This is a genomic window from Polynucleobacter sp., assembly GCF_040400325.1.
Classification (GTDB): Bacteria; Pseudomonadota; Gammaproteobacteria; order Burkholderiales; family Burkholderiaceae; genus Polynucleobacter.
This window is the reverse complement of the sequence record NZ_JBBAQK010000002.1, coordinates 1-182,241: the sequence shown is the minus strand read 5'-3', so window position 1 is coordinate 182,241 and position 182,241 is coordinate 1. Positions and strand designations below refer to the sequence as shown.

The window sequence follows — 182,241 nt, the reverse complement described above, 5'->3', positions numbered from 1 at the left end:
TTTGTTACATTAGATAGATGAGTAAAAAAGGTCTAGGTGATGTGCAGTTCGTTGGTAAGGTGAAAACCCAGACCTTTAAGCAATTCCAGTTAGAGCGCCTGATAAAGGACGGCACAGTCATTCCTGCGTCTAATTTAGCCGCAGCGAAAGAACAAGAACTACAGCGTATTAGAGAGTTTGAGGCAGCTGCCGTGGATGAACAGCGCCATAGCAGAACAGCAAGCCCACCTCCAACAGACAAGCTGGATACCCAACCACTCACTAGGGAGAGGTTTGTAGAATGATTGGGTACTGAACTGGGTACTGTTGAGAAATTAGATAACAAAAAACCCAGCAACTCATTGAATTAACTGGGTTTATTTGAAAAGTACTGGCGGAGACGAGAGGATTCGAACCTCCGATCAGAGTTTTAGCCCCGATGCTCCCTTAGCAGGGGAGTGCCTTCGACCAGCTCGGCCACGTCTCCGTACTTGATACTCTTACTATGACCCACAGTTTAACGGATTACCGTCTGATGGGGGTTTTACTGCGGTTTTAATGCCTTTACTTCTGGTCAAGCTCAAATACTTTATGTAGGGCACGTACTGCCAATTCCATATATTTCTCATTAATGACTACCGATATCTTGATTTCGCTAGTGGAGATCATGAGGATATTGATGCCCTCCTCTGATAAGGTACGAAACATCTTGCTGGCAACGCCCACATGGGAACGCATTCCGACACCAACAACTGAAACTTTGGATACCTTTGGATCGCCAGAGATTTCTTTGGCTTCAATCTGAGACTGAACCGTATTCTTTAATAAGTCCAAGGCCTTTTGATATTCAGAGCGTGGCACTGTAAAGGTAAAGTCAGTTTTACCATCAACCGATTGATTCTGAATAATCATGTCCACGTCAATATTGGCATCCGCGATCGGGCCCAATATTTGATAAGCAATACCTGGGCGATCGGGTACACCCAAAACGGTAATCTTTGCTTCATCACGCGCAAAGGCGATGCCGGAAATAACTGCGGCTTCCATAGTGCTGTCCTCTTCAAATGTAATCAAGGTGCCCGACTTCATCTCAAGATCAAGTGGGATCAAAGGGTCTGTCAATGAAGACAACACCCTGGTTTTTACTTTGTACTTACCAGCAAACTCGACGGAGCGAATCTGCAATACTTTTGATCCTAAGCTAGCCATCTCCAGCATCTCTTCAAAAGTGATTTTATCTAGACGGCGCGCGTCTTCACAAACCCGTGGGTCAGTGGTGTAAACACCATCAACGTCGGTATAAATTAAACATTCATCTGCTTTAAGAGCTGCAGCCATGGCTACAGCAGAAGTATCTGAACCGCCACGACCTAGAGTGGTGATATTGCCCTCAGGATCAACCCCCTGAAAACCTGTCACGACTACTACACGACCTGCATTGAGATCGGCTAAGATTTTTTGATCATCAATACTCTTGATGCGTGCTTTAGTGAAAGATGAATCGGTATGGACTGTTACTTGCCAACCGGCGTAACTCACTGCATCAACACCTTCGCGCATTAAGGCTAATGCCAATAAGCCTGAACTTACTTGCTCACCAGTAGAGGCAATTTGATCTAACTCACGGGGATGGGCTTCAGGGTTAATTTCTTTTGCAAGACCAAGCAGGCGATTGGTTTCTCCAGACATTGCAGAGGGAACCACCACTACCTGGTGTCCGGCACGCATCCACTTAGCAACGCGTTTAGCAACATTGCCAATGCGCTCCACCGAGCCCATTGAGGTGCCGCCATATTTATGTACGATAAGAGCCATAAAGCCGTCTTTAAATTCTTTTATGAAGAACTCAGTTCTCCATAGGTCTAAAAAGGCCTTATTTTACAGGGTTTTGAAGCTAAAAACCGACTTGTTGCCACTCAGGCAACACCCGTGGCCCCGTTTTAACCAAGTGAGGATGGCTCAGTCCAATGCCTGCTACGGCAATGAGCTCTTGATTAATAAAGAGTAATGGCGCCTGACGTTGCCAAGGTGGGATAGCTCCCTCTTGAAAAAGGTTTTTGAGAGCTTTACGGGGGCTATTGGGCTTGATTTGAATCTTTTCAGCACCCACTCTGGGTCTGAATTCTATAAGTCCATTTTTCTGAGCCTCTTTCACCCATGCTGCAGGCAAACCTTCAGCTTGACTCTTGACATTGAGTTTTTTAAAAACCCACTTGCCCAGTGGTAGTTGTTCTTTTATCACTTGTAGCAAACCTCGCCAAAAGCGAATCTTGTGTTCGTCATGTAGCCATTCAAGTTGGGTATCGAGCTTTGCGCTAGAAAGATCTTTCAACCAGGCAGTCAAGCGCTCTTGTGAAGGCATCGCTAGCTCATTGGTCTTTAACCAATATCGGACGATGTTGTTAGCGGCCGGCAGATCTTGCTGTGCCATTAGCAACAAAGGTTTCACTCTCAGCCCACTCTGCTCTAACATCGTTTTACCATCCTGTTTTGCTAAGCGATCTAGAAGCATTTGGGAATCAGCTAAGACTTTTGCGCTGCGCGCTAAATTGGCAACGGCATCTGGCTGAATCTTTTCTAAGCTTGGAATAATGAACTTGCGGATCGCATTGCGACGGTATTGAGTATTCTGATTGCTGGGATCTTCAATCCATTTAAGCTTATGGGTTTTAGCGTAAACCTCTAGCTCTGCTTTGCTTTGATGAATTAATGGACGCCATAAACAAATGGTTGAGTCACCACTCTTGAGTTCACGCAGCTCTGACATGCCTGCAAGACCGGCTGCTCCTGCTCCGCGTAATAACTGCAATAGGACAGTCTCTGCTTGGTCATTCTGATGGTGAGCCAATAATAAGTCTTGAATATCATACTCTTCACATAACTGCTCTAGGGCCTCATAACGTGCTGCTCTGGCTCGGGCTTCGATATTACCTTGAGCTCCATCAGCACCTAAATGCAACAGTCGAAAATCAAAATGAATCTTGTATTTTTGAGCAAGCTTCTCACAAAAGACAAACCAATCATCAGCCGGTTTTTGCAAACCATGATGAATATGAAACGCCCAAATTTCTGGGGGGGTTTTGTTGGTAGATGATGCTTTACAAACAGTATCGAGCAGAACCACAGAATCGAGGCCGCCACTCAAGGCAACCGCAATTCGTTTTCCCAGCTTAGGACTTTGTTGCAATTTCCTTGAACTTGCCATAACTCATTAAACGCCGATGTCGGCGCTCTAATAATCCGTCTTCGTCCATGCCGTCAAAAGTTTTCAGTGACTCGGCAAGTGCTTTATGCATATTGACCATCATGGTGTCGTAATCACGGTGCGCACCACCAACTGGTTCAGCCACAATCTTATCGATTAAGCCTAAGGTCTTGATGCGCTGGGCTGTCAAACCTAATTGCTCAGCAGCCTCAGGGGCTTTATCTGCAGTCTTCCACAAAATAGATGCGCAACCTTCAGGAGAGATCACAGAATAGGTAGAGTTCTGCAACATCAACACTACGTCACCCATTGCGATAGCCAATGCACCCCCTGAACCGCCCTCTCCAATAATGGTGGAAATGATCGGCACTGTGAGCTCTGCTTGGGTATATAGATTACGGCCAATGGCTTCAGATTGGTTGCGCTCTTCAGCATCAATGCCCGGAAATGCACCAGGGGTATCTACAAAAGTAAATACTGGTAAGCCAAACTTTTCTGCAAGCCGCATCAGACGCATCGCTTTGCGATAGCCTTCTGGACGGCTCATGCCAAAGTTTCTGAGCGCGCGTTCTTTAGTATCACGGCCTTTTTGATGGCCAATGACCATACAGGCTTGCCCATCAAAACGGGCTAGACCGCCAATAATGGATTGATCGTCAGCAAAGGTGCGATCACCATGGAGTTCATGAAAGTCTGTGAATAAAGCATTTACATAATCAAGGGTGTATGGGCGTTGTGGATGACGCGCAACTTGAGAAACTTGCCAAGGCGTGAGGTTTGCATAAACGTCCTTGGTTAACTGCGTGCTTTTTTCGGCCAGAGTTTTAATCTCATCAGAAATATCTACTGAGGATTCATCCTGCACAAAACGCAGCTCTTCAATCTTGGATTCTAATTCAGCGATTGATTGTTCAAAATCTAAGAAAGTCGTTTTCATATGCTGATTTTAATATTCAACCGGAATGGGGTCGATACTTCTCCACATATACCAAGTCGCAACCGTGCGCCAAGGGGCCCAATTGGCAGCCACTTCACGGGCTTCATGGCGACTCACAGGTTCCCCACTGAAGTAATTGAGAGAAATAGCCCTAATCAGCCCTACATCGTCTAGAGGAAGGATATTAGGGCGTACCAGGTTAAAAATAAGGAACATTTCTGCTGTCCAGCGCCCTATCCCCCGAATATCACTTAATTCCTTAATGACGCTCTCATCGTCCATATCTTTCCATTGCGAAGCATGTAATCGACCTGAATGGAAGTGATCAGCCAAATCGCGAATGTATTCAACCTTGCGACCAGACAAACCAGCAGCTCGTAATTCTTCCACAGATAAGGCCAAGATATTTTTGGGATTAACTTTCTTTTTAGCCGCCACTAAAACTCGGTTCCAAACCGATTGTGCTACAGCTACAGAAATTTGCTGTCCAATAATTGATCTGGCTAGTGTATTAAATGCATCGCCACGGGTTACCAAAAATCTTGAACCATATTTTGGAATCAGTTTTTTTAAGATGCGATCCTGTTTAATCAGTTCACGGCAGGCTTGCTCCCAATATTCAGGGGCAATATCTTGAATATCTACTTTTTCATTTGCTGCTACCACTATGCTCTTCGCCATTCAGTTATACCGCTGGGTTTATCTTCTAATATGATGCCTTGCTCCAAAAGACTTTTACGAATGAGATCGGCTTTTGTGAAATCTTTCATCTGCTTAGCCTGTTTACGTGCCTCAATTTGCTCCTCAATTTGCTCAGGACCAATCCCATCGTTTTGTTTTGTTCCAGATTGTAAGAAACTGGTTGGCTCACGTTGTAAGAAGTTCAAGGAGGCGCCCAAGGATTTGAGTGTATTGGCTAATAACTGCCTCTCTTGGCCTTGCGTACGATTCATTTCGCTAGCCAAGTCAAACAACACTGCGATTGCCTCAGGCGTATTGAAATCATCATTCATGGAATCGGCAAAACGTTTTGCCCAAGAATTTTTGGAATCGAGCACTTCAATGTGGGTATCTTGAACTTGAGCTAATGCAGTATATAGACGAGCCAAGCCTGAACGAGCCTCCTCTAGCTGGATATCGCTGTAGTTAATTGGGCTACGATAATGTGCTTTGAGCATAAAGAATCGAATCACTTCAGGATCAAAACTTTTTAGTACATCGCGAATCAGAAAAAAATTACCTAAGGACTTTGACATCTTTTCTTCGTTGACCCGAATATGGCCGTTATGCATCCAGTAATTGACGAAGGGTGCATCATCCTCTTTCCGCTCTTTACCGTATAGCGCGCCTTCACTTTGAGCGATCTCATTTTCATGATGCGGGAACTGCAAATCGGCACCGCCCCCATGAATATCAAAATGTTCTCCTAATAAATCGCAAGACATAGCAGAGCATTCAATATGCCAACCAGGTCGGCCTTCGCCCCAAGGAGATTTCCAGCGGGTATCAGCAGGCTCTTCTGGTTTCGAACTTTTCCACAACACAAAATCAAGTGGGTCGCGTTTACCGCCTGATATTGTTACTCGTTCACCAGCATTCAGTTCATCCAATGATTTTCCTGAAAGACGTCCGTAACCAGGAAGTAAGCGCACAGCAAAATTCACATCGCCATCTTCGACTTGATATGCCAATTCATTTTCAATCAACTTACCAATCATGCCTTTCATTTGTTCAATGAAATCAGTAGCGCGAGGCTCCTGGTCCGGATGCATTAAGCCTAAGTCATCAGAATCAACATGCATCGCATCGATGAATCGCTGGGTTAAGGCAGAAATAGCTTCGCCATTTTCAATGGCCCGATGAATAATCTTGTCATCAATATCGGTGATATTGCGAACATAAAGGACTTCATAGCCGCTTGCCCGAAGCCAACGAACGGCCATATCAAACACGATCATGACCCTGGCATGGCCAATATGGCAGAAGTCATAGACTGTCATGCCGCACACATACATTTTTACCTGGCCCGGTACGATGGGCTTAAAGACCTGTTTTGAACGGCTTAGGGTGTTATAGATTTGCAGCATAGGGGTATAAAGGTTGGGCAAGTAGCGCCAATTTGTTAGACTGAGCGCTGAGTATATCGAATGAGCCCGTTTTACACCCCTTCTCTTATGTCTGTAACTGTCTTTGCACCACGTCCAGCCCTTCTGCTTGCCTTAGCGGCCAGCTTCTCATTGCTATTTTTGGGGGGCTGCACCACCCCCGCCCAAGAACGGACCCAAGCTGAGCTCTCTGCCCTAAATGTCCAAAGGATGAATTCCCCGCTGGCAGTAGCACAGCCCTATTTAGGAGGCTATAGTCCAAGTGAACCGCCTAGACTTTCAGCTGACACTGGATATGACCCCTTAAATCCTGAGCTCTCAGAAACGGTAGCCATCCCCTTTCTCTCCTTTCTGATTATTGAGCCAGATCCAATTCCTAAAAATGCAGTGCCACCGGATGTAGAAAAGTTAGTCAAGGCACGTCAATTTCAAGAAGCTGTCAATCTGATCGACACCAAACTCAAAACGAATCCGCAGAATGTACAAATTCGATTTGTAAAGGGTCGACTGCAAATTGAAATGCGCAAGTTTGACGATGCTAAGAAAACCTTAATTGAAATTACCCAGCAATTTCCAGAGTTACCTGAGCCCTATAACAATTTGGCAGCAATAGCAGCAAACCATGGTAACTGGATTGAAGCAAGGGATTATTTAGAGCTTGCCCTAAAGCTTCGCCCGACTTATGCAATTGCTGCAGCCAATTTAGGTGAAATCTATATTCGATTGGGTGCCCAGGCTTACGAAAATGCTGCAAAAGGAGCTCAGACCAACCAGCGCCAATACACTCTGCGAGCCAAGGCCCTATTAGATGTGCTTAAGCCGCCTGCTAAACGTCCTCCCCCAGCAAGTACTCCAGTGAGGCCTGCAAGCTCTAAAGATTCAGTTCAAAATACTCTTCCAACAACCAACCTTCCAGAAAGTAGACCAAGCAATGGCGCAAGTACTGTTAAAAACTAATCAGGGTGATATCACCCTCACCCTTGATTCCATCAAAGCGCCTAAAAGCGTTGCCAATTTTTTGCAGTATGTCAAAAGTGGTCACTACGATGGCACGATCTTCCATCGCGTGATTGATAACTTCATGATCCAAGGTGGCGGCATGACTGCTGGCATGAAGCAAAAACCGACTGTTGCTGAAATTGAAAACGAAGCTAGCAATGGACTAAAAAATGATCGCGGTACAGTTGCGATGGCTCGCACTAGTGAGCCACACTCTGCTTCATCTCAGTTTTTTATCAACCTCAATGACAATGATTTTTTAAACCATACCGCACCCAATGCCCAGGGTTGGGGTTATGCTGTTTTTGGAAAAGTGACTGACGGAATGGATGTGGTCGATAAGATTCGTAAAGTTAAAACGGATAGCTCTGGTTTTCATCAAGATGTTCCTGCCCAGGATGTAGTCATTGAGAAAGCCACTGTTCTCGAGGAATGATCCCGCAATATTCGAGCGCACTGCTCATTTCAGACCTGCATCTCTCGCCGTCAATGCCCTTGACGGCGCAACGTTTCTTTGATTTCTGTGAAAAGGATGCTCCCCAGGTAGAGGCAGTCTTTATCTTGGGTGATCTATTTGAGTATTGGGTCGGTGATGATATAGCTTCATCATCCCCGTTTCAACAAGAAGTCAGGCGTGCCCTTGCCAATCTATCAACCAAGGTCAAAACCTTCTACATGCATGGGAATCGAGACTTTTTAGTGGGCACAGACTTTCTCAAAAAGACAGGGATGACATTACTAAAGGATCCCTCATATATTGAAATTGCTGGCAAACAATATATTTTGAGTCATGGCGATGCTCTTTGCACTGCAGATGTAGGCTACCAAGTGTTTCGTACTTGGGTTAGAAAACCCTGGTTACAGAAATTATTCTTACGCCTGCCAGTTGCTTGGCGCCTTGCTATTGCTAAACATCTTCGAAGCAATAGCCTTGTGGTATCTCGCATACCAACGACTGCTTATCGCATCAAAACCAATGTCACGCTGCAGGCTTGTGCTGCTCTCATGCAAGAGCATTCCCAATCGCGTCTGATCCATGGGCACACTCACTTAACAAATCACCATCGCGAGCAATTAAAAGAACAAACATGGCAGCGTTGGGTACTTTCAGATTGGGATCTTGATCACCCGGAAAGCTTTTTACCTAAGGCCAATACGCTGTATATCGATGGACTGGGCCCACGTTTTATCGACCTGATTAAGCCTCAGTAACTAAATTCTATTTGAGGGTTTATTAAGAAACTGAATATTTCGCTAAGCATTGAACCATCTGCGCATAAATACGTGGGTTCGCAGCCATTACTTCACCGCTTTTTAAGAAGCCCTCTTCACCCCTATAGTTACCAATCAAGCCGCCAGATTCAGTAATAAGCAATGCGCCCGCGGCCATATCCCATGGCTTGAGATCGCTCTCAAAAAATCCATCATAACGACCTGCTGCAACATACGCTAAATCTAAGGAAGCAGCGCCAGGGCGACGCAGACCCGTACATTGACGAGTCATTTCTGCAAAAATTTTGAGGTATTTTTCAAGATCCTGATCTTCGCGATAAGGAAAGCCTGTGCCAATTAAACAATTCACTAGACGATCTTGTGAGCCCACTCGTAAACGACGACGATCTAAATACGCTCCTGCGCCGCGAGTCGCTGTAAAGAGTTCATCGCGCGTTGGATCGTAGACCACCGCCTGTTGGATCACACCATTGACTGCCAATGCAATCGAAACCGCGTATTGTGGAAATCCGTGAATGAAATTAGTCGTGCCATCTAAAGGATCGATGATCCAGATATTTTCAGCGTCAGAATTATATTCACCTGTTTCTTCAGCCAAAAATCCATGGGTTGGATAGGCCTCACTCAGTGTTTCAATGATGGCTGCTTCTGCTGCCTTGTCCACCTCGGTTACAAAATCATTATGCTGTTTACGATCAACTTGTAAGCGCTCCAAATTCAAGGAGGCTCGGTTAATCACAGTTCCGGCACGACGGGCAGCCTTAACGGCCACATTTAACATGGGATGCATAGTATTGATGGACAAATTAAATAAGAACAAGCTTGTAATATTGCCAACCGCAAATGCAAAAACTGCATGACAATAAGAACCTAAAAGATTGATTCTAAACGATTTGTATTCCTTACCCCTCAGCCCACCTTCAATCATCCTGCTATGAATCCCAAGAACCCTGAGCTGCTGCGTTGGATCCTGGTTGAAACGAGTCACCCTGGCAATGTCGGCTCTGCAGCACGCGCCCTAAAAACAATGGGCTTTGCTGATCTACGCTTGATTAACCCAAAGTTAATGGGTATTGCACAAGAATCAGAGGCAATTGCGCTGGCTAGCGGAGCAGGCGATGTCCTAGCTGATTCTCAAGAGAGTTATTCTCTGGAGGATGCGGTTGAAGGCTGTTCATTGGTACTCGGCCTTACCAGTCGCGATCGGGAGTTTGGCCCGCCTGCCTTGAACTGGATTGACGCACGTCCCCTAATTTTAAAAACCTTGGCCGCTGACCAAAAGGTCGCCGTAGTATTTGGGCCTGAACGAACGGGCTTAGATAATCAAGATCTTGCTCTATGTACCCATCGTGTTTGGCTTGATGCTAACCCACACTATCCCTCATTAAATTTGGCTCAAGCCCTGATGGTTTGTGCCTTTACTCTTCGCGAGGCGATCAATAGCGACTCAGAAGAGGCTTTATACATTCCAAGTAAGGACCTCAATGACTATGCAGACCCTGCTGCTGTCGCTGCCATGCTCGACCACTGGCGTGATGGATTAGAGGCCATTGGCTACCTAGATCCCGCTAACCCAAAGAAACTGATGGCCCGATTACAGGCTTTATTTGCCCGTAGCCGCCTACAAAAAGAGGAAATTGATCTATTGCGTGGCATTGCCAAGCAGATGCTCCTGAGAAAATAGGCCTACCCAGTTAAAATCACATTATGTTTAATCTCCTTTTTGACCATGTTGACTCCATTATTGTTCGAGATCCTGCCGCTAGAAATCGCCTAGAGGTCATTACCTGCTATCCAGGCTTACATGCTGTTTGGCTCCATCGTGTTTCCCATTTTCTCTGGAACCTGGGTTTGAAATGGATTGCACGTCTCATGTCCATGTTTGCGCGCTTCTTAACCGGTATTGAAATTCATCCTGGCGCCAAAATTGGCCGTAGGGTTTTTTTAGATCATGGCCTTGGTATCGTGATTGGTGAGACTACTGAGATTGGTGACGACTGCACCATCTATCAAGGTGTGACATTAGGCGGAACCTCCCTATACAAAGGCATGAAACGTCACCCCACCTTGGGCAAAGGTGTAGTGATCAGCGCAGGTGCAAAAGTACTTGGTGGATTTACTGTTGGCGATGGTGCACGCGTTGGCTCTAATGCGGTTGTTTTAAAAGAAATTCCACCGGGAGCCACTGCTGTCGGAATACCCGCACGTGTTTTGCACCCTGATTTACCGCAAAGTGCAGATACTAAAACAAAAGAATATTTTTCTGCCTACGGAGTCACACCCAATGTAGATGACCCTGTATCAATGGCCCTCAAAGGCTTAATCGATGCCACGATTGAGCAAGAGGCCAAAATTGCTGCTCTGGAAAGCATGATTGCCAAACTGAGTAATACACCAACTGATGTAAGCGCCACCAGTGATACTAAGCGTGATCTAGACGCCATTAAAGAATGGCTCAAGGAGTAATTTTTAATGCAGCGTTCGTGGATTAGAGTTACCCGAGCCTAAGGCTCCACTCTGAAATTCATCTTCTTCATTACTACTATCGTTTGGCATACCGAATGTAAAACTCTCACCACCTTCTGGGTGACGATTTTCAATCTCATCATCCGTTGCCGAGCGCACGTCTTCCACCTGAACCCAAAAACGTAAGGCCATCCCCGCAAGCGGATGATTACCATCTAGCACTACTTGATTATCAGCAACGTCAGTTACGGTATAGATCAAATGCTCATCCTCTGAATCATCACTAGCTTCCGTAGATTCTTCATCAGCATCTGGAATCCCTTCAAACTGCATCCCAATTTCTAATGGTTCAGGGAAACGGGTGCGTGGCTCTATTTTTAATAACTCGGGGTCATACTCACCAAAAGCCTCACTAGGCTCAAGCTGAATAGTGGCTTCAAAGCCAATATCCTGACCGTCGAGCAAGGTTTCAATTTTAGGAAAAGTGGCCTTGTAACCACCGTGCAGGTATACCATCGGAGAATCAGGCTCTTCGATGACATTATTTTGCGTATCGGTTAACTTATAGCGAAGGGAAACAATGGTATTTTTTTCAATCTTCATGCGGTATTTATCGAACATTTGTTTTTAATCAAAATCAATCAAGCTTTTACTTTATGGACTCATTTTACTTGAGCAAGCCCTATCAACCGCCAGAGGCTCCCAGAAGCCTGCCTTTAGACCAACCATGGGCTTTATTTGGGAATATTAGCCCCGAGCGGTTTATGTCACGTTATTGGCATAAAAAGCCATTATTAATCCGGGGGGCCATCCCCGCTTTTTCCATTCATCAGAAAAATCCTCCAGAATTAGATAGCCCTATTTCTGCCCCAGAACTTTTTGCACTCGCAGGGAATGAGTTGGTTGAATCGCGTTTAATTCAATCCAAACCCTGGTCTTTGCGATCAGGGCCTTTCAAGAAAAAAGCGCTTCCTAGGATTGATCAAGCTGATTGGACCTTGCTGCTTCAGGGCATGGAGGCGCACCACCCTGCTGCAGCGGCAATTCTCTCTTGGTTTCGATTCATCCCTGATGCTCGCTTAGATGATTTAATGATCAGTATCGCTGGCGTTGGTGGAGGCGTTGGCCCCCATTTTGATTCTTATGATGTTTTCTTAATTCAAATGTCTGGCAGAAGGCGCTGGCGCATCTCCACTCAAAAAGATTTAAGCCTTGATCCACGACTCCCCTTAAAAATATTACAAAACTTTACCGTCGAACAGGAATGGGTATTGGAGCCCGGAGATATGCTGTATTTGCCACCGCATATTGCACATCATGGCATTGCCCTTGATGCTGGGTGTCAGACTTGGTCTGTGGGTTTTCGCTCTCCGAGTTTTAAAGAGCTTCTCCAAGAAGGCTTATGGAGGCTTGCAGAATCTTTAGAAGCAATCCCAGGGCTAGAAGAAAAATTTGCAGATCCAAAACAAAATGCTATTCACACCCCAGAAGAACTTCCTAAAGAGCTCATTCAGCAGCTTGAAAAAAAATTGGCAGGTCTAAAGCTCGATCAAATTGACGGATTTTTACCGGGTATTACGGCTTATTTAACAGAACCCAAACAACATGCTTACTTCCATGGGCCTAAAAATCCCCTTTCACCAAAGCAGTTTGCTGAAAAATTAAGCTCTCAAATGCTCAAACCACATCCACAAAGCCGTCTACTGAGCCTTAACCATGAAGTCTATTGCAATGGAGAGATGGTGACTAAGGGGCAAGCGAAGGAGATTCAAGAGGCCTGGCGCTCTATTGCTGCCAACAAGAGACTGGTACTAAAGAAAAGCCTTCAAGCAAGAGTGGATTCAAGCCTGTATGAGGCCTATCTGTCAGGCTGGCTAATTCTTCAATCTGCTTAGAGAGATAGCTATAATTGGTACTGGAAAATACCTAGGGACTTTCCCTTGATCAATCCAGTAACAATTACTAATCATTGCTGTCATTTTTAAGAGGAAACTACAAATGAATAAATCACTCGTATTCGCTGCCATGTTAGCTATCGCTTTAGCCGCTTGCGGTAAAAAAGAAGAAGCAAAACCAGCTGCTGCTCCTGCTGCACCTGCTGCTGAAGCTCCTGCTGCTGCTCCAGCCGCGCCTGCTGCTCCTGCTGCTCCTGCTGCTCCTGCTGCAGACGCTAAGAAGTAATCTTCCTGATGAAGAAAAAAAGCCGCTGAAAAGCGGCTTTTTTATTAGCATCAAATCAAGATTATCTTTTTAGCTGCTCAGCAAGCAATGTTAGCAATTGGAATCCAGCAGGTGTGTTTTCAGGCTTACCATCAATATCTTGCACATAGACACTCGCAGAATTTTCGCCTGTAGTCTTGACGACTACCTGGTATCTTTTCGCTTTCAAACTCGAATCATCTTTGCTGCTAAACAAATTGGAGAAGAAGCCTTTAGTGTCGCCCAAATCTTTTGGATTAACATAGCGCACATAATAAATACCGTTTGTACGGTTTCGATCTTCCACTGAGAAATTAGATCGGTCCAAAGCCAAACCAACATCACGCCATGAGCGATCAAATCCTGAACTTAAATCAATATGGGCTTGATTGACACCATCTTGGACAAATTTTGCTTTAGGTGTTTTAGCATCGACTGGCGCAGCGACCATTGCTTTAGCCTGCTCTTGCGTCATTCCTAAGCGCTCCATCAGTCGCGCCAAGAATGCTGCCTCTAAATCTGGTTCACTCGGACGTGGAGTCCAAATAGTTGTAAGACAGGCTTGCGTAACGTCGCGAACACACTGCTCAACTGCACCACGTTGAGTAATATAAATTTCAGTTTCTGCTGGCTTGGTTGGCTCAAGACGGGTTTTATATTTATCACGCTCACCAGTGTCAAAAATGGAGCCGAGGGTACTGGCGATGGCGGAACGAATAAAGTCTTGTGCAATCTTGGCCCGATTTTCAGCCCAATCTGTTTCCATAATTCCAGTAGAGGGCGAATCAATTACTAATAAGAAGCCATTCTCTTGCCAAAAATCTTTCACCTGTGGATACAACTCTACGGCTGGCTTTTCAACTACCAACCAGCGGCGATCACCATCGCGCTCAATCCGCATCCCAGGTATTCCGGTCATCACATTCGTTCTACGCTGAGAAGACTTTTTCACAGCAGCGTTATAGTCGGACATCGTTGCAGTGCCATCTTGCACAATATAGCGACGATCCGCTTGGGACGTAATGAGATCGGGTGGATAGGCGAGATTAGGACCTCTAATGGCGCCACTTCCTTTGTAGTCAACCGTATCGTTACTGGTCACAGACTTGCAAGATGTTAAACCAAGAAGGGTAATCGTTAAGACTGCAAAGATCGCAAAATAGCGGCGCAGCATTTGTACAAAACACATCATAGTAAGCCTGCTTGTTTTAATGCTGCCTTTAAGGGCTCGCGCAATGGCTCACTGAGTGGCGTCAATGGCAGGCGAATGCCAGCGGTAATCTTACCCATCTGATGCAAGGCCCATTTCACTGGAATTGGGTTGGCTTCGATAAACATCGCTTTATGTACTGCAATTAATTGATACTGTATCTCACGGGTCTTTTTAACATCATCAGACATAGCAGCCACACACAACTGGTGCATCAGACGAGGGGCCACATTAGCTGTTACTGAAATATTACCTTTGCCACCCATCAGCATTAACATCGCAGCAGTTAAGTCATCTCCTGAGAAGACTGAAAAATCATGATGGCCTGCTCGCTGAAGATCAGCTATTAGGAGTGTTCCGCGTTCAAGGCTACCAGTAGCTTCTTTAATAGCAATAATGCCAGGCACGCTAGCAAGGCGAACTACCGTATCGCCAGACAAATCAGCTACAGTCCGACCAGGCACGTTATATAAAATGACGGGAAGATCTACAGACTCAGCAATCTTTTTGAAATGGGCATACATACCCTCTTGGGTAGGCTTGTTGTAATACGGCACTACTTGCAAGCTCGCATCTGCGCCGACTTTTTTAGCAAAATGCGTTAGCTCAACTGCTTCGGTAGTGGAGTTACCACCGGTTCCAGCAATCACTGGAATTCTGCCGGCAATGTAATCGACGGTTACGAGTATTAACTCACAATGCTCTTCTACGGAAACGGTTGGAGACTCGCCACTAGTACCAACGATCACAATACCATCTGTGCCTTCGGCAACATGCCAATCAAGTAATGCACGCAGGCTAGCAAAATCCAAGCTACCATCTTCGAACATCGGCGTAACTATAGCCGGCATGCTGCCAGAAATGGTTTTTTTGCTACCTGTGGAATGAGCTGTATTTGTCAACGAATGTATACCGATTGTGAGCTGTCTTAACCATGAAATTGTAACGGAATGCGTTCTTTTAGACCGCTTTTACTGCGCAGATCCGCTGCATCATAGCTGGCTTGGGGCTATCTTGATAAATATCCTCATAGGCGATGATTTTTAGGCCATGCCTAGCTGTCAAAGCAAGTAATTCCCCTGTTTTTAAGAGGAAATTAGGATTGGAGGGTTTTCCAAATGCTTCGTTTCCTTGCGCAAAGGTTTCATAAATCAGAACCCCGCCGCCAGTGAGCATTTGGGGTAAGCGGTCCAAATGTGGGCGGTATAAATAGTTGGTGACCACAATGCCATCAAATAGCCTACCTTCTAAGGGCCATGCCTCAAGCTCTAGATCCCATTGTTCTGGAGTAATTTGAGCAGTATGAACTGATTGGATCAGCTTTATATCTTGATCTACCGCGATAACAGAGAAGCCCAAATTCGCTAAATAACGTGCGTGACGCCCAGCACCGCAAGCAAGATCCAATACTAACCCTGACTTTGGAATCAAGTGAGCAAAACGTTTCACCCACGGTGAGGCCTCTAAATTTGCATCGTGGGTCGCTAGCAATTCTTAAGCTCAATCGTACGCAAGACCCATTGCTTCACGGACCTCGCGCATCGTTTCTTGGGCGACCTTACGAGCATTATCGCAACCATCAGCTATGATTGAGCGCAGCAAGCTAGGATCATCTAAATATTTTTGGGCACGCTCGAACATAGGTTGCTGTTCAGCCAAAATAGCATCAATCACAGGTTGCTTACACTCTAGGCAACCAATACCAGCAGATTTACACCCTTTTTCTACCCATTGCTTCGTTTCTTCATTGGAATAGACAGCATGTAATTGCCAAACTGGACAGCGGGCAGGATCACCAACATCTGTTCGACGAACTCGAGCGGGATCTGTCGGCATTGTTCTAATTTTCTTAATCACATCCTCAGGCAGCTCTCGAATGCTAATGGTATTACCATAAGATTTAGACATTTTTTGCCCGTCAATCCCTGGCATGCGTGATGCTGCAGTGAGTAGCGCTTGGGGTTCAGGAAGAATAATCTTACGTGAGCCTTCTAAGAAACCAAACAATCTTTCTCGATCAGCCATGGAAAGACTTTGTGCCTCTTGCAATAAAGCCTTTGCTTGCTCTAAAGCTTCATCATTGCCGCGCTCCTGAAATGCAATACGTAATTCTGCATACATCTTTGCGCGCTTGCTACCTAATTTTTTAACAGCCTCTAAGGCTTTCTCTTCAAATCCTGGCTCACGACCATATAAATAATTAAAGCGCCTTGCCACTTCACGAGTCATCTCGACATGAGGCACTTGGTCTTCACCAACTGGCACAAATTGAGCGCGATAAATCAAAATATCGGCAGCCTGCAACAGTGGATAGCCCAAAAATCCATAGGTTTGCAAATCTTTTTCTTTTAACTTTTCAATCTGATCTTTATAGGTTGGCACCCGATCAAGCCAGCCCAATGGGGTTCCCATGGAGAGTAGCAAGAATAGTTCAGCATGCTCAGGAACCTTACTCTGAATAAATAAAGTGGATTGGTTTGGATCGACTCCAGCAGCTAACCAATCAACCACCATATCCCAAACCGACTGCTCAATCACATCAGGAGTTTCATAATGGGTCGTTAATGCATGCCAATCGGCCACAAAAAAGAAGCAGGGGTATTCTGACTGCAGGCGTACCCAATTTTTTAAAACACCATGATAGTGACCTAGGTGCAAATGACCTGTTGGTCGCATGCCAGAGAGAACGCGTTCAGCAAACATCTTTTTTATCTTTAACTATATCAATTAATGAAACATGGACCAAACAGGTGTGAGGTGTTCGGGTAAAAGTGGCAAAGTGCCTAAATCAATGTGACTTTCAGAAGGATCATGAAAGTCAGATCCCCGTGAGGCCAAAAAACCATATTGCTGAGCAATTTTTCCATATTCCTGATATTGATCGGGGCTATGACTTCCGGTAATCACCTCTAATCCTAGTCCGCCATGATCCTTAAAATACTCAAAAAGTTGGTCCCTTTGCATGAGATTGAGTTTATACCGACCAGGATGTGCAATCACTGCTACTCCTCCAGCTGATTTAATCCAGCCAATTGCCTCATCCAGATTAGCCCAACAATGTGGTACATGACCAGGCTTGTCCTCTACTAAATAATTTTTAAATACCTGCTCAGTATCTTTACATACACCCCGCTCCACTAAGAAACGAGCAAAGTGTGTTCTAGAAATGAGATCGTGATTGCCTGCGTAATGCAGTGCACCTTCATAAGCTCCAGGAATACCCGCTTTTAGTAATTGCTCAGACATCTGTTTAGCACGACCACTACGACCTTCGCGAGTACGCCGAAGACCATCTAAGATACCGGAATCTTGCGGATCAATACCTAATCCTACAATATGGATAGTTTGACCGAGCCAGGTCACAGAAATTTCTACACCAGCCAAGTAATTCATATTAAGAGCAGCAGCCGCTTCTTTAGCACGCTCTTGACCACCTAATTCATCATGATCAGTAAGAGACCAAAGTTTGACACCGTTTGCATGCGCACGTTGCGCAAGCTGCTCTGGAGTCAAGGTGCCATCAGAGACTACTGAATGACAGTGTAAATCGGCATTAACGGCTGAAAGAGAACTCATAATCCTATTTTAGGTCAAGCTGGTATCAATCACACGACGGGGTGCATCTAGATAGTCTCGTGACTGCATTTCAATCAGACGGGATACCGTTCGGGAAAATTCACCGGTAATTTGCCCTTCTGTGTATAAATCAGTAGCCAGAACCTCTGCGGAGATGATTAGCTTGATCTTATGGTCATATAAAACATCAATTAACCAAATAAAGCGTCGCGCCTCATTGGTCATTCTAGGGGGCATATAAGGAACGTCAGACAAAATAACCGTATGAAATAGTTTGGCAATCTCTAGATAGTCATTTTGGGAGCGTGGGCCGCAGCACAGCGTTTGGAAATCAAACCAGACCACGCCACCTCCCATGAAAAGTGGACGTAACTCTCTAGATTCAATATAGAGCATTGGGTTTGCTACCGTTTGCTGATGTCCAATTAATCCATGAAACATTTCTAGTAGACGTTGATTTGTCTTTTCATCTAAAGGCGTTAGGTAGGCCTCTACTTGGGCCATCTGTACGCGACGATAATCAATACCAGCATCTACATTAAGCACTTCTAATTGCTCTTCAAGCAATTTGATTGCAGGTAATAATCGATCACGATGAAGGCCATTAGGATAAAGTTGATCTGGCCGATAGTTAGAAGTCATGACAAATTGCACTCGATCAGCAAATAGAGCACTCAGTAAGCGATACAAAATCATGGCATCAGCAATATCATTAATATGAAATTCATCGAAGCAGATTAAGCGATAGCGTTGAGAAATTCGTAAAGCAAGCTCATCCAAGGGATCTGCCAGTCCAGAGAGTTCATGTAATTCACGATGTACTTCTCGCATAAATTCATGAAAATGAATGCGTATCTTTTTCTCTAATGGTGATGCCTCATAAAAACAATCCATCAAAAAAGATTTGCCTCGGCCTACTCCACCCCATAAATATAGACCTCGAGGAAGCTTAGGCTTAAAAATTTTCTTTTTAAGATTATTGCTACGAATTTCTTTATATGCAATCCATTCATCCTCGCATTGCTGCAAACGCTCTACAGCAAGGAGTTGCGCGGAATCGCTTTGGTAGCCCCGCGCTTGTAGCTCTTGATGGTAAAACTCAATCGTTTTCAATTACATATTTAATGCACGTTGATCCGTCGCCAATGCTGCTTCGCGCACCACCTCCGATAAACTTGGATGTGGGTGACAGATACGGGCAATATCCTCAGCTGCCGCTTTAAATTCCATTGCCACAGCGGCTTCAGTAATTAAATCAGAGGCATTTGGTCCAATAATATGAACTCCCAGAATCTCATCGGTCTTTGCGTCAGCTAATACCTTGACGAACCCGTCTGCACGACCTATACCTAAAGCACGGCCATTAGCTGCAAATGGAAATTGACCTGCCTTATAAGCTATACCAGCCTCTTTAAGTGCTTGCTCAGTTTTACCAACCCAGGCAATTTCAGGGTCAGTGTAAATGACCCAAGGAATACAGTTGTAATCGATATGCGGCTTCTGACCTGCAATGATTTCTGCAACTAAGACACCTTCGTCTTCAGCTTTATGAGCCAACATAGGGCCGCGCACTACATCACCAACAGCATAGACACCAGGTGCAGCAGTGGCACAAGTATGGTCATCCACTGGAATAAAGCCACGCTCATCTACCTTTAGACCAATATTCTGCAGACCTAATTGATCTGTATTAGGTATACGACCAACAGAAACAATTAAACGATCACATTCTAATTTCAGGGCTTTACCAGCACTATCAGTGTAGTGAACTACCACCCCTTTTTTATCCGCCTTCACTTCACCAATCTTCACACCCATATTGATGTTTAAACCTTGTTTAGCAAAAAGCTTATGCGCTTCCTTAGCAATGCCTTGGTCGCATGCTGCTAAAAAAGATGGCGAAGCCTCAAGCACAGTCACTTCAGAACCCAGACGGCGCCAAACTGAACCCAATTCCAAACCAATCACACCCGCCCCGATAACACCCAACTTCTTGGGTACAGAATCAAACTTCAGAGCACCCTCGTTATCGCAAATCAATACATTGTCTACTGATATGCCTGGAAGATGACGGGCTTTAGAGCCCGTTGCAATAATCACATTCTTTGCGCTGACCGTTTCTTTATCTTTTCCATCAATCTTGATTTGATAGCCATTGGCACTCTTGCCTTCAAACGAGGCATGACCTTTTAGTAAAGTAACCTTGTTTTTGCGGAACAAGAATTGAATACCAGCAGTCATCTTGGTAACAATCTCGTCTTTGCGTGAGACCATCTTTTTAGAATCAATACTGACAGAGCCAACCTTGATGCCATGGTCTGCAGCATGATGATTGATCTTCTCAAACTCTTCAGAGGAAGCCAGCAAAGCCTTAGAGGGAATACAGCCAACATTTAAACAAGTGCCGCCTAGGCGTATTTCACCTTTTGGATCATCAAAGGCATTAGATTCCGCGCAGGCAACTTTAAAACCAAGTTGCGCCGCACGAATTGCGGCAATGTAACCACCAGGGCCACCACCGATTACGACTACATCAAAAGCTTGACTCATGATCTTCCCTTTTACAGATCAAGCAAAAGACGTGAAGGATCCTCTAAAGCATCCTTCATCGCCACTAAGCCTAGAACTGCTTCCCGACCATCAATAATGCGGTGATCGTATGACAATGCGAGATAGTTAATTGGGCGGACTACCACTTGACCATTTTCAACAACTGCACGATCTTTAGTTGCATGGATACCCAAAATTGCGGATTGGGGAGGATTAATAATGGGCGTAGAGAGCATTGAACCAAACACACCACCATTTGAGATGGAGAAAGTACCGCCGGTTAACTCTTCAATAGACAACTTACCTTCGCGAGCTTTCGCACCAAACTCAGCAATCTTTTTCTCAATATCAGCTAAATTCATTTGGTCAACATCACGCAAAATAGGAACTACCAAACCACGAGGTGAGCTCACCGCTATACCAATATCAAAATAACCGTGGTAAACGATGTCATTACCATCAACAGAAGCATTTAGTAATGGGAACTTCTTCAATGCATGGGTTGCCGCTTTAACAAAGAAAGACATAAAACCTAACTTCACGCCATGCACTTTTTCAAACTGATCTTTATATTTATTACGTAATGCAATCACTGGACCCATATTGACTTCGTTGAAAGTCGTCAAGATTGCATTGTTCGCTTGGGATTCCAGTAAACGCTCAGCAATACGAGCACGAAGGCGGCTCATAGGAACACGCTCTTCAGGACGTTCGCCTGTTGGCATAGTTGCCTTTGGCAATGGGGCAGACTTAGCGCCACCGGCAGCCGCATTCAAAGCATCGCCCTTAGTGATTCGGCCATCGCGACCAGAGCCAGCAACTTGTCCAGCACTCAGATTGTTTTCAGCCAGAATTTTCGCAGCTGATGGAGCGGCGCTAGCAGATTTAGCGGGCGCCGCCTTTGCTGGAGTTGCAGGAGCGGCAGCTGGAGCAGTGGCTGCTGGTGTAGCAGCAACAGCCGTGCTGTCAATCTTAGCAATCAACTCTTCAGCAACTACAGTGCCGCCATCTCCGACGATAATTTGCGTTAAAACACCAGCAGACGGGGCAGGCACTTCAAGTACGACTTTGTCGGTCTCGATTTCAATCAAGATTTCATCTTGACCAACAGCATCCCCAACCTTTTTTTTCCAATGCAATAAAGTTGCTTCGGCAACTGATTCGGAGAGTTGTGGAACTTTAACTTCAAAAATAGCCATGATTAATCCTAGTTATATATATCCAAGGTAATGAGAACGATTATTTCGTAATCACATAACCTTTAAGTTTGGCAAATGCCGTATTAAGCAAAGATTTCTGCTGCTCTTGATGAAGGTGGGCGTAACCACAAGCGGGAGAAGCTGATGCCGGCCGACCTGCATAAGCTAACTTCATGCCATCCGACATGCCTTCCAAAATATTATGCTGTACGAAGAACCATGCACCTTGATTTTGTGGCTCATCCTGACACCAGACGATCTCTTCCAATTTTGTAAATTTCTTGAGCTCAGCAAGCAGTGCTTTATGCGGGAATGGATACAACTGCTCCAAACGAATAATCGCCACATCCTCGATCTTCTTCTCAGCCCGGGCTTTAACCAAATCGTAATAGACCTTACCAGAGCAGATCATTAAACGACTCACCTTCTTTGCATCAATCGATTCATCACGCTCACCCAACACAGTATGGAATCCACCTTTAGTAAATTCAGACAATGGTGAAGCTGCCTCCTTATTTCTCAGCAATGATTTTGGTGTAAACAAGATCAAGGGTTTGCGGAATTGACGAATCATTTGGCGGCGTAAGACGTGGAAGATTTGCGATGAAGTTGTTGGCTGAATGACTTGCATATTAGTATCAGCACATAACTGCATAAAGCGTTCAAGACGCGCAGAAGAATGCTCTGGGCCTTGTCCCTCATACCCATGTGGCAACATCATCACTAAGCCGTTAGCGCGACCCCACTTCACTTCACCAGAAGCGATAAATTGATCAATCACCACCTGTGCACCATTGGCAAAGTCACCAAACTGAGCCTCCCAAATAGTGAGAGTGTTTGGCTCAGCCGCAGCATAGCCATACTCAAAACCAAGCACTGCCTCTTCCGAAAGAATTGAATCAATCACAACAAATGGTGCTTGATCTTTAGTCACATGTTGCAGTGGTGTATAGGTTCCAATGTCCCACTTCTCACGATTTTGATCATGCAGCACTGCATGACGATGTGTAAACGTACCTCGACCACTATCCTCGCCCGACAAGCGAACCGGGTAGCCACTGGCAACCAAGGATGCGAAAGCCATATGCTCACCCATACCCCAGTCGACGTTGACTTCACCACGACCCATAGCAGCACGGTCCTTGCAGACTTTCTCTACTAATGGATGAGCTTTAAAGTTTTCAGGAATAGTTGAAATCTTCTCGGCCAAGCGCTTCCACTCGGTCAATGGAATAGCGGTATCCGCTTCATCCGTCCATTTTTTATTTAAGAATGGTGACCAATCAACAGCAAACTTCCCTTTGAAATTGCTCAATACTGGATCGGATGTTTGCTTGCCAGTATCCATTGCAGCCCGATACTCTTTGACCATGTGATCACCAGTACCCACTGGAAGAAAGCCCTGGACCTCTAATTTATCAGCATAGACTTTACGTGTACCAGGGTGTGCAGCAATGATTTTGTACATCAAAGGCTGGGTCATCGCGGGAGAATCTTGCTCGTTGTGACCCATTTTGCGGAAACAAACAATATCAACCGCTACATCTTTATGAAACTTAGTACGAAACTCGATTGCTAACTTAGTTGCCAAAACAACGGCCTCAGGATCATCACCATTAACATGCAATACTGGAGCATCGACAAGCTTCATGATGTCAGTGCAATACAAGCTAGAACGTAAATCGCGTGGATCAGAGGTAGTAAAACCAATTTGGTTATTAATCACGATATGCACCGTACCACCAGTGGAATAGCCTCGGACTTCTGACATCGCCAGGGTTTCTTGCACGACACCTTGTCCAGCAATAGCAGCGTCTCCATGCACTAACACTGGAAGCACCTGTTCACCTAATAAGTCGCCACGACGCTCCATACGAGCACGCGCAGAACCTTCCACTACTGGGTTCACGATTTCTAGATGAGATGGATTAAATGCAAGCGACAAATGGACTGGGCCTGCAGGCGTAGAAATATCGCTTGAAAATCCTTGGTGATATTTAACGTCACCTGCTGGGAGCGTTTCTTGCCCCTTATGCTCGAACTCAGCGAATAAATCTTTTGGCATCTTGCCTAAGGTATTTACAAGAACATTGAGACGACCGCGATGAGCCATACCAATCACAATCTCTTGCACCCCTTTAGCGCCTGCTTCACGAATCAGTTCATCCATACAGGCGATAAAACTTTCACCACCCTCAAGTGAGAAACGCTTTTGACCAACGTATTTAGCCTGCAAATAGCGCTCTAAGCCCTCTGCAGCGGTTATGCGGTCCAATATATGACGCTTTTCTTCAGCATTAAAGCTAGGGGTGGAGCGAATCGATTCTAATTGATCTTGCCACCATTTCTTGATGGTTTGGTCCGCAATAAACATGAACTCAGCACCAATCGTGCCGCAATAGGTTTCACGCAATGCTTGGAGTAAATCACGCAAAGTCATTTCTGACTTGCCAAAGAATGTATTGCTTGTGTTGAAGACGATATTCATATCGCCATCGGTAAAACCATAGAACGCAGGATCAAGCTCAGGAATATTCTGACGCTCAGTCCGCTTTAGGGGATCGATATCTGCCCAGCGATTACCCACGTTTCGGTATGCAGCAATCAGTTGCTGCACAGCAACACGCTTGCGCCCCATTTCTGAATCGGCTGAATCTGAAATAGTTCTAATCGGGCCTTGTCTAGCACGCTCAGCAAATGACGCAACAATCGGTCCGTGCGCAATGTCAGTGCGAGATGAACCATCAACCGCGGGGATTTGTTTTACGTTATCGAAATAATCGCGCCAATGCGCTTCTACTGAAGTCGGATCGTGCAAATAAGATTCGTAGAGATCTTCAACATAGGGGGCGTTTCCGCCGAAGAGATACGAGTTATCTCTTTGGTCATGCATCATGATGCTCACCTTTCATCGGGTTTCCCGAATCAAAACTGTGGTTATAACCATTCGCTATACGGCTTCACCGCTTCACGAATTGCTCTGTGCAAATACTGTCACTACATCTGTAATTTAACACGATTAACCATTAATTCATAAAGGACTTTTCCTTGCTTCTATGGGATTGAGGGTATTTATCAGTAAATAAGAGATGAATAAGACCTTTCCTACTGAGCTTTCAAGACTGGCCGACAGATTGAAACAAAATTGATTCTTATTCTCTAAATCTTCAATTGAATTAATAAATTAAGGGAAATATGAAAACAATTACCCCAGATATGGAATATCTCAGCACCAGGCAAAGCGCTAAGGTTTTGCAGGTTTCATTAGGAACTGTCCAAAAAATGGTTGAGCTAGGCGAATTAATCGCCTGGAAAACCCGTGGGGGGCATAGAAGAATACTGGCAAGCTCTCTTGAACAGCAATTACAGCGAAGAAAACGGGCAATGCGCCAAAAATCGACTCAAAACTGCATTGCCCTAGGAATATTTAGAAGGATAGAAAATAGCGAGGAATTGCTTGAGTCCACTCAAGAATGGCAATTAAAGGTAGAAATGGAGGTGGCCATTGATAGCTTAGAGGGGCTGATGAAGGCTGTCTCAATCGCCCCTGATCTCATCTTTCTAGATGCCCTCATTCCGCCTATTGAGCAGGTTCATCTGATACATTACTTAAGTAAAAACAATGACACACAGCGTATTCCTATTCTAGTAGATGAAGGTTTTATTAAGCTTCACCCTGGGGTAGTCAGCCTTGCTGATGAGAATGGCTGCACTAGACCTCCGCTCTCAGAAAGCATTAAAAAAGAGCTTGAAAATGGCTTAATTGAACAAAATCCACTCATCATTGCGTATCCTGCCACCAATGCTGAGTTAGATCCCTCTTTGAGCTATCGCAGCCGACATGAATTGCTAGAGCCGGTATTTATAGAGGCGCTATCAAGAAAATATCTCTAATAGAAAAGGCCGCTAAATTAGCGGCCTTTTTATAATTCTGTTTAAAATGAATAGCTTAGATTACAAAGCTACTACGATCTCTACCTTCTATCCACTTTGGAGCCTTACCGCGCCCAGTCCAAGTTTCGCCAGTAGAAGGATTACGATACTTAGGAGCTACCTTCCGACCAACACCGCGAACTCCAGTTTTCCGAGTAAAAAGGTCAGATGCAGTCAAATGATACTGCTCAATAATGAGCTTGGCTTTAGTAATGCCATCCACCTTCTCATGTGCAATAGCTTCTTTAATCTGTCTATCTAACTGTTCACGCTGGGCTAAAAGCTCTTTATAAGAAGCCATATATTCATACTCTCCAAATAATAGGTTATGTTAAAAAGCGCTTGTTACGCTATTTAAACTATAGATTATATATAATTTAAATAGCCAAGAAACATATATTCTTATATTTGGATATTATTAAAAGATAATCCCTTTATAAATCAGCATTATTAGCATATTCATTATAAATGCTATGCTTAATAATTAAGCGCTTATTTTACGAAGAACAAATGTACCGCTTGATTTTGCAGTGATCTCCCCTGCCTCGTTTAATACAACGGCCTCACAATAATTAATTGACTTACCAGACTTCAGAACTATTCCTTCAACAGCAATTTTTCCAACCGAGGGACGCAAGAAGCTGATTGTCATATCAATAGTAATAGCACCTAAAGGATGATTCATGGCACTTCTAGCGGCAGCGGCCATCGCAAAATCCAGTAAAGTCATAATTACTCCTCCATGAGCGACCCCAAAACTATTTTCATATTCAGGCCTCATGTTTAAGGTAATACGTGATTTTCCATTCTCGGCAAACTCTGGAACTACCCCCAAATGATCTAAAAAGGGAATAGCCAGACCAAAATATTGAGTAGGGTTTTGTTTAGTAGTCATAGAGATTTGGAAATAAAAAATATAGGGCTACAAAGGGAAGAAGTTTAGAATCTACACTTCTTTAAAGCACTAAGTCTTTTGGACTTTTGGCCATGACTATTATAAGACGCAGCTTACAGATATCAATATTTATAGGCTTTAGCCAGCAATGCTTAGCACAATCTAATGCCACTATAACCGCTCTTCCCCCTGCCTATAAATCTGTGTTTGTTAGCGACTTAACAAGCATTCTTTATGCCTCGCAAGGACTCTTAGCACTTAAAGCATCAAATTTAATCAACTCGCAATCTAATGATTGCACTGAATTTGCTGCTAATGGGCTATGTATTCAGCTAGGCGCACGATATACCGAACTATCATCTCCAAAAATTGCCGCAAGAAGTATCGTTCTGAATAGCGGTTATCAAATTTCCAATCAATGGCACATGGGTGCATATATTGATGCAGGTCATATTACCTCTCAGCCGAGCTATACCAATGTTAAACAAAAAGGTGAAGATCCAATTCTAGGCGTTTATTCCGTTTACAAAGATAAAATCTGGGGGGCGCCATATAACTTTAGGTTAGGTGCCAATACGGGTTCAACCGCACTCGATATTTCTACGTCCAACCTTGGAAATTTAGGGTCCCTATCAAGAAATATTAATATTAAAGCTCAAAGTTATTTAGCCCTATTGAGTACGCATATTCCTATTAACCCCAAGTTAATCATCATGCCCTACCTAGGTTCAACCTATACAACCATGAATATAGATGGAAGCAACAACAATTCATCAAAACTCTCAAATTTGCCAATTATTTTCAATGGCGTTTCAACCGAAATATTTGCTCTACAGCTTGGACTAAATTCAGTCTATAGGCCAAATGACTCAATCCTGCTCGCAGCAACGGCGGGAATTCAGCATACTCTATCAAGCAATATTAGCAATATGACCGTATCATCACTGCCGGATTTATCTGGGTACACAGGAAAAACCGTTTTAGCAAATAATGTTCCTACATTTATGGCTCTCGCCATATATAAAACCTACAAAAACCAAGAATTAACAGCAAAAATTATTTACAGGCAAGAGGTGTATCAGCGAATCGGCGTTACATCCTACAACCTCAACTACAGTATTGGTTTTTGAGGTATTAGTAACTCTCAAAAGTGGTCGGGGCGAGAGGATTTGAACCTCCGACCACTTGCACCCCATGCAAGTACGCTACCAGGCTGCGCTACGCCCCGACGAAAGTCAAAATTGTATCAGTACTACTTAGCGAGGATGTTGAGGACTGCCAGTAACTCATCACGTAGCTTCAACTCACCGCGAGCTTCATCCAGACGATTTCTGGCGCCGCTGATCGTAAAGCCTTCTTCATAAAGAAGTGCCCTAATTTTACGAATTAATACCACCTCATGATGCTGATAGTAGCGCCGATTACCGCGTCTTTTTTGGGGGTTGAGTTGCGCAAATTCTTGTTCCCAATAACGCAATACGTGTGAACGTACACCACATAAATCAGAGACCTCGCCAATAGTAAAGTAGCGTTTAGCAGGAATGGGGGGAAGTTGAGAGCTCAGCAATGCTGAGCTGATCTCAAACTCGGATTTCTCGAGCATGAGACTCCACTACATCTTTTAGCTTTTGACTGGCATGAAACGTAACCACTCTTCTAGCTGCAATCGGAATCATTTGACCTGTTTTGGGATTTCGGCCAGGACGGGCCGATTTATTGCGCAACTGAAAATTTCCAAAACCAGAAATCTTTACCTCAACACCAGCCTCAAGTGAATAACCGATTCTGTCAAAGAATGCGTCAATCATATCTTTAGCTTCGCGCTTATTCAAACCAACTTGATCAAAGAGTGCTTCAGAAAGTTCATTCTTTGTAACTGTGTCATTGATATTAAAGTCACTCATTGCTGATTCTCTTATGCCTTTATTTCTGATATATGGGTAATACTAAACTAGCGCAGACGGGCTGTACATTTTTTTTCTACTGCGCCCAATAAAGATACCATTACTGCATCAATTTGGGTATCTTGCAAAGTTTCATTAGGGTTTAACATAGTGATGCGGAAAGCCAAACTCTTTTCATCTGCAGCCATGCCACCCGATCCAGCTTTTGGCTTAAATTCATCAAACAGCTCAATATTTTGTACAAAATTTTGCTTGCTAGCCGTCATGGCATCTAATAACGATTGTGCTGAAACGCTTTGCTTCACAACTAAAGCCAAATCGCGCTGCACTGCAGGAAATTTGCTTAAACCCTCGGGCACAGGCAAGCCAAGCTCGCGAATAGGCTCTAAATCGAATTCAAATAACACAGGTGCTTGCGGTAATTCATAGGCCTGCTGTAAGCCAGGGTGTAATTCACCAATCCATCCAACCGCAAGCAAGCCACCGGCGGCTTTTAAAAATATCTTTGCACTTCGCCCAGGATGAAGTGCGGGGTGAGTGGCTGTCTCAGCGACAAAGTGCAGGGGATCTAAAACTCTCTCAAGATCGCCTTTGACATCAAAAAAATCTACTGTACGATTAGCGCTAGCCCATTGTTCTGGCACAAATGAACCATAAGCTAAACCGCCGACCTTTTGTGGCTGATCAAATCCTGAAACCTTGCCAGCTTGTTCTTGTATGGCGGAATCACGCTTAAATACCCGTCCGGACTCAAAAAGACGTATACGTAAGGTACCGCGATTCAAATTGGCTTTGAGGTTATTCAATAGACCACCCCATAATGTGCTGCGCATAACGCCATATTGATTTGCGATGGGGTTAAGAACGGCGATGACTTCTTTTTCAGTAGTGCCGGTAAGACGCTTTTCACTTTCAAGGTCTGTAAAGCCAAAGTTAACAACTTCTTGGTAGCCTTGCAGTGCTAAGCGTTGGCGTAATAAATGGATACCTCGCTTTGCCTCTGCATTAGCGCTCATTTTCAGAGAGGCCACCGGTGGTTTGTCCGGAATATTTTGAAAGCCGTACATGCGAGCAACTTCTTCAATCAGATCTTCTTCAATCTCAATATCAAAGCGATAGCTTGGCGGGGTAACAATAAAAACATCGCCTGCTTCTTGTTTGAACTCAAAACCAAGACGCTTAAAGATATCGCTTACAATATCCTGAGTTAAAGGGATGCCAATCACCTTCATGGCACGCGCCAAACGCATACGTACTGGTTTGCGTTCAGGGAGATTAAATATTTGATCGTCAACAGGACCTGCCTGACCGCCGCAGACCTCTAAAATCAATGAGGTAATGTAATCAAGGCTGGTAACGCTAGCTTGAGGATCAATTCCACGTTCAAAACGATGGGCAGCCTCACTATTAAAGTTAAAGTGGCGAGCTCTGCCCTGTATCGCAGAGGGCAACCAAAAAGCAGCCTCTACATAGATATTTTTGGTGCTGTCACTAATTGCGCAATGTCGACCTCCCATGACTCCAGCCAAAGCAGCAGGTCCATTTTGATCGGCAACTACGGCAACACTAATAGTATTACCTGCAAAATTAGGTGCCGCTGGCTCAACCACTTGACCATTCAACAATTCCAAACTCTCGCCTGGGCGTGCCCAACGGACTGTTATGTTGCCCTGTAATTGATCAATATCAAATGCGTGACTAGGCTGGCCGGTTTCTAGCATGACATAATTTGATAAATCTACTAGTGCGGAAATGCTTCTTTGACCAGCATTACAAAGACGCTGAATAATCCAATCGGGAGTCTTTGCCTGTGGATTAACACCACGTATCAAACGTCCTGAGAAGCGTCCACAAAGATCATTGCCCTCGATAGAAGCCTTCCATTTTTCATCAATACTAATTACTGGGGAAGATAACTTAGGTACGCTTAATGGAGCTCCGGTAATCGCTGAAACTTCTCTAGCCATGCCAATGATGGAGAGACAGTCTGCTTTATTGGGGGTGAGCTTAACGACAAAGATTTGATCATCTAGATCTAAGTATTCACGAATATCTTTGCCAATAGGGGCATCCAAAGGCAACTCTAAGATGCCCTCATGATCATCGCCTAAGCCAAGCTCACGGCCTGAACACAGCATGCCTTGGCTTTCTACACCACGCAACTTGCCTACTTTGATCATAAAAGTCTTGCCACCAGCTTCCGTAGGAGGTAGCTCTGCACCTGCTAAGGCACAGGGAATCTTGATGCCGACACGAGCATTTGGTGCTCCACAGACGATTTGAAGTTCTTGTCCAGTGCCAGCATCTACCTTGCAAACTCTCAAGCGATCTGCATCTGGGTGCTGCTCAGCTGACAAAATTTTTGCCACCACAACCTTGGTAAATGGAGGTGCAACAGAATGCTTCTCCTCGACCTCCAAACCAGCCATTGTCATAGCATGACTCAATTCATCGCTATCGAGTGATGGGTTTACATATTGACGGAGCCAAGATTCAGAGAATTGCATAGGATTATCTATTTGCTTTCTTATGCAGGAAACTGCGCTAAGAAACGTAAATCATTTTCAAAGAAAAGACGTAAATCATCAATGCCGTAACGCAACATTGTTAAGCGCTCTAAACCAGAGCCAAATGCGAAACCGGTATAACGCTCTGAATCAATTCCCATATTGCGCAATACATTGGGGTGAACCTGCCCTGCTCCTGAAATTTCTAACCAACGTCCAGCTAGCTTGCCGCTTCCAAAGGCCATATCAATTTCAGCAGATGGCTCTGTAAATGGGAAATATGACGGACGAAAGCGCACTTGCAATTCGTTTGTTTCAAAGAAAGTTCTTAAGAAGTCGGTATAAACACCCTTTAGGTCAGCAAATGAAACACTCTCATCAATCCACAAACCCTCAACCTGATGAAACATTGGTGAATGGGTTGCATCACTATCAACCCGGTAGGTTCTACCAGGCGCAATTACTTTGATCGGTGGCATCACATCTGCATTGGCATATTTTTTAACGTGCTCACTGGCATAACGCACTTGAATGGGACTAGTATGTGTGCGCAATAACAAAGGTTTCTCTTTAGAGTCTTTGCCATCGATATAAAAAGTATCCTGCATTGAACGGGCAGGATGATTTTCAGGACTGTTCAAGGCTGTGAAATTAAACCAATCGGTTTCAATTTCAGGGCCATCAGCCACATCAAAGCCAACAGAGCGGAAGATCTCTTCAACGCGTTCCCAGGTGCGCATCACTGGATGCAAACTACCAACTGCTTGACCACGGCCTGGTAAAGAAACATCAATCGATTCTGCAGCAAGGCGATGCATCAATAAAGCATCGGACAAAGCTTGACGACGCTCTTGTAGTGCTGCTTCTACTTGGGTCTTAATTTGATTAATTTGGGCGCCAGCACTCTTACGCTCATCAGGCGACATTCCACCAAGCGCTTTTAAACGCTCAGTGAGAATACCTGACTTACCGAGATACTTGGCTTTCGCGTCCTCAAGAGCGGCCGAATCGGCAGCTCCGAGGAAATCACGTTTAGCATCCTCGACAATTGGGTCGAGAGAAACCATTGCAGCTTAGTTTTTAAGGAACTAAAGATTAAGCTGCAGCGTTTACTACGGATTTAATCCGAGTAACCAAGGCGGCAAAAGCCGGCTTGTCCGCAATGGCCATATCAGAAAGTACTTTACGATCGAGATCGATAGAGGCCTTCTTCATACCATTCATGAATACGCTATAGGTCATGTCATGCTCACGCACTGCCGCATTAATACGGGCAATCCACAAAGCACGGAATACACGTTTCTTGTTACGACGATCACGATAGGCATATTGACCAGCACGCATAACTGCTTGCTTAGCAATACGGAATACGTTTTTACGACGACCGCGGTAACCTGTTGCGGCATCAGTGATTTTTTTATGACGGGCTCTTGCTGTAACCCCACGTTTGACTCTTGGCATTTGATTCTCCTAATCTAGTCTGAGGTTAAGCGTAAGGAAGCATGGAGCGAATTGACTTAACGTCAGCTTTCGCAACTTCGGTGGTACCACGCAAATGACGCTTGTTCTTTGTGGTCTTCTTGGTGAGGATGTGGCGTTTAAAAGCCTGGCCTCGTTTAATCGTTCCGCCTGCGCGAACCGTGAAGCGCTTCTTCGCGCTACTCTTGCTCTTCATCTTGGGCATAAAGCACCCCTTTATTTACTTGTGCAACATAGGTGGTAACCGACGGTTACGCTTCCTGTACCCAGAAGCACTTCCCACTACCAGTGACCTTAGTTATTCACTTAGGACACCTCCCTACATCAGAACTAGGTGATACCCAGTTACTTAGCCTTACGAATGGGGGCCAATACCATCACCATCTGGCGACCTTCCATTTTTGGAAACTGTTCAACTTGGCCATGCTCTAGCAAATCCAACTTCAAACGCTCCAACATTCTGACTCCGATTTCTTGGTGGGCCATTTCACGACCCCTAAACCGCAGCGTAATCTTTGTCTTATCGCCATCTTCCAAAAAGCGGATTAGATTGCGTAGCTTCACACCATAATCACCATCATCAGTGCCAGGACGGAATTTAACTTCTTTCACCTGAATCACTTTTTGCTTCAGCTTTGCTTCATGCATCCGCTTGGCTTCTTGGTACTTGAATTTGCCAAAGTCCATAATTCGGACCACAGGTGGTTCAGCTGTTGGAGCAATTTCAACCAGATCGGTCTCTTTCTCTTCTGCTGCAGCCAAGGCTTCACTCAATTTAACTACACCGATGGGCTCTCCATCAATTCCAATCAAACGCACTTCAGGAGCAGTAATTTCCCGGTTAATGCGCTGCAATTTTTCAGTAGCGATCTTCTTAATTCCTTTAAAAAAAACAATAAAAACCGTCTCACCCCTAGCTAGGCTCGGGTCCGACTTTCTGGGATATATCCTGCTGGAGTCGGGCAACGAAGGCATCAAGAGGCATTACACCTAAATCCACTCCGCCACGGGCACGAACGGCTACCGTATTACTTTCAGACTCTTTATCACCTACAACTAGCAAAAATGGGATCTTCTGTAATGCGTGCTCGCGTATTTTATACGTAATTTTCTCGTTCCGCAAATCCGATTCGACTCTAAACCCTTGTTTTTTCAGCATTTGCTGGACTTTTTGTGCATATGCAGCGGAATTTCCAGAGATATTAAGAACTACGGCCTGAGTCGGAGCAAGCCAAACCGGCATATTTCCAGCATGATTTTCAATCAAAATACCAATAAAACGCTCTAAGGAGCCCACAATTGCCCTATGGAGCATGACTGGTGTCTTGCGGCTATTATCTTCAGCCAAATATTCCGCCCCAAGACGATCTGGCATCGAGAAATCGACCTGAATCGTGCCACATTGCCAAGTTCGCCCAATCGAGTCCTTTAAGTGATATTCGATCTTCGGTCCATAAAATGCACCCTCACCAGGCAATTCTTCCCATTCTTGGCCAGACGCCCTTAAAGCACCGCGCAGCGCATCTTCCGCCTTATCCCAGATCACATCATCTCCCACCCGCTTAGCTGGGCGCAGAGCCAATTTGACGGCAACTTCAGTAAAACCAAAATCTTGATAGACAGCACGAACTGCTTTATCAAAATTAGCCACTTCTGACTGAATCTGATCTTCGGTACAAAAAATATGACCGTCATCTTGAGTAAAACCACGCACGCGCATCAAGCCATGCAGAGCGCCTGATGGTTCATTGCGGTGACATTGTCCAAACTCGCCAAAACGCAACGGCAACTCGCGATAACTGTGTAAGCCAGAGTTATAAATTTGTATATGACCAGGACAGTTCATCGGCTTTAATGCATATGCCCGATTTTCCGACTCAGTCGTGAACATATTTTCTTTATAGTTTTCCCAGTGACCAGATTTTTCCCACAACGTACGATCCAAAATTTGAGGGGCTTTCACTTCCAGATAACCCTCTTGCTGATATACGCGACGCATATATTGCTCTACTGCTTGCCAAATCGACCAGCCTTTTGGATGCCAGAAAATTAAACCGGGAGCCTCTTCCTGAAAATGGAATAAATCGAGCTGCTTACCCAGACGTCGATGATCACGCTTCTCAGACTCTTCGAGCATATGCAAATAAGCATCTTGATCTTCTTTGCGTAACCATGCGGTGCCATAAATACGCTGCAACATCTCATTCTTACAATCACCACGCCAATAAGCGCCAGCAAGCTTCATGAGCTTGAAGACCTTTAACTTACCAGTTGATGGAACGTGAGGACCACGACATAAATCAGTGAACTGACCTTCTGTATACAAAGAGACATCTTCATTCTGTGGAATGCTCGCAATAATTTCTGCTTTGTAATGCTCGCCTTGATTCTTGAAATACTTCACAGCATCATCACGCGGCAATATGCTACGCACTACTGGCTCATCTTTTTTAGCGAGCTCAGTCATTTTTTTCTCAAGCGCTTGCAAATCATCTGGCGTAAATGGGCGATGATAGGAGAAGTCGTAATAAAAACCGTTCTCTATCACTGGACCAATCGTTACTTGCGCTTCAGGGAATAGTTCTTTAACGGCATAAGCTAGCAAGTGGGCCGTGGAATGACGGACTATTTCGAGAGCTTCTGGGCTTTTATCGGTAATGATAGTCAGTTGACTATCTTGATGAATGAGAAAGCTGGTATCTACCATCTTGCCATCAACAATCCCGCCTAATGCGGCTTTTGCAAGACCACTTCCAATGCTTTGGGCGACCTCCGCTACGCGAACGGGAGCCTCAAACTCACGTTTTGATCCATCGGGCAGAGTAACTACAAGCATGATGACTCCATCTTAATTTACTGAACTGCATTTAATACATCGATCTACAAAAAGAAAGCGTGGCAGCTGTTGAGCATCCGCGCCTCTTTGGGTCTTATTCGTTGGTAGGCTCGATTGGACTCGAACCAACGACCCCCACCATGTCAAGGTGGTGCTCTAACCAGCTGAGCTACGAGCCTATACAGCCGTAGAGTTTATCACCGGCGGCGCACTTGGGTGACCCCTTTGACCTCTTCCAGGCTATTTTGTACTAGTCGAAGCACTTCAGAATCCCTCACCTCAACCGTCAAAAGGATCTGAGCAAGCCCTTTTTTGGCTGATTTACGCAAATCAACGACAAGCACACCCTGCCTAGTGAGAATCTCAAATAACTCTCGCATGAGTTCAGGTCGATCTAATCCTGTGACGACTAGATCTGCTGGAAACACTCGCTTTTGATCATCAGATAGCGTTGACTTTGTGGTTGTAGATGTCCAAGCAGTTTGTATCACGCGCTCTGGTGCTCTATCTAAAAGACCTCTAAAAGTTTTACAAGAGCGACGATGAATTGAAATACCTCGTCCCTGCGTTACAAATCCAGCAATGGTATCGGGTGGTACTGGTCTGCAGCAACGCGCTAACTGGGTCAGCAATGAATCAACGCCAACTACCAAGACATCTCCACCTTGAGCACTTTTTCTACTGCTACTACGCAGAACAATTTCTGTACTAGCGGGCTTTAGCTCAGGGGTAATTTCAGGCTTTGCTTCAACTACCTTTGCAGCCTGACCACCTTCTTCATCGTCAAGGGCATTAAACCAAGCCCGCACTCTTTGACGAGCTCTTTGAGATTGCAAATAGTGTTTATCTGGACTGATCCAATCACGCGATGGGCCACCATCTTTAACAGCAATAATTTCAACTGTTTGGCCATTTTGCAATGAAGTTCCCAGTGGAACCATCGCTCCATCTACACGTGCACCACGACAACGATGACCAAGCTTAGTGTGAACTGCATAGGCAAAGTCGATTGGTGTTGAGCCTTTCTCTAAGGAAATGACTTTTCCCAAGGGGGTCAGCACATAAATATGGTCATCTATTTCATGATGTTTGAGCTGTTCCCAGGCATCGTCTTTCCACGAGATCAGCTGTCTAGCCCAAGCGATCTGCCGTTCGTACGCAACCTCTGTACTATGCGTTCCTGCTTGATGAGCAACATTTGACTTGTTTGTCTTAACAAGATTAGGGGGTGTAGCCATACCCACATAAGCACCTTCCTTATAGCGCCAATGGGCTGCTAAACCATATTCAGCCTGTTGGTGCATCTCTTGGGTGCGCACCTGAACTTCAAATGCATTACCCTCTTCATTCATCACGACTGTGTGAAGGGATTGATAACCGTTCAGCTTAGGCCGTGCAATATAGTCATCAAACTCTCGTGGCACAGGTTGCCATACGTTATGTACGATTCCTAAAACGGCATAACACGCTTTCACATCTGCAACCAGCACCCTAAATGCTCTAACGTCATAAAGGTTGGCAAAGTCTAAAGACTTGCCTTGCATCTTCTTCCAAATACTATAGATATGTTTAGGCCTACCAAGCACCTCACCCTCTATTTGTGCTGAGCTTAATTCTGCCTTGAGTTGAGCGACGATTTGGTCAATAAATGATTGGCGCTCAATCCGTTTGGCATCTAGCATCTTGGCGATCTCACGATAGGTTTCTGGGGATAGCACCCTAAAGGCTAAATCCTCCATCTCCCACTTCATTTGCCAGATGCCTAAACGATTAGCTAAGGAAGCATCAATATTGAGAATCTCTTGTGCCCATGGGGCTGGCATTGCCATTTTTTCCTGCGCCACCCAACGTAGAGTTTGTAATCGTGATGCTAGATAAATTAATACAACACGCAGATCATCGCCAAATGCCAATAGCATTTTACGCAGCATCTCTTCTTGACCAACTACACTGAGACCTCCATCATCGCGGACTAACTTTGCCTGCGCTTGACGTAAGCCGCGATAACTAATTAATAATTTAGCTGGCTCATCACCAATGAGTTTAATGAGAGCTTCTTTACCATGAGTGCGGGCAATATTTTTTGCGGCAATTAAGGTGGCTTCGTCTAAATTAAGGGATTGTAATATTTGCAAAACACCAGTGGCATGGATTTCTGCTGGCTCGCCGTACCATGCATCAATGATGCTGGTAGCTTTTACTAATTTATTAGAAGTATTTGCCATTGGCAATCATTGCTAATTATCCGAAGAATTCTTTTGCTAGCGCAATTTGTTCTGCTTTTACAAACGCAGGGGCATGACCCACATTTGGTATTTCAATACTACGTGCATAAGGGTTGCTCTTGCACATTTCTGCAACCGTAGCAGCAGAAAGTAAGTCTGAGTCTCCGCCACGTATGATCAAGATTGGAATATGGATTTGCTTAAACACATGCCACATCGCCATCTCGCCTGCCTTGGCTATCATGGGGTTAACAGAAGCAAATGGCACAGCAATATCTGGATCGTAATGCATTACCCATTTTCCATCACGCTGAACTAACATCGGACCGTTATAGGTTTCCCATTCTTCTAGAGTGTGATCACCAAATGTAGCGCATATCTCATTTAACTTTTCTAGCGCATCTGCACGATTGGAAAAGGAAAATGCTTGGCCAACATAAGAACCGAGACGTGCAATCGCTTCTGGCTCGATACGTGGACCTACATCATTAATCAACATTTTACGAATAGGTGAATTTGGCATAGCTGCATACACCATCCCAATTAATCCTCCCATAGAGGTACCAAACCAGTTGATCTGCGCAGCGCCAAGATGCTTTACCAACTGGGTCATATCAGCCACATACTGAGGAACCGCGTACTGCATTGGATTTGATAAATGATCAGAGTCGCCTCGACCCACCACATCTGGGCAAACAACATAAAAGTCTTGGCACATTGCTTGCGCTAAGGTTTTGAAATCATTGCCCCGCCGAGTTAGGCCATGCACGCAGATTAAGACCTGAGTATTCGAAGGGTCTCCCCATGCGTGATAGGCCATCTGATGTTTACTCTCACCGTTACTGCACTCTACATAAAAGATATCTCCCTGATGGAATTGAGCAGCTCCAGCAGAGGGACTGTCTAAATGGTCATGTTCGTCATCAGAGCCAACTTCTTCTGGTTGCAAGGTCACATGATCAATCCCATGTTTATCGAGCAACATCGTATTGATACGCGACATAATTGAGGGCCACTCTTGCATTTGGGTAATTTCAATATGGCCTATCAAGGCTGGAAAACTTGGTGTCATTTCCCACACATGTAGATCATGGACGGCCAATACTCCAGGTATCGCTCTTAAATCTTTACCCACCGCTAAATAATCAATATGCAGCGGCACACCTTCCATTAAGAAGTGATAAGACTCTTTAAGAATCGAGATAGTGGATTTAAGAATCAGAAGAGATACTAAGATTGAGAGGATTGCATCAATTGGCATCCAGCCTGTCAGCTGAATCACGACACCCGCAATTAATGCCGCAATAGATCCCAGCAAATCACCCATGACGTGCACTAAAGCAGCGCGGGTATTCACACTTTTCTTATCACGAGAAAGTACCCAAGCCACCACAATATTCATCACCAAGCCAATTGAAGCCACCACAGTAACTGTGAGGCCATCGACTTTGTGAGGGTCATAGAAACGGGTAATGGCTTCATACACAATCCAGGACACTAGAGCAAGCATTATCAAGCTATTGACAAAGGCTGCTAAGGCTTCAGCACGACCAAATCCAAAGGAATGTTTTGCTGAAGGTGGACGACGTGAAATAATTTGGGCTAGTAAAGCCAAACCTAATGCTGCAGCATCGGTCACCATGTGTCCCGCATCTGATATCAGCGCCAATGAATTAGCGAAGTAAGCTGCAGTGCCCTCAACTCCAGCGAATCCTAGGGTGAGAACTAAGGCAATCAATAAGAGATGTTGATTAGAAACTTCTTTGCGATGAGAGTGCTTGGCGTCACCCCGTTTATGAGCGTGTAAAGAAAGATTATCAGTCGTACTCATTGAGGTCGATCGAGAGGATGAATTGGGGTCAACCATGGCAACCCCATTATTTCATTGATCTTAATAATGAATTAAAAACCCGAGGTGTCAACAGGGGCACCAGTTTTAGCGATGACCTCCTCTCTAGTCACGCCAGGAGCCAATTCAACCAAATTCAAACCACCAGGAGTGACATCCAAAACACAAAGATCAGTAATGATTTGACTAATTACACGCACACCAGTTAAGGGTAATGTACATTTAGGCAGAATTTTAAGCTCTTCTGTACCGTCTTTTTTCTTAGCAACATGCTCCATCAAAACAACCACATGCTTTACGCCCGCAACAAGATCCATGGCACCACCCATACCCTTAACCATTTTTCCTGGAATCATCCAATTAGCGATATCGCCGTGCTCACTTACTTGCATTGCGCCTAAAAATGCAATATTAATTTTTCCTCCACGAATCATGCCAAAGGCATCTGCTGAGGAAAAAATGGAAGAGCCAGGCAATGTCGTAATAGTTTGTTTTCCTGCATTGATTAAATCGGCATCAATCTTATCTTCTGTTGGAAATGGCCCAATTCCTAGCAAACCATTTTCAGATTGTAGCCACACTTCAATTCCGGGTGGAACATGATTTGCTACTAAGGTAGGAATACCAATTCCCAAGTTTACGTAATAACCGTCTTTTAATTCTTTGGCAGCACGTGCTGCCATCTCATCTCTAGTCCAAGGCATTTTGATCTTCCTAAATTCTGATAAGTGTTCTGTGGGGTAATTAGCGGGCAGCCGAGATAGTACGTTGTTCAATACGTTTCTCAGGATTGCTATTAATAACGAGTCGATGCACGTAGATGCTTGGAGTATGAATCTCGGCAGGATCTAAAGTGCCATTCTCTACAATTTCTTCCACCTCAGCAACAGTAATGCTTCCTGCCATAGCCACTACTGGATTGAAGTTACGAGCAGTATGTCGGTAAATCAAATTACCTGATCGATCTGCTTTCCATGCCTTCACTAAAGAAATATCAGTCGTGATCGAGCGCTCCATGATAAATTTTTCGCCATCGAATTCTTTTACTTCCTTACCCTCGGCCACTAATGTGCCAACGCCTGTCTTTGTATAGAAGGCGGGAATACCGCAACCACCAGCACGTAATTTTTCTGCTAGGGTACCCTGTGGGGTGAACTCTAGCTCCAGCTCACCGGCAAGATATTGGCGTTCAAATTCTTTATTCTCACCCACATAAGAGGAAACCATCTTTTTTACTTGGCGAGAATTCAACAAAATACCTAAGCCGAAACCATCTACGCCAGCATTGTTAGAAACCGCTGTCAAGTTTTGAGCGCCCAGCTCTTTGACTGCCTCAATTAAGGCCTCAGGAATACCGCATAGGCCAAAACCACCAACACCGAGTTTTTGCCCGTCTTTTAAGATATCCCTTAAGGCATCTGCTGCCGATGGGTAGATTTTATTCATAACATTTTTCCTAATATGGCCAAAATGGGTAAAAAAGTAATCATAACGCCTCAGCCCCGACAACCCAGATAGACTCAGCACTAATTTAATTTTTAGCTATTAGAACTAAACTAAGGGTATTAAAAAGCCTCTTTTTCAGAAAAATTGGAGTAATGGAATGAATTCTGCACAGCTGCTAGAGCAATTTGGGCCCAGGGAATCCATGGACTATGACTTAGTCATTATTGGTGGCGGCCCCGCTGGTCTATCAGCTGCAATTAAGGCCAAACAGCTTGCTGCAGATAGTGGAAGAGAAATTAGTGTCTGTGTCCTCGAAAAAGGCTCTGAAATCGGCGCCCATATCTTGTCTGGAGCCGTCATGGATCCCAGGGCACTAACAGAACTATTTCCAAACTGGAAAGAATTAGGCGCCCCACTCGATACACCTGTTACTCAAGATCAATTTTTATTCTTGACTGCAGACAATTCTTTTCAGGTTCCTAATTGGATGTTGCCACATTGCTTTAAAAATGAGGGTAACTATATTATTAATCTAGCTAACGTCACTCGCTGGTTAGGGCAACAAGCAGAGAGCCTAGGCGTAGAAATTTTCCCTGGCTTTCCGGCAGCAGAAATTCTGTATAACGAACAAGGCGCTGTCAGCGGTGTCATTACTGGTTCAATGGGCATCGATAAAGAAGGTAAGCCAACTGACCAATTTCAGCTGGGTATGGAATTGCGTGCAAAATATACTCTCTTTGCTGAAGGATCACGCGGGCATCTAGGCAAACAACTGATTGCACATTTTTGTTTAGATAAAGATGTTGATCCACAAAGCTATGGGATTGGCATTAAAGAACTTTGGGAGGTTGAGTCGTCGAAGAGTAACCCTGGCTTAGTTGTTCACACAGCAGGCTGGCCACTAGAAAACGATACCTACGGCGGTTCATTCCTTTATCACTTGGGTGAAAACAAGGTAGCAGTTGGTCTGGTTGTAGGTCTTTCTTATAAAAATCCCTACTTATCTCCCTTTGAAGAATTTCAACGCTATAAATTACATCCAACAATTCGCAATTCTTTTGAAGGCGGCAAACGTATTGCCTATGGCGCACGCGCACTTACAGCAGGTGGCTTAAATAGCTTACCCAAAACAGTTTTCCCTGGGGGCGCATTAATAGGATGTGATGCAGGCTTTTTAAATGCCTCTCGCATTAAAGGTAGTCATGCCGCCATCAAAACTGGCATGCTTGCTGCAGAAGCAGCAGTAGCCGCGATTAATGAGAACCGCTCTGCTGATGTGCTAGCCGCCTACCCTGCTGCTTTTCAAAATAGCTGGCTATATACTGAACTCAATCAAGCCCGTAACTTTAAGCCTTGGATGTCAAAGGGACTTTATATGGGTACGCTCATGGTGGGTCTTGAGCAGAAGCTACTGGGGGGAAACATGCCATGGACTATCCATTTAAAACATGCAGATCATGAATGTTTAGAGCCTGCCTCACAACACCAACCTATTGATTACCCAAAACCAGATGGCAAGATCACCTTTGATCGCCTCTCATCCGTTTTTATTTCCAATACAAACCATGCTGAGAATCAACCGATTCATCTCACCTTGAAAGACTCTTCAGTTCCGGTAAACCTTAATCTCAAGACCTATGCAGGCCCCGAACAGCGTTACTGCCCTGCGGGCGTTTATGAGTATGTAGAAACGGATGGGAAACCACGTTTACAGATTAATGCGCAGAACTGCGTCCACTGCAAAACGTGCGACATTAAAGATCCCAGCCAGAATATTATTTGGATCACGCCCGAAGGTGGCGGTGGACCTAACTACGCTTCAATGTAATGCCTCTCAACACTTAGCACCATGACTGGGATTTTCAGCTTCTGCAGGGTTCAATAATACCGTTTATATTTGAACGTATGATGATCTTGCACACCATGCTTAGAGTCGTTAATTTGACTCGCTCAATTGATTTTTACACAAAGGTACTCGGCATGAATTTACTGCGCACTACTGAGCGTCCAGAGCAAAAATACTCCTTAGCATTCGTAGGCTATGGCAAGGGCAATATTGATGGTCAAGCAGAAATTGAACTGACCTATAACCATGGGGTTGAATCCTATGACATGGGTACTGCCTATGGTCATATTGCTATCAATGTGCCTGATGCTTATGCTGCTTGTGAAAAGATTAAGGATGCTGGTGGTAAAGTCACTCGCGAAGCCGGGCCAGTCCAAGGCGGGGATACTGTTATTGCTTTTGTTATTGATCCTGATGGCTACAAAATCGAACTCATACAACGTTAATGCACTGTGAGTGATGAGCATTTCCGTCTAGAAATTATTGAAAAGCTTTCTAAAGTACCTTCAGCTGACTGGAATGCCCTGCTCTCACCAGATGCCAGCCCATTTTTAAAGCATGAATTCTTAAGCACCTTAGAAGAAACAACTTGCGTTGGCGCTAATACAGGTTGGCAAATTGCGCATCTTGCCTTATATCGATCCAAAAAACTGATTGGGGCAATGCCTCTCTACTTAAAGCAGCACTCCTATGGAGAATTTGTCTTTGATTGGTCTTGGGCCCAAGCCTATGAACAGCAAGGAATGCGGTACTACCCAAAAGCACTATGTGCTGTTCCATTCACTCCAGTTCAAGGTTCCAGAATTTTATTTGATCCTTTAGAAAATAAGAGTCAGGTTCAGGAACAGCTCATAGCCGGCCTTAAAACATTGCTTGTGCAAAACAATCTTTCATCCGCTCATATTTTATTTCCATTAGGAGAGCAAACCAAAGCAATGGTGGATCAGGGCTTCATGTTACGAGATTCGGTACAGTTTCATTGGCACAACCATCACTTTGTCAATTTTGAACAGTTTTTATCTACCCTTACGATGAAGCGCCGTAAAAATATTCGCCAGGAACGAGAAAAGGTTAGCAGAGAGGGAATTTCTTTCCGGCATATACCTGGTCAATCGGCTGCTGATGAAGACTGGGAGTTTTTTTATCGGTGTTATGCAAACACTTATATAGAGCACCACTCTAGCCCCTACTTGAATCAGGATTTTTTTAAACTACTCTGTAGTCGTATGCCAGAAAACCTCCATTTGATCGTTGCCCAACGAGGTCACTTGCCTATAGCAGCATCACTGCTATTTATAGATGCCGCCTCTTCCACGGCCTTTGGAAGATACTGGGGTGCGCTTGAACACATCCCCTGCCTTCACTTTGAAACAGCCTATTACCAAGCAATTGAGTATTGCATTGAACAGCAAATAGAGACCTTTGAAGGAGGTGCTCAAGGCGAGCACAAAATGGCTCGAGGATTTTTACCGACAACCATTCAGTCAGCGCATTTCATTGTTGATCCTCAATTTTCTATGGCGGTTAAGCACTTTTTAGAACGAGAGCAACTGGGAATCGGCGCATATGTAGATGAGCTTGCAGAGCACAGTCCTTTGAAATCAGCTAAAGTACCAACATGAATTCCGATAGCAAACCACAAATCCAAGACAGCTCATATTCACTTTCTACAGGAGATGATGAATCTGACTCTCCTTGTATTGGTGTCTGCACGACCCTCTATGACGAAATCTGCCAAGGTTGTGGTCGTAGCTTGTATGAAGTGAGTAATTGGGTTTTTCTCTCAGATGAAGAGAAGGCTACAGTATGGAAGCGCATCCGCACAGAAGGCACTGCGCAGCGCTTTCAAAGGCAAGCCCAAGAAGACAAGCCGGCCTAACTGATCACTTAGCCTGTCAATGCTTGGCTACGTAAATATTCTTCGTAAGTACCTGAGTAATCTACAACCGTACCATCCATCTTCACCTCTAAGATGCGATTGGCTAGTGCAGATACAAATTCACGGTCATGAGATACAAATAGCAAGGTGCCGTCGAATTTCTCCAGCGCAATCTGCAAACTTTCAATCGATTCCATATCCATGTGGTTGGTTGGCTCATCCATAGCGAGAACGTTATATTTTTGGAGCATTAATTTGCCCCAAATCATTCTGCCCTTTTCTCCGCCAGATAGAACTTTGACAGATTTACCAATGTCATCACCGGAAAATAATAAGCGACCCAAAGTACCCCGAATTGATTGATCGTCATCGCCAGTATTGCGCCACCAGTTCATCCAGTCCATCAGTAATTCATCTTTAGCGAACATCTCGGTATTGTCTTGGGGCATGACGCCAACCTTCGCATTCTCTGCCCATTTCACATCCCCACTATCAACAGGAATACCATCAAAACGTTTGCTCAGAATAGAATTGAGAAGAGTGGTTTTGCCAGCACCATTTTGACCAATGATGGCAATCTTTTCGCCGGCACGAACACCCAGTTTGAAGTTTTTAAAGATGGTGCGGTCATACGTTTTTGTCAATCCATTGCACTCTACTGCCATGTTGTGTAACTTTTTCTCTGTATCAAAACGGATAAATGGATTTTGACGTGATGAAGGTTTCACTTCTACTATCTCAATTTTTTCTAATTGACGTTGGCGTGAAGTGGCTTGGCGCGCTTTGGAAGCATTCGCAGAGAATCGGGCCACGAAAGCCTGTAATTCAGCAATTTTTTCTTTAGCTTTAACGTTAGAACTCAGTTGTTGTGTTCTCGCCTGTACAGAAGCAAGCATGTAGGAGTCGTAGTTTCCTGGATAGACCTTGAGAGTGCCAAAGTCCATATCAGCCATATGTGTGCAGACTTCATTCAGGAAATGACGGTCATGGGAAATGATGACGATGGTGCTCTTAATATCATTCAGAATATCTTCGAGCCAATGAATGGAGTGAATATCCAAGTTATTGGTTGGCTCATCAAGTAATAAGACATCTGGATCAGAAAACAATGCTTGCGCAAGCAATACACGCAATTTCCAACCTGGGGCTACATTACTCATTGGGCCATTGTGTTGCTCGATTGGAATACCGATTCCTAATAACAACTCACCTGCTTTTGCTTCAGCAGTATAGCCACCGTACTCGGCATACTTACCCTCAAGCTCAGCGGCCTTCATGTAATCTTCATCATTTGCATCAGGGTTGGCGTAAATAGCATCGCGTTCGGCAGCAGCCTTCCACATCTCTTCATGACCCATCATCACGACATCGAGAACACGAACATCTTCATATGCAAACTGATCTTGGCGTAATTTACCCAAGCGAATTCCAGGATCTATGCTGACGTTACCGCTAGTTGGCTCCAATTCACCACCTAGAATCTTCATGAAGGTCGACTTACCGCAACCGTTTGCACCGATCAGGCCATAACGATTGCCGCCGCCAAACTTCACGGAAATGTTTTCAAACAGGGGTTTTGCCCCAAACTGCATAGTGATATTAGATGCGGACAACACGGATAGTTTCTAGCTTTCTGAAATTCATTTCAACAAATGCCCTCATTATTGAGAGCAAAGACCATTATTCTAACGTTTTAGGAACCTGCAGGTCTAAATTAAACTTTGAACCGAAATGGGGTGAAATTGGTATGGACATCGTAGTAATCCTGACTTTCCTTACGCTTTAAGAATCCCACCACCCAATAGGTCAGTGGTGTGGCCAAAATCTCCCATGAGGTTTTGAGTACATATTGCGCCAAGGCCACCTGAATCACCTCCTGAATCGGCCAGAGCCCATAGAAAGCTAGCATATAAAACAAGGAGGAATCAATCAGCTCCCCAACCGCAGTCGAACCAATGGTTCTCATCCATAAGTGGCGGCCTTTACTCCAGATTTTCATTTTTGCCAGTACATAACTATTAGCAAAACTACCACACCAAAAGGCTGTCATTGATGCCAAAGTAATTCGCCATGAATTCCCAAATACGGTCTCTAGCCCTTGCTGATAGTTGGCCATATAGGTCCCTGGAGCAACTGGTAAAGCAATCACAATTTGCGCCATCACTGCAGCAAAAGCTAAAGCCGCAAACCCTGCCCATACCGCTCTTCGGTCATAAGCATAGCCATAGACTTCCGTCAAAATATCCCCGAAGAAATAGGCAATGGGGAAAAATAAGATACCAGCACCGAAGACCGTTGGGCCGAGATAGGGCAAATCTACTACAGCCGCTTTTCCTGCCCCAATAAAGTTGGAGCAAAGCAAAACGACTACGAAGGCAGCCAAAATCAGGTCGTAATAGCGATGGTGGCGTCTCGGTGCGTCCATATGCTCAAAAAAATGGATAATACAAACAAGAATATCTGCATTCCTGGAAATTCGCAGGAAGCTAACTGACACAAACTAGAGGATGAATAAGAGCAATGAGTAAAGCCCGTTTTCAGTGGGAAGACCCACTTTTACTTGATACCCAATTGACTGAAGATGAGCGTATGGTGCGTGATGCTGCTGCTGAATATGCCCAAGGGCGCCTGCTGCCCCGGATTCATGATGCCTTTCGTAATGAGACCACAGACCCTGGAATCTTTCGCGAGATGGGTGAGCTAGGCCTTCTAGGCATTACTATTCCCGAGGAATACGGTGGCGCTAATCTTAATTATGTTTCGTATGGTTTGATCGCCAGGGAAATTGAACGGGTTGATTCTGGTTATCGCTCTATGATGAGCGTGCAGTCTTCCCTAGTGATGGTGCCCATAAACGAATTTGGTAGCGAAGCCCAAAAGCAAAAATACTTACCTAAATTAGCAACCGGAGAATGGATTGGCTGTTTTGGCTTAACCGAGCCCAACTATGGATCCGATGCTGGCGGCATGATCACGCGCGCTAAAAAAGTACCTGGTGGCTTTTCTTTAACAGGTTCAAAGATGTGGATTTCCAACTCTCCCATTGCTGATGTCTTTGTAGTGTGGGCAAAAAATGATGAAGGCGTGATCCGCGGCTACATCCTTGAAAAAGGTATGAAGGGCTTAAGTGCCCCTAAGATTAGTGGGAAGATGGGTTTACGCGCTTCTATTACTGGTGAAATCGTGATGGATGAAGTATTCGTGCCAGATGAAAATGAATTCCCAGAAGTCACTGGCCTTAAAGGCCCCTTCACTTGCCTTAATTCTGCTCGCTATGGCATCTCCTGGGGCACTCTTGGTGCCGCAGAATGGTGTTGGCATGCAGCCCGTCAATACACTATGGATCGCAAACAGTTTGGTAGGCCCTTAGCTGCTAACCAGCTGATTCAGAAAAAATTAGCGGATATGCAAACAGAAATTACTCTAGCACTCCAAGGATGTCTTCGTTTGGGACGTATGAAAGATGAGGGCATTGCTGCTCCAGAAATTACCTCCATTATGAAAAGAAACTCTTGTGGAAAATCTTTGGAGATTGCTCGTATGGCGCGTGATATGCATGGTGGTAATGGCATCTCTGATGAGTATGGTGTTATACGACATATGCTTAATTTAGAAGTGGTCAATACCTATGAGGGTACCCACGATATTCATGCCTTAATTCTGGGTCGTGCGCAAACCGGTATTCAAGCGTTTAGCTAATTGATCACTAAGACTTAAGCTTTTCCATGATGGCCTTTGCTGATTTAGCAAAGGCCATATCACTATCATTCTCAAGTTCTACATATTTTTCTCGATCATAGCTCGGAAAGTTTCGAACAATGGATGAAGAATAGGAAGGGTCATAATGTTTGACCAGTAACTCTTCTACCAATTCTGAAAAATGCCCTGCGTCAATTGCCTCATTCCATTTTGCAATTTGCACTTTTCCATAATGCGCAGTGAGCAAAGCCAATTTTTGCTTGAAATAATGGGTATCGGTTAAAAAATGATGATATTCCCGCATTAACCAAGAAACCCGCGTTTGCGTACTGGAGCGCAATTCAATACAAGCTCCACTACGAATCTTTTCCATTAAGGCATCCGGCACGTGTAAGCCGCCCACTTTCTTACTCTCTGATTCTACAAAGACAGGCTTTGATGAATCTAGCTTGCGTAGTGCATTCCAGAGGACGGTTTCAAAACCTTTTTGAGAGGGTTGATCGATGTTGGGCTCATTGCCTAATACAGAGCCTCGATGCACTGCTAAACCCTCAAGATCTAGAATCTGGGCGCCTAGAGCACCTATCTCTTGTAGCACCTTTGTTTTACCACTGCCCGTCATCCCACAAATCACTTGAAATGAAAATTGCTGGGCACTTTCTTCAAGGCCATCAATCACTGTTCGTCGAAAGCCCTGATAACCGCCTTCAAGTTGCATTGCCTTCCAACCGATGCGATTGAGGATATGGGTAAATGCACCACTGCGCTCACCGCCGCGCCAACAATAAATCAGTGGACGCCATTCGCGTGGAAAATCTAGGAAATAGTTTTCCAGATGAGTGGCAATATTTCGAGAAACTAAAGCAGCACCAAGCTTTTTGGCAGCAAAGGGAGACTCTTGTTTATAGAGGGTTCCAATCTGTATACGCTCTTCATTATTGAGCACGGGGTAATTAACAGCCCCAGGAATATGATCCAAAGCAAACTCGGCGGGTGAACGCACATCAATCACTAAATCAAACTGATCTAATTGAGTCAGAAATTGCTCTAAGCTTAAGATATGGGAATAACTAGGCTGCATACGCTTTATGCGTGCAGTATCTGCAGAATATGCTCTGGCCAAGGCGCAGATTTATTATTAGTGAGATCAACCCAAACCATCGTTGCGCCGCCCTCTGCGGCAATCAACTCTGGGCTAGTAGTTAAAGACATGGTGGTAAAGATATCAACACTAGAATTACCAATCGCCCCAATTGCAGTCTTCAGGATTAGCTCGCTAGGGTATGACAATTGCTGAAAGAAATTACAAAAGCCATTGATCATCAACATTGACTCTCGACCTGGGGCAAGGTCATATCCCAGCGAAGTAATCCACTCTATCCTAGCCTGCTCCATATACCGAAAATAGACAGTATTATTCACATGCCCAAAGGCATCCATATCCCCCCAACGAATGGGCATCACCATTTCATGAACTACTCTCTTTTCCGAGGGGATATTAATGCGCATTGATGAATACCTTAATCTAACTGCTTGGCAAGGTAGTACAAATTGGTTGAACGTGCACCAGAGCGGCAGAACGCCAAAATGGGTTCGGGCATTGTTTTTAGTAAGCGAGCCATTTCTTGAACTTGCGCTGGTGTAAAAGCACTTGGTGCTACTGGTAAATAGACATAGTTCAAACCTAATCTCTCTGCTTCAGCTTGAATCACAGCGTTAGCAGGTTGATCAGGACCACCCTCTCCATCGGGGCGATTATTAATGACGCTTTTATAGCCTTGCTGAGCAATCTCAGCTAAATGATTGGCATCTATTTGACCCAGCGCACCAAATTGACTGGTAAGACAACTAATAGGAAGACTCATGACACCCTCTAATCAAGCAATATTGAATAAACCACAAAAAAGATTTTAAATCAGACTTGCTTGTGATGACCGATAAAGAAACGTTCACATAAAAGCATGCCAGCAAGCATAGCAATCACAAACGCCAAGGCCTTCAAATGGCCCGCACCAAGGGCAACGATCGCTGGCCCGGGGCAAAATCCGGCAATTCCCCACCCAGCACCAAAAATAAAGCTACCGATCACTAAGGGCTTTGAAATATCGCGTCTAGTCGGAATCTGAAATGCCCCACCAAAAAAAGCTGCGCTACGTTTACCCGCCAGATAGAAACCGGCTAATCCGACAATCACTGCTCCACCCATCACAAAGATCAAAGAAGGATCCCACAATCCCGCTAAGTCTAGAAAACTTTGGATTTTCATTGGGTTGGTCATCCCAGAAATAATAAGACCCCACCCAAATAAAATACCGATAGCGTACTGACTAATGAGGCTAAAGTGCTTTTTCATCAGGAACTTAGATCAGATGACGAATAATAAAAACCACTAAAAAGCCAGCGGTCATAAATGAGAGTGTTGCTACTAAGGATCGAGGGGATAAACGCGATAAGCCACAAATTCCATGTCCGCTAGTACAGCCTGAACCATATTGAACTCCAAACCCAACTAGCAGGCCGGCAATGATCACTGTCAACCAGTTGGCATCGACCTCAATCACAGGCAGAATGCCAAAAAATAAAGCGGCTAAAAAAGGAGCAGTGAGTAATCCAATAATGAAGGCCAAGCGCCAAGACCAATCCTCTTTTTTGGGATGTACTAGCCCAGAAACAATACCGCTAATACCCAGAATACGCCCATGCAGCAGGACATATAGGGTCGCAGCAAGTCCCAACATCATTCCACCAAGTAAGGATGGAATGGGTGTAAATGTCAACCAATCAATTTGCATTCCTTGAGATCCAGTCTATTTCAATTAACTACAGGGATTAGGAGCAAGACGCATTTGTAAATATCGCATTCCCAGATAGGCGCCAAAAATAAATCCTGGAAGAGCTAAGAAAGATCCAAGCGCCAAGGTAGAAATACCACTTAAGCCTTGACCAACTGTACACCCTAATGCAGTAATGCCGCCAAAGCCCATCAAGCCTGCGCCTACTAAATGGTTCACAGTATCTTCAGTGTCACGAAAGGATTCCCAGCGAAAGGTTTTGGTCAATGCTGCCACCATTGCAGAACCTAAAATCATCCCTACTACTGTAATGATTCCAAGAGTGAGCACTTTAGAGGTATCGCTATACATCATGAGCCAGTCTAATGAATATGCATAAGGCGCTACAAAAGAGAGACTTTCCATCCGGCCAGAATTGGTCAGCAAGAAAACTTCCTCGAGAGTGTTTGGGTCTTCAGCTACGTAGCCAAGATATCCAGAAACCCACCAAACTGCGCAAATAGCAAAGCCTACAGAAAATCCAGCCAAAAGATTTTCGATGGTCCAAAAAGAGCGCTTTGCTAAAGCATACGCAATAAAAGCAATCCCAATGATCAAGCCCATAGCAAGATGAAGCATACTTCGCTCAATACCCATTGGACCACTCAGCAAACTGGGTAAATCTTGGGGTGTATTAAAGGCAATAAAAATAGTATCAAGCGTATTGATACGAATAACACCCAAAAATCCGCGTATTGTCATGTAAGCGCTTAATCCCAAAACCATGAACACAATGATTGACTTCAAATTACCGCCGCCAATACGCACCAGGGTTTTGCTGCCACAGCCAGAAGAGAGAACCATCCCAAAGCCAAAAAGAATGCTCCCAACAATGGAGGATAGCCAAAGAAACTTGTTGCCTGTGTAAAAACTCTTAAGGGGATCTATCAAACCAAGATAAGACATCAAAGCAAATCCAAGCACGGCTACACCGATTGCCAAAAGCCATTGTCTTAGACGATCCCAGCTAGACATAATAAATATATCGGATACAGCACCCATGGTACAAAAGCCTGTTTTTTGCATAACAGCGCCAAGTAAAAAGGTAATCGCAAAAGTAGCCCAAAGAACTGAATTACCTTGCGCGGCAATATCTACAACTTCCATAATGAATAAATTCTAAAAAGTATTAAGGTTTAAGTTTGTAAAACTGTTGGTTGAGATAAGCAACTACATCAGCTTCATCTTCTGGGAAAAGGTCTAGGCGTAATTCGGTATTACAAAGACTCACCATCCTTTTCAAGTTAGCAATCGATTTCACTTTGCTATCCGAGCGGGTATAAATCATGTCGCCATTACCAAAGCCTGTTTTTTTTGCATGGCAGGCGTAGCACTTTTGCTGATCAATATTCTTGCCATTTACTAAATCAGGGGCAGCCTGAACCTGTGACACCAGCAGTCCACAGAGAAGCACTGAAGAAAAGAGTTTGATAAGAGTCAATTTCATTAAAAATCAAGGATTTATCATTAATCTTCTATTTTAAAGCCCTTAGCCTTAAATTGCCCTATTCTGACTGAATCGAGAGATAGACGTTATAGGCATTCATCCGATTGGCAGCCCTAAATAAGGGCATTCCTTCATATTCAGACCAATCAGCCTGCCGGTAAGCCTCTTCAAAAGGATCCAGATTAAGAGCAGCTTTGGACATAGACTCCCGCAGATATTTCAGATAATTTCTAGTGAATTTGATGTCTTCAGCTGGATTAGTGGAATAAGCCCCATGCCCAGGAACAATCATTTTAGGCTTCAGTTTTTCAATTTCATCTAAGGCAACTAACCACCCCTTACTATCTGCATTACCTACAAAAGGAATGCGTCCTCGAAAAACTAAATCTCCAGCAAAAAGTACTTTTTCGGAAGGGACATAGACCATTAAATCTTCTGGGGCATGAGCCGGACCTACCCTACTAATGATGAACTCAACGCCACCAAGCTTGAACTTTGACTTTTGATCAATCCAGACATCAGCTGCAACTAACTGAGTGCTCGCATTCACCCAAGGGGCAAAATCGATCCGCGAGGCAATTAATCGCTGTTTTGCTGTTTCAGAAGAAAGGTTACTTCTACCCTCACCTTGCGCATAAATCTTTGCTCCTAGTTTCTTAAACTCTTGCAGACCATAAACATGATCTGCGTGATAGTGAGTAACTATTACTGCTACTACTTTTTGTGGCGTAATCCGAGCAATTTCTTGAATCAGCTTTTTAGCCAAAACAGGAGAGCCAAGGGCATCGACGACGACGACCCCTTTGGGAGTGACGACAAAACCAGCATTGGATATAAAGTTTTGATTAGCGCTACTCCCCATTTCTGGAAAACCTTGAACAAAATAAGTATGCGGGGCAACTTGAATTGGCTTTAATTGAATCGAATCTTCTGACAGCTTTATTTGTGCCTGTGCGAGACTAAGAAAGATAAGGGATCCCATTTGGATCCCTAGCGAATACCTCAACAAACGAAGGTAAGAAAAATCAAGTTTCATTCCAATTTGCATTAAGGCTTAATGTATGCAAATCCATCTTTATATTGCAGATCAGCAACGCGGACCACACCAGAGGGTGTGAAATCAGCATCTAATATGAATTGATCTTTCTTGAGATTACGATTTTTGAGTGTAATTTCACATACTTCAAATTTAACGCCACGTGACTTCAGTGCAGAAACTAATGGCGCATATTCGACGGGATTCTTTTTGTCTTTAGCGCCTTCCATCAATAGATCTACACCATTGGCATGAGTCACCACGATGATGGCAGTTTGAGGAGACACATCTAGATGATTGCGAATATTACGCAAGCCCTTTAAGCCTTGCGTTTCGGCATCATCAATGTGATAAACCACTTTGGTTTGCCCCGATGATTGAGCGGCAACAGGCAATACAAGCCCTAAGGTTAGCAGTGATGTAAAAACCAGATGTAGTAATTTTTTCATAGTTCATGCCTTAATAAAGTCTTTAAATAGGAGCCATACCAGGGTTATTGGCTACACCTTTAATGATGGGTTCATTGAGTTTGACTGCCTTGATGACTTTCACATCTCGTAAATGACGTTCCATCAAATCCCATATCGCTTCACCGCCAGCATTCTTAGCCTCTTCACTAACAGGTGCCCATCCAGCCACTTTATAAGTTTTACCCGCATCAATTGGTTTACCGTTTAAGCGCATATCGGTAATCCGCTTACCAGCAGATTGTGATGGATCAATGGTGTATTGCATTCCACCAACGCGCACCATATCTCCGCCTTGTTGATAGTAGGGATCAGGGTTAAATAAGTTATCAGCCACATCCTCAAGAATGGTTTTAATCGTTTCACCGGTCATATTGGTAACAGTGGTGAACGGATAGGTAATGGCGGTCTGATCTAGCAAGTTCTCACGGGTGATAGCCTGTCCTGGTAATAGGCTGGTTCCCCAGCGAAAGCCGGGTGAAAATGCAATCTCGGCATTTTTCTGTGTCATCAAGCCATCTAAAATCAATTGATCAAAGCTACCGTTAAAGTTACCACGACGATATAAAAGTGCTTCAGTTGTAGCCAACTTTTCATTTAATTTCTTTTCATAAGGAGCCCTCATTTTTGTAATGAGCTTACTCATCGCTGGATCAGCGGGAATCATGTTTGAAAAGATCGGGACAAGCTTATAGCGGAAATCAACTACTTTATCGCCCTTCACATCAAAATCTAAAACACCTAAGAATTTACTATTGGAACCAGCGTTCGTCACTAAAGTAACTCCGCCAGCATTTTTAACCTTGACTGGAATAGGTACACCATCGTGAGTATGGCCACCCATAATGGCATCTAAACCACGCACCCTTGATGCCATTTTTAAATCGACATCCATTCCATTGTGAGATAAGAGCACTACGAGCTTCGCTCCTTTTGCCTTCACTTCATCGATGGTCTTTTGGAGATTTTCTTCTTGGATTCCAAAGGTCCAATCTGGCGTAAAGTAACGAGGATTAGCAATCGGGGTATAGGGGAAAGCCTGACCAATAATGGCCACTTGAATGCCGTTTTGGACTTTCATGACATAGGGATTGAAAACCATATCACCAAAATCAGCAGTCTTAATATTCTGTGCAATAAAAGATACCTTACCCTTAAAGTCACCGTTCACAATTTCCATGACCCGTTTTTCACCCAGAGTCATTTCCCAGTGTGGAGTCATAACATCTACGCCCAGTGCCAATGCTGCATCTACCATGTCTTGACCATTGGTCCACAAAGCAGTCGCAGAGCCCTGCCAGGTATCGCCACCGTCAAGTAATAAGGCATCAGGACGGGTAGCCTTCATTTGCTTGATCAGGGTAGCCATATGGGCAAAACCACCCATCTTGCCGTAGTTCTGCGCAGCTGCTACATAATCTAAATACGTAAATGCATGAGCATCACGTGTGCCAGACCGAATACCATTGGCCTTGAGGAAATACTCACCTACTAAGTGTGGAGTTTTACCTTCTTGTCCGGCAATTCCTAGGTTGACATTGGGTTCACGAAAATAAATTGGTAAGAGCTGTGCATGACAGTCTGTGAAATGCAGCAGATGCACATTACCAAATTTAGGCAAGTCATAAAACTTTTGTGCAGCGCTTTGCGCCTGAACAAAATTAGACTGCAAGCTCATCCCACCCGCAGATGCAAAAGCTAGCGCTTGCAAAAAATCACGACGACTTAAAGACATAACATTCCTCTATTGAAAACAGGCCTGTCGGCCTGTTTTTTACGTTCTTATTTTTCTTTATTGATTCACTGGCGATGCTGGATCTAACAGCAATGCCATGACATCTTGGATTTGCTGTTCATTGAGCAATTTGAAGTGAGCAAAACGTGGCATATTGCTGCAAGCGTTATAGGCCTTGGAGTTGTTAATGCGATTCCAAGTATAGGTAATCACTTCTGGTGAATAACCACGCGATTTTCCGTAACCAGCTAATGATGGCCCAATATTTCCATAAGAAATTTCTTTCTGATCGATCTGATGACAGTTATAGCACCCGCCTCCAACTGCAGTATCTGCTTTATCAGTCCATGTGGCTCCACGACCGCTCTGGGCAATCGCTTCACCTTTTTTCCAATCACCAATGTATTTGCCATTAGAGGGCTGCTTAATATCAGCCATATTGATTTTTTGAATCTTGTCACGCATTTTTTCACCTTGCTTGCTTCCAGCAAACATGGGATCTGAGCAAAACTTTTGGGTTTCATCCTGCTGTATGCGGTCCAACCCTGCAATACCTTCAGCCCTGAAGCTGTCCTGCATCATCTTGTTATATTTGGGGTCGTTCTTTTGCTGAGCTAGAGCTTGACTGTTTAAAGCGCCTGCTAGAAATATAGCTCCACCAATAGCCAAGAGTTTTTTAATGCTGATAAATTTCATGATTTTGCTCTCTGGTCTATTAACGCTTCAAGCCTGGGGTTTCAACAGTACCGCCATTACCAGTCTTGGCCATATACATCGACAAGGCAATCGTCACATCTGATCCGTAAATCGGGAAAGCGAGTCGTTGTTGACGATAGCAGTCATTTAAGCGCTGCTGCATCGTCCAGAACTGTCCGCTAGATACGCGATAGGCTGGCCAATAACCCCAACCCATAGCGGCGCCCTTTTGCTCAGTAATATTGGGTAGATCTTGTAAGCGAATACGTTTGCCGTTTTCAGCATGACAAGAGGCACAAGAAAAGTCCATTGGTCCACCTTGGGCAAAGAAGGCCTGCTTTCCTAGGTTGAACATTTCTTTTTCTTTTGGATGATTGGTGTTAACTTTGATCTTATCGCCCTTAGATAAAGTTACTACATAGGCCACGATTGCTTCCATATCCTTTTTGGGCCCTCTTTGAAAGGGGGAATCAATCATTTCCTGTGGAATACGACCTTGCAGGAACAGCATACAAGTCATTAAACGAGACTCAAGATCTTGCACCTTATCAGTATCTGCGAAATAACGCGGCAACTGGGCTGCGGCGCCCTTCACGACCCCGGGCCCTAATCCTAAGTCGCATTTCTCTAAGGTAGCATTTTTGGGGCCAGCAGGCTTTTTCCAAAGATCTTCGCCAGCAGCCTCATATAGTTCTGAAGGGTTTCCATCTGCAATCATCTCGCGATACTTGGCAATATCATCCGTAGCACTTTTTTGTGCAAACACCGAAGATGTCATTGTTAATAAAGCTGCTACTAAAGCTGTAGCTAACCCTAAAGTCAATTTACGCATCATTTGAGACCCTTTCAAAACTATAAAGACGGTGAAGTTTTTAAGAAGCAGTTGCTTCATCGGTACGCTTATCACCTTTACTGTCAACCCAGCTTACAGTAATCTTGTCGCCTTTAGCGCCTTTGTACTTAAAGTTCAAGAATGGATCCTTCGAAACTGCAGGACCAAACTGACCATTAAAGACATCTTTACCATTTGCTTTGACGTTGATGTTACTAATAAACCATGCAGGAATGGTTTTACCGGCAGCGTCTTTACGCTGGCCAGCTTCCATATCATGCTTCATTAAAATTTTTACATCCACAATTCCACCACTCTCAGCAGCTCTAACGCGCATTGGATCAGCCATGATTTCCTCTTTTAATCTATTTAATTAGTAAACAATGATTTGTAGCCGGTACTTAACCGCCACAGCCACCTAAAGTCACTTTGATTTCTTTAACAGCTAGGTTCCACTTGCCATCCGCTTTCACCAAGGCATACACATTAGAGGTTTGCCCCATCTTGATGCGGGTAGTCACAAATGACTCTGTGCCAGCAGGAATAAAGAATTGGGCAGCCAGAGCGCTAGGGTTCTTTTCAACCAAGATTGCCATTTGCTCTGCTTTGAGCGTGGTGATAATCCCCACGGGGACTACGGCACCATTTTCTGCAATATCAGGCGCATTCAAAGTAACAGCACCAGACTTATCTGGGCTACCAGCGCCCAAGATTTTGAATACATCATCCAAGCTTTTACCTTCGAAAGCGGCTTTGTTCCACTCTTGAGCTTGGGCTACGCTAATAAGACCCGCAGAAGCCATCAAGCCAAAAATGGCCGAATATTTCATTAAACTGCGTCGTTGCTGATTCATAAAAACTCCTTTATTAATCTACTCTTACTATCAAATATAGCGGTATTTCTAAAAACTTCCAAAAATCTACTGCCCAGTAAGCATCCACCTAACTAGGATAGCGTTATCTTCAGCCGATAACTGCGCTTGGGCTGGCATTGGAATAGCTCCCCAGACTCCAGAACCGCCGTTTTTCACCTTTGCCATCAGTTTTTCTTGAGCACCACTCTGGCCTTTATATTTCAATGCAATATCAGCAATAGAGGGCCCTACCAACTTCGCATTTGGAGCATGGCATGCAGAGCAGTTCTCATTCTTAAATAATGCGGCCGCCCCTTTGGTAACCATTGCATGGGTATCTTTTACATGGGCTAAGCCTTCTCCTAATACTCCTGGGAGTTTAGCGATGGGAGGTTTAGTAGTATCTGCCCCACGGTAGGGTCCATAGAGACGATTTTGGTCAACTATATTACCGTGCGCATCTCTAGCAAAATCAGGCAATGTAGAGCCAATTTGTACAAATGCTACACAATTATTCATGCAAGATGATCCATTGACATCAGGCTTATCTTTTACATTCCAAAAGCCATGCTTCGTTGTCATGCCATTACGGTTTGGCATTTTTTCTTGCACCTGCGCAATATTGGTGTTACTTAATACTAAGTTATCTGGAACAATATCGCCAAGGCTTAACATAAAAGCCACTAATGCGTACGTGTCATCTGGGGTCAAGGTTCTTGGCGCATTCCATGGCATGGCACGATATATGTAGTCCCATAATGTTGAAACAGTGGGGACCTTCATTAAGGTGGTGCGCTGAGGTTGCTTCATGTCAATCAAAGAAGCTACCTTCCCTGTTTTCATGTCTTCCTTAGTTGTGCCGCCGGCAATTGGGGTAAAGATTTCATTAGACTCGCCAAAAATTCCGTGACAACTAGCACATTTAGCCTCCCAAATGGTTTGGCCTTGCTCTACAGAACCAGAACCTTTTGGTAGGCCCTTAAAATCTGGACGCACATCAATGTCCCATGCGGCAATTTCTGCAGGAGTGGCATTCCGACCAAGACCAGGAAACCTAGCGGAACCTTGAGTGCTTTGTGCGTATGCCAGATTAGCAATGAATACAGTTAAGGCGATCAAACTCAAGCGAGTAATGAATTTATCCAACTTGAACATTGCTCACCTCACCGTTTGAATCCAATTTCCAAGACTGAATCGCATTATTGTGATAGATCGAACGCGTGCCGCGAACTTTACGTAAAGCTTTAATAGAAGGCTGTATATAACCTGTGTCATCAATCGCTCTTGATTGCAATATTGCCGGAGATCCATCCCATACCCAGTTAATATTAAAACGGGTAATCGATTTAGTGAGGATCGGTGTTTCTAAGCGTGCAGTACGCCAGTTATTACCTCCATCAAACGACACATCGACACGCCTAATCTTGCCTCGACCAGACCAGGCCATCCCACTAACATTATAAAAACCTTTGTCTAGTAATTGCTGACCGCCTGAGGGAGTCGTAATAACAGACTTGCATTCCTGAATAGAAGTATATTGACGATGAATCCCATTGGGCATCAGATCGATGTAATGAATAGCTTCATCTTTTGAATTCCATGGCATATCACCAACTTCTAAGCGACGTAACCACTTCACCCAACTCACTCCTTGTACGCCTGGCACTACTAAGCGCAGGGGAAAACCATTTTCTGGACGTAGCATTTCACCATTCATACCCCAGGCAACGATTGTGTCCTGTAAGCAGCTCTCTAAATTAATAGTACGAGTCATGCCTGAGCCATCACCACCCTCTGCAAGTAAGAATTTCCCTTTTTTGAGATCAGCGCCACACTCATCAAGCAGTACCTTAAGAGGTACGCCAGTAAATTCACAGCAAGACAACATGCCATGGGTGTACTGCACTGTTGGCACTGCCACATTACCCCACTCTAAGCCAGTATTAGCACCACACTCAATAAAATGCGTACGAGAGACCGATGGCAAACGCATTAAATCATTCATAGTAAAGACCCGAGCATTTTTCACTAAGCCATTTACCATCAAACGATGTGTTTCTGGATTGAGGTTGTACCAACCTTGATGGTGTCGCTCAAAATGTAGACCATTTGGCGTAATGGTTCCAAATAAACCTTGTAAGGGCGTGAAAGCAACCGAAGAAGCAGACACGCGCGTCAATCCTGGCGATTCACGACGAATCAAATTCGCTTCATAGATAGAGGGCACACCATAAGGCATCGTGGCAACATTCTTTCCAAGAGTGGTTTGCCATTCCTGTTTTTCAAGAATGGCAGGATCACCTTCTTCAGCAGCAAAGACTAATGGCGCCGCTAAGCCAGCTGTTGCTCCACCGATCGCGGAAAGAAAGCCTTTGCGCAGAAAACCACGGCGAGCCTCATCCAAACCATTCGCATTAATATCGGTAATCAAATCTTGAGAAATGAAATGCTCCGGAGCTGTAACTAATCGCGCTCTGTTAGTAGGCTTCTCTACAGCAGAAATATCCTTCGCACTCAATTCAATTTGCTTCTTAGTCATTTGACCTCTACTAAAATAATAAAAATCTAAACACTTATTGCATGCCTTCAGCAATCTTTGTGCAGACTGTCTGACACATATCAACTGTGGCATTATCAGCAATCGAGTAATACACTGTGACGCCTTCTTTGCGCCTCTGCAAGATTCCAGACTTGTGCAGCGCCATGAGATGACGAGATACATTAGCCTGACTAGACCCACACATCTCAACTACCTCAGAAACAGATTTTTCTCCACTACAAATGGCATACATAATCCGCAAGCGTGAAGGCTCCGAAAGAACACTGAAATACTCAGCGACCTTAAAGAAGACTTTCTCCATTTGCTTAGGGGATAAAGATTTTGTTGCTTTTTGAACGCGAGATTTCACTTTTTTAGGCCATCCTCAATATATGCGTATATGCGTATATGCGTATGTATTTAAACTCTCTTTAGGACCAACAGCTATAGTGGCTTACCCCTATATTGCTTAGCAATACAATGGAAGTTATGGATATCGATGCAATCCTCCTTTCCCTGAAGCTGGCTGCCTGGACCTTAGTCCTCATCATCCCATTTGGGGTTTGGGCGGCTCACAAGCTGGTTCGATTGGATAAGGGCAAACCTTGGATTGAGGCTGCCTTAGCGCTGCCTTTGGTATTGCCCCCTACCGTTTTAGGTTATTACCTGCTGATTGGTCTTGGCGGTAAAAGCATTTTTGGGGTGCCACTGGTTTTCTCTTTTACTGGGATCCTGATTGCCTCATTAATCGTCAACCTCCCTTTTGCCATACAACCAATCCAGCGCGCCTTTGAATCAATTAACCCAGAAATTCGAGAGGCCGCTCAAGTGAGCGGTCTTAGTCATTGGCAAATCTTTCGCTTAATTGAACTCCCATTAGCGTGGCGAGGCATCACTAGTGCCGCCGTATTAACTTTTGCACATACTCTCGGTGAGTTTGGTGTCATTTTGATGGTGGGTGGCGCCATTCCTAGTGAAACTAAAACCGTCTCCATTGCAATTTATGACAAAGTACAAAGTTTTGATACTTCTGGCGCAGGAGCCCTGGCTTTGCTTTTGCTAGGAATTTCTTTAGTTGCCATCGCAGTCTCATATGGTGTCTTTGGTAAAAGCACTTACTATCGCCGGGCTAAGACGAATGCTTAAGCTGAAGATCAGTCAAGCCCTGCCAAATCCCCTGCAAATCAACTTGGAATGCGAGGCTGGTCAACTACACGCTCTGGTTGGACCTTCTGGCAGCGGTAAAACGAGTACGCTCAGAACTATTGCGGGCCTTAGCCAAGCAAAAGTCGGGAAAATTCAGTGCGATGACGAGATTTGGTTTGAGGCTGATGAGATAACCGGCATCAAAATAAATCTTCCACCAGCGAGTCGCTCCTGTGGTTTTCTGTTCCAGCAATATGCCCTTTTTCCACATCTTTCAGCAATTGAAAATGTCATCATCCCTCTGCAAAACTCTTTACTTGAAAAAGAAGAGCGCAGATCGATAGCACACGAGTGGCTTGTTCGCATGGGGATACAAGAGCTGGCTAAGCGCATGCCCCATCAGCTCTCTGGAGGACAGCAGCAGCGTGTGGCACTTGCTAGAGCTTTAGCTAAGCAACCAAAAATTTTATTACTCGACGAACCGTTTTCAGCGATTGACGCGCCTACTCGACAAAGCCTTTACAAAACCTTGGCTGATTTACGTAGAGATCTTCATATACCAATTCTTTTAGTAACCCATGATCTTCGTGAGGCAGATTTACTGGCAGATCGGATTACTGTGATCGATCAAGGCATTAGCCTACAAACTGCAGCACCCCAAGTATTGTTCCAAAAACCAAGAAACGCACGAGTTGCAGAACTTGTTGGAATCAACAATATGTTTGAGGGGGTATTTGATTCAGGCGAACTTCGCTGGAATAACAGCAATCAATTATTTCATGTGCTTGATAAAGGTAAAATTCCACCCAATACCCCAGTGGCATGGGTTATACCTGCAGATGGCCTCAGCTTACATGAGCAGGCTAGTGATACGAGTGTTATTGCTAAGGTAATGCAAATTAGTACATTAGGACAAGTAGCTGTCATTCAAATGCAATTGAATAATGGTGAACATACCATTGTCTGGGAAGCATCGGCAGCTGAAGTAAGGCGCCTATCCCTAAAGGTCGATAGTGCAGCCTATATAGAAATAGATAGCTCGAAGATTCACATCATGCCCCTTCGATCAATCAATGATCCACGTCGTTTTACAAATTAAGATTGAAGACTTACTTTCGAGCAACTAATCCCAATAAAGCTGACATGCCAGAATGTCTAGCGCCCTCAAAGAGTTCCTTTTCATAGCAGCGCAGATCTAGTATTTGGAAGTCTTTGGCAAGGTCTCTGATCATTTTCTCTGTGTATAGATGCTCAATTAAAGAAGGACCACCAGTTTTATATTCCAGCTGCTTAGGGGTGTAACCCTGCAGTATGAAAATACCGCCAGGTTTTAAAGTATTGTGAACTTGCTTGAAAATTCTGGTGCGCATCTCAGGCTCAGCAAACTGAATAAAGATCCCAATAACGGCGTCATAAGAATTGACATGCCAAGTAAAGCTGTCTGTGTCAGAGAATGAGTAGTCAACTACTACATTATTCTCTTTAGCAAACTGTTTTGCTTTAGCCAGTGCGATATCCGATGCATCAAAGCCCACTACTTGCATACCCTGTTTGGCTAACCATACGCCATTACGCCCCTCACCATCAGCAATGCAAAGGACTTTATGACCAGACTTTAAATATAGAGAAGTGTGCTCAACAAGATATTCGTTTGGCTTTTTACCAAAAATGAACTCTTCTTTATCAAAGCGTTTATTCCAGAACTGAGTCGCATCTGCAAAACCCATTAACCTACTCTGATGAATTTGATTATTTTTTGAGCCCACCAATGAGATCATTCTTAAGATCATTGATATTCTCAAGGCCTACTGCAATTCGGACTAAGCCATCCGTTATTCCAGCAGCTTTACGTGCCTCAGGACTCACTCGACAATGGGTCGTAGTCGCAGGATTGGTAATCGTAGTGCGCGTGTCGCCTAAGTTCGCTGTAATAGAGCAAATTTTCGTTTGATTAATCAGTTTAAATGCAGCTTTCTTTCCACCCTTTAGGATAAAAGAGAGAATCGCACCACCTTCTTTTTGCTGGCGTTTAGCCAAGGCATGCTGAGGGTGAGATTTAAGACCGGGATGATAAACACGCTCAACCCCAGGTTGCTTTTCTAGCCATTGCGCTAATGCCAGTGCATTTTGACTCTGTTGCTTCATACGCAGCTCAAGCGTCTCAAGCCCTTTAAGAAATATCCAAGCGTTAAAGGCAGAAAGAGTTGGGCCTGCTGTACGGACATAGGGAAATACTTTACCCATTATAAAATCATTGCTTCCAACGATTGCGCCCCCAACTACCCTACCCTGACCATCTAAATACTTCGTAGCGGAATGAATAATGACATCTGCGCCAAGAGCTAAGGGTTTTTGTAATGCTGGGGTACAAAAGCAGTTATCTACCGCAAATAAGGCGCCCGCTTTTTTAGCAATCTTTGATATGGCCCTTATATCGGCAATTTCTGTTAATGGATTAGATGGCGTCTCTAAATAAAAAAGTTTTGTATTGGGCTGGACTGCAGCTTGCCATGACTTGGTATCTGACAAGTCAACATAGCTAGTGGTAATTCCAAAACGACCCAAGATATTGGTGAACAACTGTATGGTTGCACCAAATACGGAGCGCGAGCAAATAACATGATCACCTGCCTGCAGATGGGCCATGGACATTGTCATAATGGCTGACATTCCTGAAGAAGTTGCAATACAAGCTTCGCCACCCTCTAGAGCAGCCAAGCGATCCTGGAACATGCTGACCGTGGGATTAGTAAAACGGGAATAGATAAATCCTTTATCGGCATGAGCAAAGCCCTCTTCAGCTAGTTCAGCACTATCAAAACAAAAACTAGATGTCAGAAATAAGGCTTCTGAGTGTTCTTGGTATTCACTCGTGCGACGCGTACCGGCACGGACCGCAATGGTCTCAGGCGCAAGCGTTGAAAAATCTGGTTTTTTACGGATGGGTTTACTCTTCATACTGCTATTTTGACACCGAATCGCAGATTTGCCTTCCTCAAGACAAATACCTGTCGTTTTTAGTCTTCAGTAGCAAGATGCAGGTGCAACTGTGAGCGGGCAAAATCACTCGAATCTCCCTGCCGGTCCTTTGCTGCGGAAGTATTTCTAGCGGCCTCTAAGGCGTCAAGATAAGATTCAGTGATATCTCCAGTGACGTAATGCCCATCAAAGCAAGAGGCTTCAAAGTTCTGAAGTGCAGGGTTGATATCTCTGACCGCCTGCTTCATATCCTCGACATCTTGATAAATCAATTGGTCCGCCCCAATCAGCTTATTAATCTCTTCATCAGTTCGACCATAAGCAACCAACTCACTACGGGTAGGCATGTCAATGCCATACACATTAGGGAAACGAACTGGAGGTGCCGCAGATGCGAAGATGACTTTCTTAGCCCCTGACTCGCGCGCCATCTGCACAATCTCAAATGAGGTTGTGCCACGAACAATAGAATCATCCACAATCAATACTGTTTTATCTTTGAACTCAATTCGCATCGCATTGAGTTTTTGACGCACTGACTTCTCACGAACATCTTGGCCAGGCATGATAAAGGTTCTGCCAATATAGCGATTTTTGAAAAAACCTTCGCGATAAGCGACGCCAAGACGCTTAGCAACTTGCATTGCTGCTGGACGGCTTGAATCTGGAATAGGCATTACTACATCAATCTCACCAACCTTCGTTTCCTTACGAATCTTTTCAGCAAGGTAGTCACCCATCCGCATACGAACGTTATAAACAGTAACGCCATCAATCGTTGAGTCTGGACGAGCCATGTAAACATATTCGAAAATACAGGGCGTAAGAACTGCGTCAGGGACGCACTGACGTGAGTAAAAATTACCATCCAAGTCAATATAAATTGCCTCGCCTGGATGAACGTCGCGTACAAAAGTAAAACCTAAGCCCTCTAGAGCTACTGACTCAGAGGCAATCATCCACTCAGGACCTTTATCTGTATCAATCCGACCAATACATAAAGGACGAATACCAAAGGGATCACGGAAAGCGAGTAATCCATAACCTGCAATTAAAGACACTACTGCGTAAGAGCCCTTAACACGCTGCGTTACGCCAGTAACAGCATTAAACATGACGCCCTCATCTAAAGCAGTGCTATTGGTTTCTTTTTGTAACTCATCAGCCAATACGTTTAATAAGACTTCTGTATCTGAACTCGTATTGATATGTCTGCGATCGCGATAGGCCATTTCAACACGCAAACTCGGTGCATTTGTTAGATTACCGTTATGAGCCAAAATAATTCCGTAAGGCGCACTCACATAAAAAGGTTGAGCCTCTTCCTCGCTAGTAGCTGAGCCTGCCGTTGGGTAACGAACCTGTCCAATACCAGCATTACCTACTAAGCTACGCATATTCCGAGTTCTAAATACGTCTCGTACGAGGCCATTAGCCTTATGCATAGTAAATGAGTTGCCGTTCATAGTGGCGATACCTGCAGCATCTTGACCACGATGCTGCAAAAGCAACAGTGCATCATAAAGAAGTTGATTAACTGGGGAGTGGGAAACTGTTCCTATAACGCCGCACATATTTCTAGGTCCCTATCAATAATTGAGGTGTGATGGTTGGGGTCACCTTAGGCATTGCATCACCTAATTGTTTAGCCCAATCTGGGGGCAACCAACTTTTAATTAAACCAGTAGCCATATCGATAGCTGGGCGGGTAATCGCTTTTTGCCATGCGACACTTTGAGGTATTGGGGTTAATGCTGCTAAGGTAGCCAAAACTATCACAATTAATCCGCCACGCATTAAACCAAAAATTAATCCTAAGAAACGATCCGTCAAACTTAAGCCTGCAGACAGAATAATTTTTTGTATTACCCCACCAAACAAACCACAAGCGATCAAAGTCAAGATAAATAGAATCAGGAAACTAACGCCTAGACTCAACAGTTCATCTAAATGAAATGTTGAAAGCCACTCTGTAGATAGATAATCGCTATAGTGATAGGCAACCCAAGCAGCTACAAGCCAAGAGGCTAATGCCAGGACTTCTTTAAATAGGCCACGTGAGATTCCAATTAAAGCCGATACAATTAAAACCACTAGGGTGAAATAATCCACCGGTGTAAATTTGAGGGTGGATAAGTATTCCATTACTGCTTACCAGTTTCGACAAGTCTTGGAGTAAGACCCATCGCCTTAATTTTTTTCTCAGCTGCCTCTGCCTCATCTTTATCGGCGTAAGGACCGGCACGGAGCACGTATAACTTAGTACCATCAGGAGCATTTCTATTTAAAACATAATTTGGAATTTTTTGCTCTTTTAATTTGGTAATCCATCCTTTGGCTCGCTCCTCAGAAGCAAAAGCACCTATTTGAATCACAAACTTTCCAGATCCATTAGCGGCTGGGACTGAAGATGGAGTTGAATTTGTTGTAGTACCTACCACCTCTTCTCCAGACGCTAAGCCTAAGGCACCAGATTTAGGTGGAACTGGATTGGCAGTCTTGGCTTCAGTCTTAGCTTCTGTTTTCACTTCCGACTTCAATTCAGCTTTCGATTCAGAAACGCCTTGTTTGGCTGATGTCTCTGGGGAAGTGTCAGCCTTTGGATTCTCACTAGGCTTTGTAATAGCAGAAGGGATTGGCAAACTGGTAACAATATTGACAGCAATATCGTTAGTAACAGCTTTAGGCTTGTTATCTAAGATCCGTGGCAAACCAACAACGGCAATCAGCACTAAAACGGCAGCACCAATCAAGCGGTGACGAGCACGTTGCTGCTCCGGGTCCTCAGTTAAAGCCAGTTCTTCTGCTTCTGCTGCACGTTGAAAACTGCGTGGTGCTGGTTTATTGGCGGTGCGCCGACCCCTCAATGAACCTAGATCAGGGTCATTAGCCTGTGTTTTTCGCTTAAAAAGCTTCGGTAAACGAATCATGGATCAATGCGCCTGGTTGTTTCGATAAGCCATTACGCCCGCAACAGTATAGAAGGATCCGAAGGTCACTATTCTATCACCCTCACCAGCTTGAGATAGGGCTTTTTGATACGCTGCAGCAGGTGTGGAGAAGCACTCAATTCCGCCATCTGTCCCATTTTTAGGCTTAACACCCAGTTGCTCAAGCTTTTGAGCTAGATCTTTGGCGCTGGCAGCCCGTTTTGTAGGTAAATCGGTTACGAGCCAGAAGTCGACAATTTCCAATAGGGGTTTGATGACCCCCTCAATATCTTTATCAGCCATAGCACCAAAAACAGCATAGGTAAAAGGGTGGTACCCCATCCTCTCCAGACCTTGACCTAAGGTTGCTGCAGCATGAGGATTGTGAGCCACATCGAGCACTACTGTAGGTTGCCCCGGTAAGACTTGAAACCGTCCTGGCAGTTCGACTAAAGCAAAGCCATTGCGAATATCTTGCGCGCTCACTGGTAAGCGTTCATGTAAAGCCATTAAGGCGGCAATCACGGCGGAGGCATTTAAGATTTGATTAGCGCCCCGCAACGCTGGATAGCCAAGGCCACTGAAACGTTTTTGACGACCGGCCCAGCCCCATTGCTGTTTATCACCTTGAAAATTGTAGTCGCGGCCTTGCAACCAAAGGTCACAGCCTAACTGTTCAGCATAATCTATGAGGGTTTGTGGAGGCATTGGGTCGCCACAAACCGCAATATGCCCCGGACGAAATATGCCAGCCTTTTCAAATGCAATCAGCTCTCGAGTCCCGCCTAAAAAATCTGCATGATCAATATCAATACTAGTCACAATAGCGCAGTCAGCATCAATAATATTAACGGCATCCAAGCGTCCGCCCATACCAACCTCTAGAACCACTACATCTAAATGAGACTCAGAAAATAAATGCATGATGGCTAAGGTAGTGAATTCAAAATACGTTAAGGTTGGCGCATCTACCAAACTCACTCTGGCATTCTCTACTGCAGCAAAATGTTCTAGCAAAAGATCATCGCTTACATCGGCCCCATTAATACGGGCACGTTCATTAAATTTAAGTAAATGTGGTGAGGTATGACAAGCTACTCGATAACCAGAAGCCAAGAAAATACTCTCGAGAAAGGCACATGTGGAGCCTTTTCCGTTGGTGCCTGCTACCGTAATCACTGGGCAGTCGAAATGTAAACCAAGAGCGACTTTAACGCGATTAATGCGCTCTAAACCCATATCGATTCCAACTGGGTGTGCAGACTCAAGGTGGCTTAGCCAGGCCTCAAGGCTAGAAAATAAAACGGGGATTTGGTGTGCTGTAGTCAAGCGCTTAAACAGCTGCGCTACCCGCGATCGCAGGTTCTGGATGTTTTTGCAATAAGGCTAATAAGCGAGCAATTTCAGCGCGCATCTGACGGCGATCAACAATCATATCGATCCCACCCTTTTGCATCAAAAACTCTGAACGTTGAAAACCTTCAGGCAATTTTTCACGAACCGTTTGTTCAATCACGCGCGGTCCTGCAAAACCGATCAAAGCCTTTGGCTCGGCCATTACTACATCGCCCATAAAAGCAAAGCTTGCTGAAATACCACCCATCGTTGGATCAGTCAGGACGCTAATGTAAGGCAAACCTTTTTTTGACAACAGCGTCAACATCGAGTTTGTCTTTGCCATCTGAAATAGAGATAGCAGTGACTCCTGCATACGCGCACCACCAGTAGCGGTGATGCAGATAAAGGGACATTTCTTATGGATCGCTTCTTGTACCCCACGAGAGAAACGCTCACCAACGACAGAGCCCATTGAGCCGCCCATGTATTGAAACTCAAAACAAGCCGTTACAACAGGATTACCTTCAATTTTTCCACCCATCGCAATCAATGCTTCCGACTCACCCGAAGCATCATTTGCTTCTTTAATACGATCGGGATATTTCTTTGAATCTTTAAATTTCAAAGGATCGATTGGGTAAATATCTGCGCCGATTTCGTAACGCCCTTTTTCATCCAAAAGACTATCTAAACGTTGTCGCGCACCAATACGCATATGGTGACTACATTTTGGACAAACAGAAAGATTGGCCTCAAGATCTGTGCTGTAGAGTACCGTTGCACAGTCTGGACACTTTACCCACAATCCCTCTGGAACCGATTTACGGTTGACCGGATCGGTGTGTTGAATTTGGGGTGGGAGTAATTTATCAATCCAGCTCATGAGTATTTAGCTATCTAAGGCGTCGCGAATTTCACGAATGAAGGTTTCCAGTGATTGTACCGCCTGGCCTGGGGGTGCATCCTCTAAGATGCGAATAATTCGACTACCAATCACCACTGCATCAGCACTAGTAGATATCGCTTTAGCGCTGGCTGCATCACTAATACCAAACCCTACCGCTATGGGAATCGGGGTTTCTTCACGAATTTTAGGGATGATGCTGGCAACATCTTGAGTATTGAGATGAGATGCGCCAGTTACGCCACGCATGGAGACGTAGTAAATATAACCAGAAGCAATTTTGGCAGCCTCTTTAATACGCTCATGAGATGAAGTGGGCGCCAATAAAAAAATGGGGTCAATACCTGCTGCGCGCATCCGTCCAGCAAAATCAACACATTCCTCTGGCGGATAATCGACTACGAGTACACCATCAACGCCCGCTGCTTTTGCTTCAGTAGCAAATCGATCTGCACCCATTTGCTCTACAGGATTTGCATAACCCATCAAAACAACCGGAGTCATCGCATCTTTTTTACGAAACTCCTTCACCATCTCCAAACAGCTGCGTAAAGTGACGCCCTTAGCCAATGCTCGCTCAGACGATCTCTGAATCACTGGACCATCAGCCATAGGGTCAGAAAAAGGGACGCCTAACTCGATGACATTCGAGCCACCCCGTACTAATGCATGCATCAACTCAACTGTCAATTGAGGATCAGGATCACCAGCAGTGATAAAGGGAATCAGCCCTTTTTTTCCAGAAGCCTTTAACTCTTGAAAGAGTGCGGTAATTTTTGACATAAAGTTTTCTTGTTGTTCTATTCTGATGATGCTGATCTATTACTAACCTTCTGATCCTGTCGCCATAGCAACTGTATGCATGTCCTTATCACCACGGCCAGATAAATTCACCAAAATAGTTTTATCTTTAGGTAAAGTCTTGGCGAGTTTGCAAGCATAGGCAATAGCGTGAGCAGACTCTAGGGCTGGAATAATGCCTTCAATTTGACAGCAATCGTGAAAAGCTTTTAACGCCTCTTCATCAGTAATGGCAACGTAATCAGCCCGACCTGAATCCTTTAACCACGAATGCTCTGGGCCAACTCCTGGATAATCCATACCTGCAGATACAGAATGCGTTTCAGAAATCTGGCCGTTCTCATCTTGCAATAAATAGGTGCGGTTGCCATGTAATACACCAGGCTTTCCAACGCACAATGCTGCTGAGTGCAATCCACTACCAAGTCCATGCCCAGCTGCCTCAACACCAATAAGCTTGACCTCTGGAAAATCGATGTAGGGATAAAAAATACCCATTGCATTAGAGCCGCCGCCCACGCAAGCCATCACATAATCTGGTTGACGACCTATCATTTCAGGCATCTGTACTTTGCACTCTTCACCAATCACACTCTGAAAATCTCGTACCATCATCGGATAAGGATGAGGTCCTGCAACAGTGCCAATGATGTAAAAGGTATTTTCAACATTAGTCACCCAATCACGCATCGCTTCATTGAGCGCATCTTTTAAAGTTTTAGTGCCTGATTCAACGGGTACCACTTTAGCGCCCAGCAACTTCATACGAAAAACGTTTTGCGCCTGACGTGCGACATCCACTGAACCTTGATATACGGTGCAATCTAAACCAAAACGAGCACAGATGGTTGCCGTTGCAACGCCGTGCTGACCTGCTCCTGTTTCTGCAATGATGCGAGGTTTACCCATACGCTTGGCAAGCATTGCTTGGCCAATAACGTTATTGATCTTGTGAGCACCAGTGTGATTGAGATCTTCACGCTTCAAATAGATCTGAGCGCCACCGAGCATCTCACTCCAGCGCTTAGCGTGGTAGACGGGTGACGGCCTACCGACAAAATGCTTTAGTTCGTAATGAAACTCTTCAACGAACTCTGGATCATATTGATACTTTGCATAGGCTTCTTTTAATTCATCTAAGGCATACATCAAGGTCTCAGAAACAAATACTCCACCATATGGACCAAAGTGTCCTCGTGAATCTGGCTTATCGTACATAGCAACCTCTTTTGATTTATTTACAGCAAATTATTGGGATGATGATTTCGTATCTGCCGCACGCACTGCTTTTACAAACTCAGTCATGAGTGCAGGATCCTTGACACCCTTGCTGATTTCTACGCCACTAGAGACGTCAACCGCGCAGGGATGCAGGCGTGCAATTGCCTCGCCCACGTTGTGCGTGTTCAATCCACCACTCAAAACGACCCGACGCGCGTTTTCGCTTACCCATGTCTGTGGAATTCCTTGCCAATCAAAAGGAACGCCTCCTCCGCCGTAACCCTCAACTAAGGCATCCAGCAGAAAAGCGTTTGCATCCTTGTATTGTAAGGAAAAATCATCAAAAGCGAACTGGGCCCCAACCCGAGCGGCCTTCATCCAAGGATGCCCAGATGCCAGCTCCTGGCAGCGCAGCAGGGTCTCATCCCCATGAAACTGCCATAAAGTGATGGGCGCAATGGCCTTGATAGCAGCAAATTCCGCATCTGTGGCATTGACTAATAGCCCTACAGCATCTATGCCGGCAGGAAGTCTAGAAATCAGCTGGGCAGCCATATGTGGGGTCACAGCCCGTGGGCTGGGTGGATAAAACACAAACCCAACCGCATCAACACCTGCAGCAACAGCTGCATCGATATCTGCTGGAGTTCGTAATCCGCAAATTTTGACCCGAGTATGGCCCGGTGAAGAAGTAAGTAAGCCCATCTATGAATAATAAGGCCTGAAGCTCGATTACGCCCCAGTCAGCTTCGCTGGCATCCAAGAATTTTGAAGCCATGGACCTGGAATACCGAATTCTTCTGGGTAGGCAATTTTCGCCAAATAAAGACCATCTGCCATAAATGTAGGCGCCGCCGTGTTTCTATCCTTTGCAGCCAAGACCTCGCCCATCCACTCTGGAGGTCTTTTGCCTGTTCCAATCAATAAAAAACTTCCAACGATATTACGTACCATGTGATGCAAAAAAGCATTACCTCGAATACGGAAATACAACCAAGGCTCTTGGGAAAGAATCTCGATTGAATAGATTGTTTTGACTGGGGTTTTACTTTGACATTCCGAAGCACGAAAGGAAGTGAAATCATGTTTGCCAATCAAATAGTGTGTCGCTGCTCTTAAAGCCTCAATATCAAACCAGCTCTGGGGAGGTAAAAGTAGATAACCGGCTCGAGAATCGACCATTGGCGAACGACAAGGGCCAGCATGTAACGCATATATATAAGTGCGCTCATATGCAGAAAAACGTGCACTAAATTCCTCTGGAACTGGTTTAGCCCAATTGACCACAATCGATTTTGGCAAAAAGGAATTAATACCCCTCACCCAAGAAAAATCCTCACGCTCTACTGGCGTATCAAAATGCACTACTTGACCAAGGGCATGAACTCCAGTATCTGTTCGTCCAGCAGTGATAGTTTGAATCGGCAAGGCTACGCTCGATTTATCTCCAACAAAGGCCGTAATGGCGCTCTCAAGGACATCTTGAACGGTATTGCCATTGAGCTGTGATTGCCAGCCAGAGTAAGGGCTACCATCGTATTGAAGACCTAGGGCGATACGCATAAAGAAATACCTTAGACCTTACGCTGAGTAAGTTCCGATAGCAATCCTTGCGCCTCAATCGTAATCGCTGGGTCAACAGAATTACTCACACGCAAAATTTCTTCAAGGGATTTCTTAGCGGCTGAAAAATCTTCGATGGTGATATAGGCACGGGCGAGATTTAGCTTCACCCTCAAGGCATCCAAGAGTGGATTGAAAGTCTGCTCGGTAGGCTTTGACAAGTCAAGATCGATACTAGCCAATATTGCTTTAGCACGCTCTGGCATTCCCTGCGGGACATTTGGCTCTTTTCTCTCTGGAATGCCTCCTGGCTCAATAAAATTCATCTTCTCTGAACGACGGGCGTTACGAGCTAATGCCCAAAGCACTAAACCGATCAAGACCATCAGACCAATAGCTAAAATGGCAGGGCCCAATCCACCAAGTCCAAAGTTATTGTCGACTGCTTTCTTTTCCTTCGTTTTTTCCAGCAGGCGCTGTAAGTCTGCAATATTCTTTTCTAATTCGGCTACCCGTGATTTGGCTTGGTCAAGCGCCTTTTCTTGCGCGACCAATTCCTCAGAGAAACGTTTTTCTTCGTCACCACTATCAGCACTAGAGCCAATCTTCAGACGATCTTTTTGGGGTGATTCATCGGATGTGGAAGAACCACCTTTTGAACTGGCATCTGCCTTTGCTTCACCTGTCTTAGACTCGCGCCATTGCTCATTAGCCTCCGCTACAAACTGATTTGCTTCAGCAGGACTAATTGAGCGCAGCAAAGCTTGACTTGGCTTATTCAACTCAGCCCCAGCAGCTAAGCGATTAATGCTACCGCTTGCAAAAGCATCTGGATTTGCTTTAAACAACGCCATCATTGTTTGATCTAAAGTGGCACCATCTAGCTGAGGCGCCATCAATGCAGCAATTTCAGAAAGTGTTTGTCCAGGCTTGACCAGTACTTTCTGAACATCGCCCAATAGTAAGGTATACGTTTTAGTTAGCCTACCGCTCGACCAATTCAGATTGATTAGCAAATCTAAAAAGGGATCATCGCCAATAGGAACTGGATTGACTGTCTCTACCAAAACCATTAATCGCTCTTGACGATTGCGATACACCATCACCTGGGGATTGAGCTCTAATATCTTTTGTGATATACCTAAGCGTTCAAACACCTCCTTTGGAGGCATCGCTGCTTCTAGGCTAGGTAGAACAGCCTCTTCATCGGCAGCAAGCCGAATCGGAATTTCAACCCGGAGTGGCTCACCTGATTTAGAAAGTAATTGTGGCGAGCCTAAAGAAAGTGCCCAAGCAGAGCAAGACCAACTAAGCCAGACAAAACAAAGTGCCTTAATAACGCTATGTTGACTTGAACGTATCATTAATGTTCAAGCAAAATTCTGAGCATACGACGTAATGGCTCTGCAGCACCCCATAAGAGTTGATCACCAACAGTAAATGCACCTAAATATTCAGGGCCCATTGCCAATTTATGCAAACGCCCAATAGGCACTCTCAAAGTGCCGCTGACTGCGGCTGGAGATAAATCAAGCTCAGTAGCTTCACGATCATTAGGAACTACTTTGACCCACTGATTGTCATTGGCAAGAATGGCTTCAATTTCCTTTAAGGGAACATCCTTTTTCAGCTTCACTGTCAAACCTTGAGAGTGACAACGCATTGAACCAACACGGACGCATAAACCATCAACGGGAATGCTGCCTGGCGAGCGAAATCCAGGACGCCCGAGAATCTTATTGAACTCAGATCCACCCTTCCACTCCTCTTTAGTTTGACCGTGCTCTACAGGGACATCAATCCAAGGAATTAAGCTGCCAGCCAAGGCTGTATTACGAAAATTCTTCTTCGGAAAATCAGACGAACGTAATGCTTCAGTCACCTTGCGATCAATATCTAAAATCCATGAAAATGGATCTGCCAACTCAGTTGCTACGCTATCATGCAAAGCCCCCATTTGCAGGAGTAATTCACGCATATTTTGGGCGCCAGCACCAGAAGCCGCTTGGTAAGTCATAGCGCTGATCCATTCCACCAAGTCCGCTTTTACTAAGCCGCCCATTGCCATCATCATCAAGCTCACAGTGCAATTAGCGCCGATCCAATTCTTTCCACCTGCAGCCAAAGCTTTATTAATCACAGGTCGGTTTATTGGGTCTAAGACTAATATCGCCTCATCCTTCATGCGCAATGCACTAGCAGCATCAATCCAATGGCCACTCCAAGCTGCAGCGCGCAGTTTTGGAAAAACCTCATTGGTGTAATCGCCACCTTGACACGTTAAAACAATATCGCAACGCGACAAGGCTTTAATGTCATTTGCATCTTGTAATGTACTTTCGCTCTTGGTCACTTTTTGACCATTTAGCAAGGGCACCTGTCCGCCCGCCTGACTAGTACTAAAAAATACGGGCTCGATGAGGTCAAAATCTTTTTCAGCCAACATTCTATCCATCAGCACGCTACCTACCATGCCGCGCCAGCCGACTAAGCCTACTAAAGGAGTTTTTGTATTTGCCATGATGATTAACTATTGATTAAATATTCTTTATTACTAAGACAGGGCCGCCACTACAGCATCACCCATTTGAACAGTAGAAACTTTTTGAGTTCCATCGGTATAGATATCAGCAGTTCGTAAGCCTTGTGCCAACACTTTTTGGACTGCCTTTTCTATCCGATCGGCTTCTGCAGGCATTCCTAAGGAATAACGCAACATCATCGCAGCAGACAAAATCGTAGCCAATGGATTAGCAATGCCTTTGCCAGCAATATCTGGTGCAGACCCATGGCTTGGCTCATATAGGCCTTTATTGTTCTTATCTAAAGATGCTGAGGGCAGCATCCCAATAGAGCCTGTCAACATAGCAGCCTCATCAGAAAGAATGTCGCCAAAAAGATTGCCAGTCACTACTACGTCAAATGCTTTTGGAGCTTTAACCAATTGCATTGCTGCATTATCGACATACATATGTGACAACTCCACATCTGGGTAGTCTTTCGCAACTTCAATCATGACTTCCCGCCATAGTTGTGAAGTCTCTAGTACGTTGGCCTTGTCAACACTGCAGACCTTCTTGCCACGCTTACGTGCTGCTTCAAATGCCACTCGACCAATGCGCTCTACTTCAGGCTCACTGTAGTGCATAGTGTCAAAGCACTCGCGTGCGCCTTTAAATAATGGCAACTCTGAACTACGAATACCCCGAGGTTGGCCAAAATAAATGTCCCCATTGAGCTCGCGCACAATCAAAATATCTAAACCGCCAATAATTTCTGGCTTCAAACTAGATGCTGATGTTAATTCTGGATAGCAAATAGCTGGTCTAAAGTTTGCAAAGAGCTCTAAGTGTTTACGCAAACCTAAAATGGCTTGCTCTGGGCGATGCTCCCGTGGAAGGGTGTCATATTTCCAGTCGCCTACTGCACCAAACAAAATCGCATCTGATTTTTTGGCTAACTCTAAAGTTGCCGGCGGCAATGGATGTCCCGCAATATCATAAGCAGCGCCTCCAACGGGGGCTTCTTCCATATCAAACTTTGGACCGAGTGCTGTTAGTGCACGAACGGCTTGAGCAATGATTTCCGGGCCGATTCCGTCGCCCGGTAGAACTGCAATTTTCATGAAAGGCCTTTAACTCTACAAAATTACGGCAATTGAGTCGTAAGCCAAGGCATTTTTAGGATGCGCTCAGCTTCATAAGCCTTGATTTTATCTGCATGGCGCAGAGTTAAGCCAATATCGTCCAAGCCATTGACTAAGCAGTACTTTCTGAAGGGGGCCACCTCAAAGCTATAGGCTTTCCCATCAGGGGCAACCACCTGCTGAGCCTCTAGATCAATGGTGAGCTGATATCCATTAAAAGCGATTGTTTCATTAAAAAGATGATCCACCTGCTGCTCTGTCAACACAATCGGTAGCAGGCCATTCTTAAAGCAGTTATTGAAAAAGATATCTGCAAAGCTAGGAGCAATAATTGCTCTGAAACCATATTGATCTAAGGCCCAAGGAGCATGCTCACGAGAACTGCCGCAACCAAAATTCTTACGTGCTAGCAAAATACCTGCACCCTTATAGCGTGCTTGGTTAAGGATAAAGTCAGGATTAATGGGTCTAGTACTACATTCTTGACCTGGTTCGCCATGATCAAGATAACGCCATTCGTCAAAAAGATTTTGACCAAAGCCAGTCTTCTTAATCGACTTTAAAAATTGCTTAGGAATGATTGCGTCAGTGTCTACGTTCTCGCGGTTAAGCGGAGCGACTAAACCTTTATAAACCGTAAATTTTTCCATAATGCTTTTAACTCATAATGAACGCTATTGATTTACTTTACAGGGGTGACAATGACATCCTTACCCTGAGTCTGAGATTGGGGTGGAGCTTGAGTTTTTTGGGTAGAACTCGAGCCGCCCATAGATTTACCCATCGTTTGTAAATCTTTACCCATGCCTTCCATAGTGCTACTGCAAGCCGAAATAAATAAGCCCATAAGGCCAACTAGAGCTAAACGAGTAATCAAGGAAATACTAGAAAGTTTGCGCACAGTAATACTCCTATGAAATTTTTCGTACATCGACAAAATGACCTTCAATCGCAGCAGCGGCTGCCATTGCTGGACTCACTAAATGAGTTCTACCACCATTACCCTGACGCCCTTCGAAATTTCGATTCGAAGTAGACGCACAACGCTCTCCTGGCTCTAGACGATCAGCATTCATTGCTAAGCACATAGAGCATCCAGGCTCGCGCCACTCAAAACCAGCAGCTTTAAAAATCCGATCTAAACCTTCGCGTTCTGCTTGAGCCTTTACCAAGCCAGAGCCAGGAACCACTAGGGCTAACTTGACATTAGCGGCGACTTTTTTACCAAGGCGATCAACAACTTTGGCAGCAGCACGAATATCTTCAATCCGACTATTCGTACAAGAGCCAATAAATACTTTATCGATTACGATACTACTCAGAGGAGTATTTGGAATCAGGTTCATGTACTCTAAAGCGCGTTCCATGGCAGATCGCTTATTCGGATCACGCTCTTTTTCTGGATCAGGTACGCGATCACTAATTGAAAGCACCATTTCTGGTGATGTACCCCAAGTCACTTGTGGGTCAATTTCTTCTGCGCGTAATTCGACTACTGCATCAAATTTTGCATCTGCATCAGAATGCAAAGTTCTCCAATACTGCATAGCCTGCAGAAGAGCTGGGCCTTTCGGGGCATAAGGCCGACCTTTAATGTATTCAATCGTAGTTTCATCAACCGCCACTATGCCAGCACGTGCACCAGCTTCAATTGCCATATTGCAAAGGGTCATGCGACCCTCCATAGTTAAATTCCGGATCGCTTCCCCAGCAAATTCAATAGTATGACCAGTGCCGCCAGCAGTACCGATCTTGCCGATCACAGCAAGCACTATATCTTTAGCGGTAGAGCCTGGCTGCAAGCGACCATCAACTCGTACCAGCATATTTTTACTCTTTTTCATGAGCAATGTTTGGGTTGCCAAGACATGCTCTACTTCAGAGGTGCCAATTCCAAAAGCTAGGGCACCAAAAGCGCCATGGGTACTTGTATGAGAATCTCCACACACCACTGTCATGCCAGGTAAGGTGGCACCCTGCTCTGGCCCAATCACATGAACAATCCCTTGACGAGCATCATTCATCTTGTATTGGGTGATACCAAATGCATCGCAGTTTTGATCCAAGGTATCGACTTGTAACTTTGAAATAGGGTCAGAAATACCTTCAGAGCGATCTGTTGTCGGCACGTTGTGATCGGATACCGCTAAGTTGGCTGAAATCCGCCAAACTGGACGGCCAGCCATATTCAAACCCTCAAATGCTTGAGGACTAGTTACCTCGTGAAGCAACTGACGGTCGATGTAGATTGTCGCTGTACCATCCTCTTCCGAGTAAATAATGTGGTCATCCCACAGTTTGTCATAAAGAGTACGAGACATGAGTGGCTTTAAAACCCCTATTTACGAACAGAAATATTTGGCACTTTACGTGAAGTTTCGCCAACGTACAACTGACGTGGACGACCGATCTTGTATTCAGGATCGGTAATCATTTCTTCCCATTGTGCAATCCATCCTACTGTTCTTGCTAAGGCAAAAACACAAGTAAACATATCGGTAGGAATACCAAGAGCACGTTGAACAATACCTGAGTAGAAATCTACATTAGGGTAAAGCTTGCGGCTAACAAAGTATTCATCTTCCAAGGCAATCTTTTCAAGGGTCATTGCCAGCTTAAATAATGGATCATCTTGCAAGCCTAGTTCATTTAAGACCTCGTAGCATGTTTCACGCATTAATTTAGCGCGTGGGTCAAAGTTTTTATAAACACGATGGCCAAAGCCCATCAGGCGCACGCTCGAGTTCTTATCTTTTACCTGAGCAATGAATTCATGAATCTTATCTACGCCGCCTTGAGCCTGAATATCATTGAGCATTTGCAAACAAGCTTCGTTTGCACCGCCATGGGCTGGACCCCAGAGGCAAGCGATACCAGCAGAGATCGCCGCAAAAGGATTAGTGCCTGAAGATCCACACAAACGTACTGTGGAAGTAGACGCATTTTGCTCGTGGTCTGCATGCAAGATAAAAATGCGATCAAGAGCGCGAACTAAAACTGGATTAACTTTGTACTCTTCGCATGGAGTTGCAAACATCATTCGCATGAAATTAGCGGTATATGACAGTGAATTATCTGGATAGATAAATGGTTGTCCTACAGAATACTTATAAGACATGGCCACTAAAGTTGGCATCTTTGCAACTAAACGTATTTGCGCAACTTCACGCGCATAGGGATCGCTGTAATCAATTTTGTCATGGTAGAACGCAGCCATTGCACCAACCAAGCCGGTTAATACTGACATTGGATGAGCATCACGACGGAAACCACGCAAGAAAAATTGCATCTGCTCATGAACCATCGTGTGATGAGTCACCATCTGATCAAAGTCTTGCTTCTGCTTGGCATTAGGCAATTCGCCATTAATTAAGAGATAGCAAACTTCTAAGAAATCACAGTGATTGGCTAAGTCCTCAATGGGGTAACCGCGATAGAGCAATTCACCCTTATCGCCATCGATGTAAGTAATTTTGCTATTGCATGAAGCGGTAGACAGAAAACCAGAATCGTAAGTAAACTTACCGGTCTGACCATAGAGCTTACGAATGTCAATGACGTCAGGTCCTACAGACCCTTTGTAAATTGGCAGATCAATATCTGGGGTGCCATCCGAAAAGGAGAGCTTAGCCTTGATGTTTGATTCAATCATTTCTAATCCTTAGTCATTCAAAATTATGATTAATACACTATTTATTTCTCTCTAAGCCTTTTTAAAACCGCCTTAAAGGTGTCATCATGCATCTCTTTTTCGAGCGCCACTACGGAATCTTTGCGTCCAATTAATAAATCCATTAGATCATTGTCATCCAAGGCCAGTAACTGGCCTAAGATTTTTCCATCCTCTACACTTATCTGAGCGCCATAACGCTCAAAGAAACGCTGCAGAATTAAATCATTTTCTAGCAGACCCCTACGAGCATCGCTCTTTAAGCGATATAGCTCTGCATTACTAAGGGTCATACCGCCCTACGAACCATTAACTCCTTGATCTTGCCAATTGCCTTAGTTGGATTCAAATGCTTAGGGCATACATCAACGCAGTTCATGATGGTATGGCAACGGAACAAACGATAAGGGTCTTCTAGATTATCTAAACGCTGAGCTGTTTCTTCGTCGCGGCTATCTGCAATAAAGCGATAGGCTTGCAATAAACCAGCTGGGCCAACAAACTTATCAGGATTCCACCAGAAAGATGGACATGCAGTTGAGCAAGATGCACACAAGATGCACTCATACAAACCATTTAACTCTTCGCGCTCTTCGGGACTCTGAAGACGCTCTTTTTCTGGAGCTGGATTGTCATTTACTAGATAAGGCTTGATAGATAAATATTGTTTGAAGAACAAAGTCATATCAACGATCAAATCACGCACCACCGGTAACCCAGGCAAGGGGCGCAAAGTAATCACTTTAGGCAGGGTCAACATGTTAGTCAAACAAGCCAAACCATTTTTACCATTGATGTTCATGGCATCTGAACCACACACACCTTCACGACATGAACGACGATAGGTAATCGTTTCATCTTGCCTCTTTAATGAAATCAAAGCGTCTAACAACATCCGCTCCCCAGTTAATTCAAGCTCATAACGCTCCATGCGTGGAGCAGCATCGACATCTGGATCGTAGCGGTAAATTTCAAATACACGAATATCACTCATTTTCTATTTCTCTTTGCTTAGAAAGTACGTTCTTTAGGAGGAAAGGACTCAACAGTCAAGGGCTGCAATACTACTGGCTTGTAATCCAGCTTATTTCCCTCGCTATACCAAAGGGTATGCTTCATCCAGTTTTCATCATCGCGCACTTGATGATCATCATGTGAATGTGCGCCACGACTCTCTTTGCGAGCAGCCGCAGAGATCATGGTGGCATTTGCAGTCTCAACCAAGTTAGCCACTTCTAAGGCCTCAATACGAGCTGTATTGAAAATCTGAGATTTGTCTTTCAACCATAGATGATTTGCACGCTCAGTCAATTTCGCCATCTGACGAACGCCTTCGTCCATTAATTCTTGGTTACGGAATACGCCCGCATATTTCTGCATCGTCTTGCGAATGTCGTTTGCCACATCTTGTGCGTACTCTCCAGAAGTAGAGTTATCCAGTCTCGCAATACGCTCCAATGTCTGTTGACCAGCATTCTGCGGCAGAGCCTTGAACTCACGATTCTTAAGACCTAAATTGACAATGTGGTTACCAGCCGCACGACCGAACACTAAGAGGTCCAGTAAGGAATTAGTACCCAAGCGATTTGCGCCATGCACAGAAACACACGAGCACTCACCAATTGCATATAGACCATTAACCACTTCATTGGAATGACCGTTACCTGGTACAACCACTTGACCATTGATGTTAGTCGGAATACCGCCCATCTGATAATGGATCGTTGGCACAACTGGGATCGGCTCTTTAGTAACGTCAACGTTGGCAAAATTGATGCCAATTTCATATACTGAAGGTAGACGCTTCATGATGGTCTCAGCACCAATGTGGGTTAAATCAAGCACCACATAGTCACCATTAGGGCCACATCCGCGCCCTTCTTTAATTTCTTGATCCATACAGCGGGATACAAAATCACGTGGTGCCAAATCTTTATAAGTTGGCGCATAGCGCTCCATGAAACGCTCACCGTCTTTATTGCGCAAGATACCGCCTTCGCCACGGCAACCTTCTGTCAACAACACTCCAGCGCCGGCAACACCAGTTGGATGAAATTGCCAGAATTCCATATCTTCTAATGGAATGCCTGAGCGCGCAGCAAGACCCATACCATCACCAGTATTAATAAACGCGTTAGTAGATGCATCCCAAATACGGCCTGCACCACCAGTAGCCAACATCACAATCTTGGCTTCCAAAATATAGATCTGACCTGTTTCCATTTCGAGTGCGGTAACACCCACCACATCACCTGCATCATCACGAATTAAATCTAAGGCCAACCACTCCACAAAGAAATTGGTTTTGGCGCGAACATTACGTTGATATAAGGTATGCAACATCGCATGGCCAGTTCGGTCGGCAGCAGCACAAGCACGTTGAACAGGCTTCTCACCATAGTTTGCGGTGTGACCACCAAATGGGCGTTGATAAATAGTGCCATCGGGGTTGCGATCAAACGGCATTCCAAAGTGCTCTAACTCATAAACGACTTTTGGAGCTTCACGACACATAAACTCGATCACGTCCTGGTCACCTAACCAGTCAGAACCTTTGATGGTGTCATAAAAGTGATAGTGCCAATTATCTTCACTCATGTTTCCCAATGAAGCACCAATGCCGCCTTGCGCAGCAACAGTGTGTGAGCGTGTTGGGAATACTTTTGTTAATACAGCAACATTTAAGCCTGCTTCTGCTAACTGCAATGAAGCGCGCATACCTGAACCACCCGCACCAACAATCACCGCATCAAAACGGCGACGTGGTAATGATTTTTGAATCGCAGTCATCGAATTACACTTTCCACAAAATTTGAACGGCATAGGCCGCACACGCTACGAGATATAAAACTGTTAACACTTGAAGTGTTAAACGAATACTGACAGGCTTGATGTAATCCATCCAGATATCACGGACACCAATCCAGGCGTGATAGAACAAACTAAACAAAGCCAAAAATGTTAAAAGTTTCATGAACTGATTACTAAACAAGCCAGCCCAACCTTCATAAGTTGCACTGCCAGTAATGCAATAGTCCACTAGCAATACGATCGTAAACACCACCATCACAATGGCCGTTACGCGTTGAATAATCCATTCCTTAAGGCCGTAGTGAGCCCCTACAACTAAGCGTTTTGGTCCGATTTGATAAATAGGCATGTAATTTCCTTAATTGATTTTCGCTTAGTACAGGCCGAACATTTTGAGGCCGACTATTGCAGTCAAAGCCAAACCCAAAAACAGCACAAACTTTGCTGAGCGATTAGCCTCTGACTTGTCAACACCGATTTCTAGATCGAGTAAAAGGTAACGGATACCACCACAGAAGTGATGCAAGAAAGACCAAATCAATCCAAGACAAATTATTTTTACAAAGATATTGCTGGTAAAGGCCTGAAACTTTTGATAACTCATTTCAGAAGCAAGACTCTGATCGAAAAGATACAAAATGAATGGCAGTAAGAGGAATAAGGATGCTCCGCTGATGCGGTGAAGAATTGAAACTTTACCGGCCCATGGGAGGCGATATTTAATTAACTGCGCTAGTCCAATGTTTCGGTAAACAGGTCTATCTTTTTTAAGGTCTTGCTGTGCTTCAACCATGGGTAATATCAATCTTTAGGTGGAGGTTCAGAGTAGTTTTGTTGTAATGCAATATATTCTATTGGAAATTGGGAATGTTGGGGATTTCATAGGGTTTATAGGGTCTAAATACTGGTTTTTACGGAAAAAGCTATTTCAATTGATGCGGATAAGATCAGTTCAATTTGTTCTCGTAATGCTGTTTAGAAGTGTTGTACCTAGCGTGCCGAATTTCTACTGGTTTATTTCCATAGGTAAAAGCTACCCTCTCAACAGAAAGCAATGGCGAACCAAGCGTTAACTGTAGGTGAGCTGCTAAGCTTTCATCAGCAGCTAGCGCCTTAATCTTTTCTTCTGCCCGCACCATATGAGTTGCATGCTTGCTTTCATAGAAGGCGTACATAGGGCCTTGCATTTCATTTAAAGTTTCTAAGGTCAATCCTTTAAAACGGGCTGCAGGAAGCCAAATTTCTTCAAAAATAATCGGTTTGCCGTCAAAACTCTGGATGCGGTCAATGTGAATCACGGAATCACCAGCCTTCAATTTAAGCAAATTGGCAATGTAGGTGCTAGCCTTCAATTTCTCGCAAACCAGAAATTGGTTGGTATGGTGGAGCTTTTCTCCAGAATCAGGGGCTAAGCGCAAAAAGCGGAACTGCCACACATCTTCCTGATGGGTTGCCACAAAGGTACCCTTACCTTGGCGTCTGACTAATAAATTTTCTGCCGCTAATTCATCAATAGCCTTGCGAACAGTCCCCTGACTCACGGCATAACGGGCTGCAAGCTCAATTTCACTTGGGATGGCAGAACCCGGTAGCCATTCTGAGGCTTGTAGGCTGGTCAGAATCATCGCCTTAATCTGTTGATACAGAGGGCTAAATGCTGGAACGGGCAGACTTACTTCTGACAAATCAGCTCCATGACAGAGATCCATTGGATAAAATTAGCTTCATTCTAGTCTTATATAAGACACCATTGTCAGTGTAAAGCGAAAGTTCATACACTTGAATGGATAATAGAAAAGTTTTCATTAATTTTAATCATCCTCTGGAGTAATAAGTAATGGCAAAAGCCCCAATGCGTGTCGCTGTAACCGGTGCAGCCGGTCAAATCGGATATTCACTCTTATTCCGCATCGCCAATGGCGACCTGTTGGGCAAAGATCAGCCCGTAATCCTCCAATTACTCGAAATTCCAGACGAAAAAGCACAAAAAGCATTAACCGGCGTCATGATGGAGTTAGATGACTGTGCATTCCCATTGCTAGCAGGCATGAGCGCTCATTCTGACCCAATGACCGCATTTAAGGATATTGATATTGCCCTTTTGGTGGGTGCGCGTCCGCGTGGTCCCGGAATGGAGCGTAAAGATTTACTGTCTGCTAATGCGCAGATTTTTACAGCCCAAGGCAAGGCATTAAATGCTGTTGCAAAGAAAACGGTGAAGGTATTGGTTGTTGGCAACCCAGCCAACACTAATGCTTATATCGCCATGAAATCTGCCCCAGATATTCCAGCAAAAAACTTCACTGCGATGTTGCGTCTTGATCACAACCGTGCCCTCTCACAATTAGCAGGCAAGCTGAACAAACCGGTAGCCAATGTTGAAAAATTGATTGTCTGGGGCAACCATAGCCCGACCATGTATCCAGACTATCGTTTTGCTACAGTTGATGGTAAATCAGTAAAAGACAGCATTAACGATGCCGCTTGGAATAAAGATGTTTTTATTCCTACTGTAGGTAAACGTGGTGCAGCCATCATTGATGCTCGTGGCCTTTCATCTGCTGCCTCGGCAGCAAATGCTGCAATCGATCATATGCATGATTGGGTGCTTGGCACCAATGGTAAATGGGTCACAATGGGTATACCATCTAAAGGTGAGTACGAAATCCCCGCTGAAGTTATCTATGGTTTCCCAGTAGTTTGTGAAAATGGTGAATACAAAATGATTGAAGGCTTGGAGATCGATGAATTTTCACGTGAGCGCATGACTCATACCTTGAATGAATTACTCGAAGAACAAGCTGGCGTAAAGCACTTGCTCTCTTAAGGAAATAGCCAATGAAAAAAATCCTTCTTGCCATGAGCATTGCGTTTGCAGGTCTAGGCTTTACTGCACACGTATTTGCAAATGAAGAAGTTGTTTGGACCTGTAGTGATAGTAAGCAATTTAGAACAACAGGCACAACCGAGAGGATTCGTATCACTTGGGAGTCCAAGTCTTATGATTTGGAGCGCCAAACTTCTCTTCCAGGAAGTCTGCGCTACAAGAACACAAGCTCAGGTCATGATCTCGTAGTGCTCGGAAATAAAGCAATGCTCTTTAATATTAAGGCGGGTGTTCGTTTGGCTGATTTTTGCCAAACGGCAGAAATGAAGTCTGGTAAATTGCCTCACTTATTTGCCGGAGCAGAACCTTTTACACCGAATTAAGTTTCGTAGCAGCATCCATTAAAAAGCCGAGTGATCCTCGGCTTTTTTTCCTCAGCGCATCATTAATGAAACAGAGGTTGCTGGGTTGGAGCATCTTCAGGCATTTCAGCATGCACAGCCTCCCCTGATCGATCGGGAAATAAAGGCGCTCCGCAATCGTCACATAATTCTGGTTCAAATAACATGGCATGACGGAATACGTCCTCCACTCCAGCGTCATGCAAGGCATCACAAATCTTCCTAATGGGGCTTTCGTCATCTGACAAGTCATTCAATGCGTCATTTGCAACTGTCTCACGATCATAAAGAGGCCATATCACGCCATACATGACCTCAGAAGATCCCTTTGTGCTAAACGCAATTCGGTATTCATCCGCCTGCTCTTCGCCAAAGGCACCAACCACACAAGACAAGCCGGCTGGCAAAATACCAAGAGTACTCTCCATGTAATTGACTGCTGCACGAATGCTTAATGGTCGGACATGTTTATCTGCTAAACGGCAATTAGTGAAATAAGATTCGGGCAATAATAGCTCAAACTCACATCCTGGTAACAAAGAGGCAATAGGATCATGCATGGCACTTTGCCAAGCAATGAGACTCACGCCACGCTCTTGTCGGATAGGTGGCTCGGCCTGCCAACGAAATATCGGCGACCCCTTAGGGGCGCACAATGCAGCAATAATGAAACGGGGATCTGCTAAAACGGCAATGGTTTCAGACATGTCTCGCAACTCTAACTTGACTTCCTTTGAAGAAATAGCTGCAGTGGCCAAGGCTTCAGTTAAGACTCGAGTTTGGCAGTGCGAATGGGGCATCTGATCAATACTATAGAGCCAAGGAACAATCGCTAAACGGGTATCACTAGCGGCAATAGCTGTGTTTAAAGACTGTGCTGTTGCTTCAATCATGCTTACCGGTAAAGGGCCAGAAGGAATTTGATAGCGGGTGTGGGCCACTATTGGTAAAGCGAGTAAGAGCACATCCCACTCTTGACCCTCAAATTCCAACTTGAGTGATTCAGCCAAGGTTTCAGCAGTGTCGGCTAATACTTCAAAAGCGACAGTATTGATACGAAAGGTTTGATCTAGGGCGGCATCAATCACATTTTGGTTTTGGCTTTTTAACAAACGCATCAAGCGAACATTTAAGCGCTCTTCCCAAAAGCGATCCTCGATTTGACTGCCAGAGGCAGCTAGAGAGATTGCGTCAGCTACCAGCCGTTCCACCTCAGGTGATGTTCGCTGTGAGGACTTAGTACGATGTACGGCCATTATTTTCTCTCTGCACGTCTAAAGACTGGCTTATCCACTTTGGAATCAGCAGCATAATATCGATAACCATCTAAGTTAAAACCTTTTAAGTCAGCGGGATCACTAATACGATTCTCCACTACATAACGAGCCATCAGACCACGAGCTCGCTTTGCATAAAAAGAAATGATTTTGTACTTGCCATCCTTTGCGTCTTGAAACACTGGCGCAATCACTGGACATCCAAGCTCTTTGGGCTGCAAGACCTTGAAGTACTCCTCTGAGGCCAAGTTCAACAATATGGGCTTTTTATCCTTTGCTAAGGTTTTCTTCAGGGAATCAGTCACCCTACTACCCCAAAACGCATATAAGTCCTTACCGCGGGCATTCTTGAAAGAGGTTCCCATCTCAAGGCGATAAGCTTGCATCAAGTCCAAAGGCCTGAGGGCCCCATATAAACCAGATAGGATTCGAACATGGTCTTGGGCAAAATCAAGCGCCTTGGCATTGAGTGACTTGACATCAAAGCCATCGTAAACGTCCCCATTAAAGGCATAAATGGCAGGCTTGCTATTGGCCGCAGTAAATTTTGACGACCAATCGCGATAGCGACCCACATTCAAAGCGGCTAATTGGTCAGATAAACCCATTAATTGGGCTACCTGCTGAGGAGATAGTTTCTTCAGATCGCTGATCAGCTTGGCTGATTCGGCAACAAACTCAGGCAAGGTGGGCGCCTTAACCTGGGCTGGGGTCTTGTAATCTAGTGATTTAGCGGGAGAAAGAACGATCAGCATGGCACAATTTGATTATGAATTACTTCCATTCTAGCGACAACAAGATTACTCTGCCCTAAATCCTAACGCATCCTTTCTATGAACCAAAATCAGGACCTCAACCCACCGTTTCCAAGTCGTTTGCCAAATGTAGGAACCACGGTTTTTACGATCATGTCTGCTCTTGCTACTGAGCATCAAGCAATTAATTTAGGTCAAGGCTTTCCTGACTTTCCTTGTGACCGAAAACTCATATCAAACGTTAATGAGGCGATGCTAGCCGATCACAATCAATACCCCCCAATGATTGGTGTTTCAGAATTGCGTCATGAAATCTCACAAAAGATTAAAAATCTATACAAGCATGACTACGATCCCGATACGGAGATCACTATTACTGCAGGTGGTACTCAAGGAATTTTGACGGCCATACTCGCTTGCGTCAGCCCAGGCGACGAAGTTGTGATCATCGAGCCTGCATATGATTGTTATAGGCCCTCTATTAAATTAGCTGGCGGTAAAGTCATCGCTGTTTCTTTGCAAGCAGTGCGAGATGACAATGGACAAGTCAGTTCATATGAAATTCCATGGGATGCTCTCACAAGCGCACTCAACTCTAAAACTCGACTTCTGATTATCAATACGCCACACAATCCAACTGGTATGGTTTGGAATCTTGCTGACCTAGATCGTTTAGCGCTTTTAGTACAAGACACATCAGCATTGATTTTGAGTGATGAGGTCTATGAGCATATGGTTTACGACGGCGTCAAGCACCACAGCATCGCCTCTCATCCTATCTTAGCCACTAGAAGTTTTCTAATTTCGAGTTTTGGCAAAACTTATCATGTAACAGGCTGGAAAGTGGGCTATATAGCCGCTCCTGCTGCCCTGAGCAAAGAATTTCGCAAAGTCCATCAATTTAACGTCTTTACTGTCAGCACACCGATGCAATACGGACTAGCAACTTATTTATCGGATGCGACACATTACTTAAATCTGCCCCAGTTTTATCAAGCAAAGCGAGATTTCTTTAGAGCAGGTCTAGAGAAAACTGGTTTTAAATTATTACCGACACCGGGAACGTATTTTCAGTGCGTTGATTATTCAAAATTAAATATCCCCCAAGCAAGCTTTAATGAAGCAGACTTTTGTCAATGGCTCACTAAAGATGTTGGGGTAGCTGCTATTCCAGTTTCTGCTTTTTATGAGCGCCCTACTGAATCTGGCGTCATTCGGTTTTGCTTTGCCAAACAAGAAAAAACATTAGCGAATGCCTTAGAGCGCTTACAAAAACTATAGAAAATAGGAGATGCAATGAAAAAACAGAAATTAAATCCAGATGTGATCGACGTCTACAGTTGGCCTACCCCCAATGGGCATAAAGTTCATATCATGCTTGAAGAGTGTGGCTATAGACTCAATCAAGACTGGATTGCATACCCAATTAATATTGGATCAGGCGATCAATTTGCTCCTGATTTTTTAAAAATCAGTCCGAATAATAAAATCCCCGCACTGCTTGATCCCAATGGGCCCGATGGAAAACCAATCAGTATTTTTGAATCAGGTGCCATTCTTTTGTATCTCGCAGCAAAAACTGGGAAATTCTTACCCTCCTCTACTCGCGGAAAATATGAAGTGCTGCAATGGCTCATGTTCCAAATGGGTGGTCTAGGCCCCATGCTGGGTCAGAACCATCATTTCCGGATCTATGCCCCTGAAAAAATTGACTACGCCGTCGATCGCTACACCAATGAGGCAAAGCGCTTATATGGCGTCCTAGATAGGCAACTGAAAGATAATCCCTATATTGCTGGTAAGACCTATTCGATAGCAGATATAGCCATTTTTCCCTGGACTCGCAACTGGAAAAATCAAGGGATTACTCTAGATGAATATTCCCATTTTAAAAAATGGTTTGAGAAGATTGGCGATCGGCCTGCAGTAAAGCGGGGATGCGAAGTATTAACTGCGCTTCGTAAACCATTGCATGATGACAAAGCAAGAGAACAACTATTTGGTTCAACCCAGTATCAAAAAAGGAAATGAAATGAAGATTCAATCAGTCGGTGTGATCGGTGCGGGAACCATGGGTAATGGCATCGCACAAGTATGCGCTGTTGCCGGTCTTGATGTCGTCATGGTTGATATTAACGAAGCAGCTGTTACACGTGGGCTTGATCAAATCAGCAAGAGCTTAGATCGTTTAGTTAAAAAAGAGGTGCTTACTACTGATGCAAAAGATGCTGCCTTAAAGCGTATCAAAGGTAGTACCTCTTATGAAGAATTCAAGGGCCTTGGATTAGTCATTGAAGCAGCGACTGAGAATCAAGCCATCAAAGAAAAGATTTTGAAGCAAGTTGATGGGATTGTCAGCAAAGACACCATTGTTGCTACCAACACCTCCTCTCTATCGATCACCAAACTGGCCGCACTCGATTCCAACCCAGCACGCTTTATTGGCATGCACTTTTTCAACCCGCCGCCCTTGATGGCATTAGTAGAAGTGATTCGGGGATTACAAACGAGTGATGCTACTCATGCCGCCATTATTGAGATGGCAAAACGCGTAGGCAAAGAACCTATTACAGTCAAAAACTCACCAGGCTTTGTGGTCAATCGCATTTTGTTACCGATGATCAACGAGGCTTTCTTTGTCTTATCTGAAGGCTTAGCGAGCCCTGAAGATATTGATGCTGGTATGAAACTGGGTTGCAATCAACCGATCGGGCCTTTAGCCTTGGCTGATTTGATTGGCTTAGATACTTGCTTAGCAGTCATGGAAGTGTATTTTGAAAACTTTAGTGATTCTAAATACCGACCTTGTCCACTCTTAAGAGAAATGGTTGCCGCAGGATATCTTGGCCGCAAAACTGGTCGAGGCGTGTATACCTACGACAAGTAATTTAAGTAACTTTTTTTATTCATTAAAACCGTATCCAGAACAGACGTCCTTGTGAACCCACTTCCCCCGCTTCTCCTTAAATTAGCTTATGCAGGATTGATTCCCTTTATTGGTTTAGCCTTACTAGTGCAATTGGCGCCAACTCCATTAAATTACCTCAGTGCTGAATCTCTGGCAGGATATGGGGCAGTGATCACTTCATTTATGGGCGCTCTACACTGGGGTGCTAACTTACATACCCTTGGCAAAGCCCCTCCTGGTGACCGCTGGGAGGATCGCAATGCTTGGATTTGGGGTGTCATTCCAGCTCTAGTAGCATGGTTAGCCCTCAATATTTACATCCCTGTTGGACTGGTGATTCTCGCCTCTACTTTAATCATCCAGCGCAATATTGATCAAAACACTTATCAATATTATTTTTCTAGTGATGAAGCACGTCAAGCATTTATGACTATGCGTACTCGCTTGACCTATATTGCTTCAGCTTGTCTTGTTTGGGCGGCCCTGGTCATTCTATTTGTTCAAGCATGATTTTTTATGAGTAGCTTATTTGACAGCACTCCCCCGCCTCCGTTGGCGGAAGCGCTGCGTCCCAAAACGATTGAAGAAGTCATTGGACAAACCCATCTATTGGCTAGTGGCAAACCCCTCAATCTTGCATTTGCTTCTGGCAAGCCCCACTCGATGATTTTATGGGGGCCACCTGGCGTTGGAAAAACGACTTTGGCACGTCTTTCTGCAAAAGCATTTGATCGTGAGTTCATTGCCATCTCTGCTGTATTAGCCGGTGTCAAAGAAATCCGCGAAGCCATTGAGCAAGCACAACAGAATATGTCTCAGTATGGAAAACAAACCATCTTATTTGTAGATGAAATTCATCGTTTTAATAAAAGCCAGCAAGATGCCCTGCTACCTCATGTTGAGTCGGGCTTGTTTACCTTTATCGGCGCTACGACTGAGAATCCTTCATTTGAGGTGAACTCAGCACTACTATCGCGAGCTCAAGTGTATGTCTTGAAGTCTCTTAGCGCCGCTGAGCTGAAGGAGTTATTGATTCGTGCACGCAAACTGGCTATGCCTGATCTTCAATTTGAAGACAATGCAATTGATAGACTGATTGCCCATGCTGATGGTGATGCTCGCCGCCTTCTCAATTTGCTTGAGCAAATCCATAATGCCACTAGTAATCCGAGCGCTAGTGGAAAAATCATCGATCAAGTATTTATCGAAAATGCACTGTCGACTCAAGCCCGTCGCTTTGACAAAGGGGGGGATCAGTTTTATGACCAGATCTCAGCGCTGCATAAATCAGTCAGAGGATCTAATCCAGATGCTGCTCTGTATTGGCTCTGTCGCATGTTAGACGGCGGCGTAGATCCTCGTTATTTATCCCGTCGGATTGTTCGCATGGCATGGGAAGATATTGGCTTAGCAGATCCCAGGGCAATGCAATTGGCTAATGATGCTGCACTCACTTATGAAAGACTCGGCTCTCCTGAAGGTGAGCTGGCTTTAGGTCAAGCAGTAGTGTATCTAGCGGTCGCATCTAAAAGTAATGCCAGCTACAAGGCATTTAATGCCGCAAGAGCTTATGTCGCTCAGGATCAATCTAAACCAGTTCCCAATCATTTACGCAATGCCCCCACTAAGCTCATGAAAGACCTTGGGCATGGCAAAGAATATCGTTACGCCCACGATGAACCCCATGCTTATGCTGCCGGTGAATCCTATTTACCCGAAGGCATGGCTCAACCTCATTGGTATGAGCCGGAACAACGCGGACTTGAAACCCAAATCGGCGAGAAGATGGCTTTTTTACGTAATTTAGACCAAGAGGCCAAAAAGAAATGAGTTCAAAAGTAGCCGCTACTTTTTATTACGACATTATTTCTCCATTTGCTTATTTTTACATCAAGCAACGACAGCGTCTGGAATCTAAACTCGATATCACTCCAGTGCCAGTTTTATTGGGTGGATTACTGCGAGCCACTAATAACAAAGGTCCTGGAGAAGTTGCTGTCAAGCGACCCCATTTCTATCAGTTTTGTGTATGGCAAGCAGAAAAATTAGGTATTCCATTTCGCTTTCCAGAGCATCACCCATTTATAACAGTAGCACCGCAGCGCCTGCTATTAGAACAGCAGGCCAACTGGGAGATGGTTGAGAAAGCATTTGATTACATTTGGGTTGAAGGTAAAGATCCCAATCTGTCTTGGTCGGAATTTTGCATCTATTTAGGCTTGGCTGCTGATACGCCAAAACCTGAAAGCCTTGAGATTAAAGAGCGCTTAGTCACGAATACAAATCAGGCTAAGCTTGATGGTGCTTTTGGGGTGCCTGCCTTAATAGTCAATCAACGCTGCTTCTGGGGTGTAGACACCATTGACTGGACATTAGACTATCTTGCTAGGCCCGGCATGTTTGAGGAGGCTTCTTATGCCTATGCCGGCAAGGTGCCAAATGGTTTACTTTGAAAAAATGATTTCAGTAGCACAATACAATACAGATATACGTTTCATTTATTTAAGGAGAAGTTATGCGTCAGTTTTTTGCCAGTCTTGCTCTGATCTTCACATGTCTTACTAGCCAAGCGGCTTTTGCGGGTCCAAAAGTTGAATTCAAAACCACGATGGGTAATTTTGTAGTGGAGCTCGATTCAGATAAAGCACCCAAAACTACAGCCAACTTTTTAAATTATGTAAAAAATGGTTTTTATAATGGCACCATTTTCCATCGCGTGATTGATGGCTTTATGATTCAAGGTGGTGGGTTTACTGCTGACTTGACACAAAAGTCAACCGACTCACCAGTCGTCTCTGAAGCCAACAATGGTCTTAAGAACAATAACTACACAATTGCTATGGCGCGCACTTCCGATCCTGACTCTGCAACCGCCCAATTCTTTATTAATGTTAAAGACAATCAGGCCTTAGATTTTCCTAATGCAATGGGTAATGGCTATACCGTTTTTGGCAAAGTCATTTCTGGTACCCAAACCATCGACGCTATTCGTAAGGTGCCGACCATGGTAGCCTCTGCTCCCCGCATGGGTCGCATGGCTGATGTCCCCGCTAAAACAGTGACGATTGAATCAGCCACGCTGCTTAAATAAGTCTTCTTAGAACCCGCTAGAGCTGCTGGCTATGATTCTGCTTGATGATGCACATAGCAGCTCTGCGCAGCCCACTAGTCGTTTATACGACTCACCTCTGCAAACATGGTGCATTCTTCCTAGTGAAAATGCAGCGCAGGATCAGCTTGCGATTAACAACTGTCTAGCAGAATTCACTGCGGCGCTAGATAAAGGTCATTATCTAGTCGCTGTTTTTTCTTATGAACTGGGAAAACTTATACATCACTTACCAGCCCGTTCTACTAACCATACTCACCCAATCATGCAGGCATGGTCTTTTGCGGACTATCAAAAACTATCCAAAGATCAAGTTGATACACTTATTACGGATCAGCTAAATCAGTTAAGCTCTGATGATCAGATTGCTGGCGTTCTTGATGTACATGAATCGATAGATCAAGCGCAGTTCTCTGCCGATATTGCCCGCATTCAAGAATATATTCGCAGTGGTGATACTTACCAAATTAATCACACCTATCGCATTACTGGTAAAACATATGGCTCTCCTTTAGCTCTTTACAGTAGATTGCGAGAGCGTCAACCAGGACGGTTTGGCGCCTACCTAGAGCATAGCAATCAGTACATCCTCTCGCAATCGCCAGAGCTCTTCATTCAAAAGGCTGCAGCGATATTAAAAGCAATGCCAATGAAAGGTACTGCGAATGCCCTTTCGGTAGATGCAAGTGCTCTTTCAGAAGATCCCAAGAATCAAGCTGAAAACGTCATGATTGTGGATTTACTGCGCAATGATCTGAGTCGTATTTCTCTGCCGGGAACAGTCAAGGTTCCCAATTTATTTGAAGTAGCTAGGCACGGAGATGTATTACAGATGACCTCTACCGTAGAGGGAGAAATCAAGCCTCACACGAGTTTATATGAGGTCTTAAATGCAGTGTTTCCCTGTGGGTCAGTGACAGGTGCACCCAAAAAGCGCAGTATGGAAATTATTCAAGAGCTTGAGCCCTTTGATCGCGAGTATTACTGTGGCGCCTTAGGTTGGCTTGATCCAAATGGCGATTTTGCTTTTAGCGTTCCGATTCGCACAGTCGAAATAAAAGAGAATGCACAATCTCACACAAGCCAATTCACTCTTGGTGTCGGTGCGGGTATTACGATTGATTCTGATGCTACTCAAGAATGGGAAGAATGCCAGATCAAGTCTGCATTCTTAAAAAGTCTTCCTAGCGCAACCGGTCTATTTGAAACGATTGCTGTCATACAAGGGCTTCCGCAACGCTTAGCGGCTCATCTTGATCGAATCGAATCCTCAGCCGCATCCTTGGGCATTCCATTTAATCGCCAGGATGCTCAATTCTCTGTATGCAATTTCAGTGCGAGCTTGGACCACAGTCAATCCTTTCGACTGCGCCTAGATCTTGCGAACAATGGTCAATTCAGTTGTACTTCGGGTCTTTTGGAGCCTATTGATCAAACGGTGAAAATATTTTGGGCTAAAGATATTCTGCCTAGTGACGGTGTCATGTTTTCTGGGGATCCCTTGTTACAACATAAGGTAAGTCAGCGCCATCTTTACGATCAAGCTTGGCAAGCGGCAGTGAAGTTAGGTGGCTTTGATGCGCTCTTTACAAATGAGCAAGGCTTTGTGACTGAAGGTGGTAGAACAAGCGTTTTTATAAAGTCCCTCAATAGCACTGAATGGCTGACTCCTCCAGTGACTGCTGGTCTTCTTCCTGGTGTCATGCGAGCTGCACTCCTGGCTGATCCTCAAATGAATGCCCGTGAAGCTAACCTGACTATTAAAGATGTTTCAATGGCAAGTGAGATTATTCTTAGTAATGCCCTGCGTGGGGCTATCAAAGCCTATTTTTAGAAAGTTGCCATGAAGTTTTGTCCAAACTGCGCAAGCACGGTGAGTTTAAAGATTCCTACTGATGATTCACGCGAGCGTTTTGTATGTGATGCCTGCGGCAGTATTCATTATCAAAATCCCAGAAATGTTGTGGGTTGTATCCCGGTGTATGACAAACAAGTATTGCTATGTCGACGTGCCATTGCTCCGCGTCATGGGTATTGGACTCTTCCTGCTGGCTTTATGGAGCTTGGCGAAAGCACCAGTGCTGGGGCTGAGCGAGAAACTTTTGAAGAAGCTGGCGCCAAAGTCCAAATTGGGCCGCTCTATTCCTTGCTCAATGTTCCGCATGCGCAACAAGTACACCTCTTCTATCTTGCTGCGATGACTGAGCCTAGTTTTTATGCTGGTGAAGAGAGTTTAGAAGTTGCTCTTTTTCATGAGCATGAGATTCCATGGAATGAGTTAGCCTTTCCCACTGTCAAACAAACCTTAGAATGGTTTTTTGCAGATCGTGCAGCAGGTGTACTCGAACCCGGAAATGAATTTCATGTTCGTAGTCGCGATGTTTTGTCGTCTGAAAAAATTCAATGAGTCGAGTATGAGCCTGATTCAATGGCTAGGTCCTCACGACCCATTTCCTAACCCATTAACTGAAATCGATCCAGACCCGAGTGTTCCTGGCTTAATCGCAGTTAGTGAGCGGATTTATCCTGGTCAATTAACGCGCGCGTATCAGTCTGGAATATTTCCCTGGTACTCAGACAATCAGCCTGTTTTATGGTGGTCACCTGATCCAAGAATGGTATTAGATCCCCAGAAATTCAAATGCAGTGAATCACTCAAAAAGCAGATTCGTCATTTTTGTAAAGATCCTCAATCAGAGATACAGGTAGATGCTGACTTTAGCGCTGTCGTTCGAGCATGCGCAACTAGCAATAGAAAAGATCAAGATGGCACCTGGATCACCCATGAAATCATGGATGCCTATACCGTGCTGCACGAGGAAGGCCATGCCCACAGTATTGCCGTGACTGATGGGGAAAAACTGATCGGCGGACTCTATTGCGTTTCCTTTGGGGCTATGGTTTTTGGGGAATCCATGTTTAGCTATGAAAGCAATGCCTCCAAATTAGCTTTGGCTGCATTAAGTGCCTGGTGCCTACAAAATCGGATCCGTCTGATTGACTGCCAGCAAGAGACTGCTCATTTAAGCTCGCTGGGAGCCTCCCCAATCCCGCGCTCTCAATTTCTAGTAAATCTGCAAACTTCATTAAATCAAACTAATATTGAAGAACCTTGGGCCTTTAATAAAGAAATCTTGAATCACTGGTTATGACCCTACTAAAAGAACTGCCCCTCACTGCGCTCCAGTTTTATGCCACTGCACCATATGAATGCAGCTACCTACCTAATCGCCTCGCGCGCTCTCAGGTAGCTACCCCATCGCACTTAATTCATGCTGATATTTACGGTGAACTACTGAATGCCGGTTTTCGTAGAAGTGGTCTGTATACCTACCGCCCTTATTGCGATCAATGTAAAGCGTGTATTGCTACCCGCATTTTAGTGAATCAGTTTTCCCCTACTCGTAGTCAGCGTCGCGCACAAAAAAAACACGCTGGACTGGAAGCACACGTTTTGAACTTAGGCTACAAAGATGAACACTACCAGCTCTACCAGCAGTATCAAAATGAGCGACATGCTGGTGGTGAAATGGATCGGGATGATCAGGATCAATACATGCAGTTCCTACTCCAAAGTCGTGTCAATTCTCGCATCGTAGAATACAGAGATGGCCCCCATGATCCCCATCCTGGACGCCTAAGGATGGTCAGCATGATCGATATCTTAGAACAGGGCATCTCTTCGGTCTACACCTTCTTTGACACCACCGTAGACAATACTAGTTATGGTAGCTACAGTATTCTTTGGCAAATAGCACAATGTGTAGAGCTCAATTTACCTTATCTCTATCTTGGTTATTACATCAAAGATAGCCAAAAAATGTCTTATAAATTGAAGTATCAACCCATGGAAGGATTGATTGATGACCATTGGCAATTAATGCCTAGTTCATAATCTCTACCCATGATTGATCCTTATCCCCTTTTGCGTCCTTGGCTCTTTTATCTAGATCCTGAACAAGCACATAACCTGACACTCAGCAATCTAGATCGGGCTCAGCGCTGGGGGATGCTGCAATACATTGTCACAAAACCGATTGCAGATCCCCATACACTCTGTGGAATTCAATTTCCTAATCCTGTTGGGCTGGCTGCTGGTCTTGATAAAGATGGAAAACATATTGATTCCTTGGCTGCCTTAGGTTTTGGTTTTCTGGAGATAGGTACTGTTACCCCGCGTGCTCAAGCTGGCAATCCAAAGCCTCGCATGTTTCGCCTACCCCAAGCACAGGGTCTGATCAATCGTATGGGATTTAATAATGATGGTGTGGATGCCTGCGTTGCTCGGGTACGCAAGTCCCAATATTGGCAAAATGGTGGCGTAATAGGTCTTAACATCGGTAAGAATGCGAGCACTCCGATTGATCAAGCGTCACAAGATTATATTTTTGCGATGGCTGCTGTCTATGAGATTGCTTCTTACATCACCGTTAACATCTCCTCCCCGAACACTCAACATCTTCGCTCCTTACAAAGTGAAGAAATGTTGCGTTCTTTACTCCATGACCTGAGCGAAGAACGTAAAAAATTAAGCGATCAATATGGTGTTCATAAACCGCTATTCCTCAAAATTGCTCCCGATTTAGATCAAGAAGATCTGCATCTCATCGCTGATCTTTTATTGGAGTTTGGAATAGATGCTGTCATTGCAACCAACACCACCATCTCACGCGAAACAGTACAAGGCATGGAATACAGTAACGAGGCAGGCGGCCTCTCTGGCGCCCCTCTTGGTGCAGCCTCTAGCAAGATCATTCAGATATTGAAGGCAAAACTAGGTGATGCTCTCCCCATCATCGGAGTTGGCGGAATCCTTTCTGGTGCCGATGCCCGTGAAAAAGTCATGGCAGGGGCAAGTTTGGTTCAACTCTATAGCGGCCTCATTTATAAAGGCCCAGAGCTGGTTAGCGAGTGTGCTCAGGCCCTTCGTCGCTAGGGCTCTAAGGCACTTTTTGAGGGTGGATCGAGGGTTTTTGTAAAATCCCATTTCATAATATGCAATCTGCTATGAAATCGCTACAATGAGTTTATGAGCCCGAGCAAGACCGTAAAACCCCCAAAAAATACTGGTGAAGTTGGTAAAACAGCCATTCAGGTAGTTGAGCGCATGATGAATTTACTCGATGCGCTCGCTGAGCAAGAAGAGTCAAGTAGCCTCAAGCTGATGGCAGAACAAACTGGCCTACACCCCTCCACAGCACATCGCATCCTCAACGATATGGTGGCCTGCCGATTGGTTGAGCGAGGTGATGGCGGTACCTATCGACTTGGCCTCAAGCTCCTAGAGTTAGGTAACCTTGTTAAGGCGCGTTTATCTGTTCGGGAAGCAGCCCAGGTACCCATGCGGACACTACATAAATTAACTGGAGAAACGGTTAATTTATCGGTACGTCAAGGGGATGAGATTGTCTATATTGATCGAGCTTATAGTGAACGCTCTGGTATGCAGGTGGTGCGGGCTATTGGAGGTCGAGCGCCCTTGCATCTCACATCGGTAGGCAAGCTTTTCTTAGCGAGCGATGATACAAATCAAGTACGAGCCTATGTCACTCGAACCGGCTTATCAGGACATACCAAAAATAGCATCACAGACTTGCATAAGCTCGAGGCAGAGCTAAATCAAGTCAGAAAAGTGGGTAACTCCCGCGATGATGAAGAATTAGAGCTAGGCGTTAGCTGTTTTGCTGCCGCCATCTTAGATGACAGCGGAAAATTAGTTGCTGGCCTTTCGTTAAGCTCTCCAACAGACCGTATGCAAGCAGATTGGTTGAAGGCCCTACAAGAAACTGCGCTCCAAATCTCCAAAGGGATGGGCTATAAACCCAAAACTAACGAATCGACTACCAGTAGTCAGGCTGGTTAATGCACTGCATAGTCTTACATTAAGCGACGGATAGCTTGTGTTCCCTCGGGCATACGCTCATACCAATCACGCACACGCACTGCATCAGCAAATCGAGATTGCGTACCAACAGAGTCTAAGAACACCAATAGCAATGGAGTGTTATTCACTCTTGCCTGCATTACAAGACATTTACCGGCAGCATTGATAAAACCCGTCTTTTGTAAGCCAATATTCATATCCCCCGCTCGCACTAAACGATTCGTGTTCAAGAATTTTTGTGGTCGCTTTGCGATCATCATAGTGAGATCTGGCCAGGTCGAGAACTCTCGAATCATTTTATATTGATACGCTGCACTCACTAGGCGAGTGAGATCTTCGGCTGAGGCAACGTTTTCACTCATAAGACCTGTTGGATCTGTAAAGCGTGAATGCTCCATCCCCAATTCACTTGCTTTGCGGTTCATGGCGTTAATAAAAGCTTTCATTCCACCAGGATAGTTACGGCCTAAGGTATATGCAGCACGGTTTTCAGAGGACATTAAAGATAGCAGTAGCGCCTCTTCGCGTGTTAATACAGTACCACCAGCAAGGCGAGAGCTGCGGTAACTGTTCACATCATCCGCATTAATGACCAATGACTCATCTAAAGGCAATTTGGAATCTAAGACGACCATTGCCGTCATCAGTTTAGTAATCGAGGCAATCGGCAAGCTAACAGAAGAATTCTTTTCAAAGTAAACCTCTTTGGTATCTTGGTTTACAACCATCGCGACGCTTGACTTCAGATTGAGATCATCATGTTGACCGCGCATTCCCAATGCTGAGGCAAGTGATGGTCTTGCAGGAGCAGCAGGCTCATTTGAACGAGTAACGGTAACGCGAACTGATTTAGGGTTTTTGTTCGATTTAATAACGACTTTAGTTCTTTTGCTCTGCTTGTCTTTATCTTTACCAGCAGCAAATGCAGAAGAATGTACCGGGAGGCCAAATGTAAATATGACTAGCAACACAAAGGACCAAAGTCGGTTCACATGCATCCCAGATTACCTTCGAAAAATTTCAACATATGGAATGATAATTAATTTTCAAAAAAGAGTACGATTTATTCGCCCCATCCTGGACATTAGACCAATGCCTACTCTGCAATTGTCGCAATAGCATTTCTCTGTCCCATATTGACTAAAACGACACCTGTCATTGTCAGACCTAATCCAACAGCCATCAAGGCTGTAAAAGGTTCATCAAATAAGATCCATGCCATGATTGCCGTTGTTGGTGGAACCAAATAGAGAAAGCTTGTTACTTTGGTTGCAGCCCCCTTACGAATCATTATAAATAGTAAGCTAATTGAGCCAATGGATATAGGAAAGATTGCCCATAGTAAAGCACCAATCACAGAGGGATTCCAAACCATCACGCCTGTCTCAAAGAAATACATGAAAATAAAGCAAAGAACTGCTGAGATACCGAATTGAATCGAGGAGCCTGCCCGCAGATCAAATACCGGACAATATTTTTTCTGATAAAGCGTTCCAAAAGTAATCGAGAGTAATGCGATAAAAGCCAATACATAGCTGACAATTGGAATATGGACGAAAGTTATTTTCTCCAGCACTACTAAAGCAACACCTGCAAAGCCAAACCCTAACCCAATCCATTGACGTGGCGAAATCTGTTCTGATACCCATGCAGCAAACCAAGCAGTCAAAATGGGTTGCAGACCAACAATAATGGCTGCTAAACCTGCCCCCATACCCAAATGGACAGCAAAGTAAACGCCTAATAAATAGCCAAACTGCAGTAATGTTCCAGCAACCGCAATATGCTTAGTCTGTGACCAACTTGGCCAGGTAATACGCCAAAACAAACTAAGTGCCGCCATGGCTGCGAGAACACCGATGCAACGCCAAAACAGGAAAGTTGCCGGCTCCACATAAGGCATCGCAAGCCGCGCGATCACAAAGCCAGTGCTCCAAATGAGGACAAATATGGTGGCAATAGCAAGTTCTAAATCAAGCTTCATAGATAACTTACTGAAATGATTGAGATTTTTTCATCTAATCATCAATTTTAGGCTTATTTATGATTGAAGCTCTTTAAAGTCCTGCATCCTTCTTAGGACTCATATTTTGCTGCATCGCAATATCATTGTTTTACAATTGGCAGTAACTGATTTACTTACTGACATCGTCAGAGTACAAAGAAATGCGAAGTCCAATCAAAAAGGGTTGACATGAATCTAACGCCAGAGCAAATTGCAGCTGCACGAAAAGCGAATTTAGAAACCTTGAGCGGCCTCACAAATCAAGCACTTCAAAGTATCGAGAAATTAGTTGAACTGAATATGCAGATTGCGAAGCAAAGTCTGAGCGATAGCATGAATAGTGCCAAGAAGGCTTTAGAGGTGAAAGATATTCAGCAACTTCTCGCCCATCAAGCAGAAGCAGTTAAGCCCATGGCAGAAAAAATCATGGCTTATAGCCGTCATTTGTATGATTTAGCGCATGAAACACAAGTAAGCTTTACGCAATCTGCCGAAAAAGAATTTCAAGATGGTCAAAAGAAAATGAATGCCTTGGTTGAAGACTGGACCAAAAATGCTCCAGCAGGATCCGATACTGCTGTTCAAACGATGAAGCATGCTATCGCTTCTGCTGGTAATGTTTTTGAAACCAGTCAAAAGGCAGTGAAACATGCAGTAGAAGTTGTGCAAAGTAATTTGACTAGCGCTACGGATACTGTGATCAAAAAAGCGCAATCTAAGAACAAGGCTGCTAAGAAGAAATAAAAAAAGAAATAAGTAGCGCTTTTATCTCAAATAAAAAAGCCCCGATGATTTGGGGCTATTTATTTTGTACTGGAGTACTTGAAGAACTCAGAAGCCTTACGATTTCTTCTTTACTGGAGGCAAATCGGTACAGTGACCATGCGCTGCTTCTGCTGCAAGGCCAACTGATTCCCCTAGCGTGGGATGCGGGTGAATGGTTTTACCCATATCGATTGCATCGGCACCCATTTCAATTGCAAGGCAAACCTCCCCAATTAAATCTCCAGCGTGGGTGCCTACAATGCCGCCGCCAATAATGCGATGGGTTGTTGCATCAAAGATTAATTTAGTAAAACCTTCGTCGCGTCCATTGGCAATCGCACGTCCGCTCGCAGCCCATGGAAATAAACCTTTTTCATAGGCGATACCTTGCGCTTTGCACTGCTCCTCTGTTAAGCCTGCCCATGCAACCTCAGGATCGGTATAGGCTACCGATGGAATTTGCTTGGCATCAAAGTATGACTTCTGCCCAGCGGCTGCCTCTGCAGCCACATGACCCTCATGAACTGCTTTGTGGGCCAACATCGGTTGACCGACTAAATCACCAATCGCAAAGATATTGGGGACGTTTGTTCGCATTTGATTGTCTACTGAAATAAAGCCACGCTCATCTACTTGAACGCCTGCTTTACCAGCATCAACTTTCTTGCCATTTGGAATACGGCCAACAGCGACTAACACTAAGTCATAGATTTGAGGCTCTGCAGGTGCATTCTCACCTTCAAAGCTCACTTGAATGCCATCAGGTTTTACTTCCGCTTTTGCTGCGCGAGTTTTGAGCATGATTTTTTCAAAACGACCGGCATTAAACTTCTCCCAGACTTTTTCCAGGTCACGATCAGCACCAGCCATCAGACCATCCAACATCTCAACAATATCAATGCGCGAACCAAGCGTGCTATAGACGGTAGCCATCTCTAAACCAATAATGCCACCGCCAATCACCAGCATCCGCTTTGGAATGCTCTTGAGTAATAAGGCGCCAGTACTGTCAACAATTCGTGGATCCTCTGGAAGAAAAGGTAATTTCACAGGTTGACTACCGGCAGCAATGATGGCCTTCTGAAAACGTAGCACTTCTTTTTGCCCAGTCAAATCTTGACCGGCGCCATCTGTTAAATCCACTTCCACATGATTAGCATCCAGAAAGCGGCCTAAGCCACGCACTACTTTTACCTTACGCATCTTAGCCATGCCAGCAAGACCGCCTGTTAACTTAGCGATGATAGATTCTTTATAGTCACGTAATTGATCGATCTCAATCTTGGGCTCACCAAAAGTAATACCATGCTTAGCCATCGTCTTGACTTCATCCATCACCGCTGCGGTATGTAACAAAGCTTTAGATGGAATACAGCCGACATTTAAACAAACACCACCTAATGTCGCGTAGCGCTCAATCAGTACAGTATTCATTCCTAGATCAGCGCTTCTAAATGCAGCGCTATACCCCCCTGGGCCAGCTCCCAAGACTAAGACATCACATTCATGATCAACCTTGCCTTGGTATTGATCAGCCTTAGGGACGGTTACTGGAGCAGGTATTGGCGCAGGTATCGGTGCCGATGTAGATGTTGAAACACTGGCTGGTGTTTCTGCTTGAACGCTCACTTCGATCTCTGCGATCACTGAACCTTTGTTAACTTTATCGCCTGCCTTCACCGCAATACTAGTAACTGTTCCGGCTGTATCAGCAGGGATCTCCATCGTCGCCTTATCTGACTCTAGAACTAATAAAGGGTGCTCTTTTTCAATCGTATCGCCTACTTTGACCAATACCTCTATGACTGGTATATCTTTATAATCGCCAATATCTGGAACCAGAATGACTTGCTTAGCCATAAATCCCCCTTACAGACTGGCGCGACGGAAGTCGGCCAATAGCTGAGCAATGTAAACAGTAAAGCGAGTAGCTAAAGCCCCATCAATCACGCGATGATCAGCCGATAAAGACAGTGGGCAAATTAAGCGTGGGACAAATTGCTTGCCATCCCAAACTGGCTTCATGGCCGCTTTACTGACTCCCAAAATGGCGACTTCAGGCGCATTGACGATTGGTGAGAAGCTGGTTCCACCAATTCCACCCAAAGAAGAGATCGTAAAGCTTGCGCCTTGCATCTGATCTGGTTTTAACTTGCCGTCACGAGCTAAAGCCGCTAGCTCGGAAGTTTCCTTGGCAATTTCATAAATACCTTTTTGATCAGCATCTTTAATGACAGGCACCACTAAACCTGAAGGTGTATCAGCCGCAAAACCAATATTGAAATATTTCTTGAGAATCAATTCATCACCATCTAATGAACTATTGAACTCAGGATATTTCTTTAAGGCAGCAACAGTTGCCTTCATCAAGAAGGCCAGCATCGTAATTTTGACACCCTTCTTCTCATTTTCCTTGTTGGTCAGCACGCGGAATTCTTCAAGCTCTGTAATATCAGCATCATCGTGATAAGTCACAGCCGGAATCATCACCCAGTTACGAGCTAAATTTGCAGCAGTGAGCTTCTTGATACGGCTTAAAGGCTGACGCTCAATCTCACCAAACTTTGTAAAATCGACTTTTGGCCATGGAATTAAATTCAGGCCACCCAGACTGCCACCACTCGATGCTGCCGCTGTATTACCAGCACCACCACTCATGGCAGCTTTTACAAATGCTTGTACGTCTTCTTGAGTAATGCGTCCCTTAGGGCCTGATCCTTTTACCTGAGTAATAGTGACACCCAACTCTCGTGCAAATTTGCGTGCTGAGGGGCTAGCATGGCTGAGTTCTGTATCTACAACAGCTGTAGTATTACTAATGGGAGGAGGAGCTGGAGCCTTTTTAATAGGTGGCTCAACAGCTGGAGGCGGAGGTGTAGTTAGCGCTGCTGGTGCAGCCGACACGCTGGCTGGAGCTGGTGCATTTTCTACTGCACCCTCTTCAATCGTCATCACTACCGACCCTTGAGATAAATTATCCCCTGCCTTTACTTTGATTTCCTTCACAACACCAGAGTGTGATGATGGAATGTCCATAGTCGCCTTGTCTGATTCAAGGACAACAATAGATTGCTCTTTCTCGACCTTGTCACCTACTTTAACCAATACCTCGATGACTGGTACATCTTTATAGTCACCAATGTCGGGGACTTTGATTTCAATTATTTGACTCATTGTATTTTTCTCTTATTAAACCAACATTGGGTTTGGTTTAGTAGTGTCGATCTCGTATTTCTGGAGTGCTTCAGCCAGCTTTTGACGATCCATTTGTCCAGAGTCAACCAAGGCTCTTAATGCGGTGAGTACTATCCAGCGACGATCTACCTCAAAGAAATCACGTAATTTTTCACGGGTATCTGAGCGCCCAAATCCATCAGTGCCCAATACCTCATAGCGTCGACCCATGTGTTGAATCGCTGGACGAATTTGTTCTGCAAACAAACGAACATAGTCGGTTGCAGTAATGATAGGACCAGTTGTATCTTGCAGGCACTTTTCAACATGCGATAACGCAGGTGTTGCGCTAGGGTTCAACAAGTTATTACGGTGTACTGCATTCCAATCGCGCCCTAATTCTGTAAAGCTTGGGCAGCCCCATAAATCAGAAGACACGCCCCAATCTTGATGCAATATTTCTGCTGCTTCGATGACTTCACGGAAAATCGTTCCAGAACCCAGAAGCTGCACACGTAATTTGGCATTGTTATCGTCTACAGATTTCAGCTTATACATTCCTTTAATGATGTCTTTCTCAGCTCCCTTAGGCATTGCAGGATGAGGGTAGTTTTCATTCATTAAGGTGACGTAGTAGTACACATCCTCTTGAACTTCCAACATGCGGCGCATGCCATCCTGAATCACTACTGCCAGTTCAAATGAGAACGTAGGGTCATAGCTAATGCAGTTAGGCACTGCACTGCTCCAAAGATGGCTGTGACCATCTTCGTGCTGTAAACCTTCACCATTGAGCGTTGTCCTGCCAGCAGTGCCGCCTAGTAAGAAGCCACGGCTGCGCATATCACCCGCAGCCCACGCTAAGTCACCAATTCGCTGGAAACCAAACATCGAATAGAAAATATAAAAAGGGAGCATCGGCACGCCATGCGTCGAATAGGCAGTAGCAGCTGCAATCCAGTCGCACATACCACCCGCTTCATTAATACCTTCTTGCAAAATCTGGCCGCTCTTATCTTCTTTATAGAACATCAGTTGATCGTGGTCTTCAGGGGTATACAACTGCCCTAACTGATTCCAGATACCAAGCTGACGGAACATACCCTCCATGCCAAAGGTACGAGATTCATCTGGAACAATCGGTACCACACGCTTACCAATAGTCTTATCACGTACAACGGTATTGAGAATCCGCACAAAAGCCATCGTAGTAGAAATCTCACGACCTTCAGTGGTTGCTTCTAGTAATGCTGCAAAAGTTTCCAATGTAGGCACAGGCAAGCTTTCCGCTTTAAGGCGACGTTGCGGTAAATAGCCACCCAATTCCTGGCGGCGTGCCTTCATATACTCAAGCTCAGGACTGCCATCAGCAAATTTCACTAAAGGCATATCGTCAAGCTGTTCATCCTTCACCGGAATCTCAAAACGATCACGGAAGCGACGAACATCATCATCATTCATTTTCTTTGCCTGGTGAGCAATATTCATTGCTTCCCCAGATCCACCCATGCCATAACCTTTGATGGTGTGAGCCAAAATAACGGTAGGCTGGTCTTTATGATTTACAGCGGAGTGAAATGCTGCATAGACCTTATGCGGATCATGACCGCCACGATTGAGTTGCCAAATCTCTTCATCACTCCAATCGCTCACTAATGCTTTGAGTTCTGGTGTATTAAATACAGTCTCACGAACATAAGCACCATTTTTCGATTTCATTGTCTGATACTGACCGTCGACAATCTCGCCAAGACGTTGCATCAAGATCCCTTTTTTATCTCGAGCAAATAAGGCGTCCCATTGTCCACCCCATACCACCTTGATAACATTCCAGCCTGAACCACGGAACTCACTCTCTAGCTCTTGAATAATTTTTCCGTTGCCACGCACTGGTCCGTCTAAGCGTTGTAAGTTGCAATTCACAACAAAAATGAGGTTATCTAACTTTTCACGGCCGGCCATACCAATGGCACCGAGTGACTCTGGCTCGTCAGTCTCACCATCACCTAAAAATGCCCAAACCTTACGACCTTCATCTTTAATAAAACCACGATCACGCAAATAAAGCATAAAGCGCGCTTGATAAATCGCCATGATGGGGCCTAGACCCATGGAGACCGTTGGAAATTGCCAAAAATCTGGCATCAACCATGGATGAGGATAACTAGAGATCCCCTTACCACCCACTTCTTGACGGAAATGATTCAACTGCTCATCACTTAAACGTCCAAGCATATAAGCACGTGCATAGACACCAGGTGCTGAGTGTCCTTGTACAAAAATCAGATCACCTCCATGAGCCGGGGATGGCGCATGCCAAAAGTGATTAAAGCCAACATCATATAAAGTTGCCGCAGATTGGAATGACGAAATATGACCGCCAACGTTGGTATCTTTATTGGCATGTAATACCATTGCCATTGCATTCCAGCGTGTGTAAGAACGAATACGATGTTCCACATTTTGATCGCCAGGTAAACGGGCCTGATTCTCAACAGGAATGGTATTGATATAGGGTGTCTCAGCATGGAATGGTTGAACAACACCATTTACACGAGCATGAGAAATCTGTTGGTCAATTAAATAAGCAGCTCTCTCAGGGCCCTCGTTATGAATCACGCCATCGAGCGCTTGCAACCATTCTTGCGTCTCAACAGGATCAGCATCATGTGGGCTGGTCTTACCTAAGATCTGTTCTGGAATTGCTGCCATACTGCCTCCGTGAGATTCTGTTGCATTAGTAATGAACTCTATAGCTAGTATTTTAGGAAAGTATGTGGGCGTAAACAAGTAATTTCCCACATAATGATAGTATTTCTCATAATGTGGGATTATGTTGCATTGCATATTAAATCAATGATGGCGACCTGAAAGACGGTTTTTAGTATTGAATCAGGCAAAATGACCCTCATTCATGAAATTTTCAGCATTCTCTATCTGGCGTCTTAATCCAATCAAATGGCTCCGTAAAATTCGGGGCTTCAGACTGGTGTACACCCCCCTTGTAGCAATTTTGCTGTTTACGGGTGTTATGGGCATCATCCTTGGCACCTTGCAGTTGCAAGAAATAAAGCAACAAGAATCTGCTTTATTCCGTGAACTTTCTATCGCTAAGCAACGCATACAGTTGCGCTTTACAAACAATACTGATGTGCTGATGACCATTAACCGCGAAATTGCGGCAACAAGTGACCAAGCCAAATTTAAGCAAATAGCGTATGAGCAAGCAAATGAACTGGTTACTAATAATCATGAAATTGTCAGAGTCATCTGGCTTGACACAAATAGTGAACGACAGTGGATTGTGCCGTCAACTCCCGAGAAGATTGATTGGATTAATCGCAGTCAGATCGCCCCTGCTATTAACGCTGAACTAAAGAAAACCTTGGAGCTCAGTCTCATCACTAACAGAGCTGCCTTTAGTCAATTTATCTCCCTGAGTCTCTCCAACGAGGAACCATTGACAAGGGAAAGAAAAAATGTTTTTTGGCAAGTTGTTCCCAATATTTCTGGGGGCGAGATCAATGGCTATCTTGCTGCACTGTATACAACTCAAGGTATTTTAGATGTCATACCTGTTGAACTCAAAGGCCAGTATCGATTTACTCTATTAACAGATAACGAACAACTTTTAGCGATCTCATCTGATCGAGATACGCCTAAGCGGGCCTTTAGTAATCAAACGAGTTTGGATATGGGCGTACTTAGCCCCAACTTGATCTTGCGAATCGATACTTATCCGCCCCCCACTAATCTCACATTTAGGATGCTCATTGGGGTTGTTTTAGGTTTGTGTGCGTTCGTCATTTGGAGTCTGTGGTCCGTCTTAAAACAAATGCAAGTTCGCCAAGAAGCTGAAGCAAATTTACGGACAGAAACCAGTTTTCGTAATGCCATGGAAAATTCTACGCCGGTTGGGATTCGAGCGCACGATATGGAAAAACGCATTACCTATGTCAATCGCGCTTTTTGTGAAATGACGAACTGGACATCAAAAGAGTTAATAGGCCTTGCACCACCCTTTCCATTTTGGCCTGATAACAGAAAGGATGAGCTCGTTGAAAAAATGAACCGCGCACTGACTACAGAGGGGGTCAAAACTGGTATTGAAGGTGCTATTTTGAGAAAAGACGGCACCTTAATTCAGACGCGCACATTTATTTCACCCTTAATTAATGAAAAGGGCAAACAAACTGGCTGGGTGACTTCTTTGATTGATATCTCAGAACCAAAAAAAATTCGGGAAGAGTTAGCTGCCTCACAGGAGCGCTTCACTACAGTATTAGAGGGTCTAGATGCTGCGGTTTCTGTGGTTGATTTAGAGGCCGATCGCCTGCTATTTGCCAATCGCTTCTATCGTGAAAAGTTTGGCGAAGACTCTAAAGGACACTTTCTGCTAGGTGGCAATGAAGCTAATATTCAAACCTTACGTGATGTTGCCGAAGATTTAAATGATTCCTCGCCAGGAATACCAACCCCATTTTTATACCAAGAGTCAGAGGCAGAAGAGATTGAACTAAGCGATGGCAGCAATCGCTGGTATGAAGTACGGACACGTTTCATTCCTTGGGTAGACGGACGTCTGGCGCAATTAATTATTGCTACTGAAATTACTCAACGCAAAGAGGCAGAAGACCTAAATCGCCAGCAAGAAGAGCGTATGCAATTTACTAGCCGCCTCACCACAATGGGTGAGATGGCTTCTTCACTTGCGCACGAATTAAATCAACCTTTATCTGCGATTTCCAATTACTGCATGGGGGTAGCTAAACGTCTTGAGGGTCATCATGATCCAATGATTACTAAAGAGATCCTGCCTGCCCTTGAAAAAGCATCCGATCAAGCCCATCGAGCAGGCACCATTATTCAGCGAATTCGAGGCTTTGTGAAACGCAGTGAACCACAAAGAAAAGCGAGCGCCATTAAGGACATCATCAACGATGCAGTAGGTTTAGTTGAAATTGAAGCCCATCGCCATCGCCTCAGTATTCACTCTGAAATTGCTGAAGATCTTCCGGAAGTGGATCTAGACCCTGTATTAATCCTTCAAGTCCTAGTGAATCTTCTCAAAAATGGTCTTGACAGCATCAGAGAGGCTTATCCGCTTTCCTCGCGCTGGACAGCCCCTCCCCTTAAAATCAGCGCAGATTTGGACACCAGCATCTTCCCAGCGATGCTCAGAATCCAGGTGACCGATAGTGGGGGTGGTATTGCTGAGTCCGTCAACCAGCATATATTTCAGCCATTTTTCAGCACTAAATCTGATGGTATGGGAATGGGCTTGAATATCTGCCGATCCATCGTAGAATCCCACCATGGGCGCCTTTGGGCCAAAAACATCATGGATTCTGAACAAACCAAGCTAGCTGGCTGCACCTTTACAATACTACTACCCCTAGAGTCTCCTGATTCCAAGGAAAATGGTTTATCGCTTTAATAATTGAATGGCTTCGAGAGAACTGATATGAACTTAAGCGCTGCTAGCAAACCCACTCAAGCTGAAGTGGTATACGTCGTAGATGATGATGAAGCTGTTCGTGATTCCCTCACCTGGCTTCTCGAAAGCAATGGCTATGTTGTTCGTTGTCATGCCAGCGCTGAACGCTTTTTACAATCCTTACAAAGCACCGATAAATCAACTATCTCTTGCGCTATCTTAGATGTGCGAATGCCAGGAATGTCAGGCCTGGAATTACAAGAGCGATTGATTAGCGAGAATCTTCCAATGCCGGTCGCATTCATTACCGGACATGGTGACGTCTCTATGGCGGTTTCAACTATGAAACGGGGTGCGGTAGATTTTATTGAAAAGCCATTTAAAGAAAATGATCTCTGTACCCTTGTTGATCGGATGCTCAGCAAAGCGCGTATTGATTACTCACAAGCTAGTCAACGCAAAATTACCCAAAGCCTGCTCAGCAAATTAACCGGTCGTGAACGCCAAGTATTAGAACGTATTGTTGCTGGTCGTTTAAATAAACAGATTGCTGATGATCTTGGTATCTCGATTAAGACTGTCGAAGCCCACCGCGCCAATATTATGGAAAAGCTCAATGTCAATACTGTAGCCGACCTACTCCGCTTGGCCTTATCTGACCCCCAACCCAATTAATCTATAGAGTACACCGCCTTATGCCCGGCCAATTACTAGACGGCAACCTGCTTTCCAAAAAAATTCGCGCAGAAATTGCCGCAAGGGCTGCCATCGTTACAGCAAAAGGAGTTAGACCCGGACTTGCTGTGATTGTGGTGGGAGATAACCCAGCTAGCCAGGTATACGTACGCAATAAGGTTAAGGCCTGCGAAGATGTTGGCTTTCATTCAGTTTTAGAACGCTACTCAGCTGAGTTGGGCGAAGAAGAATTATTAGCCCGTATTGCAACGCTGAATGCAGATCCCTCAATCCATGGCATCTTGGTGCAATTACCATTACCAGAACACATTGCCTCTGAGCGCGTACTCGAGGCGATCGCTCCGCAAAAAGATGTTGATGGCTTTCACATTGCTAATGCTGGTGCCTTAATGGTTGGTCATCCCGAATTCAAGCCTTGCACTCCTTATGGTTGCATGAAGATGCTTGAGAGTATTGAGTACCCCATTCGTGGGGCACGCGCTGTGATCGTGGGCGCATCCAATATTGTGGGAAAACCTATGGCCATGCTGCTGCTTCAAGCTGGTGCAACAGTGACTATTTGCAATAGTAAGACCCGTGATTTAGCCCATCACACTAAAGATGCAGATATTTTAGTAGTGGCTACTGGCAAATCTAAGATGATCTCGGGCGATATGATCAAAAATGGCGCGGTAGTCATCGATGTTGGTATCAACCGTCTGCCTGACGGCAAGCTATGTGGAGATGTTGATTTTGATACTGCTAAATACATTGCAGGATGGATAACACCCGTTCCTGGCGGTGTAGGGCCCATGACAATCACAATGCTCCTCATGAATACCTTAGAGGCTGCTGAAAAGGCCGCAAAACCCTAAGGTATTTCACTGGGGATTTAGGCAAAAGTTTTCGCAGTCCAGTAAGCTAGAGGGATGACTATATCTAGCAACCCTACCCCCCTTCAGTTACAAAATAATCCCTTACTCGCATTTGGTCGCGGTATTGCCCTTTATTCAGAGGTCAAACCTGAGCATATTGCCCCTGCAATTGAACACTTACTAAAACATGCCCAAGATGCTGTCAATAAGGCTACTGATCCCCAGACAACATCTAGCTGGGACGAGCTAGTAGAGCCCTTAGAAGATGCAACCGAAGCATTAGGAAGATCTTGGGGTGTTATCTCTCATCTCAATAGTGTTGCTGATACTCCAGAATTAAGAGCTGCTTATGGAGCAATGCTTCCGGAGGTCACTGCATTTTTTTCTAGCTTAGGGCAGAACTTAGCGCTCTATCAAAAATTTAAAGAGCTCAATACGAGTAGCGAGTTTGAAAAATTAAACCACGATCAACAAAGAGTCATTACAAACTCTTTGCGAGATTTTCGATTGGGTGGTGCAGAACTCAGTGATCAGGAAAAACCCCGCTTTGCACAAATCCAAGACGAGCAGGCTATTCTAGGTAAAACATTCTCAGATCATGTCTTAGATGCTACTGATGGCTTTGTTCATCTTGTTACCAATTCGGAAGATCTTGCAGGATTACCAGAAGATGTAATAGCTGCTGCTGCTGATACCGCCGAGCAGAAAGACTTACAGGGCTGGGCATTTACTCTTCATTTCCCCTCTTACTACCCAGTGATGCAATATTCTGAGAATCGTGATCTGCGTCGCCTAATGTATCAAGCTTATGTCACGCGATCATCTGAGTTAGCTCCGCAATATGCAGATGGCAAACTTGATTGGGACAATACTCATAACATGCTTGACCAATTACGTCTGCGCGATGAAGAGGCCAAGATGCTTGATTTTACTAACTATGCCGCCTTAAGCCTGGCACCTAAAATGGCTAGCAGCGTAGATGAAGTAGATCTTTTTTTAAGCAATTTTGCGATCAAAGCAAAGCCTTTTGCCCAAAAAGATTGGCAAGAACTTTGTGACTTTGCTAAAGCAAAGCTTGGCCTCACTGATGGCTTGCAGCCTTGGGATACTGCGTATGCCGCTGAGCGCTTAAAGCAGGCTCGATACTCATTTTCTGAAAACGAACTAAAGCAATATTTTCCGTTACCAAAAGTCTTGGATGGTTTATTCCAGCTGATTCAAACTTTATTTGGTGTCAAGATTGAAGCAGCTAACTTACCGACATGGCATGCCGACGTGCAGTCCTTTGCTGTTAAAAATCTGACCGGGGAAATAAGGGCCTATTTCTATTTAGATCCTTATGCTCGCCCTGGAAAACGTGGTGGTGCATGGATGGATGATGCTCGCGGTCGCCGAGAACTTCCCAATGGAGAGATTCAGGTTCCAGTAGCTTATCTAGTGTGTAATTTTGCCCCGCCCATCAAAGTAGATGGCATATTACGTCAACCAACCATTACTCACGATGATGTCATTACCCTCTTTCATGAAAGTGGTCATGGCCTTCACCACCTGCTTACTCAAGTCGGCGCACTAGGGGTTTCTGGCATTAATGGAGTGGAGTGGGATGCTGTAGAGCTACCGAGTCAATTTATGGAAAACTTCTGCTGGGAGTGGGAAGTTCTGGAAAAAATGACGGCACATGTGGGAACAGAAAAACCATTGCCGCGAGAACTCTTTGAAAAAATGCTCGCTGCTAAGAATTTCCAGAATGGCTTAGCCACCCTGCGTCAAATCGTGATGTCCTTAACTGATTGGCGACTGCATTCAAGTTTTGATGCTACTCAAGCATCAGTCCATGCAGTCCTCGATGTTTCTAGAAAAATTGCTGCTGAGTACAGCATCATTCCCCAGCCAGAGATCTCAAGATGGATTAACTCGTTTAGTCATATCTTTGCTGGCGGATATGCTGCTGGCTACTACAGCTACAAATGGGCAGAGGTCTTATCTGCCGATGCCTATGCTGCTTTTGAAGAAGCGGCTAAGCTGACAGGTAGCGTACTAGATCTTGAAACAGGAATACGTTACCGTGAAGAAATTCTGGAGGTCGGCGGTAGTCGCCCGGCCGCCGAATCCTTCAAGGCTTTTCGTGGACGTGAACCTAGTATCGATGCCTTACTAAGACATGGTGGCTTGTCTTAGTAAGCACAAGTTACATGAGATTAATTGTCTATTTTTTTGCAAAGAGGATTTGAAACAGATGCCAAAAAATAAAGCACCATACCAATGGCAAAGACAAGATAATCACCGCCGTTGAAAATTTTCAGCAATCCCACTATCAATATGCCAAGGGCAAGAACGCTGAGTATTGTTTTAGCAAACATAATAATTCCCTAAAAAATGTCTATTGTTTAATAATGAGTAATCTTAAGACAAAAAGGGATTTCATGCACTGGATGGTGTTTTGACAATCCCCACTGATATCTTATCAATAATAGTTATAACGAGGGCCCACTATCAGATCTTAATATTTAATTTGGTTTGGCGCAGGTATCAGGCTTAATTTGATCTGGTGTTTGTTCTCCCAAATACACGCCGATGATTTTGACTGGCGTTTTACCCGCTACCTTACCAAAATGACACCAATCAATCGCTTCTACGAAAGACGTGCCTGCTTTGTAAGTTTTTTTACCTTTACTGCCGTAATCGACCTCTAAATCACCGGAGACTACATAAACAAATAAGGGAATGAGATGTTTATGAAGACTAGTTTGCTTGCCTACTGGAATATCAATATTAAAAGCCTTGATAAGCGGTTGCCCAGCTGGATACTTAAAATCTTGACCTAAGGTAGTCTTGGGCGCGCCTAAAATCATAATGGGTGTAGCGTCAATATCTTCATAAGGCACTTGGCCATCTATATGAGTTAATGCAAATGCATTAATACCGATAAAGAGTAATCCCACTGTAAAAAATAACTTGCTGAGTTTCATAATAAATTCCCTCTGAATGAGATTAATAGTTTACTGACCAATAGTTGCAATGACAGGGGCATGATCTGACGGTTGCTCCCAACTTCTTGGCTCTTTATCTACAGTACTAGCTTGGCATTTAATCTTCAATGCTTCGCTCAGTAAAATATGGTCAATACGCATGCCTGCATTTCTTCTAAAACCCATCATACGGTAATCCCACCAGCTATATGTTTTCGGGGCTTGTTCAAACATCCTAAAGGAATCATAAAGCCCAAGCCCTAGCAATTCTTGGAATGCGCTTCTTTCTGCTGGAGAAACAAGGTTCTGGCCTTCCCATGCCTTAGGATCATGAACATCTGCATCGGCTGGTGCAATATTGAAGTCGCCTAAGAGGGCTAAACGAGGATTCTGTTGCAACTCAAGTGCTAACCATTTTTGTAGGGCACTGAGCCAATTGAGTTTATAGACAAACTTATCGCTTTCAGGCAACTGTCCATTTGGGAAGTAAGCTGAAATTAGCCTGATAGGCTTTATCCCTGCAAAAGGAATTGTTGCTGCCAAGATGCGTTGCTGCTCATCATTGTTACCTGGAATATTTCTAATGGGATTGAGAAAAGTGGTACTCGCATCTGATGTAATTGGGGCTAAAGCAGCTTTACGAACAATAATGGCAACGCCGTTATAGGTCTTTTGTCCAGCAGCTAGACTAAGGTAGCCAGCAGCCTCTAGCTCTGGGTGGGGATACTTATCATCTATCAACTTAAGCTCTTGCAAGCAAAGAGCATCAATGGGCTGTTTCTTTTGCTCTTGATCTTGCAACCAACGAAGCACATGTGGAAGGCGAACTTTTAAAGAGTTTACATTCCATGCAGCAATTCGGATTGAATCAGTCATCTATCCCAAGCTCCTGCAGCTTACGAGTAATGGTATTACGACCAATGCCTAATCGTTGAGCCGCCTCCACTCTGCGTCCGCGCGTCACTTCAAGTGCAGCCTGTAAAACTGCTTTTTCAAAACGAGCACTCAGAGCATCGTACACCTCTTGATCGCCATCTTGCAGCATTTTAGCCGCCAAACGGCCAAGACCACTCTCCCAATCACTAGCTGTAGCTTTAACTCCTATGAGATTTTCAGGAGAAGATTCACCATGCAAAATAAGAGTAGGCGCACTGGCCTCGGCAACAATGTCAGCAGGTAAATCGCTTAGTCCAATTACATTGGCAGGCGTCATTACCGTCAGCCAATGACATAAGTTCTCTAATTGACGAACATTACCTGGAAATGGCATTGTGCTGATTTCTTTTAAAACCTCGTCTGAGAGTTTCTTGGGATCTACACCGAGAGACTTGGCGCAAATGAGCATGAAGTGTCTAGCTAAGGCAGGAATATCCTCACCACGTTCACGTAAAGAAGGCATCCGCAAACGAATCACATTTAAACGATGTAATAAATCTTCGCGGAATGCGCCTGAAGCAACACGTGTCTCTAGATTTTGATGCGTAGATGCAATGATGCGGACATTTACTTTAATGGGATCTTGACCACCAATGCGATAAAAATGTCCGTCTGTTAAGGCACGCAATAATCTAGTTTGTAAATCGAAAGGGAGATCTGCAACCTCGCCCAAAAATAAAGTACCTCCATCAGCTTGCTCAAAACGGCCACGACGTAATGTGAGCGCCCCCGGAAAGGCGCCCCGCTCATGGCCAAAAAGCTCAGATTCTAATAAATCTTTTGGTACTGCAGAGGTACTCAAAGAGACAAAGGGTCCCTTAGCACGCGGGCTATGTTTATGCAAAGCGTGGGCAACCAATTCTTTACCAGTCCCAGATTCACCTGTAATCAGAACGGTCGCATGAGATTGCGCTAAGCGCCCAATCGCACGGAAAATTTCCTGCATTGCTGGCGCCTGACCAATAATCTCACTAGCATCTTGGCGCCAGCCTACAGGTTCTTTAGCGCCAGATTCATTGCGAATTCCTTGCTCCACTGCCCGATGAATGAGTTCAATTGCTTTATCCACATCAAAGGGTTTTGTTAGGTACTCAAACGCACCACCCTGAAAAGAGGAAACCGCTGAATCCAAGTCGGAGTATGCCGTCATGATAATTACGGGCAAGCTTGGATGACTGGCTTTAACATGCTGCAGCAGATCTAAACCGTTTCCACGTGGCATCCGGATATCCGAGATCAACACTTGAGGGATCTCTTTATCTAGAGCATTCAGTACATCATTTGGATTAGAAAAGCTTTTATGCGGAATATTCTCACGCGCTAGTGCTTTTTCTAATACCCAACGAATGGATTGATCATCGTCAACGATCCAGATTGGTTTCATGAGCTTGTCTCCTGCCTACGGTATGGAATTTGAATATGAAAATCGGTACGTCCAGGGCGACTATCGCATGCGATAAATCCCTGGTGCTGCTGAACAAAGGTTTGCGCTAAGGTTAGACCTAAGCCGCTACCACCTTCTCTGCCAGAAACGAGTGGAAAGAAAATGCGTTCGCTAATATCTTCTGGAATGCCAGGGCCGTTATCAATCACGTGAAGATCCAAAGCGAGTTTGTAGCGCTGCTTTGATATTGTGACTGATCTTGCGATACGGGTTTTGAGTTCGATTTGAGCAGCTCCTAAAAGAATCTCTTCAGTAAGCGCTTGTGCAGCGTTATGCACAATATTTAGGACTGCCTGAATGAGTTGTTCGCGATCACCCAAAATATCTGGCAAGCTGGTGTCATAGTTCCGAATAATTCGCAGACCCTTAGGGAATTCTGCTAATACCAAACTACGCACGCGCTCCAAGGCCTCATGCAGATTAAAGGACTCCATCACATGAGCTTTACGATGTGGAGCCAATAAACGATCCACTAAAGTCTGTAAACGATCTGACTCTTTAATAATGACTTGCGTGTATTCACGCAAACCTTTCTCAGGCAACTCAAACTCTAATAATTGCGCAGCCCCACGAATTCCGCCTAAGGGATTTTTAATCTCATGCGCTAAATTACGCATTAACTGTTTATTTGCCTCTACTTGCTGCGTAACACGCTCATCACGCTCACTTCTTAACTGCTGATCAATCGGAAACCATTCCATCATCATGAGCGAAGGATCCTCCAATGGGGCTATCACCACATGTGCCGGTATAGAGTCCTGATGAATACTGCCGGGTAATGAATGCAGCACCATTTCTTGACGTTGAGCTGCGGCATGGCCAAGCTTAACCTCCTCAACCATCGAATTTAAAGCGTTGTTATCACCAAATAAATCATGCACAGATTGACCCTCAAGTGATTTACGTGAGAGATCCAAGGCAGCCTCTGCAGCCGGATTCACATAAATCAATTGATAGCCTTCTGCCTCAAATACCACAATGGCATTTGGCATCTGATCAAGCAATGTCGGAAAAAAAGGAGCAGCCGAAGCTGCTCCCTTGAACGAATTGCGCAACAGACCTGCGCTCAAGTTCTCTCCTTCGCTTACAGGGAGTAATACATATCAAATTCGATTGGATGGGTTGTCATACGGAAACGTGTGACATCTTCCATCTTCAAATTGATATAGGCATCAAGCATAGACTCTGTAAATACACCACCGCGAGTCAAGAACTCATGATCCTTCTCCAAGGCAGCCAATGCTTCTTCTAGGCTTGCGCAAACGGTTGGGATCTTTGCATCCTCTTCAGGTGGCAAGTCATACAAGTTCTTATCAGCAGCTTCGCCTGGGTGAATCTTATTCTGCACACCATCTAAACCAGCCATCAAGAGTGCTGAGAATGCCAAGTATGGGTTTGCCAATGGATCTGGGAAACGAGTCTCAATTCGACGACCCTTAGGACTAGAAACGTGTGGGATACGAATTGAAGCAGAGCGATTACGTGCTGAGTAGGCCAACTTCACTGGAGCCTCAAAACCTGGAACCAAACGCTTGTATGAGTTTGTGCCTGGATTGGTGATCGCATTGAGCGCTTTAGCATGCTTAATAATGCCGCCAATGTAGAACAGCGCGAACTCTGACAAACCAGCATAACCATTGCCAGCAAATAAGTTCTCACCATTTTTCCAAACAGATTGATGAACGTGCATACCAGATCCGTTATCACCTACTACTGGCTTAGGCATAAAGGTTGCAGTCTTGCCATAAGCATGAGCAACGTTTTGAACAACGTATTTCTGCCAAATAGTCCAGTCAGCGCGCTGTACTAATGTGCTGAACTTAGTGCCTAATTCGTTTTGACCTTGACCAGCAACTTCATGGTGATGCACTTCAACTGGAATACCCAATGATTCGAGAATCAAACACATTTCAGAACGCATATCTTGGAATGTATCTACTGGCGCCACTGGGAAATAACCACCCTTCTTACCTGGACGATGACCAGTATTACCGCCTTCGATTACTTTTGATGAGGACCATGGAGCCTCCTCGGAATCTATCTTCACAAAGCAACCCTGCATGTCAGCACCCCAGCGAACGCCATCAAAAATAAAGAACTCTGGCTCTGGACCAAAGTAAGCTGTATCTCCTAAACCTGTACTCTTCAAATAGGCCTCTGCACGTTTTCCAATAGAGCGTGGATCACGGTCATAACCTTTGCCGTCAGCAGGCTCGATCACATCACAAGTCAAGACCAGAGTTGGCTCTTCATAAAATGGATCAATGTATGCAGCTGTTGGATCTGGTTTAAGCAACATATCGGATGCTTCAATTCCTTTCCAGCCAGCAATAGAGGAACCGTCAAATGCATGACCATTCTCAAACTTGTCTTCGTCAAAGGCGGAAATAGGCACTGTAGTGTGTTGTTCTTTACCCTTTGTATCCACAAAGCGGAAATCAACGAAAGTACATTCCTTCTCTTTTACTAACTTCATCACATCAGCGACGGTCTTCGTCATGCAAATCTCCTCTATTAACTAAATTCGGAATTCAAACTTAAGGCATACACCCTTGTTCATTCCAGGCACCAAACATGCCTAATGGATATGTGTAATTTACTGAAGTAAACAAGTGAGAACAGCTATTATTGCACTGTTTAAGTGCTCAAATAGCTGTTTAGTAGGTAGTAAAGCCTATTTTTGCACCAATATAGTGCAAATATGATCTAGGTAATATCGTGAATTTCATACCCCAACTCTTGGGTACCCGTCCGCAAAGCAGACCAGGCGCTCTCCAGTAAATTGGCATTACCTTTAATGCCTAATTCGATATGGCGCTCAGCATAGACCCCGCCTTTTGAGGCATCACCCACTGAAGGTAGGCTAAACACCTTCACCCCTGGAAAGCTGGCCTCTATTCGCTCCATTAAAGGGGTTAGAGCTGACTCAATTCCCTTGGGAACAATGAAGCTTTGCTCACACCAGTTTTCCTGATGAAAAAGTTCTTTGTAATGCGTATCGAGACTCCATGCCATCATCGGGGCTGCCATTACTGGAAAGCCTGGCACAAAGTGATGCTCTTGGATCCGAAAGCCCGGAATTTGGTTATAAGGATTAGGAATAATTTCGCTTCCAATCGGAAACTCACCCATCTTAAAGCGATGCTGATTCTCAGGCCTACTGAGATCGGCCTTAATTGGATCTCCTTCTGCCGTCGACTGAATACGAGCTGTAATTAACTCTTTTGCAGTTGGATGTAATTGTGTTTTTGTTCCTAATGCAAGTGCTGCGCACTGACGTGTGTGGTCATCTGGTGTTGCCCCAATTCCCCCGGTACTAAAAACAACATCGCCACTGGCAAAGCTTGCTTTAAGAGTTGCTGTAATTTGATCGGGATCATCGGCAACATATTTTGCCCAAGACAAGCTAAGGCCCCGCTCATTGAGCAACTCAATCAGCTTACTCATATGTTTATCCTGGCGCCGCCCTGACAAAATCTCATCACCAATCACGATCAAACCAAAGCGGCGAGATGTTTTTGCTGGTTCATCAATGAGCACTTTTTTTAATGCATCAACCATGGTACGGGAGCTCCATATCAACTACACGACTTTCTATAGTAAGTGATTTTGCCAATTCTTCATGCCTTAATTCTTTTAAAGCGTCTAATAAAAAATGACTAAACCACAAAGCCGCAAATACAAAAATAAGAGAGTAAATCCAAAGTGCTACAAAACTCACAATCGGAAATAAAATGAGAGCTAATGCCGAAGTTGCCCAAAAGAAAGTAGGGACAGCCCCAAGCATGCCTGACACTATGCCCATTGTCAGTAGCGACCAGCGGTATTTTTCGAGCAACACATCGCGCTCTTCAGAGCTAGCATGATTAGCAAGCACATCATAAGACATCAAACGCATCGTCAACCAACCCCATAATAATGGGGGCAATACTGCTACTAGAGGGGGAACCCACCATACCGGCAAAGTCAACAACACTAAAGCCAAACAAATTAGCGCAGACCACAGTGTATAAACCAAGCTACCAAAGAAGCCTCCACCTCTTTTGTAATCTAGATCTTGATAGGCAGCCTGCTTGGCCACAATATTCACAATCGCTGGAACAGTCGAAAAGGCGATAAATACTAGCAAGCTGATTGTGATGAGCGGAATAATCAACATGACAAAAAATAATGGGGCAATCCATGCTCGCGCATTTTCAAATCCAGCCCAAATCAAGCCATCTTGAATCCAACTAGTAAATATGGATGTTGTTAAGAAAATACTGAGGATCTCTAAGGCTGGAGTCCATGTCAGCCAAATTAAGCAACCCCAGAGGACTGACACGATTAAAAAAGGACGTAGACTAAGCCACAGCATTCGTGGATGCATAGTGCCGACTAAGGCAAAGCCAAAAGACTTCAATACTTGCTGTAAACCAATCATATGATTCCTTATGTATGCAAAGCTGCATACCTACTTTGGCAATAATGCTCTTGCTGAATGAACCAATCCCTGCCATTGCTGAGTCAGGATATTGTGCGATACCGTTAAGTTTCGCACGCCTGTGGGATAAACCTTATCTGGAAAAATAGCTGTTTTGAACAACATATCCCACCAAGGGAATAAAACACCAAAATTACATCCGCCTAAGACACCAGGCTTTCCTATAGCTTCATGTCCATAGCCTACCGCATGATGCATGCGGTGATACATCGGTGAAATCAACAAATAGCGTGCCCTACCTAAATCCACCTTGAGATTAGCATGCTGCCAACTTTCTATCAATTGGCCTAAAGCGACCAAGAGTACAAATTGACCTGGAGGCACGCCAATGAACAAAGCCACTAAAGATAAAGTTAATGCCCGCATGATGTCATCTAATAGATGATTACGATTATCAGACCATGCAGTCATTACGGTTTGACTATGATGCAATGCGTGCAACTGCCACCACCAATTAAAAGAATGTGAAGCACGGTGATATAAATAATCTACAGCATCTAACACGAGCAAATAAATGAAAAAGCTCACCAGAGGAATTGAACTGACACCAGGCCACCAGGATTCCACATTCAGACGTTCAAAGCGAAAATCGTGCAAAACAGAATCAATTTCGAAGAAAAGACCCGATAAGGCTATAAATAGTATGCCGTGAAAAATTCCTAAGCGATGGAAAAGGGAGTAGATGACATCTACCCTGCTAGATTTTGAAAAATGTTCTTGTACCTCTGCTGGTTTGAAGCGTTCCCACACTCTTAAAACAAATATGATTAATAAAACTTGCATACAGCCAAATAGAAACCAGTCAATCCCATCAAATGCATCTTCTGCTAGAGACATGAGGTCGAATTGATAGAGTAAGGGCCCTACAATATTTGTAAAAATCCATTCCTGAACGCTGCCATGAGCATTCGAAATTGAAGTGCCTATCAAATTAAAGTCCATGGCTTATTTTGACTTATTTAAATGGGATTTGGGTAGAAGTCCAAAACAAAATCCACGATTTTTGAGATTCACAATCAATTGCTCCAGTACAGCAGGCGCCCAAGGATCTTTTCTAGACCAAATACCTAGGTGGGCCATGGTGACATCACCATCAGCAATGCTTTTGCTTGCCTTTGTTAGCAATTTCTCATTGGGATGTTTATCAGAATCTAATTCATCGCCTAAAAATCCAGCCCCCGCCCACCCTATATGTTCATATCCACACATATTCCCCATCTTAATTAGAGTAGGAGAAGTTTTACCTCCAGGTGCACGCCAAATCTTTTCTAAAGGCTGACCAGTCAATTCTATAAAGCGTTGATCAACTCGCCGAATTTCCTTACACATACTTGCTTCGTTATAGAGCAAAGTCATTCCGGCCTTCGGTCCAAACTGGGGCTTTTCAAATACCTCACCCTTAGGTCCATCCTTAACAAAATACATATGATCATAGGTATGGCTACCAAAGCGATGGCCTTCGCGAACCCTTGCTTGCCAGTAGGCTTGCCAAGAATCGTCTAAAGCAAAGTCACCCCGAGATGTTTTTTCATTGGAAAGAAAGAAAGTCGCTTTTACATCTTGACGCTTCAAAATCTCTGCCACTTTTTCTGCGACAGACATATTGCCTGTGTCAAACGAGAGGTAAACAGTCTTATTGCAGCTCTGGGGCTGAGCGCTAACCTTAAATGAACAGCAGCCGATTAAAACCGCGGCTATAAGACCTCTAGAAAGATGACTTAGTTGCCCTAGCTGCCTTAACATCCTATTCCCACGCAGCTCTTGGATAGAAGAAAACACCGTGAGGAGACTTTCCAACCGGAATGACTGTCATTAACTTCATCGATGGGATATCAATCACCCCCACCTTTTTGGAGAACCGAAGAGTAACCCACAATGTCTTACCGTCCGGCGTAATTTCCATATCGTCTGGGCCCGCAGGTAAACCGGTAATGTCTCCCACCTTCTCTAAGGTCTGCATATTAATCATACTAATAGAAGAGGCAATACGATTGGTTACAAAGACGTGTTTTTTATCGCCGAGAGGTCGGAAATTGTGCGCACCCTTACCAGTAAAAATCCGCTTTACTTCTTTGCGATTTTTCCAGTCAATAACTTGAACATTATCTTCGCCGGTTGCGCCAAGCAATAAATACTGATCGCCTGGAGTCATCCATAAGCCGGCAGGAACCTTGGCGGTGGGCATTTTCCAGAGTACATTTTGCGTATCTAAATCAATCGCGGCCAACTCGTTAGAATCTTGCAGAGTGATAAAGGCAATTTTGCTATCCGCTGTAAAGGCAATATGACTTGGTGTCTTTGCTAGCTTTACAGTCTTGGCTAACTTTAGATTTGCGCCATCAGCAGCATAAATATCTACACGATCTAATCGATTACCGTTAGCCACAAACCATTTATGATTTGGCGAATAGCCAATTTGATATGGATCGATGATGTTTGGGATCCTACCCGTGAGCTCACCAGTCGTTGGATTCATTAAGACCACATCATTACCAACAGCATTGGCAATCAATAATGTCTTCTCATCAGGTGTCATCATTAAATGATGAGGCTCCTTGCCAACCGCTAGCGTCTTCACCACTTTGCGTGTTGGCATATCAATCAAGCTAACAGATGCATCTCCTGAATTGAGAATGACAGCCAATTTGGGTTCAGCCAAAGCGCTTGGCAGCGCAAACGTGAGTGGGCTGAGAAAAAGAAATAAAAGCCTAGTGAACCCGGGAATGCGAAATCTTAGAAAAGTGGTAAATATATACATTGCCATATTGTAAGCAATCAAAGGCCAAAAAAAGACCTTCAAAGCGGCGAGGATTTGACTTAGCGCAAGCTTGCTAAAACCTTTTCTAGGCGCTTTAAGGACATAGGGGTCGGGGTTTTGAGTTCTTGGGCGAAGAGCGCCACCCTTAGCTCCTCTAGCTGCCAACGGAAATCCTGTAAACCCTGATCCTCAAATAAGGTATAGGAGGCCGCCCCCTTATTGCCTTGGAGCAACTTTTGCCAAGGCCTAGCGACCGACTCCCAGTCTTTTTGACATTGCGCATCACGACTAGGATTAGAGCGTAATTTATCAATTCTTAGAGCGATAGCCTTGAGATATCTTGGCAGATGAACCAACTGAGTATAGGGAATCTCAGATACCAATTTTGGAAAAATCAATGCTTGTAGTTGAGCTTGAATATCTGTGTATGCACTCGGGGAGGCTGCTTTTGCTTGTGCCAGTTTTTTCTGTAGATCGGCATTTGCTTGCAGCGCAGCGAGTGCATGTTTGCTAATTTCTTGAGCTATTAAAGCTAATCTGGGCTTGCCTGCTTGTAGGCGCTGTTTAAATTGCTCTGCTGTTATAGGCAGGTCATCAGACATCAACGCTCTCTCAACCGCCAAATTCAAAATCTGCTCTACGAGGCTCTCTACTGATCCGATATTAAAAAATAACAAACCTAAGTCACGTAATCCGGGTAATTGCTTTTGCAAGGACTTTAGCGTTTCTTTATTAGCCAAAATAAATAAGCGTCGCAATCCTTGCCAATGCTGTTTACGAGCTTCTTGCAGATCATCAAATACTTCTAAATCAACAAAATCATTACGATCGACTAAGGCTGGATAGCCAAAGAGTGTTTGATTACCCCTCTGAATTTCAAGCGTCTCTGGTAACTCACCAAATTCCCAAGTTTGATAACCACTCTGCTCTACCTTGCGGGTAGCCTCCTGCTTGGTTTGAGTGATCTCAATACCGAGTTCAGTCTGGGCGGTCTCTTGAGCGATGGCCTGAAAAGCACTGCGGGCGGACTCGCCGAACTCAGATCGTAAGCGTGCTAAATTGCGCTCTACCTCTAATTGACGTCCATGCTCATCAATCAACCTAAAGTTCATTGAGCAATGCAAAGGTAGTACTTCGGGTCTAAAGTCAGTGCGCTTAATTTCTAACCCGCGCTCTTGGCGCACATCAGCCATCAAATCCTCTAAAAAGTCACCAGCGCCAAACTGCTTTTGCTCCAGCTTACGCTCTAAAAATGATTTAGCGTATTCCGGAAGCGGTACACAGTGACGCCTCAGTTTTTGAGGAAGTGTTTTTAATAACAATAGGACTTTCTCTTCGCACATCCCAGGTACTAGCCACTCGCAACGACGTCCATCTACTTGGTTGAGCTGTGTTAGCGGAACCACTAAAGTGACACCATCTTTTGGGCTACCAGGCTCAAAATGGTATGTCAGGCCTAGTTCAGCACCGCCTACCAATATCTTTTTAGGATAACGATCTACTGTAATGCCAGCAGCTTCATGACGCATTAAGTCGGCTTTAGATAGGCATAACTGAGAATCCTCCTCAGGAACTTTTTTTAACCATATCAACAGTTGCTCTCGACTACAGACTGACTGTGGAATGCGTGAGTCATAAAAAGCAAAGAGTAAATCGTCATCCACCAAAACATCAGGTCGGCGAGAGCGATGTTCAAGGGCTTCAATTTCTCGAATCAAACGGCGGTTATGCCAAAAGAATTTAAACAGATTAGGGTACTTTTTCTTGGCATCAGCCTCGGTTTCTCGCTGCAGTGCTGGTGAGTCCATGCGCCCAAACATCGCTTCTTCAACCAAAGCCTGACGAATAAATAGCTCTCTTGCTTCTACAGGGTTATTGGGCTCATAACGCACTTTGCGTCCATGGTAGATCGGTAAGCCATAGAGGGTGCCGCGTTCAAAAGCCATCACCTCACCTTGGCGGTTATCCCAAAAAGGATCACTTAAGGATTTAATGAGGCGATGCACTGCAACGCGCTCTACCCACTGTGGCTCAATTTTGGCTATTGTGCGAGCATACATTCGGGTGGTTTCTTGCAACTCTCCGGCCAGAATCCAGGCGCCCGCTTTTTTACCAAGGGTAGATCCAGGCCAAATGAAAGGACGAATGCCTCGTGCACCAACATAAGCGCCGGTTTTACTACCGCGCTCTTGTGACTTTTCATCCTCCTCTTTTTTGGCAACATAACCCAATAAGCCTGTTAGTAGGGATATGTGGACCTGCTCATAAGTAGCTGGTAAGTCATTATCTTTCCAGCCTTTTTCTCCCAGCATGGTATGAAGTTGGCCATGCACATCACGCCACTCACGTAAGCGCCTAGGTGATAAAAATTTACTCCGACAAAGATTTTCTAATTGACGATTGCTATGCTTGTGTTGCAAAGCGTCCTGATACCAGTTCCACAGTTTTACAAAGCTCAAAAATTCAGAGCGTTCATCGGCAAACTGCAAATGTGCTTGATCTGCTGCACCAGCTTGATCTAGCGGTCGCTCTCGAGGATCTTGGGTTGATAAAGCTGAAGCAATAATGGCAACTTCTTTGATTGCATTCTGTTCTTTGGCAGCCAACAGCATCCTACCAATGCGTGGATCAAGGGGTAAATCAGCTAACTGCTGACCTATTATCGTTAATTTAAAACTCTGATTGATGTCTTTATTATCACTATCAAGACTCTCATCAAACTCAATTGCACCCAGCTCATCTAATAACTGCACGCCATCTGCGATAGCCCTTCCGAATGGTTTATCGATGAAGGGAAAATGCTGAATCCGAGGCAAACTTAAGGCACTCATTCGCAATAAGACTGCTGCCAATGAGCTTCGCAAAATTTCTGGATCCGTAAACTTCGGACGGCTTTGATAGTCCTGCTCGCTATATAAACGAATACAGATACCGTCTGATACCCGCCCACATCGGCCCGCCCTTTGATTGGCGGCTGCTTGAGAGATCGGCTCTATCTGTAATTGCTCTACTTTATTGCGGTAAGAATAGCGCTTTACTCTAGCTAAACCACTATCAATCACATAACGAATATTGGGAACAGTTAAAGAAGTTTCAGCAACGTTCGTCGTCAGAATAATGCGGCGACCATTACCAGTACTAAATACCCGCTCTTGTTCAGCCACTGATTGGCGCGCAAATAAGGTGAGTATCTCTGGATGAAATCGCTGCTGTAAAACATGATCCTTACGTAATACTTCTGCACAATCCCGAATTTCACGCTCGCCTGGCAAAAAGACTAAGACATCGCCAGCGCCCGAAGCCCCTTCACGCCAGACATTCGCAATTTCTTCAGCAACGGCATCCGGGATTTCTTTAACAACTTTGGATTCTTTTTTCCCGTCAGGTTTAGCATCAGGCTCTAGGGGGGCATAACGCTGCTCAACTGGAAACAAGCGACCACTGACCTCTACGACTGGTGCTAATTTGCCATCGATTGCAAAATGCTCGGCAAAACGTTTTGCATCAATCGTTGCAGATGTAATGATCAACTTTAGATCCGGCCTCTTTGGCAACAGTTGACGAAGATAGCCTAGTAGAAAATCAATATTCAGGCTACGCTCATGGGCTTCATCGATGATCAGAGTGTCATAGGCACGTAACTGAGGGTCACGCTGAGTCTCAGCTAACAAAATACCATCCGTCATCAATTTGATTGATGCTCCTGCGCTGGTTTTATCAGCAAAGCGCACTTGATAGCCCACATCCTGACCAATGGGTGAGCCTAGCTCTTGGGCGATTCTTTTGGCAGTTGCAGTCGCAGCTATGCGGCGAGGCTGGGTATGACCAATCAATTTCCCACCATTGATGGTTCCCCTTCCCAATTCGAGGCAAATCTTTGGCAACTGAGTCGTCTTACCCGAGCCAGTCTCACCGCAGACAATCACCACCTGGTGTGATTGCAAAGCTTTCTGTATGACTTGACGCTGACTTGAGACAGGTAATTCCTCGGGAAAGCGGATTTCGAGCTTGCGTAAGGTGTTGGAAGCAGGCACAGGCTTTGGGATTGCTTTGGGTTTTTGTTGGTTTATGGGCTCTTGCACCCTATAATTTTCTCACTATGTCGACAAATGCTCCAAACCTGGGCTCAGATGCCCAAGAATCTCCCTCCAATTTCCCTTTTGTGGGATGGTTACGCGATGTTGCACCCTATATACATAGCTTTCGAGAAAAGACCTTTGTCATCGCTTTTGCTGGGGAACTCGCTCAAGAAATAGGTCTTGAAAATCTGATTGAAGATATTGCCATGTTGCATGCCATGGGAATGCGCATCGTTTTGGTTCATGGCATTCGACCACAAATTGAAGAGCAATTGATGTTGCGCAAAATTAAAAGTAAGTTTGGTAAAAGTACGATGCACAGCTACCGTATTACTGATGCCGCCGCTCTTGAATGTGTCAAAGAGGCTGCAGGCGAACTTCGCTTAGATATTGAAGCGGCTTTTAGTCGTGGGCTTCCAAATACTCCTATGGCAGGCTCACGCATCTCCGTCATATCGGGTAACTTTATTACCGCAATGCCAGTTGGTGTAGTTGAGGGCATTGACTACATCCATACTGGCTTAGTACGCAAAGTTGACTCTATTTCAATTAAGCAGTCATTAGATAATAATAAAATTGTACTGTTAAGCCCTCTTGGATTCTCGCCAACAGGACAGGCATTTAATTTAGCCTATGAGGATGTTGCTGCCTCTACTGCTGTAGCGTTAAAAGCCGATAAGCTGATCTTTTTAAGCCCCTATTCTGGTCTCAAAGATGTCGATGGCGACATCATTACTGAATTATCTCTTCCCCAGTTACAAGACTATGTCACCGAAAATAAAAAGATCGAGATGGGCATGAAGAGTCTACTCAATATTTCAGGGCGAGCGATTCGTGCAGGAGTGGGCCGTGTGCACTTCTTGCCATGTAATCGAGATGGTGCATTACTTGAAGAACTCTTTACCCATGATGGTATTGGCATGATGCTGGCTTCATCTGATATTGAAAACTTACGCGAAGCCAATCAAGATGACGTTGGGGGTATTTTGCAACTGACAATGCCTCTAGAAGATGAGGGCATTTTGGCTGCACGCGGACAGGACGTTATCGAGCGAGATATTCAACGCTTCTCGGTGATTGAGCATGACCGCGTCCTATTTGGATGCGCAGCCCTCTTCCCCTTTCCTGACGGCGTTGGAGAATTAGCCTGCCTTGCTGTCGATTCTGAGGTTCAAGGCGCTGGAGACGGAGAACGTCTTCTGAAGCGTATTGAGATGCGTGCTAAGCAAGAAGGTATTAAGAAATTGTTTGTTCTCACCACTCGAACTGAGCATTGGTTCTTAAAGCGTGGCTTTAAACGCGCTACAGTAGATGACTTACCTGAAGAGCGTAAACAAATTTATAACTGGGATCGTAAGTCCATGGTTTTAACTAAAGATTTATAAAGAAAGGTATTACAAATGGCACGCATGGTTCAATGTATTAAGCTCAATAAAGAGGGAGAGGGAATGGATTTCGCACCCCTACCCGGAGATCTAGGTAAAAAGATTTGGAATCACGTCTCTAAGGAAGCATGGGCGGATTGGTTAAAGCATCAGACTATGCTGATTAATGAAAATCGTCTGAATATGGCTGATCCAAGGGCACGTCAATACCTCCTCAAGCAAGTAGAAAAGTATTTCTTTGAAGGTGGTGCTGATATGGCTCAAGGCTATGTACCGCCCGCAGAATAATTGCTGCAACACAATATTACTTCGCAGCATAGCTTGATTGAAAAAAATACTTTCATCTGCTGTTGACACTCTTAAATTGAAGGCATAGCATGAACTTGTGACCTAGCAGATATGGTGTTGGTCACATTGGCGAAAGCCATTTTAGGTAAACGCATCTGTGCGTTTCAAGGCAGCGGAACATTTACCCTTCTGTTCGCCTAAGTCATGTAAACCATGGCAATCAAACCCGATGGGGAAACCCCGTCGGGTTTTTTTAATCCCTAAAATACGATCCGCTCAACACCCGCTTCACGACTAAGCAATAATACATTTGCCTTTTCTTTAGCAAAAAGACCGACTGTTATGACACCAGCGATTTGATTGATGAGAGACTCCATCGTCACAGGATCAGTGATTTTCAAACCAGTCACATCCAGAATCAAGCCGCCATTATCAGTCACAAAAGGCTCGCTTGATGTTTGTCCTAAATCAGATCGAGTCGTTTTAGCTAAGCGTAAGCTAACCTGTCCACCAAGCTTTTGGAGTTGTCTTGTCACTTCTCCTTGAGCAAGAGGAATAATTTCAACTGGCAAAGCAAAGCCACCTAAAACGGGAACTTGCTTTGAAGAATCGCATATGCAAATAAATTGCTTAGCCATCGAAGCAATAATTTTTTCGCGCGTCAATGCTCCACCACCACCTTTGATCATGTGTCCTGCGGGATTAATTTCATCTGCACCGTCAACATAAGCGGGAAGACTCAAGACCTCATTGGGGTCAAGCACCTTAAAGCCGTGCTTCAGTAAGCGCTCAGTTGTGACATTTGAACTAGAAACTACCCCAGAAAAATGATCTTTATGAGGAGCTAAGGCATCAATAAAGCAATTGGCTGTTGAGCCTGTACCAACCCCTACAACATGGCCCGCTGGAAGTTTTAAGACTTCATCTCTTGCTGCCTTACCTACCATTTGCTTCAATTGATCCTGATTCATCATCTTAGACAATGCCTTTACTAGAACAGATTAATTAATCCATCTATCATATGATAATGAAGAGACAGCCATTTAGAATACTTATATCGCCATGAATAACGCCACTTCAGCACTAAATCAACTCAAAAGCCTCACCACCGTTGTCGCAGACACGGGTGATTTTGAGCGCATGAAAGAATTTGCCCCTCAGGACGCTACTACTAATCCTTCTTTAATCCTGAAGGCTGCACAACAGAGCAATTACCAATCTTTAGTTGACGCTGTCAAGGCAGCTCATCCTAGCCTTAGTTCTGATCAGTTAGTGGATAACATTTTGGTCGCTTTTGGACTAGAGATTCTCAAAATCGTTCCTGGGCGGGTCTCGACTGAAGTCGATGCACGTCTTTCATTTGATACTAAGGCTACCGTTGCTAAAGCTAAACACCTGATCGCCTTATATGAATCCCACGGCGTTAACCGCAAGCGTATTCTGATTAAGATAGCCGGTACTTGGGAGGGAATTGCTGCAGCCAAACAACTTGAGGCTGAGGGTATCCATTGCAATATGACCCTACTCTTCTCCTTAGTGCAGGCAGCAGCCTGTGGTGCTGCTCATGCAAAGCTCATTTCACCCTTTGTAGGAAGAATTACGGATTGGTATAAAAATAAATTAGGCGCTCATTGGAGTGATGCTAATAATGGAGGCGCCAATGATCCTGGTGTTACTTCAGTCAAACATATTTTTCACTATTACAAACACTTTGGAATCGCTACTGAGATTATGGGTGCAAGCTTTCGTAATACCAGTCAAATATTAGAGTTAGCTGGTTGCGACCTATTAACCATTAGCCCTGAGCTATTGGCTGAGCTTCAAAATAGCAATATGCTTGTGAGCAAAAAATTGGATGCCGGTCATACTGAAAAGCTTGAAGCATTAAAGTTAGATGAATCTAGTTTTCGCCTACAACTGAATAATGACGCAATGGCTACAGAAAAATTGGCTGAAGGTATTCGTAATTTCTGTATCGATACTGAAAAACTAGAAGCCCTACTCGCAAAGTAAATTACTTCTTGACCGTATTGAAACCCAATAGATCATAAGCCGGACAGTTTCCTAACATACCGGTTGCTAAAGGAATAATCCCAATCCAGCCCCAGGCGCCAACAATACCGAAACCCGCTAAACCCATCAAGCTTACGCCAACGGTCATACGCAAGACGCGATCAGTGTGACCAATATTGCATTTCATATCATGCCCCTTTCAGAACTCATTTAGCCAGATGGCTTCTACTTAGCTCTTTACTTAGCAGCCTTCAATAAGCGTTGTCTTAGCGCCTCATACAAGCATACGCCACTTGCGACTGAAACATTCAAACTTTCAACTACGCCTTGCATTGGTATGCGGACTAACTCATCGCAGTTTTCACGGGTTAAGCGCCGCATTCCTTCACCCTCAGCGCCCATCACAATAGCTATTGAGCCACTTAAATCGATGTCATAGATCGATTTTTCAGCTTCATCATTGGTGCCAATCAACCAAACGCCTGCTTCTTGCATTTCTTTCATGCTACGAACAAGATTGGTAACGGTAATCACAGGAATGACCTCTGATGCACCACTAGATACCTTACTGACAGTTGCGTTAATTGAAGCAGACCGATCTTTAGGAATCACTACGGCATCTACCCCCGCACCATCAGCGACACGCAAACAGGCACCAAAGTTATGAGGGTCAGTCACCCCATCTAAAACTAGGAATAATGGCTTTTTCTTAGCCTCTTCGACATCCTCGATGACTTCGGTAATAGTTCGAGCGATAGTCATTTTTTCAGCCAAGGCCACTACACCTTGATGACGATCATGTCCTGCTAGCTTATGTAAACGCTCTGCATCAGCTGCATGAAGTCTTTCGCCCAAAGCTTCTTCTGCTTGCTTCAAAAAATCACCCATGCGACGATCGCGACGGCTAGGGTCAAAGTAGACTGACTTCAGGCTATCAGGATCCACTCTCAAGCGCGCTTGTACCGCATGAAAACCTACTAATATTTGTTTCATTCTTTATCGATTCGATTCTTTATTTGCGCCGGGCTTTGGTAGTGCGCACAGGAGGCTTTGAGCCTGCAGGCTTGCCAACCACCCTGCCTTGTTTATTGGCTTTACCATTTTTACGACTAGCCTTGCTTTTGGATTGAGTAGCGCCTAAAGTTCCCGCGGATTTAGCAGCATTGACATTAATCCCACCAGGTTTTTGTGGCGCCTTATTAGCCGGCCTACTTCTTTTGGAGGCAGCCTTCTTATGAGGTCTTCCAGTATCGGTTGCCAAAATTAATTGTCGCCGACTATTTGCGCTACCTGGTTCTATGCCTATGGATTTGACTAGACTGAACTCAATCTTGCGGGCATCAAGATCTACCCTACTCACTAATACATGTACACGATCACCTAAGCGATAGCGAATGCCAGTACGCTCTCCACGTAATTCCTGTCGAGCTTCGTCATACTGGAAATAATCACCACCTAACTCAGTGACGTGCACCATACCTTCAACAAATAAGCTCTCTAGCTGAATAAATAATCCAAAGTTAGCTACACCAGTAACCGTACCCGAATATTCTTGACCTAAATGATCTCGCATGTAATAGCACTTAAGCCATGCTTCCACATCACGCGATGCCTCGTCAGCACGACGCTCATTTGAAGAGCAATGAACACCTAACTGCCCCCATATTGGTAAAGCGGCATTTGCGCCTTTAGGCAGCCTCATTCCTTTGGTAGGCCCAGCGATAGCATCACTTTGTGATTTTTTAGCATTGACTGCATTTTCACGTCCCTTACCCTTGCGTGGCAGAATCAGGTTTAGTGGCACCTTAGGCGGCAAGACTGGTACATAAGGCTTTTTTTGCAGAATCGACTTAATCACTCGATGAGTCAATAAATCTGGATAACGTCGAATCGGGCTTGTGAAATGTGAATATGCTGGATATGCCAAGCCAAAGTGGCCCTCATTGTCCGGTTGATACATGGCTTGTTGCATCGACCGCAGTACTACGGATTGCAACATATTGGCATCAGGTCGATCTTTGACTTCACGCATCAATTTTGCAAAATCTTTTGGTTTAGGTTTCTCACCACCGCCTAAAGCAAGTCCTGATGTTCTCAGAACTTGACGTAAAGTGACTAACTTCTCTTCTGAAGGCTCACCATGAACACGATAAAGACTTAAGTGTTTGTTCTTGTCGATATAGTCAGCTGCGCAGACGTTAGCCGTCAACATACATTCTTCGATCAAGCGATGGGCTTCATTCCGAATACGTGGTTCGATCCGTAATATCTTGCCCAGCTCATTACTGATGATCTGAGTCTCTGTCGTATCAAATTCAATCGCTCCACGCTTTTCTCGTGCGGCTAAGAGTATTTTGTAGAGAGAATATAAATTAGTGAGTAGCGGTCGGAACTGGGCAAAACGAGCTGCTTCTGGACCTTTACTATTGGATAGAATTTCCCAAACGGTATCGTAGGTAAAGCGTTGAGCTGAATGCATCACTGCTGGATAAAACTGATAGGCCAACACAATTCCATTGTTATCTACCACTGAATCACACACCATACACAAACGATCTACCCCAGGGTTTAAGGAGCAAAGACCGTTAGAGATCTTTTCTGGCAACATCGGAATGACCCTTCTAGGGAAATAAACCGAGGTAGCTCGCAGTAAACCTTCATCATCTAAGGGGTGTCCAGGTTTTACGTAATGCGAGACATCTGCAATCGCCACAATCAGGCGCCATGCTTTGGTCTGACCGTACATCACCGGCTCACAATACACGGCATCATCAAAGTCACGTGCATCCGCACCATCAATCGTGACTAAAGGGATATCGCGTAAATCAACACGACCTTCTAAATCTTCTTGCTGAACTGAATCTGGTAATGCAGCAGCCTCTTTCATGGCAGCTACTGAAAACTCATGGGGAACGCCATACTTGCGAACAGCGATTTCAATTTCCATTCCTGGATCATCAATCTCACCTAAAACTTCAACTACGCGACCTACTGCCTGACGATAGCTATCGGGATAATCAATAATCTCTACACTGACTACTTGCCCTAACTTGGCATGACCTTGACCTTTTGGTGGAATCAAAATATCGTGACCAATGCGTTTGTCTTCAGGCGCAACAATCAGGACACCGTTTTCATTTAAGAGGCGGCCAATCACTACTTTATTGGCGTGGAGCACCACCTCAACGATCTGCCCCTCAGGACGACCACGTCGATCAGTGCCTAATACTCTGACATTGACTCGATCTGCGTGCATGACGCGTGACATCTCTCTTTCAGAGAGAAAAATATCTTCACCACCATCATCGGGTATTACAAATCCAAATCCATCTCGATGTCCTTGCACTGTTCCTAAACGGTCAGCCTCGCGTGGCACCAAGTCTTTTGCTTTACGCATTTAATTCCTTCGGCAATACATGCCCTATCTATATATCTGCTGATATCTATTATTGTTATGAATAAGGCTACTGTATCAAACCATCAAGTCTGAAGGGTAAAAGCCTCATTCACTGAGAAATGCCCTCAATAGGCACACCCTCTATAATAGTGGCATGCCCAGGTGGCGAAATTGGTAGACGCACCAGCTTCAGGTGCTGGCGATCGTAAGGTTGTGGGGGTTCGATTCCCTTCCTGGGCACCAAACTCTCTTACTAATACCTATATGGGGACGAAACTGCCGTTTTCAACGCATGTCTACAGCTTTATAGGTAAACAGAAGTAGAAACTCATGAAATGATTTAGCGGTCACGCTATTATCTGGCGTGGACATTCAATTTGACTTTAGACCGATTCGCCTAAAAACGGCAGAAGCCAGCGTTTATCGCATCCCGATCGATGAGCCTGTGCAAACCTCCTTTGGGGTGATGCATGACAGACCTGCTGTCGTAGTACGACTTGAAGATAGTGAAGGTTTGACTGCTTGGGGTGAGGTTTGGTGTAACTTTCCTTCCGTTGGCGCTGAGCATCGAGCACGCCTGTTCAATTCTACAGTAACGCCCATTTTGCTTGAGCAAGCGTGGGATTCTCCACTGACTGCATTCAAGACAATTTCAACACGATTACACATATTAGGCATTCAGTGTGGTGAACCTGGCACGATTGCACAAGTGATTGCTGGCGCAGACATTGCTCTATGGGATCTATTTGCTAAAAAATCTGGGCAAGCTCTTTGGAAGCTATTTGGTGGCAGTCCTCATATATCGACTTATGCATCTGGCTTGAGTCCCACTCATCCAGAAAAGTTAGCACAACAAAAATGGAATGAAGGCTATCGTGCCTTTAAGTTGAAAGTAGGATTTGGAGCGGATAGAGATTTTAAGAATCTAGAAACTCTCAGAAATGCCTTTGGTAATAACGTTAATATTATGGTTGATGCCAACCAAGCATGGAACTCTCAGAACGCTGCGCAAAACATTGCAAACTTATCAGCCCTCAATCCATTTTGGGTGGAAGAACCTTTACCAGCCGATTCTGCAATGCAAGAATGGAATACTCTGGCAAAGGCGGTATCACCAATTCAACTAGCCGCTGGTGAAAATATGCGCGGGGAAATTCAGTTTCACGAAGCGATTGATAGTGGAGCATTTGCAGTGATTCAGCCTGACCTCGGTAAGTGGGGTGGATTTAGTGGCTGCATTCCGATTGGTCGATCTAGCAATCTTCAAAACAAACTATTTTGCCCTCATTGGCTTGGCGGTGGTATTGGCTTAATGGCCTCGATGCACCTCAAGGCTGCAGTTGGTGGGCCGGGATTTGTGGAGGTTGACTCAAATCCAAACCTCTTAAGGGAACTTCTCGCCAATCCCCTGCCCAAGATTGTGAATGGTGCAGTATGCTTAAGCGATCGACCAGGACTCGGAATAGAACCTGATCTTGAAGCTCTAAGACCTTTTTTAATTAAAACCCTTTGACGATGGCTGAATTCCAAAGCCTTAGCAGTTATGAAAGCAAGAAATTTACTTAGAGTAAAAATCTCGCTGCGGTAAATACTGCCATACCGATGATCAAGGTGCTCAGCATCTTTTTCGTAAAGTAGAAAGTGATGACTGCAGCAATCCCTCCCCAAATATTAGGGAGTTTGAGATTAAATTCAGAGATACTAGTGGCGCCTGCTGGTATGAATATTTCAGGGACCAAGATAGCAATCATTGCTGCTAAGGGAGCAAAGCGAATAGCCTCCAATAACCAAGCGGGGACCCTAACCCTCTCCCCTAGAATTAAAAAGAAGCTACGCGTCCACGCTGTGACGAGCGTCATACCAAGAATCAGCCAAAGAATATGAGAATTGAGATCTATAGTACTCAAGGGATGAGTCCTTTAGGAGAGCGATCTGTCTTCATGCCAACAATGATGGCAGCAATAATTGCCAACAATATATTTAATCGAAATGGTAGGCCATAAGCCATTATCGCAACTGCTCCCGCCGTTACTGCCGCCCAACGCGCTGAAGCACGATCCAGCATTGGCACAATAATGGCAACCAAAGCAATGGCACCTGCAAACTCAAGACCCCAGCTATTTGGAATCTGATGAGCGAACACAATTCCTGTAATGGAACCTATCTGCCATAAAGTCCAATTTGAGACTTGCATCCCCATCAACCAATACATCTGTAAGTGTTTGGTATTGGCCTGCTGCTCCGCAGATGTTGGTGGAGTTGGATAGCGCCTTACAAAAAAGAGGTAACTAAAGTCAGCCGTGCAATATCCTAATAACACTCTTCGCCAAGCTGGCAAATATGAAAAGTGTGCCTGCAATCCAAGACTAAAGATCACAAAACGCAGGTTCACCATAAATGTAGTGACTAAGATCATCCAAACTGGCAGACCAGCAGCGATCAGTGGTAAAGAAGCTAACTGAGCGACGCCTGCAAAAACAAAAAGGCTCATGGCTAGCGCTTCATACAGCGTGAGAGTTGACTTGGCCATGGCGATCCCAGTTACCAAGCCCCATGTCAGAATCGTGATGCCCGTCTTGGACATCTCCTTACAGCCTTCAATAAAGGCCTGCTTTTGCTCGGACGTCATAGCCAAGGACTAGATCCCCATCATTCGATGCAAAATCTTGGGTTTCATCTCATCCCAAAGACTGTCAAAATCTTCGGTTTTGGTTTCGGATAGCTCAACCGCTTGAAAGAGGCCTCCAAAAACAATACTTTCTTTTTTTACTAAGGTCTTATCAAACTCACTCAATCCAATCGGTTTGTCTTCGAGATCTCTGGTTAATTCTGCTGAACAAACAATTGCATCCTGATCATCATGATCTACCACAGCAAACTCAATAAATTGCTGATTCTTTTCTACGATCACTAAAGTGCCCCTGGCATAGCAAACTGCATCATGCTCTTTGATGATATAGGCCAAAAATTGATTCTCTTCATCATTCTCCATCCTTAAATCATCAATAAAAAAGAGAAATTGATCGCCTTGCCCATTTACTAATGTAAAGACTTTGGGAGTGACTCCATGCCCTAGCACCAGATTTCGGTAATAGCTTGAAACTTCTACTGCTAGGTTTTCTGCAAAAAGGTGCATGAGAAAAAAGGCTTCAAAGAATCATTAAAATAAATGCTTATTCAGAAAGTCGAGTGAACGCTTCCATGCTAATTCTGCTGCCTCAGGGTGATACTGTAGTGGCGCCAGACCGCGAGCATCGGCCTGAGGATTAGCAAAAGCATGTTTAGCGTCATAGCGATGAAATTCATGATCCACACCTGCAAGCTGTAACTTTTTCTCTAGCTCATCTACACCAGCTGGAGAGAAAAACTCATCTTGCATCGACCAATGCCCCATCATAGGCTTAGTAATATTGTTTGCATCTACATACTCAGCAGGTGGATTACCATACCAAACGACTGTCGCATCCAACTCAGGAACAAAGCACGCAGATAGCACAGTCAATGCACCACCCATACAAAATCCTGTTACGGCTACTTTTGAACTACCGGTCGCTTTCAAGTATTGAACCGCCCCACGAATATCTTGAGAAGCAGCATCGCCAAAGTTCAAATCATTCATGAGGTGCTCTGCCTCCTTGGCTTCCAGGGCCAATTTGCCGCGATATAAATCTGGCACTAAAGCACGGTAGCCAGCATTCGCTAAGCGATTAGCTACCTCTTTAATTTGCTCGTCTAAGCCCCACCATTCCTGAATAACCACTATTCCAGGAGCATTAGCCCCATTTGGGGGCTCCACTAAATAGCCGTCCACTGTTTTGCCATCAGGCCTTGTAAATTGAACCATCGCTACTCCTCTACGTTTTTTTGTTATCCGAATGAATATATCCTACCAGCCAAATTGTCAGAAGCCCACAAAATGCAGCGCCATAACCGACGATGTTGTAGTGCTCCATTTTGCCATCAGCCCCAATGGTTACTACCATACCAGCCAATACTGTTGCTATTCCAGACGCCAACATTTGAACTGAGCCAACCAGACTCATGAAAGTCCCACGAATTTTATTGTCTACTATCTGACTCACCATTGCCATTGCAGGAATCATTCGGCCAGATACCAAAATAAAGAATGCTGTCGAATTAATTAAAACAATCCATAAGGGAGTTACTGGTAAGTTCGTTACCACCAGTAACGGTATTAAGCTCACCACCGCCAAGACTCTAAAGACTTTTGCCTTACCGTATTGATCAGCCATATGTCCGATAAAACGTGAGCTCATGAGGGTCGCAGTACCGCCACATAAATAAATGAGTGAGATATACGAGTTATCAATGCCTACATTCGCGGTGAGATACAGAGCAATATAAGGAATCACAGAAAACCCGGTAATCATGATGAAGGCCATAAAGATAAAGGCCTTGATATGTTTGTGAGCCATCATAATCTTAAAAATCTGACTCAATCTGCTGCCCTCATGTACGTGATCTAGATGACCAGCAATCTTGGGAATATTGCGATAAGCTAAATACAGGATCACCAGAGAGACGAGTGCTATAAAAATAAATGGGGCACGCCAACCCAATGCAGTGATATGGTCAGCTAGCAATAAACTTAAGGGCACGCCAGCTACTGTGGAAACCGAAAAAGCAGCCATTACTGTCCCCAAGGCCTTACCCCTTCGCTCAAATGGAATCGAGTCTGCAACAATCGTCTGCACTAGAGATCCTAAGATGCCCCCAAATGCACCTGCAAAGGCTCTTGCAATGAATAGTGTTTCGTAACTAGGCGCCAGCCCACAAGCCAAGGTAGCCACAATGAAACAGCCATATAAACTCAAGAGCAATTGTCGACGCTCAAAGCGATCAATATAGTAGGTAGCAAAGATCCCTGCAATGGCCGCAGCAAATGTATAAGAAGACAGTAAGAAACTAAATTGATGGGCATTGATATTGAATGCTTTAATAAATTCAGGGCCCAAGGGCATCATGATCATGAAGTCCAAAATATGGGTGAACTGAATGCCAGCTAATGCAAATAAAAAGAAGCGTTCTCGCCTCTTATTGTCTAAAAATGATGGTGTGCTCAATGCTGGCTTTACTTGAATTGGGGGGTATGCCATTATCATCCTTCATGCCAATCATGATGTGAACAGCACAATTGGGTTCTGATATTGACCTCATAAGCTTAAAATGACTCCCATGGATACTGCAATAACCCAATTTTCATTTCTTTGGCTACTAGTCAGAGAGATTTTGGTCGGCACTGCACTCTTACTGGCAGTGCTGATTTTTCATGGCAGCGCTATCAATCACGTCATCATGAGATTTGAACGCCAAACTACAAGTAACTTGGCCCATAAAGAGTACAACTGGATATTTATTCACTTTTATGGTGCCTTCATCTTTATTGCCCTGATTCATATCTTTGAAGTATTGATATGGGCTTTCTTTCTGTTGAAGCTCGATTTAGTGAGCAATGCCTTAATGGCAATCGTCTTTTCTGGCAGCTGTTACACCACAGTAGGTTTCGCTACCGACAACCTTCCCCATGGATGGAAGACAATCGCATTCTTTATTGCCTTTACTGGCTTATTTTCATTAGCCTGGACCACTTCAGCCATGATCGGTATGACCAATATTTACAGGGAAGCTTGGAGAGCAAAGTATCTTCGCAGGAATCATTGATGTGTTGCTTTGCAACAATTTTGGGGAATAGGGTGTATCATAGGGTATACCCTTAAGGAGAAGCAAAATGAACCACTCAAATACAGTGCAGTTTCAACCCTCACCAAGCATCAGTTTTAAGCCTTTATTCATAATTCGCGACTTTTTTGCCCTACTTTCAGCAGCATGGGCAGAAGCCAAGGATATGGAGCAGAAAAGCCATAAATTTAGCGGAAATTGGTAAGAAAACAGTGCTTTAATGCCTTTTTAAGCAATAAATTGCCTGTTTAATAAAAAAGCCTCTAAGAATGTTTAGAGGCTTTTTTATTAACTGAATTGATCTCTATTTCTTCAGGTAATAACCATAAACACAGCGAGTTCCCCTTCTCGAAGGGTCATGTGTATCTTGAATTATTCCATCAACAATCGTTGTTAAGTGCTTGGAAACTTTAACAATTAAAGTGCCTGTTGGAAGCTCATCTGGCCTGAGGTGCACCTGACATCCCGAGCCCACCTTCATCGTTGGCACCCATTCAAATCCATGCCCAAGAATATAGTCGTGAAATACCTTGCGGTGATTGCCGTTCCGTGGAGAGGAGCCTCTTTGATTTAAGAGTCTTGAAAGCTTGTTATCACGCTCTAGCGCATACCGAGCATTTGCCTCGCGCAGATCCTCATAGACCTGGATATAGGCTAAATTAGCTGCGATCGCAATAGATCTCACAACACAATCGCCAGCGCCACCCTTAAAGCCTGCTGCTACCCTACCCCCATCATTTTGATGAAATGGAAATGATGGATGGGATCGAAAGGGATTTAAAAAGCCAAACATTCGTTCAGTATGCCAATTAGATTCTAGAAGTTCAAAGAAAAATGGATTTGCTCTGGGACAAATCCATTTTCATGATGACCTTAGCTATCAATTACTTCGCTTGTGCTGCCTTTACCTTCAAGCGCCATGCATGAAGTAATGGCTCGGTATACCCATTTGGCTGCTCAAGGCCCTTAAAGATCAAATCGCTTGCAGCCTGAAAGGCATACGAATCTTTGTAGTTTGGCATCATTGGCTTATATAGGGGATCGCCGGCATTCTGCATATCAACGATAGACGCCATTCTCTGCATAGCTTCTTCAACTTCCGCTTTAGTGACGTATTTGTGTAGTAACCAGTTAGCAATATGCTGACTAGAAATACGCAATGTTGCACGATCTTCCATTAAACCAACGTTATAAATATCAGGTACCTTAGAGCAACCAACCCCTTGGTCAATCCAGCGAACCACATAACCCAAAATACCTTGGCAATTGTTATTTAAGGATTCGCGAATCTCCTCTTTAGTCCAATCGGGATATAGCGCAATGGGTACAGTTAAGAGCTCATCAGTTAAGGCCTCATACTCAGATGCAGTATCTTGTTTCTCCATATCCTCTTGGATCTGCGCAACATTGACATGGTGATAGTGCATTGCATGTAAAGTGGCAGCGGTAGGAGATGGTACCCAGGCGGTATTCGCTCCGGCAAGAGGATGCGCAGCTTTTTGCTCCACCATTTCCCTCATGAGATCAGGTGCAGGCCACATGCCCTTACCAATCTGTGCACGACCACGTAGGCCACAATCCAAACCAGCTAATACGTTACGGCGCTCATATGCTCCAAACCATTTAGCGATCTTCATCCTACCTTTGCGAACCATGGCACCGCCGTACATCCCCGTATGCATTTCATCACCAGTACGATCTAAGAACCCGGTATTAATAAAAGCAACGCGAGCACCAGCTGCAGCAATCGCAGCTTTAATATTGACACTCATACGACGCTCTTCATCCATGATTCCTAACTTGACTGTGTTCTCGGGTAGGCCCAGTAATTTCTCAACCCGAGCAAAAAGCTCGCTAGCAAATGCCACTTCTTCTGCGCTGTGCATTTTTGGCTTCACAATGTAGACAGAACCTTTGCGGGTATTGCCAATCGCCTGACTTGCCGGACGATTGATGTCATACAAAGCAATCAATACGGTCACCACTGCATCTAAGATACCTTCGTAGATCTCTTTACCTTCACCAGTAATGATGGCTGGATTCGTCATCAAGTGGCCAACGTTACGAAGGAACAAGAGTGAGCGACCGTGCAGAGTCACTACACCATCTTTAGCATTGACTGCACCAATCCCAGCTTTGTACTGACGATCAGGATTTAAAGTGCGAGTAAAGGTCTTGTCACCCTTTTTAACTTGCTCAACTAAGGTGCCCTTTAAAATTCCAAGCCAATTTTCATAAGCGAGCACCTTGTCATCAGCATCAACAACCGCTACTGAGTCTTCTAGATCCAGAATAGTTGAGAGTGCAGCTTCAAGAACTACATCATTTACACCCGCTGGATCAGTTGCACCAATCGTTTTGCTCTTATCAATTTCGATATCAATATGAATGCCATGATTACGCAACAAAATAGATGATGGTGCAGAAGCATCGCCCGGATAGCCAACGAACTGTTTCTCATCAATTAAGCCGGTAGTGCTTCCGTCTTTTAACTTAACCGAAAGTTTCTTATCGGCAACGGTATACGCCACTACATCACTGTAGGACCCTTTAGCTAAAGGTACAGCTTGATCTAAAAAGTTCCGCGCAAATGCGACTACTTTTGCGCCACGAATTGGGTTGTAGGCGCCCGCTTTGGTAGCGCCATCTTCTTCAGAAATGACGTCTGTGCCATATAGCGCGTCATACAAGGAGCCCCAACGAGCATTAGCAGCATTTAAGGCATAGCGCGCATTGAGAACTGGAACGACGAGTTGGGGGCCAGCTTGAAGGGCTAATTCATCATCAACATTATGAGTAGTAGCCAAAATCTTGGCAGGCACATCATCGATATAGCCAATGTCTTTCAGATATTTGCGGTAGGCAGGCATATCTTTGATTGGGCCTAGATTAGCTTTGTGCCATTTATCCAAATCAGCCTGTAGGCGGTCGCGCTTTGCAAGTAACGCTTCATTCTTGGGCGATAGATCTTTAACGATCTCATCAAAACCTTTCCAAAAATCCGCGCTTTTAATACCGGTCCCAGGGAGGACTTTATCTTCAATAAAACGATATAGCGGAGTTGCAACTTGGAGACTATTACAGGTGGTGCGGGCAGTCATTTTGTAAACCTTGGTTTCTAATAAGGAGGTGAATAAAAAATTGAATCAAATATGGTGTTTTACTCTTCAAAGGGGTGTTGCAGCAAGATCGTTTCATCACGATCTGGTCCGGTAGAGACCATCGCAATCGGCTTACCTGCAACTGCTTCAATCCGGCGCAGGAAAGTTTGAGCTTCAACCGGTAATTTATCCCACTCTCGAATACCGTAAGTGCTACCTTTCCAACCCGGGAAATCCTCATAAATAGGCTCACAACGCGCTACGGACTCTGCACCACGCGGTAATACATCTAATTTCTGACCGTCTAGGTGATAACCAACGCATAAACGAATCGTTTCTAAGCCATCCAATACATCAAGCTTGGTAATGCACAGACCAGATAAACCATTAATCTGAATTGAGCGTTTTAGTGCGGCAGCATCTAGCCAACCAGTGCGACGTGGGCGACCTGTGACGGAGCCAAATTCCTTACCCACTTCCGCAAGGCGCATACCAATTGGATCTTTTTTAGCAGGATTGTCATGATCATAGAGCTCGCTTGGAAAAGGACCTGCGCCGACACGAGTACAGTAGGCTTTAGTAATCCCCAAGATGTATTGGAGTGAATCTGGACCAACACCAGATCCAGCAGCAGCGTTCCCTGCTACACAATTGCTAGAAGTCACATAGGGGTAGGTGCCATGATCAATATCGAGCAAAGTGCCTTGTGCGCCTTCAAACAATAGGTTTTGACCTGCTTGTTCAGCAGCATAAAGAGCGCTTGATACATCAATTACCATTGGCTTAAGACGCTCAGCGTAAGACATCGCTTCAGCCAAAGTCTTTTCATAACTCACTGGCTCAGCACCGTAGTAATTAGTCAGCATGAAGTTGTGATAGTCGAGATTCTCCTTTAGCTGGAGAGCAAACTTCTCTGGATAAAACAAATCTTGAACACGTAAAGCCCGGCGCGCTACTTTATCTTCATAAGCTGGACCAATACCTCTTCCCGTAGTACCGATCTTCGCTTCACCACGTTTTTTCTCACGCGCATGATCAATGGCTACGTGATAAGGCAAAATCAAAGTAGCTGCTTCAGAGATTTTTAAGCGGGACATCACATCTAAGCCAGCAGCTTCAAGTTCGCCTATTTCTTTAAAGAGTGCCTCAGGCGATAAAACGACGCCGTTACCGATATAGCAGATCACCTCTTTATGCATGATTCCAGAGGGTATCAAGCGCAAAATAGTCTTCTTACCACCAATAATTAATGTATGGCCAGCGTTGTGCCCACCCTGAAAGCGCACTACCGCCTTGGCATGGTCTGTTAACCAATCAACTACCTTACCTTTGCCTTCATCGCCCCACTGGGTACCAATGACAACGACGTTACGACCTTTAGCTTGCTGCTTTGAAGACATAATGAAATCCAAAAAGATAAATACAAAAAAGGTTAAATTTTTCTAGTAAATACTCGAACGCTTACTTTTTTTGAACAACTTCCCAAGCGTTACCCTGCTTTACTAATTCACGATCGCACTGATACTCGGCTGACTCAATTAATCCACCGGTCGACACCTGAATCACGACTTCACCAGCATTACGCAACTGCGCAATGGAAGCATTTAAAGCTGCATCATCAATCCAGGGTGCTGCAATCGCTGGCTTGCGAACACTCATAGTCGATAAGTGGGCAAGCGTTAAAAGGTCTAAAGAAAAGCCTGTTGCTGGGCGAGATCTACCAAAGGCTTGTCCAACATGGTCATAACGGCCACCTCTCGCAATCGGCTGAGGTAACTTGTCAATATAAGCAGCAAACATCACACCACTATGATATTGATAGCCGCGTAAATCAGATAAATCAATACTCAACTCCAGATTTTTAGATAGACGAGCCGAAGAATCTACTAAACGGCTTAAATCTGATAGTGCTTGATCAATGGCAGCATGCTTAGGTAAAAGCTTTTTTGCATTTATAATCACTTGTGCACATGGGCCATTGAGCTCTGTCAATGCCATAAGGGCTTCTAATTTTTTAGCTGGCAAGCATTTGGACCATTGGCCCAAGCGTGGGCGATCTTTACTTTGTAAAATATCATAAAGAGACTCAATCGATTCCTTGTCTAAGTCTTGGCCATCCAAGATACCCATCAAGATTCCAGCATGTGACAAATCTAAGTACACCTTGCTTAGACCTGCGAGCTCAAGTGTTTTTAACAGTAATGAAATGGCCTCAAAATCAGCCTCCCAAGTTGCACATCCATAGATCTCCGCACCGAGCTGTAATTCTTCACGAGCAGAACTTCCTACCGGAGTGCGCGCATGCGCAACCGAACCCGCATAACAAAGACGGGTTACTCCCGCACGATTTAAAAGGTGGGCATCAATGCGGGCTACCTGAGGAGTAATGTCAGCACGTAAACCTAAAGTGCGACCTGACAATTGATCTACCAATTTAAAGGTTTGTAAATTGAGATCTGATCCAGTACCTGTTAGTAATGAATCTAAAAACTCTAGGATCGGAGGTGCAACTAACTCATAACCATAGGATTGGTACAAATCCAGAGTGGCACGGCGCAATACTTCTACCTTACGAGCCTCAGCCGGCAAAACATCTGCAATATCTTCAGGAAGTAACCAACGATTCATGATCTCAAATACTTGCTATTAATTCTTTTTCTTCATGAACTTGAAGAACTCGCTGCTCGGTTCAACTACCATCACGTCCCTCTTATCTTTAAATGAGCTTCGGTAAGCTTCAAGACTTTGGTAGAACTGCGCAAACTGAGCGTCGCGCCCAAATGCTTCTGCATATAAGGCAGTTGCTTTGGCATCGCCTGAACCTTTGATCTTCTGTGCGTCACGATAAGCCTCAGCCAAGATCGTGTCACGTTGACGCTCAGCATTAGCGCGAATCTTGTCTGACTCTGCAGCTCCAGTTGAGCGTAATTCATTGGCTACCCGTTTGCGTTCTGCCTCCATGCGGCGATAGACGGAGTCGCTAATTTCAGCTAACAAATCTATGCGCTTGAGTCGAACATCCACAATTTCTACGCCAATCTCAGACGCATCCATTGCTACCTTTTTACGAATACCCTGCATTACTTCTTCGCGCTGATCCGAGATGATCTCTCTAACCGTGCGTTTAGTAAATTCTTCGTTCAAGGCTGAGCGTACTAGCTGGGTCAGACGGTCTTGCGCTAAACGCTCATCACCCTTAAAGCTCACGAAGAACTTACGGGGATCGACGATACGCCATTTCACAAAAGAATCTACCAAGAGATTTTTCTTCTCGGAGGTAATAAAGCGCTCTGCCTCGGGAGTATCAATTGTCAAAATACGACGATCAAAGAAACGCACATTTTCAAAAGGCGCTGGGTATTTAATTTGGAGTCCAGGTTGCTCGATCACACGCACAATTTGCCCAAAAGCAAAGACCACAGCAAAGTTACGTTGATCTAAAACAAAAATACTCGATGACAAAACAAAAATGAGAGCGATTAGCCCAGCAGCTCCAGCTAAGAGACGATTTGCATTCATTATCTAACCTCTCTATCGCGACTACGTAAGCCACCATCACGTTTATCTGCAGCATTATTAGAATTAGCAGACCCTGAATTGAAATTCGGGGAACTGCTGTTATTGGAGAATGGTGCAGCCGGATTACCAGTGGCACCACCTACAGTGACTGAGCCAGTCGGGGTACTCGCAGGTGATTGTCCAGTTGCTACTTGAGAGCTTTCTGAGTTGACTTGCGCGATGATCTTATCTAAAGGCAAATAGAGCATGCTATTACCCTTGGTGGTATCCACCAAAACTTTAGTAACGTTGTTATACATTTCGCGCATGCTATCGATGTACATCCGATCGCGGGTAACAGCAGGCGCTTTTGCATACTCAGCATACACTTGCTTAAAGCGAGCGGCATCACCTTCCGCAGTCGCCATAACGCGGGCCTTATAACCTTCTGCTTCTTGAATCAGTCGATCCGCTGTACCTTTGGCACGGGGGATAACGTCATTAGCATATGCCTGACCTTCGCTCTTTAAGCGCTCCTGGTCTTGCCCTGCTTTTACAGCATCATCAAATGAGGCCTGTACTTGCTCTGGTGGCTGAACGTTTTGAACAGTCACGCTTGTAACGTAGATGCCTGTTTTATAGCTATCCAGAATTTTTTGTATCGTGGCAGCCAAATCAATTGCAATCTTTTCACGACCTTCGTACAGAACAGTATCCATCTTGCTACGTGCCACAATTTCACGGACAGCAGTTTCTGCAGCTTGCACTACAGTGGTATCGGGATCGCGATTGTTAAATAAATAATCTGTTGGATCTTTTAGGCGGTACTGAACTGCAAAACGCACATCAATGATATTTTCGTCTTCAGTGAGCATGGAAGTATCTTTTTGATTGGTTGCTTTAATCAAAATTGAGCGGCCAATTTCAACAGAACGCACTGCGGAAACATTGACAATTTGCTCAGCCTGTATAGGCCAAGGCATACGCCAATTAATACCAGAACCTGCAGTGTAAGTGTACTTACCAAATGTCGTAACCACACCAGACTGGCCCTCTTGAATAATGAACAAGCCACTAAGGATCCAAATTAAGAAAACGCCACCCCCAGCCACTAGAACGGTTGTCTTAGAACTAAATGGGTTTGTGAAATTGAAATTAGGGGTGCCACCACCGCCTCCGCCACCTTGTCCACCACGCTCTGATGGTGGTGGAATATCTCCAACCCTAGGTTTATTAGCTGACTTACTAGATCCTGGTTTTTTCTTGCCACCAAAAATCCCGGCAAGTCTGTCATTGAAATCACGCCAGAGCTCATCCAAATCCGGTGGTCCATCTGGCTTTGCAGCAGGCGGCTTTACCGGTGGAGTCGCTGGGGGATTGTTGGGTTGGGTTTCAACTGGTTGATTGCCGTTTCCAGGATCTGTTTTTGGAGTCTGGTCGCCCTCCTGCCCACCTTTGGCATCTTTGGATCCACCGGTGTTGTGGCTATTGCCCCAACCTGGATCGTTAACAGAAAAGAGATTTAAAAATTTACGCATCATTATGAAAATAGCTTTGGTTGGAAATCGGATTAAATTCAGAAGATTCTGGTCGTTCAGGTAAAGGGGCTAAAAACTCGTCCGGGGCCATTTGCGTCTTGGCACGGTTGTGATCGACCTTAATTCTATCAGTCATTTGAGAGCATTCAGCTAAGGCTGACCTAAGCAAATCTAGCCCTAATCCAGCCTGGGCAGAGAGAAAAATCTGACTCGGAAGCCCATTAGCATCCCGCTCTAAAACAGCCCCACGGGTAAAGGTCTGAGGCATTAAGTCGATCTTATTCATCAACTCAATCCGGGGGATCTCATCAGCCCCAATTTCCTGCAAAACAGCCTCTACTTCAGCTTTTTGCTCCCTGGAAACAGGGCTACAAGCATCTATCACATGCAAAATCAGGTCAGCATGAATAGTTTCATCCAAAGTGGCCCTAAAAGCCTCCACTAGTTGGTGAGGTAAATCCCGAATAAAGCCCACTGTATCAGAAACCACGATGGAGCCAATACCATCCAAATGCACCTTTCTAGAGGTGGTATCTAGGGTCGCAAAAAGCTGGTCGGCGGCATAAGCGCCTGCTTTCGTGAGCGCATTAAATAGGGTTGATTTACCCGCATTGGTATACCCCACCAAAGATACTGAAAAGATATCCTTACGCTTACGCGCCCTTCTTTGGGTTCTTTGTTGGCGTTGTAATTTTTCCAGCTCGTTTTCAAGACGTTTGGCTTTAGTAGCAAGCATACGACGATCAAGCTCCATCTGCGTTTCACCTGGACCGCCCCGCACACCAATACCACCTCGCTGACGTTCCAAGTGACTCCAGGCCCTAACTAAGCGTGACATCCGATAGCGCACTTGCGCCAGTTCAACCTGAGTCTTACCAATATGACTCTGAGCTCTTTGACTAAAAATATCCAAAATCAAGCCCGTACGATCCATCACATGACGACCAATATGACGCTCTAAATTACGCTGTTGAGTTGGAGACAGCGGATGATTAAAAATGGCGAGTTCTGCATCATGCTCCTCCATTAAGCGCTTGAGTTCATTCACTTTACCCGACCCAATAAATAAAGCGGGATCAGTTTTACCTTTGCGCGCAATCACAGAGGCTGTGGGTATAGAGCCAGCGCTATCAGCCAAAAGACTGAGCTCAGCCATACTGTCGGCAAAATCTTCCCGCCCAGTGTCGACTCCAACTAAGACCGCACGCGGCGCATCTACTCCAGTGTTATACAGGGTTACCTTCTTCTAATCGAAAATCAACTGCACGGGCAGGAACAATTGTAGAAATGGCATGTTTGTAAACCATTTGTGTAACGGTATTACGCAGTAACACTACGTATTGATCAAACGATTCAATATTGCCTTGCAATTTAATACCGTTCACCAAGTAGATTGAAACAGGTACATGCTCTTTACGCAATATATTGAGAAATGGATCCTGAAGTAATTGGATTTTATTGTTATTCATACCGCTCCTTTTTGATTTTTTAGTTTGGGAGTCTTGCTTTTTTTATTAATGCTACTAACCGTAATGATGTTGATGATCCGTTTGTGGTGCTGACTAGGTTCTATATTGGCCCAATTCATGAAAAATCAAGCCTCTAATGAAAAGCTTATCTGAAATCACCTTTTTTTGCCTTTCTTTCCTTTATCCTCATCAACGTAAGGGTTCTTCGCTGTATTCATCTGAATTCTTAATGGGGTGCCTCGCAACTTGAAAACGTCCCTAAATCGACCCTCCAAATAGCGTTTATAGCTATCTGTTACGCCACTGAGCGAGCTGCCATGGATCACCACAATAGGAGGATTCATACCACCCTGGTGGGCATAACGTAATTTAGGACGTCCCATCCCAACCCGTTTAGGTTGCTGATGCTCGATCGCCTCTTGCAAGATACGAGTCAAACGCGGGGTCGGCAGTTTTGCCATGGCAGCAGCATAGGCCGCATCAACATCTTTAAACAACTCTTTGAGACCAGTACCTTTTTTGGCTGAAATCGGATGTACATTCGCAAAATCTAAGAAGCGGAGCTTTTGGGCAATTTCTAGACGAGCGCGTTCCTTTACATAAGAGTCAATGCCGTCCCATTTATTCACTGCCACTACCAAGGCACGACCTGCCTCCACAATAAATCCCGCAATATGTGCATCTTGCTCAGAAATATCTTGTTGAGCATCCAGCATCAAGATAACCACATTGCAATCAGCAATGGCTTGTAGAGTTTTCACTACAGAAAATTTTTCAATCGCTTCAAACACTTTTCCACGACGACGCAAACCTGCCGTGTCCACCAAGATATAAGGTTTGCCATTGCGCTCAAAAGGCACCTCAATAGCATCTCGTGTAGTACCAGGCATATCAAATGCAATGACGCGCTCTTCGCCAATCAATTTATTAATGAGGGTCGATTTACCGACATTCGGACGCCCTACTACTGCAATCTTCATCGGACGATTAGGGTCATTTGCGACATCTTCCAAGTCAGGCTCGGCAATCCCCAGGGAATCTAATGCGTCATCAATCAGTCCGCGAACGCCATCCCCATGTGCTGAAGAAATCGGAAAGGGCTCGCCTAAACCTAACTCATGAAAGTCTGCAGTAACAATGCCAGCCTGCATCCCTTCTGTTTTGTTAACAGCCAAAATCACGGGGCGACCTGTTTTACGCAAGAAATCAGCAATCACATGATCTTGTGGCGCCATGCCTAAGCGGCCATCCACTAAGAAAATAATAATGTCAGATTCAGCTACCGCTTGCTTCGTTTGCTTAGCCATTTCGGCTACGATGCCAGTCTTGGCAACCGGCTCAAAACCACCGGTATCTACACAAATAAATGGGCGCTCACCAATTCGACCTTTACCGTAGTGACGATCTCTAGTCAGTCCAGAAAAATCTGCTACCAAAGCATCGCGTGAGCGAGTCAGGCGATTAAAAAGAGTTGATTTTCCGACATTAGGACGGCCGACGATAGTGATGACTGGGTTCATTTTGGACTGTACGCTGCTAGTTTTCCACCTTGGGATTGAATCAAGATGAGGCCGCCAACTGCAACAGGGGCGGCTGAGATTGGACTGCTATCGTGACGAAAGCGAGAAATATAATCGCCCTTCGCCTGTGTAAATGTATGAACGTAACCCTCAGCATCGCCCATCAATACCACACGACCAATGGCAAGAGATTCTCCTACATCTCGGAATGTGAGCTTAGTGCTTTCCCAAACTGGCGTTCCATCTTTTGTAGCGAATGCAGAGATCTCAGATTTTTCATTTGCCGAAAAAACCAATTCGGCGCTTTGAGAGGTTCCAGTGTAGCTAGAAAAATCTTTATACCAAATGAGATTTCCAGTCCTCACTTGCCCACAACCAATACGGCCTTGGTAAGACACTGCACAGACGGTATCCCCCTCTAAGCTTGGCTTAGAAGTAACATCATTAAGGCGTTCAATTTCCGAAAAGCCTTTAGGGAACGATATGGGGGTCTCCCAGATTAAACCGCCATTAGCAATCGCAATCATGCCAAAACGTCCACCTGAAAATCCAGTCACTACCACCTCATTATTCAGGGGTAACATGCCATAGCCAACGCGCAAAGATAAAGCAGCTTGCGGTCTTTGATAAATCCACTTACGAGCACCTGTTTTGGTATCTAATCCCAAGAAACGATTATCCAATGTTCGGATCACTACGACGCCGCCTGCTACTACAGGCTCACTCAATACTTCGCTAGCAATATTGACATTCCATAGCGGCTTACCCGTGTCATTTAATGCATAAACCGTGCCTTTAATACCAATAACAACGGTAATATTTCCATCTGTACCAGGACCAATACCTAAGCGTTCCGGCACAGAGGCCTCCCACACTTTTTTACCGGTGGCTAAGTCAACTTTGGTGACAGTCCCACTATGAGACGCCGTGTAAACCCCGTCTCCTGCAACTGCGGGATGAAAATTAAATGTTTCTGACGAGCCAATATTGGTAGTCCAGACAGGAAGCATTTCAAACTGATTCGTTACCGGAGTTAGTTCTGCTGGCTTACGGACACGCGCACTACCAGAGCACCCAATCAAAGTAAATGCAAGAGAGCCGATGAGAAGAGCGGTTACTAACCGCTTTTTCTGATGGTTCATTGCATTGATCACCGAGTCACTCCTCCAACCGCATCTAACTTGACCTTCAGGAGACGGCGTGCCTCTTCAGGCAATTCTTTTGCTTGATCTAATTTTTTCCAAGCATCTTGATAGCTTGCCTTTGCTTCAGCATTTTTCTTTTGCACCAGGTACCAATCACCTCGGCGCTCAAGCCAGAGAGCCTCAAATCCCTGAATAGGCTTTTCCTTCAGGATCTGATCAGCCTCAGCAAAATTTTGGTCGCCTCCCTGCTCTATTAGCTGAGAGACAAGGCGCAGTTTTGCCAATGCTAAGTAAGCATCATTAGAAGCATTTTTGGCAGCCCATCGTAAATACTCAATCGCCTTGGCACTATCACCAGCATCGGAAGCAACTCTCGCAGCTACTAAGCTAGACATCGCAGCGTAAGAAGTGCGAGCAAAGTCTTTTTGTAGATCATTGGCGGCGCGCAAGGTCAGATCTTTATCTCCCTTAGCAATTGCAGTCACCATCGTTTCATAGAGCTTAGAAGCCTCTGTAGCCTGATTATTGAGCCACCAATAATAAGCACTATAAGCTGCATACGTAAATAAAACTGTTGTCAGAACTCCAGCAATCAAGTTACGATATTTTTGCCAAAAATCTTTCAGTTGGTCTATCTGATCTTGTTCTTGTAAATCTAAAGGCATATCAATCCAAACTCATTTATTGGTCATTATTTTTAGGGCTAAGCTCATTCTATTCGGAGGCGCCAACAATTGCTTCCATTACGGCTTCTAGCAGCCCATCTAAAGGGACAGCTTTTTGCTCACCACTGGCCCGCAGGTCTTTTAATTGCGCTTCATTCCTAGCTAATTCATCGGGGCCAATAATGACTGCAAAGGCAGCGCCACTGCTATCTGCCTTCTTCATCTGCGACTTAAAGCTAGCCGAATCACCATCTGGTGGGCAAAAGAGAATGGTGTCAATTCCGGCGCTACGAAGACGCTCAGCAATAATCATCGCGGTCGTGAAAGTCTCCCCACCCTGATGCAACACATAAACATCGCATTGGGCCAGTGGTGCAGGAAGTGAATTTGAAACCATCATCAACTCAAGGACGCGCTCCATGCCCATAGCCCAACCACAAGCAGGAGCGGCTTTACCACCCATCCGCTCAATCAGGGGATCATAGCGCCCGCCGCCAGCAATCGTTCCCTGTGCGCCAAGCTCATCTGTTATCCATTCAAAGACAGTGAGGTTGTAGTAATCCAAACCACGCACTAAACGCGGATTGATCTTGCACGGGATATTGTTAGCTTTCAGTAAAGCCTGAACCGCATTAAAGTGTTGCAACGATTCATCACCCAAAAAATCTAATAACTTTGGCGCACCCTCGATTAATGCCTGCATCTCTGGATTTTTTGTATCCAGAATTCGTAAAGGGTTGCTTAAAAGACGTCGCTGTGAATCCTCATCTAATTGCGCTTGATGCTTTTCAAAATAGGCGACTAAGGCTGTGCGATGCTCTGCACGCTCATGAGCTTGTCCTAAAGAATTAATTTCCAGACGGACACCTATTAAACCAAGCTCATCCCATAAGCGCTGACCCATGAGAATGATTTCTGCATCGATATCGGGACCAGCAAAACCCAAAGCCTCAATGCCAAACTGATGAAATTGACGGTAACGCCCTCGTTGTGGACGCTCATGACGAAACATTGGCCCCGTATACCAGAGACGTTTTGGCCCTTCATACAACAAATTATTTTCAATCACAGAACGCACTAATGCAGCCGTGCCTTCAGGACGCAGAGTAAGCTGCTCACCATTTAAACGATCTTCGAAGGAATACATTTCTTTTTCAACGATATCGGTTACTTCACCAATCCCGCGCTGAAATACTGCAGTAGCTTCTACTATAGGTGTTCGTAAAAACTCATAACCATAAGCTCGCGTGAGATCACGTAATACTTGCTCAAGATGTGCCCACTGAGCCGCATCAGCTGGCAACAAATCATTCATGCCACGAACGCCATTAATCTTTTGCGCCTTCTGAGCTTTCGTTTGATTACTTTGATCGGTCATTTTTATTCTTATTTTTATTACACTTTTGCTGCGTAGTTGTGCTTGACGTATTCATCAACAATCACCTGAAAATCTTGTGCAATATTTTCACCGCGTAATGTTTTGACCTTGATGCCATCAACAAATACTGGGGCTGCAGGCACTTCGCCAGTACCCGGCAATGAAATACCAATATTGGCGTGCTTACTTTCCCCTGGGCCATTAACGATACACCCCATTACAGCCACATTCATATTTTCAACTCCAGGATGTGTTTTTTTCCAGATGGGCATTTGCTGACGCAAATAAGACTGAATATTAGCCGCCAACTCTTGAAAGGTTGTGCTCGTGGTTCTGCCACAACCAGGACAAGCAATCACCATTGGTGTGAAATTACGCAAGCCCATCGTTTGCAAAATTTCTTGCGCCACAATGACTTCGTTTTCACGGGGTGCGCCAGGATCTGGAGTAAGTGATACGCGGATGGTATCGCCAATACCTTCTTGCAAGAGGATAGCCATTGCCGCAGTTGAAGATACAATCCCTTTGCTACCCATTCCCGCTTCGGTTAAACCCAAGTGCAAAGGATAATCTGAGCGACGCGATAAATCGCGATAGACCGCCACTAAATCTTGAACATTGCTCACCTTACAAGAGAGCATAATTTGATTAGGATTCATTCCCAGCTCTACCGCTTTTTCTGCCGACTGCAAAGCCGACTGAATCAATGCCTCAATCATGACTTCTTGTGCAGTCTTAGGATCAGATAAGGCAGCATTGCTATCCATCACAGAAGCTAAGAGCTCTTGATCTAAGCTACCCCAGTTCACGCCAATCCGAATGGGCTTGTCATATTTGCATGCTGCTTCGATCATTTGGGCAAATTGTGGATCACGCTTGGCGCCTTTGCCTACGTTACCTGGATTAATGCGGTACTTAGACAGTGCTTTAGCGCACTCGGGATAATCTCTGAGCAAGGTGTGCCCGTTGTAATGAAAGTCACCAATCAATGGGACTAACACATCCATTTTATCAAGCTGCTCACGAATATATGGAACCGCGGCAGCAGCTTCAGGTGTATTAACTGTAATGCGTACCATTTCTGATCCAGCGCGCGCTAATTCTTTTACTTGAATCGCAGTGCCAACTGCATCTGCAGTATCGGTATTGGTCATGGACTGAACTCGTACTGGCGCATTACCACCAACTGTAATGATGTTAGTTTTCCAAGCGACCGTTGCTTGACGTGTTGCGCGTTTAGGGGCGGGGCCCAATGGCAAAGTTGGTAAGGCGCTCATTAGCTATCCAATTTCTTCAGCCATTCAATGGGCTGCTCTTGTGTATGAATAATCTCTGAATCATGAACTGCACGCTCGCGCACGCGGGTACGATCCACAACATCTCCTGCTAGCTGACCACAGGCTGCAGCAATATCATCACCACGAGTCTTGCGCACAGTCGCCACCATGCCAGCATCTAGAAGAATACTTGCAAATGCACTAATACGCTGTGCGGAAGAGCGCTTAAGCTCAGACTCAGGAAATGGATTAAAAGGAATCAGGTTCACCTTGCACTTAATATTTTTGAGAAGGCGCACCAATTCTTTAGCTTGAATATCTGAGTCATTGATGCCATCCAGCATGCAATACTCAAAAGTTAAAAAATCTCTTGGAGCAAAAGGTAGGTAACGCTCGCAGGCAGCCAGTAATTCGCGTAGCGGATATTTTTGATTCAGCGGCACAAGCTGATCTCGCAATGCATCGTTGGGCGCATGCAATGACACTGCAAGTGCTACTGGGCAGTCTTGCGCCAAACGATCAATCATTGGCACTACACCAGACGTAGAAACAGTGACTCGTCGACGTGATAAGCCGTAAGCTCTATCATCGAGCATCAAATGTAAGGCTGACACCACATTATCGTAATTGAGTAAAGGTTCGCCCATACCCATCATCACCACATTAGAAATGACACGACCAGTGTGCTCCCAGCCAGGGGTTGGAAATTTTTCAATTCTGCGGACGGCTTCAGGATCATTGCGCAAAAGATGCTCAGCAAACCATAGTTGACCAATGATTTCACCAGAAGTGAGATTACGTGAGAATCCTTGGTATCCAGTGGAGCAAAAGCGGCAATTGACTGCACAACCCGCCTGCGAGGAAATACACAAAGTGCCGCGATCATCCTCGGGTATGAATACAGACTCCACCGCATTCCCAACGCCCACGTCCAGTAGCCACTTGCGTGTTCCGTCTGCGGCATGTTCATCTTTGATAACGGGGAGAGAAAGTACTTCTGCTTTGTCTAGCAAAATCGCTCTAAAGCTTTTTGCCAGATCACTCATGTCATTAATGTCGGATACACCACGCTGATGTATCCACTGCATGAGTTGTTTTGCCCTAAAGGGCTTTTCATTCAAGCCCGCGACATACGCTGCCATTTGGTCAGCGTCAAAATCTAAGAGATTTACGCGCGGGGAGGTCAATGCGCCTACTTATGAATAAACAGGGGTTGATTAACGATTGAAAACATTCATGCCAGGGAAGAAAAAAGCCACTTCCGCTGCAGCAGTTTCAGGCGCATCAGAACCATGAACTGCGTTTGCATCAATGCTGTCAGCAAAGTCAGCACGGATAGTGCCTTTGTCTGCCTTCTTAGGATCAGTCGCGCCCATCAAATCGCGGTTTTTAGCAATTGCGCCTTCACCTTGTAATACTTGAATCATGACTGGGCCAGAAATCATAAAACTCACCAAATCTTTGAAGAAAGGACGATCTTTATGAACGCTATAGAACTGCTCCGCTTCCGATTGCGAAAGATGCGCCATTTTGGACGCGATAATCTTCAAACCGGCAGATTCAAAACGATCATAGATTTTGCCGATAACGTTTTTAGCGACAGCATCAGGTTTGATAATAGATAGTGTGCGTTCAATTGCCATTCAATACTCCAATAGTGATTTCAAAGATTTTTGTGAAATAAGCCTCAATTGAGAGGAAAAATAGTCTACACCCCCACCCTATTTCGACGACCCCCGAATTATACCTTGCCCGACCCTATTTACCCCTATATAAGTAGGGCTAAGCCATTGAATTTACAGGGCATAACCCTATAATTTGTAATCTTTTTAACTAGACACTTGAAATTCACCCATTTTGTCTATACTTACAGTTAATGGCCCTATATGGGCTCTTGTAATAACGATAAAGAAGGAGTCAATATGAGTGATCTAAACTCTTACGGCTTTGGCCAGACCAGCTCAATTAGCAGTATGCAGGTACGTAACCGCGTACTTAGAAATACCTATGCCCTCTTGGCGCTATCTATGGTTCCAACTGTGATTGGAGCGTGGCTTGGCATTGCAATGGGCTTTAACTTCATGGCACAAAGCCCATTCATGGGATTCATTTTGTTTTTGGCAATTGCCTTCGGTTTCTTTTGGGCTATCGAGAAAAACAAGGATACCGGTTTAGGTGTCCTACTCCTCTTGGGCTTTACTTTCTTCATGGGGCTCATGCTTTCCCGCTTGGTTGGCTACACCCTGAACAGTTACAGCAATGGTGCAACACTAGTAATGCTTTCATTCGGCGGCACAGCAGCGATTTTTGCCACCATGGCAACGATTGCTACAGTGAGCAAGACTGACTTTGCCGGCATGGGTAAATGGTTGATGGTTGGAGTACTGCTCTTGATCGTCGCTTCTTTGGCTAACATCTGGTTGCAGTTACCAGCATTGATGTTGACTGTGATGATTTTGGCGATTGCGATCTTCTCAGCTTTCATCTTGGTCGACGTGCAGCGCGTCATTAATGGTGGTGAAACAAACTACGTGATGGCTACCCTAGCGATCTACTTAGATGTGTACAACGTCTTCACCAACTTGCTCGCTCTCTTAGGTATTTTTGGTGGCAATAAAGACTAATTAATCAGGTCTTAGAACTCAATGAATAAAAGGCGCCTAGGCGCCTTTTTTCGTTTCTACTTTTCTACTTTTCTACTTTTCAATTATTACTTCGCGGTCAGATCATCACACCATGCGTAATAAGTATTAACCCATTGGGCAAATGGACCTTCATTTACTCGACCCGCACCACAGCCGGCCAACTTGTTATCACTAATGTCATAGACACCTGAGCCGCCCTTGTATGCAATCTGCAACTTTTTCCCATCCGGAGAAATGGTGCCGATTTCATAGGCTTTGTAGTTTGGATTTTGATAGATGAACTCAACATGCGGACCATCTTGTTTGATGACCGTCAAAGTCGCTGTTACATTATGATTCTGTGTCTTAGGATTCTTTTTAGAGGCATTAATAGAAGTTTCAGTCGTATTTCCGCTATAAACCTTTGCCAAAGTGGGAATACCTTGGGCATTGACATGGAAGCTGAGCCCTAAGCCAAGAGCAAGGGCAAGGATTGATTTCATAAAATTCCTTTGTGTGAAATGAAAAGAGATTACTACTGTTTTTTATCACACAATCCAGAATATTGGGGTGATGCTAGTGAATTGACGGCTTGATTCTGTCAAAAACAGCCATCGACTCCACGTGGGAGGTGTGGGGAAACATATTGACGATGCCTACACTACTCAAAACGAAGCCTGCATGATGGCATAAAATCTCAGCGTCTCTGGCTAAAGTTTTAGGATTGCACGATACATAAACAATGCGCTCGGGAATTAATGGGCTTGATTGGGAATGTAAATCTGCTAGCGCCTGACAAATTTGCATGGCACCCTCACGCGGTGGATCCATCAACCAGCGCTCTGCCTTTCCCCAAGAGGTAATGGTTTCGGTTGTTACTTCAAAAAGATCACTTTGTATAAAGTTAACTTGATTGTCAAGCCCATTATGTTGAGCATTTTCCTCCGCACGCGTTGTTAAGCTCGCTAAACCCTCAATTCCCAAAACTTGCTTTGCTTTTCTGGCAAGTGCTAATGTGAAATTTCCAATTCCGCAAAAGAGATCAAGCACTCGATCGCTAGGTCTTACCTCAAGTAAGCGTATCGCCCTACTCACGAGTGCACGATTCATCAGATGATTGACTTGCGTAAAATCAGCCGGCTTAAATGGCATCTCAATATCAAACTCAGGCAGGCGATAACAAAGCTTGCCACTCTCTGGATAAAAAGGCGCTACCGTTTCAATCCCCTTGGGTTGTAACCAAATCCAAACCTGATGTAGATCTGCAAAGTTTCGCAACAGTTGCTCATCAGCAGGAGTTAAGGGCATTAAATTTCGAAATACTAGGGCAGTGACTGGTTTGGATTTTTTGGGGTCATCTGAAAGAGGATCCTCTGGCTCACCCACTGCTACTTCAATTTGAGGCATACGATCCACAATCGAAAGAGCCATTACCAACTGACGAAGTTTAGGAAGCAGATCGGAGACATGCTTTGGCAATATCTCACAGGCCGTCATATCAGCAACATAGCCACTCTTACCTTCATGAAAACCAATCAGTACAGTACCTTTTTTGATTGAGCGGTTCACTACGCTTAAGCGTGCACGCTGACGATATTCCCAAGCGGGGCCGCCCATAGGGCGTAAAACTTCTAATGGCTTTAACTGAGCAATGTGCTCTAAATCATCTTCTAAAACACGTTGCTTCATTGCAATTTGTGCGCGAATATCTAAGTGCTGCATGGTGCAGCCACCACAGATTCCAAAAAACTGACATTGGGGTTCCGCCCTAAATACGGCTGGCTTTAGAATCTCTAAAACCTTCGCTTTACTAAAACGGGCTTTGTCTTGAGTGATGACATAAGTCACTTTTTCGGTAGGCAGAGCACCTCGGATAAAAATCACTTTTCCGCTTTGCCCTAGGGCTGCTTCTGCTTCATTAGGGGCTAAGCGAGCGATGCCTTGTGCGTCTAGGTCTAATGATTCAATTTCTACTACCTCAGTCACCACAATATTGACTGGCTTCTGCCCTCTACGCATCCGTAGAGAATCCTTGAAGATATTCTTGCCATTGACCACCGTTAGGTTCTTTTGCCTCTTTTTCAAGATAGGCTTTTACAAAGGCAACTTCTTCTTGATACTCATCTAATGTAAATCCACCTCTCAGCAATTGAAAACGACAGTACATCAGATAGGTATTGACGACATCAGTTTCGCAATAACGACGAATATCATTAATTTTGCCTTCTTGATAAGCTGGCCAAACTTGACTACCGTCCATGCCCATCTTCCCCGAAAAGCCACAGAGCTTTGCTAAACCATCTAGCGGTGCATTCGCCCTGCCATTAAATTTTGCTAACAGATCCATCACATCGAGATGGCGCATGTGATAACGACTAATGTAATTGTTCCACTTAAAGTCACGACTATCGGCCTCTTGACTCTCACCCATCTCCCAATAACGTGGCGCCTGAATATGATTCACTAAAGCGCGATAGTGCAGCACTGGTAAGTCAAAGCCACTGCCATTCCAAGAAACCAGTTGGGGCGTATATTTTTCGATCAAATCAAAAAAGGCTTGCACCAATATCTTTTCATCGTCTTGTGGCGTCCCAAGGGTGCCCACCTTAATTTGAGGCGCACCCTCTTTGGTTGTTCTGCGAATAACGCATGAAATAGCGACGATCTTTTGTAAGAAGAGCGGTAAAAATTCGCTACCGGTTTTAGCCGCACGCTCTGCCATTACTGCAGCAGCAACCTGCGCATCACTCATACTAGCTGGATAATCTTCTAGACGACGAAGACCAGCGACATCTGGAATGGTCTCAATATCAAAAACAAGCACAGTGGCCATAGCTGCTTACTGCAAGTAAGGTGTTGGATTAACTGGCTTACCGTTTACACGTAACTCAAAGTGTAATTTGGGTGAATTGGTATCGGTATCACCCATTTCGGCAATCTTCTGACCCTTGCGAACATTGTCACCCTCTTTTACCAGAAGCTTACTGTTATGTGCGTAGGCTGTGAGATAGGTATTGTCATGTTTAATAATGATTAAATTGCCATAACCTCTTAGGCTGTTGCCCGCATAAACCACATTGCCATCAGAGGCTGCTTGCACAGGTTCACCGACTTTACCGGCAATATCAATGCCTTTATTTTTATCAGTAAACTCCTCAGTCACTTTTCCCTTAGCCGGCCAAGATAAGCGTATGCCAGGCTCTGCCACTACCTCTGCTTTGGTGACTGGTAGTATGCTACTGTCTACTTTGGCTGCATCTGGCTTATCCGCAGGAATCACTTTCACTTCCATGGGTTTGCTTGATTTAGCACCAGCTGGTGGCTTGATCAAGATCAGATCATCGATCTCAATAATATTGGGATTAAAACCGGGATTAGCTGCGCTATTCCAAGAGGCGACATCACGCGGTGCCTGACCATGATCTAAGGCAATGCGCGCTAAAGTATCACCCCGTTTAACGCGATAGTAGCCCGGAGGAGTTGATTCGGATACGCTAGTGCTGGGGCTAGTACTAGCGGTAGTAGTAGCACTACGATCTGTAACACTAGCAGGCTTAGTACGCGGTGTAGCGCACCCAACTGTTAGAGCAACAGCAGCACCTACAAGCACTAAAAAACAAGCTTTAGGTAAAAACTTAGTCATTGGAGGAAATAGGATCTTCATACTACCCCTGATTGTAAGGGTACAAAAAAGACCTCGTCTAGAACAGTTCTTTGATAGCGCTGAGAACTCATCCTCTCTACTAAAACAAGCTGCTGCTCTTTTTGATTTTTAGCCACTGGAGCAACTAAACGACCCCCAATAGCCAATTGATCAAGCAAGGCATCAGGAATACCCAATCCCGCAGCTGCCAAAATAATGCCGTCAAATGGAGCAGCTTGCGGCAAGCCCAAAATACCATCACCATAAATTAAGCGCAGATTTTTGATCCGAAATGGTCGTAATTTTGCACGGGCCATATCGTGCAAAGGACGAATGCGCTCAATCGAATACACCTCTTCGGCTAACAAGCTCAGAACCGCCGCCTGATATCCACACCCAGTGCCGATTTCGAGTACCTTGCCCAACTTTTGTCTCGGCTTATGGAGTAACTCAATCATCCGCGCCACTACCGAAGGCTTGGAGATAGTTTGTTGATGACCAATCGGAAGTGCCGAGTCTTCATACGCTTGCGCATGCAATCCTGCATCCATAAAGGCATGACGCGGCACTGTCGCAAGAGCCTCTAAAGTCTTACCGTGCTTGATACCGCCTGCATGAACTTTTGCTGCTAATGCTTGTCGATAAGCAGCAAAACGTTCTGTTGGAGCCTTCAACCGCGATCCCAGCCATTAGCACGCATCGCTGCTAAACGAGCATGGTGCGTTAAGTCTAATTGCATGGGCGTAATGGAGATACAGCCCTCATCAATCGCATGAAAGTCAGTTCCCTCAGAGTTATCTTTGACATGCCCTGCTGCACCGATCCAATAGATCTTGTCACCGCGCGGACTATCTTGCACTACCACTGGTTGAGAATGATGGCGATTACCCAGGCGCGTTACACGCCAGCGATAGAGCTCAGCATAAGGACGATTGGGAATATTGACATTGAGTAATGTAGCGGTGCCATCCTGACGTGCTAATTGTGGGCTAGCTAAATTGGAGACTAGCATTTGCGCCACTACATCATGCGCGGCTTTGGCAGCATCATCAATCCGATTCCAGCCTCGGTCAATTTGTGAAAATGCAATTCCGGGGACGCCGAACATCACGCCTTCTACGGCGGCGGCTACGGTACCAGAATATAAAACATCCTCGCCCATATTCTCACCTTGATTGATGCCTGAGATGACCAAGTCAGGCTTTTGTTCCAAGAAGCCGGTCATCGCTACGTGCACGCAGTCCGTTGGGGTGCCATTGATAAAAAAGAAGCCATCGCGCTCACCACCAGCCACACGGTGAATCGATAGAGGCCTAGATAGTGTTAATGAATTAGAGGCTCCACTATGATTTTGCTCAGGAGCAATCACAGTGATGCGCCCCAATGGACGAACAGCTTCGACTAAAGCCAAGAGGCCAGGGGCTAGATAGCCATCATCATTAGAAACCAAGATATGGGGCTGATGAATACTCATAACTTCGATACACTTTCGGTTAATTAAATATTACTTGCTCGAGTTAAGGCGCGCCCTCTAAACCAGCCATAAATCACCGGCAATACCAAAAGAGTCAAAATCGTTGTAGTCACCATACCGCCAACAATCACGAGTGCTAATGGACGCTGTGCTTCTGAGCCAATCGATTGAGATAAGGCAGCAGGCAAGAGTCCTAAGCCCGAAAGCATGGCAGTCATCAGAACAGGGCGAACACGTAATGCGGCTCCTTCCACCATGACATCTTTCATCTTGCTATGCTCATCAGCGCTTGCTTTATTAATAAAAGAAATGAGAATGACCCCGTCTTGGATTGCAATACCAAAGAGCGATAAAAAACCAAAGAAGGCTGAAATACTTAAGGTCTCCCCCGCTAAGTGCAAAGCAATCACTCCGCCAATCGCAGCAAATGGGACATTAATCATCACAATGAAGGCATCTCGGAAGTTACCAAAGGCGCTGACTAGCAATAGGAAAATACCCAATAAAGCTAAAGGCACAATCAGCATCAGCTTCTTCTGTGCTTGCTTCATCTGATTGAACTGACCATCCCAGCTAATCGAATAATTTGGAGGCAAAGTGATATTTTTCTCAACCAAAAATTGCGCATCCTCGACGGCACTACCCAAATCGCGATTACGTACGCTAAATTTAATTGCAATATACCTTTTACCAGCTTCACGATAAATAAAGAATGGGCCATCGGACAGCTGCACCGTAGCAACCATCGATAAAGGAATGGCCTTACCATCAGGTGCATCTACTAATAAACGGCTGACATCGGCCACATCATTACGACTACCTTCATTTAAGCGAATAGCAATACCAAAAGTCTTCTCGTCCTCAAGCAGGCTAGTAACCGCAGTTCCACCAATAGCATTTGCTACCAGTGTCTGTACATCATTAACATTAATACCATAGCGAGCAGCTCTGTCGCGATCAATTTGAATATTCAAGGTTGGCTGGCCCAGCTCTTTCAAAATACCTTCATCAGCAACACCCCGGACTTTTTTGAGTTGGGCAAGGACTTCATGCGCCTTTTGATCTAGCACTTCAAGATCGGTACCGTAAATCTTGACAGAATTTTCACCTTTCACTCCTGATAAAGCTTCGTTCACGTTATCTTGAATATATTGCGAGAAGCTATAAGTGATACCAGGGATCTTATTTAACTCGGTCTCTAGATGCGCAATCAAATCCTTCTTAGTTACACCGGAAGGCATCTTGTCAGGACTCTTTAAATACAAACCATATTCCTGGTTAAATACTCCGGTTGAATCAGTACCATCATCAGGGCGTCCAATTTGTACGGCAACCTTATCAATGTCAGGTTGCTTAATAAAGGTTTCTCGTAGTTGATTTGCCACCTTCACGGAGTAATCAAGATCTACCGTATTAGGCAAGGTGACGCGTAACCAAATATTGTTTTCTTCTAAAGTTGGTAAGAAGGCAGTTCCTAAACGGGTCATGCTCAGTAGCGTTAGCCCAAGTACAAATACGGCTACTGAGAAGACTGTTAATGGGCGATCCATCCATCTTCTGAGCAAAGGTTTATAACCATTGAGAATCTTGGTTATAAATGAAGGTGGCTTATGCGTAAGACTTTCACCAAAGACCAAAGAAACCATCGCGGGCAAGAAGGTCAGGCTTAAAACCATGGCAGCGATTAAGGCAAAGCCCATCGTAAAGGCCATCGGTTTAAAAATAATGCCTTCTACGCCACCCATAAAAAATAATGGGGAATAGGCAACGATGATAATGGCCGTTGAATAAATCATTGCGCGCTGAACTTCGCTGGTAGCCTGAATAATGCTTTGGTTTAAGCGCTTACCACCCTCCTCTAAATGACGCATGACGTTTTCTGTCAGGATCACCGCTGAATCCACAATTACACCAAAGTCAATTGCGCCCAGAGAAATCAAGTTTGCTGGCACGCTCCATAAGTGCATCTGAATAAAAGAGACGCAAAGTGCTAAAGGAATGACCGCAGCTACTACTGCAGCAGCACGCAGATTACCCAGGAAAATAAACAACACCCCAAGCACTAATGAGATACCAAAAAATAGTGTGTGCTTAACCGTTCCAATCGTAATATCGAGTAATACCTGACGGTCATAGAAAGGCTTTATTTCGATGCCAGGAGGAAGCACATGTTTATTAATATTATTGACAGTATTGTGAACGCGCGCCAATACTTCTGTCGCATTCTCACCGCGACGTAAATACACAATCCCTTCAACTGAGTCGGCGTTCTCATTAAATTGGAACATACCTAAACGTGGCGCATTTCCAATTTGTACTTTTGCGACATCGCCAATCCGAATGGGAACACCACCATTGAGAGTGATGACGACTTGTTTAATATCCTCGATATTTTTTAAAAGACCAACACCGCGCACTACAAACTGCTGCTCACCACTAGGCAAAAGTCCACCGCCAGTATTGCTATTGGCATTAGTCAGAGCAGCAATCATCTGGTTGATGGTGATGCCCTTAGCCTGCAAGCTTTCAGGGCTGACAATCACTTGATATTGACGAACCCCGCCGCCAAAAGAGGAAACATCTGCTACACCAGGAGTTTGTTTGAGCTCCTTATAGATCTCATAGTTTTGTAAGGTTTTGAGTCGTCTTGATGAAGCGTAATCAGAGCGTACTTCATAGCGCATGATCTCGCCAGTTGCATCAGAATCTGGGCTGATACTCGAGTTGACCCCAGGAGGAAAATCCACTTTTCCCAAACTAGTAATAAAGATTTGACGTGCCTTGAAGGGATCGGTAGTGTCATTAAATTTTAAAGTGACGACCGATAAACCAAATAGCGATACCGAACGAAAAGCTTGTAAACCAGGAATACCGGCTAAGGCATTTTCTACTGGAATCGTGACTTGTTGCTCCACTTCCGTAGTGCTTCGGCCGGGCCACTGAGAAATCGCCTGGATAGTCAGTGGTGCAACGCCAGGATATGGCTGAATCGGCAACTTGCTCAAACTGAACATGCCTAAGCCGAGCAAAACAATTGAAGCGAATATAACAATCACTCGCTTCTCAATAACCCCGCGAATAAAGGAGGTCAAAATGCTCACTTAGTCCTCCTGCTTGGCAAAACGATCGTTCAGAAGAACCGCACCTTCAGCCAATATCTGCCAGCCTGGTTCAATGCCTTCAGTAATGGCAAAAGTCTTACTATTTAAGTCATAGCCTTTAACTTGAATGCGCCTAAAGGTTTCAGGTCCAACTCTAATGATGGCAAATCGCGCTTCGCGAATACGGACAATGGCAGTTTGTGGCACTACGATGGCATCGGCAGTTCCTGTTGTCAATAGTCCAGAAACGAACATATCTGGTCGCAAGAGATTATCTGTATTTTCTACATCAGCACGAATTAATAAAGTGCGCGTTTGTGGATCGACCGCTGGCGCAATGTAATTGGCATAAGCGACAAACTCTTTATCAGGATAAGCCTCCAGACGTAAAATAATTTTCTGGCCAGGCTTAATCATCCTAAAGTCTTGCTCAAAGATATTGCCCAAGAACCATAGTTGCTTAGGATCAGCCAAGGTTGCGATCACATCACCTGAATTGACTGCTGTACCTGGCTCTACATTACGTTTGACCACTACACCCTTTAAAGGTGAGCGCATAACTAAATTGGGCTGAGTCTTGCCTGAACTTTCAATAGCCTTAATATCACTATCACTAGCTCCAAGATTTCGCATGCGGTTAGCCGCGGCATCCTGTGTGAAATGTGCATCGTCTAACAAATCAGTCATGGCCTTATTCGAAACGAAGACCTTAGAAATTTTGGATGACAGTAAATATTCTTGCTGAGCAGATATAAATTCAGGGCTATAGAGCTCTACGACAGGAGACCCAACATTGACTTGAGCGCCTTCGAAGGCATAAATACGCTCGACCCTACCTGGCGCGCGCGCTGACAATACTTTAGATTTTTCTGCATTAAAGGCAATTCTTCCGGGGACCTTAATATCAATGGGTACTTGAACTTTTACAGCCGATTGAAAGATATAAATTTCAGGGTTGAGTTTGATACCTGGAAGATTAAGCTCAACAATGCCACTCTTCTCAACTTTAAGTGCTTTATCAGAAGCCTCAATTTTGACCATACGGTTAACGTTAGTCACCCGGCCCAATACGATGCCCAGTGAGAGAATAGCAAAAGCAACTGCCAACAAACGAACACGATTACGATTTGTTGGGCTGAGATTCCAATACAAACCAGCAAGGCCTGCAAGAGCAATTTTTGAATGGCGTGAGCCATGATGCACGCCATTATGCAAATGGGGCTTTAGCTTTTCATAAAAGCGCTTCATTTGCGTCAGAATCTTATTAATCAACACTGCTCCTTAAAAAGGCTCTTTGCCTGCAGAAACATACAAAACCGCCTGGGCTTGCATGAGATTACTCTCAGCTTGCGCCAAAGCAATCTCTAAGTTACGCAATTGTGTCTGCGCAGTCAATAAATCATTAAATCCTTGGCCATTATTTGAGTATTGAGTGAGGCCCACTCTGTAGGCCGCCTCTGCCTGGGGAACTTGGCGGTCTCTCAAAAACTGGGTTTGATTTTTGGCCTGCTCATAAACAGCATAGGCCGTGTTAACACCCAAGACAATTTGCTGACGATAAGAAATATTGCCAGCCTCAGCGGCCGCTTGACTCCGCTGCGCCTGCTCTACTCCATATCTTTCTTTGGTAAAGAAATATAAAGGAATAATGAGGTCGAACTCTAGTTGATAAAACATCGTGCTGTTATTCGATGCGAATGGTCCACGCGGAGTATATGAAGATCCAATCACCTGAAAATCTGGCAAATAGGCTTTCTTAGCTAAATCAACACCTTTGCGAGCTGCCTCGAGTTGCAATGCAGAGCTCTTGAGAGTCGGGTGACTCGTCTCTGCGTAATCTTCAAGCTCCAATAAGGTGGGTACATTACTTATGGCACGACGGACATCTGCACGCAAGATTAATTTTTCTCTGGCGTGACGCCCCACCAAGGTATTAATGCTTTTAATGGCTACGTCTAACTGGCGCTCGGCATTAAATTGATCAGCTTGTGCTGCACTTTGCGCTACTTGCGCATTGAGATATTCCACATAAGCAGCGGAGTTATTGGAATAACGGGCTTTTGCTACGTTCTTAGTCATTTCTAGGCGAATCACGGATTCTTTTAAAACCTGCAATTGCTTTTGCGAGGCTAAAGCGCTAAAGAACAGAGATGAGAGTTGCGCGCCTAACTGTAAATAGCTTGCCTCACTTTGCGCTAATAGCGCTTCTGCATTGGTATTGGCAATGTCAGAAGCCAAACTTCTCTTTCCTGGAAACTGAAAGGGTTGCGCTATAGAAATAGAATTGTTATTGCTAATCCCGCCAGGGTACTGAGTAGTTGGTGCATTAGCACCCCCAAGTGCCAATGGTGAGTTTGACGGCATACCTGACCATACGAAACCTACTTGTGGATTTGCAGGTGCTGCAATTTGAGGAACGGTCGCCTTGGCAGATAAATAAGATTCGCGTAAGGAAGCTAACTGCGGATTATTTAATTTGAGCTCATTCCAGAGTTGACGCAGGTCCATCTCTGAAGGACCCGTAGAAGCTGCCTTGGTATAAATTTTAGGAGTATTAGCTGAATCGACTGGCAGCAATGACTCTATTTGCTTGTTAGATTGGTTGCCAGCAGTCTTTGCCCCAATAGTAGGAGGCATGCCTAGTGGATTGCTTTGATCAGGCTGAACTCGAACTGTTCCAGAGCTAGAGCTCTGCTCACCTGTTTGTGCCAATACTGGAAAACAATAGGCGCTAAAAACAAAAGTAGTGATTGCCAGTTTGGCCATCCTTTTGAAAGCTCTTACAGTACTCATTTTGCGTTGGTTAAGAATCAACAAATGCTGCTACCTCTAAATCAGTCAAAAGCTGTTTTTATAGCCCCTGATACTGTTTATGATCATTCCAATACCCATTACAGGGAGATCTGAAGATTATAGGGTAGAAAAGATAAAAGTCGAATTATCGACAATACCTATCTCATTGATTCTAACGATAATAATGAAACTTCAAGTCATCAAATAACTTAAAACTCAGCATGAATCCTAAAGGAAAGGATGCTGACTGGTCCGCGGGCAGAGTTATAAGCAGGATTGCTGATGTACTGAAAGTTCAAACCAGCTAAGACATTTTTAACAACTGCAGCATTGTAGTAAAGCTCTGCAATGCGCTCAGGGCGATAACTAATGGCCTTACCTGGTCCCGCATAATCACCAATGAAATAGGAAACGCCGCCTGCTTGTAAATAATTTTTACGATTATTAGACAATCCGTTTTGCATCATCGAAATACCAATACTGTCACTAGGACGACTCCAGCTTGTGCCATTCATACCTAGTCCAACAGAGATAGAGTTATCTGCCTCAGTAAAAGACATGGTCTCGGTGTGACCATCAGAGGTAAATGCGCGGCCATAAATTCCCAAGTCATGGGTCAAGGCTTGCTCCCCATGAATTCCAATACCCGTCTTATATTGATAGTTAGTTCGGACATTATTAATAGCTTGCGTGCCTTGGGCATTATTAGCATTGACGTAATTGGTCGCATCCTGAAAGCGAGCCAAAATCATTTTGTTGCGGTAAGCCAGTACGCTCACCTTTCCTGGTAACTTCCCAATATGGTGCTGACGTTCAATTTCTGCTTGATCACCATAGGCATTAAAAATTTGCCAGTTCAAATCACGGCCATTCGGATTTTTGGGAGCCAGCATCCGCGATGCACGCATCACCCAATGATCCAAATACCATTCCCCCGCCAAGCCCCAGCTATAACCACGCGCATTAGCAGCATAGTCATACGCTAGATATGTCATATTGCCCCAGTTCATAAACTGAATTCGGGGATCTTTGGCATAGCGACTGTCATCAAAGATATCTAGTGTAGAAAATTGGCCGCCTGTTATGATTACACGATTACTACTAACAGTTTGGGTAATTTGATTGGCTTCATTTTCTAAGAGAACTTTATCGCCCTCTTGATTAATAGTTTGACGTACAAATGCGCGTGCAGAATAAAACTTCGCCTGCGCACCACTCGCTTTAGTTCCTTCGCCGTTGGTAAATCCGCCCAAACCTACCAAACCAGAAAATGCTACCCCAGAGATTACTTCAGGGTTAAAGTACACATCGGTGTTTGGCGCCACACGTGCACCAAAAAATAAAGTTCCAGACCAGGTGTAGCTCATCGAATTGATGGCCGACAAACTATTTTCACCAGAATAAGCAGAGTTGAAGTTGTTGTAACGCTGATTAATATAAGTTGATTGGCCATGGAGATTTACTGGTAAGCCCCATAAATCGCTTTCTGTAGGAAGACCATCAATCGGCGATGCGAAGCTAGCAATTTGGTCAGCGCCCGACCCTGCCCTCTGCGCGAACGCATAGGCACTAAGTAAAGTGCAAATAATGCTCAGCAGGAGAGTTAGATATATCTTGCGGGTCATTCACGATTTCTGATTGGGTTACCAACAATTACATGGCAACAGGCCGATAGAGAAAAACTGGCAGCTCACAGCTTGAGATTGAAGCCCAAGGGTAGCGCAAGCTAAATTATCCCCAAAAAAGAATTGTTTACCTAGTCTTTATGTCGAATTAGTGACGAATTGGGCGGAAGATTGCCTCAAAACAACTTAAGCAAATGCTTTTTTTATCTTAAATTTGTATGCATACCCTTGAAGTTTCTTTTAAATACCAGGGATCTTTCAAGCATCCGCATGCAAATCCGCCATTAATGCTTTCCTTGTTTTAAAACGCTTGCCTCCTCCAGACTCAAGCTCAGCAATTGCTTTTTTGGTTGTGGCATTAGGCACCTTAACCGTAAAGGGCAGTTGCTTCTCATCTGCAATTTGCAACATTAGTAATCGTATTGCATCGGAAATGGTCAAACCGATCGCCTCAAGGACATCCGATGCTCGATTTTTAGTAGCCATATCGATCTTGGCACTTACATAGGCATCTGAAATAGCCATCACCCTTCTCCACTTAATCCTAAAATAAATTTGCAATCGCATTAAGACTACATTTTAATAAAAAGTAGTCAATAGTCTCGTTAATGCCGATCCTAGCGTTTCAAATCGCGATAGAAGTTTTCATGGACTCCATATCCCGTCAACACGAGTTGACTTCCATCTAGACTTACCGAGTAAGCCAATAGCATTTGCTGCTGAAGATATCTAAATTTAATGACCTGAATACCTGATAGGTCACCTTTTTTCATTTCACCTTTAAATGGATTGGCAATGATAGACTTCACCGCGCTATCAAGAGACTTTTTCTCGGCAGGTGATATTTTTTTAATTGATCGATCGAATCGAGGAGTGGTTGAAACGATCATCCAAATTTATACAGCTTAAGGTTTCCAGCCTTAACTTCTTCAATACTTACCAGCATATCCTGAAGCATTTGAACCGGTAAATCAGGGTTCTCTTCTGCTACTTTACCCAACCGAGCCCAGTATTCAATTTGCCTGGGAACGGAGCGGTGCATTGCCTGCGCATAAGGCTTGGCATCCTCCACCAAGCGATCAGATAACTTAATAGCAATAGACATGATTTAGCCCCCCTTGAATAGGTGCTAATTTAACACAAAAAGTTGCATATTGCAACCTTTTTGGATTACTAGATATTAGGAACTAACGGCGATCCATCAGCGCTCTGGCTAAGGTACCAGCATCGACGTACTCTAGTTCGCCTCCGACTGGTATACCTCTGGCAATTCTGGTGACTTTGATACCCTTCACTTTGAGCACTTCACCAATGTAATGGGCAGTGGCCTCGCCTTCGCTAGTGAAGTTTGTCGCTAGTACTACCTCCCGAATAGCTACGCCCGTATCGGGAGTTTCAATACGAGCTAGTAGGCGATCGAAATGAATTTCATTGGGGCCCATGCCATCTAAGGGTGAGATACGCCCCATCAATACAAAATAGTTACCCTTAAAGCTAAGTGTTTGCTCGACCATCACTTGATCAGCTGGCGTCTCAACAATGCACAGTAAGGATGGGTCACGACGATCGTCTGAACAGGTAATACAGATTTGTGTTTCTGAAAAAGTATTACAACGGGCACAGTGGCCCACAGTTTCAACTGCTTCGCCTAAAGATTGGGCAAGTACGGCAGCTCCATTACGGTCATGCTGCAGTAGATAAAACGCCATACGCTGTGCAGACTTAGGCCCTACCCCCGGCAGTACTCGCAATGCTTCGATCAGACGACCGAGTGCATCTTGTGGTGCTTCCTGACGTGCCATTAGATTGGTATCTTTAGAAAGGTAACTTAAAGCCAGGGGGCATTGGCATACCAGCGGTAGCACCTGACATCATTTGCCCACTAGCCGCTTCTACTTGCTTAAATGCCTCGGTATAGGCAGTGACGATCAGATCTTCTAACATCTCACGATCATCCATTGCATCTGGATCAATTTGTACACGCTTGAGTTCGTATTTGCCAGAGATGGTTACTTTGACTAAGCCACCTGCGGCTTGACCTGTAACTTCAAGCGCAGCTAATTGCTCTTGCGCTACTTTCATCTTTTCTTGCATCTGCTGCGCCTGTTTCATGAGGCCAGCAAGTCCACCTTTCATCATCGTATTTTTTCCTTAATGACTATGAATCAATTGAAATAATTTATTAAATAAAACTACAGAGGTTTTACAGAGCCGCCGACTACTGTGGCACCAAACTCTTTTTGTAACTGCTGAATAAAAGGATCGGCTGCAATCATTTGCTCAGCATTCATCCGCTTTTCTTGATGAATCTGCGCATCAACCTTTGCAACTGTTTTACCCTCAACCTGACCTTTTTCAATCACGATCTTTACTGGTTTACCAAAGTGAGCAGTCAGCGCATCTGCTAAACGGGCAATAGAAGCATCAGAGGCCAATTGAGGCATCGGTGTCACGATGGTGGCTTTGACACCAGAGACTGAATCTACCCAATCTTGCAACTCTGTCTGAAATGCTAACTGCTGCACCATTCCTTTTACTGGCAACTGACGCATTAAGGCATGCCAATCTGGACGCTCTGCAGCAACAGCTGTACTTGCTGGTGCTGAAGCTGATGCAGCCTTCGTTACTGGCGCAGGCAAGGGTTTAGATACAGGAGTGGCTGCTGGGCGGGCGCTCGCTACAGGCGGTGCAGACGGTGCTGCTGAGCCACCTGAACCACCGGGGCGAAAAGCAAGCATGCGTAATAAGGTCATCGCAAAGCCGGTTTGCTCATCTGGTGCAAGCGATAGGTCAGGGCGACTGGTAATCGTAATTTGATAGAAAAGCTGCGCTTCTTCTTTTGTCAGTTGTGTTACTAAGCGACGGATCTCAGCCGCTTCAGGCCAATCATCTAATACTGACTCAGGAACTACTTGAGCTGCAGCAATCTTTTGTAACAAACTAGATAAATCTTGCAAGGCTAATGAGAAAGACATGCTGCGCTCACCCATCTCATTAGCAACTGCTAAGAGACTGGCGCCATCTTTTGCTATTAAGCAATCCAGAATCCGAATCAGATAAGCATCATCTAGTGTACCGAGCATGCCGCGCACCGATTCTTCACTTACTTTTCCTGCTGCATAAGCAATTGCTTGATCAGTTAGTGATAAAGCGTCACGCATCGAACCTTGTGCAGCCTTTGCAAGAACACGTAATGCATTGAGTTCGTATGCTACCTTTTCAGCGGCAAGGACTTTTTCTAAATGCTCAACAATCAGTGCCACTGGCATTTGCTTGAGGTTGAACTGCAAGCAACGAGACAAAATCGTCACAGGAATCTTTTGGGGATCAGTCGTCGCCAGAATGAATTTGATGTGCTCTGGTGGCTCTTCTAGGGTTTTAAGCAAGGCATTAAATGCTGGTGGACTTAGCATATGCACCTCGTCAATCATGTATACCTTGTAGCGTGCATTAGCAGGTGCATAAGCAGCCTTCTCAAGCAAGTCGCGAATATCATCAATACCGCGATTACTAGCAGCGTCCATCTCTACATAGTCAACAAAACGTCCTTGATCAATGCCGATACAAGCTGGGCATTTACCGCAAGGCTGTGAGGTCATACCACCTTTGCCATCTTCACCAGTACAGTTGAGCGCTTTAGCCATAATGCGAGCAATCGTGGTCTTACCGACTCCACGAGTGCCAGTAAAGAGCCACGCATGGTGCAAACGGCCTTGATCCAAGGCATGACTTAAAGCCTTGACCACATGGTCTTGACCGAGCAATTCTGCGAAGGTTTTGGGGCGCCAGGAGCGGGCCAATGCTAGTGCTGTCATGTCATCCATTCTAACAAGCTAAAATGGAATTGGACGGGCCTCCCCGCATGGTGGGTTGGATAACCTGGTCAGGTCGGGAACGGAGCAGCCAAACCCAATTTCTGCCAGTGCCGGGGGTCAGGCTCGTCCACTCTTTTCTTGTTTTTATGGGCCCCATAACCTATCACTCTAAGAGTGATACCGAAAACAAGGACCCTCATCTATGGCAGTTATTGATGAGAGCGGCCTAGGTCGCAAATAGTCCTTGAGGATATGAAGCTTGTCATGTCTTATTAAAAGATTATTTAAAGACAAACTATTTTTACTATAAGTAAATACAAAATCACCATCTCGTCGTTAATTCAAAAATCTAATCAAGAAAGAAGACTTAATCCTCACCTTATCTTTCTTGTCTAAGTTTTGATAGCAGCATTACATTTAATTTTGATCAGTATCTACTGTACAAAAACACAGTAGCTATAAATATTTGAACTTGTTTTAGTTAAGCTCAATTTATGAGCTGTTAACTAATTAATCTACTCAGACCCAGAAAGCCGATGGGAAATAGATAACCTAACTATGCATAGTTAATGACTTAACTTTCATTCTATTTCTTTTATAGATTTTTTTATAAACAGTCTTTATACCTATACGGATGAGAAAAGTGCACGGTAAAAACATCGACAAACTTATTGAGCTACGGGAAATACTCAATCAGCAACTCTACTCCGGTCATTCCTTAATTACATATGATTTGATACTTGATGTTTTAAAGGCGCATATACAGGACAGGAATCTCACCATCAAAGAATTGTGTACTGGATCGATCAGAAGTACTCTGAATACTAGAAAGCATATCAATCTTCTGATTGATGATGGTTGGATAGTTTTAACAAATGGCGTTCATGACAAGCGCCATCGAATTGTGAAAGCAACAGATAAATTGATTCATTTGGTTGATGGTTTATTAGATTCTGGTGCAATTGATATCTTAAAATAATAAAACTATGCATTCTTAATATGCATAAATTTAGGTTTCGATTTAACTTGTTTTAAAAAGTAGAAGCATCAATACTTAAATCATCATTAACAGGGGGTTTGAATGAAAAAATTAACTAGTCTTTTAGTATTAGCAGGTGTAGCTACTTTTTCTAGTCTGCCAGTCAAGGCACAATCAAAATCTGATGCGCTAAAAACACAAACTACCAATCAAATCGGCTTAACAGTCTCAAGCTATTCGTATGAAGAGCCTAGTTTAAATGTCAAGATGGATGCCACCAACGTTGGCATTGAGTATTTAGGAACTTACGCTTTTAAGAATAACTGGTATATCTTGGGCGAGTTTGACTACAACAACGGCCCTGTTAGCTATAGTGGCTCTGGAACGGCAAGCGGCATCCCGCAGTACTACTACAACCTTAAAGCAGCGGTTGGATATGATTTTGCTTTTGATGGCTTTGTGATCTCGCCCTATATCGGACTGGGATATCGCTTCTTAGATCAATCTCTTGGCGGCACTACAACATCAACTGGCGCCAAGGGTTACGATAGACAAAGTACCTACAACTACATTCCGATTGGCGCAATACATCGCTTTGCTGTGAACGATAACAAAGCGAAAATTGAAACCATACTTGAATATAATTATTTAATGTCTGGCAATCAATATAGCGGATTAGGATCAGTAAATCCCTATATAGGCAATCAAAATAATGCCCAAAATTCTGGTTACGGGGTTAATCTAACCATTCTCTATAAGCAAGACAATTGGGGATTTGGCCCGTACTATAAGTATTGGAACATCCAAGACTCACAAACCAATACAGGTAGTTTTGTCGCTGGCGGAAGAGGCTATACCTATAGTGTTATGGAGCCTGCCAATACAACTAACGAGTATGGGATTAAGCTAACCTATTCTTTCTAAATGCAAATATTTACCTACAGATCGACGTGATCTGATTGATGCGCTAAGCCCTTATTAATAAGGGCTTTTTGCTTTTTGTCCCCCTTCTATGCTCTTGTAATTTCCTAGTAAAGGCAGCCCTTCCTTCATTCTCAGAAACTATCTTTCCATCGATAGCCCATACACCACGCTTTAAATCTTCTGCCGTTATTTCAGGGGCATCATCAGGATCATGCCATTCAGGGTTTAAATTACCTGCACTCATATCTGGATGATGCTTTTCTGAACAAGCTTTAATAAAGTTTCAGCCTGTGTAATTACATCAGACGTCAATGCATCAGAAACAATATCCCCTGAATAGTCGATCGCATTTCTTTGCTTACGCAGTTAGTCTAATAAAATAACGGTAGTGTTATCTAGACCTACCGTTAAAGGTGATGCCTGAATCATCAGCTGTTGATGTCCTTGCTTACTAGTGAGCACTCGATAGCCCTTCGCCTGTAATGCAGCATTGGCCAATTGCATAATGGCCTTATAAGCCAAATCAAAACGGCTTTCATTACTCAGGGTATTGAGTTTGGCATCTTGTAAGCTTGATTGGGCGGCTTCTAGTAGCCTTTGAATCATTAAGTTATTGAGTTCTATTGAATCAAGACTGATTCCGATTAAGTTTTTTAGATTGATGGGAAGCCTCATGAATTTGGAGTTGTTGTTCATTTCCAATGATGAAGAGTTTTGTTTTACTCAATACATCATGGACGAAGGCTCCATTATCTTGCATCAACTTCTGCCACTCTTTAACTGTAAAAATCTTGGGGTAAATTTCTCTTCCCAACTGCTCTTGCAATGGATGCATTTGAGAGACTACTTCTGCATAAGTGAGCTCTCCAATCAACATTAGATCAATATCACTTTTAGCATTTACATTACCTCTTGCTACTGATCCAAATACAAATGCACTTTGTATTTTTTCACTTAAAGGTAATAAGCCACTCATCAATACATCAACTAAGCCACTTGTCTTTCGTAAAACATTAGCGAGGTCTTCATAGATAGGACACTCTCGATTTGCCTGGTAATGATTTTGATTGCCTACTTTTTTAACAGTTAACAAACCTACTTCCAACAACTTATCGAGTTCACGTTTTAGTGTGCCGGGTATGGTTGATGTAAGTCGTGCAATTTCGCGTAAATAGTAGGTACGCTCAGGATGGAGCAGAAGTAAACCCAACACGCGACTGCGATAGTCTGTAAAGAGAACGGATGAGAGTGTTGTCATAGACAATATATTACATTAATGTTGCTTTATTGGCAACTATAGTAGCTTTTTAGGCTACTTATTGATGTAGTTCTAATTTCTTCAAATTAAAGATACATAAGTGTTAAAAGTAATTTAATTGTATTTACAATATAATTGTTGTATGATTTATTGTAAGTATAATTTGCTTGGTGAAAATCACTTTTGACCCCTCAAAAAACGCACTTAACATCTCGGAACGACAACTGCCCTTTACTAGGGTCGCCGAATTCAAATAGGATAGCGCTGTTTTTAAAGAGGATGTTCGTAAGAATTACCCCGAGCGCAGATATGTAGCAATTGGTTATCTTGATAAACGCTTGCACGTAATGTGCTTCTCGGAAACTGACCTAGGCATTCGAGTCATTAGTTTTCGCAAAGCCAACAAAAGGGAGGGGCTAGATTATGAACAAAAAATTACCACTAATTAATGAAGAAGGCGAAGTTAGGGAGCTAACTCGCGAAGACATGGCGCTATTTAAGCCAGCAATAGAAGTGTTGCCCCCTTCCTTGTTAAAAAAGCTCGGTGTACGTGGACCACAAAAAACGGCAAAGAAGGTTGTAACGACTATTAGGCTATCGCCTGATGTTCTAGAAAAATTTAAGGCTACCGGTAATGGCTGGCAAACACGTATTGATAAATCTTTACGACAGTTTATAAATGAACATCCAATTCCAAATTGAATTGATTTGGAATTGGATTTCTGAAGCTTAATTATAGAATCCGTAGCACTCTCAGGACCCCCCAAATCATCCAAATAAAGAGCAAGACCAGGACAGTTCTTGCGTCTAGGGAAATTCTAAATAGTTGTAATTGCTTGTGGCAGCACTCAATAGAAACTCGCAAACTGAATCCTCCTTATGTAGAAAGATTCAGCGTAGAGCTTTAAGTAATTAAAGCCTAGAGATTAAGGATGAATTGGGTGTGGGAAAGGCTTTCACCTTCCCCGCCCCTAAATCAGAATTGTTAGTTTTTTACTTCTGTGAATCTGAATTTCTGCCCTGCGTTACTTTCTTACGCATATAGGCTGGCTTGATATTTTCAAACTCCATTGAAAATACTACTGAGTCATCTAAGCTCGCTACTCGGTTCTTTGAACTGCTGTCAATTTAGGTCCACTACCAAAGAGAGTTTTTCTATAGTAAATCATTGCAGCAACATGGGTTGATTTTGTATTATTTGGGGTACTTGGGTTTGGGGTGCTGGTGGCCTGTAACCGAGTGCACTATGGGGCCGTTCATGGTTATAG

At 44.5% G+C, this 182,241-nt stretch carries 181 protein-coding genes, 4 tRNA genes, 1 other RNA gene and 2 pseudogenes; 50 read left to right on the top strand and 138 right to left on the bottom strand.

Features of this window, described 5'->3' with window-relative positions; translation table 11 throughout:
• The first annotated feature begins 17 nt into the window (after positions 1-17).
• Positions 18-284: a hypothetical protein gene (locus ABWP14_RS03670; protein ID WP_353201620.1), complete on the top strand. Its 267-nt coding sequence runs from the start codon at positions 18-20 to the stop codon at positions 282-284.
• A gap of 87 nt (positions 285-371) precedes the next feature.
• On the opposite strand, the gene ABWP14_RS03665 is transcribed toward ABWP14_RS03670, so the two are convergent.
• The 6 genes from ABWP14_RS03665 to cysS all read right to left on the bottom strand — a co-directional run bounded on the left by ABWP14_RS03665 (position 372) and on the right by cysS (position 6,208).
• Positions 372-466: transfer RNA gene (locus ABWP14_RS03665), tRNA-Ser, on the bottom strand.
• Positions 467-543: 77 nt separating this feature from the next.
• The gene (locus ABWP14_RS03660; protein ID WP_353201619.1) at positions 544-1,794 is read right to left on the bottom strand and encodes an aspartate kinase; all 1,251 of its coding nucleotides are present in this window, start codon (positions 1,792-1,794) and stop codon (positions 544-546) included.
• Positions 1,795-1,873: 79 nt separating this feature from the next.
• Complete coding sequence (gene tilS, locus ABWP14_RS03655) at positions 1,874-3,184, bottom strand: tRNA lysidine(34) synthetase TilS (protein ID WP_353201618.1); 1,311 nt, start codon at positions 3,182-3,184, stop codon at positions 1,874-1,876.
• The gene (locus ABWP14_RS03650) at positions 3,150-4,121 is read right to left on the bottom strand and encodes an acetyl-CoA carboxylase carboxyltransferase subunit alpha (protein WP_353201617.1); all 972 of its coding nucleotides are present in this window, start codon (positions 4,119-4,121) and stop codon (positions 3,150-3,152) included. The genes tilS and ABWP14_RS03650 overlap by 35 nt, the downstream gene beginning before the upstream one ends.
• A gap of 9 nt (positions 4,122-4,130) precedes the next feature.
• Positions 4,131-4,802 (bottom strand): DNA-3-methyladenine glycosylase family protein, encoded by a 672-nt coding sequence (locus ABWP14_RS03645; RefSeq protein WP_353201616.1) that lies wholly within the window; start codon positions 4,800-4,802, stop codon positions 4,131-4,133.
• On the bottom strand, positions 4,787-6,208 hold the full coding sequence (cysS, locus tag ABWP14_RS03640) for a cysteine--tRNA ligase (RefSeq protein WP_353201615.1): 1,422 nt from the start codon (positions 6,206-6,208) through the stop codon (positions 4,787-4,789). Before cysS ends, ABWP14_RS03645 begins: the two co-directional genes overlap by 16 nt.
• Before the next feature lie 87 nt (positions 6,209-6,295).
• On the opposite strand from cysS, the gene ABWP14_RS03635 reads away from it, so the two are divergent.
• The 3 genes from ABWP14_RS03635 to ABWP14_RS03625 are packed head-to-tail and all read left to right on the top strand — an operon-like array spanning position 6,296 to position 8,437.
• A complete protein-coding gene (locus ABWP14_RS03635) occupies positions 6,296-7,183 on the top strand; it encodes a tetratricopeptide repeat protein (protein ID WP_353201614.1) in 888 nt (295 codons plus the stop codon).
• A complete protein-coding gene (locus ABWP14_RS03630) occupies positions 7,158-7,661 on the top strand; it encodes a peptidylprolyl isomerase (protein WP_353201613.1) in 504 nt (167 codons plus the stop codon). Before ABWP14_RS03635 ends, ABWP14_RS03630 begins: the two co-directional genes overlap by 26 nt.
• Positions 7,658-8,437, top strand: coding sequence for a UDP-2,3-diacylglucosamine diphosphatase (locus tag ABWP14_RS03625; RefSeq protein WP_353201612.1), 780 nt, complete (start codon positions 7,658-7,660; stop codon positions 8,435-8,437). Before ABWP14_RS03630 ends, ABWP14_RS03625 begins: the two co-directional genes overlap by 4 nt.
• A 22-nt stretch (positions 8,438-8,459) precedes the next feature.
• Here the strand turns inward: ABWP14_RS03625 and ABWP14_RS03620 are convergent, their stop codons facing one another.
• Positions 8,460-9,248, bottom strand: a complete 789-nt coding sequence (locus tag ABWP14_RS03620; protein WP_353201632.1) for an inositol monophosphatase family protein — start codon at positions 9,246-9,248, stop codon at positions 8,460-8,462.
• Positions 9,249-9,392: 144 nt separating this feature from the next.
• Between ABWP14_RS03620 and ABWP14_RS03615 the strand changes: the two genes are divergently transcribed.
• Both ABWP14_RS03615 and cysE read left to right on the top strand, forming a co-directional pair.
• A complete protein-coding gene (locus ABWP14_RS03615; protein ID WP_353201611.1) occupies positions 9,393-10,142 on the top strand; it encodes an RNA methyltransferase in 750 nt (249 codons plus the stop codon).
• 23 nt (positions 10,143-10,165) lie between these two features.
• Positions 10,166-10,924, top strand: coding sequence for a serine O-acetyltransferase (gene cysE / locus ABWP14_RS03610; RefSeq protein ID WP_353201610.1), 759 nt, complete (start codon positions 10,166-10,168; stop codon positions 10,922-10,924).
• 3 nt (positions 10,925-10,927) lie between these two features.
• On the opposite strand, the gene ABWP14_RS03605 is transcribed toward cysE, so the two are convergent.
• The gene (locus tag ABWP14_RS03605) at positions 10,928-11,527 is read right to left on the bottom strand and encodes an FKBP-type peptidyl-prolyl cis-trans isomerase (RefSeq protein WP_353201631.1); all 600 of its coding nucleotides are present in this window, start codon (positions 11,525-11,527) and stop codon (positions 10,928-10,930) included.
• A 161-nt stretch (positions 11,528-11,688) separates the two neighbouring features.
• On the opposite strand from ABWP14_RS03605, the gene ABWP14_RS03600 reads away from it, so the two are divergent.
• Positions 11,689-12,819 (top strand): cupin domain-containing protein, encoded by a 1,131-nt coding sequence (locus ABWP14_RS03600; protein WP_353201609.1) that lies wholly within the window; start codon positions 11,689-11,691, stop codon positions 12,817-12,819.
• Between the two features lie 103 nt (positions 12,820-12,922).
• Positions 12,923-13,105: a hypothetical protein gene (locus tag ABWP14_RS03595; RefSeq protein ID WP_353201608.1), complete on the top strand. Its 183-nt coding sequence runs from the start codon at positions 12,923-12,925 to the stop codon at positions 13,103-13,105.
• 61 nt (positions 13,106-13,166) lie between these two features.
• Here ABWP14_RS03595 and bamC read toward each other — a convergent pair whose 3' ends face one another.
• The 9 genes from bamC to ABWP14_RS03550 form a co-directional block, all read right to left on the bottom strand.
• Positions 13,167-14,315: an NlpB/DapX family lipoprotein gene (bamC, locus tag ABWP14_RS03590; RefSeq protein ID WP_353201607.1), complete on the bottom strand. Its 1,149-nt coding sequence runs from the start codon at positions 14,313-14,315 to the stop codon at positions 13,167-13,169.
• On the bottom strand, positions 14,312-15,184 hold the full coding sequence (gene dapA, locus ABWP14_RS03585; RefSeq protein ID WP_353201630.1) for a 4-hydroxy-tetrahydrodipicolinate synthase: 873 nt from the start codon (positions 15,182-15,184) through the stop codon (positions 14,312-14,314). Before dapA ends, bamC begins: the two co-directional genes overlap by 4 nt.
• A gap of 109 nt (positions 15,185-15,293) precedes the next feature.
• Positions 15,294-15,782 carry a class I SAM-dependent methyltransferase gene (locus tag ABWP14_RS03580; protein ID WP_353201606.1) on the bottom strand — a complete coding sequence of 163 codons (489 nt, stop codon included), beginning with the start codon at positions 15,780-15,782 and terminating at the stop codon, positions 15,294-15,296.
• Positions 15,783-15,833: 51 nt separating this feature from the next.
• A complete protein-coding gene (locus ABWP14_RS03575) occupies positions 15,834-17,036 on the bottom strand; it encodes a tryptophan--tRNA ligase (protein WP_353201605.1) in 1,203 nt (400 codons plus the stop codon).
• 24 nt (positions 17,037-17,060) lie between these two features.
• A complete protein-coding gene (locus tag ABWP14_RS03570; RefSeq protein ID WP_353201604.1) occupies positions 17,061-17,909 on the bottom strand; it encodes a 3',5'-nucleoside bisphosphate phosphatase in 849 nt (282 codons plus the stop codon).
• Between the two features lie 9 nt (positions 17,910-17,918).
• Positions 17,919-19,022, bottom strand: coding sequence for a cell division protein ZapE (gene zapE / locus ABWP14_RS03565; protein ID WP_353201603.1), 1,104 nt, complete (start codon positions 19,020-19,022; stop codon positions 17,919-17,921).
• Positions 19,023-20,459, bottom strand: coding sequence for a dihydrolipoyl dehydrogenase (gene lpdA, locus ABWP14_RS03560; RefSeq protein WP_353201602.1), 1,437 nt, complete (start codon positions 20,457-20,459; stop codon positions 19,023-19,025). It abuts the gene before it with no gap.
• 11 nt (positions 20,460-20,470) lie between these two features.
• Positions 20,471-21,658 carry a 2-oxoglutarate dehydrogenase complex dihydrolipoyllysine-residue succinyltransferase gene (gene odhB, locus ABWP14_RS03555; protein WP_353201601.1) on the bottom strand — a complete coding sequence of 396 codons (1,188 nt, stop codon included), beginning with the start codon at positions 21,656-21,658 and terminating at the stop codon, positions 20,471-20,473.
• A gap of 40 nt (positions 21,659-21,698) precedes the next feature.
• Positions 21,699-24,554: a 2-oxoglutarate dehydrogenase E1 component gene (locus ABWP14_RS03550; protein ID WP_353201600.1), complete on the bottom strand. Its 2,856-nt coding sequence runs from the start codon at positions 24,552-24,554 to the stop codon at positions 21,699-21,701.
• Between the two features lie 299 nt (positions 24,555-24,853).
• Here ABWP14_RS03550 and ABWP14_RS03545 point away from each other — a divergent pair, with 299 nt between their 5' ends.
• A complete protein-coding gene (locus tag ABWP14_RS03545; RefSeq protein ID WP_353201599.1) occupies positions 24,854-25,552 on the top strand; it encodes a helix-turn-helix domain-containing protein in 699 nt (232 codons plus the stop codon).
• Between the two features lie 55 nt (positions 25,553-25,607).
• Here ABWP14_RS03545 and ABWP14_RS03540 read toward each other — a convergent pair whose 3' ends face one another.
• Together ABWP14_RS03540 and ABWP14_RS03535 are read right to left on the bottom strand one after the other, a co-directional pair.
• Positions 25,608-25,892, bottom strand: a complete 285-nt coding sequence (locus ABWP14_RS03540) for an H-NS histone family protein (protein ID WP_353201598.1) — start codon at positions 25,890-25,892, stop codon at positions 25,608-25,610.
• A gap of 183 nt (positions 25,893-26,075) precedes the next feature.
• Positions 26,076-26,486: a PaaI family thioesterase gene (locus ABWP14_RS03535; protein ID WP_353201597.1), complete on the bottom strand. Its 411-nt coding sequence runs from the start codon at positions 26,484-26,486 to the stop codon at positions 26,076-26,078.
• 92 nt (positions 26,487-26,578) lie between these two features.
• On the opposite strand from ABWP14_RS03535, the gene ABWP14_RS03530 reads away from it, so the two are divergent.
• Positions 26,579-27,616: an autotransporter domain-containing protein gene (locus ABWP14_RS03530; RefSeq protein WP_353201596.1), complete on the top strand. Its 1,038-nt coding sequence runs from the start codon at positions 26,579-26,581 to the stop codon at positions 27,614-27,616.
• Positions 27,617-27,637: 21 nt separating this feature from the next.
• On the opposite strand, the gene ABWP14_RS03525 is transcribed toward ABWP14_RS03530, so the two are convergent.
• The 14 genes from ABWP14_RS03525 to ABWP14_RS03460 form a co-directional block, all read right to left on the bottom strand.
• Positions 27,638-27,714: transfer RNA gene (locus tag ABWP14_RS03525), tRNA-Pro, on the bottom strand.
• A 24-nt stretch (positions 27,715-27,738) separates the two neighbouring features.
• A complete protein-coding gene (locus ABWP14_RS03520; protein ID WP_353201595.1) occupies positions 27,739-28,089 on the bottom strand; it encodes a MerR family transcriptional regulator in 351 nt (116 codons plus the stop codon).
• Positions 28,067-28,390 carry an integration host factor subunit alpha gene (locus tag ABWP14_RS03515; RefSeq protein WP_353201594.1) on the bottom strand — a complete coding sequence of 108 codons (324 nt, stop codon included), beginning with the start codon at positions 28,388-28,390 and terminating at the stop codon, positions 28,067-28,069. Before ABWP14_RS03515 ends, ABWP14_RS03520 begins: the two co-directional genes overlap by 23 nt.
• Positions 28,391-28,437: 47 nt before the next feature.
• Positions 28,438-30,897 (bottom strand): phenylalanine--tRNA ligase subunit beta, encoded by a 2,460-nt coding sequence (gene pheT / locus ABWP14_RS03510; RefSeq protein WP_353201593.1) that lies wholly within the window; start codon positions 30,895-30,897, stop codon positions 28,438-28,440.
• A 20-nt stretch (positions 30,898-30,917) separates the two neighbouring features.
• Complete coding sequence (pheS, locus tag ABWP14_RS03505; protein ID WP_353201592.1) at positions 30,918-31,964, bottom strand: phenylalanine--tRNA ligase subunit alpha; 1,047 nt, start codon at positions 31,962-31,964, stop codon at positions 30,918-30,920.
• A gap of 28 nt (positions 31,965-31,992) precedes the next feature.
• Positions 31,993-32,358 carry a 50S ribosomal protein L20 gene (rplT, locus tag ABWP14_RS03500; RefSeq protein ID WP_028818624.1) on the bottom strand — a complete coding sequence of 122 codons (366 nt, stop codon included), beginning with the start codon at positions 32,356-32,358 and terminating at the stop codon, positions 31,993-31,995.
• A 25-nt stretch (positions 32,359-32,383) separates the two neighbouring features.
• On the bottom strand, positions 32,384-32,581 hold the full coding sequence (gene rpmI, locus ABWP14_RS03495) for a 50S ribosomal protein L35 (protein ID WP_046330084.1): 198 nt from the start codon (positions 32,579-32,581) through the stop codon (positions 32,384-32,386).
• 140 nt (positions 32,582-32,721) lie between these two features.
• Positions 32,722-33,255 (bottom strand): translation initiation factor IF-3, encoded by a 534-nt coding sequence (infC, locus tag ABWP14_RS03490; RefSeq protein ID WP_502930138.1) that lies wholly within the window; start codon positions 33,253-33,255, stop codon positions 32,722-32,724.
• Positions 33,256-33,289: 34 nt separating this feature from the next.
• Positions 33,290-35,212 (bottom strand): threonine--tRNA ligase, encoded by a 1,923-nt coding sequence (gene thrS, locus ABWP14_RS03485; protein ID WP_353201591.1) that lies wholly within the window; start codon positions 35,210-35,212, stop codon positions 33,290-33,292.
• A gap of 102 nt (positions 35,213-35,314) precedes the next feature.
• Positions 35,315-35,391: transfer RNA gene (locus ABWP14_RS03480), tRNA-Val, on the bottom strand.
• Between the two features lie 18 nt (positions 35,392-35,409).
• The gene (locus tag ABWP14_RS03475; protein WP_353201590.1) at positions 35,410-37,437 is read right to left on the bottom strand and encodes a RelA/SpoT family protein; all 2,028 of its coding nucleotides are present in this window, start codon (positions 37,435-37,437) and stop codon (positions 35,410-35,412) included.
• 16 nt (positions 37,438-37,453) lie between these two features.
• Complete coding sequence (locus ABWP14_RS03470) at positions 37,454-39,268, bottom strand: alpha/beta fold hydrolase (RefSeq protein ID WP_353201589.1); 1,815 nt, start codon at positions 39,266-39,268, stop codon at positions 37,454-37,456.
• 71 nt (positions 39,269-39,339) lie between these two features.
• Entirely contained in the window at positions 39,340-39,990 is a 651-nt protein-coding gene (locus tag ABWP14_RS03465) for a CoA transferase subunit B (protein ID WP_353201588.1), read from the bottom strand.
• Positions 39,991-40,030: 40 nt separating this feature from the next.
• On the bottom strand, positions 40,031-40,732 hold the full coding sequence (locus ABWP14_RS03460) for a CoA transferase subunit A (protein ID WP_353201587.1): 702 nt from the start codon (positions 40,730-40,732) through the stop codon (positions 40,031-40,033).
• A gap of 157 nt (positions 40,733-40,889) precedes the next feature.
• Between ABWP14_RS03460 and ABWP14_RS03455 the strand changes: the two genes are divergently transcribed.
• From ABWP14_RS03455 to ABWP14_RS03440, 4 genes are all read left to right on the top strand, one after another.
• Positions 40,890-42,560 (top strand): electron transfer flavoprotein-ubiquinone oxidoreductase, encoded by a 1,671-nt coding sequence (locus ABWP14_RS03455; RefSeq protein WP_353201586.1) that lies wholly within the window; start codon positions 40,890-40,892, stop codon positions 42,558-42,560.
• 77 nt (positions 42,561-42,637) lie between these two features.
• Positions 42,638-43,024, top strand: a complete 387-nt coding sequence (gene gloA / locus ABWP14_RS03450; RefSeq protein ID WP_353201585.1) for a lactoylglutathione lyase — start codon at positions 42,638-42,640, stop codon at positions 43,022-43,024.
• Between the two features lie 6 nt (positions 43,025-43,030).
• A complete protein-coding gene (locus tag ABWP14_RS03445; RefSeq protein WP_353201584.1) occupies positions 43,031-44,200 on the top strand; it encodes a GNAT family N-acetyltransferase in 1,170 nt (389 codons plus the stop codon).
• On the top strand, positions 44,197-44,457 hold the full coding sequence (locus ABWP14_RS03440; protein ID WP_353201583.1) for a DUF1289 domain-containing protein: 261 nt from the start codon (positions 44,197-44,199) through the stop codon (positions 44,455-44,457). Before ABWP14_RS03445 ends, ABWP14_RS03440 begins: the two co-directional genes overlap by 4 nt.
• 8 nt (positions 44,458-44,465) lie before the next feature.
• Here ABWP14_RS03440 and ABWP14_RS03435 read toward each other — a convergent pair whose 3' ends face one another.
• On the bottom strand, positions 44,466-46,073 hold the full coding sequence (locus ABWP14_RS03435; protein WP_353201582.1) for an ABC-F family ATPase: 1,608 nt from the start codon (positions 46,071-46,073) through the stop codon (positions 44,466-44,468).
• 98 nt (positions 46,074-46,171) lie between these two features.
• The gene (locus ABWP14_RS03430) at positions 46,172-46,882 is read right to left on the bottom strand and encodes a queuosine precursor transporter (protein ID WP_353201581.1); all 711 of its coding nucleotides are present in this window, start codon (positions 46,880-46,882) and stop codon (positions 46,172-46,174) included.
• Positions 46,883-46,977: 95 nt separating this feature from the next.
• Between ABWP14_RS03430 and ABWP14_RS03425 the strand changes: the two genes are divergently transcribed.
• A complete protein-coding gene (locus ABWP14_RS03425; protein ID WP_353201580.1) occupies positions 46,978-48,156 on the top strand; it encodes an acyl-CoA dehydrogenase in 1,179 nt (392 codons plus the stop codon).
• A gap of 7 nt (positions 48,157-48,163) precedes the next feature.
• Here the strand turns inward: ABWP14_RS03425 and mnmH are convergent, their stop codons facing one another.
• From mnmH to ABWP14_RS03340, 17 genes are all read right to left on the bottom strand, one after another.
• Complete coding sequence (gene mnmH / locus ABWP14_RS03420; protein ID WP_502930137.1) at positions 48,164-49,237, bottom strand: tRNA 2-selenouridine(34) synthase MnmH; 1,074 nt, start codon at positions 49,235-49,237, stop codon at positions 48,164-48,166.
• Between the two features lie 5 nt (positions 49,238-49,242).
• A complete protein-coding gene (locus ABWP14_RS03415; RefSeq protein ID WP_353201578.1) occupies positions 49,243-49,665 on the bottom strand; it encodes an acyl-CoA thioesterase in 423 nt (140 codons plus the stop codon).
• 11 nt (positions 49,666-49,676) lie between these two features.
• Positions 49,677-50,021, bottom strand: coding sequence for a protein tyrosine phosphatase family protein (locus tag ABWP14_RS03410; RefSeq protein ID WP_353201577.1), 345 nt, complete (start codon positions 50,019-50,021; stop codon positions 49,677-49,679).
• 50 nt (positions 50,022-50,071) lie between these two features.
• Positions 50,072-50,509 (bottom strand): DUF6691 family protein, encoded by a 438-nt coding sequence (locus tag ABWP14_RS03405; RefSeq protein WP_353201576.1) that lies wholly within the window; start codon positions 50,507-50,509, stop codon positions 50,072-50,074.
• 7 nt (positions 50,510-50,516) lie between these two features.
• A complete protein-coding gene (locus tag ABWP14_RS03400; protein WP_353201575.1) occupies positions 50,517-50,948 on the bottom strand; it encodes a YeeE/YedE family protein in 432 nt (143 codons plus the stop codon).
• Positions 50,949-50,972: 24 nt separating this feature from the next.
• On the bottom strand, positions 50,973-52,094 hold the full coding sequence (locus ABWP14_RS03395) for a YeeE/YedE family protein (protein WP_353201574.1): 1,122 nt from the start codon (positions 52,092-52,094) through the stop codon (positions 50,973-50,975).
• 22 nt (positions 52,095-52,116) lie between these two features.
• Entirely contained in the window at positions 52,117-52,434 is a 318-nt protein-coding gene (locus tag ABWP14_RS03390; RefSeq protein ID WP_353201573.1) for a hypothetical protein, read from the bottom strand.
• A 58-nt stretch (positions 52,435-52,492) separates the two neighbouring features.
• Positions 52,493-53,416 (bottom strand): MBL fold metallo-hydrolase, encoded by a 924-nt coding sequence (locus ABWP14_RS03385; RefSeq protein ID WP_353201572.1) that lies wholly within the window; start codon positions 53,414-53,416, stop codon positions 52,493-52,495.
• A gap of 65 nt (positions 53,417-53,481) precedes the next feature.
• Positions 53,482-53,919, bottom strand: coding sequence for a DsrE family protein (locus ABWP14_RS03380; RefSeq protein ID WP_353201571.1), 438 nt, complete (start codon positions 53,917-53,919; stop codon positions 53,482-53,484).
• Between the two features lie 22 nt (positions 53,920-53,941).
• Complete coding sequence (gene soxB / locus ABWP14_RS03375) at positions 53,942-55,672, bottom strand: thiosulfohydrolase SoxB (RefSeq protein ID WP_353201570.1); 1,731 nt, start codon at positions 55,670-55,672, stop codon at positions 53,942-53,944.
• Positions 55,673-55,729: 57 nt separating this feature from the next.
• Complete coding sequence (gene soxX / locus ABWP14_RS03370; protein WP_353201569.1) at positions 55,730-56,368, bottom strand: sulfur oxidation c-type cytochrome SoxX; 639 nt, start codon at positions 56,366-56,368, stop codon at positions 55,730-55,732.
• A 19-nt stretch (positions 56,369-56,387) separates the two neighbouring features.
• Entirely contained in the window at positions 56,388-57,203 is an 816-nt protein-coding gene (gene soxA, locus ABWP14_RS03365) for a sulfur oxidation c-type cytochrome SoxA (protein WP_353201568.1), read from the bottom strand.
• Positions 57,204-57,240: 37 nt separating this feature from the next.
• Positions 57,241-57,549, bottom strand: a complete 309-nt coding sequence (soxZ, locus tag ABWP14_RS03360) for a thiosulfate oxidation carrier complex protein SoxZ (RefSeq protein ID WP_353201567.1) — start codon at positions 57,547-57,549, stop codon at positions 57,241-57,243.
• Between the two features lie 52 nt (positions 57,550-57,601).
• Positions 57,602-58,054, bottom strand: coding sequence for a thiosulfate oxidation carrier protein SoxY (gene soxY, locus ABWP14_RS03355; RefSeq protein ID WP_353201566.1), 453 nt, complete (start codon positions 58,052-58,054; stop codon positions 57,602-57,604).
• 66 nt (positions 58,055-58,120) lie between these two features.
• Entirely contained in the window at positions 58,121-59,209 is a 1,089-nt protein-coding gene (locus ABWP14_RS03350; protein ID WP_353201565.1) for a c-type cytochrome, read from the bottom strand.
• Positions 59,193-60,593: a sulfite dehydrogenase gene (gene soxC, locus ABWP14_RS03345; protein ID WP_353201564.1), complete on the bottom strand. Its 1,401-nt coding sequence runs from the start codon at positions 60,591-60,593 to the stop codon at positions 59,193-59,195. The genes ABWP14_RS03350 and soxC overlap by 17 nt, the downstream gene beginning before the upstream one ends.
• A gap of 34 nt (positions 60,594-60,627) precedes the next feature.
• Complete coding sequence (locus ABWP14_RS03340) at positions 60,628-60,963, bottom strand: ArsR/SmtB family transcription factor (protein WP_353201563.1); 336 nt, start codon at positions 60,961-60,963, stop codon at positions 60,628-60,630.
• Between the two features lie 119 nt (positions 60,964-61,082).
• Here ABWP14_RS03340 and modB point away from each other — a divergent pair, with 119 nt between their 5' ends.
• The gene (gene modB / locus ABWP14_RS03335) at positions 61,083-61,739 is read left to right on the top strand and encodes a molybdate ABC transporter permease subunit (RefSeq protein ID WP_353201562.1); all 657 of its coding nucleotides are present in this window, start codon (positions 61,083-61,085) and stop codon (positions 61,737-61,739) included.
• On the top strand, positions 61,732-62,838 hold the full coding sequence (locus tag ABWP14_RS03330) for an ABC transporter ATP-binding protein (RefSeq protein WP_353201561.1): 1,107 nt from the start codon (positions 61,732-61,734) through the stop codon (positions 62,836-62,838). Before modB ends, ABWP14_RS03330 begins: the two co-directional genes overlap by 8 nt.
• A gap of 10 nt (positions 62,839-62,848) precedes the next feature.
• Here the strand turns inward: ABWP14_RS03330 and ABWP14_RS03325 are convergent, their stop codons facing one another.
• The 24 genes from ABWP14_RS03325 to ABWP14_RS03210 all read right to left on the bottom strand — a co-directional run bounded on the left by ABWP14_RS03325 (position 62,849) and on the right by ABWP14_RS03210 (position 85,287).
• On the bottom strand, positions 62,849-63,505 hold the full coding sequence (locus tag ABWP14_RS03325; protein WP_353201560.1) for a class I SAM-dependent methyltransferase: 657 nt from the start codon (positions 63,503-63,505) through the stop codon (positions 62,849-62,851).
• Positions 63,489-64,697 carry an O-succinylhomoserine sulfhydrylase gene (locus ABWP14_RS03320; protein WP_353201559.1) on the bottom strand — a complete coding sequence of 403 codons (1,209 nt, stop codon included), beginning with the start codon at positions 64,695-64,697 and terminating at the stop codon, positions 63,489-63,491. The genes ABWP14_RS03325 and ABWP14_RS03320 overlap by 17 nt, the downstream gene beginning before the upstream one ends.
• Positions 64,698-64,756: 59 nt before the next feature.
• Positions 64,757-66,292 (bottom strand): amidophosphoribosyltransferase, encoded by a 1,536-nt coding sequence (gene purF / locus ABWP14_RS03315; RefSeq protein WP_353201558.1) that lies wholly within the window; start codon positions 66,290-66,292, stop codon positions 64,757-64,759.
• Between the two features lie 4 nt (positions 66,293-66,296).
• Positions 66,297-66,863 carry a CvpA family protein gene (locus ABWP14_RS03310; protein WP_353201557.1) on the bottom strand — a complete coding sequence of 189 codons (567 nt, stop codon included), beginning with the start codon at positions 66,861-66,863 and terminating at the stop codon, positions 66,297-66,299.
• Positions 66,863-67,648 carry an SPOR domain-containing protein gene (locus ABWP14_RS03305; RefSeq protein ID WP_353201556.1) on the bottom strand — a complete coding sequence of 262 codons (786 nt, stop codon included), beginning with the start codon at positions 67,646-67,648 and terminating at the stop codon, positions 66,863-66,865. Before ABWP14_RS03305 ends, ABWP14_RS03310 begins: the two co-directional genes overlap by 1 nt.
• Before the next feature lie 3 nt (positions 67,649-67,651).
• A complete protein-coding gene (gene folC / locus ABWP14_RS03300; protein ID WP_502930134.1) occupies positions 67,652-68,977 on the bottom strand; it encodes a bifunctional tetrahydrofolate synthase/dihydrofolate synthase in 1,326 nt (441 codons plus the stop codon).
• A gap of 4 nt (positions 68,978-68,981) precedes the next feature.
• The gene (gene accD, locus ABWP14_RS03295) at positions 68,982-69,869 is read right to left on the bottom strand and encodes an acetyl-CoA carboxylase, carboxyltransferase subunit beta (RefSeq protein WP_353201555.1); all 888 of its coding nucleotides are present in this window, start codon (positions 69,867-69,869) and stop codon (positions 68,982-68,984) included.
• 6 nt (positions 69,870-69,875) lie between these two features.
• Entirely contained in the window at positions 69,876-70,673 is a 798-nt protein-coding gene (gene trpA, locus ABWP14_RS03290; RefSeq protein ID WP_353201554.1) for a tryptophan synthase subunit alpha, read from the bottom strand.
• A gap of 42 nt (positions 70,674-70,715) precedes the next feature.
• A complete protein-coding gene (gene trpB, locus ABWP14_RS03285) occupies positions 70,716-71,909 on the bottom strand; it encodes a tryptophan synthase subunit beta (RefSeq protein WP_353201553.1) in 1,194 nt (397 codons plus the stop codon).
• A 30-nt stretch (positions 71,910-71,939) separates the two neighbouring features.
• A complete protein-coding gene (locus ABWP14_RS03280) occupies positions 71,940-72,617 on the bottom strand; it encodes a phosphoribosylanthranilate isomerase (protein WP_353201552.1) in 678 nt (225 codons plus the stop codon).
• Positions 72,618-72,644: 27 nt separating this feature from the next.
• Complete coding sequence (gene truA / locus ABWP14_RS03275; protein ID WP_353201551.1) at positions 72,645-73,475, bottom strand: tRNA pseudouridine(38-40) synthase TruA; 831 nt, start codon at positions 73,473-73,475, stop codon at positions 72,645-72,647.
• Between the two features lie 11 nt (positions 73,476-73,486).
• The gene (locus ABWP14_RS03270) at positions 73,487-74,839 is read right to left on the bottom strand and encodes a FimV/HubP family polar landmark protein (protein WP_353201550.1); all 1,353 of its coding nucleotides are present in this window, start codon (positions 74,837-74,839) and stop codon (positions 73,487-73,489) included.
• A complete protein-coding gene (gene asd, locus ABWP14_RS03265; RefSeq protein WP_353201549.1) occupies positions 74,839-75,996 on the bottom strand; it encodes an aspartate-semialdehyde dehydrogenase in 1,158 nt (385 codons plus the stop codon). The genes ABWP14_RS03270 and asd overlap by 1 nt, the downstream gene beginning before the upstream one ends.
• A gap of 33 nt (positions 75,997-76,029) precedes the next feature.
• Positions 76,030-77,100: a 3-isopropylmalate dehydrogenase gene (gene leuB, locus ABWP14_RS03260; protein WP_353201548.1), complete on the bottom strand. Its 1,071-nt coding sequence runs from the start codon at positions 77,098-77,100 to the stop codon at positions 76,030-76,032.
• Between the two features lie 23 nt (positions 77,101-77,123).
• Positions 77,124-77,771, bottom strand: a complete 648-nt coding sequence (leuD, locus tag ABWP14_RS03255) for a 3-isopropylmalate dehydratase small subunit (protein ID WP_353201547.1) — start codon at positions 77,769-77,771, stop codon at positions 77,124-77,126.
• 32 nt (positions 77,772-77,803) lie between these two features.
• A complete protein-coding gene (locus ABWP14_RS03250; RefSeq protein WP_353201546.1) occupies positions 77,804-78,022 on the bottom strand; it encodes a hypothetical protein in 219 nt (72 codons plus the stop codon).
• A gap of 10 nt (positions 78,023-78,032) precedes the next feature.
• Positions 78,033-79,442: a 3-isopropylmalate dehydratase large subunit gene (gene leuC / locus ABWP14_RS03245; RefSeq protein WP_353201545.1), complete on the bottom strand. Its 1,410-nt coding sequence runs from the start codon at positions 79,440-79,442 to the stop codon at positions 78,033-78,035.
• 17 nt (positions 79,443-79,459) lie between these two features.
• Complete coding sequence (gene gltA, locus ABWP14_RS03240; RefSeq protein WP_353201544.1) at positions 79,460-80,773, bottom strand: citrate synthase; 1,314 nt, start codon at positions 80,771-80,773, stop codon at positions 79,460-79,462.
• Between the two features lie 41 nt (positions 80,774-80,814).
• On the bottom strand, positions 80,815-81,084 hold the full coding sequence (locus ABWP14_RS03235) for a succinate dehydrogenase assembly factor 2 (RefSeq protein WP_353201543.1): 270 nt from the start codon (positions 81,082-81,084) through the stop codon (positions 80,815-80,817).
• Positions 81,081-81,785: a succinate dehydrogenase iron-sulfur subunit gene (locus ABWP14_RS03230; RefSeq protein ID WP_353201542.1), complete on the bottom strand. Its 705-nt coding sequence runs from the start codon at positions 81,783-81,785 to the stop codon at positions 81,081-81,083. The genes ABWP14_RS03235 and ABWP14_RS03230 overlap by 4 nt, the downstream gene beginning before the upstream one ends.
• A 17-nt stretch (positions 81,786-81,802) precedes the next feature.
• Positions 81,803-83,581: a succinate dehydrogenase flavoprotein subunit gene (sdhA, locus tag ABWP14_RS03225; protein ID WP_353201541.1), complete on the bottom strand. Its 1,779-nt coding sequence runs from the start codon at positions 83,579-83,581 to the stop codon at positions 81,803-81,805.
• A gap of 4 nt (positions 83,582-83,585) precedes the next feature.
• Entirely contained in the window at positions 83,586-83,951 is a 366-nt protein-coding gene (sdhD, locus tag ABWP14_RS03220; protein ID WP_353201540.1) for a succinate dehydrogenase, hydrophobic membrane anchor protein, read from the bottom strand.
• Positions 83,952-83,975: 24 nt separating this feature from the next.
• Complete coding sequence (gene sdhC / locus ABWP14_RS03215; RefSeq protein ID WP_353201539.1) at positions 83,976-84,395, bottom strand: succinate dehydrogenase, cytochrome b556 subunit; 420 nt, start codon at positions 84,393-84,395, stop codon at positions 83,976-83,978.
• 154 nt (positions 84,396-84,549) lie between these two features.
• A complete protein-coding gene (locus tag ABWP14_RS03210; protein WP_353201538.1) occupies positions 84,550-85,287 on the bottom strand; it encodes a GntR family transcriptional regulator in 738 nt (245 codons plus the stop codon).
• Positions 85,288-85,439: 152 nt separating this feature from the next.
• On the opposite strand from ABWP14_RS03210, the gene ABWP14_RS03205 reads away from it, so the two are divergent.
• Both ABWP14_RS03205 and ABWP14_RS03200 read left to right on the top strand, forming a co-directional pair.
• Positions 85,440-86,429 (top strand): malate dehydrogenase, encoded by a 990-nt coding sequence (locus ABWP14_RS03205; protein WP_353201537.1) that lies wholly within the window; start codon positions 85,440-85,442, stop codon positions 86,427-86,429.
• Between the two features lie 11 nt (positions 86,430-86,440).
• On the top strand, positions 86,441-86,812 hold the full coding sequence (locus tag ABWP14_RS03200) for a hypothetical protein (RefSeq protein ID WP_353201536.1): 372 nt from the start codon (positions 86,441-86,443) through the stop codon (positions 86,810-86,812).
• A gap of 62 nt (positions 86,813-86,874) precedes the next feature.
• Here ABWP14_RS03200 and ABWP14_RS03195 read toward each other — a convergent pair whose 3' ends face one another.
• Together ABWP14_RS03195 and yaaA are read right to left on the bottom strand one after the other, a co-directional pair.
• A complete protein-coding gene (locus ABWP14_RS03195; protein WP_353201535.1) occupies positions 86,875-88,086 on the bottom strand; it encodes a DUF2863 family protein in 1,212 nt (403 codons plus the stop codon).
• Positions 88,086-88,862, bottom strand: a complete 777-nt coding sequence (gene yaaA / locus ABWP14_RS03190) for a peroxide stress protein YaaA (RefSeq protein WP_353201534.1) — start codon at positions 88,860-88,862, stop codon at positions 88,086-88,088. Before yaaA ends, ABWP14_RS03195 begins: the two co-directional genes overlap by 1 nt.
• A 78-nt stretch (positions 88,863-88,940) precedes the next feature.
• Between yaaA and ABWP14_RS03185 the strand changes: the two genes are divergently transcribed.
• From ABWP14_RS03185 to ABWP14_RS03125, 13 genes are all read left to right on the top strand, one after another.
• The gene (locus tag ABWP14_RS03185) at positions 88,941-90,143 is read left to right on the top strand and encodes a methionine aminotransferase (protein ID WP_353201533.1); all 1,203 of its coding nucleotides are present in this window, start codon (positions 88,941-88,943) and stop codon (positions 90,141-90,143) included.
• A gap of 42 nt (positions 90,144-90,185) precedes the next feature.
• The gene (locus tag ABWP14_RS03180; RefSeq protein ID WP_353201627.1) at positions 90,186-90,893 is read left to right on the top strand and encodes a glutathione binding-like protein; all 708 of its coding nucleotides are present in this window, start codon (positions 90,186-90,188) and stop codon (positions 90,891-90,893) included.
• Between the two features lies 1 nt (position 90,894).
• On the top strand, positions 90,895-91,749 hold the full coding sequence (locus tag ABWP14_RS03175) for a 3-hydroxybutyryl-CoA dehydrogenase (protein WP_353201532.1): 855 nt from the start codon (positions 90,895-90,897) through the stop codon (positions 91,747-91,749).
• Positions 91,750-91,800: 51 nt separating this feature from the next.
• Entirely contained in the window at positions 91,801-92,280 is a 480-nt protein-coding gene (locus ABWP14_RS03170; RefSeq protein WP_353201531.1) for a DUF3429 domain-containing protein, read from the top strand.
• Positions 92,281-92,286: 6 nt separating this feature from the next.
• Positions 92,287-93,600 (top strand): replication-associated recombination protein A, encoded by a 1,314-nt coding sequence (locus ABWP14_RS03165; RefSeq protein ID WP_353201530.1) that lies wholly within the window; start codon positions 92,287-92,289, stop codon positions 93,598-93,600.
• Positions 93,597-94,223 (top strand): 2-hydroxychromene-2-carboxylate isomerase, encoded by a 627-nt coding sequence (locus tag ABWP14_RS03160; protein ID WP_353201529.1) that lies wholly within the window; start codon positions 93,597-93,599, stop codon positions 94,221-94,223. Before ABWP14_RS03165 ends, ABWP14_RS03160 begins: the two co-directional genes overlap by 4 nt.
• Before the next feature lie 62 nt (positions 94,224-94,285).
• The gene (locus ABWP14_RS03155) at positions 94,286-94,861 is read left to right on the top strand and encodes a peptidylprolyl isomerase (protein ID WP_353201528.1); all 576 of its coding nucleotides are present in this window, start codon (positions 94,286-94,288) and stop codon (positions 94,859-94,861) included.
• 31 nt (positions 94,862-94,892) lie between these two features.
• Positions 94,893-96,713: a bifunctional chorismate-binding protein/class IV aminotransferase gene (locus ABWP14_RS03150; protein WP_353201527.1), complete on the top strand. Its 1,821-nt coding sequence runs from the start codon at positions 94,893-94,895 to the stop codon at positions 96,711-96,713.
• Between the two features lie 9 nt (positions 96,714-96,722).
• Positions 96,723-97,286, top strand: coding sequence for an NUDIX hydrolase (locus tag ABWP14_RS03145; RefSeq protein WP_353201526.1), 564 nt, complete (start codon positions 96,723-96,725; stop codon positions 97,284-97,286).
• A 7-nt stretch (positions 97,287-97,293) separates the two neighbouring features.
• Positions 97,294-98,031 carry a leucyl/phenylalanyl-tRNA--protein transferase gene (aat, locus tag ABWP14_RS03140; RefSeq protein ID WP_353201525.1) on the top strand — a complete coding sequence of 246 codons (738 nt, stop codon included), beginning with the start codon at positions 97,294-97,296 and terminating at the stop codon, positions 98,029-98,031.
• Positions 98,028-98,774 carry an arginyltransferase gene (locus tag ABWP14_RS03135; protein ID WP_353201524.1) on the top strand — a complete coding sequence of 249 codons (747 nt, stop codon included), beginning with the start codon at positions 98,028-98,030 and terminating at the stop codon, positions 98,772-98,774. The genes aat and ABWP14_RS03135 overlap by 4 nt, the downstream gene beginning before the upstream one ends.
• 9 nt (positions 98,775-98,783) lie before the next feature.
• Positions 98,784-99,815 (top strand): quinone-dependent dihydroorotate dehydrogenase, encoded by a 1,032-nt coding sequence (locus ABWP14_RS03130; RefSeq protein ID WP_353201523.1) that lies wholly within the window; start codon positions 98,784-98,786, stop codon positions 99,813-99,815.
• A 93-nt stretch (positions 99,816-99,908) separates the two neighbouring features.
• A complete protein-coding gene (locus ABWP14_RS03125) occupies positions 99,909-100,742 on the top strand; it encodes an IclR family transcriptional regulator (protein WP_353201522.1) in 834 nt (277 codons plus the stop codon).
• 14 nt (positions 100,743-100,756) lie between these two features.
• Here ABWP14_RS03125 and ABWP14_RS03120 read toward each other — a convergent pair whose 3' ends face one another.
• Positions 100,757-101,761, bottom strand: coding sequence for a serine hydrolase (locus ABWP14_RS03120; protein ID WP_353201521.1), 1,005 nt, complete (start codon positions 101,759-101,761; stop codon positions 100,757-100,759).
• 98 nt (positions 101,762-101,859) lie between these two features.
• Positions 101,860-102,747 (bottom strand): DMT family transporter, encoded by an 888-nt coding sequence (locus ABWP14_RS03115; protein WP_353201520.1) that lies wholly within the window; start codon positions 102,745-102,747, stop codon positions 101,860-101,862.
• A 210-nt stretch (positions 102,748-102,957) separates the two neighbouring features.
• Between ABWP14_RS03115 and ABWP14_RS03110 the strand changes: the two genes are divergently transcribed.
• On the top strand, positions 102,958-103,512 hold the full coding sequence (locus ABWP14_RS03110) for a phasin family protein (protein WP_353201519.1): 555 nt from the start codon (positions 102,958-102,960) through the stop codon (positions 103,510-103,512).
• 96 nt (positions 103,513-103,608) lie between these two features.
• Here ABWP14_RS03110 and lpdA (ABWP14_RS03105) read toward each other — a convergent pair whose 3' ends face one another.
• Genes lpdA (ABWP14_RS03105) through aceE form a run of 3 tightly spaced genes read right to left on the bottom strand, consistent with a single transcriptional unit; the run spans position 103,609 to position 109,419 of the window.
• Positions 103,609-105,393, bottom strand: a complete 1,785-nt coding sequence (gene lpdA / locus ABWP14_RS03105; RefSeq protein WP_353201518.1) for a dihydrolipoyl dehydrogenase — start codon at positions 105,391-105,393, stop codon at positions 103,609-103,611.
• 9 nt (positions 105,394-105,402) lie between these two features.
• On the bottom strand, positions 105,403-106,707 hold the full coding sequence (aceF, locus tag ABWP14_RS03100) for a dihydrolipoyllysine-residue acetyltransferase (RefSeq protein WP_353201517.1): 1,305 nt from the start codon (positions 106,705-106,707) through the stop codon (positions 105,403-105,405).
• Between the two features lie 15 nt (positions 106,708-106,722).
• Positions 106,723-109,419, bottom strand: coding sequence for a pyruvate dehydrogenase (acetyl-transferring), homodimeric type (gene aceE, locus ABWP14_RS03095; RefSeq protein WP_353201516.1), 2,697 nt, complete (start codon positions 109,417-109,419; stop codon positions 106,723-106,725).
• Positions 109,420-109,621: 202 nt separating this feature from the next.
• Here aceE and ABWP14_RS03090 point away from each other — a divergent pair, with 202 nt between their 5' ends.
• Genes ABWP14_RS03090 through ABWP14_RS03075 form a run of 4 tightly spaced genes read left to right on the top strand, consistent with a single transcriptional unit; the run spans position 109,622 to position 115,872 of the window.
• A complete protein-coding gene (locus ABWP14_RS03090) occupies positions 109,622-112,144 on the top strand; it encodes a PAS domain-containing sensor histidine kinase (RefSeq protein ID WP_353201515.1) in 2,523 nt (840 codons plus the stop codon).
• 27 nt (positions 112,145-112,171) lie between these two features.
• Positions 112,172-112,819, top strand: coding sequence for a response regulator transcription factor (locus ABWP14_RS03085; protein ID WP_353201514.1), 648 nt, complete (start codon positions 112,172-112,174; stop codon positions 112,817-112,819).
• A 20-nt stretch (positions 112,820-112,839) separates the two neighbouring features.
• A complete protein-coding gene (gene folD, locus ABWP14_RS03080; RefSeq protein WP_353201513.1) occupies positions 112,840-113,694 on the top strand; it encodes a bifunctional methylenetetrahydrofolate dehydrogenase/methenyltetrahydrofolate cyclohydrolase FolD in 855 nt (284 codons plus the stop codon).
• Positions 113,695-113,748: 54 nt separating this feature from the next.
• Positions 113,749-115,872 carry a M3 family metallopeptidase gene (locus tag ABWP14_RS03075; protein WP_353201512.1) on the top strand — a complete coding sequence of 708 codons (2,124 nt, stop codon included), beginning with the start codon at positions 113,749-113,751 and terminating at the stop codon, positions 115,870-115,872.
• Between the two features lie 20 nt (positions 115,873-115,892).
• Here the strand turns inward: ABWP14_RS03075 and ABWP14_RS03070 are convergent, their stop codons facing one another.
• The 12 genes from ABWP14_RS03070 to hrpA all read right to left on the bottom strand — a co-directional run bounded on the left by ABWP14_RS03070 (position 115,893) and on the right by hrpA (position 130,366).
• Positions 115,893-116,054 (bottom strand): hypothetical protein, encoded by a 162-nt coding sequence (locus ABWP14_RS03070; RefSeq protein WP_353201511.1) that lies wholly within the window; start codon positions 116,052-116,054, stop codon positions 115,893-115,895.
• Between the two features lie 147 nt (positions 116,055-116,201).
• Complete coding sequence (locus ABWP14_RS03065; RefSeq protein WP_353201510.1) at positions 116,202-116,663, bottom strand: cupin domain-containing protein; 462 nt, start codon at positions 116,661-116,663, stop codon at positions 116,202-116,204.
• A 30-nt stretch (positions 116,664-116,693) separates the two neighbouring features.
• Positions 116,694-117,527 carry an exodeoxyribonuclease III gene (xth, locus tag ABWP14_RS03060; RefSeq protein ID WP_353201626.1) on the bottom strand — a complete coding sequence of 278 codons (834 nt, stop codon included), beginning with the start codon at positions 117,525-117,527 and terminating at the stop codon, positions 116,694-116,696.
• A gap of 4 nt (positions 117,528-117,531) precedes the next feature.
• Positions 117,532-118,983 (bottom strand): nitrogen regulation protein NR(I), encoded by a 1,452-nt coding sequence (gene ntrC, locus ABWP14_RS03055; protein ID WP_353201509.1) that lies wholly within the window; start codon positions 118,981-118,983, stop codon positions 117,532-117,534.
• Positions 118,980-120,101: a nitrogen regulation protein NR(II) gene (gene glnL, locus ABWP14_RS03050; protein WP_353201625.1), complete on the bottom strand. Its 1,122-nt coding sequence runs from the start codon at positions 120,099-120,101 to the stop codon at positions 118,980-118,982. The genes ntrC and glnL overlap by 4 nt, the downstream gene beginning before the upstream one ends.
• Before the next feature lie 26 nt (positions 120,102-120,127).
• Positions 120,128-121,543 carry a type I glutamate--ammonia ligase gene (glnA, locus tag ABWP14_RS03045; protein WP_353201508.1) on the bottom strand — a complete coding sequence of 472 codons (1,416 nt, stop codon included), beginning with the start codon at positions 121,541-121,543 and terminating at the stop codon, positions 120,128-120,130.
• A gap of 206 nt (positions 121,544-121,749) precedes the next feature.
• Complete coding sequence (locus ABWP14_RS03040) at positions 121,750-122,604, bottom strand: competence/damage-inducible protein A (protein WP_353201507.1); 855 nt, start codon at positions 122,602-122,604, stop codon at positions 121,750-121,752.
• Complete coding sequence (locus ABWP14_RS03035) at positions 122,597-123,466, bottom strand: EI24 domain-containing protein (RefSeq protein ID WP_353201506.1); 870 nt, start codon at positions 123,464-123,466, stop codon at positions 122,597-122,599. The genes ABWP14_RS03040 and ABWP14_RS03035 overlap by 8 nt, the downstream gene beginning before the upstream one ends.
• Positions 123,467-123,496: 30 nt before the next feature.
• On the bottom strand, positions 123,497-124,468 hold the full coding sequence (locus ABWP14_RS03030; protein WP_353201505.1) for a sterol desaturase family protein: 972 nt from the start codon (positions 124,466-124,468) through the stop codon (positions 123,497-123,499).
• Positions 124,469-124,471: 3 nt separating this feature from the next.
• Complete coding sequence (locus tag ABWP14_RS03025) at positions 124,472-125,269, bottom strand: polysaccharide deacetylase family protein (protein ID WP_353201504.1); 798 nt, start codon at positions 125,267-125,269, stop codon at positions 124,472-124,474.
• A 1-nt stretch (position 125,270) separates the two neighbouring features.
• Complete coding sequence (locus ABWP14_RS03020) at positions 125,271-126,284, bottom strand: YVTN family beta-propeller repeat protein (protein WP_502930136.1); 1,014 nt, start codon at positions 126,282-126,284, stop codon at positions 125,271-125,273.
• Between the two features lie 59 nt (positions 126,285-126,343).
• Positions 126,344-130,366 (bottom strand): ATP-dependent RNA helicase HrpA, encoded by a 4,023-nt coding sequence (hrpA, locus tag ABWP14_RS03015; protein ID WP_502930133.1) that lies wholly within the window; start codon positions 130,364-130,366, stop codon positions 126,344-126,346.
• A 17-nt stretch (positions 130,367-130,383) separates the two neighbouring features.
• Between hrpA and argA the strand changes: the two genes are divergently transcribed.
• Both argA and ABWP14_RS03005 read left to right on the top strand, forming a co-directional pair.
• On the top strand, positions 130,384-131,748 hold the full coding sequence (gene argA / locus ABWP14_RS03010) for an amino-acid N-acetyltransferase (protein ID WP_353201503.1): 1,365 nt from the start codon (positions 130,384-130,386) through the stop codon (positions 131,746-131,748).
• A gap of 15 nt (positions 131,749-131,763) precedes the next feature.
• Entirely contained in the window at positions 131,764-132,036 is a 273-nt protein-coding gene (locus ABWP14_RS03005) for an oxidative damage protection protein (RefSeq protein WP_353201502.1), read from the top strand.
• Positions 132,037-132,296: 260 nt separating this feature from the next.
• Here ABWP14_RS03005 and rpiA read toward each other — a convergent pair whose 3' ends face one another.
• Complete coding sequence (gene rpiA, locus ABWP14_RS03000) at positions 132,297-133,007, bottom strand: ribose-5-phosphate isomerase RpiA (RefSeq protein WP_353201501.1); 711 nt, start codon at positions 133,005-133,007, stop codon at positions 132,297-132,299.
• A 91-nt stretch (positions 133,008-133,098) separates the two neighbouring features.
• On the opposite strand from rpiA, the gene tal reads away from it, so the two are divergent.
• Positions 133,099-134,049 carry a transaldolase gene (gene tal, locus ABWP14_RS02995; RefSeq protein WP_353201500.1) on the top strand — a complete coding sequence of 317 codons (951 nt, stop codon included), beginning with the start codon at positions 133,099-133,101 and terminating at the stop codon, positions 134,047-134,049.
• A gap of 1 nt (position 134,050) precedes the next feature.
• Here tal and ABWP14_RS02990 read toward each other — a convergent pair whose 3' ends face one another.
• The 3 genes from ABWP14_RS02990 to rnr are packed head-to-tail and all read right to left on the bottom strand — an operon-like array spanning position 134,051 to position 137,446.
• Positions 134,051-134,236 (bottom strand): YgaP family membrane protein, encoded by a 186-nt coding sequence (locus ABWP14_RS02990; protein ID WP_353201499.1) that lies wholly within the window; start codon positions 134,234-134,236, stop codon positions 134,051-134,053.
• A 50-nt stretch (positions 134,237-134,286) separates the two neighbouring features.
• Entirely contained in the window at positions 134,287-135,042 is a 756-nt protein-coding gene (rlmB, locus tag ABWP14_RS02985) for a 23S rRNA (guanosine(2251)-2'-O)-methyltransferase RlmB (RefSeq protein WP_353201498.1), read from the bottom strand.
• A gap of 19 nt (positions 135,043-135,061) precedes the next feature.
• The gene (rnr, locus tag ABWP14_RS02980) at positions 135,062-137,446 is read right to left on the bottom strand and encodes a ribonuclease R (RefSeq protein ID WP_353201497.1); all 2,385 of its coding nucleotides are present in this window, start codon (positions 137,444-137,446) and stop codon (positions 135,062-135,064) included.
• A gap of 156 nt (positions 137,447-137,602) precedes the next feature.
• Here rnr and ABWP14_RS02975 point away from each other — a divergent pair.
• Positions 137,603-137,689: transfer RNA gene (locus tag ABWP14_RS02975), tRNA-Leu, on the top strand.
• Positions 137,690-137,810: 121 nt separating this feature from the next.
• Positions 137,811-138,959, top strand: coding sequence for a mandelate racemase/muconate lactonizing enzyme family protein (locus ABWP14_RS02970; protein WP_353201496.1), 1,149 nt, complete (start codon positions 137,811-137,813; stop codon positions 138,957-138,959).
• A 49-nt stretch (positions 138,960-139,008) separates the two neighbouring features.
• Here the strand turns inward: ABWP14_RS02970 and ABWP14_RS02965 are convergent, their stop codons facing one another.
• Genes ABWP14_RS02965 through ABWP14_RS02945 form a run of 5 tightly spaced genes read right to left on the bottom strand, consistent with a single transcriptional unit; the run spans position 139,009 to position 142,563 of the window.
• On the bottom strand, positions 139,009-139,353 hold the full coding sequence (locus tag ABWP14_RS02965; RefSeq protein ID WP_353201495.1) for an AzlD domain-containing protein: 345 nt from the start codon (positions 139,351-139,353) through the stop codon (positions 139,009-139,011).
• Positions 139,350-140,075, bottom strand: coding sequence for an AzlC family ABC transporter permease (locus tag ABWP14_RS02960; protein WP_353201494.1), 726 nt, complete (start codon positions 140,073-140,075; stop codon positions 139,350-139,352). The genes ABWP14_RS02965 and ABWP14_RS02960 overlap by 4 nt, the downstream gene beginning before the upstream one ends.
• A 9-nt stretch (positions 140,076-140,084) precedes the next feature.
• Positions 140,085-140,582 carry a hypothetical protein gene (locus tag ABWP14_RS02955; RefSeq protein ID WP_353201493.1) on the bottom strand — a complete coding sequence of 166 codons (498 nt, stop codon included), beginning with the start codon at positions 140,580-140,582 and terminating at the stop codon, positions 140,085-140,087.
• A 24-nt stretch (positions 140,583-140,606) separates the two neighbouring features.
• The gene (locus tag ABWP14_RS02950; protein WP_353201492.1) at positions 140,607-141,290 is read right to left on the bottom strand and encodes a dienelactone hydrolase family protein; all 684 of its coding nucleotides are present in this window, start codon (positions 141,288-141,290) and stop codon (positions 140,607-140,609) included.
• Positions 141,291-141,300: 10 nt separating this feature from the next.
• Entirely contained in the window at positions 141,301-142,563 is a 1,263-nt protein-coding gene (locus tag ABWP14_RS02945; protein WP_353201491.1) for an MFS transporter, read from the bottom strand.
• 79 nt (positions 142,564-142,642) lie between these two features.
• Between ABWP14_RS02945 and ABWP14_RS02940 the strand changes: the two genes are divergently transcribed.
• Together ABWP14_RS02940 and ABWP14_RS02935 are read left to right on the top strand one after the other, a co-directional pair.
• Complete coding sequence (locus tag ABWP14_RS02940) at positions 142,643-143,128, top strand: hypothetical protein (RefSeq protein ID WP_353201490.1); 486 nt, start codon at positions 142,643-142,645, stop codon at positions 143,126-143,128.
• A gap of 67 nt (positions 143,129-143,195) precedes the next feature.
• Positions 143,196-143,351: a hypothetical protein gene (locus ABWP14_RS02935; RefSeq protein WP_353201489.1), complete on the top strand. Its 156-nt coding sequence runs from the start codon at positions 143,196-143,198 to the stop codon at positions 143,349-143,351.
• Positions 143,352-143,450: 99 nt separating this feature from the next.
• Here ABWP14_RS02935 and ABWP14_RS02930 read toward each other — a convergent pair whose 3' ends face one another.
• The 15 genes from ABWP14_RS02930 to ndk all read right to left on the bottom strand — a co-directional run bounded on the left by ABWP14_RS02930 (position 143,451) and on the right by ndk (position 160,380).
• On the bottom strand, positions 143,451-143,939 hold the full coding sequence (locus ABWP14_RS02930) for a hypothetical protein (RefSeq protein WP_353201488.1): 489 nt from the start codon (positions 143,937-143,939) through the stop codon (positions 143,451-143,453).
• A 91-nt stretch (positions 143,940-144,030) separates the two neighbouring features.
• Positions 144,031-146,247: a malate synthase G gene (locus tag ABWP14_RS02925; protein WP_353201487.1), complete on the bottom strand. Its 2,217-nt coding sequence runs from the start codon at positions 146,245-146,247 to the stop codon at positions 144,031-144,033.
• A gap of 59 nt (positions 146,248-146,306) precedes the next feature.
• Positions 146,307-147,647: an adenylosuccinate synthase gene (locus ABWP14_RS02920; protein ID WP_353201486.1), complete on the bottom strand. Its 1,341-nt coding sequence runs from the start codon at positions 147,645-147,647 to the stop codon at positions 146,307-146,309.
• A gap of 61 nt (positions 147,648-147,708) precedes the next feature.
• Positions 147,709-148,875 carry an ATP phosphoribosyltransferase regulatory subunit gene (locus tag ABWP14_RS02915; RefSeq protein WP_353201485.1) on the bottom strand — a complete coding sequence of 389 codons (1,167 nt, stop codon included), beginning with the start codon at positions 148,873-148,875 and terminating at the stop codon, positions 147,709-147,711.
• Positions 148,876-148,893: 18 nt separating this feature from the next.
• Positions 148,894-149,766 carry a protease modulator HflC gene (gene hflC, locus ABWP14_RS02910; RefSeq protein WP_353201484.1) on the bottom strand — a complete coding sequence of 291 codons (873 nt, stop codon included), beginning with the start codon at positions 149,764-149,766 and terminating at the stop codon, positions 148,894-148,896.
• A complete protein-coding gene (gene hflK, locus ABWP14_RS02905) occupies positions 149,766-151,286 on the bottom strand; it encodes an FtsH protease activity modulator HflK (RefSeq protein WP_353201483.1) in 1,521 nt (506 codons plus the stop codon). The genes hflC and hflK overlap by 1 nt, the downstream gene beginning before the upstream one ends.
• A complete protein-coding gene (hflX, locus tag ABWP14_RS02900; protein ID WP_353201622.1) occupies positions 151,276-152,517 on the bottom strand; it encodes a GTPase HflX in 1,242 nt (413 codons plus the stop codon). The genes hflK and hflX overlap by 11 nt, the downstream gene beginning before the upstream one ends.
• On the bottom strand, positions 152,510-152,752 hold the full coding sequence (gene hfq, locus ABWP14_RS02895) for an RNA chaperone Hfq (RefSeq protein WP_353201482.1): 243 nt from the start codon (positions 152,750-152,752) through the stop codon (positions 152,510-152,512). Before hfq ends, hflX begins: the two co-directional genes overlap by 8 nt.
• A 155-nt stretch (positions 152,753-152,907) precedes the next feature.
• Positions 152,908-154,272 (bottom strand): ribosome biogenesis GTPase Der, encoded by a 1,365-nt coding sequence (gene der, locus ABWP14_RS02890; protein ID WP_353201481.1) that lies wholly within the window; start codon positions 154,270-154,272, stop codon positions 152,908-152,910.
• The gene (bamB, locus tag ABWP14_RS02885; protein ID WP_353201480.1) at positions 154,269-155,414 is read right to left on the bottom strand and encodes an outer membrane protein assembly factor BamB; all 1,146 of its coding nucleotides are present in this window, start codon (positions 155,412-155,414) and stop codon (positions 154,269-154,271) included. Before bamB ends, der begins: the two co-directional genes overlap by 4 nt.
• Positions 155,415-155,422: 8 nt before the next feature.
• Positions 155,423-156,082: a YfgM family protein gene (locus ABWP14_RS02880; RefSeq protein ID WP_353201479.1), complete on the bottom strand. Its 660-nt coding sequence runs from the start codon at positions 156,080-156,082 to the stop codon at positions 155,423-155,425.
• A gap of 49 nt (positions 156,083-156,131) precedes the next feature.
• Entirely contained in the window at positions 156,132-157,460 is a 1,329-nt protein-coding gene (hisS, locus tag ABWP14_RS02875; RefSeq protein WP_353201478.1) for a histidine--tRNA ligase, read from the bottom strand.
• A gap of 17 nt (positions 157,461-157,477) precedes the next feature.
• Positions 157,478-158,737 carry a flavodoxin-dependent (E)-4-hydroxy-3-methylbut-2-enyl-diphosphate synthase gene (gene ispG, locus ABWP14_RS02870; RefSeq protein WP_353201477.1) on the bottom strand — a complete coding sequence of 420 codons (1,260 nt, stop codon included), beginning with the start codon at positions 158,735-158,737 and terminating at the stop codon, positions 157,478-157,480.
• Positions 158,737-159,879, bottom strand: coding sequence for a dual-specificity RNA methyltransferase RlmN (rlmN, locus tag ABWP14_RS02865; RefSeq protein ID WP_502930135.1), 1,143 nt, complete (start codon positions 159,877-159,879; stop codon positions 158,737-158,739). Before rlmN ends, ispG begins: the two co-directional genes overlap by 1 nt.
• A 75-nt stretch (positions 159,880-159,954) precedes the next feature.
• The gene (gene ndk / locus ABWP14_RS02860) at positions 159,955-160,380 is read right to left on the bottom strand and encodes a nucleoside-diphosphate kinase (RefSeq protein ID WP_353201475.1); all 426 of its coding nucleotides are present in this window, start codon (positions 160,378-160,380) and stop codon (positions 159,955-159,957) included.
• Between the two features lie 279 nt (positions 160,381-160,659).
• Here ndk and ABWP14_RS02855 point away from each other — a divergent pair, with 279 nt between their 5' ends.
• Entirely contained in the window at positions 160,660-161,361 is a 702-nt protein-coding gene (locus tag ABWP14_RS02855) for a Bax inhibitor-1 family protein (protein ID WP_353201474.1), read from the top strand.
• A gap of 86 nt (positions 161,362-161,447) precedes the next feature.
• Here ABWP14_RS02855 and ABWP14_RS02850 read toward each other — a convergent pair whose 3' ends face one another.
• The 16 genes and pseudogenes from ABWP14_RS02850 to dnaX all read right to left on the bottom strand — a co-directional run bounded on the left by ABWP14_RS02850 (position 161,448) and on the right by dnaX (position 177,812).
• Positions 161,448-161,864, bottom strand: a complete 417-nt coding sequence (locus ABWP14_RS02850) for a hypothetical protein (protein WP_353201473.1) — start codon at positions 161,862-161,864, stop codon at positions 161,448-161,450.
• Positions 161,865-161,937: 73 nt separating this feature from the next.
• Positions 161,938-163,380 (bottom strand): 23S rRNA (uracil(1939)-C(5))-methyltransferase RlmD, encoded by a 1,443-nt coding sequence (rlmD, locus tag ABWP14_RS02845; RefSeq protein WP_353201472.1) that lies wholly within the window; start codon positions 163,378-163,380, stop codon positions 161,938-161,940.
• A complete protein-coding gene (locus ABWP14_RS02840; RefSeq protein ID WP_353201471.1) occupies positions 163,373-164,194 on the bottom strand; it encodes a 3'-5' exonuclease in 822 nt (273 codons plus the stop codon). The genes rlmD and ABWP14_RS02840 overlap by 8 nt, the downstream gene beginning before the upstream one ends.
• 6 nt (positions 164,195-164,200) lie before the next feature.
• Positions 164,201-165,004, bottom strand: coding sequence for a peptidoglycan DD-metalloendopeptidase family protein (locus ABWP14_RS02835; protein ID WP_353201470.1), 804 nt, complete (start codon positions 165,002-165,004; stop codon positions 164,201-164,203).
• A gap of 17 nt (positions 165,005-165,021) precedes the next feature.
• Positions 165,022-165,645, bottom strand: a pseudogene (locus tag ABWP14_RS02830) (protein-L-isoaspartate(D-aspartate) O-methyltransferase); the annotation flags it as partial.
• 29 nt (positions 165,646-165,674) lie between these two features.
• Entirely contained in the window at positions 165,675-166,478 is an 804-nt protein-coding gene (surE, locus tag ABWP14_RS02825; RefSeq protein WP_353201469.1) for a 5'/3'-nucleotidase SurE, read from the bottom strand.
• Positions 166,479-166,501: 23 nt separating this feature from the next.
• Positions 166,502-169,573 (bottom strand): efflux RND transporter permease subunit, encoded by a 3,072-nt coding sequence (locus ABWP14_RS02820; RefSeq protein ID WP_353201621.1) that lies wholly within the window; start codon positions 169,571-169,573, stop codon positions 166,502-166,504.
• A 6-nt stretch (positions 169,574-169,579) separates the two neighbouring features.
• Complete coding sequence (locus ABWP14_RS02815; RefSeq protein WP_353201468.1) at positions 169,580-170,854, bottom strand: efflux RND transporter periplasmic adaptor subunit; 1,275 nt, start codon at positions 170,852-170,854, stop codon at positions 169,580-169,582.
• Between the two features lie 6 nt (positions 170,855-170,860).
• Positions 170,861-172,372, bottom strand: coding sequence for a TolC family protein (locus ABWP14_RS02810; protein ID WP_353201467.1), 1,512 nt, complete (start codon positions 172,370-172,372; stop codon positions 170,861-170,863).
• Between the two features lie 209 nt (positions 172,373-172,581).
• On the bottom strand, positions 172,582-173,997 hold the full coding sequence (locus ABWP14_RS02805; protein WP_353201466.1) for a carbohydrate porin: 1,416 nt from the start codon (positions 173,995-173,997) through the stop codon (positions 172,582-172,584).
• Between the two features lie 258 nt (positions 173,998-174,255).
• Positions 174,256-174,522: a type II toxin-antitoxin system RelB/DinJ family antitoxin gene (locus tag ABWP14_RS02800; protein ID WP_502930132.1), complete on the bottom strand. Its 267-nt coding sequence runs from the start codon at positions 174,520-174,522 to the stop codon at positions 174,256-174,258.
• Positions 174,523-174,614: 92 nt separating this feature from the next.
• Positions 174,615-174,887 (bottom strand): type II toxin-antitoxin system RelE/ParE family toxin, encoded by a 273-nt coding sequence (locus tag ABWP14_RS02795; RefSeq protein ID WP_353201464.1) that lies wholly within the window; start codon positions 174,885-174,887, stop codon positions 174,615-174,617.
• Complete coding sequence (locus tag ABWP14_RS02790; RefSeq protein ID WP_353201463.1) at positions 174,884-175,102, bottom strand: TA system antitoxin ParD family protein; 219 nt, start codon at positions 175,100-175,102, stop codon at positions 174,884-174,886. The genes ABWP14_RS02795 and ABWP14_RS02790 overlap by 4 nt, the downstream gene beginning before the upstream one ends.
• An 82-nt stretch (positions 175,103-175,184) precedes the next feature.
• Entirely contained in the window at positions 175,185-175,799 is a 615-nt protein-coding gene (gene recR / locus ABWP14_RS02785) for a recombination mediator RecR (RefSeq protein ID WP_353201462.1), read from the bottom strand.
• A 13-nt stretch (positions 175,800-175,812) separates the two neighbouring features.
• On the bottom strand, positions 175,813-176,136 hold the full coding sequence (locus ABWP14_RS02780; RefSeq protein WP_353201461.1) for a YbaB/EbfC family nucleoid-associated protein: 324 nt from the start codon (positions 176,134-176,136) through the stop codon (positions 175,813-175,815).
• A gap of 53 nt (positions 176,137-176,189) precedes the next feature.
• Positions 176,190-177,812, bottom strand: a complete 1,623-nt coding sequence (dnaX, locus tag ABWP14_RS02775; RefSeq protein ID WP_353201460.1) for a DNA polymerase III subunit gamma/tau — start codon at positions 177,810-177,812, stop codon at positions 176,190-176,192.
• A 32-nt stretch (positions 177,813-177,844) separates the two neighbouring features.
• Here dnaX and ffs point away from each other — a divergent pair.
• The 3 genes from ffs to ABWP14_RS02760 all read left to right on the top strand — a co-directional run bounded on the left by ffs (position 177,845) and on the right by ABWP14_RS02760 (position 179,715).
• Positions 177,845-177,943, top strand: an RNA gene (gene ffs, locus ABWP14_RS02770) — signal recognition particle sRNA small type.
• A 503-nt stretch (positions 177,944-178,446) separates the two neighbouring features.
• Entirely contained in the window at positions 178,447-178,791 is a 345-nt protein-coding gene (locus ABWP14_RS02765) for a hypothetical protein (RefSeq protein WP_353201459.1), read from the top strand.
• Positions 178,792-178,893: 102 nt separating this feature from the next.
• The gene (locus tag ABWP14_RS02760) at positions 178,894-179,715 is read left to right on the top strand and encodes a hypothetical protein (RefSeq protein ID WP_353201458.1); all 822 of its coding nucleotides are present in this window, start codon (positions 178,894-178,896) and stop codon (positions 179,713-179,715) included.
• A 43-nt stretch (positions 179,716-179,758) separates the two neighbouring features.
• Here ABWP14_RS02760 and ABWP14_RS02755 read toward each other — a convergent pair whose 3' ends face one another.
• From ABWP14_RS02755 to ABWP14_RS02745, 3 genes are all read right to left on the bottom strand, one after another.
• Positions 179,759-179,959, bottom strand: a complete 201-nt coding sequence (locus tag ABWP14_RS02755) for a hypothetical protein (protein ID WP_353201457.1) — start codon at positions 179,957-179,959, stop codon at positions 179,759-179,761.
• Positions 179,960-180,081: 122 nt separating this feature from the next.
• Positions 180,082-180,321, bottom strand: coding sequence for a hypothetical protein (locus tag ABWP14_RS02750; protein ID WP_353201456.1), 240 nt, complete (start codon positions 180,319-180,321; stop codon positions 180,082-180,084).
• Between the two features lie 22 nt (positions 180,322-180,343).
• A complete protein-coding gene (locus tag ABWP14_RS02745; RefSeq protein WP_353201455.1) occupies positions 180,344-180,973 on the bottom strand; it encodes a nucleotidyltransferase domain-containing protein in 630 nt (209 codons plus the stop codon).
• 275 nt (positions 180,974-181,248) lie between these two features.
• Here ABWP14_RS02745 and ABWP14_RS02740 point away from each other — a divergent pair.
• Positions 181,249-181,422, top strand: a pseudogene (locus tag ABWP14_RS02740) (BrnT family toxin); the annotation flags it as partial.
• Entirely contained in the window at positions 181,397-181,675 is a 279-nt protein-coding gene (locus ABWP14_RS02735; RefSeq protein WP_353201454.1) for a BrnA antitoxin family protein, read from the top strand. The pseudogene ABWP14_RS02740 and the gene ABWP14_RS02735, both read left to right, overlap by 26 nt.
• Positions 181,676-182,241 lie beyond the last annotated feature (566 nt).

Coding starts and splice junctions, on each gene's coding strand:
- ABWP14_RS03670 (WP_353201620.1), top strand. CDS start 18: ATGAGTAAAAAAGGTCTAGGTGATGTGCAGTTCGTTGGTAAGGTGAAA.
- ABWP14_RS03660 (WP_353201619.1), bottom strand. CDS start 1,794: ATGGCTCTTATCGTACATAAATATGGCGGCACCTCAATGGGCTCGGTG.
- tilS (WP_353201618.1), bottom strand. CDS start 3,184: ATGGCAAGTTCAAGGAAATTGCAACAAAGTCCTAAGCTGGGAAAACGA.
- ABWP14_RS03650 (WP_353201617.1), bottom strand. CDS start 4,121: ATGAAAACGACTTTCTTAGATTTTGAACAATCAATCGCTGAATTAGAA.
- ABWP14_RS03645 (WP_353201616.1), bottom strand. CDS start 4,802: ATGGCGAAGAGCATAGTGGTAGCAGCAAATGAAAAAGTAGATATTCAA.
- cysS (WP_353201615.1), bottom strand. CDS start 6,208: ATGCTGCAAATCTATAACACCCTAAGCCGTTCAAAACAGGTCTTTAAG.
- ABWP14_RS03635 (WP_353201614.1), top strand. CDS start 6,296: ATGTCTGTAACTGTCTTTGCACCACGTCCAGCCCTTCTGCTTGCCTTA.
- ABWP14_RS03630 (WP_353201613.1), top strand. CDS start 7,158: ATGGCGCAAGTACTGTTAAAAACTAATCAGGGTGATATCACCCTCACC.
- ABWP14_RS03625 (WP_353201612.1), top strand. CDS start 7,658: ATGATCCCGCAATATTCGAGCGCACTGCTCATTTCAGACCTGCATCTC.
- ABWP14_RS03620 (WP_353201632.1), bottom strand. CDS start 9,248: ATGCATCCCATGTTAAATGTGGCCGTTAAGGCTGCCCGTCGTGCCGGA.
- ABWP14_RS03615 (WP_353201611.1), top strand. CDS start 9,393: ATGAATCCCAAGAACCCTGAGCTGCTGCGTTGGATCCTGGTTGAAACG.
- cysE (WP_353201610.1), top strand. CDS start 10,166: ATGTTTAATCTCCTTTTTGACCATGTTGACTCCATTATTGTTCGAGAT.
- ABWP14_RS03605 (WP_353201631.1), bottom strand. CDS start 11,527: ATGAAGATTGAAAAAAATACCATTGTTTCCCTTCGCTATAAGTTAACC.
- ABWP14_RS03600 (WP_353201609.1), top strand. CDS start 11,689: ATGTCACGTTATTGGCATAAAAAGCCATTATTAATCCGGGGGGCCATC.
- ABWP14_RS03595 (WP_353201608.1), top strand. CDS start 12,923: ATGAATAAATCACTCGTATTCGCTGCCATGTTAGCTATCGCTTTAGCC.
- bamC (WP_353201607.1), bottom strand. CDS start 14,315: ATGATGTGTTTTGTACAAATGCTGCGCCGCTATTTTGCGATCTTTGCA.
- dapA (WP_353201630.1), bottom strand. CDS start 15,184: ATGCCGGCTATAGTTACGCCGATGTTCGAAGATGGTAGCTTGGATTTT.
- ABWP14_RS03575 (WP_353201605.1), bottom strand. CDS start 17,036: ATGTTTGCTGAACGCGTTCTCTCTGGCATGCGACCAACAGGTCATTTG.
- ABWP14_RS03570 (WP_353201604.1), bottom strand. CDS start 17,909: ATGAGTTCTCTTTCAGCCGTTAATGCCGATTTACACTGTCATTCAGTA.
- lpdA (WP_353201602.1), bottom strand. CDS start 20,459: ATGAGTCAAGCTTTTGATGTAGTCGTAATCGGTGGTGGCCCTGGTGGT.
- odhB (WP_353201601.1), bottom strand. CDS start 21,658: ATGGCTATTTTTGAAGTTAAAGTTCCACAACTCTCCGAATCAGTTGCC.
- ABWP14_RS03550 (WP_353201600.1), bottom strand. CDS start 24,554: ATGATGCATGACCAAAGAGATAACTCGTATCTCTTCGGCGGAAACGCC.
- ABWP14_RS03545 (WP_353201599.1), top strand. CDS start 24,854: ATGAAAACAATTACCCCAGATATGGAATATCTCAGCACCAGGCAAAGC.
- ABWP14_RS03540 (WP_353201598.1), bottom strand. CDS start 25,892: ATGGCTTCTTATAAAGAGCTTTTAGCCCAGCGTGAACAGTTAGATAGA.
- ABWP14_RS03535 (WP_353201597.1), bottom strand. CDS start 26,486: ATGACTACTAAACAAAACCCTACTCAATATTTTGGTCTGGCTATTCCC.
- ABWP14_RS03530 (WP_353201596.1), top strand. CDS start 26,579: ATGACTATTATAAGACGCAGCTTACAGATATCAATATTTATAGGCTTT.
- ABWP14_RS03520 (WP_353201595.1), bottom strand. CDS start 28,089: ATGCTCGAGAAATCCGAGTTTGAGATCAGCTCAGCATTGCTGAGCTCT.
- ABWP14_RS03515 (WP_353201594.1), bottom strand. CDS start 28,390: ATGAGTGACTTTAATATCAATGACACAGTTACAAAGAATGAACTTTCT.
- pheT (WP_353201593.1), bottom strand. CDS start 30,897: ATGCAATTCTCTGAATCTTGGCTCCGTCAATATGTAAACCCATCACTC.
- pheS (WP_353201592.1), bottom strand. CDS start 31,964: ATGGTTTCTCTCGACCCAATTGTCGAGGATGCTAAACGTGATTTCCTC.
- rplT (WP_028818624.1), bottom strand. CDS start 32,358: ATGCCAAGAGTCAAACGTGGGGTTACAGCAAGAGCCCGTCATAAAAAA.
- rpmI (WP_046330084.1), bottom strand. CDS start 32,581: ATGCCCAAGATGAAGAGCAAGAGTAGCGCGAAGAAGCGCTTCACGGTT.
- thrS (WP_353201591.1), bottom strand. CDS start 35,212: ATGCTTGTAGTTACTCTGCCCGATGGATCAAAACGTGAGTTTGAGGCT.
- ABWP14_RS03475 (WP_353201590.1), bottom strand. CDS start 37,437: ATGGCAAATACTTCTAATAAATTAGTAAAAGCTACCAGCATCATTGAT.
- ABWP14_RS03470 (WP_353201589.1), bottom strand. CDS start 39,268: ATGAGTACGACTGATAATCTTTCTTTACACGCTCATAAACGGGGTGAC.
- ABWP14_RS03465 (WP_353201588.1), bottom strand. CDS start 39,990: ATGCCTTGGACTAGAGATGAGATGGCAGCACGTGCTGCCAAAGAATTA.
- ABWP14_RS03460 (WP_353201587.1), bottom strand. CDS start 40,732: ATGAATAAAATCTACCCATCGGCAGCAGATGCCTTAAGGGATATCTTA.
- ABWP14_RS03455 (WP_353201586.1), top strand. CDS start 40,890: ATGAATTCTGCACAGCTGCTAGAGCAATTTGGGCCCAGGGAATCCATG.
- gloA (WP_353201585.1), top strand. CDS start 42,638: ATGATGATCTTGCACACCATGCTTAGAGTCGTTAATTTGACTCGCTCA.
- ABWP14_RS03440 (WP_353201583.1), top strand. CDS start 44,197: ATGAATTCCGATAGCAAACCACAAATCCAAGACAGCTCATATTCACTT.
- ABWP14_RS03430 (WP_353201581.1), bottom strand. CDS start 46,882: ATGGACGCACCGAGACGCCACCATCGCTATTACGACCTGATTTTGGCT.
- ABWP14_RS03425 (WP_353201580.1), top strand. CDS start 46,978: ATGAGTAAAGCCCGTTTTCAGTGGGAAGACCCACTTTTACTTGATACC.
- mnmH (WP_502930137.1), bottom strand. CDS start 49,237: ATGCAGCCTAGTTATTCCCATATCTTAAGCTTAGAGCAATTTCTGACT.
- ABWP14_RS03415 (WP_353201578.1), bottom strand. CDS start 49,665: ATGCGCATTAATATCCCCTCGGAAAAGAGAGTAGTTCATGAAATGGTG.
- ABWP14_RS03410 (WP_353201577.1), bottom strand. CDS start 50,021: ATGAGTCTTCCTATTAGTTGTCTTACCAGTCAATTTGGTGCGCTGGGT.
- ABWP14_RS03405 (WP_353201576.1), bottom strand. CDS start 50,509: ATGAAAAAGCACTTTAGCCTCATTAGTCAGTACGCTATCGGTATTTTA.
- ABWP14_RS03400 (WP_353201575.1), bottom strand. CDS start 50,948: ATGCAAATTGATTGGTTGACATTTACACCCATTCCATCCTTACTTGGT.
- ABWP14_RS03395 (WP_353201574.1), bottom strand. CDS start 52,094: ATGGAAGTTGTAGATATTGCCGCGCAAGGTAATTCAGTTCTTTGGGCT.
- ABWP14_RS03390 (WP_353201573.1), bottom strand. CDS start 52,434: ATGAAATTGACTCTTATCAAACTCTTTTCTTCAGTGCTTCTCTGTGGA.
- ABWP14_RS03385 (WP_353201572.1), bottom strand. CDS start 53,416: ATGGGATCCCTTATCTTTCTTAGTCTCGCACAGGCACAAATAAAGCTG.
- ABWP14_RS03380 (WP_353201571.1), bottom strand. CDS start 53,919: ATGAAAAAATTACTACATCTGGTTTTTACATCACTGCTAACCTTAGGG.
- soxB (WP_353201570.1), bottom strand. CDS start 55,672: ATGTCTTTAAGTCGTCGTGATTTTTTGCAAGCGCTAGCTTTTGCATCT.
- soxX (WP_353201569.1), bottom strand. CDS start 56,368: ATGAAATTTATCAGCATTAAAAAACTCTTGGCTATTGGTGGAGCTATA.
- soxA (WP_353201568.1), bottom strand. CDS start 57,203: ATGATGCGTAAATTGACTTTAGGGTTAGCTACAGCTTTAGTAGCAGCT.
- soxZ (WP_353201567.1), bottom strand. CDS start 57,549: ATGGCTGATCCAATGCGCGTTAGAGCTGCTGAGAGTGGTGGAATTGTG.
- soxY (WP_353201566.1), bottom strand. CDS start 58,054: ATGAATCAGCAACGACGCAGTTTAATGAAATATTCGGCCATTTTTGGC.
- ABWP14_RS03350 (WP_353201565.1), bottom strand. CDS start 59,209: ATGTTCAAGTTGGATAAATTCATTACTCGCTTGAGTTTGATCGCCTTA.
- soxC (WP_353201564.1), bottom strand. CDS start 60,593: ATGACTAAGAAGCAAATTGAATTGAGTGCGAAGGATATTTCTGCTGTA.
- modB (WP_353201562.1), top strand. CDS start 61,083: ATGGATATCGATGCAATCCTCCTTTCCCTGAAGCTGGCTGCCTGGACC.
- ABWP14_RS03330 (WP_353201561.1), top strand. CDS start 61,732: ATGCTTAAGCTGAAGATCAGTCAAGCCCTGCCAAATCCCCTGCAAATC.
- ABWP14_RS03320 (WP_353201559.1), bottom strand. CDS start 64,697: ATGAAGAGTAAACCCATCCGTAAAAAACCAGATTTTTCAACGCTTGCG.
- purF (WP_353201558.1), bottom strand. CDS start 66,292: ATGTGCGGCGTTATAGGAACAGTTTCCCACTCCCCAGTTAATCAACTT.
- ABWP14_RS03310 (WP_353201557.1), bottom strand. CDS start 66,863: ATGGAATACTTATCCACCCTCAAATTTACACCGGTGGATTATTTCACC.
- ABWP14_RS03305 (WP_353201556.1), bottom strand. CDS start 67,648: ATGATTCGTTTACCGAAGCTTTTTAAGCGAAAAACACAGGCTAATGAC.
- accD (WP_353201555.1), bottom strand. CDS start 69,869: ATGAGCTGGATTGATAAATTACTCCCACCCCAAATTCAACACACCGAT.
- trpA (WP_353201554.1), bottom strand. CDS start 70,673: ATGTCAAAAATTACCGCACTCTTTCAAGAGTTAAAGGCTTCTGGAAAA.
- trpB (WP_353201553.1), bottom strand. CDS start 71,909: ATGTACGATAAGCCAGATTCACGAGGACACTTTGGTCCATATGGTGGA.
- ABWP14_RS03280 (WP_353201552.1), bottom strand. CDS start 72,617: ATGGGCTTACTTACTTCTTCACCGGGCCATACTCGGGTCAAAATTTGC.
- truA (WP_353201551.1), bottom strand. CDS start 73,475: ATGCGTATCGCCCTAGGTCTTCAATACGATGGTAGCCCTTACTCTGGC.
- ABWP14_RS03270 (WP_353201550.1), bottom strand. CDS start 74,839: ATGATACGTTCAAGTCAACATAGCGTTATTAAGGCACTTTGTTTTGTC.
- asd (WP_353201549.1), bottom strand. CDS start 75,996: ATGGCAAATACAAAAACTCCTTTAGTAGGCTTAGTCGGCTGGCGCGGC.
- leuB (WP_353201548.1), bottom strand. CDS start 77,100: ATGAAAATTGCAGTTCTACCGGGCGACGGAATCGGCCCGGAAATCATT.
- leuD (WP_353201547.1), bottom strand. CDS start 77,771: ATGGAAAAATTTACGGTTTATAAAGGTTTAGTCGCTCCGCTTAACCGC.
- leuC (WP_353201545.1), bottom strand. CDS start 79,442: ATGTCTCGTACTCTTTATGACAAACTGTGGGATGACCACATTATTTAC.
- gltA (WP_353201544.1), bottom strand. CDS start 80,773: ATGATTGAATCAAACATCAAGGCTAAGCTCTCCTTTTCGGATGGCACC.
- ABWP14_RS03235 (WP_353201543.1), bottom strand. CDS start 81,084: ATGACCCTTAGTAATGCAGAGCTATATCGCTTAAAGAGCGATGCTCGT.
- ABWP14_RS03230 (WP_353201542.1), bottom strand. CDS start 81,785: ATGAGTGATATTCGTGTATTTGAAATTTACCGCTACGATCCAGATGTC.
- sdhA (WP_353201541.1), bottom strand. CDS start 83,581: ATGACTGCGATTCAAAAATCATTACCACGTCGCCGTTTTGATGCGGTG.
- sdhD (WP_353201540.1), bottom strand. CDS start 83,951: ATGCCTATTTATCAAATCGGACCAAAACGCTTAGTTGTAGGGGCTCAC.
- sdhC (WP_353201539.1), bottom strand. CDS start 84,395: ATGGTTGAAGCACAGCAAGACCTTAAAAAAGATAGACCTGTTTACCGA.
- ABWP14_RS03205 (WP_353201537.1), top strand. CDS start 85,440: ATGGCAAAAGCCCCAATGCGTGTCGCTGTAACCGGTGCAGCCGGTCAA.
- ABWP14_RS03200 (WP_353201536.1), top strand. CDS start 86,441: ATGAAAAAAATCCTTCTTGCCATGAGCATTGCGTTTGCAGGTCTAGGC.
- ABWP14_RS03195 (WP_353201535.1), bottom strand. CDS start 88,086: ATGGCCGTACATCGTACTAAGTCCTCACAGCGAACATCACCTGAGGTG.
- yaaA (WP_353201534.1), bottom strand. CDS start 88,862: ATGCTGATCGTTCTTTCTCCCGCTAAATCACTAGATTACAAGACCCCA.
- ABWP14_RS03185 (WP_353201533.1), top strand. CDS start 88,941: ATGAACCAAAATCAGGACCTCAACCCACCGTTTCCAAGTCGTTTGCCA.
- ABWP14_RS03175 (WP_353201532.1), top strand. CDS start 90,895: ATGAAGATTCAATCAGTCGGTGTGATCGGTGCGGGAACCATGGGTAAT.
- ABWP14_RS03165 (WP_353201530.1), top strand. CDS start 92,287: ATGAGTAGCTTATTTGACAGCACTCCCCCGCCTCCGTTGGCGGAAGCG.
- ABWP14_RS03160 (WP_353201529.1), top strand. CDS start 93,597: ATGAGTTCAAAAGTAGCCGCTACTTTTTATTACGACATTATTTCTCCA.
- ABWP14_RS03155 (WP_353201528.1), top strand. CDS start 94,286: ATGCGTCAGTTTTTTGCCAGTCTTGCTCTGATCTTCACATGTCTTACT.
- ABWP14_RS03150 (WP_353201527.1), top strand. CDS start 94,893: ATGATTCTGCTTGATGATGCACATAGCAGCTCTGCGCAGCCCACTAGT.
- ABWP14_RS03145 (WP_353201526.1), top strand. CDS start 96,723: ATGAAGTTTTGTCCAAACTGCGCAAGCACGGTGAGTTTAAAGATTCCT.
- aat (WP_353201525.1), top strand. CDS start 97,294: ATGAGCCTGATTCAATGGCTAGGTCCTCACGACCCATTTCCTAACCCA.
- ABWP14_RS03135 (WP_353201524.1), top strand. CDS start 98,028: ATGACCCTACTAAAAGAACTGCCCCTCACTGCGCTCCAGTTTTATGCC.
- ABWP14_RS03130 (WP_353201523.1), top strand. CDS start 98,784: ATGATTGATCCTTATCCCCTTTTGCGTCCTTGGCTCTTTTATCTAGAT.
- ABWP14_RS03125 (WP_353201522.1), top strand. CDS start 99,909: ATGAGCCCGAGCAAGACCGTAAAACCCCCAAAAAATACTGGTGAAGTT.
- ABWP14_RS03120 (WP_353201521.1), bottom strand. CDS start 101,761: ATGCATGTGAACCGACTTTGGTCCTTTGTGTTGCTAGTCATATTTACA.
- ABWP14_RS03115 (WP_353201520.1), bottom strand. CDS start 102,747: ATGAAGCTTGATTTAGAACTTGCTATTGCCACCATATTTGTCCTCATT.
- ABWP14_RS03110 (WP_353201519.1), top strand. CDS start 102,958: ATGAATCTAACGCCAGAGCAAATTGCAGCTGCACGAAAAGCGAATTTA.
- lpdA (WP_353201518.1), bottom strand. CDS start 105,393: ATGGCTAAGCAAGTCATTCTGGTTCCAGATATTGGCGATTATAAAGAT.
- aceF (WP_353201517.1), bottom strand. CDS start 106,707: ATGAGTCAAATAATTGAAATCAAAGTCCCCGACATTGGTGACTATAAA.
- aceE (WP_353201516.1), bottom strand. CDS start 109,419: ATGGCAGCAATTCCAGAACAGATCTTAGGTAAGACCAGCCCACATGAT.
- ABWP14_RS03090 (WP_353201515.1), top strand. CDS start 109,622: ATGAAATTTTCAGCATTCTCTATCTGGCGTCTTAATCCAATCAAATGG.
- ABWP14_RS03085 (WP_353201514.1), top strand. CDS start 112,172: ATGAACTTAAGCGCTGCTAGCAAACCCACTCAAGCTGAAGTGGTATAC.
- folD (WP_353201513.1), top strand. CDS start 112,840: ATGCCCGGCCAATTACTAGACGGCAACCTGCTTTCCAAAAAAATTCGC.
- ABWP14_RS03075 (WP_353201512.1), top strand. CDS start 113,749: ATGACTATATCTAGCAACCCTACCCCCCTTCAGTTACAAAATAATCCC.
- ABWP14_RS03070 (WP_353201511.1), bottom strand. CDS start 116,054: ATGTTTGCTAAAACAATACTCAGCGTTCTTGCCCTTGGCATATTGATA.
- ABWP14_RS03065 (WP_353201510.1), bottom strand. CDS start 116,663: ATGAAACTCAGCAAGTTATTTTTTACAGTGGGATTACTCTTTATCGGT.
- ntrC (WP_353201509.1), bottom strand. CDS start 118,983: ATGAAACCAATCTGGATCGTTGACGATGATCAATCCATTCGTTGGGTA.
- glnA (WP_353201508.1), bottom strand. CDS start 121,543: ATGACGAAGACCGTCGCTGATGTGATGAAGTTAGTAAAAGAGAAGGAA.
- ABWP14_RS03040 (WP_353201507.1), bottom strand. CDS start 122,604: ATGGTTGATGCATTAAAAAAAGTGCTCATTGATGAACCAGCAAAAACA.
- ABWP14_RS03035 (WP_353201506.1), bottom strand. CDS start 123,466: ATGATTGGTTTACAGCAAGTATTGAAGTCTTTTGGCTTTGCCTTAGTC.
- ABWP14_RS03030 (WP_353201505.1), bottom strand. CDS start 124,468: ATGGACTTTAATTTGATAGGCACTTCAATTTCGAATGCTCATGGCAGC.
- ABWP14_RS03025 (WP_353201504.1), bottom strand. CDS start 125,269: ATGTTAAGGCAGCTAGGGCAACTAAGTCATCTTTCTAGAGGTCTTATA.
- ABWP14_RS03020 (WP_502930136.1), bottom strand. CDS start 126,284: ATGTATATATTTACCACTTTTCTAAGATTTCGCATTCCCGGGTTCACT.
- argA (WP_353201503.1), top strand. CDS start 130,384: ATGTCGACAAATGCTCCAAACCTGGGCTCAGATGCCCAAGAATCTCCC.
- ABWP14_RS03005 (WP_353201502.1), top strand. CDS start 131,764: ATGGCACGCATGGTTCAATGTATTAAGCTCAATAAAGAGGGAGAGGGA.
- rpiA (WP_353201501.1), bottom strand. CDS start 133,007: ATGAATCAGGATCAATTGAAGCAAATGGTAGGTAAGGCAGCAAGAGAT.
- tal (WP_353201500.1), top strand. CDS start 133,099: ATGAATAACGCCACTTCAGCACTAAATCAACTCAAAAGCCTCACCACC.
- ABWP14_RS02990 (WP_353201499.1), bottom strand. CDS start 134,236: ATGAAATGCAATATTGGTCACACTGATCGCGTCTTGCGTATGACCGTT.
- rlmB (WP_353201498.1), bottom strand. CDS start 135,042: ATGAAACAAATATTAGTAGGTTTTCATGCGGTACAAGCGCGCTTGAGA.
- rnr (WP_353201497.1), bottom strand. CDS start 137,446: ATGCGTAAAGCAAAAGACTTGGTGCCACGCGAGGCTGACCGTTTAGGA.
- ABWP14_RS02960 (WP_353201494.1), bottom strand. CDS start 140,075: ATGACGTCCGAGCAAAAGCAGGCCTTTATTGAAGGCTGTAAGGAGATG.
- ABWP14_RS02955 (WP_353201493.1), bottom strand. CDS start 140,582: ATGCACCTTTTTGCAGAAAACCTAGCAGTAGAAGTTTCAAGCTATTAC.
- ABWP14_RS02950 (WP_353201492.1), bottom strand. CDS start 141,290: ATGGTTCAATTTACAAGGCCTGATGGCAAAACAGTGGACGGCTATTTA.
- ABWP14_RS02945 (WP_353201491.1), bottom strand. CDS start 142,563: ATGGCATACCCCCCAATTCAAGTAAAGCCAGCATTGAGCACACCATCA.
- ABWP14_RS02940 (WP_353201490.1), top strand. CDS start 142,643: ATGGATACTGCAATAACCCAATTTTCATTTCTTTGGCTACTAGTCAGA.
- ABWP14_RS02935 (WP_353201489.1), top strand. CDS start 143,196: ATGAACCACTCAAATACAGTGCAGTTTCAACCCTCACCAAGCATCAGT.
- ABWP14_RS02930 (WP_353201488.1), bottom strand. CDS start 143,939: ATGTTTGGCTTTTTAAATCCCTTTCGATCCCATCCATCATTTCCATTT.
- ABWP14_RS02925 (WP_353201487.1), bottom strand. CDS start 146,247: ATGACTGCCCGCACCACCTGTAATAGTCTCCAAGTTGCAACTCCGCTA.
- ABWP14_RS02920 (WP_353201486.1), bottom strand. CDS start 147,647: ATGTCTTCAAAGCAGCAAGCTAAAGGTCGTAACGTCGTTGTCATTGGT.
- ABWP14_RS02915 (WP_353201485.1), bottom strand. CDS start 148,875: ATGAATCGTTGGTTACTTCCTGAAGATATTGCAGATGTTTTGCCGGCT.
- hflC (WP_353201484.1), bottom strand. CDS start 149,766: ATGAATGCAAATCGTCTCTTAGCTGGAGCTGCTGGGCTAATCGCTCTC.
- hflK (WP_353201483.1), bottom strand. CDS start 151,286: ATGATGCGTAAATTTTTAAATCTCTTTTCTGTTAACGATCCAGGTTGG.
- hfq (WP_353201482.1), bottom strand. CDS start 152,752: ATGAATAACAATAAAATCCAATTACTTCAGGATCCATTTCTCAATATA.
- der (WP_353201481.1), bottom strand. CDS start 154,272: ATGAACCCAGTCATCACTATCGTCGGCCGTCCTAATGTCGGAAAATCA.
- bamB (WP_353201480.1), bottom strand. CDS start 155,414: ATGAACCATCAGAAAAAGCGGTTAGTAACCGCTCTTCTCATCGGCTCT.
- ABWP14_RS02880 (WP_353201479.1), bottom strand. CDS start 156,082: ATGCCTTTAGATTTACAAGAACAAGATCAGATAGACCAACTGAAAGAT.
- hisS (WP_353201478.1), bottom strand. CDS start 157,460: ATGACCGATCAAAGTAATCAAACGAAAGCTCAGAAGGCGCAAAAGATT.
- ispG (WP_353201477.1), bottom strand. CDS start 158,737: ATGAGCGCCTTACCAACTTTGCCATTGGGCCCCGCCCCTAAACGCGCA.
- rlmN (WP_502930135.1), bottom strand. CDS start 159,879: ATGGCAGCGTATGTCGCGGGCTTGAATGAAAAGCCCTTTAGGGCAAAA.
- ndk (WP_353201475.1), bottom strand. CDS start 160,380: ATGGCAATTGAACGCACACTATCTATTATCAAACCTGATGCTGTCGCT.
- ABWP14_RS02855 (WP_353201474.1), top strand. CDS start 160,660: ATGAGTGATCTAAACTCTTACGGCTTTGGCCAGACCAGCTCAATTAGC.
- ABWP14_RS02850 (WP_353201473.1), bottom strand. CDS start 161,864: ATGAAATCAATCCTTGCCCTTGCTCTTGGCTTAGGGCTCAGCTTCCAT.
- rlmD (WP_353201472.1), bottom strand. CDS start 163,380: ATGCGTAGAGGGCAGAAGCCAGTCAATATTGTGGTGACTGAGGTAGTA.
- ABWP14_RS02840 (WP_353201471.1), bottom strand. CDS start 164,194: ATGGCCACTGTGCTTGTTTTTGATATTGAGACCATTCCAGATGTCGCT.
- ABWP14_RS02835 (WP_353201470.1), bottom strand. CDS start 165,004: ATGACTAAGTTTTTACCTAAAGCTTGTTTTTTAGTGCTTGTAGGTGCT.
- surE (WP_353201469.1), bottom strand. CDS start 166,478: ATGAGTATTCATCAGCCCCATATCTTGGTTTCTAATGATGATGGCTAT.
- ABWP14_RS02810 (WP_353201467.1), bottom strand. CDS start 172,372: ATGAGTACTGTAAGAGCTTTCAAAAGGATGGCCAAACTGGCAATCACT.
- ABWP14_RS02805 (WP_353201466.1), bottom strand. CDS start 173,997: ATGACCCGCAAGATATATCTAACTCTCCTGCTGAGCATTATTTGCACT.
- ABWP14_RS02800 (WP_502930132.1), bottom strand. CDS start 174,522: ATGGCTATTTCAGATGCCTATGTAAGTGCCAAGATCGATATGGCTACT.
- ABWP14_RS02795 (WP_353201464.1), bottom strand. CDS start 174,887: ATGATCGTTTCAACCACTCCTCGATTCGATCGATCAATTAAAAAAATA.
- ABWP14_RS02790 (WP_353201463.1), bottom strand. CDS start 175,102: ATGTCTATTGCTATTAAGTTATCTGATCGCTTGGTGGAGGATGCCAAG.
- recR (WP_353201462.1), bottom strand. CDS start 175,799: ATGGCACGTCAGGAAGCACCACAAGATGCACTCGGTCGTCTGATCGAA.
- ABWP14_RS02780 (WP_353201461.1), bottom strand. CDS start 176,136: ATGATGAAAGGTGGACTTGCTGGCCTCATGAAACAGGCGCAGCAGATG.
- dnaX (WP_353201460.1), bottom strand. CDS start 177,812: ATGACAGCACTAGCATTGGCCCGCTCCTGGCGCCCCAAAACCTTCGCA.
- ABWP14_RS02765 (WP_353201459.1), top strand. CDS start 178,447: ATGAGAAAAGTGCACGGTAAAAACATCGACAAACTTATTGAGCTACGG.
- ABWP14_RS02760 (WP_353201458.1), top strand. CDS start 178,894: ATGAAAAAATTAACTAGTCTTTTAGTATTAGCAGGTGTAGCTACTTTT.
- ABWP14_RS02755 (WP_353201457.1), bottom strand. CDS start 179,959: ATGAGTGCAGGTAATTTAAACCCTGAATGGCATGATCCTGATGATGCC.
- ABWP14_RS02750 (WP_353201456.1), bottom strand. CDS start 180,321: ATGATTCAAAGGCTACTAGAAGCCGCCCAATCAAGCTTACAAGATGCC.
- ABWP14_RS02745 (WP_353201455.1), bottom strand. CDS start 180,973: ATGACAACACTCTCATCCGTTCTCTTTACAGACTATCGCAGTCGCGTG.
- ABWP14_RS02735 (WP_353201454.1), top strand. CDS start 181,397: ATGAACAAAAAATTACCACTAATTAATGAAGAAGGCGAAGTTAGGGAG.